General features: G+C 61.1%; 209 protein-coding genes and 3 pseudogenes (2 of these 212 cut by a window edge). 131 read left to right on the top strand and 81 right to left on the bottom strand.

Going from position 1 to position 230686, the window contains the following annotated elements; genetic code table 11:
* From GS_RS12230 to GS_RS12215, 4 genes are all read left to right on the top strand, one after another.
* Positions 1-2235, top strand: partial view of a Lon protease family protein gene (locus tag GS_RS12230; RefSeq protein ID WP_010943070.1) — the 3' portion only. It extends 231 nt beyond the left edge of the window; the window shows 2235 of its 2466 coding nt (coding positions 232-2466); the start codon falls outside the window, past its left edge; the stop codon is at positions 2233-2235.
* A complete protein-coding gene (locus GS_RS12225; protein WP_010943069.1) occupies positions 2232-2546 on the top strand; it encodes a c-type cytochrome in 315 nt (104 codons plus the stop codon). The genes GS_RS12230 and GS_RS12225 overlap by 4 nt, the downstream gene beginning before the upstream one ends.
* Positions 2543-3865, top strand: a complete 1323-nt coding sequence (locus tag GS_RS12220; protein WP_010943068.1) for an NfeD family protein — start codon at positions 2543-2545, stop codon at positions 3863-3865. The genes GS_RS12225 and GS_RS12220 overlap by 4 nt, the downstream gene beginning before the upstream one ends.
* Positions 3866-3951: 86 nt before the next feature.
* Complete coding sequence (locus GS_RS12215) at positions 3952-4737, top strand: slipin family protein (RefSeq protein ID WP_010943067.1); 786 nt, start codon at positions 3952-3954, stop codon at positions 4735-4737.
* 84 nt (positions 4738-4821) lie between these two features.
* On the opposite strand, the gene GS_RS12210 is transcribed toward GS_RS12215, so the two are convergent.
* Positions 4822-5877: a peptidylprolyl isomerase gene (locus GS_RS12210; RefSeq protein ID WP_010943066.1), complete on the bottom strand. Its 1056-nt coding sequence runs from the start codon at positions 5875-5877 to the stop codon at positions 4822-4824.
* 334 nt (positions 5878-6211) lie between these two features.
* Between GS_RS12210 and GS_RS12205 the strand changes: the two genes are divergently transcribed.
* The 3 genes from GS_RS12205 to GS_RS12195 all read left to right on the top strand — a co-directional run bounded on the left by GS_RS12205 (position 6212) and on the right by GS_RS12195 (position 11150).
* On the top strand, positions 6212-9658 hold the full coding sequence (locus GS_RS12205) for a pyruvate carboxylase (RefSeq protein WP_010943065.1): 3447 nt from the start codon (positions 6212-6214) through the stop codon (positions 9656-9658).
* 153 nt (positions 9659-9811) lie between these two features.
* Positions 9812-10198 (top strand): hypothetical protein, encoded by a 387-nt coding sequence (locus GS_RS12200; RefSeq protein ID WP_010943064.1) that lies wholly within the window; start codon positions 9812-9814, stop codon positions 10196-10198.
* A gap of 97 nt (positions 10199-10295) precedes the next feature.
* Complete coding sequence (locus GS_RS12195; RefSeq protein WP_010943063.1) at positions 10296-11150, top strand: SagB/ThcOx family dehydrogenase; 855 nt, start codon at positions 10296-10298, stop codon at positions 11148-11150.
* A gap of 88 nt (positions 11151-11238) precedes the next feature.
* Here GS_RS12195 and GS_RS12190 read toward each other — a convergent pair whose 3' ends face one another.
* The 15 genes from GS_RS12190 to tsaA form a co-directional block, all read right to left on the bottom strand.
* Positions 11239-12522: an O-acetylhomoserine aminocarboxypropyltransferase/cysteine synthase family protein gene (locus GS_RS12190; RefSeq protein ID WP_010943062.1), complete on the bottom strand. Its 1284-nt coding sequence runs from the start codon at positions 12520-12522 to the stop codon at positions 11239-11241.
* A gap of 90 nt (positions 12523-12612) precedes the next feature.
* On the bottom strand, positions 12613-12876 hold the full coding sequence (locus GS_RS12185) for a hypothetical protein (protein WP_010943061.1): 264 nt from the start codon (positions 12874-12876) through the stop codon (positions 12613-12615).
* 229 nt (positions 12877-13105) lie between these two features.
* Positions 13106-14707 carry a methyl-accepting chemotaxis protein gene (locus GS_RS12180; RefSeq protein ID WP_010943060.1) on the bottom strand — a complete coding sequence of 534 codons (1602 nt, stop codon included), beginning with the start codon at positions 14705-14707 and terminating at the stop codon, positions 13106-13108.
* A 1-nt stretch (position 14708) separates the two neighbouring features.
* A complete protein-coding gene (locus GS_RS12175) occupies positions 14709-15230 on the bottom strand; it encodes a hydrogenase maturation protease (protein WP_193360257.1) in 522 nt (173 codons plus the stop codon).
* A complete protein-coding gene (locus GS_RS12170) occupies positions 15191-15646 on the bottom strand; it encodes a hypothetical protein (RefSeq protein ID WP_010943058.1) in 456 nt (151 codons plus the stop codon). Before GS_RS12170 ends, GS_RS12175 begins: the two co-directional genes overlap by 40 nt.
* Positions 15643-15894, bottom strand: coding sequence for a 4Fe-4S dicluster domain-containing protein (locus tag GS_RS12165; RefSeq protein WP_010943057.1), 252 nt, complete (start codon positions 15892-15894; stop codon positions 15643-15645). Before GS_RS12165 ends, GS_RS12170 begins: the two co-directional genes overlap by 4 nt.
* Positions 15894-17315: a Ni/Fe hydrogenase subunit alpha gene (locus GS_RS12160; RefSeq protein ID WP_010943056.1), complete on the bottom strand. Its 1422-nt coding sequence runs from the start codon at positions 17313-17315 to the stop codon at positions 15894-15896. Before GS_RS12160 ends, GS_RS12165 begins: the two co-directional genes overlap by 1 nt.
* A complete protein-coding gene (locus GS_RS12155; RefSeq protein WP_010943055.1) occupies positions 17293-18243 on the bottom strand; it encodes a methyl viologen-reducing hydrogenase in 951 nt (316 codons plus the stop codon). The genes GS_RS12160 and GS_RS12155 overlap by 23 nt, the downstream gene beginning before the upstream one ends.
* Complete coding sequence (locus GS_RS12150; protein ID WP_010943054.1) at positions 18240-18752, bottom strand: hypothetical protein; 513 nt, start codon at positions 18750-18752, stop codon at positions 18240-18242. Before GS_RS12150 ends, GS_RS12155 begins: the two co-directional genes overlap by 4 nt.
* Before the next feature lie 2 nt (positions 18753-18754).
* On the bottom strand, positions 18755-19255 hold the full coding sequence (locus GS_RS12145) for a chemotaxis protein CheW (RefSeq protein WP_010943053.1): 501 nt from the start codon (positions 19253-19255) through the stop codon (positions 18755-18757).
* A 313-nt stretch (positions 19256-19568) separates the two neighbouring features.
* Positions 19569-20249, bottom strand: a complete 681-nt coding sequence (locus GS_RS12140) for an arylesterase (RefSeq protein WP_010943052.1) — start codon at positions 20247-20249, stop codon at positions 19569-19571.
* Positions 20250-20283: 34 nt separating this feature from the next.
* Positions 20284-22782, bottom strand: coding sequence for an ABC transporter permease (locus GS_RS12135; protein ID WP_010943051.1), 2499 nt, complete (start codon positions 22780-22782; stop codon positions 20284-20286).
* Complete coding sequence (locus GS_RS12130; RefSeq protein ID WP_010943050.1) at positions 22779-23444, bottom strand: ABC transporter ATP-binding protein; 666 nt, start codon at positions 23442-23444, stop codon at positions 22779-22781. The genes GS_RS12135 and GS_RS12130 overlap by 4 nt, the downstream gene beginning before the upstream one ends.
* Before the next feature lie 126 nt (positions 23445-23570).
* Positions 23571-24878 carry a putative sensor domain DACNV-containing protein gene (locus GS_RS12125; protein WP_010943049.1) on the bottom strand — a complete coding sequence of 436 codons (1308 nt, stop codon included), beginning with the start codon at positions 24876-24878 and terminating at the stop codon, positions 23571-23573.
* Between the two features lie 48 nt (positions 24879-24926).
* Positions 24927-25445 carry a tRNA (N6-threonylcarbamoyladenosine(37)-N6)-methyltransferase TrmO gene (tsaA, locus tag GS_RS12120; RefSeq protein ID WP_010943048.1) on the bottom strand — a complete coding sequence of 173 codons (519 nt, stop codon included), beginning with the start codon at positions 25443-25445 and terminating at the stop codon, positions 24927-24929.
* Between the two features lie 320 nt (positions 25446-25765).
* On the opposite strand from tsaA, the gene GS_RS12115 reads away from it, so the two are divergent.
* From GS_RS12115 to GS_RS12085, 8 genes are all read left to right on the top strand, one after another.
* Positions 25766-26215, top strand: a complete 450-nt coding sequence (locus GS_RS12115; protein ID WP_010943047.1) for an Hsp20/alpha crystallin family protein — start codon at positions 25766-25768, stop codon at positions 26213-26215.
* A 37-nt stretch (positions 26216-26252) separates the two neighbouring features.
* A complete protein-coding gene (locus tag GS_RS12110; RefSeq protein WP_010943046.1) occupies positions 26253-26651 on the top strand; it encodes an Hsp20/alpha crystallin family protein in 399 nt (132 codons plus the stop codon).
* Positions 26652-26686: 35 nt separating this feature from the next.
* Positions 26687-27169 carry an Hsp20/alpha crystallin family protein gene (locus GS_RS12105; RefSeq protein ID WP_010943045.1) on the top strand — a complete coding sequence of 161 codons (483 nt, stop codon included), beginning with the start codon at positions 26687-26689 and terminating at the stop codon, positions 27167-27169.
* Between the two features lie 322 nt (positions 27170-27491).
* Positions 27492-27656 (top strand): hypothetical protein, encoded by a 165-nt coding sequence (locus GS_RS17440; RefSeq protein ID WP_010943044.1) that lies wholly within the window; start codon positions 27492-27494, stop codon positions 27654-27656.
* Between the two features lie 21 nt (positions 27657-27677).
* Complete coding sequence (locus GS_RS12100) at positions 27678-28619, top strand: DnaJ C-terminal domain-containing protein (protein WP_010943043.1); 942 nt, start codon at positions 27678-27680, stop codon at positions 28617-28619.
* A 12-nt stretch (positions 28620-28631) separates the two neighbouring features.
* On the top strand, positions 28632-28934 hold the full coding sequence (locus GS_RS12095) for a chaperone modulator CbpM (RefSeq protein WP_010943042.1): 303 nt from the start codon (positions 28632-28634) through the stop codon (positions 28932-28934).
* Between the two features lie 152 nt (positions 28935-29086).
* Entirely contained in the window at positions 29087-29851 is a 765-nt protein-coding gene (locus tag GS_RS12090) for a pentapeptide repeat-containing protein (RefSeq protein ID WP_010943041.1), read from the top strand.
* 190 nt (positions 29852-30041) lie between these two features.
* Entirely contained in the window at positions 30042-31007 is a 966-nt protein-coding gene (locus tag GS_RS12085; RefSeq protein WP_235044889.1) for a GSU2403 family nucleotidyltransferase fold protein, read from the top strand.
* 140 nt (positions 31008-31147) lie between these two features.
* Here the strand turns inward: GS_RS12085 and GS_RS12080 are convergent, their stop codons facing one another.
* From GS_RS12080 to GS_RS12025, 12 genes and pseudogenes are all read right to left on the bottom strand, one after another.
* Positions 31148-31729, bottom strand: a complete 582-nt coding sequence (locus tag GS_RS12080) for a DUF4124 domain-containing protein (protein ID WP_010943039.1) — start codon at positions 31727-31729, stop codon at positions 31148-31150.
* Positions 31730-31853: 124 nt separating this feature from the next.
* Positions 31854-34868, bottom strand: a complete 3015-nt coding sequence (locus GS_RS12075) for a PocR ligand-binding domain-containing protein (RefSeq protein ID WP_010943038.1) — start codon at positions 34866-34868, stop codon at positions 31854-31856.
* Positions 34869-35392: 524 nt separating this feature from the next.
* Positions 35393-36226, bottom strand: coding sequence for an acetoacetate decarboxylase family protein (locus tag GS_RS12070; protein ID WP_010943037.1), 834 nt, complete (start codon positions 36224-36226; stop codon positions 35393-35395).
* A 214-nt stretch (positions 36227-36440) separates the two neighbouring features.
* The gene (locus tag GS_RS12065; protein WP_010943036.1) at positions 36441-37256 is read right to left on the bottom strand and encodes a lipoprotein; all 816 of its coding nucleotides are present in this window, start codon (positions 37254-37256) and stop codon (positions 36441-36443) included.
* Positions 37257-37421: 165 nt separating this feature from the next.
* The gene (locus GS_RS12060) at positions 37422-38708 is read right to left on the bottom strand and encodes a type II toxin-antitoxin system HipA family toxin (RefSeq protein WP_010943035.1); all 1287 of its coding nucleotides are present in this window, start codon (positions 38706-38708) and stop codon (positions 37422-37424) included.
* Positions 38698-39036 carry a helix-turn-helix domain-containing protein gene (locus tag GS_RS12055; protein ID WP_010943034.1) on the bottom strand — a complete coding sequence of 113 codons (339 nt, stop codon included), beginning with the start codon at positions 39034-39036 and terminating at the stop codon, positions 38698-38700. The genes GS_RS12060 and GS_RS12055 overlap by 11 nt, the downstream gene beginning before the upstream one ends.
* Before the next feature lie 142 nt (positions 39037-39178).
* Positions 39179-39316: a hypothetical protein gene (locus GS_RS12050; RefSeq protein WP_164930451.1), complete on the bottom strand. Its 138-nt coding sequence runs from the start codon at positions 39314-39316 to the stop codon at positions 39179-39181.
* Positions 39317-39378: 62 nt separating this feature from the next.
* Positions 39379-39528: pseudogene (locus GS_RS17800) on the bottom strand (transposase); the annotation flags it as partial.
* A gap of 149 nt (positions 39529-39677) precedes the next feature.
* Positions 39678-40340 (bottom strand): transposase, encoded by a 663-nt coding sequence (locus tag GS_RS12040; protein ID WP_010943032.1) that lies wholly within the window; start codon positions 40338-40340, stop codon positions 39678-39680.
* 105 nt (positions 40341-40445) lie between these two features.
* Positions 40446-41087 (bottom strand): tetratricopeptide repeat protein, encoded by a 642-nt coding sequence (locus GS_RS12035; RefSeq protein ID WP_010943031.1) that lies wholly within the window; start codon positions 41085-41087, stop codon positions 40446-40448.
* Between the two features lie 79 nt (positions 41088-41166).
* Entirely contained in the window at positions 41167-41658 is a 492-nt protein-coding gene (locus tag GS_RS12030) for a hypothetical protein (protein WP_010943030.1), read from the bottom strand.
* 104 nt (positions 41659-41762) lie between these two features.
* Positions 41763-42503: a hypothetical protein gene (locus tag GS_RS12025; protein ID WP_010943029.1), complete on the bottom strand. Its 741-nt coding sequence runs from the start codon at positions 42501-42503 to the stop codon at positions 41763-41765.
* Positions 42504-42657: 154 nt separating this feature from the next.
* On the opposite strand from GS_RS12025, the pseudogene GS_RS12020 reads away from it, so the two are divergent.
* Positions 42658-42921, top strand: a pseudogene (locus tag GS_RS12020) (IS110 family transposase); the annotation flags it as partial.
* A 20-nt stretch (positions 42922-42941) separates the two neighbouring features.
* Here the strand turns inward: GS_RS12020 and GS_RS12015 are convergent.
* From GS_RS12015 to GS_RS12005, 3 genes are all read right to left on the bottom strand, one after another.
* Positions 42942-43610, bottom strand: coding sequence for an REP-associated tyrosine transposase (locus GS_RS12015; RefSeq protein ID WP_045667367.1), 669 nt, complete (start codon positions 43608-43610; stop codon positions 42942-42944).
* Between the two features lie 133 nt (positions 43611-43743).
* A complete protein-coding gene (locus tag GS_RS12010; protein ID WP_010943028.1) occupies positions 43744-44325 on the bottom strand; it encodes a lipoprotein in 582 nt (193 codons plus the stop codon).
* 68 nt (positions 44326-44393) lie between these two features.
* Positions 44394-44927, bottom strand: coding sequence for a hypothetical protein (locus GS_RS12005; protein ID WP_010943027.1), 534 nt, complete (start codon positions 44925-44927; stop codon positions 44394-44396).
* A gap of 38 nt (positions 44928-44965) precedes the next feature.
* On the opposite strand from GS_RS12005, the gene GS_RS12000 reads away from it, so the two are divergent.
* Positions 44966-45328 (top strand): IS3 family transposase ISGsu7, encoded by a 363-nt coding sequence (locus GS_RS12000; RefSeq protein ID WP_010941222.1) that lies wholly within the window; start codon positions 44966-44968, stop codon positions 45326-45328.
* On the top strand, positions 45325-46215 hold the full coding sequence (locus GS_RS11995) for an IS3 family transposase (RefSeq protein ID WP_010941223.1): 891 nt from the start codon (positions 45325-45327) through the stop codon (positions 46213-46215). Before GS_RS12000 ends, GS_RS11995 begins: the two co-directional genes overlap by 4 nt.
* Here the strand turns inward: GS_RS11995 and GS_RS11990 are convergent.
* Together GS_RS11990 and htpG are read right to left on the bottom strand one after the other, a co-directional pair.
* Entirely contained in the window at positions 46194-46577 is a 384-nt protein-coding gene (locus GS_RS11990) for a hypothetical protein (protein WP_164930450.1), read from the bottom strand. The genes GS_RS11995 and GS_RS11990 overlap by 22 nt on opposite strands.
* A gap of 524 nt (positions 46578-47101) precedes the next feature.
* On the bottom strand, positions 47102-49054 hold the full coding sequence (gene htpG, locus GS_RS11985) for a molecular chaperone HtpG (protein WP_010943026.1): 1953 nt from the start codon (positions 49052-49054) through the stop codon (positions 47102-47104).
* A gap of 228 nt (positions 49055-49282) precedes the next feature.
* Between htpG and GS_RS11980 the strand changes: the two genes are divergently transcribed.
* From GS_RS11980 to GS_RS11860, 25 genes are all read left to right on the top strand, one after another.
* A complete protein-coding gene (locus GS_RS11980) occupies positions 49283-50431 on the top strand; it encodes an ABC transporter substrate-binding protein (protein WP_010943025.1) in 1149 nt (382 codons plus the stop codon).
* A complete protein-coding gene (locus GS_RS11975; RefSeq protein WP_010943024.1) occupies positions 50428-52695 on the top strand; it encodes a sensor histidine kinase in 2268 nt (755 codons plus the stop codon). The genes GS_RS11980 and GS_RS11975 overlap by 4 nt, the downstream gene beginning before the upstream one ends.
* Position 52696: 1 nt before the next feature.
* Positions 52697-53377, top strand: coding sequence for a cobalamin B12-binding domain-containing protein (locus tag GS_RS11970; RefSeq protein WP_010943023.1), 681 nt, complete (start codon positions 52697-52699; stop codon positions 53375-53377).
* Positions 53374-54399: a uroporphyrinogen decarboxylase family protein gene (locus GS_RS11965; protein ID WP_010943022.1), complete on the top strand. Its 1026-nt coding sequence runs from the start codon at positions 53374-53376 to the stop codon at positions 54397-54399. The genes GS_RS11970 and GS_RS11965 overlap by 4 nt, the downstream gene beginning before the upstream one ends.
* Positions 54389-54994, top strand: a complete 606-nt coding sequence (locus GS_RS11960) for a DUF1638 domain-containing protein (RefSeq protein WP_010943021.1) — start codon at positions 54389-54391, stop codon at positions 54992-54994. The genes GS_RS11965 and GS_RS11960 overlap by 11 nt, the downstream gene beginning before the upstream one ends.
* Positions 54975-56819, top strand: a complete 1845-nt coding sequence (locus tag GS_RS11955) for a sensor histidine kinase (protein ID WP_010943020.1) — start codon at positions 54975-54977, stop codon at positions 56817-56819. The genes GS_RS11960 and GS_RS11955 overlap by 20 nt, the downstream gene beginning before the upstream one ends.
* Before the next feature lie 90 nt (positions 56820-56909).
* Positions 56910-58385, top strand: coding sequence for an anthranilate synthase component I (gene trpE / locus GS_RS11950; protein ID WP_010943019.1), 1476 nt, complete (start codon positions 56910-56912; stop codon positions 58383-58385).
* A 1-nt stretch (position 58386) separates the two neighbouring features.
* On the top strand, positions 58387-58959 hold the full coding sequence (locus tag GS_RS11945) for an anthranilate synthase component II (protein WP_010943018.1): 573 nt from the start codon (positions 58387-58389) through the stop codon (positions 58957-58959).
* Positions 58960-59023: 64 nt separating this feature from the next.
* Positions 59024-60076 carry an anthranilate phosphoribosyltransferase gene (gene trpD, locus GS_RS11940; RefSeq protein WP_010943017.1) on the top strand — a complete coding sequence of 351 codons (1053 nt, stop codon included), beginning with the start codon at positions 59024-59026 and terminating at the stop codon, positions 60074-60076.
* A gap of 4 nt (positions 60077-60080) precedes the next feature.
* The gene (gene trpC, locus GS_RS11935; protein WP_010943016.1) at positions 60081-60881 is read left to right on the top strand and encodes an indole-3-glycerol phosphate synthase TrpC; all 801 of its coding nucleotides are present in this window, start codon (positions 60081-60083) and stop codon (positions 60879-60881) included.
* A 47-nt stretch (positions 60882-60928) separates the two neighbouring features.
* Entirely contained in the window at positions 60929-62284 is a 1356-nt protein-coding gene (locus tag GS_RS11930) for a TrpB-like pyridoxal phosphate-dependent enzyme (protein ID WP_010943015.1), read from the top strand.
* A gap of 4 nt (positions 62285-62288) precedes the next feature.
* Positions 62289-62900 carry a phosphoribosylanthranilate isomerase gene (locus GS_RS11925; RefSeq protein ID WP_010943014.1) on the top strand — a complete coding sequence of 204 codons (612 nt, stop codon included), beginning with the start codon at positions 62289-62291 and terminating at the stop codon, positions 62898-62900.
* A 498-nt stretch (positions 62901-63398) separates the two neighbouring features.
* Positions 63399-64973: a hypothetical protein gene (locus GS_RS11920; protein ID WP_010943012.1), complete on the top strand. Its 1575-nt coding sequence runs from the start codon at positions 63399-63401 to the stop codon at positions 64971-64973.
* A gap of 255 nt (positions 64974-65228) precedes the next feature.
* Entirely contained in the window at positions 65229-65657 is a 429-nt protein-coding gene (locus tag GS_RS11915; RefSeq protein WP_010943011.1) for a macro domain-containing protein, read from the top strand.
* Between the two features lie 92 nt (positions 65658-65749).
* Entirely contained in the window at positions 65750-66940 is a 1191-nt protein-coding gene (gene trpB, locus GS_RS11910) for a tryptophan synthase subunit beta (RefSeq protein ID WP_010943010.1), read from the top strand.
* A gap of 370 nt (positions 66941-67310) precedes the next feature.
* Positions 67311-67958: a transglycosylase SLT domain-containing protein gene (locus GS_RS11905; RefSeq protein ID WP_010943009.1), complete on the top strand. Its 648-nt coding sequence runs from the start codon at positions 67311-67313 to the stop codon at positions 67956-67958.
* Positions 67959-67975: 17 nt separating this feature from the next.
* Positions 67976-68479: an LEA type 2 family protein gene (locus GS_RS11900; RefSeq protein WP_010943008.1), complete on the top strand. Its 504-nt coding sequence runs from the start codon at positions 67976-67978 to the stop codon at positions 68477-68479.
* 122 nt (positions 68480-68601) lie between these two features.
* Positions 68602-70785: a methyl-accepting chemotaxis protein gene (locus GS_RS11895; RefSeq protein ID WP_010943007.1), complete on the top strand. Its 2184-nt coding sequence runs from the start codon at positions 68602-68604 to the stop codon at positions 70783-70785.
* Between the two features lie 72 nt (positions 70786-70857).
* On the top strand, positions 70858-71652 hold the full coding sequence (gene trpA / locus GS_RS11890) for a tryptophan synthase subunit alpha (protein WP_010943006.1): 795 nt from the start codon (positions 70858-70860) through the stop codon (positions 71650-71652).
* An 81-nt stretch (positions 71653-71733) separates the two neighbouring features.
* Entirely contained in the window at positions 71734-72576 is an 843-nt protein-coding gene (gene accD / locus GS_RS11885) for an acetyl-CoA carboxylase, carboxyltransferase subunit beta (RefSeq protein WP_010943005.1), read from the top strand.
* Between the two features lie 114 nt (positions 72577-72690).
* Complete coding sequence (locus tag GS_RS11880; RefSeq protein ID WP_010943004.1) at positions 72691-73965, top strand: bifunctional folylpolyglutamate synthase/dihydrofolate synthase; 1275 nt, start codon at positions 72691-72693, stop codon at positions 73963-73965.
* A 57-nt stretch (positions 73966-74022) separates the two neighbouring features.
* A complete protein-coding gene (locus tag GS_RS11875; protein WP_010943003.1) occupies positions 74023-76095 on the top strand; it encodes an LPS-assembly protein LptD in 2073 nt (690 codons plus the stop codon).
* A 16-nt stretch (positions 76096-76111) separates the two neighbouring features.
* On the top strand, positions 76112-77188 hold the full coding sequence (gene rfbB / locus GS_RS11870) for a dTDP-glucose 4,6-dehydratase (protein WP_010943002.1): 1077 nt from the start codon (positions 76112-76114) through the stop codon (positions 77186-77188).
* The gene (gene rfbD / locus GS_RS11865) at positions 77185-78027 is read left to right on the top strand and encodes a dTDP-4-dehydrorhamnose reductase (protein ID WP_010943001.1); all 843 of its coding nucleotides are present in this window, start codon (positions 77185-77187) and stop codon (positions 78025-78027) included. Before rfbB ends, rfbD begins: the two co-directional genes overlap by 4 nt.
* 15 nt (positions 78028-78042) lie before the next feature.
* A complete protein-coding gene (locus tag GS_RS11860; protein ID WP_010943000.1) occupies positions 78043-78429 on the top strand; it encodes a cupin domain-containing protein in 387 nt (128 codons plus the stop codon).
* A 167-nt stretch (positions 78430-78596) separates the two neighbouring features.
* Here GS_RS11860 and GS_RS11855 read toward each other — a convergent pair whose 3' ends face one another.
* Positions 78597-80441: a chloride channel protein gene (locus GS_RS11855; protein ID WP_010942999.1), complete on the bottom strand. Its 1845-nt coding sequence runs from the start codon at positions 80439-80441 to the stop codon at positions 78597-78599.
* A 215-nt stretch (positions 80442-80656) separates the two neighbouring features.
* On the opposite strand from GS_RS11855, the gene GS_RS11850 reads away from it, so the two are divergent.
* A complete protein-coding gene (locus tag GS_RS11850) occupies positions 80657-81178 on the top strand; it encodes a MarR family winged helix-turn-helix transcriptional regulator (RefSeq protein WP_010942998.1) in 522 nt (173 codons plus the stop codon).
* Positions 81179-81237: 59 nt separating this feature from the next.
* On the opposite strand, the gene treS is transcribed toward GS_RS11850, so the two are convergent.
* The 5 genes from treS to GS_RS11825 are packed head-to-tail and all read right to left on the bottom strand — an operon-like array spanning position 81238 to position 93017.
* Positions 81238-84573: a maltose alpha-D-glucosyltransferase gene (gene treS / locus GS_RS11845; protein ID WP_010942997.1), complete on the bottom strand. Its 3336-nt coding sequence runs from the start codon at positions 84571-84573 to the stop codon at positions 81238-81240.
* 35 nt (positions 84574-84608) lie between these two features.
* A complete protein-coding gene (locus GS_RS11840) occupies positions 84609-87599 on the bottom strand; it encodes a malto-oligosyltrehalose synthase (RefSeq protein ID WP_010942996.1) in 2991 nt (996 codons plus the stop codon).
* The gene (locus GS_RS11835; RefSeq protein ID WP_010942995.1) at positions 87600-90053 is read right to left on the bottom strand and encodes a DUF3536 domain-containing protein; all 2454 of its coding nucleotides are present in this window, start codon (positions 90051-90053) and stop codon (positions 87600-87602) included.
* A gap of 23 nt (positions 90054-90076) precedes the next feature.
* Positions 90077-91969, bottom strand: a complete 1893-nt coding sequence (treZ, locus tag GS_RS11830; RefSeq protein ID WP_010942994.1) for a malto-oligosyltrehalose trehalohydrolase — start codon at positions 91967-91969, stop codon at positions 90077-90079.
* Position 91970: 1 nt separating this feature from the next.
* Positions 91971-93017, bottom strand: coding sequence for a mechanosensitive ion channel family protein (locus GS_RS11825; protein WP_010942993.1), 1047 nt, complete (start codon positions 93015-93017; stop codon positions 91971-91973).
* Positions 93018-94123: 1106 nt separating this feature from the next.
* On the opposite strand from GS_RS11825, the gene GS_RS11810 reads away from it, so the two are divergent.
* From GS_RS11810 to GS_RS11800, 3 genes are all read left to right on the top strand, one after another.
* Positions 94124-94900: an IclR family transcriptional regulator gene (locus GS_RS11810; protein ID WP_010942989.1), complete on the top strand. Its 777-nt coding sequence runs from the start codon at positions 94124-94126 to the stop codon at positions 94898-94900.
* 109 nt (positions 94901-95009) lie between these two features.
* The gene (locus GS_RS11805) at positions 95010-95318 is read left to right on the top strand and encodes a DUF485 domain-containing protein (protein WP_010942988.1); all 309 of its coding nucleotides are present in this window, start codon (positions 95010-95012) and stop codon (positions 95316-95318) included.
* Positions 95319-95332: 14 nt separating this feature from the next.
* On the top strand, positions 95333-97309 hold the full coding sequence (locus GS_RS11800) for a solute symporter family protein (protein WP_010942987.1): 1977 nt from the start codon (positions 95333-95335) through the stop codon (positions 97307-97309).
* Between the two features lie 144 nt (positions 97310-97453).
* Here the strand turns inward: GS_RS11800 and GS_RS11795 are convergent, their stop codons facing one another.
* The 4 genes from GS_RS11795 to GS_RS11775 all read right to left on the bottom strand — a co-directional run bounded on the left by GS_RS11795 (position 97454) and on the right by GS_RS11775 (position 103544).
* A complete protein-coding gene (locus GS_RS11795; RefSeq protein ID WP_010942986.1) occupies positions 97454-100060 on the bottom strand; it encodes a plasma-membrane proton-efflux P-type ATPase in 2607 nt (868 codons plus the stop codon).
* 113 nt (positions 100061-100173) lie between these two features.
* Positions 100174-102069: a potassium transporter Kup gene (locus tag GS_RS11790; RefSeq protein WP_010942985.1), complete on the bottom strand. Its 1896-nt coding sequence runs from the start codon at positions 102067-102069 to the stop codon at positions 100174-100176.
* A gap of 126 nt (positions 102070-102195) precedes the next feature.
* Complete coding sequence (locus tag GS_RS11780) at positions 102196-102492, bottom strand: LapA family protein (protein WP_010942984.1); 297 nt, start codon at positions 102490-102492, stop codon at positions 102196-102198.
* A gap of 50 nt (positions 102493-102542) precedes the next feature.
* The gene (locus tag GS_RS11775) at positions 102543-103544 is read right to left on the bottom strand and encodes a DUF481 domain-containing protein (protein ID WP_010942983.1); all 1002 of its coding nucleotides are present in this window, start codon (positions 103542-103544) and stop codon (positions 102543-102545) included.
* Between the two features lie 213 nt (positions 103545-103757).
* Between GS_RS11775 and GS_RS11770 the strand changes: the two genes are divergently transcribed.
* From GS_RS11770 to GS_RS11710, 13 genes are all read left to right on the top strand, one after another.
* Positions 103758-105341: a TIGR00341 family protein gene (locus GS_RS11770; protein ID WP_010942982.1), complete on the top strand. Its 1584-nt coding sequence runs from the start codon at positions 103758-103760 to the stop codon at positions 105339-105341.
* A gap of 57 nt (positions 105342-105398) precedes the next feature.
* A complete protein-coding gene (locus GS_RS11765) occupies positions 105399-106148 on the top strand; it encodes a PP2C family protein-serine/threonine phosphatase (protein ID WP_010942981.1) in 750 nt (249 codons plus the stop codon).
* A gap of 100 nt (positions 106149-106248) precedes the next feature.
* Entirely contained in the window at positions 106249-108543 is a 2295-nt protein-coding gene (locus tag GS_RS11760; protein ID WP_010942980.1) for a putative monovalent cation/H+ antiporter subunit A, read from the top strand.
* 3 nt (positions 108544-108546) lie between these two features.
* On the top strand, positions 108547-108954 hold the full coding sequence (locus tag GS_RS11755; protein ID WP_010942979.1) for a Na+/H+ antiporter subunit B: 408 nt from the start codon (positions 108547-108549) through the stop codon (positions 108952-108954).
* A complete protein-coding gene (locus GS_RS11750) occupies positions 108955-109317 on the top strand; it encodes a Na+/H+ antiporter subunit C (RefSeq protein ID WP_010942978.1) in 363 nt (120 codons plus the stop codon).
* Entirely contained in the window at positions 109317-110831 is a 1515-nt protein-coding gene (locus tag GS_RS11745) for a Na+/H+ antiporter subunit D (protein WP_010942977.1), read from the top strand. The genes GS_RS11750 and GS_RS11745 overlap by 1 nt, the downstream gene beginning before the upstream one ends.
* Positions 110828-111301 (top strand): Na+/H+ antiporter subunit E, encoded by a 474-nt coding sequence (locus GS_RS11740; RefSeq protein ID WP_010942976.1) that lies wholly within the window; start codon positions 110828-110830, stop codon positions 111299-111301. Before GS_RS11745 ends, GS_RS11740 begins: the two co-directional genes overlap by 4 nt.
* Positions 111298-111573, top strand: a complete 276-nt coding sequence (locus GS_RS11735) for a cation:proton antiporter (RefSeq protein WP_010942975.1) — start codon at positions 111298-111300, stop codon at positions 111571-111573. Before GS_RS11740 ends, GS_RS11735 begins: the two co-directional genes overlap by 4 nt.
* The gene (gene mnhG, locus GS_RS11730) at positions 111566-111955 is read left to right on the top strand and encodes a monovalent cation/H(+) antiporter subunit G (RefSeq protein WP_010942974.1); all 390 of its coding nucleotides are present in this window, start codon (positions 111566-111568) and stop codon (positions 111953-111955) included. Before GS_RS11735 ends, mnhG begins: the two co-directional genes overlap by 8 nt.
* Positions 111956-112152: 197 nt before the next feature.
* Positions 112153-114396 (top strand): alpha,alpha-trehalose-phosphate synthase (UDP-forming), encoded by a 2244-nt coding sequence (locus GS_RS11725; protein WP_010942973.1) that lies wholly within the window; start codon positions 112153-112155, stop codon positions 114394-114396.
* 14 nt (positions 114397-114410) lie between these two features.
* Positions 114411-115163 (top strand): trehalose-phosphatase, encoded by a 753-nt coding sequence (gene otsB, locus GS_RS11720; RefSeq protein ID WP_010942972.1) that lies wholly within the window; start codon positions 114411-114413, stop codon positions 115161-115163.
* 204 nt (positions 115164-115367) lie between these two features.
* Entirely contained in the window at positions 115368-115811 is a 444-nt protein-coding gene (locus tag GS_RS11715; RefSeq protein WP_010942971.1) for a universal stress protein, read from the top strand.
* Positions 115812-115929: 118 nt separating this feature from the next.
* The gene (locus GS_RS11710; RefSeq protein WP_010942970.1) at positions 115930-118614 is read left to right on the top strand and encodes a UPF0182 family membrane protein; all 2685 of its coding nucleotides are present in this window, start codon (positions 115930-115932) and stop codon (positions 118612-118614) included.
* A 109-nt stretch (positions 118615-118723) separates the two neighbouring features.
* On the opposite strand, the gene GS_RS11705 is transcribed toward GS_RS11710, so the two are convergent.
* From GS_RS11705 to GS_RS11645, 13 genes are all read right to left on the bottom strand, one after another.
* Complete coding sequence (locus GS_RS11705; protein ID WP_010942969.1) at positions 118724-119461, bottom strand: AAA family ATPase; 738 nt, start codon at positions 119459-119461, stop codon at positions 118724-118726.
* 115 nt (positions 119462-119576) lie between these two features.
* A complete protein-coding gene (locus tag GS_RS11700; protein WP_010942968.1) occupies positions 119577-119993 on the bottom strand; it encodes a DUF2177 family protein in 417 nt (138 codons plus the stop codon).
* Positions 119990-120505, bottom strand: coding sequence for a DUF2878 domain-containing protein (locus GS_RS11695; protein ID WP_010942967.1), 516 nt, complete (start codon positions 120503-120505; stop codon positions 119990-119992). The genes GS_RS11700 and GS_RS11695 overlap by 4 nt, the downstream gene beginning before the upstream one ends.
* Entirely contained in the window at positions 120506-121771 is a 1266-nt protein-coding gene (locus GS_RS11690; RefSeq protein ID WP_010942966.1) for an SAM-dependent methyltransferase, read from the bottom strand.
* Complete coding sequence (locus tag GS_RS11685) at positions 121768-122619, bottom strand: DUF1365 domain-containing protein (RefSeq protein ID WP_010942965.1); 852 nt, start codon at positions 122617-122619, stop codon at positions 121768-121770. Before GS_RS11685 ends, GS_RS11690 begins: the two co-directional genes overlap by 4 nt.
* Complete coding sequence (locus GS_RS11680) at positions 122619-123863, bottom strand: NAD(P)/FAD-dependent oxidoreductase (protein ID WP_010942964.1); 1245 nt, start codon at positions 123861-123863, stop codon at positions 122619-122621. Before GS_RS11680 ends, GS_RS11685 begins: the two co-directional genes overlap by 1 nt.
* Positions 123860-124417, bottom strand: a complete 558-nt coding sequence (locus tag GS_RS11675; RefSeq protein WP_010942963.1) for a lipocalin family protein — start codon at positions 124415-124417, stop codon at positions 123860-123862. Before GS_RS11675 ends, GS_RS11680 begins: the two co-directional genes overlap by 4 nt.
* A gap of 12 nt (positions 124418-124429) precedes the next feature.
* Positions 124430-127180 carry a cation-transporting P-type ATPase gene (locus GS_RS11670; RefSeq protein ID WP_268741945.1) on the bottom strand — a complete coding sequence of 917 codons (2751 nt, stop codon included), beginning with the start codon at positions 127178-127180 and terminating at the stop codon, positions 124430-124432.
* Positions 127181-127219: 39 nt separating this feature from the next.
* Complete coding sequence (locus tag GS_RS11665) at positions 127220-127591, bottom strand: pyridoxamine 5'-phosphate oxidase family protein (RefSeq protein ID WP_010942961.1); 372 nt, start codon at positions 127589-127591, stop codon at positions 127220-127222.
* A gap of 29 nt (positions 127592-127620) precedes the next feature.
* Complete coding sequence (locus GS_RS11660) at positions 127621-128391, bottom strand: DUF1295 domain-containing protein (RefSeq protein WP_010942960.1); 771 nt, start codon at positions 128389-128391, stop codon at positions 127621-127623.
* Entirely contained in the window at positions 128388-128786 is a 399-nt protein-coding gene (locus GS_RS11655) for an SRPBCC family protein (RefSeq protein WP_010942959.1), read from the bottom strand. The genes GS_RS11660 and GS_RS11655 overlap by 4 nt, the downstream gene beginning before the upstream one ends.
* The gene (locus GS_RS11650; protein ID WP_010942958.1) at positions 128770-129117 is read right to left on the bottom strand and encodes a DUF1475 family protein; all 348 of its coding nucleotides are present in this window, start codon (positions 129115-129117) and stop codon (positions 128770-128772) included. The genes GS_RS11655 and GS_RS11650 overlap by 17 nt, the downstream gene beginning before the upstream one ends.
* Position 129118: 1 nt before the next feature.
* Positions 129119-129685: a chalcone isomerase family protein gene (locus tag GS_RS11645; protein ID WP_010942957.1), complete on the bottom strand. Its 567-nt coding sequence runs from the start codon at positions 129683-129685 to the stop codon at positions 129119-129121.
* A 252-nt stretch (positions 129686-129937) separates the two neighbouring features.
* Here GS_RS11645 and GS_RS11640 point away from each other — a divergent pair, with 252 nt between their 5' ends.
* From GS_RS11640 to GS_RS11610, 7 genes are all read left to right on the top strand, one after another.
* On the top strand, positions 129938-130393 hold the full coding sequence (locus tag GS_RS11640; RefSeq protein WP_010942956.1) for a DUF1499 domain-containing protein: 456 nt from the start codon (positions 129938-129940) through the stop codon (positions 130391-130393).
* Positions 130394-130398: 5 nt separating this feature from the next.
* On the top strand, positions 130399-131478 hold the full coding sequence (locus GS_RS11635) for an SAM-dependent methyltransferase (RefSeq protein WP_010942955.1): 1080 nt from the start codon (positions 130399-130401) through the stop codon (positions 131476-131478).
* Positions 131475-133241: an SLC13 family permease gene (locus tag GS_RS11630; protein WP_010942954.1), complete on the top strand. Its 1767-nt coding sequence runs from the start codon at positions 131475-131477 to the stop codon at positions 133239-133241. The genes GS_RS11635 and GS_RS11630 overlap by 4 nt, the downstream gene beginning before the upstream one ends.
* A 15-nt stretch (positions 133242-133256) precedes the next feature.
* Positions 133257-134132, top strand: a complete 876-nt coding sequence (locus tag GS_RS11625) for a mechanosensitive ion channel family protein (RefSeq protein WP_010942953.1) — start codon at positions 133257-133259, stop codon at positions 134130-134132.
* Between the two features lie 45 nt (positions 134133-134177).
* Positions 134178-134627 carry a phosphate-starvation-inducible PsiE family protein gene (locus GS_RS11620; protein ID WP_010942952.1) on the top strand — a complete coding sequence of 150 codons (450 nt, stop codon included), beginning with the start codon at positions 134178-134180 and terminating at the stop codon, positions 134625-134627.
* A 123-nt stretch (positions 134628-134750) separates the two neighbouring features.
* The gene (locus tag GS_RS11615; RefSeq protein ID WP_235044884.1) at positions 134751-137774 is read left to right on the top strand and encodes a PAS domain S-box protein; all 3024 of its coding nucleotides are present in this window, start codon (positions 134751-134753) and stop codon (positions 137772-137774) included.
* Between the two features lie 5 nt (positions 137775-137779).
* A complete protein-coding gene (locus GS_RS11610; protein WP_010942950.1) occupies positions 137780-138685 on the top strand; it encodes a GGDEF domain-containing protein in 906 nt (301 codons plus the stop codon).
* Here the strand turns inward: GS_RS11610 and GS_RS11605 are convergent.
* The 13 genes from GS_RS11605 to GS_RS11545 all read right to left on the bottom strand — a co-directional run bounded on the left by GS_RS11605 (position 138667) and on the right by GS_RS11545 (position 151386).
* Positions 138667-140439 (bottom strand): SulP family inorganic anion transporter, encoded by a 1773-nt coding sequence (locus GS_RS11605; protein WP_010942949.1) that lies wholly within the window; start codon positions 140437-140439, stop codon positions 138667-138669. The genes GS_RS11610 and GS_RS11605 overlap by 19 nt on opposite strands.
* Before the next feature lie 4 nt (positions 140440-140443).
* Entirely contained in the window at positions 140444-141001 is a 558-nt protein-coding gene (locus GS_RS11600) for a YeeE/YedE thiosulfate transporter family protein (RefSeq protein ID WP_010942948.1), read from the bottom strand.
* 3 nt (positions 141002-141004) lie between these two features.
* The gene (locus GS_RS11595) at positions 141005-141526 is read right to left on the bottom strand and encodes a YeeE/YedE thiosulfate transporter family protein (RefSeq protein WP_010942947.1); all 522 of its coding nucleotides are present in this window, start codon (positions 141524-141526) and stop codon (positions 141005-141007) included.
* A 14-nt stretch (positions 141527-141540) separates the two neighbouring features.
* Positions 141541-142959, bottom strand: a complete 1419-nt coding sequence (locus GS_RS11590) for an MBL fold metallo-hydrolase (protein ID WP_010942946.1) — start codon at positions 142957-142959, stop codon at positions 141541-141543.
* A gap of 284 nt (positions 142960-143243) precedes the next feature.
* The gene (locus GS_RS11585) at positions 143244-144584 is read right to left on the bottom strand and encodes a malic enzyme-like NAD(P)-binding protein (RefSeq protein ID WP_010942945.1); all 1341 of its coding nucleotides are present in this window, start codon (positions 144582-144584) and stop codon (positions 143244-143246) included.
* Positions 144585-144701: 117 nt separating this feature from the next.
* Positions 144702-145337 carry a carbonic anhydrase gene (locus GS_RS11580; RefSeq protein WP_010942944.1) on the bottom strand — a complete coding sequence of 212 codons (636 nt, stop codon included), beginning with the start codon at positions 145335-145337 and terminating at the stop codon, positions 144702-144704.
* Between the two features lie 53 nt (positions 145338-145390).
* Positions 145391-145942, bottom strand: coding sequence for a 5-(carboxyamino)imidazole ribonucleotide mutase (purE, locus tag GS_RS11575; RefSeq protein WP_010942943.1), 552 nt, complete (start codon positions 145940-145942; stop codon positions 145391-145393).
* A 25-nt stretch (positions 145943-145967) separates the two neighbouring features.
* Positions 145968-146531 (bottom strand): peptidoglycan-associated lipoprotein Pal, encoded by a 564-nt coding sequence (gene pal / locus GS_RS11570; RefSeq protein ID WP_010942942.1) that lies wholly within the window; start codon positions 146529-146531, stop codon positions 145968-145970.
* 171 nt (positions 146532-146702) lie between these two features.
* A complete protein-coding gene (locus GS_RS11565; RefSeq protein WP_010942941.1) occupies positions 146703-147050 on the bottom strand; it encodes a hypothetical protein in 348 nt (115 codons plus the stop codon).
* An 86-nt stretch (positions 147051-147136) separates the two neighbouring features.
* The gene (locus tag GS_RS11560; protein WP_010942940.1) at positions 147137-148285 is read right to left on the bottom strand and encodes a Na+/H+ antiporter NhaA; all 1149 of its coding nucleotides are present in this window, start codon (positions 148283-148285) and stop codon (positions 147137-147139) included.
* 32 nt (positions 148286-148317) lie between these two features.
* Positions 148318-149106, bottom strand: a complete 789-nt coding sequence (locus GS_RS11555; protein WP_010942939.1) for a trehalose-phosphatase — start codon at positions 149104-149106, stop codon at positions 148318-148320.
* Between the two features lie 230 nt (positions 149107-149336).
* Positions 149337-149696: a hypothetical protein gene (locus GS_RS11550; RefSeq protein ID WP_010942938.1), complete on the bottom strand. Its 360-nt coding sequence runs from the start codon at positions 149694-149696 to the stop codon at positions 149337-149339.
* Positions 149697-149937: 241 nt separating this feature from the next.
* Complete coding sequence (locus GS_RS11545) at positions 149938-151386, bottom strand: tetrathionate reductase family octaheme c-type cytochrome (RefSeq protein ID WP_010942936.1); 1449 nt, start codon at positions 151384-151386, stop codon at positions 149938-149940.
* A gap of 200 nt (positions 151387-151586) precedes the next feature.
* Between GS_RS11545 and GS_RS11540 the strand changes: the two genes are divergently transcribed.
* Both GS_RS11540 and GS_RS11535 read left to right on the top strand, forming a co-directional pair.
* On the top strand, positions 151587-152549 hold the full coding sequence (locus GS_RS11540) for a hypothetical protein (RefSeq protein ID WP_010942935.1): 963 nt from the start codon (positions 151587-151589) through the stop codon (positions 152547-152549).
* 173 nt (positions 152550-152722) lie between these two features.
* Positions 152723-154993 (top strand): sensor histidine kinase, encoded by a 2271-nt coding sequence (locus tag GS_RS11535; protein ID WP_235044883.1) that lies wholly within the window; start codon positions 152723-152725, stop codon positions 154991-154993.
* Positions 154994-155056: 63 nt separating this feature from the next.
* Here the strand turns inward: GS_RS11535 and GS_RS11530 are convergent, their stop codons facing one another.
* Positions 155057-155971, bottom strand: a complete 915-nt coding sequence (locus tag GS_RS11530) for an HDOD domain-containing protein (protein ID WP_010942933.1) — start codon at positions 155969-155971, stop codon at positions 155057-155059.
* A 329-nt stretch (positions 155972-156300) separates the two neighbouring features.
* Here GS_RS11530 and GS_RS11525 point away from each other — a divergent pair, with 329 nt between their 5' ends.
* A complete protein-coding gene (locus GS_RS11525; protein ID WP_235044882.1) occupies positions 156301-156759 on the top strand; it encodes a hypothetical protein in 459 nt (152 codons plus the stop codon).
* Here the strand turns inward: GS_RS11525 and GS_RS11520 are convergent.
* Positions 156714-157253, bottom strand: coding sequence for a cytochrome c3 family protein (locus GS_RS11520; protein WP_010942931.1), 540 nt, complete (start codon positions 157251-157253; stop codon positions 156714-156716). The genes GS_RS11525 and GS_RS11520 overlap by 46 nt on opposite strands.
* Positions 157254-157622: 369 nt before the next feature.
* On the bottom strand, positions 157623-158180 hold the full coding sequence (locus GS_RS11515) for a hypothetical protein (protein ID WP_235044881.1): 558 nt from the start codon (positions 158178-158180) through the stop codon (positions 157623-157625).
* A 341-nt stretch (positions 158181-158521) separates the two neighbouring features.
* On the opposite strand from GS_RS11515, the gene ald reads away from it, so the two are divergent.
* Complete coding sequence (gene ald / locus GS_RS11510; RefSeq protein ID WP_010942929.1) at positions 158522-159619, top strand: alanine dehydrogenase; 1098 nt, start codon at positions 158522-158524, stop codon at positions 159617-159619.
* Positions 159620-159627: 8 nt separating this feature from the next.
* Here the strand turns inward: ald and GS_RS11505 are convergent, their stop codons facing one another.
* The 3 genes from GS_RS11505 to GS_RS11495 form a co-directional block, all read right to left on the bottom strand.
* Entirely contained in the window at positions 159628-160695 is a 1068-nt protein-coding gene (locus GS_RS11505) for a 3-deoxy-7-phosphoheptulonate synthase (protein WP_010942928.1), read from the bottom strand.
* Between the two features lie 125 nt (positions 160696-160820).
* Positions 160821-161426 (bottom strand): bifunctional nicotinamidase/pyrazinamidase, encoded by a 606-nt coding sequence (gene pncA / locus GS_RS11500; RefSeq protein WP_010942927.1) that lies wholly within the window; start codon positions 161424-161426, stop codon positions 160821-160823.
* 13 nt (positions 161427-161439) lie between these two features.
* Positions 161440-162885, bottom strand: a complete 1446-nt coding sequence (locus tag GS_RS11495; RefSeq protein ID WP_010942926.1) for a nicotinate phosphoribosyltransferase — start codon at positions 162883-162885, stop codon at positions 161440-161442.
* Between the two features lie 279 nt (positions 162886-163164).
* Between GS_RS11495 and GS_RS11490 the strand changes: the two genes are divergently transcribed.
* Together GS_RS11490 and GS_RS11485 are read left to right on the top strand one after the other, a co-directional pair.
* Entirely contained in the window at positions 163165-164727 is a 1563-nt protein-coding gene (locus GS_RS11490; RefSeq protein WP_010942925.1) for a sensor histidine kinase, read from the top strand.
* A 48-nt stretch (positions 164728-164775) separates the two neighbouring features.
* Entirely contained in the window at positions 164776-165186 is a 411-nt protein-coding gene (locus GS_RS11485) for a response regulator (RefSeq protein ID WP_010942924.1), read from the top strand.
* An 89-nt stretch (positions 165187-165275) separates the two neighbouring features.
* Here the strand turns inward: GS_RS11485 and eno are convergent, their stop codons facing one another.
* Positions 165276-166562: a phosphopyruvate hydratase gene (eno, locus tag GS_RS11480; RefSeq protein WP_010942923.1), complete on the bottom strand. Its 1287-nt coding sequence runs from the start codon at positions 166560-166562 to the stop codon at positions 165276-165278.
* Positions 166563-166787: 225 nt separating this feature from the next.
* Here eno and GS_RS11475 point away from each other — a divergent pair, with 225 nt between their 5' ends.
* The 52 genes and pseudogenes from GS_RS11475 to GS_RS11220 all read left to right on the top strand — a co-directional run bounded on the left by GS_RS11475 (position 166788) and on the right by GS_RS11220 (position 219509).
* Entirely contained in the window at positions 166788-169199 is a 2412-nt protein-coding gene (locus GS_RS11475; RefSeq protein ID WP_010942922.1) for an HD family phosphohydrolase, read from the top strand.
* Positions 169096-169548 carry an rRNA maturation RNase YbeY gene (gene ybeY / locus GS_RS11470; protein ID WP_010942921.1) on the top strand — a complete coding sequence of 151 codons (453 nt, stop codon included), beginning with the start codon at positions 169096-169098 and terminating at the stop codon, positions 169546-169548. Before GS_RS11475 ends, ybeY begins: the two co-directional genes overlap by 104 nt.
* Positions 169549-169621: 73 nt before the next feature.
* On the top strand, positions 169622-170311 hold the full coding sequence (locus GS_RS11465) for a diacylglycerol kinase (RefSeq protein ID WP_197714222.1): 690 nt from the start codon (positions 169622-169624) through the stop codon (positions 170309-170311).
* 69 nt (positions 170312-170380) lie between these two features.
* A complete protein-coding gene (locus GS_RS11460; protein WP_010942919.1) occupies positions 170381-171235 on the top strand; it encodes a hemolysin family protein in 855 nt (284 codons plus the stop codon).
* Positions 171235-172653, top strand: a pseudogene (gene lnt, locus GS_RS11455) (apolipoprotein N-acyltransferase); the annotation flags it as partial. The gene GS_RS11460 and the pseudogene lnt, both read left to right, overlap by 1 nt.
* Positions 172654-172719: 66 nt before the next feature.
* Positions 172720-173082 (top strand): IS3 family transposase ISGsu7, encoded by a 363-nt coding sequence (locus tag GS_RS11450; protein ID WP_010941222.1) that lies wholly within the window; start codon positions 172720-172722, stop codon positions 173080-173082.
* A complete protein-coding gene (locus GS_RS11445) occupies positions 173079-173969 on the top strand; it encodes an IS3 family transposase (RefSeq protein ID WP_010941223.1) in 891 nt (296 codons plus the stop codon). Before GS_RS11450 ends, GS_RS11445 begins: the two co-directional genes overlap by 4 nt.
* Before the next feature lie 10 nt (positions 173970-173979).
* A complete protein-coding gene (locus GS_RS11440; protein ID WP_164930449.1) occupies positions 173980-174159 on the top strand; it encodes a hypothetical protein in 180 nt (59 codons plus the stop codon).
* A gap of 87 nt (positions 174160-174246) precedes the next feature.
* A protein-coding gene (gene prfB / locus GS_RS11435; protein ID WP_010942918.1) for a peptide chain release factor 2 occupies positions 174247-175366 on the top strand; the annotation gives its coding sequence in 2 pieces (ribosomal slippage) (positions 174247-174315 and positions 174317-175366; 1119 coding nt in all).
* Between the two features lie 6 nt (positions 175367-175372).
* Positions 175373-176176: an NlpC/P60 family protein gene (locus tag GS_RS11430; RefSeq protein WP_010942917.1), complete on the top strand. Its 804-nt coding sequence runs from the start codon at positions 175373-175375 to the stop codon at positions 176174-176176.
* 15 nt (positions 176177-176191) lie between these two features.
* Positions 176192-177433: a DUF1015 domain-containing protein gene (locus GS_RS11425; RefSeq protein ID WP_010942916.1), complete on the top strand. Its 1242-nt coding sequence runs from the start codon at positions 176192-176194 to the stop codon at positions 177431-177433.
* 30 nt (positions 177434-177463) lie between these two features.
* Entirely contained in the window at positions 177464-177955 is a 492-nt protein-coding gene (locus GS_RS11420) for an EVE domain-containing protein (RefSeq protein WP_010942915.1), read from the top strand.
* 18 nt (positions 177956-177973) lie between these two features.
* Positions 177974-178444 (top strand): FKBP-type peptidyl-prolyl cis-trans isomerase, encoded by a 471-nt coding sequence (locus GS_RS11415; protein WP_010942914.1) that lies wholly within the window; start codon positions 177974-177976, stop codon positions 178442-178444.
* Positions 178445-178469: 25 nt separating this feature from the next.
* Complete coding sequence (locus GS_RS11410; RefSeq protein ID WP_010942913.1) at positions 178470-179435, top strand: DUF4140 domain-containing protein; 966 nt, start codon at positions 178470-178472, stop codon at positions 179433-179435.
* Positions 179436-179506: 71 nt separating this feature from the next.
* On the top strand, positions 179507-180718 hold the full coding sequence (locus tag GS_RS11405) for an RCC1 domain-containing protein (RefSeq protein WP_010942912.1): 1212 nt from the start codon (positions 179507-179509) through the stop codon (positions 180716-180718).
* Positions 180719-180871: 153 nt separating this feature from the next.
* Positions 180872-182347, top strand: a complete 1476-nt coding sequence (lysS, locus tag GS_RS11400; protein WP_010942911.1) for a lysine--tRNA ligase — start codon at positions 180872-180874, stop codon at positions 182345-182347.
* A gap of 75 nt (positions 182348-182422) precedes the next feature.
* Positions 182423-183694 carry a lipoprotein-releasing ABC transporter permease subunit gene (locus tag GS_RS11395; RefSeq protein WP_010942910.1) on the top strand — a complete coding sequence of 424 codons (1272 nt, stop codon included), beginning with the start codon at positions 182423-182425 and terminating at the stop codon, positions 183692-183694.
* A complete protein-coding gene (locus GS_RS11390) occupies positions 183687-184361 on the top strand; it encodes an ABC transporter ATP-binding protein (protein WP_010942909.1) in 675 nt (224 codons plus the stop codon). Before GS_RS11395 ends, GS_RS11390 begins: the two co-directional genes overlap by 8 nt.
* 66 nt (positions 184362-184427) lie before the next feature.
* Complete coding sequence (gene bamA, locus GS_RS11385; RefSeq protein WP_010942908.1) at positions 184428-186725, top strand: outer membrane protein assembly factor BamA; 2298 nt, start codon at positions 184428-184430, stop codon at positions 186723-186725.
* 38 nt (positions 186726-186763) lie between these two features.
* Positions 186764-187282 (top strand): OmpH family outer membrane protein, encoded by a 519-nt coding sequence (locus tag GS_RS11380; protein ID WP_010942907.1) that lies wholly within the window; start codon positions 186764-186766, stop codon positions 187280-187282.
* A 1-nt stretch (position 187283) separates the two neighbouring features.
* Positions 187284-188327, top strand: coding sequence for a UDP-3-O-(3-hydroxymyristoyl)glucosamine N-acyltransferase (lpxD, locus tag GS_RS11375; RefSeq protein WP_010942906.1), 1044 nt, complete (start codon positions 187284-187286; stop codon positions 188325-188327).
* A 100-nt stretch (positions 188328-188427) separates the two neighbouring features.
* Entirely contained in the window at positions 188428-188880 is a 453-nt protein-coding gene (fabZ, locus tag GS_RS11370) for a 3-hydroxyacyl-ACP dehydratase FabZ (RefSeq protein ID WP_010942905.1), read from the top strand.
* On the top strand, positions 188881-189651 hold the full coding sequence (gene lpxA, locus GS_RS11365) for an acyl-ACP--UDP-N-acetylglucosamine O-acyltransferase (protein ID WP_010942904.1): 771 nt from the start codon (positions 188881-188883) through the stop codon (positions 189649-189651).
* Positions 189648-190580: a Gfo/Idh/MocA family protein gene (locus GS_RS11360; protein WP_010942903.1), complete on the top strand. Its 933-nt coding sequence runs from the start codon at positions 189648-189650 to the stop codon at positions 190578-190580. The genes lpxA and GS_RS11360 overlap by 4 nt, the downstream gene beginning before the upstream one ends.
* 88 nt (positions 190581-190668) lie before the next feature.
* On the top strand, positions 190669-191760 hold the full coding sequence (locus GS_RS11355) for a DegT/DnrJ/EryC1/StrS family aminotransferase (protein ID WP_010942902.1): 1092 nt from the start codon (positions 190669-190671) through the stop codon (positions 191758-191760).
* Between the two features lie 66 nt (positions 191761-191826).
* Complete coding sequence (gene lpxB / locus GS_RS11350; RefSeq protein ID WP_010942901.1) at positions 191827-192981, top strand: lipid-A-disaccharide synthase; 1155 nt, start codon at positions 191827-191829, stop codon at positions 192979-192981.
* Positions 192981-194696, top strand: coding sequence for a lipid A export permease/ATP-binding protein MsbA (gene msbA / locus GS_RS11345; RefSeq protein ID WP_010942900.1), 1716 nt, complete (start codon positions 192981-192983; stop codon positions 194694-194696). Before lpxB ends, msbA begins: the two co-directional genes overlap by 1 nt.
* A gap of 54 nt (positions 194697-194750) precedes the next feature.
* On the top strand, positions 194751-196055 hold the full coding sequence (locus GS_RS11340) for a 3-deoxy-D-manno-octulosonic acid transferase (RefSeq protein WP_010942899.1): 1305 nt from the start codon (positions 194751-194753) through the stop codon (positions 196053-196055).
* Complete coding sequence (gene lpxK, locus GS_RS11335; protein WP_010942898.1) at positions 196052-197113, top strand: tetraacyldisaccharide 4'-kinase; 1062 nt, start codon at positions 196052-196054, stop codon at positions 197111-197113. Before GS_RS11340 ends, lpxK begins: the two co-directional genes overlap by 4 nt.
* A 14-nt stretch (positions 197114-197127) precedes the next feature.
* Positions 197128-197304, top strand: coding sequence for a Trm112 family protein (locus GS_RS11330; RefSeq protein WP_010942897.1), 177 nt, complete (start codon positions 197128-197130; stop codon positions 197302-197304).
* 15 nt (positions 197305-197319) lie between these two features.
* A complete protein-coding gene (gene waaF, locus GS_RS11325; RefSeq protein ID WP_010942896.1) occupies positions 197320-198390 on the top strand; it encodes a lipopolysaccharide heptosyltransferase II in 1071 nt (356 codons plus the stop codon).
* Positions 198390-199322, top strand: coding sequence for a hypothetical protein (locus GS_RS11320; protein WP_010942895.1), 933 nt, complete (start codon positions 198390-198392; stop codon positions 199320-199322). The genes waaF and GS_RS11320 overlap by 1 nt, the downstream gene beginning before the upstream one ends.
* Before the next feature lie 29 nt (positions 199323-199351).
* Entirely contained in the window at positions 199352-200134 is a 783-nt protein-coding gene (locus tag GS_RS11315) for a glycosyltransferase family 2 protein (RefSeq protein ID WP_010942894.1), read from the top strand.
* A 27-nt stretch (positions 200135-200161) separates the two neighbouring features.
* Positions 200162-201277: a glycosyltransferase family 4 protein gene (locus GS_RS11310; protein ID WP_010942893.1), complete on the top strand. Its 1116-nt coding sequence runs from the start codon at positions 200162-200164 to the stop codon at positions 201275-201277.
* Between the two features lie 7 nt (positions 201278-201284).
* Complete coding sequence (gene rfaQ / locus GS_RS11305; RefSeq protein WP_010942892.1) at positions 201285-202397, top strand: putative lipopolysaccharide heptosyltransferase III; 1113 nt, start codon at positions 201285-201287, stop codon at positions 202395-202397.
* Positions 202394-203656, top strand: coding sequence for a glycosyltransferase family 4 protein (locus tag GS_RS11300; RefSeq protein ID WP_010942891.1), 1263 nt, complete (start codon positions 202394-202396; stop codon positions 203654-203656). The genes rfaQ and GS_RS11300 overlap by 4 nt, the downstream gene beginning before the upstream one ends.
* A 49-nt stretch (positions 203657-203705) precedes the next feature.
* Positions 203706-204785, top strand: a complete 1080-nt coding sequence (locus GS_RS11295; protein ID WP_010942890.1) for a glycosyltransferase family 4 protein — start codon at positions 203706-203708, stop codon at positions 204783-204785.
* Positions 204782-205954, top strand: a complete 1173-nt coding sequence (locus tag GS_RS11290; RefSeq protein WP_010942889.1) for a glycosyltransferase — start codon at positions 204782-204784, stop codon at positions 205952-205954. Before GS_RS11295 ends, GS_RS11290 begins: the two co-directional genes overlap by 4 nt.
* Before the next feature lie 58 nt (positions 205955-206012).
* Positions 206013-206693 (top strand): methionine biosynthesis protein MetW, encoded by a 681-nt coding sequence (locus GS_RS11285; protein WP_010942888.1) that lies wholly within the window; start codon positions 206013-206015, stop codon positions 206691-206693.
* Between the two features lie 31 nt (positions 206694-206724).
* Entirely contained in the window at positions 206725-207639 is a 915-nt protein-coding gene (locus GS_RS11280; protein ID WP_010942887.1) for a dTDP-4-dehydrorhamnose reductase family protein, read from the top strand.
* A 1-nt stretch (position 207640) separates the two neighbouring features.
* Positions 207641-208651 (top strand): polysaccharide biosynthesis protein, encoded by a 1011-nt coding sequence (locus GS_RS11275; protein ID WP_010942886.1) that lies wholly within the window; start codon positions 207641-207643, stop codon positions 208649-208651.
* Entirely contained in the window at positions 208644-209768 is a 1125-nt protein-coding gene (gene wecB / locus GS_RS11270) for a non-hydrolyzing UDP-N-acetylglucosamine 2-epimerase (RefSeq protein WP_010942885.1), read from the top strand. The genes GS_RS11275 and wecB (GS_RS11270) overlap by 8 nt, the downstream gene beginning before the upstream one ends.
* A complete protein-coding gene (locus GS_RS11265; protein ID WP_235044879.1) occupies positions 209756-210733 on the top strand; it encodes a glycosyltransferase in 978 nt (325 codons plus the stop codon). The genes wecB (GS_RS11270) and GS_RS11265 overlap by 13 nt, the downstream gene beginning before the upstream one ends.
* 17 nt (positions 210734-210750) lie before the next feature.
* On the top strand, positions 210751-211902 hold the full coding sequence (gene wecB / locus GS_RS11260; protein ID WP_010942883.1) for a non-hydrolyzing UDP-N-acetylglucosamine 2-epimerase: 1152 nt from the start codon (positions 210751-210753) through the stop codon (positions 211900-211902).
* 9 nt (positions 211903-211911) lie between these two features.
* Entirely contained in the window at positions 211912-212979 is a 1068-nt protein-coding gene (gene waaC / locus GS_RS11255; RefSeq protein WP_010942882.1) for a lipopolysaccharide heptosyltransferase I, read from the top strand.
* 55 nt (positions 212980-213034) lie between these two features.
* Positions 213035-214045 (top strand): NAD-dependent epimerase, encoded by a 1011-nt coding sequence (locus GS_RS11250; RefSeq protein WP_010942881.1) that lies wholly within the window; start codon positions 213035-213037, stop codon positions 214043-214045.
* 19 nt (positions 214046-214064) lie between these two features.
* Positions 214065-215045: a UDP-glucose 4-epimerase GalE gene (galE, locus tag GS_RS11245; protein WP_010942880.1), complete on the top strand. Its 981-nt coding sequence runs from the start codon at positions 214065-214067 to the stop codon at positions 215043-215045.
* A 59-nt stretch (positions 215046-215104) separates the two neighbouring features.
* Positions 215105-215983 carry a YicC/YloC family endoribonuclease gene (locus tag GS_RS11240; protein WP_010942879.1) on the top strand — a complete coding sequence of 293 codons (879 nt, stop codon included), beginning with the start codon at positions 215105-215107 and terminating at the stop codon, positions 215981-215983.
* Positions 215984-216006: 23 nt separating this feature from the next.
* The gene (gmk, locus tag GS_RS11235; RefSeq protein ID WP_010942878.1) at positions 216007-216618 is read left to right on the top strand and encodes a guanylate kinase; all 612 of its coding nucleotides are present in this window, start codon (positions 216007-216009) and stop codon (positions 216616-216618) included.
* Positions 216619-216698: 80 nt separating this feature from the next.
* The gene (gene rpoZ / locus GS_RS11230; RefSeq protein WP_010942877.1) at positions 216699-216908 is read left to right on the top strand and encodes a DNA-directed RNA polymerase subunit omega; all 210 of its coding nucleotides are present in this window, start codon (positions 216699-216701) and stop codon (positions 216906-216908) included.
* Between the two features lie 59 nt (positions 216909-216967).
* Positions 216968-219118, top strand: coding sequence for a RelA/SpoT family protein (locus tag GS_RS11225; RefSeq protein ID WP_010942876.1), 2151 nt, complete (start codon positions 216968-216970; stop codon positions 219116-219118).
* Positions 219119-219128: 10 nt separating this feature from the next.
* Positions 219129-219509 carry a RidA family protein gene (locus tag GS_RS11220; protein WP_010942875.1) on the top strand — a complete coding sequence of 127 codons (381 nt, stop codon included), beginning with the start codon at positions 219129-219131 and terminating at the stop codon, positions 219507-219509.
* 108 nt (positions 219510-219617) lie between these two features.
* Here the strand turns inward: GS_RS11220 and rpmB are convergent, their stop codons facing one another.
* The gene (gene rpmB / locus GS_RS11215) at positions 219618-219809 is read right to left on the bottom strand and encodes a 50S ribosomal protein L28 (RefSeq protein ID WP_010942874.1); all 192 of its coding nucleotides are present in this window, start codon (positions 219807-219809) and stop codon (positions 219618-219620) included.
* A 91-nt stretch (positions 219810-219900) separates the two neighbouring features.
* Between rpmB and GS_RS11210 the strand changes: the two genes are divergently transcribed.
* The gene (locus GS_RS11210; protein WP_010942873.1) at positions 219901-220500 is read left to right on the top strand and encodes a YdcF family protein; all 600 of its coding nucleotides are present in this window, start codon (positions 219901-219903) and stop codon (positions 220498-220500) included.
* Between the two features lie 4 nt (positions 220501-220504).
* Here GS_RS11210 and metG read toward each other — a convergent pair whose 3' ends face one another.
* Genes metG through tmk form a run of 4 tightly spaced genes read right to left on the bottom strand, consistent with a single transcriptional unit; the run spans position 220505 to position 224749 of the window.
* Positions 220505-222037, bottom strand: a complete 1533-nt coding sequence (metG, locus tag GS_RS11205) for a methionine--tRNA ligase (protein ID WP_010942872.1) — start codon at positions 222035-222037, stop codon at positions 220505-220507.
* On the bottom strand, positions 222034-223071 hold the full coding sequence (locus tag GS_RS11200; RefSeq protein ID WP_010942871.1) for a PSP1 domain-containing protein: 1038 nt from the start codon (positions 223069-223071) through the stop codon (positions 222034-222036). The genes metG and GS_RS11200 overlap by 4 nt, the downstream gene beginning before the upstream one ends.
* 60 nt (positions 223072-223131) lie before the next feature.
* Positions 223132-224103, bottom strand: a complete 972-nt coding sequence (gene holB / locus GS_RS11195) for a DNA polymerase III subunit delta' (protein WP_010942870.1) — start codon at positions 224101-224103, stop codon at positions 223132-223134.
* Positions 224104-224107: 4 nt separating this feature from the next.
* On the bottom strand, positions 224108-224749 hold the full coding sequence (gene tmk, locus GS_RS11190) for a dTMP kinase (RefSeq protein WP_010942869.1): 642 nt from the start codon (positions 224747-224749) through the stop codon (positions 224108-224110).
* A gap of 134 nt (positions 224750-224883) precedes the next feature.
* On the opposite strand from tmk, the gene rnc reads away from it, so the two are divergent.
* From rnc to GS_RS11165, 5 genes are all read left to right on the top strand, one after another.
* A complete protein-coding gene (gene rnc, locus GS_RS11185; RefSeq protein WP_010942868.1) occupies positions 224884-225630 on the top strand; it encodes a ribonuclease III in 747 nt (248 codons plus the stop codon).
* Positions 225627-226655, top strand: coding sequence for an elongator complex protein 3 (locus GS_RS11180; protein WP_010942867.1), 1029 nt, complete (start codon positions 225627-225629; stop codon positions 226653-226655). The genes rnc and GS_RS11180 overlap by 4 nt, the downstream gene beginning before the upstream one ends.
* Before the next feature lie 41 nt (positions 226656-226696).
* Positions 226697-227593, top strand: coding sequence for a GTPase Era (era, locus tag GS_RS11175; RefSeq protein WP_193360270.1), 897 nt, complete (start codon positions 226697-226699; stop codon positions 227591-227593).
* Entirely contained in the window at positions 227590-228906 is a 1317-nt protein-coding gene (gene der / locus GS_RS11170) for a ribosome biogenesis GTPase Der (protein WP_010942865.1), read from the top strand. The genes era and der overlap by 4 nt, the downstream gene beginning before the upstream one ends.
* Positions 228907-229040: 134 nt before the next feature.
* A protein-coding gene (locus tag GS_RS11165; RefSeq protein WP_010942864.1) for a response regulator crosses the window boundary here: on the top strand, positions 229041-230686 show its 5' portion. The gene runs 40 nt beyond the window's last position; the window shows 1646 of its 1686 coding nt (coding positions 1-1646); its start codon is at positions 229041-229043; its stop codon lies off the right edge, out of view.

Genomic DNA, 230686 nt, shown 5'->3' with positions numbered 1-230686 from the left:
AAGAAACGGGCAAAGGGCGAGCCGACCCCCTCGGACTGGGTCTACGTCAACAACTTCAAGACGCCGGACCTCCCCATCGCCCTGGCGCTGCCGGCGGGCAAGGGGAGCGAGCTGGAGCAGGACATGCGGGAGCTGATCTCCGCGGTCCGTTCGGTCATCCCCAAGGCCCTGGACAGCAAGGAGTACGAGACCAACAAGGCAACCATTGTCGAGTCGTACCAGGAGCACAATAACGAGCTCTTTTCGACCCTGGAGACCGAGGCCCAGGACAAGGGGTTCGCGCTCCAGCGGACCGTGTCGGGGCTGGTGATGGTTCCCCAGAAGGAGGACCGCAACTTCACCCAGGAGGAGTACGAGGCCCTGCCGGAGGAGGAGAAGGAGCGGATCAGCCAGATCGGGCAGGAGCTGACCGACAAGCTGAACGACGTGCTCCGCCAGGTGCGCGAGAACGAGAAGCAGACCAAGGACGCCCTGGCCCAGCTGGACCGCGACCTGGGCAACGCCACGGTGGGGCATCACCTGGACCCCCTGCGGGAGAAGTACGGCGACAACCCCGCGGTGGTGGAGTACCTGAACGCGGTGCAGGAGGACATCATCGCCAACCTTGAGGACTTCAAGCCCCAGCAGCCGGTTCAGTCTCCCATTCCGGGGCTCAAGCTCCCCCGCCAGGAGCCCTCCTTCGAGCGCTACCAGGTGAATGTCTTCGTGGACAACCATGAGACCGAGGGGGCGCCGGTGGTGTTCGAGCCCAACCCCACCTACAACAACCTGTTCGGCCGCATCGAGCACGTGATGCAGATGGGGGGCATGGCCACCACCAACTTCACCCTCATCAAGCCGGGGGCGCTCCACCGGGCCAACGGCGGCTACCTGATCGTGGATGCCCGGGAAGTTCTGATGAACCCCTTCTCCTGGGATTCCCTCAAGCGCTGCATCCGCAACGCCGAGATCAAGATCGAGGACCCCCTGGAGCAGTACCGCTTCATCACCACGGTTTCCATGAAGCCCGAGTCGGTCCCCCTGCAGGCCAAGATCATCATGATCGGGTCGCCGTGGATCTACTACCTCCTCTTCCACCTGGAGCCCGACTACCGCAAGTTCTTCAAGGTGAAGGCCGATTTCGACAGCCGCATCGCCCGCACGTCCGAGGTGATCAAGGACTATGCTCTGTTCGTGGCCACCCACTGCAAGAACGAGAAGCTGCTCCCCTTCGACCGGAGCGGCGTGGCCGGGCTCATCGAGTACTCGGCCCGGCTGGTGGAGGACCAGAACAAGCTCTCATCGCAGTTCATGGAGATCGCCGACCTGATCCGCGAGGCGAGTTACTGGGCCGGCAAGGACGGCAGCCAGGTGGTTGATCATGGCCACGTGACCCGCGCCATCGAGCAGAAGATCTACCGGAGTAACCGGATCGAGGAGCGGATGCAGGAGCTCTTCGACGATGGGACCATCATGGTGGACACCGACGGCGCGGCAGTGGGGCAGATCAACGGCCTGGCGGTCATGACCGTGGGGGATCACACCTTCGGCCGCCCGTCCCGGGTCACGTCCCGGGTCTGGCTGGGGCGGGCCGGCATGGTCAACATCGAGCGCGAGGTGAAGCTCTCGGGCCCCATCCACGACAAGGGGGTCCTGATCCTCACCGGCTACCTGGGCGGGAAGTTCGCCCATGACAAGCCCCTCTCTTTTTCCGCCTCCATCTGCTTCGAGCAGAACTACGAAGGGGTCGAGGGAGACAGCGCCTCGTCCACGGAACTCTACTGCCTCCTCTCGGCCTTCTCGGGTGTTCCCATCAAACAGGGAATCGCCGTGACCGGCAGCGTCAACCAGCACGGCATGGTCCAGCCCATCGGCGGCGTAAACTACAAGATCGAGGGCTTTTACGCCGTCTGCAAGTCCCGTGGGCTCACCGGCGACCAGGGGGTCATGATCCCCGCGTCCAACGAGCGGCACCTGATGCTGAGCGACGAGGTGGTGCAGGCGGTGCGTGAGGGGAAATTCCACATCTGGAGCGTATCCACCATTGACGAGGGGATCGAGATCCTGACCGGCGTTCCGGCCGGCGCCCTGCAGGAGGACGGCAGCTACCCGGAGGGGACCGTCAACTTCCTGGTGGATCGCCGGCTGCGGGAAATGATCGAGAGCATGAAGAAATTCGGCTCGTCCGGCGAGAAAGACGAGAAGAAGGAGTCCGGGGCTCCCGCGCCCGCCCTCGAGGGGGGGCAATCGTCATGAGAGGGCTTGCCCCGGTGGCCGCCTGCATGGCCCTGGCCCTGGCGGCCGGCTGCAGCGGCGGGTCCGGCGCTGGAGGCGGCGAGCTGTTCGCCACCCACTGCGCCGGCTGCCATCCGCAGGGAGGCAACACCGTCCACCCGGAAAAGACCCTGGCGCGGGCCCGGCGGGAGGCCAACGGCATCCGGACCGTCCGGGACGTGGCGGCCTACATCCGCAACCCGGGTCCGGGCATGCCGGCCTTCGGCGAAGCGATGATCCCGCCGGCCGATGCCCTGAAGATCGGGGAGTACGTCGTGGCGAGCTTCCCATGAGAGCCCTCGTTCCGGCCATGGGGGGATCCCGGCGGGGGATCCGGATCGGCGCGCTGATCGCCTGGTGCCTCATGATCTGCACCGGCGCGGCGCTCCTGGCGTCCACCGGGGGCGATGTGCGGGTGGTCGGCCTCAGGGGGGCCGTGAACCCGGTTACCGCCTCATTCCTCAAGCGGAACCTGGACGATGCGGCCCGGAAGGGGGATCGGCTCGTGCTGGTGGAGATGGATACCCCCGGCGGCCTCGACACGGCCATGCGGGAGATCGTCAAGGATATCCTGGCCAGCCCCGTGCCCGTGGCGGTTTACGTGGCGCCGGCCGGGGCCCGGGCCGCCTCGGCGGGGGCAATCATCACGCTGGCGGCCGATATCGCCGCCATGGCGCCGGGGACGAACATCGGCGCGGCCCATCCCGTGGCCATCGGCGAGAAGCAGGACAAGGTCATGGAGCAGAAGGTACTCAACGATGCCGAGGCTTACGTGGACGGCATCGCTTCCCGCCGGGGGCGCAATGCCGAGGTGGCGCGGCGGATGGTGCGCGAAAGCCTGTCGCTCCCCGCTGAAAAGGCCCTGGAAGAGAAGATGATTGACCTGATCGCCGCCGACCGGTCCGCTCTCTTTGCCCAACTGGAGGGGCGGCCGGTGTCCCGTCCGGGGGGCGACACGGTCCTGCGGCTGGCCGGGGCTCCGGTCCGGGAGGCGGAGATGACGACCCGGGAGCGGATCCTCGACGCCATCGGCAATCCCAACGTGGCCTACGTCCTCATGATGCTCGGGTTCCTGGGGCTGTTCTTCGAGTTGTCGAACCCCGGCGTGATCCTGCCCGGCGTCATCGGCGGCATTGCCCTGATCCTGGCCTTCTTCGCCTTCCAGACCCTGCCGGTCAACTATGCCGGCGTGCTTCTCATCCTGCTTGCGCTCATCCTTTTCATTGCCGAGATCAAGGTGGTCTCGGGCGGCATGCTGACGGTGGGAGGCGTCATTGCCATGGTTCTCGGATCGATCCTTCTCTTCGAGTCGCCGGAGCCCTATCTCCGGGTTTCCTGGCAGGTGATCGCCGTGACGGTGGCTGCCGTGTCGGCTTTTTCGATCTTCGCCGTCACCATGGCGGTCCGGGCGCATCGCCGCAAGCCCACCACCGGCGGCGAAGGCCTGGTGGGGGAGACCGGCAAGGCTCTATCCCCCATCGCTCCCGAGGGGCGGGTCTTCATCCACGGCGAATACTGGGACGCCTGGAGCGATGAACCCCTGGCCGAGGGGGACCGGGTAATGGTGGTTGCGGTGGACGGGATGAGGGTCAAGGTGAAAAAGTTATCGTAGGGGCGATCCTTGCGATCGCCCATTTCCAGACGGATGCAATCATGGGCGAAGAGACGAATTCGCCCCCACGTAAGGGAGGTTTCCCCATGTTCGATATTTTCAACTATGTGCCGTTCATGTTCCTCATTGTCCTGCTGATCATGTTCGTGGCCAGCGCCGTGAGGATTCTCCCCGAGTACGAGCGGGGGGTGCTGTTCCGGCTCGGTCGCCTGGCCGGGGCGCGGGGGCCGGGGCTGTTCTTCATCATCCCGGGGGTCGACAAGCTGGTGCGGGTGTCCCTGCGGACCGTGGCCCTGGATGTGCCCCCCCAGGACGTCATCACCCACGACAACGTGACCGTCAAGGTGTCTGCGGTCATCTATTTCCGGGTCATGGAGCCCCAGAAGGCCATCGTGGAGGTGGAGAACTACCTGTACGCCACCAGCCAGCTGGCCCAGACCACCCTGCGGAGCGTCCTGGGGCAGGTGGAGCTGGACGAGCTCCTGGCCAACCGGGAAAAGATCAACAAGGAGCTCCAGGAGATTCTGGACCGCCACACGGGGCCCTGGGGAGTCAAGGTGACCGCCGTGGAGGTGAAGAACATCGACCTCCCCCAGGAGATGCTCCGGGCCATTGCCAAGCAGGCCGAGGCCGAGCGGGAGCGGCGGGCCAAGATCATCCATGCCGACGGCGAGTACCAGGCATCGGAAAAGCTGGCCCAGGCGGCAAAGGTGCTGGCCGCCGAGCCCACCTCGCTCCAGCTCCGCTATCTCCAGACCCTCACCGAGGTGGCCGCGGAGAAGAACTCCACCACCATCTTCCCGGTCCCCATCGACCTCATCAAGATGTTCATGGACAGGATCGGGACGGACAAGGACGCACCGAAGTCCTGATGTTCCGGGGTGCAGATATAAAAAAAGGCCCGTCGCTGTGGACGGGCCTTTTTTCGTGCTGCGCAAGCCGTGAACCGGTGAGGGCTACTTGGCCATCTCGATCTTGGCAGCTTTCTTCAGGTTCTCCACGTACTCGTTGATCCCTTCCTGAACCTTCTGCTGCTTCAGGAACTGAACGATCCGGTCCTTGGTCTCCTCGAACTTGACGGTCTCGGCGGGGCGCTTGTCGGTCAGCTTGATGATGTGGTAGCCGAACTGGGTCTCGACCACATCGCTCACCTCGCCGGGCTTCATGGCGAAGGCGGCCTTCTCGAACGGGGGAACCATCTGGCCCTTGCCGAAGAAGCCCAGATCGCCGCCCTGGGGTGCGCTGGGACAGCCGGACTCCTTCTTGGCCACCTCGGCGAAGTCGGCGCCGCCCTTCACCTGCTTCAGGATCGCCTCGGCCTTTTCCTTGGCCTTCTTCTTGTCGTCGGCGGAAGCGTTGGGCTCCACCTTGATCAGGATGTGGCTCGCCTTCACCGTCTCGTCCCGCTTGAACTTGTCGATGTTGTCGTTATAGAACTTCTTGGCCTCTTCGTCGGACACGGTGGTCTTGGCCACGACGTCTTTTTCGATCAGATTGTTGATGACCAGGTCTTCCCGGGCGAAGGTCTCGACGTCCTTCTCGGTCATGTCCATGCTCTTGAGGGTCTTCAGGTACTCTTCCTGTGAGGGGAAGCGGGCCTTGCTCTGGCTTACCCGCTCCTGGATCTGCTTGTCCAGATCCTTGATCTCCTGTTTCCTGCCGGCCTGGTAGAGGAGTTCCTTGGCGATGAGCTGGCTCACCGCCGCCTCTTCCACCTTCTGGGCGATATCGGGAGTCACGGGCTGGGTCATCCGGTTCTGGGACATGAGGACTTTCTTTGCCCGGTCAACCTCGGCGCGGGTTATGGCTACGCCGTTGACCTTCACCACCACCGCTGCCGGGTCGAGGGGGGCAACGTTCTTTTCTTCCTGCTTGGCCGGGGCCGCCGCAGGCTTGTCGGTTTTGTCTTCCTTCTTGGCGGGTGCCGCCTCCGCCCCGATCGCCGCTCCGGAGAGTGCAACCAGTGCAGCGAGGGAGAGGATGTTCGCACGCAGTGTCTTCGTCAGGTTCATTGCAGTCAAATCTCCTTTGGTGGGGTGCAAAGCGTTTTAATACTATCACTATATGCGTATTTGTGTAACGAAAAAAGTTGTTCCGGGCCGCCCGGCGCCGGCAGCCGCGCCGGCGGGAGGCGGCCGCGACCGCGGCTGTTCGTGAGGAAGCAGGGAATGAGTTGGCTGATTTTAGAACGGAAGTTTATCGTTGACAACTTATGGGCAATCTGATTTATTCATCTTCTCGTTTACAGTCGTGTAACTATATAAAATAACGAAATAATTTTAGTTTAACTAAAGTTTTAATTAGGTTGTATTTGTTTTATTTTAGGTAAAAACCGGGGAGGTTCCGATGGAAAAGAGAAAGTTCAGAAAAGTAATGGCCGCCAACCGCGGAGAGATCGCGATCCGCATCTTCCGGGCCTGCACTGAGCTGGGGATCAGCACGGTGGCCATCTACTCGGAGGAGGACAAGCTGTCCCTCCACCGCTACAAGGCGGACGAGGCCTACCTGGTGGGCAAGGGGAAAGCCCCCATCGATGCCTACCTGGGGATCGACGAAATCATCTCCATTGCCAAGCGGGCGGACGTGGACGCCATTCACCCGGGCTACGGCTTCCTTTCGGAGAATGCCGAGTTCGCCGAGGCGTGCGAGCGGGCCGGCATCGCCTTCATCGGTCCCCGGGCCGAGATGCAGCGGGCCCTGGGCGACAAGGTCTCGGCCCGCAAGGTGGCCATTGCCGCCGAGGTGCCCGTGGTTCCCGGAACCGAGGAGCCCATCGAGCACGAGGAAGAAGCGCTCATCTTCGCCAAGCAGCACGGCTATCCCATCATCATCAAGGCGGCTGCCGGCGGCGGCGGGCGGGGCATGCGGGTTGCCCGCAACAAGAAAGAGCTGCTGGAGGGGCTGGTGGCGGCCCGCAGCGAGGCCAAGGCCGCCTTCGGCAACCCGGCGGTCTTCCTGGAGCGCTACCTGGAGAATCCCAAGCACATCGAGGTGCAGGTGCTGGGGGACCACCACGGCAACCTGGTCCACTTCTACGAGCGCGACTGCTCCATCCAGCGCCGTCACCAGAAGGTGGTTGAGTTCGCGCCGTCGCTCTCCCTGACCCAGAAGCTGCGGGACGAGATCTGCAACGCGGCCCTCAAGATCGCGGGTCAGGTGGGCTACGTGAACGCCGGCACCGTGGAATTCCTGCTGGACCAGGAGGGGAGCTGGTACTTCATCGAGATGAACCCCCGAATCCAGGTGGAGCACACGGTCACCGAGATGATCACCGGCAGGAACCTGGTGCAGGCCCAGATCCTCATCGCCGAGGGGAAGAAGCTCTCGGACCCCCCCATCAACGTCCCGAACCAGTCGGCCATCGCCATGCGGGGCTACGCCATCCAGTGCCGGATCACCACCGAGGACCCGGCCAACAACTTTGCCCCGGATTTCGGCACCATCACCACCTACCGCTCCTCGGCCGGCTTCGGGGTGCGGCTCGACGCGGGCAACGCCTTCACCGGTTCGGTCATCACCCCCCATTACGACTCGCTTCTGGTGAAGGTCACCTCGTGGGGGCTCACCTTCGACGAGGCGGCCCACATCATGAACCGCTCCCTCCAGGAGTTCCGGGTCCGGGGCGTGAAGACCAATATCCCGTTCCTGGAGAACGTGGTCACCCACCCGGTCTTCCTGGCCGGTACCTGCGATACGTCATTCATCGAGAAGCACCCCGAGCTTCTGGCCATTAGCGAGAAGAAAGACCGGGCCACCAAGGTGCTCAATTTCCTGGGCGACGTCATCGTGAACGGCTCCCCCGGCGTTGCCAAGCCCCTCAAGTCGGCGGAGATGATCGAGGCCCGGGTGCCCGAGGTTGACTATACGGTTCCCCGGCCCGCCGGCTCCCGCGACCTGTTCATGAAGCTCGGCGCCGAGGGGCTCTCCAAGTGGATCCTGGAGCAGAAAAAGCTCCTGATCACCGACACCACCATGCGGGATGCCCACCAGTCGCTCCTGGCGACCCGGGTCCGCACCTATGACCTGCTAAAGATCGCCGAGCCCACCTCGTACCTGGGTGCCGGGCTCTTCTCGCTGGAGTGCTGGGGCGGCGCCACCTTCGACGTCTCCATGCGCTTCCTGAAGGAGGATCCCTGGCAGCGGCTCCACAAGCTCTCGGAGGCGATCCCCAACATCCTCTTCCAGATGCTCCTGCGGGGCTCCAACGCCGTGGGCTACACCAACTATCCCGACAACGTGGTGCAGCGCTTCGTGGAGGAGGCCGCCGCCAGCGGCGTCGACATCTTCCGGGTCTTCGATTCCCTCAACTGGACCCGGGGGATGACCGTGGCCATGGAGGCGGTGCGCAAGACCGGCAAGATCTGCGAGGCGGCCATCTGCTACACCGGCGACATCACCGATCCCAAGCGGGACAAGTATCCGCTGGAATACTACGTGGCCATGGCCAAGGAACTGGAGCAGATGGGCGCCCACATCCTGGCCATCAAGGACATGGCGGGGCTGCTCAAGCCCATGGCCGCCCACAAGCTGGTGAAGGCCCTCAAGGAGAACATCGGCATCCCGGTCCACCTCCATACCCACGATACCTCCTCCAACGGCAACGCCACGCTGCTCATGGCCTGCCAGGCCGGGGTCGACATCGTGGACGCGGCCCTCTCCTCCATCTCCGGCCTCACGGCCCAGCCGAACCTGAACGCGCTCCTGGCCGCCCTCAAGGGGACCGAGTGGGACCCGGCCCTGGACGACGAGGGGCTCCAGCACCTGGCCAACTACTGGGAGACGGTGCGGGACTACTACACCCCCTTCGAATCGGGGCTCAAGAGCGGCACTGCCGAGGTCTACCACCACGAGATCCCCGGCGGCCAGTACTCCAACTACAAGCCCCAGGTGGCCGGTCTCGGCCTGCTGGACCGGTGGGAGGAGTGCAAGGAGATGTACTTCAAGGTCAACAGGCTCTTTGGCGACATCGTCAAGGTGACCCCCTCCTCCAAGGTGGTGGGCGACATGGCCATGTTCCTGGTGAAAAACAACCTGGACGTGGACGACGTCTTCACCAAGGGGGACGAGCTCAGCTTCCCCGAGTCGGTAGTGGGGATGTTCAAGGGGATGCTGGGCCAGCCCTACCAGGGGTGGCCCGCTGAGCTGCAGAAGATCATCCTCAAGGGAGAAGAGCCGATCACCTGCCGCCCCGGCGAGCTCCTGGAGCCGGCCGACTTCGAAGAGAAGCGCCTGGAGGCCGAGACCAAGGTGGGGCACGCGGTGAACGACAAGGATCTCATGTCGTACCTGCTCTACCCTCATGTCTACCCCGAGTTCGACAAGCACCGTCAGGAGTATTCGGACACCTCGGTCATCCCGACCCCCATCTTCTTCTACGGCCTGGAGCCGGGGCAGGAGACCTCCATCGACATCGAGCCGGGCAAGACCCTCATCATCAAGCTCAACGCCGTCGGCAAGGTGCATCCGGACGGTACCCGCCACATCTTCTTCGAGCTTAACGGCCAACAGCGGCAGGTGGTGGTGCGCGACCAATCGGTGCAGACCGACGAGGCCGAGCGGGAAAAGGCCGACAAGGGGAACGCCAAGCATATCGGCGCGCCCATGCCCGGCAAGGTCCTGAAGCTCAATGTGAAGGCGGGCGACGTCGTGAAGGCGGGAGACGTCCTCATGGTTACCGAGGCCATGAAGATGGAGACCAACATCAAGGCGAAAGAAGACGGCGCCGTTGCCGAGGTGAAGTTCAAGGAAGGCGACAAGGTGGAAAAAGAAGATCTGGTGATCGTGATGGCATAGCGAATCGTAGCGAAAAACACTCGAAACCGTCACGGGAACGTGGTATTAAAGGGGGGCCGCCAATGAGGCGGCTCCCCTTTTTTCGATGACGGTGCCGGATTTCGCGAACATACGGGGACACAACCCAATCCCAGCAAGGAAGGAGAAGCGCTCGTGTCAAAGAAGCCCGAAGTAACCTTCAAGTACATCTTTACCTACGATTACAACCCGGTCTATGTGAATGGCGCCCATGGCGGCATCTCCCCCCGGGGCGACCTGGTCGTGAACTTCTATCTCGAGCGCCCGCCGCTCCCCAACGAAGTTACCCACGAACTGACCCCCAGCGGCACCATCGGCGCCGAGACCAGCGTGGAGCCGGAAGACTTCGCCCAGAGCCTTGTCCGTTTCGTTCCCACCGGCGTGGTGCTCAACTACCACACTGCCCGTGAACTCCACCACTGGCTCGGCGAGAAGGTCCGCGAGCTGGATGCCCTGGAGCAGCACAAGGCCGCCCTGCGGGCCGCCGCCCAGCAGCCCGGCGACGAGGACGTGCAGCACTGAGGTTGACGGGAAGGCGGGGGGCGGACAGGGTGCCGCCTCCCGTTTTTTTGTTCTTCGGAGCGGCACCATCCGGAGAATTTTCCGAAGGGAGAATAGCATGATGAGCGTTGCACGAATCGTTGCGGCCGGGGCCCTCGGCCTTCTTCTTGCCGCACCGGTGGCGGTTTTTGCCGACGAGTCCGGGGCGATCCCCCTGCCTCCTCCCCGGACGGAGGGGGGCAAGCCCCTCATGGATGCCCTGCGGGAACGGAAGAGCTCCCGGGAGTTCAGCAAAGAGGCTCTGTCTCCGCGCCGGCTTTCGGACCTGCTCTGGGCCGCCTTCGGCATCAACCGGCCCGATACGGGGGGACGGACCGCCCCCTCCGCCATGAACCGGCAGGAAATCGACATCTATGTCGCGACCGCCGACGGCTTGTATCTCTATGACGCCCGGGGCCACCGGCTTATCCGGAAGGGCACCGGGGACATCCGCGAGTTGACCGGCCAGCAGCCCTTCGTGGTCGGCGCGCCCGTGAACCTGATCTACGTGGCCGATTACGGCAGGATGGGCGAGGCCAGGGGCGAGGACAAGGCGTTCTACGCGGCCGTCGCAACCGGCGCCGTCAGCCAGAACGTCTACCTCTTCTGCGCCTCGGAAGGGCTTGCCACCGTGGTTCGTGCGTCCCTGGACGCCCCGGCCCTGGCAAAGGCCATGGGGCTGCGCAACGAGCAGCGGATCGTACTTGCCCAGTCCGTGGGTCTGTCCGGGACAAAGGCGGAACCCGCGAAGCCGGCGGTAAAACGGACCCCAGCGCCGGAGGCCATTTGGTCGACTCCCGCCCGGGTCGACGGCCCCCCCACCTCGGGGGCGCCCGAGGATGCGGTCACGGCACCGCCCCAAACGCCTGCGACGACGTCGCCCAACCCCCTCGGCCAGCCGAAGCTGACCATCGAGAAGCCGACGGAATACTGATCGTCTTTCACATCAGGCCGCGATCAGCACACACGAAAAAGCCTGCCGGAGATCCGGCAGGCTTTTGTGCGTCGTGGAGCAGCGTCCGTTATTTCTGGCTTGCGGCCAGGGCCTGATCCACATCGGCGATGATGTCGTCGATGTGCTCGATGCCGACGGAAAGCCGGATCAGGTCCGGGGTGACGCCCGACGCAGCCTGCTGCTCGGGGGTCAGTTGGCGGTGGGTGGTGCTGGCCGGGTGAAGCACGCAGCTGCGGGCGTCCCCCACGTGGACCACCAGCGCCACCAGTTTGCACGCCTCCATGAACTTCTTGCCCGCCTCGGCACCTCCCTTGATGCCGAAGGTGAGGACGCCGCTGCACCCCAGGGGCAGGTACTTTTTCGCCCGGTCATGGCTGGCGTGGCTGGGAAGGCCCGGATACTTGACCCAGCTAACCGAGGGATGGCTTTCCAGGAACCGGCCCAGGGCCAGGGCGTTGTCGCTGTGGCGCTGCATCCGGAGCGGCAGGGTCTGGAGCCCCTGGGTGAAGAGGAAGGCGTTGAAGGGGCTCGGCGTCGTGCCCAGGTCGCGCATGAGCTGGACCCGCGCCTTGATGATGTAGGCCATGCGGCCGAAGGTCTTCACGTACTGGAGCCCATGATAGGAGGCGTCGGGCTCGGTCAGCTCCGGGAAGCGGCCGTTGCCCCAGTCGAAGTTGCCCCCGTCCACGATGATGCCGCCGACGCTGGTGGCGAGGCCGTCGATGTACTTGGTGGCCGAGTGGACCACCACGTTGGCCCCGTGCTCGAAGGGGCGGCAGAGGTAGGGGGTGGCGAAGGTGCTGTCGATGATGAGGGGCACCCCTTTTTCTTTGGCGACGGCGGAAAATTTCTCGAAGTCCAGCACGTTCAGCCCCGGATTGCCGATGGTCTCGGCAAAGAGCGCCTTGGTGTTGGGGCGGAAGGCGGCCAGGATCTCGTCGGCCGGGGCTTCCGGGTCCACGAAGGTCACCTCGATCCCCATCTTGGGCAGGGTGCAGGCGAAGAGGTTGTAGGTGCCGCCGTAGAGGGTGCTGGCGGTCACGAAGTGCTGGCCCGCCTGGCAGATGTTGAAGATGGAAAGGGTGGTGGCCGCCTGGCCCGCCGAGGTGGCCAGGGCGCCGACGCCCCCTTCCATCATGGCCAGCTTCTGCTCGAAGGCGTCGGTGGTGGGGTTGCCGATGCGGGTATAGAAGTAGCCGGCCTCCTCCAGGTCGAAGAGTTTCGTCACGTGGTCCGCGCTGTCATACTTGAAGGTGGTGCTCTGGCAGATGGTGACGACGCGGGGGTCGCCCGATTTGGGAGTATAGCCCCCCTGGATGGCCTGGGTCTCGATCTTCCACGAACTGCTCATGGCGGTCTCCTTTCAACGATGGTGAGGCCGCGATGATACCAGAGAAACGCCGTTCGGGAAACGGGGAAATAGCAAGGTGCCGCCGAAGGATCAGTGGAGTTCCATCTCCCGCGCCACCTGGCCGAGCATCCGGCGGACGGTCCGCTCATCCACGAAGCTGAAGAGGTCCCCCTTGCCGAAATCCACGTCGGTCCAATCCTGCCCGCTGCGGATGGTCACGGGCATCTCGCTGACCCCGTTCCCCAGGAGCCCGTGGAGAACGTGCATCGCGCCGCCGCTGCGACGGGGATGCTCGCTCCGGCGAAGTTCGAAGTAGACGGCCTGGTCGAATTGGTCCGTGGTGAGATAGATCATGGCGCACCTCCCGGTTGTGTGATGATGACAGTAAAACCGATATGTGCGACACAATATGTCGTATATAGTGTTGTGAGAGCCGCCGCGCCACTTCGCTCCGTGTGCCGCCCGCACCGCCGCTTCGTCGGCGCGTCAGCCCTCACGAATTCAGGTCGCTATATAAAAAGAGGCCCCCATCATGTCGCTCCGGATGGGGGCCTGCCAGGATTGCGGCGTGGCGAAACCAGGTTCAGCAGGCGGCGTTGTCCAGCCTGAACTTGCTCACCATGCTGGTGAGCTTGGTCATCTGCTGGCCGAGTTTGTGCGATACTTCCGACGACTTGAGCGCGCTGTCCGCGTTCTGCCTGGTGATGGTGGTGATGTGGTTGACGGAGCGGCTGATCTGCTCGATGGCGCTCGCCTGTTCCTGGCTGCTCTGGGAGATGTCCTCGGTCAGGGCGCAGATCGTCGTTGCCCCGGTTACCGCCTCGGTGAGGTGGACGTCGATCTTGCGGGACAGGTCCTCTCCCCGCCGGGCCTGCTCGACCGATGTCTTGATGAGCGTGTCGGTCTGCCGCGCCGCATCGGTGGAACGCTTGGCCAGTTGGCGGATCTCCTCGGTCAGCACCTGGAAGTCGTTGCCGGCACCTTCCACGTGGGCCGCCGAGATCGCTGCGTTCACTCCCAGCAGGCCTGAGCTGGAGGCCACGCTCTTCAACTCGTGAATCAGTTCCAGGTACTCGCATTCGAGCGCATCGTCCGTGTCTCCGCTCCCCCCATTGGGGGTCAGGGTAGCCCGGCGCCGGAAGTCGTGGAGCCGTGTCACGGCGTCCTCGCACCGTTTCGACAGGTTCCTGATTTCCGAGGCAACCACGCTGAAGCCGTTGGCGGAGGAACGGATCAGGGTTGCCTTGCTGGTGGCGTTGGAAGAGAGCTGGTCGGTTTCCTTGGCAATGGAGTCGATCTGCTGGACAATACCCACGGTGTTGTCCGCCGCGCTCCGGATCTGCCCCATGGCCTGGAGCATCTGGTCCATGACCGACTTGGCCGTTTTGATGGACTCGGCGGAGCCGCCGGCGGCCTGGCGGGCGTCAATGGTGCTCCGGGCGCTCTTCTGGGAGGTGGCGGCGATGTGATCGAGCACGTTGGAGGTCTCGGTCAGCTGGGCCTCCTGCTCCCGGGCCCCCTGGGTCACCAGCTGGCTGCTGTCGGCGATCTGCCCGCCGACGGCCGAGACCAGTTCCACCGTTTCGGTCATCTGGGTCACGGCCGAGTGGAGCGATTCCGCCGTCGAGTTCATGGCCTTCTTGATGGCGGCGTGCTCGCCGTGGTATTTCCCCCGCATCCGGGCGCTCAGGTCGTACTCGGCCAGGTGGCGGAGCACGGTCCCCGCCTCGTTCACCGGGTCGATGACCGCGTCGAGGGTTCCGTTCACCCCCTTGATCAGATCGCGCCAGATCCCCTCGAAATCCCAGTCGTTGCCCCGGGTCTGGAGCCTTCCCTCACCGATGTTGCCGACCAGGTGCTGGGTCTCGCTGTGGAGGCCGTAGAGGGTGGCCAGGAGGGTGTTGAGGTTGCGCTTGAGGTTGTTGTACTCCCCGGTGTAGTCGTCGATGACAAAGGGAGGGATCCTGCCGTGGGCGATCTCGTCGATGGCGCCGGCGGCCAGGCGGAGCGGCGTCACCAGCGTGTCCAGCATCCGGTTGACCATGAGAACCAGTGCGGCATCGTCGCCGGTGAACTGCGCAGGGTCCCCCCGTTCGTCGAGCCTCCCGTTCATCATGGCCTCGGCGAGTCGCTGGATTTCACGGTGCAGGGTCATTTCCGCTGGTTTGGCGCCTGATTTCTTCATGTCAGATTCCTTGTCCAAGAGTATGGAGGTAGTTGCGGATCAGGGCGACGGCCGGTTCTATGGCTGATGCCACCTCCGGCGACATGGCGTCGCGGGTCCGGTCGAAACAGCGCCCCTCGATTCCCACCAGGGTCACCGTCGGCGGCAGCCGCTCCGGGTAGAGGAGCTTCCCGATGTCCATGGTTTCCTTCAGGCCGATGGAGTGGGCCGAGATGGACCCGCCCCCGAAATTCGGGAGCTCGTCCCACGCCAGCTGGTGGATCGTCCCGGCCGGTGCGCCGAACTGGACCGCGTCCACCACGATCATGGCCGCTTCCCCGCCGGTCAGGTAGTCCAGGAGGGCGATCCCGCCCACGGCCGCGTAGTGGAGCCGCACCCCCGCGGGGAGGGGCGCCCCGGCCAGCCGCCGGTGGATCTCGTACCCCACGGCGTCGTCGGCCACCAGGTCGTTGCCGACGCAGACCACCACGACCCCCGGAGCCGCTACTGGGTTCTGAGGTTCAGTCGGCACTGGTCCCCGCATGACACGACCTCCGATTTCACCGGGCGGCAGATGAGCTCGTTCAGGATGCCGTCCAGGTAGGCGTGGAAGAGGCGGCACAGGGCCGTACCCATGGTGAGTCCCCGCTTGGCGCAGACCTCCCGCAGGACACAGTGGTCGAACAAGAGGGTGCGCTCGGTGCCGTCCCCCTCCAGCCGGAACCGGTACCCGGCTTCCATGCGGGAGTTGAGGATCGCCACGACCTCGTCCAGGGTGGGGTTGGTCAGGTGGACCGGCAGCTTCCGCGCCATCTCCCGACCGGCGATCCGGCCCACCGAGGCCGTTGCTCCGCCCATGACGTTGTCGACGGTGGCGGCGAAGATGTCCAGCAGGAAGGCTACTTCCGTGGCGGCGTTGACGTGGTCGTCAAGGGTGACCTGTTCGGTGATCGCGCTCATATGAACTTCTCCATCTTGGTGCAGAAGGCCAGGTCGCGGTAGAAGTTCTTGACCACGTGATAGTTCTCCTGGCTGATGGCCCCCGAGGGGCAGATATAGGCGCAACTCAGGCAGGCGATGCAGTCCTCCTGGTGCTCCACCACGCAGAGCCGCTTTTCCTCGTCATAGGCAAAGACCGTGGTGGGACAGATGTCGACGCACATCCGGCAGCCCCGGCACGCCTCTTCATGGACCTTGATCTCGACCATCAGCAGTTCCTCCGGATGACGCGGGGCTTTGCGGCGCGGTTCACGACGATTTCCAGGGGCATGGCGCCCAGTGCATGGGTGGCGCAGGAGAGGCAGGGGTCGTAGCAGCGGATGCCGAACTCAACCGCATTGAGCAGCGCCTGGTCGTCGGGGCGGTTGATGACGTGGGAGGTGGCGGCCTGGGCGATCATGGCGTTGATCAGGGCGTAATTCTGCTGAGTCGCCACGATCAGGTTCGCCGCCCGGACAATGCCGTTCTCGTCGATTTCATAGTCGTGGATCAGGGTGCCCCGGGGTGCCTCCACGTGCCCCACGCCCCGGCCACCGGAGAAGGTTACCGGAACGCGGGTCTCGCCGTGGATGGCCGGATCGGCCATGATTTCCCCGGCCCGCTCGGTGCAGTAGAGGAGCTCGATCAGTCGGGCCCAGGGTTGGAGCGCATTGGCGTGGCAGGGGCGCCCCACGGTCCGGATGAACTCCTCCCGCTCCCGGTCCGCCAGGGGGGTGCCGTAGCGCTCGGAGACGTTGAGCCGGGCCAGGGGGCCCACCCGGTAGTCGTGGCGATTGTCCCCATCCACAAAGGAAACCTGCTTCATGTAGGAGAACTCCACCGCCGACTCGGACATGTACGAATCGTAATCGGCCGAGGGGAACCGGGCCTTCAGGGCGCCGACCTCATCCACGGCCCGGATCTCGCCGTTCACCAGGGCCAGGGTGCCGTCGGCCTTGACCGTGCCGACGCTCCAGGCCGGGGCAACCCATTGCTGCAGCATGGCCGGATGGGTGTCGAGCATCTTCATCAGGAGCTGCTTCACCACGGGCGCCAGCTCCAGCACAAGGTCGCGGGCCTCGTTGATCCAGGCGTTGAGCTGTCGCTCCCGGTCGGCGTCGAGTACGAAGGCGATTCCGCCGGCTACCGAGGTGACGGGGTGGGTGCCCCGCCCGCCGACCAGTTCGTTGATCTTCTGGCCGATGGAGCGGCACTGGAGGGCCTTTTTGGCGATATCCGGGGCTGCCTGTACCACCCCCACCACGTTGCGGACGGCGGGGTCGGCGTCGAGGCCCAGGACCAGGTCGGGGCCCTGCAGCACGAACAGGGAGAGGCAGTGGGAGTGGATCACGTGCCCCATGTACATGAGCTCGCGCAGCAGTTTCGCGGCCGGTGGCGGCTCCACGCCCGCGGCATTGTTCAGGGCGTTGGTGGCGGCCAGGTGGTGGGCCGTGGGGCAGACCCCGCAGATGCGGGCCGTGACCAGGGGCATCCGGTCCGCGTCCATGCCGGTCAGGATCTTCTCGAAACCGCGCAGCTCGTTCACCACGAGCCCCGCGGCCGTGAGCGCACCCGTATCGTCCAGGTCGATGAAGACCCGCGCGTGCCCCTCGATGCGGGTGACGGGATCAATGGTTATGGTCTTGTTCATAGTCGTCTCGTTCCTCGTCGGTCCATTTCCGGATCAGGAAGGTGGGCTTCTCGCCGATCATGGGGGTGGCCATGGTGTAGGAATAGTGGGTCTTGGCCGTCCGCTCGATTTCCCGGACAATGGCCTCGCGCGGGATGCTGGTCAGGCGCGACATCCGCTCGGCGATCTCGGTCCTGATGTCGCGGTTGGGCTCGGCCAGCACCTGCATGGTGGCGCCGGCGCAGCCGCTGCACGGGATGCCGTTCAGGGGGCAGGGGGACATGCAGCGGTCCAGGGTCACCGACCCCATGCAGAGGTAGCCCTGGCTCAGGAAGCAGCGGTCCGGGTCGGGCACCCCTTCCGAATTTTTCCTGATCCGGTCCACCTCGGTCTTTTCCATCGTTCTCCGGCAGCGGGCGCAGACCGTCTCACGGTTGGCGATACGGGGCGAGCGTCCTTCCAGGAGCGCCAGGAGGGCATCGAAGACAAAGGCCGGGTGGGGGGCACAGCCGGGGAGGTAGAGGTCCACGTCGATTACGCTGTCCAGTGGCGACACGGACGGCTCCAGGGCCGACACTTCCCTCGTGGGCGGAGTGGTGGTCGCCGTGGTCTTGTTGCCGGTGTAGACCGTGTCCATGATCTCCTGGCAGGAGTGGACGTTGCCGGCCCCGGCGATTCCGCCGTACACGGCGCAGGAGCCCCAGGCAATGATCAGGTCGCAGCTCTTGCGCATCTCCATGGCCGCGTGGCGGTCGTGCTCGGTCCGGATGGCGCCGGAGACCAGCCCCACTTTCGCCTTGGGGTAATCCTTCACGTCGGTCAGAACCGGGCAGCGCTGGATGGTGACCGAGTCCAGGACCGACAGGATCTTTTCGTGCAGGTCCACGATGGCGATATGGCAGCCGGAGCAGTCGCTGAGCCATTCCAGGTTGATCGGGACGGTGCTCACGGTTTCTCCTCCCTTTTCTTGTGGATCACCAGCCGCTTCAGGCAGGCGTTCTCGCCGGCGTGCATGATCTCCAGGGTCGAATCGACCCCCATCACGTTCAGGAGCGCGCCGGAGAAGAACCCGAACATCATGGTGCAGAGGGAGCCCTTCTGGTGGTGCCCGAAACGGAACAGGGACTGACGGATCATGCAGTCCCGGAAGACCAGGTGGATATCCTCGTCGCCCTTGTCGGTGGCCTGGATCAGGGCCGGCCGGTCGTGGGCCTGGAACGGCTCGAAGTGCCAGAGGCAGTTGTTGTCCTGGAGCACCGTGCGGACGGCGGCCAGAGCCTCTTCCACGTCGTCGGTCTTCCGGATGTCGGCGGAAAACTGCATGCCGAGCCGCTTGCCGGCCAGATAGGTGATGCTGTTGGCGGATTCGCCGATGGCCTCCTCCATGCCGCTGGCGATGGCGCCGAGAAACGTCATGGTTTCCTGGAGGGCGGCTCGGGTAGTCATGAGGTCGGACATGATCAGGCCACTCCTGTCAGATTGGTGAGTTCATCCTCGGAAAACAACCGCTCGATATCGAGCACGATGATCAGGCGGTCTCCCATGGAGGCAACGCCCGTTATGGCCTCGCCGCCCTGGTCGCTCACGCCGGTGGGTGGGGTGGATACGGCCTCCCGCGGCACCTTCAGCACCTGGCTCAGGGCATCCACGGTAAAGCCTACGGTCGTGCTCCCGGCGGCGGCGACGATCACCACCTTTTCCGATTCGTCCACCGTGCACTCGCCGGTGATGTTGAACCGCTTGCGGAAGTCGATGATGGGGACGACCGCGCCCCGCAGGTTGATGATTCCCTCCACATGGGGCGGGGCGCTGGGCACGGCGGTGATGGGCACCGTCCGGATGACTTCCCGGACCTTGAGGATCTCGAAGCAGTACTCTTCGCTTCCCACGGAGAACACGACCACCTGCAGGGGGGTACTTGCGGTCGCGCTTCCGGTCGATAGGGTTGGCAGAGTCGTCATGGGGGAAAACCCGTCCTTTCAGTGCCACAATAGAAGCGAACTGCCCGATTTGTCTCTGCAATCAAGAATAATGCCGATATGTATACAAACGCTTTTCGGAGCGGCAGGTCGAAACTTTAGAACTAATTTCTAAAAATCGTCGAATGGAGCGCGAGATGCAAAATAATGTTTTATGGAAGGGGGCGACGTGTTGCCGTGGAATGACTGAATATAGTCCGAATTTTCGGCTGGTTCGAATGGGGGGTGTGGAGGATGTTTTCTTTGCAATTATATGTAGTAATGGTTAATGTCGAATGTGACACGCCATTTGATTTCAGCCGCCAGATGGCGGAGTCTGCTCGATGGCCTTGATCACGTAGGGAAGTACCGTATCGGACACGATTCGGTATCCCTCGGCCGTGGGGTGGATGCCGTCGGCCTGGTTCAGGTCGGGGCGCCCTGCAACCCCTTCCAGGAAAAAGGGAATCAGGATCAGGTCGTGGCGCTTCGCCACGGCCGGGTAGACGGCGGCAAAGGCGCGGGTGTAGTCCCGGCCCAGGTTCGCGACCATCTTCATCCCGCCCAGGACCACGGTGACGTTGCGCTCCTTCAGCGTGCGGACCATCTCGTCGAGATTCTTTTCCGTCACCTTCGGGTCGATCCCCCGCAGGCCGTCGTTGGCGCCGGTGACCAGGATAACGATATCCGGCTTCAGGGTTAGGACCCAGTTCACGCGCGACAGGGCGCCGCTGCTCGTCTCGCCGCTGATTCCCGCATTCACCACCCGCCAGGGGCGACCGGCCTCCCGCAGCAGCCGCTCCAGTTGGGCCGGGTAGGCATCGTGTTCGTCGAGGCCGTAGCCGGCGGTGAGGCTGTCCCCCACCGCCACGATGGTCCCTGCCGTGGCACGGGCCTCCTGCTGCGCCGGAGCCGCGGGCCGGGCAGCCTCCTTGCGGTCGCACCCGGCCAGGGCGGTCAGCGCAATAACCGCCATCAGACTTTTCCTGAGATTCACGGTATACCTCCGTATTCCGGTCCCGACGGCCCCGTTACTCCTCGGCCTGCTCCCGCAGAAAGACCACCGGCTTTTTCCTGATGATGGACAGGGACGCCCCGAGCCCCACGGCCACCACCAGCACCACCGTTGCCGCCACCAGGGCGGCGCTCACGGCCGGGAAGGGCTGCCAGGAGACGTCCAGAACCCGGGTGCAGACGATCCAGCTGGCCGCCTGGGCGAGGCCCAGGGCCAGGAATCCGCTTACCCCGCCGATGATCAGGTTTTCCATGGTGAAGACCGACAGGACGAACCTGCCCCGGGCACCCAGTATGGTAAAGAAGACTGCTTCCCGCAGCCGGGCCTGCCGGGTGGCGATGACTGAACTGACGATGATCAGGGCCCCGGCCACCACGCTGAACAGGGTGAAGAAGCGGACGATGACCGAGAGCCGCCCCATGACCCGGGCAAAGACCGCCACGGTCTCGGTCAGGTCAAAGATGCTCACGTTGGGGAAGCGGGCCGCGATCCGGTTCTGGAGCTGCGCTATGCCCGGCTTTTCCACCCGCACCGCGGTGAAGAAGGTCTGGGGGGCATCCCTGAGCACGGCGGGCTGGAACACAAAGTAGAAGTAGGGCTGCACTGCGGCCCTGGTCCGGGTCCGGATGCTGGAGATCCGGGCCTCGATCGGCACCCCCTGCACCCGGAAGGTGATCACGTCGCCCACCGCCATGGGGCTCATCTCCACCACCGTGTCCAGGACCGACACCTGGACCCCCTGCCAGTCGGGGCGGAACAGGCTCTTCCCCTCGATGATCCGTTCGTCCTCCAGGAGGCTGTCCCGGTAGGTCAGGTTGAATTCCCGGGACAGGTTGTCCCCTCGCTTGCGCCGCTCCGCCTCCCGGTCGATCGGGCGGCCGTTGATGGCGGTCACGGTCCCCCGGACAATGGCGTGGAACAGGGCCGGCATCCCCAGGGTACGGCTGAAATCTTCCTTCTGGCCCGGCTGGATGTCGATGAAGAACAGGTTCGGCGCGTCCGGTGGATAGGAGCGGATGTAGGAGGCATCCAGGTTCCGCTCCACCAGGGTGATGGCGAAGATCACCGCCAGGGCCGCCGTGAGGGTGACGATGATGGGCCGGGTGGCATTGCGCGGGCGGAAGAGCCCCCGCAGGGCCTGGCGCGCTGCGAGCCGCCGGGGGCGCGCCCTGCGCAGGAGCCGCAGCACCGCCTCGGTGCAGGCAAGGGACAGGAGGATCAGCCCACCCACCCCCAGCACGAAGTTGACGCCGCTCCGGGGCTCCTCCACCTTCCAGAGAACCATGGCCAGGAAGAAGAGGACCACGGCTCCCGTCGTGACCCAGACCGCGCGGCTGCGCACCGTCGGATCCTCCTCCTTGCCCAGGATGGCCCGGGGCTTCACCGCCCGCAGCTGCCAGAGCGGAAGGAGGGTGAAGAGGGTCACGGTCAAAAAGCCGAGCACGAGCCCCTCTGCCACGGCCGGGGCCGCGATGCGGAACTCCACGGTGGCCGGCAACAGCCCCCGGAACAGCTCCGGCAAGACCCCCTGGAGGAGGAAGCTCGCCCCGATCCCCAGCGCCGTTCCCACGATCCCCAGCACCGAGGCCACTGCCACGTAGTGGACCACCAGAAAGCGGCCCGTGGCCCCCAGGGCTTTCATCACGGCGATGGATGGCCGCTGCTCGGCCAGGTAGGCGGCCAGGGAGCTCTGGATGCCGATGCCGGCCAGGAGCAGGGTGAAGATGCCGATCAGGTTCAGGAAGAAGAGGAAGTTGTCGAAGAAGCGCTTTACCCCCGACTGGGCGGTGCGGTAGGTGTCGACCCGCTCCCGGTCGCGCAGGGCCGAGGCCCGCAGCTCCGCGGCGATCCGGTCGGTCTCCCTGGGGTTCGCCACCTTCAGGATGATGGTGTGGCTCACCCGGCTCCCCTGGCCCACCAGCCCCAGGGAGGGGAGATCGGCGGCGGCCACAAAGAGGCGGGGCCCCAGGGAAAAGACGTTCACGGGCCGGTCCGGTTCCTGGGTGACCACGTCGGCAACGGTCAGGGTGGCGTCCCCCAGCCGGAGCCGGTCTCCCACCCGGAGGCCGAGCCGGTCCAGCAGGGTCTGCTCGGCAATGGCCCGGCCCGGCGCCAGCACCTGCCGGAAAGGGCGGCCCGAGGCCAGATCCACGGTGCCGTAGAAGGGATAGCCCGGCTCCACCGCCTTGATGTGAGCCAGGAGGGAATCCTCCCGCCCTGCCGGGCGGATGATGGAGTAGAACTCGTTGATGCGGGCGCCCTCGGCCCTGCCCGCCGCGATGACCCGGTTCACCGCCGCCGTGAGCCCCGGCGACAGGGGCGAGCGGGACTCCACGATCACGTCCCCCCCGTGGAGTGCCCGGGCGTCCCGCAGCATGGAGCTGTGGACGCTGCGGCCGAAGCCGGCCAGGGAAACCAGGGTAACGATGGAAAGGGCCACGCAGAGAACGAAGATGGCCGACTGGCGGCGCGAGGTGGCGAGCTGGCGGCGGAGGAGGCGGCCGTGGAGGGTCATGGGGCCTGAATCCGGCCGTCATGGAGCCGCACCACCCGGTCGGCGGTGCGGGCGATCTCGGGGCTGTGGGTCACCAGGACAAGCGTTGTCCGCCGTTCCCGGTGCAGCTCCAGCAGGATATCGAGAATCCCCCGGCCGTTCACCGAATCCAGGTTGCCGGTGGGCTCGTCCGCGAAGATGATGCGCGGGTCGTTCACCAGGGCCCGGCAGATGGCGCAGCGCTGCCGTTCGCCCCCGGAGAGCTGGTGGGGCAGGCTCGCGGCCCGTCCCGTGAGCCCCACCCGGGCCAGGAGCGCCTCGGCCTTCTCCCGGGCTTCCCCGTCCCCCCGCAGTTCCGCCGGGAACATGACGTTCTCCAGGGTTGACAGGGACGGCACCAGGTGGAACGACTGGAATACGAAGCCGAAGGTTTCGTTGCGCAGGGGGGCCAGATCGTCCTCGGAGAGGTCGGTGATGTCGCGCCCCTCGATGATGACCCGGCCCGAATCAGGACGGTCGAGCCCCGACAGGAGCGAGAGCAGGGTGCTCTTGCCGCTGCCGCTCTCTCCCTCGATAACCAGGAATTCCCCCGGCTCCACGGCCAGGGAGACGCTGTCGAGGACCTGGATGCGGCGGTCCCCGACGGTATATGCTTTCGAGAGGTCGCGGGCTTCGATGATCATGGCCTGTTCATCATACCAGCAGGGGCGTTGGGGGACAACCGTGCCGGCGGAAAAGGTGCGCCGGCGCGGGTGGACGCCTTTTGGGGGGGCTGCGGGTGACGGGGGTAACCTTCCCGCTTGAATGAATCAGAAGTCGAGCAGGCTGGTGGCCACCTGGTCCCAGCAGGTCACGGCGCCGTCATGCCAGTGGACGAACAGCACCTGGCCGTCCTGGGAGATCACAATGGCCAGGGCATCGTGGAGGGCGTTGCAGAGCCGGTAGGCCGACCGGTGGCGGGTTCCGCGCCCCTTGACCGCCTCGGGTTGCCGGGTCTCTCCCTCGATATCCAGGGCCACGTGCAACCGGGTCACGTTCTCCAGCCCGCCGGAAATCTCCGCCCCGAACCCGAGCACCTCGAACCTCCGGTTCAGCACCACCGCCCCGTCCACCAGGGAGAGATCGGCTACGAAGTGGGCCAGCTCGAACAGGGCCTCGTCCATCCGGGTCAGGACCGGATCGCTGAGGGCCAGGTATTCGTCCCACCCCAGGGGCCTGCACTCCCGCTGCGACCTGCTGGCTACCCGGGCGAATTCGTTCATGATCCCGACGATGTGCGGGAAGATCCGCCGCCGGCCGATATCGGTCAGAAACGGATACTTGATGTTCAGGTAGGGATTTGCCTGTTTCAGCTCATCGGTCCGCTCGCTGGGAATGATCAGCAGGGTGCCGCCGTGGCGATAGCTGCGCATCAGGCTGATAACCCGGCGGAGCAGGTTCTGGCCGAGAATGACCGGGAATTCCGGGTCGATCGGAGGCCAGATGTCGCCGGACTTCTGGCGCGCATCCAGGTGCAGGTCCCATAACTCGTCCCGGTGGGTGGCGAATATCTCCCGGAGCCATGAGGCGGCGAACACCTCCCGCGCCATGCTGACCACTTGGCCGCCCCGCAGGCCGGCGATCATGGTCGATCCCACCGACACGCTGATTCGTCCCGGCCCGGTCACGAACACGATGAGCGAGTCAGGCACCGGGTTGATCAATTGGGTACCCCCGTGGACCGCCTGCATCCAGCGGGTGCCCGAGTGGACCACGCCCCAGATCTGCAGCTTTCCGTCGGCATTCAGGTTTACCCCGATCATGGCGCGGTCGAAGCTGATCGCCGGCGAGAGGCGGCGCAGCTCGTCCTCGGTGCAGGGGCGCGGTTCCAGGAAAACCAGGCGATGCAGGCCGTCCGGAGGGTCCTGGCCCGCCGGGAAGCGTTCGGGTTCGCGGAAGATCAGGCGGAAGCGGACCTGGCGCTCCTCCTCCCGCATCAGGCTCGCCTGGTAGCAGGTGGAGAGGAGCACGGACAGGATCGAGCAGCCGGGGCAGTCCTCCCGGGGCCGCTCCGGGACCTCGGTTTTCAGCTGCCGGCAGATGTGGGCGGCGAATTCGTGGGGATACCAATGGCTCATAGTTCTGTAATGGTAGCCGAAAGCCTGTCTTTGGCAAGGGAAGGGCGGCTAGCGGGGTTTGCGGGGCCCGGGCGCGGAGTGGCGCCCCTGCTCCGCATCAACTTCATCGATCCAGCCGGCTCTGGCGTCGGGAAAGGCATCCGCGTAGGGGACGTAGGGTTTGATATCCAGCACGGGGGTGCCGTCCAGGAGGTCGACCCCCCGCAGATGCAGCGTCCGGCCTTCCACGGCCACCAGCTCCACCGCCGACAGGCCGATGGCATTGGGCCGGTGAGGGGCCCGGGTGGCCAGGACGCCCCGCTTCGGTCCGCCCCGCGGCGGCTTGACCCGGCTTTTCCAGCCCTCGCTCAGATGAAAGGCGAAGATGAGCCACAGCCTGTCGAAGCCGCTCAGATCCCGGATCGCGCTTTCGTCCAGCCACTCGTGAAGCTCCAGGGTGGCAAGCGCCGGCTCCCCGGTTTCCGTACCCTCTACCACCGTGCCCTGATGGGGCGCGTCAATCCGGCGGGAATAGGGGGAGTACAGAGTGCCGATGGGGCGATAGGTGAACAGGGAGTCGTGGGTCATGGGGGGAGATTGTAGTTGCGATGGGTGCAAAGTGCAATGGGCGGGACGGGGTCATTCATATCCTATGACAGTGTGGCGGTGTAGAGCGCCTTCGGTTTGTATGACTGAGCACCAAGCCAGGCACTTCAGTCTGTCGGGCCCTGACTGCTTCAGAGACCTTCTGTAACACTCCGTGCATTCAGCAGGGTATTTCTCTGCTTAATCACGTTGTGTGCTGCAGAACCGGCAACCTCTGTCCGGTTCTGCCCCACTCTTGACACCTAAGGGGTGCGTAATTATTTTTTTATCGAAAGATCACCCATCGAAAGGAGGTAATCCACATGGCAACCTGGGATGTATTCAAAGAGTTGGACAATCTGAGAAGGGAAATCGATGAAGCGTTCCGCGGTGCAGGCTTTGGCCGGCCGTTTGGACCGACATTCCTTTCGCCGGTTACATCCCGCCGTTTCCCGCTGGTCAACTTCAGCGAGGATGAGGGCTACATTTACATTGAGGCTCTGGTCCCCGGCGTCGATCCGAAGGATGTTGACCTGTCCGTGCTGCGGAATACGGTCACCATCAGCGGGGAACGCAAACCGTTCGTCCAAAGCGAAGGGCAGATCGTGCACCGTTCGGAACTTGGTTCCGGTAAATTCTCACGGACCCTGGAGCTGCCGACCGACATCGATCCCGGTAAGATCACGGCCCAGTGCAAGGACGGGATTTTGAGGATCGCGTTGGCTAAGGCTGAACATGCCAAACCAAAGAAAATCGAGATCAAACTTTCGTGACGCTTTGAAGGTTCTCGCGGAAAGGAGGTAATCAATCATGGCAGTCAACAGCTTGACGGAAAGAAATGAAGAACGGAATGTACAGCCCCGTGAAGAGACACGGTCAAACGAACGCTACATCCGGCCGGCGGTGAACATTATCGAAACCGAAGAAGGGCTGGTCCTGACCGCCGACATTCCCGGCGCCGCGAAGGAAACCCTGGATGTCAACGTCGAAAAGGGCATCCTGACCATCAGTGCCCCTGTGAGCCACGAGATGCCGGGCACCACGGCCTACCGTGAGTTCGAGCTGGCCAGCTACTACCGGCAGTTCTCGATTCCGGAGAGCCTTGACCATGAAAAGGCCAAAGCCGAATACGTGAACGGCATCCTGACTCTGCGGGTGCCAAAGGCGGAAGCCGCCAAGCCAAAACGGATCGCCGTACAGGTCGGCTGAAAAAGCAAAAGGAGTCTGAACAGGAGGTGATCACAATGTCAAGCCTGTTGCCTGAGAAGTGGGGTGAGGCGCTGGAACGGGTTCATGACAAAGTCGGCCATTTCCTGACCAGGGTGATGCCGTGGAAAAAGCAGGAACATTTTCCGGAGCGGATCACGGCCGATACCTTGCCAGCCTTCATGCAGTCTGGTGGCCCGCTGCTCGACATGCATGAGACCGCTGATGAACTGATCATCAGGGCAGAAGTGCCGGGTCTGAAGAACGATGATTTCTCGGTCGGGATTGTCGGCAGACGGTTAACAATAAAAGGAGAAAAGAATATCGTTCGTGAGCGGAAAGGAGGTGATGGGTGCCTTATTTCAGAATGCCGATACGGCAGCTTCGCCAGAACTCTCCAGTTGCCGTACGAAATCGATGAGAAGGCGATTGCGGCGGACCTCAAGCACGGGGTCCTGACCATCCGGCTCCCCAAGCCGGAGAAAGGACGGCATGCCCGCTACCGGGTGCCGATCTCCTGAAACAGCAGGGATGTCGTGAGGGCCGCTTGGTGCGGCCCTCACCGGTTCTATGCGAAAAGGATCTTATTCTTTCTTGCAGGCACGGAGGAAGGATAGATGAAACATATGAGCATCAACCCCGTTACGATAGTTCGAGAGCACCTGAAGGAGTTGCGTAACCAATACAGAGCCACTGATGACCCGCAGCAAAAAGACATCCTGTTGAAAAGACTCAGAAACCTTCACAATGTGCTGCAATTTTTATCCCGGGCTCAGAACGGCACACCTAATGTTGGGAATTATGCATAACGTAACCCGCTATCGCACGAGAAAGGAGCATGGCATGCATTACTTTATCAAAGAAAACAAGCTGCATCGCTATCCCGTTCCGAAGCGCTGTGGTGTTCAGTTACAGAAAGAAATCCTGCGGGATACAATTCCGTACAATGTTGAACAATGCATTTACTGCATGCGCAGATGGCCGGAAGATGAAAAGAAAGAGTGCTAGGTACCGGCGAGAGAGAAGATCATGGCTAAGTATCAGGACTATTACGCCATTCTCGGCGTAAGCAAAACTGCAACCCAAGAGGAGGTACAGCGGGCCTACCGTAAGCTGGCCCGCAAGTACCACCCCGATATCAATAAGGCCGGCGATGCCGAAGAGAAATTCAAGCAGATCAACGAGGCTTACGAGGTGCTCAGTGACCCGGACAAACGGGCTACGTACGATCAGCTCGGCCGCGATTGGGATGGACGGCACGGCACTCAGGGCTATCAGGGAGGCGACAACGCCGGACATCATTTCTCCACTGCCGATCCGGGCCAGTTCAGTGACTTCTTTCAGGACCTGTTCGGCAGCGGGTGGAACTTTGGTGGATCGGCTGAATTCCAGGGGGGAGGCACCAGGAGAAGGCGAGGCCGCGACCATGAGGCCACCATCACCATCACGCTTGCTGAGGCCTATCATGGCGCCAGGAAAAGCATTGAACTGGAACGGGCGGAGGCGGACAGCGCCGGCAGGCTGGCCAGGACGAGGCGCACCTATGATGTTGCCATCCCGCCAGGGGTGACCGACGGCTCGCTGATCCGGCTTGCCGGGCAGGGAGGGCGTGGCACGGGAGGTGGTGAAGCCGGCGACCTTTTCCTGCGGGTCAGCATTCTCCCTGACAGCCGCTTCACCCTGAACGGCAACGACCTGACTACCATGGTCGATGTCACCCCGTGGGAAGCCGCGTTAGGTGCCAAGGTGCCGGTACCGACGGTAGACGGCAGGATCAATCTCACCGTGCCGGCCGGAACCCAGAGCGGCCAGATCTTGCGCGTTCGCGGCAAGGGAATGCCGATTGCTTCGGGCCGCCACGGAGATTTGCTGGTGAGTGTGCGTATCGTGGTGCCGAAGCACCTCTCAGACAGAGAACGGCATCTCTTCGAGGAATTGGCCAAAGAATCGCGATTCGATCCGCGTATGTGACCGAGGACCGCTATGACAGCTCAACAGTATGAAATCATAATCAGCAGAAAACATGAACTGGTCTCCGTGCCGGGCATTACCCTCCATGAGCTGAGCAGGCTGTGCGAGTGCCATCTCTCGGTAGCGAAGCGGCTCTTTGCCATCGGGCTCATCGAGCCGCAATCGACCGGGACAACTCCGCTGTTCGACCGGAGCGCCGTGGTCAGGGCCAGGAAAGCCTTGCGCCTGAAACGAGACCTTCGTCTCAGCTTCGATGCCGTGGCCCTGGTGATGGAGTTGCTGGACCGCATCGACGATCTGGAACGGAGACTTTGAGGGCTCTGTGGGGTTTGAGAGTGATGGCTGGGGGAAACTATCTGAGAGAGGCCGGGGAACCCCGGTTTATTTGTTGTCAGGCATTCCCCGGCTTGCCGTATGCAGATGATATAATTGACACGAATTTGATTCCGCTTCCAAGGAGGCTTCCAATGTTCAACAAACTGGCGACATCAGTTGCATTCGGTCTTTTGAGCATTGCTACGGCCCACGCATTCGACCCCCTGGTGATCGAACGCGCCAAATCGCTTGGAGAGTGCGAGCATTGTGACTTTGTGAGTGCAGACTTGAAGGGGGTTGATCTCAAGGGAATAAAGCTGGACGAATCCAACTTCACCGGGGCTGACCTGAGTGCAGCCGCAATTGATGACTGTGGCGCGTGCAACTTCACCGGCGCAAACCTGACCGGCGCGCAGATGGATGGTGCAAGCCTGGATGAGGCGATATTCGATACGGCCGACATGAGGTCGGCACATTGCAGCGGGGCATACATCCATCATGCGAAATTCGTTGGTGCAAATCTGTCGGGTGCCGACATGCGCAAGGTGAACGTCGAAAAGGGCAATTTCAGTCAGGCAAACCTGACAAATGCGAATTTCTCGGGGGCGAAGCTCAAGTATGCCAATCTCGGCGGTGCCGTGCTGAGGGGAACAAACTTCTCCTTTGCCGATCTTTCGGCAACCGATCTCGGCTCCCTGGACCTTGAAGGGGCAAATTTTCGAGGAGCAACGTTCAATGGCACACTACTCAGGGATGCAAAACTGAAGGGAGCGGATTTACGGCAATCCAGGTTTCACTCCGTGTCGATCTATGACACGGCAACCAACAGATTGGGGGAGAGCTTCGATCCGGTCAGGTGCGCCGATCTTCAGGAAGCAGGAGCTCTCTTCGACGCAACGACGAAATGCGGGAAGTAGAAAAGTGATCCGAGTGGCGGTGGTCTGCGATAACGGTTCTGCCGATGACCTGTGAGCAAGGCGCAACAGATCATCAGCGCAGTGGGCGCACTTCTTTCAACGTAGACTGGCTGTATGAGGGAAAGAGCCTTACTGTTCAAATAGAATTATCTACTTGAATATAAGATGTTTTCCGTATAAAACTCTAAATATGAAAAAAATACGGAAAAAGTATCAGTGGATTGATATAGGTGAAGATGCCAGACGTCAATATATCGACGCTCAAGCAACGTTCACGGCTTGGGAAGATGCCCGAAAAGCTGCTTCCGAAGTACGCGGAGGCATGTATTGGAAGCGACAGGGCGAAACGGAATACCTGATCCGGACGTCCCCCGGCAACGCTCAAAAAAGTATTGGTCCTCGCTCTGAGAAGACGGAGCAGATTTACCGGAATTTCACTGCCAGAAAAGCTGAAGCCGAGCAAAGGCTCGCAGATCTTACCAGCGCACTAGAGCGACAACAGCGGATGAACCGGGCGCTCTTTGTCGGCCGGGCGCCTCGTATCCTCATCGACATACTGAACAAGCTCGTAAAAGTAGGGCTTTCGGAATATTTCACGGTTATTGGCACCCATTCCCTCTACGCCTATGAAGCTGCCGCGGGCGTTGGTTTTGGAGAAGCGGCAGCATTGGCAACCCAGGACATTGACCTTCTTCTGGATACCCGGAAGCGTCTGAGCTTTATCACGCAGATGACCACCATGGGTACATCGATGCTGAAGCTGATACAGAAGGTAGATCCCACCTTCAGGATCCGCGACGACCAGAAATACACGGCCGTCAACAGCAAGGGTTTTGAAGTCGATATCATCCGAAGGGAGCCGAAAGACGGTGATCCCCACCCGCTGCGGCTGACTGACGAGGATGATGAGTTCTATGCCGTACCGGCCCGGAATGCTGGTTTACTTCTCGATGGGCCGCGTTTTTCCGCGATGATCATTGCCACGACCGGCCACATGGCAAGGATGAACACTATTTCTCCGGCTGCCTTTGTCAGGTTCAAACGATGGATGGCTGAACAGCCTGATCGGGACCCCATGAAGCGCCAAAGAGACATCCTGCAGGCAAATATGGTCGAAGAGTTGATTGTCGAATACCTGCCCCACCTCCAGCAATAACCAGAAGAATTCCCCGATTTCGATGAAGCCTCGTCGATAGTGTCAGGGAGTTATCTTTATTCAGATACATACGTACACTCCTGGACACAGCACGTTAACAGCATCCCCCTGAAGGCAGGGGCACACATTCCCTTGCGGCATCATCTGCGCCATTCAAACGGGACCCCATGGCGTGCCGCCTCACTTTCCAGGTCGACGAGTTTCTGCTCCAGAGCCTCGAGCTGTTTTTCGCCCTCGCGGATATCATCGTGCGCGGCCCGGTAATTGTTCCGGTTTTTCCTGGGATTGCCGAATATGCCCTGGGTCGTGGCGTTGCTTACGGTCATTTTGTAATGGAGGGTTTTGAGGTTCTGCCGCTTGGTTTCCAGGTCGGCCCTGGTTTGCGCTATCTCCGCCCGGATGGTGGAAAATTGTTGTCGCCACCAGCCTTCGCCATGACCGCCATAGCTTTCCACCCTCTGCGGCTGCTGCTTTTTGACGGGGGCGGTCTTCTGCTCAATCACCGCCTGAGACGCTTCTCCTGCGATGGTCGCTCTCTTTTTGACCCGTTTCCTCTGCTTGTCCGGAATGCGCGCCGGATTGTCGGAAAACGTAACCGTCCCCTGGTCATCCGTCCATTCATAGGTGGCTGAATCCTCGGCACGGATCCCTGGGCAAACAGAGACCGAGAAGCACATCGCGGCTATTATGAATGCTGGGCTGAGAGAAACGACCAGTCTCATGGGAATCTCCTCTGTCAAGATCTCTGACGGTAGGTTACGCACCATCTCGTTTTACCTGCCATAATTAGTTACCACGTTAAGTGGCTGACGACCATGCCTTTGACCCGCTTCCGGTGCGGCCGACTCAGTCGAGCACCTCGCGCAGCTTTAGCGAAAGGGTAGTAAAGTCGAACGGTTTCTGGAGGAAGTGGACGCTGTCGTTGAGCACGCCGTGGGGGGAAATGATGTCCGAGGTGTACCCCGACATGTACAGGCACCTGATCCGGGGATAGAACTGTGAGAGGCTCTTGGCCAGCTCCCGTCCGTTCATTTCGGGCATGATGACGTCCGTCATCAATAAATGGATCTCCCCCTTGTGCTCGCAGCCGATGCGCAACGCCTCGGTGGGGGTGGGCGCCTGCAGGACCGCGTAGCCCAGTTGGGTCAGAATCTCCGTTGTCATCGCCAGGATAGCCGGTTCATCCTCCACCAGCAGGACCGTTTCATTGCCCCGGTTGAAGGAGGACGTTGCCGTTCTCGGCGTCGCCGGCTCCTCGCTTCCTTTGAATCGGGGGAGATAGATGGAGAAGGTCGTTCCCTTGTCCGGCTCGCTGGCAACATCGATCAGTCCGTTGTTTTGCTTGACGATGCCGTAGATGGTCGCCAATCCCAGGCCGGTTCCCTTTCCCACTTCCTTGGTGGTGAAGAACGGTTCGAAGATGTGGGCACGCGTCTCCTTGTCCATCCCCGAACCATTGTCGCTCACGCGGATCCTCACGTAATCACCGACTGCCCCATGGGGATGAATCGTACCGTCCCTCTCGTCGAAGGTGCAGTTCCCTGTTTCAATGATGATCTCGCCCACGTCGGCAATGGCATCATGGGCGTTAACGCACAGGTTTGCCATGATCTGGTCGATCTGCGACGAATCCATGCGAACCTGCCACAGGTTCGCCGCCGGCTGCCACTGAAGGCGGATATTCTCGCCGATCAGCCTGTGCAGCATAGTGAGCAGCCCCGAAATGCTTTCATTCAGGTTCAGCACTTTGGGGGAAACGGTTTGCTGCCGCGCAAAGCCCAGGAGTTGCCGGGTAAGGTCGGCAGAACGTTGGGCTGCTTTGTCGATTTCGCGGAGCGAGGCATAGGTCGGTTGGTTGGGGTCCATGCGCAGGAGTGCCATTTCAGTATGCCCCAGGATGACGCTCAGCATGTTGTTGAAGTCGTGTGCCACACCCCCGGCCAGACGTCCCACGGATTCCATTTTCTGGGCCTGCATGAGCTGGACTTCGAGAGCAGCCTTTTCCTGCTCGGCTCGTTTGAGTTCGGTCACATCCGAGATAAGCACGAAGAAGCCGATCGCTTTGTCGTTCACCATGTCGGGAATGTACTGGGCCCAGGTGTAGCCCGTTTCGCCGTTCGGCTTCACCAGCTCCCGCTCGAAATTCTGGGGTTCCCCCTGCAAGGCGCCCCGGATGTACGGCTCGCTCAGGCGGAACAGCTCTTCCCCCATCAATTCCTGGACGGTGAGGCCGATGATCTGCTCCGGCGACCTGCCGAACCATTCCTTGTAGGCATCGTTCGCGAAGCGACAGCGGAGATCCCGGTCCCAGTAGCCGACCATCCCCGGCAGCTGATTGGTGAGCATGCGGAGGAAGCGCTCGCTGGCAACAAGTTTCTCCTCGGCCTGCTTGCGCAGCATTGCCTCGCCGATGTTCTTGGCGATGTCTTCGAGGGCTTCGATCCCCTCGCGAGTAAAGCGCCCCTTGCGGCGGTCGTTCAGCTGCAGCAGCCCGACGATTCGTCCCTTTGCCCGGATGGGGATCAGGGCGATCGATGCGTACCCCTGGTGGATGCATTCGTCGCGCGGAGTTGTCCTGGGGTCCTGGTCGGCCGGCACTTCGAGGTAGGGAAACGAATCATTGGTCCAGGCGCTCCCCCCCGGGGTGAAGAGCGGGTTGGCGTGGTCCGTACTGCCGGAAATCACCATGCCGCAGGTGCATTCCAGGCAGACGTTGCCGCATGAGTCCCGGCACACCCCGCCATCCTTATTCCTTGCTACGATGGAGTCCTCTTTCTGCAGAAAGTCCGGAGGGAACCCTTCCTGGTAGAAATAGGGGAAATCGTCTCCGTCCTGCAGGCGAATCCCAACGGCATCGACCCCGGTAGCCGATCTCAGCAGACCCAGAACCCGCTGGATCGCCTCCTTCATATCTTCATTCTCGTTGAGCGCGAGCAGGATATCCTGCCCCATCCTATGGAGCGCTTCAGCACGTTTGCGCTCCGTAATGTTGCGCAGGAAGGCGATAAACTGGCCGCCATCTTCGGGGCAGTACCTGACGTTGACTTCCACGTCGATAACGCTTCCGTCCTTGCACCGATGGCGCGATTCGAAATGTCCTTCCCCGTCTTCCATGATCTTCCGCATGTGCGCGGATGTCATGGTGGGCGTTTCGGCTGCCTCCAGGTCGAAGATGCTCATGGTCAGCAGTTCTTGCCGGCTGTAGCCGATCTTCTGGCAATAGGCCTCGTTGACTTCGAGCAGCCGGCCCTGCATGTCGATGGTGCAAAGCCCGCCGAGGGCGGCCTGGAGAATGGTCTGGTGGCGTTTTTCGCTCTTCCGGAGCTCCTCGTTGGCCACGCGCTGTCGCAGTACGTGCAGGCCCTGCTCCGCAAGCATGTTGGCAATGCTGCGGAAAAGGGCGAGATACGAGTGAAGCGTTTCCTCGTCAAAGATCGGCACATTCCGCATTTCCGCCAGGTAGGCGTCCTCGTCGAATCCAAACTGCCGCGCCTGGCGGACAAAATACGACTCGTCCGGAGAGGAGGTGAAAATCTGGCCGACAAAGATATTCGCCAGGTGCTCTCCCTCGATAACGATTGGCGTGACCGCATACTCAAGTCCCATGGGGCAGCGGTGGATGACAGGCATGAGTGACTCGCCGGCCTGGGAGCCAACGCGGAGTTCGTTTTCGATGCACTTTTGCCGGGAGGGTGGGTGTGCCCGGTGATATTCCGTGCAGAGCCGCTGCCAGCCCGAAGCGGCGAGAATGGTACCTTCAGGGTCGATTACGGAGGAGGCAAGCTGATGAAGCGCCCGCAGAGAATCGAGCAGCGCCTGCAGTCCGGGAATGTCCAGAAGATCCTTCAGGGTATAGTCCACGGTACCTCCTCGAACATACGGGGCCGAGCCCATATTTCATCAGCGGCAAATCTCGGTTAGGACTGATGCCCCACCGCGAAGAATCTTTTCCGTACACGCCTTTTAATTACAAAGCTGGTTTTGCATGGTGCGGATCTTGTGCTCATCCACTAGTTGAACTGGTAACATTGTGTGATCTGTGACAACTATTTTATAGTTTTGATGCATTTGTTAGACAGTCATCTCTTTACATAGCTACCTATTCTGCAGGGTAAGTCATGGCTTAATAAGATTATATGTCATACACTACTTGAATCACATCAGTGATTAAGCTGGATTGTCGCCATGTATGACATGGTGTGTGATAACTCAAGTGAGAGTAATGGCATTAGAACGCATGATGAAACTATTCCAGCGCATACGTACCCTGTCAAGATAGGAAAATCCTGATAGAGTGCCGGGCAGAGGCTGTGATGGCACGAAAAAGGGGAGCCGAAATACCGGCTCCCCTTGGCGGGAATCAGGGCAAGGGCATGTTTGCCCGATCATTCCACCGCCGTGGCCCTGTCGTCGGCCGCTTGGGTGTCTGCCCGCAGGTCGCGCAGCGGAATCAGGTCGTCGACGGTGAGGGCGAACGAGAAGCGATACCCGGCCAGGACCGAGGCCGGCTTCAGGTCGGGCAGCTCCAGATAGGGGTGATCGAAGATCTTCAGCGCGGCATCTCCCTTCCAGACGGGAGAGACCCGCACATCGCGCGATTTCAGCTGCACCAGCTCGTGCACGGCCGGGCTGTCATGCTTCCCCGCCACAAGCTCCGGAAAGTAGCGGGTGTTCACCGCCTTGGCGAACCCGGGCGAAGGCAAGGTCTCGGTCACCTCGCGCAGCGTCACCTGCGCTTCGAGCAACCGCCGGTCCTTCGCCGACAGCGTTGCCCCGAACCTGCCGCCCGGCCCCACCACGGGAGCGGCCTTTGACGGCAGATCGTACGCCCTGGTGATCCAGGTTGATCCGATCTGCTTCGGCCAACCCTGCACCAGGCCGCGCATCAGGGACACGTCCTGATCCACCCAGATAAAGGGGCAGTAGGCGACCGGCGCTCCCTCGAAGCTCGCCGAAAGCAGGATGATGGTCTCCCGGTATTGGCTGCGAATCGGGTCCAGATATTCCTCGCCGGTATCGCTCGCGTACTGCCATTCAACAAAATACGCGGCGCAGCGCCCCGAATGCAGTTCGAGCCCCTCGGGCAGAAAAGCGGCGGCTGCCGTGGGGGCGGCATCGAATTCAACCGCAATCGCATTGCCGACATAGTGCCAGGGCGGCAGGGGAGCAAGACTTGAGGTGCCGCGCGGCGTGCGGGGAAGGGTGTACCCTTTGAGCATACTGCCTCCGTGTGGTGTGGGGTATGGCTAACAACGTTCCCTCAGGTGTCACATATCTCCTATCATAAACCGTCCTGCTTGACGCCTTCCGTAGCCGTTGACACTGCGCACCCTTTTCTGGCGCTCGCCAGGCCCGGAATTCCATAGGGAATGTTTTTGTCGCTTGACACCAGCTATTTAATGGTTGTTCCTTGCCTCAAGTTGGCAGACAGGTTCATGCCCGTTTCTTCCGCCAAAAGATTCGGTTCCCGATTGCCAGTTGCTCTACCACGCCCTGCTGCTCAAGAAGCTCCAAGGCTATCTGAGTTGTTACGTCCGATCCTTGGAACATCCCCCAATCTATCCACCAGCATTTGATCCCCTCCACGGTGTCTGCTGAATTGGGGCGAAGCTCGAGGTAGCGCGTAATCGCGTCAGCCACAGCTTGGACCGATAGCTCGCTATTGCCCAAAAGCGGCGGATTGCAGAGTGTGTAGATTGCCACAAGGGCATCCGACAGGGTCTCGGCTTGATCAAAGCTGATCTCTTGGATGGAGAATCGGACAGACTCGGTGTGAGCAACAAGGTCAGAGACAGGCACCTGTCCAAGATGATGTCCAGGTCGTATCGTGTCTCGGAACACGTACTCGGATACTAGATCGATGTCAACAATTGGACCTGTGACGAAGGCACGCATAGCACTAGTCGGGTCATCCAGCATGACTCCGATAACGAGTACGCCGGCCTTCCTGGTCTCCGCTGGCAGAGTCATCCGATAGGTTCCGAAAGAATCGCACACCGCTGTCCCGAGAGAACCTTCTTTCTTGTTCCCATAGTCGTCTACCCAAAATGCCTCTACGACTGCCCCGCTAACGTTGGCGAACGCTGCCTTGGCAACCACGTTGCCCTGTGCCCCCGAAGGGGCCGTGTTGAATTGGAGTTTGGTCACGTGTCCAGAAACCATGACCTCGGAAGAATGGTTCCTGTCTCCGCAACTGGCGAATAGTAGTGCTAAGCTCACGAAAATAGTGCGGGCAAGCAGCTTCATCATTATTTCCTCTCGGCGGCAGAATTCGTGGGGACATCATACTCATCTCTCTTGAATTAGGTATGGTGTCCCCGGAACTCAGCGCTGGAAGCCTGATAATCATATAAAAGGCACCTCCCTGCATAGCAAGAAGGCAAAAACTTCCTGACCCCACTGTCTTCCATTGGCTTAACGGTACTTCTTTGCTAACCTCTCGAGCGAACTGCCCTCTAACCCTTCAAAGGCAAAGGGATTAAGCACCTGATTTCTCCACATCAGATTGCGGTCAATCTCGCTTAAGTCCGCTTCTTCACAAATCGTTGGCCAGTTCTCCTCAATACAACGGATCTGCCCTTCAATGATCAGGCCCGCCTCTGCTTCGTTGAGCAGGAAGTGTGGAGCCGCTTTCAGGCAGGTGGTAATCTGGCTTGAGTTTTGGCCGTCTGAAATCTGCATTGCCTGCGATGCTGTCCGCCCGGTCCGCGACTGCGGGCAAATGTCGTAAGCAGGGGTAAGCTGCAGCATGCGACCATCCCAAAAAGCAGCATGGTTACGGGCGTGGTCGTCGGTGTTGCCGATTAAGATGTTGAAGGCAAGGCGGGAAAAGAGTTCTCTCAGCGTTGACGGGGCACGCATGAATCGTTGCCGCACCAAATTCGCCAAATCATGATAGCTCGCATACCGTGCCATCATCTCGTCCAGCTGCAGCATCGTCAATGCGGAAACGATCCCTTTCCGTTGCCAACCGGCAGGCGCAGCAACGCGATCAAATCGCTCCACCATTAAAACGTCCTTGCCGGCTACTTGCAAAAGGTTCACCGGGGCCACGTGCAAACCAGCCATAAGCGCCAGCTTCATGGCGATAAACTCGGCTTTAACAACTGAGTAAAGGTCGGTTGAAGTAGAAAATTTGGCAATAAACTTGTGATTGTCGCTTTGCACCAATGCTTTCGGCCGTGCCCCGCCAATAGAGGTGCCATGCTGCAGCGCTTGAGCAAGTTCAGGAGTGAGCGGCACTCCCTTTTCGACCAATTCGGCGGCCTTGATCAGCTCTTCCAAGGGAGCGCCGGAAGCAAGCCTGGGTATGTACTCCGTTGGAGAACGTTGGAAATCGAGCGCTCCTATCCGATCTGAGCCGGACTCGATCAGATAGCTCAGTTCATCAATACTCCCCGGGTCAATCTGTAAGGCTGTTTTACCAAACCTTTTATTCAGAATTACCCGACGCCCCCACGCATCGGGGGATGCGTCACGCAAGCACCCCGGCATAGTGAGTCCTGCAACGAGGGGGATGACGCCGGACGTCAGCGGCAACTCGGCGTCGTAAATAGGTATGGCATTGTGGCGTTCCAAGTAGCTGCGGCCATAGTTAAAGATGTAGGTCCGCCCCTGCGCCGCGAGTCTCCCTGCAACAACCGGTTCTGTCTCGTTCGGAAGCCAGATCCAGACATATAGCTCTGTTAGATTAGAATTCATCATGAACCTTTGTCGAAGACCTGATCCGGCTGGGCAGGACTGCGAGCCTGTCGTTCACCCGATCTAAATGCATAGTAATAGTGGAACGGTCGTCAGAGTCAAACAACGTCACCCCCACTAAGACAGCCAGTTCGAAAAATAATCCGATTGCACACCCAGGATCGCCGCGTTCGATTCTTTGCAATGTCCGGCGGGCTATACCAGCGCGTCCGGCTAACTCGGCCTCAGACATCCTGCGCTCCCGCCGCTCCAGTCGGATTAGCTTGCCGAGGAGTTCCGTCGCCTCGCGGGTAGCAGGGAGGTACGTTCTGTTTTGTGATGATGGCATACGTCACCTGGATACTATAGTAATCTTTGGCTGCTTAAAGGATATCATAGTATCCATTTTTGAGGGTAAATTGTCAATGAGGGTTAGGGGCCACCTCTCACCATACTCATCTCTCTTGAATTAGGTATGGTGTCCCCGGAACTCACGGCCACGCGAACAACACAACGATCACGCTGATGGTAACAGGCTCTAAGAGCCGATCGCCGGCCATCAGCAAGCCCAACACGCAAAACATGCCTGCTGACACCGTCATGGCATATCTAATCATGAAGCTTTTCACGGCAAGCCACCTTTCAGGGAACGACTCAAATCTTTAACACGTGTAACCTGGGTGCCGGGGCTATCTACGCCACATTTCCGGCACCATTCGCCGAGCAGAGCGATATATGCTCGGTAATCCTCATCATTGAAGAATGTTGGCATTCTTCGGTTGCCCCGTTGCGTAACATGATGGGGAATTCCCGTTGCTATGACGCGTGCAATTCTGGTCATGGAGGCACGTTGGTGATGGTTAATGCGCTTGTCAATAGGTAATTAAGTATGGTGTCCCCAGAATTCTTTCCTCTTCCATTTCAGGTGGGGTCCTCTCGCTATCGTAAATTAACTGCGAATTCCGGGCGAATTCCGGGGACACCATACTTTTAATTATCATTACCTTTTGGTCCCGGCTTCCCTTTCTTTAACGGGCGTTCAAGGGCCGATTCCAGACGTTCGACAAATTCTTCTGTTCCAAGAGGTCTGCCGGTTCGCTCGTGTTTTCGGATATCGTTTAACTGATCTTCTTCTCCTGTTCCGGCAAGAAACAGACTCCAGTCTCCAACCAATTCCAATAGAGGCGCAACCTTGACCAGTTCATCGTCCATCCGGTCAAGGTGCGCCCGAGCACTACTCCAGGGCCACAACGCAGCTTTCGGCGTCAAGCGGGCGCGTACCGGGTTCATTTCTACATAGCGAGCGGCAGCGAGAAGATAGGATTCATCCATTGGAAACGAGGCAAAACGCCCTTGCCAGAGATGGCCGCGCCAGTTCTCACGGAAGTTGATCATGCGACTATATCGCCGGTGTGCCTCGCCGATCCCGCGACGCAAGCCGTCATCGGTTTCTGGGACAGCAATAAGATGAACGTGGTTCGGCATAAGGCAGTACGCCCAGATATCTACGCCACATTTCCGGCACCATTCGCCGAGCAGAGCGATATATGCTCGGTAATCCTCATCATTGAAGAATGTTGGCATTCTTCGGTTGCCCCGTTGCGTAACATGATGGGGAATTCCCGTTGCTATGACGCGTGCAATTCTGGCCATGGAGGCACGTTGGTGATGGTTAATGCGCTTGTCAATAGGTAATTAAGTATGGTGTCCCCAGAATTTGTTGCCGGGCGGTCGGCGTCCATGTGTCTTGTTGGAATGCTAGTGTTTTGCTAGTTCAAAAATATCCCAGACCTCACTACAAGCCGCTTCACCTTGTTCATAGCCCTCTTTTGCAAGAACTTTTGCTTTCTTATAATCTTTCTTTACACCTTCGCCTTGAGCATAGCATCCAGCCATATTACATTTGCCCAACGCGTCACCCATTGCGGCTGCTTTACCGTAATAATTGCATGCCTCTTTCATATTTTTCTTAACACCTAATCCATTGTGATAAATATGGCCTAAATTGTTTAACGCACCAGAATCGTTTTGAATAGCTGCGAGTTTATACCATTTTATGGCTTGAGAATAATCCTGCAATATACCGGAGCCAGATTCATACATTAGTCCTAGGTTATATTGTGCTCCTGCATGCCCTTTCTTTGCGGCAAACTCATATAACTCAATTGCTTTATTAGGATTTTGTGGTACTGAATATCCTTTTTTGTACATTGTTCCTAGCAAATTATAAGCGTCGAGATTTCCTTCTGTTACAAGATTTTCTAGTAATGGTAAGGCATTATCGTAATTTTTGTTTTTGAAATATGTATATGCTTCGGAAAGAACATCGGCGAAACAATAGTTCATCGTTACATTCTGAGCTAAAATACAAAATAATATTAAAGTGATAGTGCGCTTCATGTAGAAATACTCCTTTGGTTATTGTTATTTAATATCAGTTGTTTCTATGGGTTTGATTGACGTATCAACGTTAAAGCAGTCACTTTGCAGAAGCTTCAGATTCAAGAATGGCAAGCAGCTCGTCTGTGGCAGATTTTGTGTCATTTAACATTGTTCTTTCAGATAGTGCGAAAAACGTAAAAATGGCTATAATAACAGGAATAATTTGAGGTAAATTGAATAAGCTTACCGCTGTTGTCAACAAGGCAGTTATACCAACAGAAATAGTTATAAACTCACTTCTCCACGAAACACGACTTTTGTGATTTTTAAGTAAAACCACATAGTTTATTAAATCATCTCTATTGATAACTCCATTTTCTATCTCCTTCTGAAGCCAACTCCTAAAGCTATGGTCACGCATGAATCCATCAATCATGATGTTTCTGAATACTTTTAGCTCTCTCTTCGGATCATAAAGGCAGCGTTCCTTTAGCGCTCGGAAAGTTAGCCACCTGTCCAAAGTATGTTTACGCCGTTCCTTGAAGTATTTGTCGCAAATGCCTGTTAATACATCAACTGATTGTGTCACGCTTCTCTCCTTCTTCTCTTCCAACGTGTCGCGCCGTGACCTGCGCGGCAGGGTTATTGCCGCGTCAGTGTCCACGGCGCTGTTGGGAATAGAATTTTCCTCGTCTATCTGTGGAATGGAAGGCTTGTCTTCCTTTTGACATTCTTCAGTACATTGTTCAGCGTCAAGTCTGGCTGCCCCATGAATAACATCGCGTCAGTAATAATTGACTCCGAAACATAGATGAAAAGTGTTCCACTACTTAATAGTTTGCCAATTTGTTTTACTGATACGCTCTCGGACGGAGCAATTTCATGGCAAAAAATATTCCTTACTTTGTAAATCTGCTCTATTTCCTTGAAAAAACTCGGAAACATTAGGTGAAGAGGGGATTTTTCATCACAATGCGGGCATTTCAATTCATGGTGCTTAACCATTTCGGTAAACGATTCCCCCAAAATGGTTTCCATGCATGAATATATTGCACTCGGATTGCTGAGCGGCAGTATTCCTGCGACGATATCACCCAATGTCACGTTCTTTTCGTGAAGGGCAAGGACAGATTCCAGCTTAAAAGTTAAATCTTTAAATTTGTTTACATTATTTGAAAACGGAGGACCGCCATCCACTATGTCTTTAATTGCAAGGGTAAAATATCCTTCAATACAGGCGACAAGGCTGACCGGAATGTATCTCAACAGCTCTGTTCGTACTTGACGATTGGAGATATCTCTGCTGGCAAGAAGTTTATATGCCTCAGAGACCGGAATTAGTCGCTTGTGTACTTGATCCACCCTTCCTGTTCGCTTCAACTGGCGCGATTTGAGTTCAACTATTTGGTCTATTATTTTTTGATCGACTTTCATCTCTTTTTCCTATTGCGACCAACGCCATAAGCCTGACCGGCTGGTTCTTGGCCGGTCTTGGCGCTGGATACTATGTAAGGCCCCCCTTGGGCATACGGATTTTTGCCGTATGCTGGACTTTGCGAGAACCCATTCTCCAAAGGAGGCCTTACCCATGAGATTTTACACAAAAACTCACAAACACTACTGCGGAATCGATCTTCATGCGAAGAAAATGTTCCTCTGTATCCTGGATGCACAGGGCGAGGTGCTCCTGCACCGCAACATCTCAAGTTCGCCGGAGGCCTTTCTCAAAGCAGTCGCGCCTTTCCGTGATGGTTTGGTGGTCGGCGTGGAATGCATGTTTGCCTGGTACTGGCTTGCCGATCTCTGCCGTAAGGAAGGAATCGAATTTGTCTTGGGTCATGCCCTTTACATGGGACATAAAAAGGGGACAGGCTACTTTTTTCGATCAATTTTTGGTCTGCCTCTTTCCCGTCTTGTTGACTCTAATCCCAACTCCTTACATATCATATCTGCCCACAGATCGTTTCCGTATGGTGCTTGTCTGTTGACGCTCCGGCGGAGTCTTTCAATTTCGCTGCTGGTCATTGCGGTATCAACATACTGTGTCCAATTTGCTGGTAATGTGTTGGGCAGGGCGGCAAGTATTCTTCGATTAGTTCCTGCTACCCGTTCTGGGTGTGAAGACCACTGCCAGTCCTTGGCGCTGGCGGTCATTGTCGCTCTAACAGGATTGGCCTCGATATAGCGGACTACGGTCAGCAAGTGATCATCATCCTGAACTATGAAACTCTTGTACCGACCTTGCCAGACGTGACCACTCGTGCCGTAATGACGATGGTAGCGGCGGACGTGGCTCGTCATGAGCCATTGCATCCATTTGCTCAAATCGTCTGCCCTTGACGGTTGGAGGAGAAGGTGAAAATGATTGGTCATCAGGCAATAAGCAAGAATGCCAACACCATACGTCTCTTGTGCTGTCGCCATTAGTTCAACGAAGGCCTTGAAATCGCCGTCTTTATGAAAGACGTTCTGTCTGCCGTTACCACGGTTAAGGACGTGGTAAATCAGACCGTCACTATGTCCTCTTGCTATCCGTGGCATCCTGTTCCCTCAAAAAGTAGCCTGTCCCCTTTTTCTCGTCCTGATCCGATTCATTTAAAAAGCGATTCAAAATCGTCAGGGCTCTTTTTTGCCCTTGACGGACGGGGGCCTAATAAGGGTTAGGCATGCGACCTCATTTTGAAATTGATCTAGAATAATAAGCCTCAACAGCATCCATTGCATTAATGAAATTTGTGGTGTCTTCACTATCAAGTTCAATATCACTACTACCAGTTACAGTAGAAGAAGAAAACCTAACAGTTGTATTTGTTGTTTTCCATTTATCAAGTGTTGATCGGTCAAGTTTTAAAATTACGTCTTCATAATGCCCACAGCTATATTGACTGCACTTAACATCTGTCCCGACTCGTATAACAGGCGACTCTTTCAATCCGTCTAAGGTGAGATACTTCGCAGTGTCCCAATTCATCCATTGATTGCTATGGAATCTAACGTATAGTTGGTATGTAGGTATTTTTGATTTTTTGTCAAAGTAGCCACGGTAAAATTGCCCGCCCCTAAGAGAGAACATTAGTCCTTTACTGCCAGTTGTAATTTCAACTTTACTTTCTAGCGGGTCATCAAGCCCATTAACATCTGCTCCGTGAACATCCAAATCGTTACTGTCCTCTTTAGGTACAGAAGCACTGCCGTGCCTACAACCACACAGCAAAACGAGACATAACCCTATTAATAATAATTTCCTGTACGGCATAGCATTCCCTCCTTCTCTACAAGTAAGTCACCGAAACCCCAAATATCGTAGACTGGTCCAGCCAAGTGTTATCCTTCCTGCTCAGTAACTTTAAGATACGCGTTACTGGCACCTCTTGCTTCTTGTTCAAAATTGTCGTTAAACCAAGGTTTAAGGTTGTAATGTTTATGGAATGCAGTCATGTCAGTATCAAGTATGCTATGGATTTCAGAAATCATTCCCCAGTATGTATCTGCTGCGAAAACTACGTGGTTCAGTGATAGAAACCCGGTTACGGGGTCAGGAAGTTTGTTGTTGTACCTCTTGTTTTCTCTGTCTTCTGAGTAATCAACTACTTTGTCATGGGCAATGTCATTTCGGTAATTGAAAAGAATTTTCAGGTCTTGAAAAGGACTTGTTGACTTGTTAAATCCTTTGCCTTTTTTAAGTTTTCCCAGTGTCTCCCATTTTGTGAGAGTGCTCATCTTCTCAATGGCAGCAATAAGCACTTCAGTAGTTGATTCATGCCCTGCGTGGAATAGACCAAGGAAATCCTTTTCTTGCAGTAGATGAAACCCCAAAGAATTTACGTACGATATGGCGGCCCCGGTTTTCTTGGACACGAAAATGAGGTAAATCTAGGTGTTCAAGGAGGTCGTCAATGGAAAAGGATGTCAGTGTCTCCGGTGCGGCGGAAGGAGAGCGTAGCTCGACTGGAGCAGCACCGGAAGTCAAACGTTGGAGCGCCAACCGCAAAAAGGAGGTTGTCCTGCGGTTGATGCGCGGTGAACCAATCGATGCCTTGTCCCGTGAGTTGGGCATCGAAATCTATCGCCTGGAAGAGTGGCATCAGAAAGCACTCCAGGGGATAGAATCTGCTCTCAAGGCTCGTGAAGGTGATCCGTTGGCAGCGGAACTCGATGCAGCCTTCAAGCGCATCGGTGAGATCACCATGGAAAACGAGCTACTGCGGGAGAAAGCGAGGCGTGCCCACCCTTTGGCCCAGAGGAGATCGAAGAAATGAGTGCTACGATCTCCCCTGCCACCGGTAAAGCCTATGGCGTTCAGCGCGTCTGCCTTGCCTGGGGAGTGCCCCGCTCGTCGTTCTATAGCCGTGCAGGCAGAAAAACATTGCCTGCTGTACTGCTCAAGCGTGGTCCAAAAACACCGCTCTCTGACGACGAGGTACTTTCTCTCATCCGGACCGACCTGGAGACATCCCCCTTTGTCGGCGAAGGGCACCGTAAGGTCTGGGGACGACTACGCTTCGTCAAAGGGATAAAAGTCGGCCGCAAACGAGTGTTGCGTCTCATGCGGGAGAACAATCTGCTCTCCCCTCACCGGGTTGTTCAGGGACAGCCCAAGGACCACGCCGGCAAGATCATCACGGCGGCCCCCAACGTCATGTGGGGTACCGATGGCACCAAGATCTTCACCCTGGAAGAAGGGTGGTGCTGGTTGTTTACCGCCGTCGAGCATTGGAATGCCGAGTGCGTCGGTTGGCATGTGACCAAGAATGGCGACCGGTTTGCCGCATTGCAGCCGCTCGCCATGGGAATCAAGGCCCGTTTCGGCTCGGTCGGTGCCGCTGCTGCTCGAGGGTTGGCACTGAGGATGGATCACGGCAGCCAATACCTCTCAGAGCATTTCCAGAATCAGATCAAGTTCTGGGGAATTGCCCCAAGTTTCTCATTTGTTGCCGAACCGCAGACCAACGGGGTGACGGAACGGTTTAATCGGACTATCAAAGAGCAGGTCATCTATGGCCGCCATTACCGCACAATCGAAGAAGTAAGGATGGCAGTAGCTGACTTCATGGATCGTTACAACCGGCTGTGGCTGGTTGAAAAGCTCGGGTTCAGAAGCCCACGACAGGCTTTCGAGGAGTATCAACTCAAGAAGGCTGCGTGACTCTTATCTTGTGTCCAGGGTACCGGGCGCGCTACAGAATTTACGTACGACTCCAATGCAAAGCAGCAGTTTAGGAGAACGGAGAGGCTCTCAGAATGCAGACGCCCCTGAAGATACACACCACGCCTTGCATCTTCCTCGGGAACATTCTTATTCAATTCAAGTAGTTGTCTTTCTCCCTCTTCAGCCGCTATTTTGTCCTCCAGAATATCTTTCGCTATCGCTCTCGTTTTTTGAAAAGTTGCTTCGTACCGTTCGTGGAGGGCGATAATTTCATTTGTTGTATCAAAACAGTTACCGATACCGAGTTTGATGCAGTCGGATAAACGAACTAACGCCGACTTTTTTTCACGAAACAACATGACCTTTCTCCCTTCTCTTTGGATAACGGGGTGCCCGGTTCACCCGCTTCGGGGCGTCTCTCAGCCCCGGACGGTGTGCAACCGGCTGGTGTACGCCCGGCATGGGCGTGAACTAATGGGGTGCAAGTCCCCTGTACGTAGAATCCAGCACTGTCGCGAGACAGGGTACCAAAGTACTAGCCGACGGCAAGGGCGCCTCCGCGAGGAGGGGTCTGAAGGAAGCCCGGAAAATTCCCGGAAAATTCCGGGAACATCAACTTAATTACCTTCCCCTTCGGCCCCAGGAAAAACTCCGAACACCTCCCGCAATACGTGTTACTTTTTACTTCATAGTAGTTAATGAACACCCGCACCGAAACTATCTCAGCGCGCACCCACCCTGTCAAGTCAGGAAAATCCCGATAAAACGCGGCGATCAACGGTTATAGAAACGAAAAAAGGGGAGCCGATGCTTCGGCTCCCCATGGCGGGAATCTGGAATGGATTGGTGCTGAGTACTGCGCGGGGAAGGGGGGCCTGCCGGCCTATTCTCCCGCGGCGGCCTTGCCGTCCGCCACCATCAGCTCGGCAACGAGGCGGGTGAACCGGAGCGGGTCGGCGATGGGCGATCCCTCGGTGAGCAGGGCCTGGTCGTAGAGGAGGTCGCAGTAGTCGGCCAGGCGCGGGTTGGTCTTGTCCTTGCCGAAGAGGGTGGCCATGACCTGCATGATGGGGTGGTCCGGGTTCAGCTCCAGGATTCGCTTGGACTCGGGCACGGTCTGGTTCATGGCCCGGAGAATCCGCTCCATGTTGGCGTTGAGGCCGTGCTCGTCGGCCACCAGGCAGCAGGCGCTGTCGGTGAGGCGGTTGGAGAGCCGCACTTCTTTCACCCGCTCGGCCAGCTTCTCCTTTACGAAGGAGAGGAGGTCGCCGTACTGCTTGGCCGCCTCTTCCCGCTTGGCTTCCTGCTCTTTTTTCTCTTCTTCGGTGGCGGGGATCACGTCGCCCCGGTCAACGGCCTTGAGCTTTTTGCCGCCGTATTCCGGCAGCCCCTGCACCACCCACTCGTCCACCGGATCGGTCAGGAACAGGACTTCGTACCCCTTCTTGCGGAAGATCTCCAGGTGCGGCGACTGCTCCAGGGCCGCCCGGCTGGTGCCGGTGATGAAGTAGATCTCTTCCTGCCCCTCGGGCATCCGCTCCACGTATTCCTTGAGGGAGACGAACGAACCCGCGTCGGTGGCGGTGCTCTCGAACAGGAGAAGGTCCTGGAGCTTGTCCCGGTTGGCGTAGTCGAAGTGGACCCCTTCCTTGAGGACCGGGCCGAACTCCTTGTAGAAGTCCAGGTAGCTGTCGGCCTCTTTTTCCCTCATCTCGGAGAGGGTTGAGAGGATCTTGGAGACGAGGCTCTTCTGGATGCGCTTGATCTGCACGTCCTCCTGCAGGATCTCGCGGGAGACGTTGAGGGGCAGGTCGCTGGAGTCCACCACTCCCTTGACGAAGCGGAGGTAGTCGGGGAGGAGCTGTTCGCAGGAGTCGGTGATGAAGACCCGGCGCACGTAGAGCTGGACCCCTTTCTTGCGCTCGGGCATGAAGAGGTCGAAGGGCTTGTGGGCCGGCAGGTAGAGGAGGGCCTTGAACTCGCTGGTCCCCTCGGCCGAGTAGTGGATGGTCTTCAGCGGCTTTTCAAAGTCGTGGGAGACGTGCTTGTAGAACTCCTCGTACTCCTCCTCGGTCACCTCGCTTTTGGAGCGGGTCCAGATGGCCTTCATGGAGTTGAGGGTTTCCTCTTCGGTCTTCTCGATGGTGCCGGCCCCTTCGATCTCTTCGCCGTTCACCCCCTTGGGCACTTCGGTGCGGGTCACGTCCATGACGATGGGGTACTGGACGTAGTCGGAGTACTTGCGGACGATGGAGCGGATCTTCCACTCGTCCAGGTATTCCTTCATCTCTTCTTTCAGGTGGAGGGTGATCTCGGTGCCGCGGGTCTCTTTGGCGCATTCCTCCACGGTGTAGGTGCCGTCGCCGGTGGACTCCCAGCGGACCCCGGCCGCCTTGTCGTGGCCGGCCCGGCGGGTGACGAGGGTGACCCGGTCGGCCACCATGAACGAGGCGTAGAAGCCGACCCCGAACTGGCCGATCAGCTCCGGGTGGTCGGCCACGTTCTGCTCCTTCAGGTTGGCCAGGAATGCCTTGGTGCCCGAATGGGCGATGGTGCCGATGTTCTTCTCCACTTCCTCCAGGGTCATGCCGACCCCGTTGTCGCGGATGGTAAGGGTGCCGGCATCCTTGTCGGGGATCAGCTTGATCTTCCCTTCGGGCTCGCCCTCGATGACCGCCGCGTTCTGGTGGGACTCGAAGAGGACTTTGTCGATGGCGTCGGAGGCGTTGGAGATGAGCTCCCGCAGGAAGATGTCCTTGTTGGAGTAGAGGGAGTGGATCACGAGGTCCAGGAGCTGCTGGACTTCGGTTTCGAATTTCTTGACGGTCTTGCTCATGGGGATGGTGATCTCCTTTGGGGTGTGGTGTGCGCGTGGTCTTTAACCTAATCATGGTCGGAGCGAATTTCAAGGGGGATGATGCGACGGAGTAGTGTTTCCGGATTGCCTGTGGTAACGGCGCATCAGCTGTGCGACGATGGAACATTGTTTGCAAGAGGTCTGGAGCTGTCCGATTCGGATGGGCATGATCACGTGAGAATATTCGATCACCGAGGAGCGATACCCATGGTAATCCGGCCCTTCGCGCGGCTTTTCGCCCTGCGTCCGGTTGCGTTGCTCGCCTGCGCGGCTGTCATGGTTTCGACCATGTCGGGATGCCGACGCGACGACTCTTTGAAAATCGGCTATCTGGGCACCCTCAGTGGCCGCCATTCCGATCTGGGCGTTGCCGGCCGCGACGGTACCATCTTTGCCGTGGAGGAGATCAACCGGGCGGGCGGCATTAACGGAAAGCGCCTGGAACTGGTGATCCGCGACGACGAGGGCAAGGCCGGGAGCGCCCAGACTGCCGTGCGCGAGCTGATCGCGGCCGGCGTCGCCGCCATCGTCGGACCCATGACCAGCTCCATGGCCATGGCAACGGTGCCCGTCATTAACGGTTCGCCGGTGGTCATGATCAGCCCCACCGTCAGCACGGGCGATCTCAGCGGCAAAGACGACAACTTCCTCCGCATTTATCCCACCAACGCCCAGAAGACCCGGCAGCTGGCCGAATATGCCCGCACGAGCCTGGGGCTGTCCCGGCTGGCCGTGGTGTACGACCTTTCCAACCGCTCCTACACCGACGACTGGCGGCAGGCGTTCACCCGGCAGTTCGAGTCGCTGGGCGGCACCGTCGCGCCGGCGGTCTCCTTTGATGCGTCCGGCCAGACCGATTACCTGTCCGTGGCCAGAACGCTCCTGGCAAAGAAGCCGCAGGGGGTTCTCATCCTGGCCGGTGCCGTTGATGCCGCCATGCTCTGCCAGCAGATCCGCAAGCTCGACACTTCCACGGCCCTCTTCGCCACCGAATGGTCCAGCACGCCCGAGCTCCTCATGCACGGCGGGACCGCGGTGGAGGGGATCGTTTACTGCCAGAATTTCATCCGCGATGACGACTCCACCCCCTATGTGACCTTCTGCCGGGCCTTCGAGACACGTTTCGGCCAGCTTCCCGACTTCGGGGCCGTCTATGCGTACCAGGCGGTCAAGGTGACCGGCGCGGGGCTGGCAAAAAATCCCGCGCCCCGGGGGCTGAAGGGGGCGATCCTCGGCACCGGAACCTTTCCCGGTCTTCAGGGCGAGTTTACCATTGATCGTTTCGGCGATACCGACCGGAAGCCGTTCCTGATGACCGTGCGCCAGGGAGCGTTCCGGCGGGTGGAGGTGCCGTGAACCGGCGGATAAGCTTCAAGACGGCTCTGCTGGCGGCCCTGCTCATAGTAGGGGTGGTGCCGGTGCTCACTGTGGGACTGATCGCGCGATCAGCCCAGCGCAGCGATCTTCTGCATCACGTGGGGGCAAGCAACCTCACCCTGGCGCGGGCGGTCGCGCGGGAGGTGGAGAGCAGCCTGCGGGAACCGTCCAACTTCATCGAGCACATCGGCAAGGTTCTGGAGGATGATAAGGACCAGGCCAGCCAGTCTGTCGAACTTGCGGAAGAGATCAGTTCCACCGGTCTCTTCGAATCGCTTTTCCTGCTCGACCGCACCGGCAGGGTCGTGAACGTTGCACTTGCGCGCAATGCAAAGGGTTCGTCCGGCGATTACCTCGGCATGGATTTCTCCAGGCTGCCGATTTTCCTGGAAACGCGCACCAAGGGGGAGTTGAGCCGGTCCAAGGTATTCCTGTCGTCTATTTCCGGAGATCCGGCGGTCATGTTCGCCGCGCCGGCCGGGGATGGGGTCGTGGTCGGCACCCTCGGGCTCAGGGTGTTGAGCGACATTTCCGCCCATGCGAAGCCCGACGACCAGGGAACGGTCATCATCGTCAGCAGTCGCGGCAAGGTCATCGGTCATCCGGACTACTCCCTGGTCCGCCGGCAGACCGACCTGGGCGGGCTCGACATCGTCCGCGAGGGGCTGGCGGGCAAGGCCGGCACCCATACCTACGTGATGAACGGCAAGAGCCACCTCGGCAGCGTGGTGCAGATTCCGGGGACGGGGTGGCTCGTCATCGTCGAGGTCCCCCTGGCTACGGCCCTGGCCCCGGTGAACGAGATCGAGATGATTTTCCGGATTGCCATCCTGGCGACCATCGTGCTGGCTTCGCTGCTGGCCCTGGCGGGGAGGTCGGTGATCTTCCGTCCGGTCACGGCGCTTATGGCCAGCGCCCGTCAGATCGCCCGCGGCAGCTATGACGTTGTGCCTCTGCCCCGCAGCTTCCGCGAAATAGACGAGCTGGGGGACGGGTTCCGCTCCATGGCCGATGCGGTCAAGACGCGGGAAAGCGAGCTGAAGGAGCGCAACGAAGAGCTGGCCATGACCGAAGAGGAGTTGCGCCAGCAGCTCGACGAGTACCAGGTGAGCCAGGACCGGCTGGTGGAAAGCGAGGAGCGCTACCGCCAGCTGGTGGAATCCGCTCCCGATGCCGTCCTCATCCACTGTGATGGCCGTTACGTATTCGCCAACCCCGCGGCCCTGCGCCTGTACGGTGCCGATACCGCCGATCAGCTCCTGGGGCGGGAGATTACAGATTTCGTCCATCCCAACAGCCGCCAGGTGGTTGCCGAGCGGATCAAGCTGCTCTACCAGGAGCGGAGTCCGGCGCCGCTGTGCGAGCAGCAGATCGTTCGCCTGGACGGAACCGTGGTTGATGTGGAGGTGGTGGGCATCCCTTACTCCCATCAGGGCCGACCGGCCGTGCAGGCGGTGCTGCGGGAGATCACCGAGCGCAAGCAGGCGGAACAGCGGATTCGCCAGCTCAACGCAGAGCTTGAGGAGCGGGTGCGCGAGCGGACGGCCCTGCTGGAGGCCGCCAATCGTGAGCTGGAATCGTTCAGCTACTCGGTATCCCACGATCTTCGGGCGCCCCTGCGCCACATAAACGGATTCGGCCTGGCGCTGATGGAGGAGTGCGGCGACGTCCTCCCGGAAACGGGCAAGGGCTATCTGGAGCGGATCAGGAGCGCGGCCCGGCGCATGGGCCAGCTCATCGACGACCTGCTGGAGCTGTCGCGCGTTTCCCGCGAGGTCATGCGGCGGGAGCGGGTCAACCTGAGCCGGATAGCGCGGGAACTGGTGCGGGAGCACCAGGAGAGCTGGCCGGAGCGGCGGGTTTCCTTCGAGATCGACGACGGTATCACGGCGGAGGGGGACCCGACGCTTCTGCGCGTGGCCCTTGCCAACCTTGTGGACAATGCCTGGAAGTATACGGCGAAAAACGAGGAGGCCCATATCCGGGTCGGCACGGCCGACGTCGACGGCATCCGGGCCGTCTTCGTCAGCGACGACGGCGCCGGTTTCGACATGCGCTACGTGGACAAGCTGTTCCGGCCGTTCCAGCGGCTCCATCGGACCGAGGAGTTCGAGGGGACCGGCATCGGGCTCGCCACGGTCATGCGGATCGTCCAGCGCCACGGAGGCCGCGTCTGGGCCGAGGGCGAGGTGGGCAAGGGGGCAACCGTCTATTTTACCCTGGACCAGCCCGAAGGGGGGTAGCATGGAACAGTCCCTGACCAGTGAGCACGAAGAGCTGCTGCGTCTCATTGTCGACGCCGACCGTGACGGCGCCAATGCACTGATCGACCGGTGGGCGGACGAACACGGCTACACCAATGCCCTCAGCGACCTGCTGGAGCCCGTGCTGCGCGAGATCGGTGATCGGTGGGGAAGGGACGAGATCAGTCTTGCCCAGGGGTTCGTGGCGGGCAAGATCGCCGAGGATACGCTGACCAAGGCGCTGGCCTCCGCCGACGGCAGCGGGCGCCCGCCGGTCCGGGGACCCGTGGTCGTCGGCAACATCGAGGACGATTTTCATTCACTGGGGCGGAAGATGGTCGTCACCTTCCTGCGGGCGGCCGGCTGGCAGGTGATCGACTTGGGCAACGATGTTCCCCCCCACGAGTTCATTGCCCGGGCCGTGGAGAGCGATGCGCGGATCATCGGCGTTTCCGCCATGATGCTCGTCACGGCGCGCACGATCCGCCAGGTCCGCGACGAACTGGACCGTCTGGGGCTTTCCGGCCGTGTGCAGCTTGCCGTGGGGGGCGCCGTGTTCAAGCTCCGGCCGGAGCTGGTGGCTGAAGTGGGCGGAGACGGCACTGCCGACAGCGCCCTGGCCGCGCCGACGCTGTTCGATGAATTGTGGCGCCGCGCCCATGACCGGAGTGATGCGGCATGACATCGTTCGAACGGGTCATGGCCGCCATGGGGGGTGTTGAAACCGACCGTCCGCCGTTCACCCTCACCCTGAGCCTGTACGGCGCCCGGCTGATCGGCGCGTCGCCGGAGCAGTACTACACGTCGCCGCGTCTCTACGCCGAGGGGCAGGATCGCGTGGCGGAGCTCTTCGGGCCGGACATCCTCTTTGCTCCCTTTGCCCTTGCCCGCGAGGCCGAGGCCTTCGGCAGCACCGTCGTCTACCACCGGCACGGCCCCCCCAACGTGGTCAAGCCGGTGGTGAAGAATGCCGCCGATTTCATGCGCCTCGCCGATCCCGACCCTGACGCGCACCCGGCCCTCCTCTACCTGCGGGAGAGCGTCCGGCTCCTGGCGGACGGGTACAAGGGACGGGTTCCCCTGGCCGGCATCCTCACCGCGCCCGTGGATCTCCCCGCCATCATCATGGGGATCGACGCGTGGCTGGAGACGCTGCTCTTCGAGCCGGAACTGGCATCAGCGGTGCTGGAAAAGACCGGCCGCCATTTCGTGGCCATGGCGAGCCGCCTCCTGGGCGACGGCGCCGATTTCGTGGCCATGCCGGTCATGTTCTTCAATACGGCGCTGGTTACTTCGCGGATTGCGGCCGAGCGGATCGTGCCGGCCCTGGCGGCGGCCTTTGCGCAGGTGCCGGGTCCCCTGGTGTTCCATCACGGCGGCAACCGGATCGCCCCCTTTCTCGGAGAACTGGCCGAGCTCCCCGGCGTGGCCGGTTTCGTCATTGATCCGCGGGACAGCTTCCAGGACGCCCGTGCCAGGGTCGGCGACGGACGGGTCCTGCTCGGCAAGCTCAACGGGCCGCTGCTCGGCCTGCTGACTCCCGACGACGCCTGCCGCGTCACGGCAGAAATCCTGGCCGACCGCCGGGACGACCGCCATTTCATCTTTGCCTCCTCGGCCGCGGACGTGCCCTGGAATACCCCGCCGGAAACCATCTCCGCGGTTGCGGATACCATCCGGCAGTGGCAGCGCCATGGACAATAACGCGCTGGGGCCAGGGCATGCGACGGTGGTGAGCTGCGGCATCTTCCGGCCGGAGATCGAGCATCTCGCGCGGCAGGGGCGCTTCCCCTGGCCCGTACGCTTTCTGGAGTCGATGCTCCACATGACGCCAAGCCTGCTGGAGGCAGAGATTACCCGGCTGATCGGTTCTCTGGACGACGGGCCGGTGGTGCTCCTCTTTGGCGACTGTCACGCACGTATGTCGGAGCATGGTTCCCTGCCCGGTGTCCGGCGCGTCAGGGGAGTCAACTGCTGTGAAATTCTGCTCGGGCCGGAGCGTTACCACCGGATGCTGCGCGATGGGGTCTTTTTTTTGCTTCCGGAATGGACCTCACGCTGGGAAGACGTCTTTATCCGGCGCCTCGGCTTTGCCGACTCACGCCTGGCCGCCCAGTTCATGGGTGAGATGCATACACGTATTACGTACCTGGATACCGGGGTGACGGCGGTCCCCCTGGTGGAGCTGGAGAGAATCGGGCATTTCTTGGGGCTTCCCGTGACGGTGGAGGCGGTGGATGCCGCCGCGCTGGTCCGGGTAGTGGAAGAGAGCACAGGCGATGGCGGAGCCGATTGTTGAGCGGGATCAGAACGCGTTCCACTTCCTTTTTCTGGAATTGCTGGAGAACGTGCTTAAGTTGGCGGAGAATCCCGGCCGGTGCGGCGCGTATCTGACTGCCCAGATCCGCGAGCTGGTCGGGGTTCGGACCGTGGCGCTCCTGCAGTGCGTCCCCAAAGCCCCCGAAGGGTGGCATGATCTGGTGAGCATCTGTCCCGAGAGGCGCCGGGGCGAGATCCCGCCGGAGTCCCTCGAACAGCTGGCTTTCCTGAGTCACGAAATGGAGGGGCCGGAACTCTGGTCGCCGGCGGGCCCGCCGGATCGGGGGGGCGCGGTGCTGGCTGCCCTCGGCTACGGCGATTCGCTCATCCTTCCCCTCAACGTGGGGAGACAGCGGGTGGGGGTGCTTCTGCTGCTCGACGTCATGGACCGGGCCGGCATCCAGACCATTACGGCATCACTGGAACGGCTCGCCACGGTCCTCGCGCTGATCTTCCGCAATGCCGTCCTCTACCGCGACCTGGAGCGGCAGGTGGTGTCGCGGACCCACGACTTGCTCTGGCGCGCGGAGGTTGATCGGGCACTGGCGGAACTCTATCCCTGCTTGATCTCCCCCGATGTCGACATTGAGGAGATCACCACCCGCATCCTGGAAGAGGCAATGGGGCTCACCGGGAGCGAGCAGGGCTTCGTGGCCACCATCGATCCGCTGTCGCGGACCCTGGTGATCCATACGTTTTCCTCTATGATGGACTGCCTCTGGCAGGGGGGGGAGGAGGGGCGGAGAATCCTGTTTCCGCCCGGCCAGGATGGTTCCTATCCGACCCTCTGGGGCCACTCGCTCAATACGAAATGTCCCTTCTACACCAATGATCCCGCCGGCCATCCCAGCGCCGTGGGGGTACCGCACGGGCATATCCCGCTCCGGCACTTCCTGTCGGTGCCGGTCATGCTCGGCGACGAGGTGGTGGCCCAGATTTCCCTGGCCAATCCCGGCCGGGACTACACCGAGCGCGACCTGGAAGCCATCGGCCGCGTGGCCAAGTTCTTCGCTCTGGCCATCCAGCGGATGCGGGCCGAGGAGTCGATCCGGGTTCTGAACACGGAGCTTGAGCGGAGGGTTGAGGAGCGTACCAACCAGCTCACCGTGTCCAACCATGAGCTCGAATCGTTCTGCTACTCGGTCTCCCACGACCTGCGGGCGCCCCTGCGCCATATCAACAGCTACGGAACCTTTCTGCTGGAAGATTACGGCTATCTGCTGGACGACCAGGGGCGCGAGTACCTGGCGCGGCTCCAGGCCGCCACGCGCCGGATGGGCTCCATTATCGACGACCTGCTGACCCTGTCACGGGTCTCCCGGACCGAGCTGACCGAAGAGGTAACGGACCTGAGCCGCCTGGCCCGCGACATCATCGATACCCTGCGGGAGACCGAACCCGGGCGCTGGGTCGATGTCACGATCGAGGAGGGGCTGGCGGCCACCGGCGACCACACGCTGCTGCCGCTGCTGCTCCAGAATCTCCTGCAGAATGCCTGGAAATACACCTCGCGCGTCGAGCGCGCCGTTATCCGCTTCGGCCGGTGGTACCAGGAGGGTGAGCCGGTCTTCTATGTGTCGGACAACGGCGCCGGCTTTGACATGACCCATGCCGACAAGCTCTTCAAGCCGTTCGAGCGCCTCCATGCCGCCTCCGAATATGAGGGAACCGGCGTCGGCCTTGCCACGGTCCACCGGATCGTCCTCCGTCATGGCGGCCGCATCTGGGCCGAGAGTGAGCCCGGTAAGGGGGCAACATTCTGTTTCACCTTGCCCGGCGCCTTTTCCACCTGCGCCGTTTCTTGACACCCCGTTGTTCCCCGTGCTAGTTTAACCCATTCTAAAAAGGGTCTTTTTTCGTTCCACCTCCCTTGCCGACCCGTTCCGGAGCCTCCCGTGTATTTCCCCGATGTGGATACCTTTCGCGCCCTGGGCGCCCGGGGTAACCTGATTCCCGTCTGCCGCGAGATCATGGCGGATATGGACACCCCGGTCAGTGCCTTCCGCAAGCTCGACGACGGCCGCTATGCCTTCCTCCTGGAGAGTATCGAGGGGGGCGAAAAGTGGGCCCGCTATACCTTCCTCGGCGCCAGCCCCTCCACGGTCATCCGGAGCCGGGGCACCACCGTCGAGATCATCACCAACGGCGAGACCCGTTCCGTGACGACGGACGACCCCCTCGGCTTTGTCCGCGATTTCCTGGCCCGGTTCCGGCCCGTGGAGATCCCCGGGCTTCCCCGCTTCTTCGGCGGCGCCGTGGGGTACCTCGGCTACGACATGGTCCGCCAATTCGAGCGGCTTCCCACGGACAAACCCGCCGTGATCGGCGCCTGGGACTCCTGTTTCCTCATCACCGACACCATCGTGATTTTCGACAATATGCGCCAGAAGATCACGGTGGTCTCCAATGCCCACCTGGACGAGGGCGTTTCCGTCGAAGCGGCCTATGCCGACGCCGTTGCCCGGATCGACGGGATCATTGCCCGGCTCAAGGCGCCGCTGCCGGCCCAGCCCGCCGCGGCCGCGGCCCGGAAGGTCTCCTTTTCTTCCAACATCACCCGGGAGGCGTTCGAGGATGCCGTGGAACGGGCCAAGGAGTACGTCCGGGCCGGCGACATCATCCAGGTGGTCCTGTCCCAGCGTTTTTCCGGCGAGCTCACCGTGGACCCTCTCGACATCTACCGGGTATTGCGGACCCTGAACCCGTCGCCCTACATGTTTTTCCTCCGCCTGGACGATACCCTGGTGGTGGGCGCCTCTCCCGAAGTCATGGTGCGTCGGGAGGGGAACCGGGTGGAGCTCCGCCCCATCGCCGGCACCCGCCCCCGGGGCGCCACGCCGGAACAGGACGAGCAACTGGCGGAGGAACTCCTGGCCGACCCCAAGGAGCGGGCCGAGCACGTGATGCTCGTGGACCTGGGGCGCAACGACCTGGGGCGGGTCTGCCGCACCGGCACCGTGAAGGTGTCGGAGCTCATGGTGATCGAGCGCTACTCCCACGTGATGCACATCGTTTCCAACGTCCAGGGCGAACTGGCCGAGGGGAGGGACGCCTTCGACGTGGTGCGGGCCACCTTCCCGGCCGGCACCCTCTCCGGCGCCCCCAAGGTGCGGGCCATGGAGATCATCGACGAGCTGGAGCCGGTGCGCCGGGAAGTCTACGGCGGCGCCGTGGGCTACTTCTCCTTCTCCGGCACCATGGACCTGGCCATCGCCATCCGCACTCTCGTCATCCGCGACGGCGTGGTGCACCTCCAGGCCGGGGCCGGCATCGTGGCCGACTCTGATCCGGCCTCCGAGTACCAGGAGACGGTCAACAAGGCCATGGCCGTGGTAAAGGCCATCGAGACCGCGGAAAAGGGGTTGGACTGACATGCTCCTGATGATTGACAATTATGATTCCTTCACCTTCAATATCGTCCAGTATTTCGGCGAGCTGGGCGAGGATGTGCGGGTCTTCCGCAACGACGGCATTACCCTGGATGAGATCGAGGCCCTGGCGCCCCGGCGCCTGGTCATCTCTCCCGGACCCTGCTCGCCCGAGGAGGCGGGAATCTCCGTGGCCGCCATCCGGCATTTTGCCGGGAAGATTCCAATCCTCGGCGTCTGCCTTGGCCACCAGTCCATCGGCGCGGCCTTCGGCGGCACGGTGGTCCGCAGCTCCACCCTCATGCACGGCAAGACATCGCCCATCCATCACAACGGCCAGGGGCTGTTCCGGGGGCTGCCCAACCCCTTCAACGCCACCCGCTACCACTCCCTGGTGGTGGAGCGGGCCAGCCTTCCGGACTGCCTGGAGATCACCGCCTGGGTAGAGGAGGGGGAGATCATGGGGCTTGCCCACCGGGAGCTGCCGGTCTGGGGGGTCCAGTTCCACCCCGAGTCGATCCTCACCGAGGGGGGGATGGATCTTCTGCGTAATTTCCTGGAGATAACACGGTCGTAGGGGCGAATCTTGTATTCGCCCGGAAACAGGGCGATCACAAGGATCGCCCCTACAGGTGAACCTGATGATCAAAAAAGCAATCGCCAAGGTGGTTGAGCGCATCGACCTCACGGAAGCGGAAATGATCGAGGTGATGGACCAGATCATGTCCGGCGGGGCGACCCCGGCCCAGATCGCGGCCTTTATCACCGCCCTGCGGATGAAGGGTGAGACGGTGGAGGAGATCACCGGCGCGGCGCGGGTGATGCGGGACCGGGCAACCCCCATCCGGGTCGGCAAGGGAGTCCTCGATATCGACCGGGACGACATCAACATCGACCAGGAAACGATCCTGGACGTGGTGGGCACCGGCGGGGACGGCACCAACACCTTCAACATCTCCACCACCGTCTCCTTCGTGGTGGCGTCCTGCGGGGTCAAGGTGGCCAAACACGGCAACCGGGCCGTGTCGTCGGCCTGCGGCAGCGCCGACGTGCTGGAATCCCTGGGCGTCAACCTGGACGTGACCCCGGAGACCGTGGAGCAGGCCATTGCGAAGATCGGCATCGGCTTCCTCTTCGCCCCGGCCCTGCACGGCGCCATGAAGCACGCCATCGGCCCCCGCAAGGAGATCGGCATCCGGACCATCTTCAATATCCTCGGCCCCCTCACCAACCCCGCCGGCGCCGACTGCCAGGTGCTGGGCGTCTACCGGGAGGAGCTGGTGGAGCCCCTGGCCCGGGTCCTCCACAAGCTGGGCTGCCGCCGGGGCTTCGTGGTCCACGGCATGGACGGCATGGACGAGATCACCCTCACCCGCGAGACCCGCATCGCCGAGGTGACCCGGGACGGGGTGTCGGTGCGGACCATCACGCCGGAAGAATTCGGGTTTGCCTCCTGCCCCGCCGGGGAGCTCCGCGGTGGCGACGCGGCCGGCAATGCCCGCATCGTCCGCGGCATCCTTGAAGGGGCAACCGGGCCGCGCCGCGACGTGGTACTCCTGAATGCCGCTTTCGGCCTGGTGGCCGCCGGCAAGGCCGTTGACCCGGCTGAAGGGGTTCGCATCGCCGCCGAGGCCATCGATTCGGGCCGTGCCCTGGCAAAGCTGGAAGAACTCATCACCCTGACCAACGAGTAAACCCATGACCGATACCCCCGATATCCTGAAGAAGATCGTCGAGCACAAGCGGGGCGAAGTGGCTGCGGCCCGGTCCGCTGCCCCCCTTGCCGAGGTGAAGGCCCGCATCGCGGATCTGGAGGACCAGCCCCGGGGCTTCGAGCGGGCCCTGCGGGACTGCCACGCCTCCGGCTGGACCGCCGTCATCGCCGAGGTGAAGAAAGGGTCCCCCTCCAAGGGGGTCATCCGCCCCGATTTCGATCCCCTGGAGATTGCCGAGACCTACGAGCAGAACGGCGCCGCCTGCCTCTCTGTCCTGACCGACGAGCAGTTCTTCCTGGGCAACCTCCGCTACCTGGCCCTGATCCGGGAACAGGTGCGGCTGCCGCTGCTGCGCAAGGATTTCCTCTTCGACCCCTATCAGGTCTACGAGGCTCGCGCCGCCGGGGCCGACGCCATCCTCCTCATCGCGGCCATGCTGGAACCGGCGCAGATCGAGGATCTGGCCGGGTTTGCCCGGGAGCAGTACCTCGACGTGCTGCTGGAGGTCCACGACGAGCAGGAGCTGGAGACGGCCCTTGCGTCGAGCTGCACCCTGATCGGGATCAACAACCGCAACCTCCGCACCTTCGTCACCGACCTGGGCACCACCGAGCGGCTCATCCCCATGATCCCCGCCGACCGGTTCGTGGTGACCGAGAGCGGCATCAATACCCGTGACGACATCCTCCGCCTCCAGGCTGCCGGCGCCCACGGCTTCCTCATCGGCGAGTCCCTCATGCGGGAAGAGGATATCGGGGCAAAACTGCGGGAGTTGCTGGGATAGTTCAGTGGCCCCCACGATCAGACAGACGCCATCGCAAAGGAGATCCGATGCAAACTAAAATAGTGCTGGACGAAAGCCGCATCCCGACCCACTGGTACAACATCATCCCCGACATGCCCGGCCCCCTGGCGCCGGTCATCAACCCCCGCACCCTTCAGCCGGTGACCCCCGACGACCTTCTCCCCATCTTCCCCATGGCCATCATCGAGCAGGAGATTTCGGGCGAACGGTGGATTCCGATCCCGGAAGAGGTGCGGGAGATCTACCGCCTCTGGCGGCCGTCTCCCCTCTACCGTGCCCACCGGCTGGAGCAGGCCCTCGGCACCCCGGCGAAGATCTACTACAAATACGAAGGGGTGTCCCCGGCCGGCTCACACAAGCCCAACTCCGCCATCCCCCAGGCGTACTACAACAAGCAGGCGGGCATCCGGCGGCTGGCCACCGAGACCGGCGCCGGGCAGTGGGGGAGTTCCCTGGCCCTGGCCTGCTCCATGTTCGGCCTGGAGTGCACGGTCTACATGGTCAAGGTGTCGTGCACCCAGAAGCCGTACCGCAAAAGCATGATGCAGCTCTGGGGGGCCAACGTGATCCCGTCGCCGTCCGAGTTCACCAACGCCGGGCGCTCCATCCTGGCCCACGATCCGGACAGCAACGGCAGCCTCGGCATCGCCATCTCCGAGGCGGTTGAGGATGCCGCCTCCCGCGCCGACACCAACTATGCCCTGGGCAGCGTTCTGAACCACGTCTGCCTCCACCAGACCATCATCGGCCAGGAGGCCAGGGAACAGCTGGCCCTGGCCGGCGACTACCCCGACGTGGTCATCGCCTGCTGCGGCGGCGGCTCCAACTTCGCCGGCACGGCCTTCCCGTTCCTGGCCGACCGGGCCGCCGGCAAGAACGTCCGCTGTCTGGCCGTGGAACCCGCCTCGTGCCCGACCCTGACCAAGGGGATCTACGCCTTCGACTACGGCGACACCGCCAAGATGGCCCCCATCGCCATGATGTACACCCTGGGGCACGACTTCATGCCGCCCGGTATCCACGCCGGCGGGCTGCGCTACCACGGCGAGTCGCCCCTGGTGTCGCAACTCCACCATGCCGGCCTCATCGAGGCCAAGTCGTACCGCCAGACCGCCTGTTTCGAGGCAGCCCACCTCTTTGCCCGGCACGAGGGGATCGTGCCGGCCCCCGAATCGTCCCACGCGGTGCGGGCCGCCATTGACGAAGCAGTCATCGCCAAGGAGGAGGGGAAGGAAAAGACCATTCTCTTCTGCCTCTCGGGCCACGGCCAGCTGGACATGGTGGCCTACGACGCCTACCTCTCCGGCGGCCTGGAAGACGTCGAATACCCCGAGGAGATGATCCGGGAGTCCCTGGCCAAACTGCCCAAGGTGGAACTGTGAACGGATGGTCCGCGTCAAGATCTGCGGCATAACATCCCTTGAGGATGCCCTCGTGGCGGTGGAGGCCGGGGCCGACGCCCTCGGCTTCGTCTTTCACGACGAATCGCCCCGCCACGTGACGCCCGAACAGGCCGCCGGCATCATCGCCGGGCTCCCGCCGTTTATCCAGACCGTGGGGCTTTTCGTGAACCGTCCCCCGGCATTCGTCAACGACACGGCCACCCGCTGCCGCCTCGATCTGGTCCAGCTCCACGGCGACGAGCCGCCCGAGTTCTGCGACGCCGTGGAGCGCCGGGTGATCAAGGCCTTCAGGGTGAAGGACATCAGCAGCCTCGACCCGATCCGGCACTACCGCGTGGCGGCCCACCTGCTGGACGCCTACTCCCCCAAGGCCTACGGCGGCACCGGCCTTACCTTCAACTGGGACATCGCAGCTGCGGCAAAGGCGTTCGGCCCGCTCATCCTCGCCGGGGGACTCACCCCCGACAACGTGCGGGAAGCGGTGGAAACGGTGAAGCCCTATGCCGTGGACGTCTCGGGCGGCGTGGAAAGCGCGCCCGGCCGGAAGGACGCAGCCAGGGTGCGGGAGTTCATCCGGCGGGCCAAGGGGTGGTGAGACCGGAGGCAGACCATGGAAGTACCCCTCTCAGTCCCCCCTACCCTGTAGGGGGGAAGCGAGCACCGCGAGCAGGGGGGTGAGCAGTGGGAACTTTTATAAAAACAACAAAGGGGAGGGGAGAATTTCCATCCCCTTTTCTTGTATGATCACTGTTCGCTGGGTACCATGAAAATCAGATTTGTCATTCCGAATTTTCATGGCATGCCGAATCTGTGCCCGACGCGATGACGCGCACATGCAGGTGTGCATGCCGCCGCGGAGCTGGACTCTGTTGATCCGGCAAGACGGGCGGAATATCGGGTTCGGATTCAAGCTGACGCGGTCACCCAAGGTAACGCCGTCGGTGCGTTCGGCCCGGGGAAACTGGTGTGTCCCCCAATTTATCCAATAAAGGCGACGGTAGGGCATAAATCGGCAGCCAATCGGACTTGTGCGAAAGCCGCACAGGCCGGTTACTTTGAACGTTAGAGTGCCAGAATTAAGGAGGAGATGTGCATGCGCCCAATCAATACGATCTTGCTCAGGCTAGCCAAGCGTGCCGAAACCTACAACCAACAACACATCATCAACTCCTTTGTTGATGTTGGGCCGCTCTTTACACTCCTTTCGAACCCCGACAACCAAATACTTTTCGGCAGACGAGGCACAGGGAAAACTCATGTTCTTGGATACTTGGCAAATGAGGTCCAGAGAGATGGCGTTATTGCTATTCAGCTTGACATGCGCACTATTGGGTCAACCGGCGGAATCTACTCAGATCCGCGGCTAACTCTCCCTGAGCGAGCGACACGACTTCTAGTTGATACGCTGTGCGCAATACATGACCGCATATTAACAGAGGGACTTGAAAAAGCTGAGGAGTATGACCTGTCCGCACTCGGACCTTTGCTCGACAACTTTATTGATGCTGCTACGAATGTCGTAGTCGAGGGGACGGTAGAAGTCCAGGAATCAAAATCGGCAACTAGCACATCGGCGGACGGCATTAAGGGTAATATAGGTGCATCAGCGAATGGGCTTCAAAGTTCATTGGATTTCACGATAGAGAATAAGAATCAAGCTGCGGAAGAACGGCGAACGAAGAGGGAAGGTACGGAATGTTTGCGAGTTCGCTTTGGTGCAGTTGGTCGTGAGTTTGAGAAACTTGTAACTGCTCTGCCGCAGTCTCAGCTATGGATTGTCTTCGACGAATGGAGTGAAATTCCTCTCGATCTTCAGCCGTACTTGGCCGATCTGCTTCGTCGCACGGTACTTCCAGTACGCGGCGTAACAGTTAAGATTGCGGCGATAGAGCAACGTTGCCGATTTCGGATTCCGGATGAGGCAGTGGGGCATATTGGTATTGAGATTGGGGCTGATGCAGCTGCGAGTATCAATTTAGACGAATTCCTTGTCTTTGACAACAACCCAGACTTAGCGAAACAATTCTTTCGGGAGCTTTTACATCGGCATGTCAAAGCGCTTGTTTCAGCAACCAAAGAGATGGAAGTAAAAGAATCTGCTTCTGAATTTATCAACGACTTGTTCACGCAACGACCAGCATTCGAGGAGTTTGTCCGATCCGCAGAAGGTGTTCCTCGGGATGCTATCAATATCATTGGTGTGGCCGCACAGAAGGCGCTTGACCACGCCATATCAGTTCCCGATGTACGAGCCGCTGCTAGAACGTGGTACACTAGGGCAAAACAGCAAGCCGTTAGCACTAAACCACTTGCGCAAGATCTGTTGAATTGGATTGTTGATGAAGTTATTCAACATCGGCAGGCAAGAGCTTTTCTTCTCGGCTCAGAGGTCAAAGACGATTTGGTTGATTTTCTTTACGATGCGCGTGTTCTTCACATCATTCGGCAAGGTGTTTCAGCTCAAGATATTCCGGGGCGGCGTTTTAACGTTTACGCACTTGACTATGGTTGCTACGTCGATTTGATTAACACATCTCGGGCGCCACAAGGGCTGTTTGAGGTAGACGTAGAGGGTAAATCAGGCTTCGTGGATGTTCCGTATACTGATTTCCGATCAATAAGACGTGCAATCCTTGAACTTTCCCCGTTTTATGCCAAGAGGCTCTAATCAGTCCTTCAACGCGGACCTGAACAAACGGTGGTTCGCTCCGCTTGTTCAGGCTGGTCCGTTAGCCGTTTGATATATTCTGGGCCCATTTTGGATAAAACACTATGGGCTTGCATCAAATTACGGCCAATCCCCCAGCAGCGTTAAACCGAAAAATCTGAAGTCATCAGCCTTGTGAAAGAAATGAGCGGGACTACAAAGACCAATTTCACCCGATACTGACCACATATCATTATCGCAGCACAGGCACCCCCAATGAACGAAACACCCGGCAACATCTGGGACCACCTCGGTACCGCAATCATCTGCATCACCACCAACGGCCACCTGACAAAGAAGGGGGAGGCCGTTCTGGGGCGCGGCTGCGCCCGGCAGGCCCGGGAGCGGTTCCCTGATCTGCCGGCCCGGCTCGGTGCAGTGCTGTCCGAAGGGGGAAACCATGTCCACGTCATCGGCGAGGGCCTTGTCAGCTTTCCCGTGGAGGAAAGCCCTTGGGCAAATCCGGACCTGCGCCTCATCCGGCGCTCCGCCGAGGAGCTGCGGGCGCTTGCCGACCGGGAAGGGTGGACCCGCGTCATTGTCCCCCGTCCCGGCTGCGGCGGTGGCGGTCTGGCGTGGCAGGATGTGCGGCCGCTCCTGGCGGATATCCTTGACGACCGGTTTACGGTGATCACTGCCCCTTGATGGGGCTTGCCCTGATGTGCGAGAATGGTCGGCCTCGGTTTCTGGGTATCAGCCACCGTGACCAATACACGAATACAAACACTGGAGGATATATGAAATTACCCGACAAACAGGGCCATTTCGGCCAGTTCGGCGGCCGCTACGTGCCGGAAACCCTCATGCCGGCCCTGTTGGAGCTGGAGCAGGCCTACAACCACTACCGGCACGACCGCGAGTTCAAGGAGGAGTTCGACTACTACCTCCGCCAGTACGTGGGGCGGCCCAATCCGCTCTATTTCGCCGAAAAGCTCACGCAAAAGCTCGGGGGCGCGAAGATTTACCTCAAGCGCGAGGACCTGAACCACACCGGAGCCCACAAGGTGAACAACACCATCGGCCAGGGGCTTCTGGCCAAGCGGATGGGGAAGAAGCGGGTCATTGCGGAGACCGGCGCGGGGCAGCACGGGGTGGCCACCGCCACCATCGCGGCCCTTTTCGGCATGGAGTGCGAAGTCTTCATGGGAGAGGAGGATATCCGGCGCCAGGCTCTGAACGTCTTCCGGATGAAGCTCCTGGGGGCCACGGTCACGCCGGTGACCGCCGGGACCGCCACCCTCAAGGACGCCATGAACGAGGCCCTGCGCAACTGGGTGACCTACATCCACAACACCTTCTACGTGATCGGCACCGTGGCGGGGCCCCACCCCTATCCGGCCATGGTGCGCGACTTCCAGACGGTCATCGGCCGTGAGGCCAAGGCCCAGCACAGGAAGATCGAGGGGCGGCTGCCGGATGTGCTGGTGGCCTGCGTCGGCGGCGGCAGCAACGCCCTGGGGCTCTTCTACCCCTTCCTCGATGACCGGGAAGTGCGGATGGTGGGGGTGGAGGCGGCGGGCCACGGCATCGCCTCCGGCGCCCACGCGGCGCCCCTGTGTGCCGGGAGCGTCGGGGTCCTCCACGGCAACAAGACCTATCTACTCCAGGACGAGTTCGGCCAGATCGCCAATGCCCACTCCGTATCCGCCGGACTTGACTACCCCGGGGTCGGCCCGGAGCATGCCTGGCTCAAGGATGCGGGCCGGGCCGAGTACGTGTCGGTCACGGATGAGGAAGCCCTGGACGCCTTCACGCTCCTGACCCGCGAGGAGGGGATCATGCCGGCCCTGGAGTCGTCCCACGCCATCGCCCACGTGGTGAAGCTGGCACCGACGCTGCCGAAGGAGCAGACCATCGTGGTCTGTCTTTCGGGCCGGGGGGACAAGGATATTCATACCGTGGCCGATGCCATGGGGGTACGTTTTTAGGTGCTCGATATCCGGGGGCGAACTCGCTGAAAATGCAGTGTAACATGTTGAAAGTAGAGGTGAATCTTAGAAAAAAGCTTGACAAGACGAACTGTTTTAACTTATAACTGACGTCGCCTGTAAAATAGAACAGGCACAGGGAAAGGACCCCACACGGGTCCTTTTGCCGTTTCTGCAACGGCCTTCATTCATTAAGCAACCTGTCCATAGCCATCGGGCGGCCCGCTGCCGCCCCCGTCTGGTCCCGCCCGCTGTCCGGGGCGCGGCCGAAATTTACTGAAAGGAGGTTTCAGCCGGAGCCGTTCCCATTGATCACCGTCCGTACTTCGGACCGTCCGGCAAAGCTGCGTACCCCGACCAAAAAACCACTATGAAAAAGATGATACTAGTATTGGCAGGAACGATGCTTTTCAGCGTCTCCTGCAACCAGAGCGGACTTCGCAAGGAAGCCGGTCCGACGGCACAGTTCGACGCCGCGACCGATCTGGAGGTCCGCAGGCTCATGCAGCAGGGCGTCGAGTACGATGAACGACAGCGCCAGGCCCGAGCCATCGCCGTCGTCTTCGCCAAGAGGACGACCCCTGAGCGCGCCCACAAGCTCGCAGCCCTCTGCTACCTGAAAACCCTCGGCACCGACCTCATGCCGCTCGACCTGGCGGAAATAGCCCTCTCGGAAACCGGTTCCCTCGGATTCAATGCCAAGGCAGTCTCGCCCAAAGGGGCGCTCGGCGTGTGGCAGTTGATGCCGTACCGCGCCGCCAGCCACGGTTACCGGCCCGAGGAGATGCAGGACGACGAGAAGTGCGCCGAAGCCGCCGTGCGGGAGCTCTACAGCAAGCTCGACATGGCAAACGGCGACCTTGTCCGTGCCAAGAAACTTTACTGTGGCGTCGGCCCCGAAGCCGATGCCTACGAGATCAAGCGGCGCCGCTACCGGAGAGAGATCCTCCGTGAACTGGAGCCGTCGCTTCCGGTGCGGGCCCAGGAGCTCCGCATCGAAGTGGAGCAGGCTTCGTAACCAGGAATCATTCTCCCGTGAAACAGGTATTATTCGCCGCATTCATACTGCTCTTTCTTTCGGGCTGCTCTCTGTTCCTCTCCGAACCACGGGTCGCGGTCAAGGATGTGGCCGTGACCGGCTTCGGGGCGGACGGGGTGGACATCGAGCTGCTTCTCGGTGTGACAAACGAGAACTCCTTTGCCCTGTCGCTGACCGGGTACAGCTATGATCTTCAAGTGCTGGCTCTCCCCCTGACCACGGGGGGAGACCGCCGGCGCATCGAATTCCCCGGCGGCGCCACCACCGATGTGCGCCTTCCTTTCCGCGTCCCCTTCCGCTCCGTCATGGAGATTCTCAAGCGGCATCCGGACCCGGCCGCGATCCCCTATCGGCTGACCGGGTCGCTTGAAGTGGAGACCCCCCTGGGCCTCACACTGGTGCCGGTAAGTTCGACGGGCACGTTTTCCGTGCCGCAGCGGTACCGCCCCGCAGAGATTCTTAAAGGATTCACAGAAGTCATCAACGGCCTCAGACGCTGATTGTACGCCTCTTGCCGCGTGATTCCGCACCGGCTTGGGCCTCCTTTTCACTTGATAATGCGGACACCCCTCTGCTATATCAGAACCCATCACCTCTACGTGTTCCTCCGGAGTTCTCCGCCATGTTCAAGGATATGAAACTCGGTTACCGGCTCATAGGCTCCTTTGCCATCATGGCCGCCATCGTTGCTGTCACCGGCTTCATCGGCATCCGTTCCATCGGGATGGTTGGAAACAGGGTGTCGGATCTCATGCAGACCCGCGCGGATCAGCAGAAGCTGGCGTTGCAGCTCCAGGCCGCCGAGCGCACCAGCCGCGTCGCCCTGCTGGAGGCGATGATGGGGCACGTGGATACCAGGATCCTGGCCGCGAACGTGGAGTCCTATCGCAAGAACCGCGACATCTTCAGACGCTACAGCAACGCGCTGCTCAAGGGCGATCCGGCCCTGGGCATCCGGCCGGACTCCGTCGATACCGTCATGGAAGAGCATGCCAAGGCGCTCCTCGACACCTGGGCCGAGTATGAAAAGGTGGCGGACAGGATCATTGCCTACAAGTCCGGGGTCCTGAGCGGTTCGGTGTCTCCTTCGGTGCTCGTCGAGACCAGGCTTATCTCCGAGTTGTCCGGGGCAAGCGAATTCGTGGCCCGCGACATCGACGACCTCATCGAGACGGTCAAGGGGCTGATGCAGGTGGTGGGGCAGGAAACGCGCCAGATCCGGGCCTCGGTCAGCATTACCTTCGTCATTGTCATCATCGGGGCTGCCGTGCTGGCCTTCGTTTTCGGCGTCGTGGCCACCCGCAACATCATCCGGCGGGTGAACATGATGGTGACGGCGCTGAACAAGGGAGCGGAAGGGGATCTGACCGTCCGGGTGACCACCGATGCCACGGACGAGCTGTCGCTGCTCGGCCGGGATTTCAACATCATGCTGGAAATGCTGGGAGAGCTGGTCCGCAAGGTGAACCGCTCCCTGGTGGAGGTGGGGCAGGTCTCCGCCAACATCTTCGAGGCTTCGCGCCGGGTCATGGCCGCGGCGGAAGTCCAGGCCGAGGGAGTGTCCCTGACCTCGTCGGCCGTTGCCGAGATCAATACTTCCATCAAGGAGGTCTCCCGCGGCGTCGACGGCCTTTCCCTTTCCGCCTCGGAAACCTCGTCGTCGATCCTCGAGATGGCCGCCAGCATCGAAGAGGTGGCCGTGAACGTGGACTCACTGGCCCAGGCCGTTGATGAGGTAAGCTCCTCGGTGATGGAGATGGCCGCGTCCATCAAGCAGATCGCCAACAGCGTCGTGAGCCTCCAGGATGTGACCACCACCACTGCCTCTTCCGTGGCCGAGATGGATAGCTCGATCAGGCAGGTCGAGAAGAATGCCATGGAGACCGCATCCATTTCAGAGGGGGTGCGGCGGGACGCGGAGATGGGCAAGGTCTCCGTCGAAGCGACCATCGCCGGTATCAACGAGATCAAACGCTCTTCCCGGATCACCTCGGAAGTGATCGAAACCCTTTCCGTCCGGGCCACCGACATCGGCGCGATTCTGTCGGTCATCGACGAAGTGGCCGAGCAGACCAACCTGCTGGCCCTGAACGCCGCCATCATTGCGGCCCAGGCGGGCGAACACGGCAAGGGTTTCGCCGTGGTGGCCGACGAGATCAAGGAGCTGGCCGAGCGGACCACCAGCTCCACTCGCGAGATCGCCCAGCTGATCAAAGGGGTCCAGGATGAAACCGCCCGGGCCGTGGAGGCTATCGAGCTGGCCGAGAAGAGCATCGCCGACGGCGAGGCCCTGTCCCAGAAGTCGGGCGAAGCCCTGGCCAAGATCGTTACCGGCGTCCAGGGAGCCACGGCCCAGGTGGAGAGCATTGCCCGGGCCACCATGGAGCAGGCCAAGGGAAGCCAGATGATCCGTAGCGCCATGGAGCGGGTTTCGGACATGATCGCCCAGGTGGCCGGCGCCACCCGGGAGCAGGGCAAGGGGAGCGACATGATCATGGCCGCCGCGGAGCGGATGAAAGGGCTTACCTCCCAGGTCAGGACCTCAACCCGGGAGCAGAGCAAGGTGGGTGCGTTCATCGCCCGTTCCACCGAGAACATCACCGACATGATTCAGCAGATCAAGCGGGCCTGCGACGAGCAGTCGCGGGGCAGCGATCAGATCATCCGCGCCGTGGAGGACATCCAGGAGTCGACCTCGACCAATCTCGGCTCGGCCCGGATGATGGACGATGCGGTTTCACGGCTGTCCCGCCAGTTGGAAGCCCTTGAGCGGGGTATGAGCAGTTTCAAGGTGGAGAATCGGTAACCCGGGACCGGGGACCGGGGATCGGCACGATACCTGGAAACCCGGTCCGGCAACCATTCCGAAAGGTTTCCCATGAGCAGAATTGCCGGCACATTTGCCGAATTGAAGCACAACAGCCGCAAGGCCCTCGTTACCTTCATCACCGCCGGTGACCCGGACCTGGCCGCCACGGAAGCGCTGATTCCGCTTCTGGCTGAAAGCGGCGCCGACATCGTGGAACTTGGCGTTCCCTTTTCGGATCCAATGGCCGACGGCCCCACCATCCAGCTTTCTTCCGAGCGGGCCCTTGCTGCGGGGACGACCCTGCCGAAGATCCTCGACATGGTGCGCCGGGTCCGTACCCGCTGCCAGGTGCCCATCGTGCTCATGGGCTACTACAATCCGATTCTGATCCACGGCCTTGAGCGCTTTGCGGCGGATGCCTCGGCCGCGGGGGTCGACGGCGTGCTCCTGGTTGACCTTCCCCCGGAGGAGGCGGCCGAGTTCAAGGCATGTGCCGACCGCCACGGGCTCGATGTTATCTTCCTTCTCACCCCCACCTCCGACGAAGGGCGCATCCGGAAAGTGGCGCGGCAGGCCCGCGGGTTCGTCTACTATGTGTCGGTGACCGGCGTGACCGGCGCGCGGAGCGGCGTGGAGGCGTCCGTTTCCTCCAACGTGGCCGCCATTCGCGAGGCGATCACCGTGCCGGTCGTGGTCGGCTTCGGCATCTCGACGCCTGACCAGGCTGCCCAGGTGGCCGCCTCGGCCGACGGCGTGGTCGTGGGGAGCGCCATTGTAAAATTGTTCGAGCGTTTCACGGCCGCCGAGCTCGGGCGTGAGGTCGCAACCTTCGTTTCCGCGCTGCGCGAAGCGATCGGAAATTGACTTTAGCTGACTTTTTTGGTAATAAAACTTTTCAATTTTACTAAAAAATCCGGGATGCGAACGTCCCGACGGAGTGACGACATGGCGTGGTTCAAACGCGACAAGGCGCCGGGCGCGGCTGACAAGAAGGTGAAGGTTCCCGAGGGGCTCCTGACCAAGTGCGTGAGCTGCAAGGAAAACCTTCTGACCAAAGACCTGGAGAAGAACATCAATGTCTGCCCCAAGTGCGGACACCATTACCGGATCTCGGCCCGCCAGAGAATCGATCTGCTCCTGGACCCCGGGAGCTTCACGGAATACGATGCTGCCATGACCTCGGTGGATGTCCTTGATTTCAAGGACTCCAAGAGCTACAAGGATCGGATCCAGCAGGCGGTTGCCAAGGGGGGATCGCGCGACGCGGTGATCTGCGGCGAGGGCGCCATCGAGGGTATCCCGGTCCAGATGGCAGTCTTCGACTTCTCCTTCATGGGGGGGAGCATGGGGAGCGTGGTGGGCGAGAAGATCACCCGCGCCATCGAGCGGGGGATCGAGAAGCGGACCCCGGTCATCATCATCTCTGCGTCGGGTGGGGCGCGGATGCAGGAAAGCATCCTGTCCCTGATGCAGATGGCCAAGACCTCGGCGGCCCTGGCCAAGCTCAAGGAGTTGGGGCTTCCCTATATTTCCATCCTGACCGATCCGACCACCGGCGGGGTGACCGCCAGCTTCTCCATGCTCGGCGACATCAATATGGCCGAGCCCAAGGCACTCATCGGTTTCGCCGGCCCGCGGGTCATCGAGCAGACCATCCGCCAGAAGCTCCCCGAAGGGTTCCAGCGGGCCGAGTATCTCCTGGACCATGGCATGGTCGACGTCATCGTGGAGCGCAAGGATATGCGGGCGAGCCTCGCCCGGATACTTTCCATGCTGTATCGCGGCTGAATCCTCTTACCCCGGGATCTGCACGAAGGGGCCGGTTCGTTGACCGGCCCCTTTTTCGTGCCGGGTCAAATCAGTGGACATTTACCCTTTCATTTCCTATAATTCCGGCCAGCCATGACCTACGGGGAGATCCTGGCACATATCTACGGTCTGCGGCGCTTCGGCATCAGGCCGGGACTCGAACGGATCGCCACTCTCCTCCAGCGGCTCGGTAACCCCCAGGAGCGGCTCAGGGTCGTTCATGTGGCCGGGACCAATGGCAAGGGGTCAACGGCCGCCTTTCTGGCCTCCATTCTGGCGGAAGGGGGATACCGGGCAGGACTTTTCACCTCTCCCCATCTTACCCGCTTCACCGAACGGTTCAGGATCAACGGCACGGAGATCGCCGAGGAGGCCGCCGCACGCGTGGCCGGGCAGGTCCTGGCGAGCGCGCCGGAGGGCACCACCTTTTTCGAGGTGGTGACGGCCATGGCGCTGCTCCATTTCGTCGAGGAAGGGGTTGACGCAGCCATTCTCGAGGCGGGAATGGGGGGCGGCGCCGATGCCACGAGCGCTGCCACGGGAATCCTGACGGTCATCGCTCCCGTTGCCCTCGATCATTGCGAGTGGCTGGGCGAGACCATCCCGGCCATCGCCCGGGAGAAGGCCGGACTCATCAGGGCCGGACGGCCTGTGGTCCTCTCCCGGCAGCCGGCTGAAGCCCGTGACGTCTTCATTGAGCGCGGTCGCATCCTGGGGGCCCCCCTGGTATGCTTCGGTGCTGATTTTTCCGCCGCGTGGGACGAATCGTCCCTTGCCTATGACGGGCTGTCGCGGCAGCTCGCCGGCCTGCGGCCCGGCATCGGCGGCCGCTATCAGCTGGCGAACGCAGCCACGGCCCTGGCCGCCGCGGAAATCCTGGCCGACAACGGCTTCCGCCTCGATTCCCCCGCGTTGCGGGCAGGCATTGACGCGGCCCGCTGGCCCGGCAGGATGGAACTCTTCTCCGGCGCGCCGCGGGTGCTGCTGGACGGCGCCCACAATCCCGACGGCGCCCGGGCGCTCGCCGAGTCGCTGGCCGACTATCCCCGACGGCGTCTGATCGTGGTGACCGGCGTCATGGCGGACAAGGATGCGGCGGGGATTCTCGCACCTGTTCTGCCCCTGGCCCATGAGGTGGTGGCGGTCACTCCGGCGGTGGAACGGGGCCTTGATGCCGGCCGGCTCGCCGAGCTGTGCCGGGAGAAGGGGCTGAATGCCGTTGCCGGCGGCACCGTCGCCGAGGGGCTCGCCCTCGCCCGGCAGCGGGCCGGCGAGCAGGATCTCATTCTCGTCTGCGGTTCCCTCTTCACGGTGGGAGAGGCCCGGGCGATTCTTCTTTCGCAGCAATACGAGCCGTTTCGCGGCTGACCGACAACCGGGCATGCCGCTGATGTGCAGCTAACGACCCGGACACGGAAACCGTCCATGCCATTGAATCCCATCCGCATAGTTGGAGGCATCGTTCTCGCGCTGCTCCTGGCCCCGCCCTACACGGCCAGGGGTGCAGACGGGGGCGAGGAGCCGTTCTATCTCGATGCCGACACCCTGACCCATGAGGCTGCCGGCGACACGGTTGAGGCGAGCGGCAACGTGCGGATCAGGGGGAGGGGAATGACGCTCCTCTCGGACCAGGCGTTCCTGTTCGGAGACAAGGAGGAGGCTGAGGCCCGGGGGAACGTGATCCTCATGCGCGACGGCGATACCCTGCGCGCGGACCGGATCCGGCTCAACTACCGAACCGACACCGGCGTGGTGGAGAACGGTGCGGCCTTCATGCCCAAGGGCAACTTCCACCTGCGGGCGAAGCAAATGGAAAAGAAGGGCCCCGACGCGTATCGCCTGGAGCGGGGGTCCTTCACCACCTGTGACGGGGACAATCCCAGCTGGAAGTTTTCCGCTTCCGAAATCGACGTGAATACCGAAGGCTACGCCACCGGCAAGCACGCCCTGTTTCTCGTCAAGGATATTCCGATCCTCTACTTTCCCTACCTCATCTATCCCGTGAAACGCGAACGGCAGTCGGGCCTGCTGACGCCCCGCACCGGCAACTCAAGCAAAAAGGGTTTCATGCTCGATCTGGCCTACTACTGGGCCATCAGCCCCAGCCAGGACGCGACCTTCAATGTTGACATCCTGACCAAGCGCGGAACGGGGCTCGGCGTGGATTACCGCTACATCCGGAAGCGGGGCAGCGAGGGAAACCTGCGGGGCTTTGTCATCTACGATACCGAGCAGCAGCGCTTCCGGGGCGATCTCTCCCAGCGGCATCAGGAGATCGTTTCGGATACGTTCAACCTGAAGTCCGACATCAACCTGGTGGCCGACCGGAACTTCTACCGGGACTACGCCGAAGAGAGCGGGGTTTACAACCAGAGCCAGCTGGAAACCACCCTTTCGGCCACCAAGTATTTTGATCGCCACATCCTTTCCGGCGAGTTCCGCTACGTGCAGGACCTGCGGGAAGAGGTCCCCGACAACCGCAAAACTCTCCAGAAGCTCCCCACCATAACCCTGACGGGCATCCGCCAGCGGCTGTGGGAAACCCCGGTCTTCTTCTCGTTTGATTCCAATTTCATCAACTTCTATCGGAGAGAAGGGATCAAGGGGCAGCGACTCGATATCTCCCCCATGCTCACGGGGTACGCAAAGCCGTTCGGTCCCCTGGAGACCGCCGCCTGGGTCGGCTACCGCCAGCGTCTCTACTACGCTCACGGCGTTGAGAGCGGTGAAGGTATCCGCGGGTCGGGGCTTTTTTCGGCAGGAACCTCGCTTTCCTCAACGCTCTCGCGAGTGTTCGAAACGGGCAGTGCTTCCATGCCCCGGGTTCGCCACGTGATGGTTCCCGAGGTCAGTTACAATTATGTGCAGGACCGGGACCAGGAATCGCTGCCGTTCTTCGATTACAACGACCGCATCGTGCATGAAAACCGGGTCGTCTACTCCCTTACCAATTACGTGACCGGCCGATTCAACCGGGGCGACGGGCCGCCCGAGTACCGGGACCTCCTCTATCTCCGCATCGCCCAGGGCTATGAGTTCAGCGGTACCCGCCGCGATCTCCTCACCCTGGTGGATGAGAAGCGGCACTTCACCGACGTGCAGGTGGAGGCCACGGTGCACCCTCACCGGCTGGTGTCGTTATCCACTGACGTTCGCTATAATCCCTACCGCACGATCCTTTCCACGGTGGCTGTGTCGGCCGACGCCCGCGATGAAAAGGGCAATACGGCCTCCATTCTGTATCGCCACGCCCGGGACGAGGTGGAATATCTGGAGGCGAGGACCTCGCTGGCCCTTTTCGCACCGGTGTTCGTTAATTACGCCAACCGCTACTCCTTTGATCGCAAGGGGACCCTCGAGTCCTTCTATTCGCTGGAGTACCGGCACCAGTGCTGGAGCGTGAGCTTTTCCTACCGCGACCGGCCCGATACCAACGAATTCTTTGTTACCTTTGCCCTGGCCGGTATCGGTTCAGTGGGCAAGATACGGGCATTCTAATTCTCAGGAGGTTGTCATGGGTGACACCTTTTCCCCTTCCGCCGTGCTCGTGACCGGCGGCGCCGGCTTCATCGGCTCCAATTTCATTAATCACTTCCTGCCGGCGAACCCCGGTTGCCGGGTGATCAATCTGGATATCCTCACCTATGCCGGCAATCTGCGCAATTTGACAGCCGTGGAGCAGAACCCGGCCTACCGCTTCGTTAAGGGCGACATCGGCGATGCCGACCTCGTCCGGCGCATCCTGGCCGAAGAGCGGATCGACGCGGTTGTCCACTTTGCCGCCGAATCCCACGTGGACCGCTCCATCCTGGGACCGGAAATTTTCGTGAGAACCAACGTCCTCGGCACCCAGGTGCTCCTGGAGGAAAGCCGCCGGCACTGGGAATCGGGCGCGATCGAGCGCTTCCGCTTCCTGCATGTTTCGACCGACGAGGTGTACGGGACACTGGGGGAAACGGGCTACTTCACCGAGGAGACCCCCCTGGCCCCCAACTCCCCCTACTCGGCGAGCAAGGCCGGTTCCGACCTGCTGGTGCGGGCCTACAACGAGACGTTCGGCCTGCCGGTCCTGACCACCCGCTGCTCCAACAACTACGGTCCCTTCCAGTTTCCGGAGAAACTGATCCCGCTCATGATCCACAATATCGTGGCCGGAAAGCCCCTGCCGGTGTACGGCGACGGCCGCAACGTGCGCGACTGGCTCCATGTGAAGGATCATTCCACGGCCATCGAAACGGTGCTCAAGGGTGGCAAGCCGGGCGAGGTCTTCAACGTGGGCGGCAACAACGAGTGGTTCAACATCGACATCGTTCACCTGCTCTGCGATCTCCTGGATGAACGGCTCGGCAGACCCGGCGGGGAAAGCCGCGGCCTGATCACCTTTGTCAAGGATCGTCTCGGCCATGATCGCCGCTACGCCATCAGCGCTGCCAAAATCAAGCGGGAGCTGGGATGGGAGCCCTCGTACACCTTCGAGCGCGGCATTGCCGAAACCGTGGACTGGTACCTGGCCAACCGCGCCTGGGTGGATGAAGTGACGTCCGGCTCATACCGGGATTACTACGAAACACAGTACGGAGGCGGGCAATGATCCTGGTGGTCGGTGCCAAGGGAATGCTCGGCCGCGACCTCATGCGGGTGCTGCCGGGGGACGTGCGGGGGGTCGATATCGAAGAGATCGACATTACCTCGCCGGAATCGGTACGGCGGGTCATTCTGACCCTGAAGCCGCGGGTGGTGGTGAACTGTGCCGCCTACACCGATGTGGACGGCTGCGAGACCAACGCGGACCTTGCCATGGCGGTGAACGGCGAGGGGGTGGGGCACCTGGCCGCCGTGACCCGCGAGATCGGGGCGCTGCTCGTTCAGATGAGCACCGATTACGTGTTCGACGGCGTCAAGGAGAGCCCGTTTCTGGAGGATGATCCGCCCAATCCCCTGAGCGTGTACGGCAGATCGAAGCTTATGGGCGAGGAACAGGCCCGTGAAACCCCCGATCACCTCATCGTCCGGACCCAGTGGCTCTATGGGCTCGGCGGCAAGAACTTCGTGGAAACCATGCTGCGCCTGTCGACGGAGCGGAGCGAAATCGCCGTGGTGGACGACCAGATCGGCTCCCCCACCTGGACAGTGGACCTTGCCCTGGCCATCAGCGAACTGATAGAGAACAACTGCCGCGGCACCTATCATGCGGCCAACAGGGGGATCTGTTCCTGGTTCGATTTCGCCCGCGCCATTTTTGCCGAAGCAGGAGTGGAGATGACCGTCCGGCCCCAGACCACCGCCCAACTGGGCCGGCCGGCCCCGCGTCCCCTCTATTCGGCTCTCTGCTGCGACAAGTTGACCCGGGACACGGGGCTCGAACTGGAAGGCTGGCGCGAGGCACTTGCCACCTATTTGGAAAAGCGGCGCGAAGCCGGATTGTCCTGACGGAGGAACACGACGATGGAACTGGAGCGCGGCGAACGTCCTTGGGGCACATACACCGTTCTCGAGGAGAACAAGAACTACAAGATCAAGCGGATCGAGGTGAAGCCGGGGCAGCGGCTGTCGCTGCAGATGCACCATCACCGGAGCGAGCACTGGATCGTGGTTTCCGGAACGGCCCGGGTTACCTGCGGCGACGATGAATACACGGTGAACGTGAACGAATCCACCTTTATCCCCATCGGTCGCAATCACCGGTTGGAAAACCCGGGCAAGATACCCCTCGTCATCATCGAGGTGCAGAGTGGGGAATACCTGGGGGAGGACGACATCATTCGTTTCGATGACGATTACCATCGCTGCGAAGCTGCTGCAGCGACCTGTGCCGAAGAGGAAGGGGCGTGAGCCCTTCCTTCATCACCACACTTCCCGACACGTTCTCCGGCAGGCCGCGGCGTCCCGTTTCCGCGTCGCGCCATGCCGGCAGCCACAATGCCTCACCATTGCCCCCTGTACCAGCTAAACGAGACAATTAGTTGAGACATTGATAATGTCTGTGGATTGGTCCGTGTTCACTCCTTGAGCGATTGTGTCACCATTGCCCTGTTGTACGCACCGGTAATGGCGTGGCGGGTGAGAATGCCGACCACCCGCCTTTGTCCGCCGGGCTCCACAACGGGAAGCTCGTCCAGGGGCGTGCGCTCGAAGATCTGGAGTGCTTTCGCCAGAGTGTCTTCGCTGGTGACGGTCAAAATGTCCACGGCGGCCATTTCGCCCAAGGTGACCTGGTCGAGAAGCTCCTGCTCGAACGCGATCCCCAGGAAGTCATGGATGACCACGACCCCGGAAAGCTCTCCCCCGCCAGTGACGACGGGGAAGGTGGTCTGGCGCGGCGAATGGCTGCGGGCCAGGAACTGGCGGATGGTCATGGTTTCCGGGAGTATCTCCGGGTCGCGCATCATGACCCCCTTGACCCGGATTCGCTCCAGGACCCTCTGTTCTCGCCCGGCCCGCAGGTCGATCCCCTGGGCGGCCAGGTCGGCAGTATCGATGCCGTCTTTGTGGAAGTGGCGGGCCACGGCGGTGCCGATGGCGCAGGCGAGCATGATCGGCACAATGACCTTGTAGGAACCGGTCATCTCGAAGAGCAGGAAGATGCCGGTCATGGGCGCGTGGGTGACCGATGCGAGGAACGCGCCCATCCCCACCAGGGCATAGGCGCCCGGCGTTGCCGTCTGATACGGGAAGAGGCTGTTCGCCAGGAAGCCGAAACTCATGCCGGTGACCGAACCGATGAACAGGGACGGCGCAAAGGTCCCGCCCGGCAGCCCCGAGCCGACCGTTACGCAGGTGGCGACCATCTTGCCGACGATAAGGAGCGTGACAAGGAGCCACCCCACGTCGTTGGAAACGGCTTTTTCGATGAACTCGTAACCGTTGCCCTGGACCTGGGGCAGAAGAACCGCGACGCAGCCGACGAGAAACCCGCCCAGAAGAGGTTTCCACAGTGGATTGATAGGGAGGCGCGAGAACATGTCCCTGGTTTTCCCGTAGCCTGTTATGAAGAGGGCCGCGAGGCAGCCGCACACCACCCCGAGCAGGGCGTAGAAGGCAAGTTCGAGGGGGTGAACGAGCTGGTAGGCGGGCACGTCGAAGGCGGGGATGTCGCCATACATGGCCCGGGAGACAACGGTGGCCATGCCGGACGAGATGACGATGCTCGTGAAGGAAGAGAGCTCGAAGGAGGAGAGAAGGACGATTTCATGGGCGAAAAACACCCCGGCAAGGGGGGCATTGAAGGTGGCGGCAACTCCGCCGGAGACCCCGCAGCCGATGAGGACCTTGAGACGCTCTCCCGACATGCCGAGCAGGTGCCCCACCACGGAGCCGGCCGTGCCGCCGATCTGGGCGATGGGGCCTTCCTGGCCGGCGGAGCCGCCGGAGCCGATGGTGAGCGCCGACGAAATCCCCCTGGTGAACATGAGCCTGAGCGGCAGTCGCCCGCCCCGCAGATTGACCGTTTCCAGAAACCGGGGGAAGCCGAAGGCCATGTCTTCCCTGAATTTGATGAACAGGGGGAACATGACGATGGCGCCGGTGATGGGAAAGGCGATAGCCCAGAGACGGCTCGCGTTCCAGGCATAGGGCGAATAGCCGGTCAACTGCCCGCCGCTGTCGATGATGAGCCACCGGAACAGGTCGATGCACGAGCGGAAGGCGTAGTTGCACAGTCCCGCCAACAGGCCGATCCCCACGGCGAGAATCGCCATGAGCGTATTTTCGCTGATCCGAAACCGGGAGAGGAGAGAAAAAACCGCCCGCCGCATTCGGACGAACCGGCGCAGCAGATGAAGATCCCTGATGAGGATCAGCGGTGTGGTCCACCGTGCAGATTTTCCGGGAAACTCAAGCTTCATGGCAGGATGCGGCTCCTGGGCGGGAAAGCCCGGTTTTCGGAATGCGGGCCGCCCCGTCGCATCCCGATTGTTTGAATGCAAATTATATACTGCCGCGGTTACGATTCCGCAACATGTTTTCCCCGTCGCACTGGTCGATTTTCTTGCCTTGGTGATAATCCGGCGCTAGGATGGGGGCGAGAAGGGGGCGTTACGATCCTGAACCGGAGCTGATAATGAAAACTACAGAAGAACTTATCGCCGATGTGACCGATAACCTGCGCCGGGTTTTTCAGGTTGTGAACGAACACTCGAAACGGGCCATGCGTGAGACGGGGCTCACCGGGCCCCAGCTCTGGACCATCAAGGTCGTTGCCGGCCACGGCCCCATTCGGGTTTCCGATCTCGCCCGCAGGCTCTATCTCCACAATGCCACGGTAGTGGGGATCATCGATCGGCTGGAGGCTCTGGGGCTCGTGCAGCGGACCCGGTCCCGGGAGGATCGCCGGGTGGTGATGGTCGACCTGACGGAAGACGGGAAAAACCTGGTGGCGCAAGCTCCCGAGGTGGCCCAGGGACTCCTTGTGTCGGGGCTGGAAAACATTCCCCGGGAGAAGCTCGAAACCATCTTCGAAGGATTTCAGCTCATGGTCAGCATCCTCGGGGCGCAGAACCTTCCCCCCCAGCTCATTTTCTCGTCGGAGGTGAACCGGGCGCGGGCAGGGGGCGCCCGGAAGGGGCGAAGGAATACGGAGTGAAACGGGAGTTTCCGCTAAAAAGGAGCCATGATCGGCTCCTTTTTTTATGGCGGAAACGGTTACCGGAACTCCCGCAGCACCGTCTCGACCCCGCGCAGGTAAGAGGAAACCCGTTCGGGGCGGTTGGCGAGGGCATAGCCGAGTTCGTGGAGGGCATTGTCCAGCAGGAACGAGCGGAGGAGGGTCTCGAGGTCGCTCCGCTCCGTCGGGACGAGGGGGCTTGTGCCCATCTGCTCCAGGTAGCCGGCCAGATAGCGGCAGCTCACGTGATACCAGCAGGCCTCCGCCCAGGGCTCCAGGAGCGGGATGTCGCCGGGATGGCCAGCGCCGTGGCGGGCAAGGGCCGTCAGGGTGGCGTTGTGGAAGGAGCGGATCATTCCCGCCACATCCCGCAGGGGGGAGCGTTTGATGCGGCGCTCGCCGAGGGGCCGGTCCGGCTCGCCCTCCAGGTCGATTATCATGAAGTCCTTGCCGGTGAAGAGAACCTTTTCCAACCTGAAGTTGCCGTGGATGCGGCTCTTCATGGCCTGAATCCGCCGGCCGACGATGGGACGCAGACAGGCGAGAAGTTCCTTTTCCGCGCTCAGAATCCTGTCGGCCGATGCCAACGCCTCTGCGGGCAGGTCCTTGTGGTGCTGGGCCAGGAGCTGGAGGCTGCGTCGGGCCTGGTTGCGCATGGACTGGTACACGGAGCGCTGGTAGAGGGTGGAATACTCCTCGGGCCGCCAAGCCGGGTCGTTTCCCCCGGCGGCGAGGGCCAAGTGGAGCTCGGCGGTCCGGCGGCCGAGAAGTCCAGCCATCTCCAAATAAAAGCCGCCGATGAGCTCCGCCGCCGGTTCCGGCACGGTGCAGGCGCTGCCGTCCATGAGGCTCGAAAAACGCGACGGCGGCGGTGGCAGCTCGCCCCGGCACGAGAGAATCCGCTCGAAGTACTGGCCCAGGAGGTGGAGGGAGAGTCGCCAGCCGTCGCCCTGGTTCTGTACGTATCCCTGGAGCAGGCCGATAGCGCCCGGCTCGACGCCGGGATGCCGCAATTCCAGGCTCCCCTGGAAGGGGGCAACGTTGGGGTAGCTCGATTTTGCGGTGAGGAACCGCGCCATCTCCACCTCGGAATTGATGCCCGGCTCCACCTTGCGGTAGAGCTTGAGCACGTGGCGATCGCCGTAGGTGATGATGCTGTTGGTCTGTTCCGCCTTGGGGAGTTCGGAGGCGAGATGACGCATCTCTTCCCTGGAGCCGATGCGTCCTGCTCCGGCGTGAACCGGCACGATGAGACTGTTTTCCTCGCCATGGAGCCGGCGACGGCCGAGTGCCAGGGCAAGGAGCGCGTCCCTGAATTCCCGGTCATGGACCGCATCGCAGAGAATGCCCTCTTCGTCCCCCACGGAAAGAGCGGCTATGGCCGCCCGGGGGGATTCGGCGCTTACCCGTTTCGCTCCGGCACCGGTGAGGAACGCCACGGGAATCAGGTAGGTTTCCGGCGGGCCGTCCTGGTAGCGTACCTCAAGGAAGAAGATGGGGAACACCCGTTCCCCCTGCCGCAGGAGCACGGTGTCGCGCAGCACGTAGCCGATGATTGCCCTCGCTTTTCCCCGGAACCAACCGCTTCGCTTGAGGTAATCGGTGGTCACCCGTTCCAGGTGAGCGTCGCCCCTGGTCTGGCGGAGAGTCTCCCACCAGGGGAGTTCTCCCCGAAGCCTGATCCGCGGCAGTTCTTCCTCGGCCTGAAGCGGCGCTTCCCTGCGCCGCAGCAGGAACCAGAAGTGGTCGTGGGGGCCCAGGGTGAGGGGATAGGTGGCTTCGCGGATGACCGGGAAGCGATTCCGGCTGAAGAGGTCTTCGGGGGATATGCCGGCGAATTCCTGAAGGTCCAGGTTGATGGCCTGGGCGAAGCGGGAGAGGTTGACCACCACGAGGATCACTTCATCCTCGTGGCGGCGGAGAAAGGCCAGGACCTTGTGGTTGGCCGGATAGAGCATCTCCATGGCGCCGCGGCTGAAGGCCCGGTAGCGGCGGCGCACGGCGATGATGCGCCGCATCCACCAGAGCAGCGAGGTGGGGTTGCGCTCCTGGATGTCCACGTTTACCGCTTCGTAGTGGTATTCGGGATCGATGATGACCGGCAGGAAGAGGCGCTGGGGGTTGGCGCCGGAAAAACCGGCATTGCGGTCGGGGCTCCACTGCATGGGGGTACGGACGCCGTTGCGGTCCCCCAGGTAGTAGTTGTCCCCCATGCCGATCTCATCGCCGTAGTAGATGACGGGGGTGCCGGGCAGGGAGAAGAGCAGGGCGTTCATGAGTTCGATCCGCCGCCGGTCCTTGCCGAGGAGGGGCGCCAGCCGCCGCCGGATTCCCAGGTTGATCCTGGCCTTGGGGTCCGAGGCGTAGATCCGGTACATGTAGTCCCGCTCCTCGTCGGTCACCATCTCCAGGGTCAGCTCGTCGTGGTTGCGGAGAAAGATGGCCCACTGGCATCCCTCGGGGATCGCGGGGGTCTGGTCGAGGATGTCGACCACCGGGAAGCGGTCCTCCATCTCGATGGCCATGTACATGCGGGGCATCAGCGGGAAGTGGAAGAGCATGTTGCACTCGTCCCCCTCGCCGAAATAGGCCACCGCGTCCTCGGGCCATTGATTGGCCTCGCCCAGCAGCATCCGGTTGGGGAACGAGGCGTCCATGTGTCCCCGGAGCCTTTTCAGGAAGTCATGGGTTTCGGGCAGGTTTTCGCAGTTGGTTCCTTCCCGCTCGAAGAGGTAGGGGACGGCATCCAGCCGGACGCCGTCCACACCCATCCCCAGCCAGTAGTCGATGATCCGGAGCACTTCCGACTGGACCCGGGGGTTGTCGAAATTGAGGTCGGGCTGGTGGGAATAGAACCGGTGCCAGTAGTAGGCCTTGGCCACCGGGTCCCAACTCCAGTTGGACGTCTCGAAGTCCTGGAAGATGATCCGGGTTTCCCGGTACCGGTCGGGGGTATCGCTCCAGACGTAGTAGTCCCGGTGGACCGAGCCCGGTTTTGCCCGGCGGGCACGCTGGAACCAGGGGTGCTGGTCCGAGGTGTGGTTGAGGACCAGCTCGGTGATGACCCGGATGCGGCGGGCATGGGCCTCCCTGAGGAATTCCCGGAATTCGCGCAGGGTGTTGTAGCTGGGGTTGACGTTGTAGTAGTCGGCAATGTCGTAGCCGTCGTCGCGCAAGGGGGACGGGTAGAAGGGAAGTATCCAGATGGCGGTGATCCCCAGGGACTGGAGATAATCGAGCTTCCCCATGAGGCCCCGGAAGTCCCCCACGCCGTCGCCGTCGGAATCGGCGAAGGCCTTCACGTGGAGTTGGTAGATGACGGCGTCCCGGTACCAGAGGGGGGTGTCGTCCGACAGCGGTGTCCTGCGAGCCATTGGTGCCTCCGTGATAGTAGCGTGCGGCCGCGGATTCAGCGTGGAAGCTCTTCTCTCACTGCCTCAAGCAGTGCTACGGGGAAGTCGGCCAGCACGTCGGCAAGGGGCAGGATCGTCTGCCCTTCCCGCGGCGAGGTCACGACCCGTTTACCGGTGAAGATGTTGCGATAGGCGCAGCCGGCACTTTCGAACGGAATAACGATCCGGGAGTCCTGCCAGGTTTCGCCACCCGCAGGAACTGCCCCCAATCGGCTGAAGAAGCGGGGTGCCACGGCAATGACGGACTCTCCGTCGTTGTACCGTTCGAAGGCGCAGACGTTGTCGCTGCGTTCGCCCTGAACCTCCAAGGGAAGATACTTGCCCGCTTCGAAGAGGCTCCGGTGATCCCTGCGGAAGCAGAGGGTCTTCCAGACCAGAAAGAGTTTGACTCTGCCGTCAGCCATGTCGGCGAGAAGTTCCCGGGCCAGGGCGAGGGTGCCCCGTTCCTGCTCAGCCAATCGCAATCCTTCCAGCATAACCGACCGCTTGTCAAAGTCCACCGGTCGCCGGTTGTCCGGGTCGACCAGGCTGAAATCCCAGAGTTCCGTCCCTTGGTAGAAGTCTGGGATGCCGGGGGACGCCGCCTTGAGCAGGGTCTGGGAAAGGGAATTCAGCATGCCGCAGCGGACAAGGGGGGGAAGTGTCCGGCGCAGATCGGCAAGGAACCCGTTGGTCGGTACGTTCCGGAGAATGGCATCGACGAAGTGGTGGACCGCCTCCTCGTGGACCGGGTTGGGGTTGATCCAGCTGGTGTTCACCTTGGCTTCCCGCATGGCCTTGAGCATGTACTGCCTGACCCGGTCAACGAACGCGCCGTGCCCATCGGCCGTGAATTCCTCAGCGGGCCAAGCGCCCACGATGGTTTGGTAGAGGAGGTACTCCTCGTTCCGGTCCGGAACTTTAACCCCCTGCACGATCACTTTGTGGCCTCGATTTATCCGGCTCCAGCGCATCAGACAATCGTGCCAGAAGGTAGGATCTTCGGACAGGACGCTGATCCGGGCTCGTACATCCTCGCTCCGCTTGGTGTCGTGGGTCGATGTGGCCAGCATGGTGAAAGGGGTGCTGCGTGCCCGCTCGATATTTTGGCCGTGGAACGCCTCCATGGTGAGCCCGAACCGCTCGGGCGTCCCACCCACCTCGTTGAGGGCGACGAGCCGGTTGAACACATAAAATGCAGTGTCCTCCAGCCCCTTGGCCATGACTGGTCCCGTGAGCTGCTGGAACTTCATGACGAAATCGAGCCATTGCTTCTGCTCTTCCCCGCCGGTGCTGTCGTAAAAACGGAGCAGGAGCACATCTTCGATGAATGTGAAGATCGATTCGCTCATGGCGGGATTGCGTCGTTTAGCCTTGGCCACGGCGTACTCTATGTACTGGCGGTCTCGGTCCGCCACCTTGCGTGTTGCCGTGTAGGTTCGGTAGACGGGGAAGTGGGCGATCACTTCCATCAACGCCCTGGTGAGACTGCCGAGGGTGAAGTCGCGGGTGTGGCGGTTGCTTTCCGAGAGGGTGTTCAGGTAGTGCCCTAGGGTGTTGATTTCGCCCCCCATGGAGAACCGCATGACCTGTTTCTTCTTCAAGTAGGTTATTTCGGCGAAATTCGGCCGTTCCTGGATGAACCGAGCGTACATCGCATCGAACTCCCGTCCGTTGCGGGTATCAACCATGAGGCCGGTTACGGCATTAGCGAATTCGTACCCGGTAGTGCCATGGATCGGCCAGTCTTCGGGGAGCCGTTCGTTCTTCATCAGAATCTTTTCGCCGACGATGTAGAAGGGCATGGTCTGGGGCGAAACCTCCAACATTTCGTCGTACATTTGCAGGATCGTCTCTCTCAGGGTTTCCGGAGTCTCGCCAGCGGACCCGCCGAGGCTTGCCAGGCGCGTTTCCAGGAAACAGGCCCGCTGGAGCCGTCTGAAATAATCGGTGGGATCGTAGAGCCCGTCTGCATGATCGATCCGCAGGCCGGTTACCGTGCCTTCGCTCACCAATTCCATAACCAGGCGGTGGGTTTCCTCGAAAACCCGGGGAGTTTCCATCCGGATGGCGCCCAGGGCGTTGATGTCGAAGAACCGGCGGTAGTTGATTTCGTCCGTGGCGGTGCGCCAGTGAGCCAAGCGATAGACTTGCTGGCGCAAAAGCCCGTCCAGAAGGTCAAAGCTGCGTGGATTCCCCTTCTCTCCATTGAAAATCCGGACGTTTTCATCGATGAACTCTTTGATAGGCCAGTTTTCGGAGCAAAGGGTCCACAGCCGGCGCTTGATTACCTCCTTCTCCCGGTAGCGTTCCCGGACCCGTTCCGTATCCCGCTCCGTGTAGAAGGGGAGATGGTCGATGGCCGTGACGATGCTCAGGAGTTCCCGGTATGCCTCGTGGTCAGGTGGGAAAAGCCGCTCCAGCTCGTGGAGCCGGTGGGTGAGTATCGGGCTGTAGGTCTTGGGGATGATGGGGAAGCGGTGCTCGTAATAGCTGATGAAAAATGCCCCTTCCTGGAAGGAAAGAACCAGTTCCCCGTTTTCCAGGATCGTCCCGTACTGGTCCCCCAGGACCGGGATCAGCACCTTGTCGGTCAGTTCCTTCTTGACCGGCGACCAGTCTACGTCGAAAAATTCTCCGTGAGCGGAGCTGGGGCCGTTTTCCAGCAGATCGAGCCAACGTTCGTTCTCTCCCCCTTCCACACACATGTGGTTGGGAACGAAGTCGAGGATCTGCCCCATGCTGTGGCGCTGTAGCATCGCACAGTAAGCATTGAAGTCGTCCCGGCTTCCCAGTTCGGGGTTCAGGCGGTTGTGGTCGACGATGTCGTAGCCGTGCATGCTTCCGGTACGCGCCTTCAGGAAAGGAGAGGCGTAGATGTCGCTCACCCCCAGGGCGTCCAGGTAGGGGACGAGCCGCGCCGCATCGCAGAAGCGGAAGTCACCGTTGAACTGCAGGCGATAGGTTGCTGTGGGGACACGTGCCTCCAGGGTAACATTTTGTTGCATTCATGCCTCCGGTACCGGGGGGAGGACGGCATTCGCGTTGAAATTGAGCCGTTCGCCCAGGGTGCGGAACTGACCGAACCACCAGTCATTGTGCGTGTCGCCCCCCCTGGACCGCTCCGTCAGTTCGCGCCAGAGTGGCCGGGCGATCTCCAGATAGATATTCTGGGCCAGCCAGAGGTTGAGGTCGATGGGGACATGGCCCGCAAGTTCCAGCAGCCCGGCTGCCTCGGTGAGAATGGTGCTGTCGAGCGGATTGTCGCGCAGGCAGGTCATGGCCTTTTCCAGCCTGCGGCGGATCTGGAATTCCAGGTCGATCCGCTCGATCTCCACCTCCCAGTCGGCGATCTCGCGCAGGATTTCTCCCACTTCGGCCTCGGCGATGCCGGGCTTGGTGAAGGCCCGGTCCAGCTTCAGGTTGAGGGCCAGTTGAGCAGTAGTCATGAACCGGTAGGGGACCGGCATGCCGGTCTGCCGGACGAATCCCATGAGGAGGCGGTAGTTGTCGTAGAGGGCTGTGTAGCGGTCTTCGAACTCAGTGAGCACGCCTCCGATCACCATGCCGAGAATCCGGCGCTGCTCGTCCCGGAACAGATCCCGCAGGGAGTAGTTGTGCATCCCGAAGTGGGCGTCCATGAGCCGGATGATCTCTGCGAAATCACTTGACTCAAAGGCCCTGGCAATTTCGATGACCATGGCCTCGTAAGCTTCGTTGCCGCGGAAGATGCGAACACCGCCATTCAGGGCGTGGTTGCCGAAATAGAGGACGCAGTAGGTGATCCGGGCCTCTTCACCGGTGGTAGTCGAACCGACCCACACGCGGCCGATGGCGAGCCGGGTCTGGCCCGCCGGGATCAGGCGGACATCCTCACTTTTCACCCGGTAGCTGAAGATTCGGGTCTCCTCCCCATACTCCTGGAATAGGGAGCTGACCGCAAAATGGGCTCCTACCTTGACAAGATCGATCATTGCCGGCCGGACGAATGCCTCATAGATTCCCGCGCCGCCACGGTAGTCGGGATTGTTGCCCCGCACCGCCGCCAGCCGCTGGAGAAACGAGGTTTCACTGCCGTTGCCGAATAGTTCCTGTGCCAGTTGGACGGCGCGGCCGGCATACTGGATCACCTGCACCGTTTCGATTCCGGAGAGTTCGTCAAAGAACCAGCCACAGCTCGTGTACATCAGAAGGAGGTGTCGCTGCATCTCCAGGAGCATCAGGACCCGGATTCGTTCGTCGTCGTTCAGGGGGCGCAGGGCATGGCGATTGACAAAGGACTCCAATCGGTCGGGGGAGCGGTCGGCAATCACCTGGAAGTACTGGTCGCGGGCCTGCCACGGATCGCGCAGAAGGGCTCCGGCCGCCATTTCGTAAGGTCCGGCCAGCTCATCCCTCAGCCAGTCGAAGGCATGGCGCAGGGGCCCGCGCCATTGCTGGTTCCAGTGGGGGTATCCCCCCGAGTTGCAGCCGCAGTCGCCGCGCCATCGTTCTATGCCGTGGATGCAGCTCCAGGAACTGTTCTCCACGATCTCAACCTCGTGCCCCGGCGGGTGGAGCTCCAGGAATTCCCCGTAATTGGTGAGGCGGGCCAGGCCGTTGTCCTCCAGATATGAGAGGGCGTAGGCCAAGGCCATGTCGCCGTGCATGTGGTGATGGCCGTATGTCTCGCCATCCGTGGCGATCGAGAGGATCTGGGCATGGTGCCGGCCGTCGTCGAATCCGGACAGGAGCCGCCGGGCGAAGCGCTCGCCATGGTCCAGCAGTTTCTCGAAGGCCACGGCCCGGGAGATGGGACCATCGTAAAAGAAGATGACGATGGAGCGTCCCGACGGCAGACGACAGAGATAGGGGCGGGTCGGATCGATGTGCCCCCCTTCGACGGAATGCCATTTCCGTCCGCCCCGGGCACGCATCCGCGCGGCCTGGTGCGGGGCGAGAATGGTGAAGCGGATACCCTCGGCGGCGAGCACGTCGAGTGTTTCGACATCCACGGCCGTTTCGGCCAGCCACATCCCCTCCGGGAAGCGGCCGAAGCGTCGCTCGAAATCGGCGATGCCCCAGCGCACCTGGGTCTCTTTGTCCCGCCGGTTCGCCAGGGGCATGATGATGTGGTTGTAGACCTGGGCCACGGCGTTGCCGTGGCCCGAGCGCCAGCCGATGCTCAGGCGATCCGCTTCCAGTATGGCCCGGTAGGCCTGGGGAGAGTACTCCTCCATCCAGGCGAGAAGCGTCGGCCCGAAGTTGAAGCTGATCCGGGCGTAGTTGCTGACGATATCGCGAATGCGCCCTTCGTCGTCGAAGAGGCGCGACGCGCCGTTTGGGGCGTAGCACTCGGCGGTGATCCGTTCGTTCCAGTCGTGATAGGGGTGGGCCGAGTCCTGGATCTCCACCGCCTCCAGCCAGGGGTTCTCCCGGGGGGGCTGGTAGAAATGGCCATGTATGCAGATGAATCGTTCCATAACAGTCCTTGATTGAGCCTCGGTCACCCTTCTTCAGTCGGCATCGGGCCGCCGTTCCGGCGACGGTCGTCTCGGTCCCTGCCATACAGAACGACGCTGAACGGCGCGAGGGTGATCCCGATCCCTTCATCCCCTCCGTCGAGGGCTTCGGGCGCCAGTGCCCCCGGTCCGCCCCAGCGCGGTTCGGCCGAGTCCAAGAGTTTGCGGTAACGTCCGTGGCGGAAGGGTAGTCGAACGCGGCAGGATGTTTCGGCCAGGGCAAAGAGGACCACGAGTTCGGCCTGGCCCCGGCAGAGCCGGACGACCACGACCCTGTCCGCTTCCAGGCCGGTCACCTGGATTTCCTCCCGCTCGGGGCGGCGGAAGCTGGGCAGTTGCCGCCGGAGCCGGATCACTTCCCGGTAGAAGGAGAATACCTGCTGGTGCCAGCCGACGGAGCGAAGTTCCGGATCGATCAGGGCGGAGCGGAATGTCGCTTCGTCCTGGGGGTCGGGGACTTCCGCCTCCCAGCCGAAGGCGGCGAATTCTTCGCGCCGTCCCCGGCGCACCGCCTCAACCAGCGCCGGATCGCCATGGCTCGTGAAGTAGGGGAACGGGGCAGTCTCGCCGTACTCCTCTCCCATGAAGATGAGCGGCAGGTAGGGGGAGAGTATGACTGCGCCGGCGGCCAGCTTGAGCTGCTCCGGGGAGAGGCGGGTCGATGGCCGGTCCCCCAGGGCCCGGTTACCGATCTGGTCGTGGTTTTGGGAAAAGACCACCATCCGGCGCGGGGGCTGATCCCCTGATGGGCTGCCGTGGCGGCGTCTGCGGTGGCGCGAGTATTCTCCGGAGTAGACGAACCCCTCGCGGAACGCCTTCTCCAGGTGGCTGAACAGGCCGAAATCGGCGTAGTAACCATTCCGCTCGCCGGTCAGGAGGGTCACCAGGGAGTGGTGGAAATCGTCGCACCACTGGGTGTGGACGCCGTGCCCGCCTGACTCCGGCGGCGCGATGGTCCGCACATCGTTCAGGTCGCTCTCGGCGATCACGTGGACCGTCCGCCCCAGGTGCCGTGCCAGGGAGTCGACCGCCCGGGTAATGTCCCGCAGGATGTGGCCGGCGCTGAAGTCATAGATGCCGTGGATGGCGTCGAGCCTCAGGCCGTCCAGATGGTATTCGCTTATCCAGTGGAGTGCGTTGCCGATCACGTAGTGGCGCACCCCGTCGCTGCCGGGTCCGTCGAAATTGACGGCATCCCCCCAGGGGGTCCGGTAGTGATCGGTGAAGTAGGGGGCAAAGGCGTGAAGATAGTTGCCCTCGGGGCCCAGGTGGTTGTAAACCACGTCCAGGATCACGGCCAGCCCCCGCCGGTGGCACGCATCCACCAGCGACTTGAGACCGTCGGGGCCGCCATACGCGTGGTGGGGGGCAAAGGGGAATACTCCGTCGTACCCCCAGTTGCGGCTGCCCGGAAACTCGGCCACCGGCATCAGCTCCAGGGCGGTGATTCCCAGTTCCTGCAAATAATCCAGCCGCTCCACGGCCGCACCGAAGGTCCCCTCGGGCGTAAAGGTCCCCACGTGCAGTTCGTAGGTGATGAGTTCCTCCAGCGCCACTCCCCGCCACTGGCCATCGGCCCAGGCGAAGCTGTCCGGCGCCACGACCTGGGAGGGGCCGTGAACTCCCCCGGGTTGGCAGCGGGATGCCGGGTCTGGCCGGCGAAGGGTGCCATCCAGCAGGTACCAGTAACAGTCGCCCGGACCCATGCCCGGTATGGTCCCCTGAAAGTATTCGCCGACCCGGGAAAGAGGGCACGAGGCTTCTTCGCCCCGGGCACAGCGGATGACCTCGACGGAATCGGCCAGGGGGCTCCAAACCCTGAAGTGAACTCCTCCGGTGACGGGCGTCGCTCCGATATCCAGGCACCACGGCGTCATCTCAGTCCCCTTCCTGTGCCGGCGCCTCCTGCTTGATGTGGAGGGTCCGGATCGGAAATGGTATTTCGATTTTCTCCCTGGCATAACGCCGATGGAGGCGTTTCACGAACTCATGCTTGAGGAGATGCTGGTCCACGTATTCCTTGCCCCGCAGGATCACGGTGAAATTGATGCTGAAGTCGGCAAAGGTGTGATAGCGGATGAACGGGTCAAAGCCGCTGGCTCCGCCCTGGACCTCGTGCAGCAGTTCGCTGGCCACCTCTATGGTTACCCGCTCCACATGATCCAGGTCGCTTGCGTAACTGACTCCCACCTGAACGAGCACCGCCATTTCCCGGTCAGGCAGGTTGTAGTTCGTAACGATGGCGCCGGCCAGCTTTGAGTTCGGGATGATGACCATATTGTTGGGCAGGGTCTGAACGGTGGTGTTGCGCCAGGTTATGTCGTTCACATACCCCTCTTCTCCGCTGGCGAGTCGGATGTAGTCGCCCTGGCGGATCTGGCGGGTCGCGATGATGTGAAGCCCCGCAAAGATGTTGGACAGGGTGTCCTGGAGGGCGAGCGCAACGGCGAGGCCCCCGACGCCGAGGGCGGTGAGAATCGGAGCTATTGAGATTCCGAGAGACTGGAGGATGATCAGGATGCCGATGGAAAAGACGGAGACTTTCGCAAGGTTGCTGAAAATGGAAATGGAGGGCAGTACCGCCTTTTTCGCGTAGTGGGTGACAAAGCCGGCAGCCAGCCTCATGAAGAAGAGAGTAGCGACAAGGATAATGGTTACGAGGAATATATTCCCCGCCAGTCTCTGCAGCCCTACGGTCATCGGAACCTGCGTCGCAACGCCGTACAGTCCTGTCAAGAGGGCAGAGTACAACAACAGCCCCCGCAGGGAGTCGACGACGATCTCGTCTCCCTCCCACGGCGTGCGGCTTGCGAGGACTTTCAGCCGCCGCAGCACTACCTTGTCGAGTACGAGCCCGACCACGAGGCTGGACGAAAGGATTCCCGCCGCCTTTAGAATACTCTGTATGTCGGAAAGGATAGTCATGGAATGTGTCGATTCTATAAATAGTTTGTGTACAAATCAACCATTCGTGGCCACTATTTTCATAACTATTCATGAATTCAAGAGGTTGTAGCGGACGGTATCGAGCCTGATGGGGCGAGGGTGGTGAGGCTGGTATGCCGTTCCGGAATTCACACCCCGCCCGTAATCAAGAGGGGGCGCTCACTGGGCGGTATTTTCAACACGTGTTACATGCCGAACGCCTCCGGATAAAACCGGTTTATAGTGTATGTACCATGTTCCTGCATGGTATCAAGCCTTGCACAATGGGCTATTAGAGCCCTTTATCCGCATTTCGGTCACATCGTGGATTTATTTTTTTGGATCTTTTCTGCAAAAAATGTTTGCATGCAAATCAAAAGGTGTTATATTTGGCTTGAAGTTTGACAGGGTTAACTATCTCGCGACTGATTGCTTTGAGTTGAAAATTGTATTGTTTCGGTAGCTTGAGTTTTGAAAAATAGTGATAAGGTGTTGTGGATTCCATTAATGGGAGCCGGGTAGGGCATGAGCAAACGAACTCTCCTCATAGTGACGGTCATCATTTCTTCATTCTTTGTCGTTCTGGGAATGAGAAATCCGGACCTGAACCGGTCGCCGGCTCCGAAGCAGCGCCCCAGGGCCGTCATCGAGAGCGTATCCAAGACCTCGGACAGGGTTGTCGCTCAGTCTGTTTCGGCTGTCGTGACGTTGTCCGCAGTCCTGCCCGCCCCGCCCAGGCCGATCCCGAATAGTCAGTTGGTCCCCGAGATCTATTCTCCCCCTCATTCCCCCCTGCTTGCATCTCATTCCTCACGAGCTCCACCTCTCTCGTAGTTTCGCCGGACTAATCAGCCAAATCTGCAGCAAGTTTCATCGCGTTCCAGTCGAACGGGCAGTTGCACGTGCCGGGCTCTCCGGTGTGCATGACGGTTCTCTCCGCTCTGCGTCGGTTGTGGCATGACGTGGATGGTTCCGGGTCCGGGGCAGTGTATCCGGTGTCCGTGATGGTGTTCCTTTCCGGTTCTGACCGGGTGCATCAAGGAATGCGCTCTGCACTGCCCGGGTTAAGAATCCGTCAATTTCACGAAAGAGTGAGGTGAGCATGTATGCGACACGACAAATTCGCAGGACCTGCCTACACGATACAGATTGTCAGCAATGCGCTCGACATGCTTGAACTGCTGGCCATGCGGCCGGCTAATCCGTCGCTTGGAAGGCTCGCCGGATCGCTCAACCTGACCAGAAACAAGGCATATCGGCTTCTTTCTACCCTGTGCGAACGTGGCCTTGTGGAGCAGGACCCGGAAACCGGCACCTATGCGATTGGCGTTGCGGCGTTGGAACTGGCCCAGAGGCTCATTCGCCAGGCCCCTGTCGTGAACCATGCCCATCCGATCATGGAGGAACTGGCGAGAAAGCATGACGAAGCCGTCTATATGACCGTTCTGCGGGGCGATGACGTTGTGTTTCTCGACATGGTCGACTGTGAGCGTCAAGTGAAGGCCACGCCTCTCATCGGCAGGCGTTTCCCCTATTTCACGAACGCGGCCGGCAAAGCCATCAAGGCTCTTGAGGGCGCCGACCCGTTGAATCTTTTAAAGAAGCGCGGCAGGAAAAACAATTCGCTTGATGTGGGATCGTTGCTGAGTGAACTGCACGAGATCCGACACAAGGGCGTGGCCGTCGACTGCGGTGGGCTCGGGGACGGGATCGTGAGCGTTGCCGTGGCAGTGCGGGACTATGCCGGGAAAGTGGTCGGAGCGATCACGATGCTCGTGCCATCGTTCAGGGCTGTGGCCGACCGGCTGGAGAGCGAGATTATCCCCTCTCTGCAGGAAGGGGCCGACCTGCTCTCGATGAAGCTGGGGCACGGACCATGCTGAAGGCCACGCCAGATATCGCGAAAGGAGGTGGTGGAGCGCCAACGACAACAATGGGGGAGCGGGACGCCGCTTCATTATCCATGAACACACAAGGAAAGGAGTAACTCCCATGGCTGAAAAGCAATACGATTGGGCGGCCATCGCCCGCAATCCGAAATTCGTGGAACTCCACCGGAAGAAGACCACATTCCTGGTCGGCTGGTGGGTGTTCTCGACCGTTTTCTACTTCCTCCTCCCCATCGGCGCGGCCTATGCGCCGGGACTCTTCAAGATCAAGATCCTGGGTCGGATCAATATCGGCTACCTGTTCGCCCTCTCCCAGTTCTTCGTCTCCTGGGGGATCGCCATGTACTACGCCCACGTGGCCAACAAAGACTTCGACCGGCTCACCCGCGAGCTGGTGGATGAGCTCAAATAGGAAGGAGGTCTGCGATGAGAAAATGGATTGCCGGCATCACCCTGGCCCTCTCCCTGGGCTCGTTCGCCTTCGCTGAAGAGCCTGCCAAGGCTCCGGCCGCCCCCGGCGCCCCGGCGGCCGCGACAGCGCCGGCCGCCACCGCCCCGGCTCCGGCGGCAACCGCTCCCGCCGCCACCGACGCCGCCAAAATGGCCACCCCGGCCTCGGCCGAGCCCAAGAAGATCAAGGCCAACCCGATGGTCACCATCCCCATCTTCCTGATCATCATCGGTGTTACCATGGCCGTTGTCGTCTGGTCGGCCAAGAGGACCAAGTCGGCCGCCGACTTCTATACCGCCGGCGGCGGCATCACCGGCACCCAGAACGGCTGGGCCATTGCGGGCGACTACATGTCCGCGGCCTCCTTCCTGGGGATTTCCGGGATCATCTCCCTCTACGGCTACGACGGGTTCATGTACTCGGTAGGCTGGCTCGTGGCCTACATCACGGTGCTCCTGATCGTGGCAGAGCCCTGCCGCAACGCGGGCAAGTACACCCTGGGCGACATCCTCTCCTTCCGCACCGAGCCCAAACCGGTCCGGGCAGTTGCGGCTCTTTCGACCGTGACGGTCTCCACCTTCTACCTGACCGCGCAGATGGTCGGCGCCGGCAAGCTGATGCAGTTGCTGATCGGGATTCCCTACAAGTTCGCCATCATCGGCGTCGGTATCCTCATGGTCGGCTACGTCGTGTTCGGCGGCATGACCGCCACCACCTGGGTCCAGATCATCAAGGCCGGCCTCCTCATGTCCGGCGCATTCCTGCTCTCGATCCTAGTCGGCCTCAAGTCGGGCATGAGCCCGTTCCAGTTCTTCACCGACATTGCCACCAGCCCCAACATCATCGAGCACGTCCAGAAGGTGGTTCTCAAGGACCCCGTCGCCGTGGCGGGCTTCGATTACGGGCAGCGCTTCCTCGAGCCAGGCCTCTTCCTGAAGCAGCCCCTCGACCAGATCTCCCTCGGCATGGCCCTGGTGCTCGGCACCGCCGGCATGCCCCACATCCTGATGCGCTTCTTCACCGTGCCCACGGCCCAGGCCGCCCGCAAATCCGTTATCGTGGCCATGTTCATCATCGGCTCCTTCTACATCCTGACCACGCTTCTCGGCTTCGGCGCCGCCATCCACGTGACTCCGCAAGCCATTTCCAAGGTCGGTAAAGGCGGCAACATGGCTGCCATGATGCTGGCCCAGCAACTGGGCGGCGACATCTCCCCGTTCATCGGCGACCTGCTTCTGGCGTTCCTGTGCGCCGTTGCCTTCGCCACCATCCTGGCCGTGGTGTCGGGTCTGGTTCTGGCCGCTTCCGCCGCCATCGCCCACGACATCTACGTGAACGTCATCAAGGACGGCCACGCCGACCAGCACGAGCAGGTCATGGCCGCCCGGATCACCTCCCTCTGCGTCGGCGCCGCCGGCATTGTCATCGGCATCGCGGCCGAGAATCAGAACGTTGCCCACCTGGTGGCCCTGGCCTTCGCCGTTGCCTCCTCGGGCAACCTGCCGGTCGTCGTCATGTCCCTCTTCTGGCGCAAGTTCAACACCGCCGGCGTCATCTCGGGTCTGGTGGTCGGCACCGTGGCTGCCATCGCCCTGGTGATGATCTCCCCCAACATGACCTATCCGAAGAAGGTTGCCGCCGACGCCCAGAAGGTGGTTACGGTTCTGGAGAAGAAGCAGGCCGACGGCGCGGTCCTCACCGAGAAGGAGATGAAGGACCTCGACAAGGCCAAGGCCGACTACGAGAAGAACAAGGACGGCAAGTCCATGCTCGGCCTGGACGCACCGCTCTTCCCGCTCAAGAACCCGGGCATCATCTCGATCCCGCTGGGCTTCCTCGCCGCGATCATCGGTTGCCTGGCCTTCCCGAGCCGGCGTTCCGAGGAAATGTTCGACGAGATCTACGTCCGCCAGAATACCGGCATCGGCATGGCCAAAGCCGTCGACCACTAGCAGCCGCCCTTGGCGGCATATCGGCAGGGCTGGGGGAAAGGGAAACCTTTCCCCCTTTTTTATGTGACAGGAGGGGGTAGCAGAGTTCTTCGCTGCGCCGGTCCGAGTTGGCTCAGATCCCCTGGCGCACCGGTTGACACGCGCCTAGACCGAGTTTGCATCGCGCCGCAGGTACCTGTAGGTCCAGACTTTGATGAAATCGTTCAGGACAAACCAGGCCAGGGCGTATCCCCAGACCAGCAGGGCATTTCCCCAGCCGATCGACGCCAGAAAGACCCCGTAGACCGCAAAGAGCGTCCCAAGGATTTCGGTCAGAGTCGTTGCGGAAAAGAGCAGGGGCGAGGGGAAGGGCTTCTGCCAGAAATGCTTTTCAGTTCTGGTTACATAGATCGTCGAATGGCCGGCGACGACGAGCTTCAGGAAGATGAAGCTCTGAACCACCGCCGGCGAGAGGTGCATGTATTCCTCGGCGAGGTAGAAAATCCCGAAACTCGAGATGACCCCGGAAACCCCGAGAACCGTGGCCAGCGTGAGGACCTCGGTCATGTTCCAGCGCACCGGCCTGTTATCCACTTTCGTGTTGTCGTAGGCGATGGTCAGGATAGGGATGTCGTTGAGGAATGCCAGGATGATGATCATGATGGCGGTGACCGGGTAAAAGTTGAAGACGACAATGGAGGCGGTCATGAACAGGATGACCCTGATCGTTTCAGCAACCCGGAAGATGCTGTAGCCCTTCATCCGCTCGAATGTCACCCGTGCCCCCTTGACCGCATCCACGATCACGGAGAGCCCCGGAGCCAGCAGAACGAGGTCGGCCGCCGCCCTGGCGGCGTCCGTCGCCCCGGAAACCGCGATGCCGGCATCCGCCTTCTTTAGCGCCGGCGCATCGTTCACCCCGTCACCGGTCATGCCGACGATATGGTCGGATTTCTGGAGTTTTTCGACTATGAGGTACTTGTCTTCGGGGAATACCTGGGCAAACCCGGAGGCGCTTTCAATGACCCCGATGATTTCCGATTCGTGCCGTTTAACGTATCCTTCCGGGAGCTCGATCCGCTCGAACTCCCGCTCCAGTTCCTTCACGACTCCCCTGGCAAAGTGCTGCGCCTCCTCTTCGGTTATCCCGTCCGACATCTTCAGATAAACGGCCCTGGCGACGATTGCTCCCAGCTGGACAAGTTCGCGGGTACTGGCGCCCCTCAGGTCCCGGGCGTCGAAGATCGTGGTGCCGATTCCCAGGACGGCGGCAATCTGTTTTGCTATGGCCAGGTTGTCCCCCGTGATCATCTTGACCTGCAGCCCGAGTTTCACGGCTTCTTCAATGGTGGACTTCGAGTCCTCACGAGGGGGATCGAAGAGGGGAATCAGGCCGAGGAAGTCGAACATTCCGTCTTCCGGGCGTTTCGACGCGACGCCGAGCGTCCGGTAGCCCTTCTCGGCCAGCTCTTCGACCGCGTCCAGGATTGCCTGCCGGTCGACCCGCTCTCCGCAGAGCTCCAGGATCACCTGGGGCGCCCCTTTGGTGACGAGAAGCGTTGTGTCCGCGAGCTGAACCGTTGCTTCGGTCCTCTTGCTCACAGGGTCAAAGGGGGTGAACTTTAGGTGGCGATAGGCGGGCATATCGTCGAGCCCTCCCGTTTTCCGCAGATACTCGAAGATGGGAATCTCGATCGGATCGCTGTTTTCCTCCTTCGAGGCAAAGGCAGCCGCGCGCATCAGTTCTTCGACCGTATGTCCGGCAAACGCCTTCGGTTCGGAGACGGTCATCCGGTTCTGGGTCAGCGTTCCCGTCTTGTCAGAGCAGAGGACATCGACTCCGGCCAGTTCTTCTATGGCGACCAGCCGGCTTACGATGGCCTGCTTCCTGGCCAGGTTCATGGCCCCGACCGTCATGGTCACGGTCAGCACTGCCGGCAGGGCAACCGGGATTGCCGCAACCGTGAGCACCAGGGTGAACCTCAGGATTTCGAGCATGTTCTCGTGCCTGAACATGGCCGTGATCAGGATGATCGCCGCCAGGAACAGGGTGATGAGGATCAGGTAATTGCCGATATGGACCACTGCCTTCTGGAAGTGACTCTTTTCCTCCTTTTGGGCCTTGGCCACCAGCGCGACCGTCCTGCCGAAGAAGGTTCCAAGCGCCGTCGCGGTAACCACGCCAATCATTTCTCCCTGTTTGACGATGGAGTTTGAGTAGGCGATATCCCCCGCCTTTTTGGCAACCGGCAGGGATTCTCCCGTCAGGGCCGATTGGTCGGCCTGCAGGAATTCGCCGTCAATGAGTTTGATATCGGCCGGGATCATGTCCCCGATCTTTACCTTGATGATATCGCCGGGGACCAGGTTCCTGGCGTCCAGCGACGTGAACTTCCCGTCGCGCAGAACCAGGGCTTGTTTTGCGAGCTTGTTTTTCAATACCTTGAGGGCGTTCAGTGCCTTGGATTCCTGCCAGAAGTCAAGGGCTGCGTTGGTAAGCAGGAGAACCGCTATGATCGTGAAATCGTCCCACTTCCGGAGCAGGGCGGAGAGCAGCGCCGCCGCTTCGATCATCCACGGAATGGGCCCCCAGAAGCGCCTTGAGATTCGCTGAAACAGCGACTCTTCCTTTTTCGGGATTTCGTTGGGGCCGTATTCCTTCAGCCGCGCCGCGATCTCCTCCTGGGGCAGCCCGCGCTCTCTGCTGGTCCCCAGAGCCTCCAGCGTTTCCTCGACCGACAGTTTTCCGTAGTCCGCGTGTGCAGTTGCCATGGTGCAATCCCTCGCTACGCCTCGTGACCCACCCGGTGCTCCAATGGTCCCGGTGGTTTCCGGGCGCTCATCACGCTGCCATCATTTCCCTCCAGGGGAGTTGCAGTGCCCGTTCAAATTTCCACCTGCTGCCCCAGTTCGACCACACGGTCGGGCGGGAGATTGTAAAATGCCGTGGCTTGAAGAGAGTTGCGGGACATGAAGGCGAAGAGCTTTTCCCGCCAATGGGGCATTCCGCTGACTTTTTCCGTGGGGATAAGGGTTTCGCGGCCCAGATAAAAGGTGGTTGTCTCGGGATCGGTAACGAGCCCCAGCGGCTCGCACTCCCGCAGGATGACCGGCACGTTGGGGCTCTGCATGAAGCCGTAGCGCACGATGAGCCGGTAAAATCCCTGCCCCAGGCGTTTCAGCTCGATCCGCTCGGAGGCGGATACCCGGGGGATGTCCTCGGTCAGGACGGTGAGGATCACCACCTGCTCGTGGAGGACCTTGTTGTGTTCCAGGTGATGAATGAGCGTCGGAGGGGCGGGAAAGAGCCTTCCCGACATGAAAACGGCAGTGCCGGGAACTCGTTGAGGAGGCTTTGCGGCGAGCTCCTCAAGAAAGGAGGGAAGGGGCGTCGCCTGGGCCAGCAGATGAGTGGTGACGAGCTCCCGTCCCCTGCGCCAGGTGATCATGACGGTGAAAACCGCCAGCCCGGCGGCCAGCGGAATCCATCCCCCGGCGCCCACCTTGAGGATGTTGGCGCCGAAGAAGGCCAGGTCGACAGTGAGAAAGACTACCGTGAGCCCGGCAACGGCCAGGGGATGCCAGTGCCAGCGTTCCAGCATGACAAAGCGAACGAGCAGGGCGGTAATGACCATGGTGGTTGCGACCGCCACGCCGTATGCCGCCGCCAGGCCGCTCGAACTGCCGAAGCCGGCAACGAGCGTGATGGTGGCGAGCATCAGGGCCCAGTTGACGGCCGGGATGTAAATCTGCCCGATCTCCTCGGATGAGGTCTGGACGATCCTCATCCTGGGACTCAATCTCAGCTGGATGGCCTGCCGGGTGAGGGAAAAGACGCCGGAGATCACGGCCTGGGACGCAATGATGGTGGCCAGGGTGGCAAGAAGGACCAGAGGGTAGAGCGCCCAAGGGGGAGCCAGGTGGTAAAAGGGTTCCGTTGCCTCCGACGGATCGCTCAGCAGCAACGCCCCCTGCCCGAAGTAGTTGAGCAGCAGCGCCGGCAGAACGCAGCAGAACCAGGCCAACCGGATGGGGAGCCGGCCGAAATGTCCCATGTCCGCGTACAGGGCTTCTCCTCCGGTCACCACCAGGAATACTGCGCCGAGAACCTGAAAGCCGCTCCACCCGTCCCGGACGAAAAAGAGGACGGCATGGAGCGGATTCAGGGCGCCGAGCACCTCCGGGGCCATCATGATTCCCCTGATCCCGAGCAGGGCGAGCACCGTGAACCAGAGAACCATGACCGGGCCGAAGAGCGCGCCCACGCGGGCCGTGCCCCGGTGCTGGATGAGGAAGAGCAGGATCAGGATGACGACGGTGATGGGAACTATGTAGGGGTGAAACAGGGGGGTCGCGATCTTGAGCCCTTCGATGGCGCTCAGGACCGATATGGCCGGGGTGAGCGTTCCATCCCCGTAGAGCAGGGCCGCGCCGAAGAGTCCGAGAAACACCAGGACCTTGCGCGGCGGCCGGTTTTCATCCCCCCAGGGGTTGAGCAGCGCCGTCAGGGCCAGGATGCCCCCTTCACCCCGGTTGTCGGCCCTGAGGACAAACACCAGGTACTTGAGGGAGACGATGAGAATCAAGGCCCAGACGATCAGCGAAAGAACGCCCAGGACGTTGTCGGGGGTGGCGGGGTGGGGGTGTGTGCCGTGAAAGCACTCGCGCATGGCATAGAGGGGGCTCGTGCCGATGTCGCCATAGACGACCCCCAGGGCGGCCAGGCTCAGTCCCAGTGACTGACGAACAGTGCCGGTATGTACCGTGCCGTTCTTTTCCATGGTTACCCCGTTTTACTCCGGCTGGAGCCACGCCACTGCGGGAGCCGTTCCCGGCACCCTGAAACGCCGATCGGCCCACCGTACACAGATCATGGCGTTCCTCCATGGGACGGGCGTGGAGGAATCCTACGCCTGAGGAGGCTTCTCGTCCGCAGCCTCGGACCGGAGCCGGTCGAGTGAGCGGTTGCATGTGTCCAGCTGATGTCGGTATTCCGCCAGTTGCCGCCTGTGGGCAAAGCGTGCCGGGAGCGAGGCCAGGTACATGGTGAGGACGCCGATGGCGAAACTCATGAGGAGAACGATGACAAGGGCACCCTCGAAATACCAGCCGAGAAAGCGAACCTGGACGGTTTGGGAGTTCTGGAGCGAAAAGGTGACCATCAGCGCAGCCAGCGCAATGGCGAGAACCAGAGCGGATTTCATGGCGCCTCCTTGGTGGTGGCGGGAGGGGTGAAGCGTCCCTCGGTCGGCTCCTACCAGTAATCGTACTGATAGGTGAGGCCCATGATAAAGAGGAGGTCCGAGTTGCGTTTCCCCGCTTCCGGTCTGCTGTTGAAACGATAATCCACTTCCAGGTTGGCCGCAATATCGTTGACGAGGGAAATTCGTACCCCCTGGTCAGCCCTGAGCGTGACTCCCGACACCGAGGGGGTGTAGTAACCCTCCTGGCGGTGGAATATCTTGAGCCTGTCGGGAACGGCCTCCCATTCGAGACCCGCCGCCCAGCGCCCCGAGCCATCCTGCCGGTCTTCACCTTCGATCACATCTTCGTTGAAGTAGGAGATACCGGCCTCCGCGTAAAGGTTGAGGGTACGGTCGTCGAAGAACTGGTAGCCGACGCCGAGACCCTCGGTGTTCCGCAGATTGAGGTTGGCGAAGGAGTCCTTTTCCAGCAGGGTCTGGGCGTAGGTGTAGACCTTGTCGGTGGTGAAAAAGTCGTACTTGAGGCTGCCGAGGGAGTTGCGGACGGTGGTTCGCGAGTCGGCCTCCCCATAGGCATACTTGGCCTCCACGGTGAACCGGTGGCGTTTCGTCCGCACCTGGAACAGGGTCGAGAGCGTTGCGGCCTTGGTATCCGTGTTGCCCGTGGCAATGCTTCCGCCCGCGGTCAAAAAGCCGTGGTAGGTGGCCGGATTCACGGTGCGGAGTTCCTTGAGGGAGATGGGGGCCGTGGTCCCGGCCCGGGAGCTTTTTATCCGGATGGCGCCATCGGTGCAGGTCACGGGGCCGACGAGGACTTCATAGTCGGAGAGCTCCACCGTGAGGTCGCGCTCTGCGGAGATGCAGTCCACCTGTTTCCAGTCGATGCGCACCTTGTCGTCGGCATAGGGGAGCTTCACCGTGAGGCGGTCCTTCTCCATCCGGATTATCTCACCGTTCAGGCGATCTCCGTTTTTCAGCCGGATCTCGTCGCCCCTGGCCGTCGCGGCGGCAAGGCCGAGCAGCAGGAGCGAGCAGGTCAGGTGTCGGGTCATTCAGCATTCCTCCAGTTGATTTGACTACAAAGAATAACAGGCAACAGCCCGCAGTGCAAAGGGGTGGCGGGGGTGCGGCTCCTGAATGCGGTGATTCCGGGGAACTATCCGAACTGAGGTGGACTCCGGCCCGCCGGTTGTGGTGAGGGGGAATTGCTGTTACTGTTAACGGATACTGAAACACGCTGCCTGATACGGCAGCAGAGGAGCACCGTGCCGAACGCCTACATCCGCTACAGGATAAAACGCCTGCGCGAGTATATTGCAGAGCGCACTGCCGGGATCGACCACCGGGCCATCATCAAGAACGCCGTGGCAGGGGCCGAGCTGTCCGGCAGCTACGTGTCCCTGCTGCTCCTGGCGAGCCTCATAGCCTTGCTCGGGCTGCTGACCAACAGTGTGGCCGTGGTCATCGGGGCCATGCTCATCTCTCCGCTCATGGGCCCGATCCTCTCCTTCGGCCTCGCCTTCACCATCGGGGACCTGGCCCTGGCCAGGCGGGGGCTCCGGGTCATAGCGGTGAGCGTTGGGCTCACCATTGCGCTGACCGCCTTCGTGACGCTCCTGTCCCCCCTCAAGGAACCGACGACCGAGATCCTGAGTCGGGTCCGCCCAAACGTCTACGACCTTTTCGTGGCGGTTCTGGCCGGCACCGCCGGGGCCATTGCCCTCTGTACCAAGAAGAATTACATGATCACTGCGACCGGGGTTGCCGTGGCCACCGCGGTCATTCCCCCGTTGTCGGTCGTGGGCTTTGGCCTGGGCAGCGGGCATCCCATGCTGGGGCTGGGCGGGTTTCTCCTGTTTTTCACCAACTTCGTGGCCATTGTCCTGACGGCCGATCTGGTGTTTTTCCTCTTCAACTTCCGCAGTTCCATGGTCTCCGAGGAAACGTACCCGGCCCGAAAGAGGCTTCTGATCCTCGGAACCGTGCTCGCGCTGTTGTCCATCCCGCTCGTTCACACCCTGGTGACGGATCTGCGCAAGGTTAAACTCACCAAACGGGTGGAACGGGTGCTGAAGCTGCATCTCGAGAAGGAAGCCCATTCCAGGGTGACCGGATTTTCGGTTCAGGAGAAGGATGGCCGGGTTGGCGTGAACGTGACGGTCAATACGGTCAGGCCCTTTGAGAAGAAGGCAGAGGAGGAGATCGAGAAGGAGATCGGTTCATTCCTCGGGCGGAACGTCGAGTTGAACCTGGAACAGGTGGTGGTGACGGCCGGTTCCATCGAACCGAGGGCCGAGCTGTCGGCCGTATCTCCGGTGGGGCAGCCCGCGTCTGCCAGGGACGAGAGCGCGGCAGCGGTTCAGGCATCCGCATCCCGCCTGCTGAGGGACGTGCGGACCGAACTGGAGGCGCTGACGTCACCCTTTGCCGTGGAGGACATCGGTCTGGGCTTTGGCGAAAAACCGGGGCCGGCCCGGGTGTCCGTGGTTCTCCGCCGCGACTACCCCCTCACTGACGACGAGCGGCTGCTGCTTGCCCGGCTCCTGGAACGCAGGCTTCAGGTGCCGGTGTCCCTCCGGGTAGAACTGGCGCCGTTCCTTCCTCGGGTCATTTTTGACGAAAAGGGAGACCTCTCCCAGGAGAGCGTGGCGGCGATGGCATTGATCAAGAACCTGCCCGGCGGCCCCGGAGCTTTTTCATTCAGGGTTGAGGCCGGGGGGAAGGACAGCCGGCGGCATGCCGACCGACTGAAGCGCTACCTGCAGGAGGAACTCGGTGTGCCGGCCGCCAATGTGACGGCTGCGGTCCGGCCCGGCACGGGCGCATCGGTTTTGGTGGTGCGACGGTAGCGGCCCGCGGCGGTCCGCGTGGGAGACTCACACGGCAACGGAAAAGGGAGGGGATGCATGTCTGAACCGGCCAACGCGGCAGGGAACGGAGTGGCCCTGGCGAGTCGCATCCAGCAGCTGCTCCTGCCGAAGACTCCGCCGGTCTGCAGCTGGGGATGCATCGGAGTGATGAACCGGATGGCGACCGCCCTGGGCGGCGACTATTTCGACTTCATCTCCATGCCCGACGGCCGGGAGGTGGTGTTCATCGGTGACGTGACCGGCCACGACATCCAGTCGTCGGTGGTCATGTCGCTGGTCTACGGTTTCCTGCACCACTGCGCGTTAACTGTTGATGATCCCCTCACCATGGTATCGCAGTTGAACCGGTTTCTCGTCCGTTTTGCCGACCATGGCACGGAATTGGATCATCATTTTTCCTCCACTCTCTTCCTGGGGATCATCGACCCGGCCTCCCTGCGCCTTGAGTACGTGAACGCCGGTCACGTCCCGCCGCTGGTCCTGAGGCGGAACAGCCTTCACCGCCTTGCCTCCACGTCGCCACCGGTCGGCTTTTTTGCCGAGGCAGAGGTGGCGACCGGCTGCTTCGGGCTGGAGCGGGGAGATCGCCTGCTCCTCTATACGGACGGCATCCTCGATGCGTCCAACGGAACCGAGACCTTCGGCGCCGAAAGGCTCGACGCGTTTCTTACCGCTACGGGCGGAAGCTACACCCGGTTCATGGATGAGCTTGCCGCCGCGCTGCGGGACTTCGGGGCGGGCGACCCGCCCGATGACGATTGCAGCGCCATCGTGATCGACATTTGATCATCCGTGCCGGGTGTCATAATCCGGTCGTTTCCTTGCAGCCGCCGGCTCCACCGTTAGAATGGAGTAAACGCACGTGTCGCTGCCGACGGGTTTATCTATGATTATTGCCGCGTTATCAGGATTTGGAGCCGCCCTGGCCGCTCCTCTGCTCCACCGTTGGCTCCCGCGGTGGGCCGGGTGGCTGTGCGCCCTGGTGCCCCTGTCGCTGTTCAGCTTTTTCGGCGCACAGGTCGGGGCGGTGGCCTCCGGCAGAACGATCCGGGCCGCCTACGAGTGGATTCCGTCCCTGGGGGTCGACCTTTCCTTCTCCCTCGACGGCCTGAGCCTCCTGTTCGTCCTGATCATCAGCGGCATCGGCGTGCTCGTGGTGGTCTACGCCTCTTCGTACCTCCGCGGCCATCACCACCTGGGGCGTTTCTACGGCCTGATCCTCGCGTTCATGGCCGCCATGATCAGCACGGTCCTGGCCGGCGATCTGATTACCCTTTTTGTCTTCTGGGAGCTGACCGGTCTCTGCTCCTACCTCCTGATCGGCTTCGACCACGGCCGGATGGCGGCGCGCAAGGCGGCGCTCCAGGCATTGCTGGTGACCGGCGCCGGCGGGCTGGCGCTTCTGGCCGGGTTCATCCTGCTGGGGCAGGCGGCGGGAAGCACGGACCTGGCCGAGATCTTCCAGAGGGGCGAACTGGTGCGGGGCCATGCACTCTATTTGCCGATCCTTTTCCTGGTTCTGGCCGGGGCATTTACCAAGTCGGCCCAATTCCCCTTCCACTTCTGGCTCCCGGGCGCCATGGAGGCCCCGACGCCGGTCAGCGCCTATCTCCATTCGGCCACCATGGTGAAATTGGGGATTTATCTCCTGGCACGCCTCTCCCCGGTCCTGGGCGGGACCGATGCCTGGTTCTGGTCGGTGACCCTGGCCGGCGGGGTTACCATGGTGGCGGGCGGGGCCCTGGCCCTGCTCCGGAGCGATCTGAAGCAGATTCTCGCCTATTCCACGGTGAGCGCCCTGGGGATTCTGACGCTGCTGCTGGGGCTCCATACGCCGGCCGCCGCAACGGCCGCCATGGTCTTTCTCCTGGTCCACGCCCTTTACAAGAGTGCCCTGTTCCTGGCGGCCGGAGCTGTGGATCACGGTGCCGGAACCCGCGACCTGGGGCGGCTCGGCGGATTGGCGCGGGTCATGCCCTGGGTCGCCGCCGGATCGGGTCTCGCTGCCCTCTCCATGGCCGGGGTGCCGCCGCTGGTGGGGTTCATCGCCAAGGAACTCCTCTACGAGGCCAAGCTCCAGGCACCCCTGGCGGCAGGATTCGTGACTGTTGCCGGCTTCATCGGCAATGCCTTGACCGTGGCGGTTGCGGTCCTGGTGGGGTATCTCCCCTTTTTCGGGCGCGGGACCGATCCGGATCTGCACCACCACCGGGTGGAGCCGCTCCTCTGGTTCCCCCCCCTGGTGCCGGCCCTGCTGGGTTTTGTGATCGGCATCTTCCCGGGCCTGGCGGGACGATGGTTGCTGGAGCCGGCAGTGGCCATGGTGCGGGGGGCATCGGTGCCGGTGGAGCTGGCCCTCTGGCATGGGGTGACTCCAGTCCTCCTTCTTGGAGCGGCCACGGTGGCCACCGGGGTCGGCATCGCCCTTGTCCGGGAAACGGTGCTTCGTCGCCTTCCCCTCGGTGACGGCGCGGGATGGGGCCCCGAACGGGGCTACGGGCTCCTCCTGAAGGGAATGCTCGCCCTGGCCGAACGGCAGACCCGCATGCTTCAGAACGGCCGGCTCCGCTATTACCTGATGACGGTGGTGGGGACCGCGGCGTTCCTCATGGCCGTGGCCATTTTCCGGAGTGGGGAGTTCCCGCGCCAGCTTCCCCGACCGGACGGCGGGCTCCACGAATGGTTCGCCGCCGGCGTCATCATGGCAGGAGCACTGACGGCGGCGACGACCACCTCTCGGCTGGCGGCGGTGGCCGGGCTCGGCGCGGTGGGGTACGGGGTGGCCCTGGTCTATATCCTTTTCGGCGCCCCGGACCTGGCCATGACCCAGTTCTGTATCGAGACCCTCTCCATCGTCCTGTTCGTTCTGGTCCTCTACCGGCTGCCGCGCTTCTCGCTGCTCTCGCGGCCGGCGGGAAGGGTGCGGGATATCCTGGTGGCCTGCTCCATCGGCGGCTTCATGACGGTGCTGGTCCTGTTGGCGGTATCCCAGACCCTGGTCCCCCACATCAGCTCCTATTTTCTGGCGCACAGCCTGCCGGCGGGGCATGGCCGCAACGTGGTCAACGTGATCCTGGTGGATTTCCGGGCACTGGATACCCTGGGGGAGATCACAGTCCTGGCCGTTGCGGCCCTGGGGGTCTACGGCCTCATGAAGGCCCGGAACAGGGAGGAGGGCTAGGCCATGCAGTCACTCTTTCTGGCAACAGCGGTCCGGCTTCTCCTGCCGCTGCTGCTCCTCTTCTCGCTCTTTCTTCTCCTGCGCGGGCACAATGAGCCGGGGGGAGGATTCGTGGGGGGGCTGGTGGCCGCGGCCGCCTTTGTCCTCCACTCCCTGTCCCACGGCGTGGCCGGCGCCCGGCGGGTGCTCCGGGTGGAGCCGCGGCACCTGGTGGCGGTGGGGCTCCTGACCGCCCTGGTGAGCGGACTCCTCCCCCTGGCCATGGGACTTCCCTTTCTTTCGGGCATCTGGAGCATCCTGCCGGTGCCGGTCATCGGTCACGGGGGCACGCCGATCCTGTTCGACATCGGAGTCTACCTGGTGGTGGCGGGGATGGCGCTCATGATCGTGTTCAGCCTGATGGAGGAATAGGTGGAAAGCGTTCTGGCAATCGTCATCGGCGGGCTGTACGCGACGGGGCTCTACCTCATGGTGCGGCGGAGCATCGTCAAGATGATCTTCGGCCTGGCCCTCCTGGGGAATGCGGCCAATCTTCTCATCTTCACCGTGGGACGCCTCACCCGCGGGCGGCCTCCCTACGTGCCGGCCGGCGGCACCGAGCCGATTCCGCCGGTGGCCGACCCGCTGCCCCAGGCCCTGATCCTGACCGCCATCGTCATCGGCTTCGGGGTGCAGGCCTTTGCCCTGGTCCTGATCAAGCGGGTCTACCAGACCGTGGGCACCGACGATCTGGACGAGATGACCACGACCGATACCGAGTACCGGAGCAATTGATGAAACTTCTTCTCTTCCTCCCCCTCATCATCCCGCTGGCCACGGCTGTGGCGGGGCTTTTCGCCTGGAACCGGCGGGAGCTCCAACGGCTGTTGGGCGTCTGCGGCACGACGGCGCTCCTGGGGGCGGGGGTGGCGCTCCTCACGGTTGTGCAACGTCAGGGGGTGGTCAGCGTCCAGGCGGGGAACTGGCCCGCCCCCTTCGGCATCACCCTGGTAGCCGACCTCTTCAGCGCCGTCATGGTGGTGGTGGTCGGCGCCATGGGGCTGGCAGTGGCGGTCTATTCCCTGGCGAGCGCCGACATCGATCACGAGTCCCTGGGATACCATCCCCTCATGCAGGTGCTGCTGCTGGGGGTCTGCGGGTCGCTCCTGACCGGGGACCTGTTCAACCTCTACGTCTGGTTCGAGGTGATGCTGATCGCCTCGTTCGTGCTCCTGGCCCTTGGCGGCCGTCGGCAGCAGATGGAGGGGGCAATTAAGTATGTGGCCCTGAACCTGATCGCCTCGGCTTTTTTCCTGGCCGGGATCGGTATCCTCTATGGCGTGGCAGGAACCCTGAACATGGCGGATCTGGCCCGTCAGTTGCGGGCGGTTCCCCACGGCGGCACCGTGCCGGTCATCGCTGCGCTCCTCTTTGCCGCCTTCGGGATCAAATCGGCGGTGTTTCCGCTCTTTTTCTGGCTTCCCGCCTCCTACCACACCCCTCCCGTGGCGGTGACCACAATTTTTTCGGCACTGCTGACCAAGGTGGGGGTCTATGTGCTGGTGCGGATATTTACCCTCATTTTCGTCCAGGAGGCCGAGGCGGGCCGAACCCTGATCCTGGCGGCTGCGGGGCTCACCATGGTGACCGGGGTCCTGGGAGCCGTGGCCCAGCACGAGATGAGACGCCTGCTCTCGTTTCACATCGTGAGCCAGATCGGCTACCTGGTCATGGGGCTCGGGCTCCTGACGCCCCTGGCCCTGGCCGGGACGATATTCTTCATGGTCCACGTCATTGCCGCCAAGTCGGCCCTCTTTCTGGTGGCAGGCATCGTGAAGCGGCTGACCGGCACCACGGAACTGGCCGAGTTGGGCGGGCTCTACGAGGGGCGTCCGCTGGTGGCGGGGCTCTTTCTCGTGCCGGCCCTGGCACTGGCGGGGATTCCGCCCCTGTCCGGCTTCTGGGCCAAGCTGGCCCTGGTGCGGGCGGGCCTTGGGGAGGGGCGGTACGTGGTGGTGGCAGCGGCCCTGGCGGTGAGCATCCTGACCCTCTTCTCCATGACCAAAATCTGGGCAGAGGCCTTCTGGAAGGACCACCCCGTGCGAGAGGGGGAGGCCCACGCTCAGTACCACCCCCACATTCCGGGCGGGGCGCGGCTGCTGCTGGGAGTGCCGGCCCTGGTCCTGGCCCTGGCCACGGTGGCCATGGGGGTGGGGGCCGAGCCCCTCTTCCGGCTTTCCCTGACCGCCGCCGACCAGCTGCTCAATCCGGACCTCTACATCGCAGCGGTACTGGGGGTGAAGCCGTGACCCCGTTTCTTGCCAATATCCTTCTGGCACTGGCCTGGATGGCCCTCACCGGCACCTATACGGCCGGCGGGTTTTTCACCGGCGCGCTCGCCGGGTTCTTCGTTCTCTGGATAACCCGCCGGGGGCGGGGCACGACCGGCTATCTGACCAGGGTGCGGGCCGTTGCGGGTTTCATCGCCTTCTTCTTCCGGGAGCTGGTGCTGGCCAACCTGAGGGTGGCCCACGACATCCTCACCCCCCGCCACCACATGACGCCGGGCATCGTGGCGGTCCCCCTGGACGTGGAGAGCGACCTTGAGGTCACGGTGCTCGCCACGGTCATCACCCTCACGCCGGGGACCCTGAGCCTCCATTTGACCGACGACCGGCGCACCCTCTACGTTCACGCTATGTACATCGATGACCCGGCGGTGCTCGTGCGGGGAATCAAAGAGGGGTTCGAGCGCCGGGTCCGGGAGGTGTTTCGATGACCCTCGACGCATTCATCCATTATGTAATTCTTCCCCTGCTCGGAGGGGGGATCGTGCTGGCCTTCGTGCGGCTGGTCAGGGGACCGAGCCTGCCGGACCGGGTGGTGGCCCTGGACCTGATGGCAACCCTCATCATCGCCCTGTCCGCCGCCTATGCCGTGGCCACCGGTCAGCACGCCTACCTGGACGCGGCCATCGTCCTGGCTCTGATCACCTTCCTGGGGACCGTGGCCTTTGCCTATTATCTGCACCGGAGGGACGGCGGTGCGTGACACGATCATCGCCATACTCCTGGGCGGGGGGGCCTTCTTTGCCGTGCTGGCCGCCATCGGTATCGTGCGCTTCCCTGACCTCTATGTGCGGCTATCGGCCGCAACCAAGGCCTCTACCCTTGGGACGAGCCTCATATTGGCCGGGGTGGCCCTTTTCTTCGACGACGCTGCCGTCACTGGGAAGATCACCGCCATTATCGTCTTTATCGCCCTGACGGCGCCGGTGGCGGCCCACATGCTGGGCCGGGCCGCCTATTTCAGCGGAGTTCCCCTCTGGGAGAAAAGCGTCCGGGACGATCTGGCGTCCTCGGGCGAATGGTGCAAGCGGGACGATACCGACGGAGCCGGCACGGGGCAGGCCGATTCACGTGCTGATACATAAAACACAAACCCGCATATAACCTCAACGGGTTCGCACCCCGTCTTCATGTCGTTTCTGGCTGGCTCTCGCACGCACAATCCTCGCCCCAGCCCGGCTCCGCCTTCGGTTTTGTCTGATCGGCACCGCCATGTCCGGCACGAATCCGGGGGCGACCCTTGCAACGTCATATCCGGATACGTTCCACGTAAGGAGTCTGTATGGTTTCACTTCGATCACTTCGCCTGTCGTTGCGCTTCATCATCCCGCTGGCCATGGCGCTGGCGCTGCTGGCCTACGCGGTGGTGCCGCTGGTGGACAGGCTCACCCTGCACTGGTTCATCCGCGATCTCGATATCCGTTCCCGGCTCATCGCGAGCACCCTCCGGGAACCTCTTGCCGAGTTGCTGCCGCGGGCGGACCGGGCAAAGATCAACACCCTCCTGCTGCGTGCCATTCAGGATGAGCGCCTGCTGGCCCTGGGCTACTGCGATGGCCGCGGAACGCTGCGCTACAGCACGCCCACCTTTCCGGATTCGCTCGACTGCTCGTCGGCCACCCGGCCGGAGAGTGGAAGCGAGGGGGCGCTCCGCCATCTTCCCCAGGGGGCAGTTCACATTTCCATCCATCCCATGGGAGCTGAGGGGGGAGCTGTCGGCTCCCTGATCCTGGTCCACGATATGAGCTTCGTGGAGCGCCGCAGCGCCGATACGCGCAAGTACGTGATCGTTCTCTTTGCGGTGCTCGGCGTGGTGATCTCCCTCATCACCGTGTTCGTCGCCCACCTCAGCTGGCGCGGATGGGTGGAGGGGGTCCGCGCCATGCTGCGGGGCGAGGGGATTCTCCGGCCGTTCAGCCCGCAGGCACCCAGCTCCGAACTCCAGCCTCTGGTGGGAGATCTTCGGGCGCTCCTGCGCACCCTCGATGCCGAACGCCGCTTCGCCGACGACGCCACCATCACCTGGAGTCCCGAGTCCCTGCGGACGCTCTTGCACAAGCATCTGGTGGGGGAGCGGATACTGGTCGTTTCCAACCGCGAACCCTATATCCATATCCGCACGGGCGACACCGTGGAGGTCCATCGTCCGGCCAGCGGCCTGGTCACCGCCGTGGAGCCGGTCATGCGTGCCTGCTCGGGAACCTGGATCGCCCATGGCAGCGGCTCCGCCGACCGGGAGACGGTCGACTCCCACGACCGGGTCCGGGTGCCGCCCCACAAGCCTGAATACAATCTGCGACGGATCTGGCTCACCAAGGAAGAGGAAGAGGGGTACTACTACGGCTTCGCCAACGAAGGGCTCTGGCCCCTCTGCCATATCGCCCACGTACGCCCGGTGTTCCGCACCAGCGACTGGCAACAGTACGTCAGGATCAACCAGCGGTTCGCCGACGCCGTGGTCAAGGAGGCGGACAGCGACGATCCGGTTGTGCTGGTACAGGACTACCACTTCGCGCTTCTGCCCGCGATGATCCGCAAGGCCCTGCCCAAGGCCACCATCATCACCTTCTGGCACATTCCGTGGCCCAACCCGGAGTCGTTCGGCATCTGCCCCTGGCGGGAGGAACTGCTCAAGGGGATGCTGGGGAGCACCATTCTCGGCTTCCACACCCCGTACCATTGCAAGAACTTCCTGGAGACGGTGGACCGCTACCTGGAGACCCGGATCGAGCATGAATCGTCCACCATCTCCCGGCGAGGCCAATTGACCATGGTTGAGAGTTACCCAATCTCCATCCAGTGGCCGCCGGCCTGGCAGGGGACCCTGCCGCCGGTGGACGTGACGCGGAGCGAAATCCTTGGCGAACTGGGGCTTCCCCTGGATCACCTGATCGGGGTCGGGGTTGACCGGATGGATTATACCAAGGGAATCCCGGAGCGATTCATGGCGGTGGAGCGGCTGTTCGAACTGCACCCCGAACTGGTGGGACGCTTCACCTTTGTCCAGATCGCCGCGCCGAGCCGGTCGGCCCTGGAGGAGTACCAGGCGTTCGAGGCGAGGGTCCATTCCCACGCGGAGCGGATCAACGGGCGTTTCAGCCGCGACGGGCGCCCGGCCATCATCCTCAAGGCCGAGCACCACGAACCCGAGCAGGTCAACCGTTACTACCGCGCCGCCGATGTCTGCATGGTCACCAGCCTCCACGACGGCATGAACCTGGTGGCCAAGGAGTACGTGGCGGCCCGGGACGACGAGCGGGGCGCCCTGGTGCTGAGCCAGTTCACCGGCGCTGCCCACGAACTGCATGAGGCCCTGATCGTCAACCCCTATCATGTGGAACAGACCGCCGAGGCCCTCCACCGGGCCCTCACCATGCCCGATTACGAGCAGCGGGAACGGATGCGGAGCATGCGCATGCTGGTGCGCGATTTCAACGTCTACCGCTGGGCCGGCCGGATGCTGCTGGACGCGGCCAGGGTCCGCCAGCGGGAGAAACTGGCCGCCCGGATCGGGGGCGAGTCGTGACCGGGGAGCACGGGATGATCTATCTGTTCAGCCATGCCGGTCTCAGAGATCTGCGGGATTTCATCGACCGGTCCACCCTGTTTGCCTTTGATCTCGACGGCACCCTGGCTCCGATCGTTTCCGATCCGGCAGGGATCATGATCCCGCCGGACGTGCACGAGCGCCTGGTCCGCCTGAACGGTACGGCATCCGTTGCCGTCGTTACCGGCCGAGCCCGGGTCGATGCGGCGCGGCACCTTGGCTTCGCGCCCCGCTTCCTGGTGGGAAACCACGGGGCCGAGGGGCTTCCCGGCGCCGATGCCGCGGAGCGGGAATTCATCGGTCTCTGCCGCGGCTGGATGACGCAACTGGGGGAGCTCCTGCCGGAGGGGGAGGGCACCGGCATCGTCATGGAGGACAAGAGCGCCACACTGTCGCTCCATTACCGAAACGCCCCTGATCGCGAGAACGCTCATCAACGCATCCTGGCTGCCGTTTCCCGGCTGCTGCCCGCGCCCCGGCGGGTTTCCGGCAAGTTGGTCGAGAACCTCGTGCCGGCGGCCGCCCCCCACAAGGGAGACGCGCTTCGGTGCATCATGCGCCATCTCGGCTGTGCCCGCGCGCTCTTTGTCGGTGACGATGTGACCGACGAGGATGTGTTCCGTCTCGGCGACGAAGCCATCTTCGGGATTCGGGTCGGGAACTCTGGTGGGAGCGCGGCCCGCTACTTCATCCGGGGCCAGGATGAGATGGCCCCGCTGCTTGATGAGATCCTGGCCGTGCTCTGAGGGGGCCGGCAGGAGGATATGGTTGCAGGGCCCCATTACCCCTGCCCGTGAGAAGTGGATATCCGCTGGGGAGTGATCGCGATAAACGTGAGTTGTTTCAAATTGTTATAAAATAATGCCCATGATCGGCCCGATGGCGATGTATCGTAGCGACAGCCTTTTGCGGACATTCCCGGTTACGGATCGGGAAGGGGAGGGGACGGAATGAAAATTCTTCTTGCATTCGATGGCTCACCCAGCAGCGATGCCGCGGCCCGCGAGGTATGCCGCCGTCCGTGGCCGCCGGGGAGCGAGGTTCGTGTAATCACCGTGCTTTCTCCTGTCGAACCGAACCTGTTGGGCGGGGAGGGCGAGCACGCCACGGCCTTCGACTACATCATCAGCCGGCAGGAAACTGCTGCTGCCAAGCGACTTAATGCCGTAACGGCTGATTTTGCGCAGCGAGCGCCGGAATTGAGCGTTACCTCGGCACTGCTGGAGGGACGGCCCAAGGATGCCATTCTCAGTGAGGCCGAGCGCTGGGGCGCTGATCTGATCGTGGTCGGAGCCCACGGCTATGGCGTGATCAGGCGCTTTTTCCTCGGCTCGGTCTCCCTGGCGGTTGCCCTTCATGCACCCTGCTCCGTGGAGATTGTGCGGGGGACCTGAAGGAGCCGTACTGCGGATTCAGTGATGCTGCGGCCATATCCTCCCGCGCCGGACGTCATTGCCGAACAGCCGGATCACGGCTCTGTTGCACATAGATATCACCCAAGGGAGCTTGTTGATGGCCAAAAACCGATTCCTTCTCATTATTGCCGCCGTGTTCGTGGTCTTGCCAGCCGCGCTGTCGCTGATCACCTTCTACACCGACTGGCTCTTTTTCCGGGAAACCGGTTACACCCAGGTGTTCACGACGGCCCTGGCGGCAAAGGTCGGGGCCGGGCTCGCCTCAGGGCTCTTTATGTTTGCGTTCGCCATGGTCAATCTGTACTTCGCGAACCGGGCTTCCTTGCCTCACACCCCCCGTGGCGTGTTCTTCGAGGGGGGCAATGTCTACCGCCTCCAGCGCGACGAGATGGTGCAGATGGTGAAGCCCCTGAGCATCCTGGCCGCCCTTGTTCTGTCGCTTCTTGCCGGCAGGTGGGGCGCCCTGCAGTGGCAGAACCTGCTCCTGTTCACGAACGGCGTCACGGTGGGCACCAGCGATCCGATAATGGGGAAGGATCTGGGGTTCTACCTGTTCAGCCTGCCGCTGCTGGAGCATGTGAAGGGGTTTGTCGCCTTCACGGTGCTCGTCACCGGCATTATGGTGGGGGCGGTCTACTTTTTCCGCGGCGGCATCATCCTGTCGGATCGGGGGGCCGATGTGGACGGCGCGGTGAGGCGTCACCTGGCCATTCTGCTGGGGATCTTCTCGCTCACGCTGGCCACGGGCTTTTACCTGGATGCCGTGCGGCTCCTCCTTGCCGGCGGCAACTCTTTCCACGGAGCCGGTTACGTGGATGTCAACGCCCGGCTTCCGCTCTACCGGATTCTCACCCTGGCCACCCCCCTTGCCGGCGCCGTGGTGGCGTTCGGCCTCTGGAAGGGAGCATGGCGCCTGACACTGATCCCGCCGATCATCGTGGCCGCCGTCTACGGCATCGGCATCGTGGGATATCCGGCCATGCTGCAGAAGTTCAAGGTCGCCCCCAACGAACTGGCCCTGGAAACCCCCTACATCGCCAATTCCATCCGGTTCACCCGGCTCGGCTACGATCTGGACAAAATCAAAACCGTTCCCTTTGATGTGGAGCTCAATCTGTCGGCCGCCGACATCGCAAAGAACGACGCCACCATCAGGAACATCAGGCTGTGGGATCACGGCCCGCTCCTCAAGACCTACAGCCAGTTGCAGCAGATCAGGACCTATTACAAGTTTTTCGACGTGGACAACGACCGGTACCTGGTGAACGGCCAGTACACCCAGGTGATGCTCTCGCCGCGTGAGCTCTCCTACAACGATCTCCCCAGCAGAAACTGGATCAACGAACGGCTCATCTTCACCCACGGCAACGGTCTGGCCGTCGGTCCGGTCAGCAGGATCAGCAGGGAAGGGCTCCCGGAATTCTTCATCAAGGATATCCCGGCGGTCAGCCTGGCCGACATCAGGGTGACGCGACCGGAAATCTACTATGGCGAGCTCTCCAACGACTATGTCATCGTCGGGACCAAAGTGCCGGAATTCAGCTACCCGACCGCCACGGGCAACATCAATACGACTTACGGGGGCAAGGGTGGGGTGGCGCTGGACTCGATGCTGCGCAAGGCCCTGTTCGCCGCCCGGTTCAAAACGGAGAAAATCCTCCTTTCATCGGACATTACCGATCAGAGCCGCATCCTCTACTACCGCACCGTGGGTGAGCGGGTCAAGACGGTGGCCCCCTTTATCCGGTTCGACGGCGACCCCTACCTGGTCGTGGCCGACAACGGCACCCTCAAATGGATCATCGACGGCTATACCCATTCGAGCCGGCTTCCCTATTCGAAGCCGCTCAGGGGCGGCATCAACTACATGAGAAACTCGGTGAAAGCGGTGGTCGACGCCTACGACGGCACCCTGGACTTCTATATCAGCGATCCGGACGACGTCATGATCAAGGTCTACGCCCGGATCTTCCCGGGACTCTTCAAGCCACTGTCCGCCATGTCGGCCGACCTGCGGGGGCACATCCGCTACCCCCACCAGTTCCTCCAGGTCCAGGCGGCCATGTTCGCCACCTACCACATGACCGATCCCAAGGTCTTCTACAACCGGGAGAACCTCTGGGAGATCCCCGTACTGGGCGAAGCGCCCATGGAGCCCTACTACACGGTCATGAAGCTGCCGGGAGAAGCCAGGGAGGAGTACATCCTGCTCCTCCCCTTCACCCCCTCCAAGCGGGACAACCTGGCCGCTTGGCTCACGGCCCGCTGCGACGGCGAGAACTACGGCAAGCTCCTGGCCTACACCTTCCCCCGGGACCGCCTGATCTACGGGCCGAAGCAGATCGACGCGCGGATCAATCAGGACTCGCACATTTCCCAGCAACTGACCCTCTGGAGCCAGCGCGGCTCCCAGGTCATCCGGGGGAGCATGCTGGTGATCCCCATCGAACAGTCGCTGCTCTACGTGCAGCCCCTGTTCCTGGCCGCCGCGGACAAGGCGGGGCTGCCTGAACTGAGGCGGGTCATCGTTGCCTACGGTGATGAAGTGGTCATGGAGGAGAGCCTGGAACTGGCCCTGCAGCGGATCTTCGGCGGGAAACGGGCACCGGTTGCCGGCGTTGCGGCAGCCCCTGAGGACGGGAAGGCCTCAACGGGCGATTTGGCCCGGGAAGCCATGAGCATCTTCGAGCGGGCCACCAACCTGCAGCGGCAGGGGGACTGGGCCGGCTACGGCGAGGAGTTGCGGAAGCTGCAGCAGGTATTGAAGCAGCTGGCCCGGTGAAGTCGGCGGGAGAATGACCTGAACAGGTGACGGCCACCACGCCGACGAAGCGGAACGCGGAGCGATGTGGCGCGGCGGCCGTCACCTGTTTACAATTGAGTAAGCCTGTTCAGACGTGTCGTTTATCCGCCGTTCCGGCGGCAATGCGGCCCGCGACGTAGTCGGCAATGGTCCGGGCCATGGTTTCCGGGCACATCCGGTCGTTGTTGAACAGAAGGTCGTAGATGGCGGGGTTTGCTTCATCCTCGAAGAGAAACTCCCGGGTGAAATTGTCGATCTGGGCCTGCTGCTTTTCGATCAGATCCGCCGCCTTGTCGGGGGGGAGGTTCATCCTTTGGCAGATTGAGCCGATCTTGAACTCTCGGGAGCCGAAGATCCGGAAGTCATAGCAGTGTTCCCGGTGGTGGGTGATGATGGCTCCCCCCAGGCCGACGATGATGACGTTGCCCTGCTCCGCCAGGGAGACGATGTGGCTGCAGAGGAGCTCGAAGTATTCGTGGTCGGTCTTCCAGCGCTCGGAGAAGGTGGCCAGAACCTGGGAGAGGATACGGTTCTTGGTCCCCAGGGCCTCCAGAATTTCCCTCGAAACATGGTGGCGCCGTGCCACCTCATCCAGCACATCCTTGTCTACCAGCACCCACTGGTCGCCGGTCTGCTCCGGCATGAGCTTCAGGAGGCTCTCCGCAACGGGGTACCCTTCGCAGCCGAATTCCCTCGACAACGTTATGCAGGGGCGCGGTTTCGGGCCCTTCTGCCTATGGTGGGCCTTTTCCTTCTGGCGCCGGTTGTACTCCTCCAGGGCGCCGATTCTCAAGTCTACGGATGGAATAATCAGGTTTTCCGGCATGGGTGCTCCTCTGAATTGCCTATGTTGGTTTGCTGACTATAGTTCATCGGGGTAATGACCTCAAGGCTTATGGCTTACAGGTCAAAGCCGTGGCTCTGAAGGGAACGATTCCATCTCAGGGGAGAAGGGGGTCAAGGAGTGCTGCGATCAGGGTGCTGACGGCGCAGAGTAAGCCGCCCCAGCAGATGTCGACGGTCGCCATCCTGAGGGGCCACTCGCTGAGGGTGGCGCGGTTGGTGAGATCATAGACGCCGTAGACCACGAGACCGTAAAGAAATCCCCAGCCGAGGGCCGAGACCAGCGGACGGGCCGGGTCAACCCGGGGGAGGGCGAAGAGGACGATCCCTCCCGGCAGGGCCAGGTAGACCCCGGCCGCAGCCAGGAGGCGCGGTTTGATGGCGTCTCCTTCACTCCGGGCCAGGTCCCCCAGTTCCCGCAGGTAGAACCCCCGCATGAGGCGGCCGAGCCAGAGGTAGTCCAGCAGGAGGAAGAAGGGGAGGAGCGCGAGAAAGACAAGGAGACCGTGAGTCATGGCTGCCTCCGGAAATAGTTTGCCGCCCCGACCAGCAGCGGAGTCATGACTCCCCAGCCGGCAGCCAGGATCAGCATGGCCCCGGTGGTCGGCAGCGCCTCGGTGGCCCCGAGCCGGGCACCGCTGTAGTAGGCCAGGGGGCCTCCCACTGCCCCGAACAGGGCGGCCAGGAGGTACCTGCTCCGCAGCCATGCCAGGGAGACGTTCAGGGTGGTGGCGAAGTTGAACCAAAGTGCCACCATCCACAGGGGGCTGAAGGGGCGGGGAAGGAGATAAGCCAAGGGTAGAAAGACCCCGCCGGCAACGAGGGCGGTATCGAAGAAAAACCCGAGGACTCCCGCGGTCAGAATGAGTTTCGTCTCTCCCGGCCGATTATCGGTCAGGGCCAGGTGGATGGCGACCACCAGGGCCACCGCCGCCGGCCCGAGCCAGTGCCGCCCCCCGGCTGCCCCCAGCACCGCCGCGAACCAGGCCCCCTGGAAGAGGGCCACATTGAGAAGGTTTCTTCCCACCTATACCCCCGGTTCCACCATGCAGCCGGGCCGGGCGTAGACCACCTGTTCCACGCCGGTGAACCGCTCCGCGAATCCCCCTTCGCAGTAGGCGAGATAATAGTCCCACATGCGGATGAACCGGTCGTCGCAGCCCAGGGCCCGTACGGCGTCGAGCCGCTTGTGGAAGGTCCTGCGCCACTCCTGGAGGGTTCGGACATAGTGGGGAGTCAGGTCCTCCCGGTGGACCAGGCGCAGGTCGGTGGCCGCTGCCACGGCCCGGGCCATGGCCCCCGGCGACGGACAGCACCCACCGGGGAAAATGTAGCGGTTGATGAAGTCCGGGGTTTTGAGGTAGCGGTCATAGATCCGGTCGGGGACAGTGATGGCCTGGATGAGTCCCATGCCGTCGGCCTTGAGCCGCCGGCAACAGACTGCAAAGAAGGCGGGGAGGTGGCGGTGCCCCACCGCCTCGATCATCTCGATGGAGACGAGCCGGTCGAACTCTCCGGTCAGGTCCCGGTAGTCCCGCTGGAGCAGGGTGATGCGATCGTCCAGGCCGGCCTCCCGGATCCGTTCGGCCGCCAGGGAGAACTGCCGGCGCGAGATGGTGGTGGTCGTCACCCGGCAGCCGTAGTGCTCGGCCGCATGGATGGCAAAGCCTCCCCAGCCGGTGCCGATTTCAAGAAGCTCCATGTCCGGGCGAAGGTGGAGCGCGCGGCAGATCCGGTCAAACTTGGCGACGGAGGCCTCCTCCATGGTGCTGTCGTTCCGCTCGAAGATGCCGCAGGAGTAGGCCATGGTGGGATCCAGAAAGAGTCGGTAGAAGTCGTTTCCCAGGTCGTAGTGGGCGGCGATGTTGCGCCGGCTCCCCCGGCGCGTGTTGTCGTTCAGCCGGTGGAGGAGCCGCCGGAACGGGGCGATCAGCCTCGCCGTCGCTCCTTCCAGGCGCTCCTGGGCATCCTGGTTGCGCACCATGATCCGCACCAGGGCCGGCAGGTCATCACAGTCCCATTCGCCGTCCATGTACGACTCGGCGGCGCCGATGGTTCCTCCGATGGCGGTCCGGCGGTAAAAGGAAGGGGTGTGGACCCGCACCAGGGCCGAGAGGTCGGACCGGGAATCGCCGAATTCCATGCGCTGGCCGCTGTCCAGCAGGGTCAGGTGGCCGCTGGAGATGGCTCCAAGGCTTTTCTGCAACAGGGACCGGGCCAGGCGCTCCATGGGGCCGGCCGGCCGGATTACGGCGTCGGGATAGCCACTGCAGGTCTGCTCGGTAGTCCTCATGGGTGGTAGGCCCCTTTCGTGATGGTGAGTTTTTCCGGATGGGGGCAGAACGGAACCCCCTTTCGCCTGATGCGCAGGGCCTGCCAGTAAATGGCGGTTATGACCCGCGCCGTCATCCAGGGCCAGCGTGCCAGGGACCGTGCCAGGTTCTTCCCCGTCAGGGGGCGCCGTTCAAGGTCAAGCCGTGCCGAGAAGACGATTTCTCCCTGCCGCTCGTTCTCCATTTCAACCGCCAGGGTTTCGCCGGGAGCGGTGAAGCGCCAGGTGTAGCGGATATCCATGGGCATGAAGGGTGAGACGTGGAACTCCTTTTCCAGCTCGAACAGGTACCATTCCCCCTCCCGCTTGGCGCTTCGGGTATCCAGTGCCCGCACGTATTCCTCACCCCAGGGGGTGTTGTGGACTTCGGCGACTATGGCGTCGAGCCGCTGGCCGTCGGCGGCGAAGCAGTAGTAGATGCTGATGGGGTTGAAGCAGTATCCCAGGTAGCGCAGATGGGTCAGAAGGCCGATGGGGCCGGGGGGGCGGAAACCGAGCTGCTCCTCGGCCAGGTCACGTACCGCCGTGTCAAGGGGGCCTTCCCGGCGCAGGTGGTCGGCGCGCCGGAAGCTGGCCCAGGTGTGGCCTTCCACGGACCAGAACAGGCGGTTGGCGAAGACCAGCTCCAGTTCCGCCAGATCCAGGTAGACCATGAAGAGGCTGTAGCGGAACTCGTTGACAACCGGGGTAGTTCTTCGATGTTTCACCGTGCCGTCGTAGAGTGCGCTCCGGGCAGCCGGGGCCATCTCCAGCGCCTTGAGGCAGGCCGTATCCCACGGCGGACAGGCCCCCATCTCAGTCGTGCCCATCAGAGGCCCCTCCCGAATCGGCGGCAGACTGCCAGGGCGCTGTTGAGCCCATCCTCGTGGAAGCCGTACCCCCAGTACGCGCCGCAATACCAGGTGCGGTTGGTTCCGCTGATCTCGTCGCGGCGTTTCTGGGCCTCGAAAGCGGCCGGAGAATAGACCGGGTGGTGGTAGGTGATCCGGCGGATGATCCGCTCCGGAGCAATGGCCTCTGTCCCGTTGAGGGTGACGCAGAAGTCCGTCGATGTTGCCAGGGACTGCAATCTGTTCATCCAGTAGGTAACAAAGACCCCGTCCCGCTCATGCCGGGGGATGCGGCAGTTCCAGCTGGCCCGGGCCTTGGGAAGGCCAGGGAGCAAACGGCTGTCGGTGTGGAGCACCGTATCGTTTTCCTGGTACGGGATGGCGGAAAGGAGTTCCCGCTCCGCATCGGAGGGGTCAGTCAGCATGGCCAGCGCCTGGTCGCTGTGGCAGGCCAGGACCACCTGGTCAAAGTACTCGGTCTCTCCTCCCCGGGTCGTCACCGCCACCCGGTCAGGAAAGCGGCGTACCCGGTCCACAGGCGTGGAGAGCCGGACCCGGTCCCGAAACGGGCGGGCCAGCGGTGCCACATATTCCCGGGAGCCTCCGGCAACGACGCGCCAGCGGGGCTGGTCGACCACGTTCAGGATGCCGTGATTGGTGAAAAATCGGACAAAGGCCGCGGCGGGAAACATTGCAAAACGCTTGGGGTCTGCCGACCAGATGGCCGCCCCCATGGGAACCAGAAAGTTCTCCACGAAGGTGACCGAGTATCCGCGGTTTTTCAAGTAATCCCCCAGGGTCAGGGTCATTTCGTGGGAGTCGTAGAGCTCCCGTGCTTCCCGATTGAAGCGGACAATCTCCCGCAGCATCCGCCAGAAAGGACGGTTCAGGAAGTTGCGGCGCTGGGCGAAGAGCGTGTCCAGGTTTGTGGCACAGTACTCCAGTCCATTCCGTTCACTGGTGACCGAAAAGCTCATGACGCTCGGTCGGGACGCGACGTTGAGCCGTTCCAGGAGCCTGATGAAGTTGGGATAGGTCCGTTCGTTGAAGACGATGAAGCCGGTGTCCACGGCAAGGGTGGTGCCGTCCAGGGAGACGTCCACCGTGTTGGTGTGCCCCCCCAGGTAGTCGTTGGCCTCGAAGAGGGTCACCCGATGATCGTCGCAGAGCAGATGCGCCGTTGCCAGCCCCGCAATGCCGCCACCGATAATGGCGATGTTCATGATGCACCATTCTTTCGCGTGGTGTTGGTTTCGCGGATGACTCGTTCGGGATCGAACCCCTGTCGCCGAACCCGTTCCATAATGGCAGCATACACGTCGTCGTCCATAACCGGCGTGCGGCTGAGAACCCACAGGTATTTACGGTTCGGGGTGCCCACCACGGCGTATTCATAATCCTTTCCCAATTCGATGATCCAGTAGTCCCCCCGGAAGGGCCAGAAAAAGGAGACCTTGAGCCGTGCGTTGGAGGCTTTGTCAACCACCCACGCCCGCCCCTTTGCCCGGCGGATGTCCCCATCCTCCACATCGCGGCAGCTGTTCACCACGTCGATATCGCCGTCCTGCCGCAGCGCGTAGTGGGCGTTGCTCCCCAGGCACCCCTTCTGGAAGCTGTTGGGGTAGCGGGCGATCTCGTACCATGTGCCCACGTAGCGGTTCAGATCGACATATTCAACCGTCAGGAGCGGGGGGGATGCCGATGCGGCCATGGCGGCGCGACAGGCGAATCCGGCCGCAAGAAGCGTGGCGACTGCCAGTATGAACAGGGTTTTCATGAAGTCCTCCCCTCATTCATGACGATGCCTCCTGACCCACTTGTCCAGCGATATGACCGGCAGCACCACGGCTCCCACCAGCATCGCATAGAGCCATGCCATGCCGTCGAGGGGGGCAGTTCCGAAGACCGCCTGGAGCGGCGGCAGGTAGATGAAACACGCCTGCAGCAGCAGAAGAATGCCGATGCCTATGAAGATGGCCGGGTTGCTGAAAACCCCCTGGGAGAGCAGGGAATCCCGGAGCGACCGGCAATTGAGGAGATAAAAGACCTGGGTGAAGGTGATGCTGGTCACGCACATGGTCTGGGCCTCGGCCAGGGCCAGGGCATGGCGGGCCGCCGTAACCGGTTCAGGACCCACGATCCGGAAGTATTCCCAGAGGAAGAGGCCGCACCCGCCGGCGGCCATCAGGAGCGCCACTACAACGAGCCGCGCCACGATGAAGCCGGAAAAGACCGGCTCCCCGGGGGAGCGGGGGGGGCGGCGCATGGCGTTGGGCTCCAAAACCTCAAAGGCCAGGGGAATCGACAGGGTGACGCTCGCCACCAGGTTGATCCAGAGAGTCTGGCTGGGGGACATGGCCATGAGGAGCTCGTTGACTCCCTCGACCCGCACCGTGGGGAAGAAGAACATGGCGACGGACAGGGTGCAGGCGAGCCCCAGGTTGGTGGGAAGGACGAAGGCCAGGGACCTGACCAGGTTGTCGTACACCCGGCGTCCCTCCTCAACCGCCGCAGCGATGGAGGCGAAGTTGTCGTCCATGAGGACCACCTTGGCCGCTTCCTTGGAAACCGCCGTCCCCGTGATCCCCATGGCCACACCGATGTCGGCCCGCTTGAGGGCCGGAGCGTCGTTGACCCCGTCGCCAGTCATGGCAACCACGTACCCCCGGGCCTGGAGGGCCTCCACCAGCCGGATCTTGTGCTCCGGGGCCACCCGGGCGAAGACGTTGGTGGCCAGTGCCACCTCCTGCAGTTCCGCATCAGAGAGCCCGTCCAGCCGGCGCCCCTCCACGGGGGTCTGCCCCTCCTGCAGCAGGCCCAGCTGGCGGCCGATGGCCTCGGCCGTGACGGGGTGGTCGCCGGTAATCATCTTCACGGTGATACCGGCGCCGTGGCATTCCCGGATAGCGTCCATGGCCTCGGTGCGGGGGGGGTCGATCATGCAGAGAAGCCCCGCAAAGGTGAGCCCCCCGGCCACGTCCTCCGGGGAGATCTCCTCAGCGCGGTCCGCTTCTTTGGAAGCGCAGGCGATCACCCGCATCCCCTGGCGGGCGTAGATCTCCATGGCCTCGTGAATCCGGCGCCGCTCCGGCTCCGACAGGACGCAACGATCGAGGACGATTTCCGGCGCCCCCTTGAGGAGAATCCGGTGTCCCCCTTCCATCCGGTTCAGGGTGGCCATGAATTTGGTGTCCGACTCGAAGGGGATCACATCCAGGCGCCCGTGGCGGCTGCGCAGTTCGTGGTCGTCCAGTCCCCCTTTGCGTCCGGCGACCACCAGGGCCGCCTCCGTGGGGTCGCCGGTGATGGCCCAGCCGTCCCCTTCGGGGCGCAGGGCGGCATCGTTGCAAAGCAGGGCGATGATAAGCAGTTTCTCCAGGGGGGGCGGCATCTCCGCCAAGCGGGTGCCGTCATGCTCGATCTCCCCCGCCGGCCCGTAGCCGATGCCGGAGAAGCGGTACTCGTGGCCGTCGAGCCATGCCACCTGCACCGTCATCTCGTTGCGGGTGAGGGTGCCGGTCTTGTCCGAGCAGATGACCGAGGTGGAGCCCAGGGTCTCCACCGCCGGCAGGTGGCGGACAACGGCGTGGCGGTCGGCCATGCGCCGTACGCCGATTGCCATGCAGATAGTGATGACCGCCGGCAGCCCCTCGGGGATGGCGGCCACCGCGAGGGAAACAGCCACCATCAGGGCTTCCCCCACCGGCGCATCCTTGATCCAGATACCGAAGGCAATCAACACCGTCACCACGACCACCACTGCAATGGTGATCCCGCTGCTCACCTTGGCCAGCTGCCGGGTGAGGGGGGTTTCCAGCTGGCTCGTCTGGTTGAGGAGGGCATTGATCCGTCCAAGTTCCGTGCCGTTCCCCGTGGCCACCACCACTCCCGTGGCTGCCCCCTGCACCACCAGCGTCCCGCTGTAGGCCATGCAGACCCGGTCCCCCAGGGGGGCGTCGGGCGACACCGGATCGGATTGCTTTGCCACCGGCAGGGACTCGCCGGTGAGAGCCGCCTCCTCCACCAGCAGGTTCTTGACCCTGATGAGGCGCAGGTCGGCCGGCACCTTGTCGCCGCTCTGGAGCGTCACCAGATCCCCCGGGACCAGCAGGTCGGCGGGGACCGTCACGGCGCGCCCCTCCCGCAGGGCCGTCGTCCCCTCGGGGATCATTGCCGACAGGGCCTCGATGGCCTTGCCTGCTCGGTATTCCTGGATAAAGCCGATTATGGCGTTGATGATCACGGCGCCGAAGACCACGGCGGCATCGGTGGGCTTCCGCAGGGCGAGGGCCAGGGCGCCGGCGGCGATGAGGAGCCAGCCGATGGGGTTGTTGATCTGGCGCCAGAAGAGGAGCAAGGGGCCGTCTCCCCCTTTCCGGAGCAGGGTGTTGGGGCCGTGACGCCGGAGCCGCTCCGCCGCCTCGGCAGACGTCAGCCCGTCGGGGCCTGTCTCAAGGCGTGCCAAGACCTCCCGCTCCGGCGCTGTATGCCAGGGAAGCTTGCCCGGGTTGGTTGTGGTGCTATTCGACGAGTCATTCAATCCAGGCTGGGGTTGCAAGTACGTACCTCCGATTTTTATTTATATCAATGGTCTGACTTCCACCACCCTGAACCAGGCGGCATGGGTGACCGCATTGCCGGTCCCCGGACCGACGAGGGTTTCGGCGTTCTCCTTGATGTGGGCCAGCATCTCACCCTCTTCTTCGGTCCTGATCAGTTCCAGGGCCAGCCGCACCCCACTGAAACCCGGCGTCCCCGCCTTGAACAGAAAAGAGGCGTGGGGATTCCGGGCGATGTTGCGGACGGTGCGGCCGTCGGTCATCCCCCAGACCAGGGTGGTTTCGTCGATGAGGTGGGGGCGGGCATAGACGGCGGTGTTGACGCTGCCGTCAGGGGCGGCGGTGGCCATGACCCCCAGGCCCGGTTGCTGGAACAGTTCGTAAAGGTTCATGGAGCTTTCTCCTCTCGGTGGAACATTTATCACCCCCGGGGCGGCAGGGGGAAGAAGGCGCTCGTGCGGCGTTTGTACTCCTCGAAGTCGGGTCGTCCCTCGTAGTGTTTTTCCAGCATCGGGATGCCTGAAACCTTGAGGATCAGCACCGTGATGGCCAGGGGGCCGATGACGGTCCACCACCCGCCGGGAACCGCAAGGGCTATGAGCCATATCCCCCACCAGAGGGTCACCTCGCCGAAGTAGTTGGGGTGGCGGGTGTAGCGCCAGAGTCCGCCGGTCATGAGCTGCCCCTTGTTTTCCGGATTGCGGATGAAGTGCAGCAGTTGCCGGTCCCCCACCGCCTCGAACAAGAACCCGGTGAGCCAGATGAAAAAGCCCAGGCTGTCCAGCCATCCGAGCGGTGTCGGCGGCGCTCCGTTGACGAAGATCACCGGCACCGCCACCAGTACCAGGAGCACCCCCTGGAGCATGAATACCTGGAGGAACGAGCGGAGCACGAACCAGCGCCCCCACTCCTCCCGCCACTGCCGGTAACGGGGATCCTCCCCCTTGCCCCGGTTGCGGGTGTGGATGTGAAGGGCGAGCCGCACCCCCCAGACCAGCACCAGGAGGGAGACCAGGAGGCCCCGGGGGGCGTAGTGGCCGCCGGCCACGAGGGAGACCGCCGCCGCCAGGATGAACCCGAGCCCCCAAGCCACGTCGGCGATGTCGTTGCGCCCCTTCAGCCGGGAAGCAACGAACCAGCCGGTCATAGAGGCGAGCACGAATCCGGCGGTAGTCAGGAGAATCGCCGTCACAATGCTGCCCCTCCTTCCTTCCCCCCTCCACCCTCCAGGATGGAGCGAATTCTCAGGGCCGCCACCCGGCAGACTGCCAGGTAGGGGGCAGCCGGCATCGGGACCTCGAAGACCACTCGGCACCGCTCCTGCCCCAGTGGCTCCACCCGGTGGCCAGTGGCGGGGATGCCGGCAACCGACCAGCACCAGCGGCGCCCCGGCTCGAACTCGGTGATCCGGAAGGGGAGCCGCAGGCCGACGACCGTCCGTACCCATCCGATCGTGCCGGGGCCGATGAAGCGCTCCGGGCACTCAACCCCGGAGACCGATGGCCCCCACTCGCTCCAGCGCCGAGTATCGGTAAGCAGTTCCCAGGCGGCCGCAGCCGGGGCCCGCACCTCAACGGCCGTTTCCATGCCTCTCTCCCATGAGGAGCTTCCCGATACCGTCCGCCGGTTCCCATCGGCGCAGGTGCCAGAGCAGATAGCCGGCCATGGCGAAATTTCCCAGGGTCATGATAAGGATGAACCAGAGCCCCGCCCGCCCCGCGCTTCGCTCCCGCCAAGCCACCCAGAGCCAGAAAAAGAGAAATCCGAAGTAGGCATCGGCCAGGGTTGCGCGGAACCAGGGATCCGGTAAGAGGAGGCGGGCGGCGGTGACCACGTCCTCGTGGATGGAGGCGGTGACGGTCACGAAGAGCATGACGGCCAGCACAATAAGGCATATGGTGGTCAGGAGGGCCTTCATCTCAGCCGCTCCCCAGGAGATCATTCTTCAGCGTGTCGTCGATGGGCCTTCGGCCCAGCCAGATGCCGAAGTAGGCTGCCGCGAAATCGGCCCCTTCGATGGTGATGAGCGGCGTGCCGTTCAGGGTGAGCTCCGTCCCCCGGCCAGGGAGGTAGGTGAGGGCGTACCGGTCACCGGGCTTCACGTCCCGGTAGGCGGCGTTGATGCGGTCAATGCGGCTGCGCAACCGCGCCAGCTCCTCGGCGGCAAGGTTGCGCCTGAGAACCGGTTCGGCCCCCTTACCGAAATCGCTTCCCTTGATTGACACCAGGTAGCTGAGCTCCAACCGCTTCGGTACATCGGTCAGCACCCGCTGGGGAGGAACCCCTTCCGGAAGATAGAGGGCCGCCACGTAAGCCTTGATGACCTTGAGGTAGCGAAGCAAGGCGGCATTGTGGAGGGTGAGGGTAGCATCACCAGCCTGAATCCGTTCGAGAAAGGTCACCCCCTGGACGCTCCGGCCGTGGGAAGCGGCTGGCGGTGTCAGGGCGAAGCAGAGAAGGCAGAGGATAACGATGGGTGCTTTCATGGGCGGCTCCTGTGATCACTCTGGATTCTAGCAGTCGCCGGTGTATACGCAAGCGAGGACGCGGAAAGTTGCCGTGGCCGTGCGGAGCGCCGACGGTCTGCTATAGTTCTGGAGATGGAATTGTTCCATCAGGGTAAGCTGGGATGCCGTGCCAGAATAGCGGCCCGGTGGATATGACCATGGATGTGGCAGCCGGGGCCACGGTGCCGGCCACGCTGAGGCCCATGAATGAACACGCGATGGGGATGATCAATGAAATTTCTGACAGTGAGGGCGATGTTGGCAGGAATACTGGCGGGGCTCTTGCCTGCCTGCGCCGGTGAGCGTCCCGCCAGCCTGGGGGTGAGGGATGGGAGGCTGTCCCCCTGCCCCTCATCCCCCAACTGCGTATCCAGCCAGGAGTCCGACGATCGGCACCGGATCGCCCCCCTGGCGTTCACGGGGGATCCCGATGCGGCCTTCGCGCACCTGATGCTGGTCCTGGAAGCACGGGGCGACACGACCATCATCGAACAGACGGGGGAATACCTGCGGGTGGAGTTGCGCACCACCTTCTTCGTGGATGACGGAGAGTTCCTCCTGGATCGGGGGCGGCGGGTCATCCACGTCCGTTCGGCCTCGCGTCTGGGCTATTCAGACTTGGGTAAAAACCGCGGCAGGATGGAGGATATCCGCCGTGCCTTTTCCCCGGCGGGGTCAGCACCATGAACAGAATGGTGTCACTCATGGAGCACGGGATGCTTCCCGACGCCGTCATCCGTAGCGGCATCCGGCGGCTTCTGATGAAGCGGTTGCAGGAAGAGAGCTGCGGCGACACAGAGGCGGATCGAGCGCGCCAACGTGAGTTTTTCGAACAACTGAGCCACAGTCCCTTGGCAATGGAAACGGGCGCCGCAAATAAGCAGCACTACGAGCTGCCTCCCGACTTTTTCTCCCTCGTTCTGGGGCCTCGCCGCAAGTACAGCTGTTGCCTCTATCCCCCCGGCGTCGATGACTTAGCCACCGCCGAGGAAGCAATGTTGCGGCTCACCTGTCAAAGGGCCGGTCTGGCCGATGGGATGGATATCCTTGAACTTGGGTGCGGGTGGGGTTCCCTGACCCTCTGGATGGCCGAGCACTATCCTGATGCCCGCATCACGGCGGTTTCCAACTCTGCGCCCCAGCGGCAGTTCATCCAAGGGGCCTGTCGAGGGCGGGGCTTCGGTAATGTGAGGGTCATCACTGCCGACATGAACGACTTCACCATTGAGAAGACCTTCGACCGGGTCGTATCGGTGGAGATGTTCGAACACATGCGCAATTACGCCGAGCTTCTGCGCCGCATCGCAGGCTGGCTGAAGGACGACGGGCGGCTTTTCGTTCACATTTTTTGCCACCGAACCCTGGCATACCTGTTCCAGACCGATGGGGAAGACGACTGGATGGGCCGATACTTCTTCACCGGCGGCATCATGCCGTCTGACCATCTCCTCTTCTATTTCAATGACCACCTGGCGGTTGAGGATCACTGGCGAGTGGGCGGCCGTCATTACCAGCGGACCTGTGACGGCTGGCTTGAACGGATGGATACCGAGCGCCGGAAGATTCTGGAGATTTTCTGGGATGTTTACGAAGGCGACGCTCCGGTCTGGTTCCAGCGCTGGCGGGTATTTTTCATGGCCTGCTCTGAGCTCTTCGGGTACAGCGAAGGCAATGAATGGTTCGTATCCCACTATCTTCTCAGGAAGAACTCAGCCGGTGTCTTGTGCGGGAACCGACAAAAGGCCCTGTCCTTTTCTGGAGTGTGTAAGTGACCATTGAGATTCTGCTCGTGCTGGGCCTGGTCCTCTCTGCGGTAATCCTCTTTGCCACGGAGCGGATTCCGGTTGACATCGTCGCCCTCATTCTCATGGCAACGCTCCTTCTTTCCGGTATCATTGCCCCGGAAGAAGCCATCGGAGGTTTCAGCAACCCGGCCACAGTCACCGTTGGGGCAATGTTCATACTTTCGGCGGGGCTTTTCAGGACCGGCGCGGTGAACCTGCTGGGAATCACCCTGGCCCGGCTGGGAGCGTTGAGTTTCTGGCTGGTCCTGGTAGTTATGATGCTGGCGGTGGGGGTACTCTCCGCCTTTATCAACAACACGGCTGCAGTGGCCATCTTTCTTCCCATTGCCCTGGGAGTGGCTCGGGATACGGGGGTATCGGCCGGCAGGCTCCTCATGCCCCTCTCCTTTGCCTCCATGTTCGGCGGGGTTTGCACCCTCATCGGTACCTCCACCAATATTCTCGTATCCTCCATTGCCGGCCGGCATGGCCTCGAACCTTTCGGCATGTTCGAGATGAGCGGTCTTGGTCTCATTTTTTTCGCAGCGGGGAGTGTCTACATGCTGCTGGTGGGCGTGAGGCTCATTCCCGAGCGCAAGGGGGAGGAGGACCTGCGAAGGCTCTTCGGCATCAGCGATTACCTGACCGAGATCGTGCTGGAGCCGGAGGCCCGCTCCGTGGGATCGGTGCTGGCCGATTCGCCGCTGCTGCAAGATATTTCGATCCGGAGCGTGGAGGTATTCAGGGACGGGACCCTCCTCGATGAGCCCGGCGACCGGATCGTGCTCCAGGCCGGCGATCATCTGAAGGTCCGCTGCGATCTGGAGAATTTCAGGAAACTCAAGGAGCGGCGCGGCATCGCCCTGCGACAGGATTCGGGCCGTGCGCCGGGAGAGGAGGCGGTCCTGGTGGAGGCGGTGGTGGCACCGGGGTCCACCCTGGACGGCCGAAGTCTCAAACAGGCACGGTTCCGTTCCCGGTACGGCCTTACGGCGCTTGCGGTCCGCCACAGGGGGCGGCTCATGAGGGAAGACCTGGAAATGATGCAGCTGCGGGCGGGCGACGTTCTTCTCTTCGAGGTGGAGCAGCACCACCTGGACCATCTCCGGGAGGACAAGACCTTTGTTCTGGTCTCCCAGGTTGAGCTCCCCGTCTTCCGCAAAAGCAGGATGGTCACTGCTGTTGCCATCGTGGCTGCAGTGGTGGCTGCCGCGGCAACGGGGCTGGTTCCCATCGTGGCCGGAGCCATCGTTGGTTGCATCCTGATGGTTCTGACCCGTTGTCTGACCCGCGAGGAGGCCTACAGCGCCATCAACTGGCAGGTGATCTTTCTCCTTGCCGGAGTTCTCACCCTGGGGACTGCCCTGGAAAAGAGCGGCGCAGCACGTCTCCTGGCGGGCTACCTGGTTGAGACGGTGGGGACATGGGGGCCCGTGGCCCTGGTCTCGGCCTTCTACCTCGCGACGTCGCTGCTGACCGAGATGATGTCCAATAATGCGACGGCAGCCATGCTGGCTCCCATCGCCATCGCTTCAGCCGAGGCATACGGGGTTGATTCCCGCCCCTTCCTCATGGCCATCACCTTTGCCGCTTCAGCCAGTTTCATGACCCCGGTCGGCTACCAGACCAACACCCTGATCTATGGGCCAGGCCAGTTCAGGTATGCTGATTTTCTGCGAGTGGGAACGCCACTCAATATTCTTTTTTGGGTTCTGGCGACGATATTCATTCCGCGCTTCTGGCCTTTTTGACGGGGAGAGCTGCCCATGGAAACCTTGATGGAACTGATTGGAACAGTCAGGCAATACCTTGAAATTCCCATTCTGAAGCTCGGCGGCGCCCCCGTGACCCTCTGGGCCATCATTCAACTGGTGGTGCTGGTGGCGCTTCTCTTCTACCTCTCGGGCAAGCTGCGGACCTGGATCGTTGAGCAGTTCCTCACCCGGACCAGGATGGAGCTGGGCGCCCGCCAGGCCACCGGCTCCATTATTCGCTACACCATCATAGCCATCGGTTTCATCGTCATCCTCCAGACCGCCGGCATCGACCTTACCGCACTCAACGTTCTGGCCGGCGCCGTCGGCATCGGCGTCGGTTTCGGCCTCCAGAACATCGTCAATAACTTCGTCAGCGGCATCATCATCCTCTTCGAGCGTCCGATCAAGGTGGGGGACCGGATCGTGGTGGGCACCGTTGAGGGGGATGTGGTTCATATCGGCGGCAGGAGCACGACCGTGGTGACTAACGACAACATCACCATCATTGTGCCCAATTCCAAGTTCATCACCGAGAATGTGGTGAACTGGAGCCACAACGAGCGGAAGGTCCGGTTCCGGATTCCCGTGAGCGTTGCCTACGGCAGCGATGTTCATCTGGTGGAGCGGCTACTCCTGGAGGTGGCTGCCGACAATGCCGACGTGCTGGAAAAGCCGCCACCTGCCGTGCGTCTCATGGAATTCGGGGACAGCGGACTCAACTTCGAGTTGAGGGCCTGGAGCACTACTCTCATCCATCGGCGCGGACTTCTTACGAGCGCCCTCAATTACGGCATTTACAAGGCGTTCACAGAAAACGGCATTGAAATACCATTTCCCCGGCGCGATATTCGCATATTTAATGACGGGATGGGCAACCCATCATAATGATTGTGGATTTGAGTTGAGCAATTGCCGTGCTGAGGGGGATTCATGATCACGCAGATCAAAAAATTTGAAAAAATGATTATTTTCTCACTGGTAGTCATGATGGCACTGGTTCTGTTTCTTGCAACGCTTGAGCTGGCCTGGATCATCGTGAAGGATATCGTTTCGCCGCCGTTTCTTCTCCTGGAAATTGATGAATTGCTGGAGATTTTCGGTCTGTTCATGCTGGTTCTGATCGGAATTGAGTTGCTGGAAACCATCGCGAAAACCTATCTGGCCCAATCAACCGACCACGCAAGGATCGTGATGGCGGTTGCAATCATTGCAATTGCCCGAAAGGTCATCATTCTCGATGTGAAGGACCTTTCGGGCCAGGTCCTTTTGGGGATAGCGGCAATAATTCTGGCGCTGAGCATCGGCTATTACCTGATACGGCGAAGGTCGGGCGGTTCGGAGAGGGAAGGGGATACGTCATCTGAGCCTGAGCGGCTGTAACCGTTGGAGTGAGTCATTTTCTGTTGCCGTTGGCGGGCGCGGCGGCAAACAGCTTAGCGGAGATAAGTTGTGAACGGTGCAGGTACTGAGTTGAGACAGTCTTCAAAGCCAAAACGCTATGCAGTGGTTACGGGTGTCGCGTGGACCCTTGCCGTGGGCTTTTCGATGGCCTGGAGTTTTATTCAGGAGCGGGATGCGATGCACGAGGCGGCGAAGGTGGACGCCAGGGCCCAGTTCGAGAAGGATATCGTGTACCGGCGCTGGAATGCCGGTCACGGCGGAGTATATGTGCCCGTCACGGAGCGTGCCCAGCCCAACCCGTGGCTTGCCGGCCTGAAGGACCGGGATGTGGAAACCACCACGGGGAAACGGCTCACCCTCATCAATCCCGCCTACATGACACGACAGGTCCACGAGCTCAATTTCGAAAGCTCGGGCATCCGGGGCCACATCACGAGCCTCAGACCCATTCGGCAGGCCAATGCGCCTGACAACTGGGAAACCCGGGCATTGGAATCCTTCGAGCGGGGACAGCAGGAATACTCCTCGGTTGAACTCATGGACGGTGTCCCCCATCTTCGCCTGATGAGGCCGCTGATGGTGGAGCAGTCCTGCCTCAGGTGCCATCCCGGCCCGAGCTATTCAGTGGGCGACGTTCGCGGCGGCATCAGTGTTTCAGTTCCCCTTGCGCCCTATTCGGCCCTTGCCCGGAACAAGATGGCCGCCACAGGCGCAGGTCATCTGACGTTCTGGGCGGCAGGGCTCGGGGGCATCATCCTGGCGGCGCGCCGGATCACCCGCGACGACCGCTCTCTTCTCTTGCAGCAGGCACGGCTTGCCGAAAGCGAAGAGCGTAACCGGCTCCTGTCGGAGGTAGCTCTGGAAGGGATCGTTATCCACGACAGGGGCATTGTTCAGGATATGAACGCCAGGTTTGCAAAACTGTTCGGCTACCCGCGGGAGGAGTTGGAGGGAATCAACGTGATATCCCTGCTGTTCCATCCTGATGATATCGGTTCCATGATCGATAAGATGAGCAGGGCACATTCTGAGCCCTACCAGGTGCGTGGGGTGAAAAAGGACGGAACGGTCTTTGATGTTGAGATCGAGGGCTACAATCTGCAGCACGGGGACAAGTCCGTCAGGGTCGTGTCGGTGCGGGACATCACCGAGCGTAGGCGGGCTGAGGAGGCCTTGCGCCAAAGTGAGGCACTCTTCAGGAATCTGTTCGAGCACCATGCGGCCGTCAAGCTGATCATTGATCCCGTCAGTGGCGCCATCGTCGACGCCAATAACGCGGCGGTGAGCTTTTACGGCTGGTCCCGTGAGCAGCTCAGGGCCATGAATATCCGGGACATCAACATGCTTTCGCCCGAGGAGCTGGTGAGCGAGCTGGAAAATACCAAAAATATGGAGCGGATCCACTTCTTTTTCCGTCACCGCCGGGCGGACGACTCCGTCCGAGATGTTGAGGTGTTCAGCAGCAGGATCGAGGTGAAGGGAAGGGAGTATCTGCACTCCATCGTTCACGACGTTACCGAGCGCAAACGTGCGGAGGAAGAGCTCCTTCTCGCCAAGGAACAGGCCGAATCCGCCAACAGGGCAAAGTCGGAATTCCTCGCCAACATGAGCCATGAGATCCGCACTCCCATGAACGGCGTGATCGGCATGACCGGCCTGCTGCTGGAAACGGGGCTCGCCGACGAACAGCGGAGATATGCCGAAATAGTCAGGACCAGCGCCGCATCGTTGTTGCAGGTCATTGACGATATTCTCGACTTCTCCAAGATCGAGGCCGGCAGGCTGGAGATGGAAACCATCGGTTTCGACCTGCGCACCTTGCTTGATGACCTGGCGGAATCTCTGGCGTTCAAGGCGAATGAAAAGGGGTTGACGTTCACCTGCCTGCTCCGGCCCGAGGTGCCCCGGTTCCTGATGGGCGATCCGGTCCGATTGAAACAGGTCCTGGTCAACCTCGCGGGGAATGCGCTCAAATTCACTCACCAGGGCGAAATCTCCGTGGAGGTCGGCTCCCTGACTAAAACGGGCGACTCGGTCAAGCTCCGTTTTGCCGTGCGTGATACCGGCATCGGCATTCCGCCCGAAAAAACGGAGCTTCTGTTTGAGAAGTTCACCCAGGCGGATGCTTCGATTACGCGTAAATACGGCGGCACTGGTCTCGGCTTGGCCATCTGCAAACGGCTGGTGCAGATGATGGGCGGAGAGATCGGGGTCACCAGCCGGCCCGGCGTGGGCTCCGAATTCTGGTTTACTGCTTCCTTCGGCACACAGAACCTCCGGGACTCCTCTCCGGAGCCGGACGGCGGTGACGGTCCGCTGCAGCTGCTGAGCGATCTGGGGCACGACGATGTCCGTATCCTGCTGGTCGAAGACAACGCCACCAACCGACAGGTGGCTCTTGGGATCATAAAACGGCTCGGCCTGCGGGGCGATGCCGCGGCCAACGGCGCAGAGGCATTGGACCTGCTGGCGACGACTCCCTACGATCTGGTTCTGATGGATGTTCAGATGCCTGTCATGGACGGGTTCGAGGCAACCAGGCACATCCGCGATGTCCGGTCGCCGGTCCTCAACCACGAGATTCCCGTCATTGCCCTCACTGCCCATGCGATGAAGGGAGACCGGCGCAAGTGCCTGGACGCGGGCATGAATGACTATCTCGCCAAACCGATCTTCCCTGACGCTCTGGCCGAGATGTTGGTCAAGTGGCTCCCTCGCCGCTGCCGGATTTCAAACGACGGTGACGGGGAGCGCGCGAACGCGGTGCCGGCTGTGCCGGATGGAACGCCCGTCTTTGACCGTCCGGGCCTGGAGGCACGGCTCATGGGAGACGAATCTCTGGTGACGGAGGTCGTTGCGGCATTCCTGGCTGATATGCCTGACCTGATCGAACGGCTCAGGGCGGCAGTGGCTGACGGTGAGCCGGCAACCGTTGCCCACTGGGCCCATACCATCAAGGGGGGGGCCGCCAGTGTCGGGGGAGAGCGGCTGCGGGCGGCCGCGGCAGCCTTGGAGTATGCGGCGGTTGCGGGAGGCATGGGCGGTGTCGCCTGCTGCATGAACATGCTGGAAATCGAATTCGGCCGATTATGTGAAATCATGAGACAAGACTACGTCAAGGAGTGACGCCTATGCGAATTCTCATCGCCGATGATGATGTAACCTCGCGCACTATGCTGACCGGACTGATGAAACGGTGGGGCTACGACGTGGTGGAGGCGATTGATGGAGCGCAGGCCTGGGAAGAACTGCAAAAAAGCGATGCCCCCAAGCTGGCCGTACTGGATTGGGTTATGCCCGTCATGGACGGGGTGGAGGTGATCCGGCAGGTCCGTGCCCGGTCAGCTGAACATCTGCCCTACATTCTCCTGCTCACGGCCAAAAACGGTACTGACGACGTAATCCGCGGGCTCGATGCCGGCGCCGACGATTACGTGGGCAAACCGTTCAGTCTCGGAGAACTGCGCGCCCGGATCCAGGTGGGCCGCCGCACCGTCGAGCTGCATTCGAGACTGCAGGAGACCCAGGAGGCCCTGAATCACCAGGCCACCCACGATCCATTGACCGGCGTCATGAACCGGCGCGCGATTATTGACCACCTGGAAAAAGAGCTGTCCCGGGTCAAGCGGGATGGGGGAAGTTTGAGCATCGGCATCCTGGATATCGATCACTTCAAGCGGGTAAACGACCGTTACGGTCATCAGACCGGAGACGAGGTGCTGTGCGGCTGCGTCGGAGTGCTGGGGGGGCTGCTCAGGGACTATGACCTGCTGGGTCGGCTGGGCGGAGAAGAATTCCTCGTGGTAGCTCCGGGCACGGGAGATGATTGCAATCATCTCTATGAGCGGCTCCGGGCGGCCATAGCTTCGACAAAATTCACCTCCAGGGCTAAGCCGGTGTCAGTTACCGTAAGCATCGGTGTTGCCGCGTGCGACGGCACCGCCGGTCTGGACGAACTGCTGGCTGCCGCCGATGATGCCTTGTATCGGGCTAAAAGGTCAGGACGGGACCGCGTGGTTCAGGCGGGATCACCATGATTGGTCGAGCCGGTGGGACGCGTAGCGGGCACGCTGCATGTCTCCGACTCTCTCTCCTTGCTGTGGAGTCCAGCCAGGATCATATCTTCCGTCGACATCTGTCGGACCGCTTGGTTCAGTGAAAGAAAGCTGATCAGGTTCCCATATCGTTCCTGCCAGCCGGCCCGTTGGGCCAGATCCCGGACCGGCCCCTTCATGCCGGCGAATGCCACGACAATTCCCCTTTCCCCGTGGCCTTCGATGATCACCTCCAGTGCCGCCAACGCTACCGCATCCATATCGTTGACCCCCGAGAGATCGAATATGATTTGGCGCACATCCGCCCGCTCTGCTAGGGTAGCCCGCAGCCAGTCCCCTACAAACGCCATGTTGGCGAAGTAGAGGGAAGCGTCGACCCGCACGAGCAGCATGCCGCGAGGCACAACGGCATGAGGGTAGCGGCGGATGTTACGGAAGACCCCTTCCTCTTCAAGCCACCCCAGTTCGGCGATGTGGGGATGGGCACTCCGCCATATGAAAACCAGCAGCGAGAAGATGACGCCCGCTACGATGCCTGCCTCCACGCCGAAACCGAGCGTAACCAGGAACGTCAGAACAAACGTGTAGCCGTCGCTGGGCTTCACCCGAAAAAGGTAGCGGGCTTCGGCTGCCTCCACCAGGCCGGCAACGGCCACAATGACGATTGCAGCCAGGATCGTTTTTGGAAGGTAGTGGAAGAGGTGAGTGAAGTGAAGCAGTATGATGCCGATGAGAGTTGCCGTAATCATGCCGGCCAGGCCTGTTCTGGCACCGGCCCGATGGTTGACCGCGGTGCGGGAAAAGCCGCCGGTGACCGGATAGCCTGAAAAAAATGCCGCAGCCACATTGGCAATGCCGAGTCCGACCAGTTCACGGTTCGGGTAGATCGGGTATTTTTCCCGGTCGGCAATGAGACCGGCAACGGCAAATGATTCCAGATAGCCGATCAGGGCGATGGTCACGGCGGCCGGCAGGAGCGTAAGTATTTGATCCGCGGCGAATGGCGGCAGGGAAAGGGGGGGAAGCCCATGGGGAAGATCACCGACAGTCCTGACCCCTGCCTGATCCAGGTGCAAAAGGGCCGTCAGCGGAATGCCGAGGACGATTGCCGCCAGCGGAGCGGGAAAGCGGGGCGCGAACCGTTGCAGGAGAAGCAGCATGCAGATGGCCGCCAGCCCCATTACGCTGGTCAGGAGGTGGAGCGTCCCAATGTTCCGGACCACGCCGGCGGCCAGCTCCAGAGCGGACTCGCCGCCGTCGCCGGATATTCCAAGCAGGTTCTTAAACTGGCTCAGGCTGATGAGAAGCGCCGCCGCCGAGGTGAACCCTCCGATGGCGGCCCGGGAGAGGAAGTTGACCATGAAACCGGCCCGGACGGTTCCCAAAAGCAGTTGCAGCACACCTGTCAGTAGGGCAAGTTGCAGGGCTGCGGACACATAGCTCGCTGAACCCGCGTGGGCAACCTTGCTGCAGGCTACGTGCACAAGCAGCGATACGATGGCAACGGGTCCCACGGACAGGTGGCGCGACGACCCGGCCAGGGCATAGGCCAGCAGCGGCACCGTAGCAGCATAAAGCCCCATGATGGGGGGAAGCCCTGCAAGCAGCGCATAGGCCATTCCCTGGGGGGCCAGTATCACCGCAACCACTGCGCCTGCCGCCAGATCCGGGAGTAGATCGGCCGGACGATAGGAGCGGAGCCATTCGGGCAGCAAAGAGGAGGGCGTCAACCTCATGGAGTCACAGACCGGCCCGCTCCAGCCAGACCAGTAAACCGATCAGCAACGCCGACAGGGGCAGGATAACCACCCAAGGGGTCACCCGCAACAGTTCCGGGAAGGTGAGGGTGCCGAAATCGCCCTTGGGAAGAATGGTTCTGGACAGGTAGGGAAAGGAGTGAGCGTAGAGTCCTGCACCGATGATGATCCCCGACATCCCGCCCACGAAGGCGTCCATCTTTCCCTGTGCCACAGCCGCGGCGATGGTGCCGGGGCAGTAGCCCAGGACGGCGAAGCCGACGCCGAAGATGAGACCTCCCACCAGCGTCATCCCCAGTGAGCCGGGCTTGGGGTGGAGCTGGGCAAAGCCGAGGCTGCGGAGCAGGTGAACGCCGATCATCCCCGTCAACATGGCGGTCACCATGATCTTGATGACGGTGAAGTTTCGGAACAGCAGCTGCCCCACAATCACATCGTACTCGGTGACATTGCCCTTCTGAAGAAGGAATCCGAACAAAAAGCCGATTACGAGTCCCAAGATAAGCTGGGCCGGTTTGTTGGCGTGAAGGGCGGAAAACATGGCCTAACCTCCCAGAGCGTACTTGACGAAGGCGGTTGCGGCTCCGGAGGCGAAAAAGGCCGCCACTGCCAGCCAGCCGCTCACCGCCAGTTGCAGGGTGCCGCTGATGCCGTGGCCGCTGGTGCAACCACCGGCCCAGCGTGCGCCGAATCCCATGATGATGCCGCCGGCAAAGGCGGTAACCAGGCGGGGTAGATGTTCTGGTCCGAAGGTGGCGGCCCAGAGGGACGGTACCCACTGGAGGCGGAACTCCCCTGACAGCCACGAAGAGGTGAAGGCTCCCAGAACGATCCCTGCCACCAGCATCCACTCCCAGTCGATTTCCGGGACGAACTGTCGATAGTAGGGCATCTCGCGCACCTTCTGCCCCCGGACCAGTTGCTCCAGCATGCCGCTGGTCCGGGCAAAGGCGGTGGAACAGCCGATGGGCTTGTCCGACAGGACGAAGGCGAAGCAGGAGAGGAGGCCGATGCCGATCCCCACAGCATAGGGGGACCATTCGGTCATGGTCAGAAATGAGATCATGGTTTTTACCCCCGTCACCGTCCCATGAAGCGCGGACCGTGGGGCACCACGCAGAGGGGGCATTCCGGTGCGAACCCTGCGGCATTGAAGCCGGTCATGCCGCCGGCCACGTTCCAGACCCGGCTGAAGCCGTTGCGCTTGAGGATGCTGGCCGCCAGGCTCGACCGGTGGCCCGTGCTGCACACCAGCGCGATGTCCCGGTCGGGGTCAAGCTCGGTATGGCGGGTACGGAGCTGGGGAGCCGGAATGTGGATCGCCCCTTCCACGTGGGCAGCCCCGAATTCACCGACGGAGCGCACATCCACCAGCACCAGCCCGTCGCCGCAGGAGATGCGCTGGTTCAGCTCGGGTGCCGAAAGTTGAGGGACGTGATCCGTGCCAAAGCCTGCCTTGGCCCATTCGAACATCCCCCCCTCCAGGTAGCCGATAACCTGATCGAGCCCCACCCGGTGAAGCGCAACTGCCGCTTCCGATGCCTCATGGGCCTGTTCAGCCACGAGGAGAATTTTCCGGTCGGGAGGGAGGACCCACCCGGCAAAGGTGGCGAAGTTTCCGCCCAGGTCGATGTGGTAGGAACCAGGCACGTGCTGCCCTCCGAAGGCGGCGTATCCCCGAACATCGAGAACCACGGTGTCGCTCTCGGCCATAGCCTCACGGAAACGTTGCGGGGGCAGCGGGGCGGGGACCGGGAGGGTCCGAACCAGTGCCGGTCCCCGGCGGTTGATGTCGCTGCAGCGGGAGAAATGGTCCGGAGCGGCCGGCATGTCCGTAGTGAGTGAGGTTATGAACCGCTGCCGGTCGCCAATGGCGAGCGCGCCGTTGTAAAGCTTCTCGTACCCCACGGTGCTGGTTCGCTTGGCCCCCATGGCCCTGCCGCAGAGGGAACCCGCGCCGTGGGCCGGATAGACCTCGCAGAAGGGGGGGAGCGCCATGAGCTTTTCATGGAGAGAACCATATAGTTTTGCGGCCAACTCCAGGGCCATGCCCGGAAAAAGGTCGGGGCGTCCCACATCCCCCACGAAAAGAGTGTCGCCACAGAAAATTACGGCCGGTTCCGGGCCCCGGCCATGATCCACGACCACGTAGGTAATATGCTCGGGTGTGTGGCCGGGGGTTTCCAGGACCCGGATTTCCAGGTCATCGATCCGGAAGCTGTCCCCCTCTGCCACGTCCAGGTGGCTGAACTGACAATCTGCGGACCTGGGAGCCACTATGACGGCGCCGGTAGCCTCGGCCAGGTCAAGATGTCCCGAAACAAAATCGGCATGGAGATGGGTCTGGAGAATGTGGGTGATTTTCATTCCCATGGACGCTGCCGCATCCAGGTATATCTCAATATCGCGCCGGGGATCGACAATCGCGCAGGTTGATGTTCCGCCGAGCAAATAAGAGCTGTGTGCCAGGCCGGATACGAAGAATTGCTGGATAAACACGTGATAACCCTCCTTGGAAGAATATATGCAAATATTTATGAGTTATTATTCCATCTAATATCCACATAGCAAGCATTAATTATAAATACCACATATATTGCTGGATTATGCCTGTGTCTCCGGTATCGAAGGAGGGACCAGAGCCTGGATTGACTGCGAAACTAGCCGGCACGCAGGCATAATCACTCGGTCGGCAAGCAGCTCGGATGAAGGTTGAATGTGAGACCCGCCGAAGTCGGCGGGTCTGTTGGGAGTGGGGAGGACTGCGAAGGTGGTCGGTGGTACTAATTGCGGGGTTTGATGACTCCTGTCTCTGCTGCCGCCCTTGCCACCGCTTCAGCTACGGCCAGGTGGACGTTCCGGTTGAGGATGCCCGGCACCAGCTCACCCTCTTCGGCGTGTGAGGCGATGGCCTTGGCCGCGGCAATGAGCATCCGGTTGTTGATTCTGCTGGCACGGGCGTCGAGGGCTCCCCGGAAGATGCCGGGGAAAGCGAGGGCGTTGTTGATGCTCTTGCCGTCGGCGGCAAAGGATGCCCCGGCCGTCATGGCATCCTGCGGTTTAATCTCGGCATCCGGATTGGAGAGGGCCAGAATCACCTGCCCCTGTTTCACCATGTCGGGTTTGATGAGCCCGGGGCAGCCGGTGGTGGCGATTACCACCTGGGCGCGCTCCATGACCCCTGCCAGATTAGTCGGTTCTCCTCCCAGAGTCTGCAGCATCTCCATGGCGCCGGGATTGAGATCGGTGCCGACCACTTTTTTCACCCCGTAGGCCATGAGCAGCTTGGCGATGCCGGTGCCGGCCGCCCCCAGGCCGATGATTCCGATCGTGGCATTCTGCAGCCTGGTGCCGGTGAAACGGGTTGCGTTCAGCAGTGACGCCAGCACCACCACTGCCGTGCCGTGCTGGTCATCGTGCATGACAGGAATGTCCAGCATCTCCACGAGCCGCCGCTCGATCTCGAAGCAGTCCGGTGCCGCGATGTCCTCCAGCTTGATGGCCCCGAATGTGGGAGCCAGATGCCAGATAGTGTCCACGATATGGTCCACGTTTTTGCTTCTTAGCAGGATTGGGACGCCGGAAATCCCCACGAGGTGGTCGAAGAGCACCGCCTTCCCCTCCATGACCGGCATGCCGGCCACTGGGCCGATGTCCCCCAGGCCGAGGATGGCGGTGCCGTTGGTGACGATGGCCACGGTGTTGCCGATGGCGGTATAGGTGTCGGCGAGCCGGGGCTTCTGCTGGATCTGGCGGCAGATGGAGGCCACCCCCGGGGTGTAGATTTTCCGCACATCGCCGATGGTCTTAATCTCAACCCTGCTCCTGACGGCAATCTTGCCCCCTTCGTGAACCTGCTGCACCCGGTCGATCACCTCTTCGACAATGACCCCTTCAACCGCGGCAACGGCTTTGAGGATCATTTCCAGATGCTGGTCGTTGTCCACATAGACGGTAATCTCCCGAATGTTGTGGGTAAGCCCCGAACTGATGAGGCGTATGTCGCCGATGTTGCCCCCTTCGGAGCCGATGGCAGTGGTCAGGCGCCCCAGGTAGCCGGGCTGATCGGTAATCATGACACGCAGGGTCTTGACGATCTTGTCGAACCCTTTTTCTATATTCATTCCGTTCGCTTCCTCTTGGTCTGATGAGTGGTGGCTAATATCTGGCAGCGGCTACCCGGCTGGTTCGCCGGTATTCACCGACGATCACGGAGAAAATCAGTTCCCAGAAATGCTCTGTTATTTAGAGACTTTTTCGAATAATCCGGTTTCGGATCGATATTCGAGCAGTTCACCAGCTGAGATATCGAAATACCACCCATGCAGAGTGAGTTCCCCCCGTACCACCCGCTCGTCGATCCAAGGGAAGGAGTGGAGATTTTCCAGAGAGAGGAGGATGGCGGCCTGCTCGGCGGCCCGCTGCTGGAGGGCCGTATCCTTTTCCGGCAGCTCCGCCAGGACCCGTTCGCGGGCGGGCGTGGCGATTGACATCCAGCGGGAGATAAACCCTCCCCCCTTGCAGCCGCAGGTTCCTTTCATGAGGGCGTTAATGCCGCCGCACTGGGAGTGCCCAAGTACGATGATATGCTCGACCCCCAGGTGGCAGACCGCGAATTCCAATGCCGCACTTACCCCGTGAAGCCCGCCGTTTTCCTCGAAGGGGGGGACCAGGTTGGCCACGTTGCGAACGGTGAAGATGTCGCCAGGCGCACAGTCGGTCAGGATGGCCGGATCGACCCGGGAATCGGAACAGCCGATGATCATGGTCTTGGGGCTTTGCCCCTGCTTAAGGTGTTCGAAGGGTGAGTATTCCGAACCGAAATAATCCTCTCTGAACCGGCGGAATCCTGCGATGAAGCGTTCGATGTCCTTCATAGTGCCTCCATGGCGCGGCGCCCGGGAAAGGGCGCCGCGCGTTCTCTCCTTCATTACTTGACGCACGAGGTGAGTTTTGCCAGGGCCTCATCGGCGGTCAGGTCGTAGCGCTCCCGCTCCTTCCGAGCCGCCTCTTCCAGGGCCTTGTCAATCTCCGGGTACTTGAGGGCCAGAATGCGGGCCGCCAGCATGGCCGCATTGCGGCTCCCGTCGATGGCCACCGTGGCAACCGGCACGCCCGGGGGCATCTGCACGGTCGAGAGGAGGCTGTCCATCCCTGACAAGGGGCCGTTGCCGAGCGGCAAACCGATGACCGGCAATCTCGTGTGCCCGGCGATTACACCCGCCAGGTGAGCGGCCACGCCGGCGCAGCCGATCAGTACCTGCACCCCTTCCTTATGGGCCCGGTCCAGGTAGGCGAGGACCTTGTCGGGGGTCCGGTGGGCCGAAGCCACCACGATCTCGCTCGGGATGCCGAGCTCGGTCAGGGTGTCGCGCACCTTCACCACCGTGGGCAGATCATTGGGGCTCCCGGTCAGGATTCCCACCAGCGGCGAGCGGTCGGCGAGAGTGCCGGGTGCGCTCGATGTTTCGACTTTTTCCATAGCTAGCTCCTTATGAATAGGCTGATCAGCGTTTGGGGATGAACTCGACGCGCCGATTTCCGGCCCAGGCTGACTCATCGTGGCCCTCGACAGCGGGCTTCTCTTCTCCATAGCTCACCACGGTCATGCGACCGGCATCGATCCCGAGCGTCTGCAGGTACTTCATTGCCGATTTGGCCCGCTGCTCCCCCAGGGCGAGGTTGTAGGCATCGGACCCCCGTTCGTCGGTATGCCCTTCGAGGATGACCGCCACCCCGGGGTTCTTCCGGAGCCACTCGGCATTGCCGGCCAGGATTTCGCGGGCCTCACCATTGAGGACCCAGGCGTCAAAGTCGAAGTAGACGATTTTCAGGGGACTCGCTTGGGTAGCATTACCGGCCGGGGTGATGCGATCCTCGGCAATGTCCGTTGCGGCGATGGATTCGTGTGCGTCAATAGTCGTTGCCGGCGGCGCGACAGTTTCCGTGGCTGGGAGCTGAGCCGGTGCGGAGACGACCGCCGGTTCCGGAACGACGAGTTCTTTTTTGGCGCAACCAGCGGCACAGGCGATGCTGAAGGCGACGAGAAGCGTGGCATGCACGTATTTCATTGGATTCTCCTTGAGTGTCATGGGCATGTAATTGTGCGATTGCGGCCGACGAAGACATGCCGGGCGCACGCATGCGAAGGCACGGACGGACAATGGCAAACCTCCCCTGTCACGTGCACTGCGCTGGGAACGATTATGCGTTGCTGCAGTTACTCTGGTAGCGGCGATGCGTCAGGCGACGTTCTGGGGAGGGACGGAAATTTCCGGATACACCTGTGGTGGCAGCCGGAACGGTTCAGCGAACACAAGGCGGGATTCACTGGGCTGGTAGATGGGAACGAGCCGGCTGGGGCAGAAGTAGGTGGTGTAGTCGATAAACGAATGCTTCGGCGGCTTGAAGTCGTCAATATCCGTCTGGGCGTCGTCCGCCTCGATGTTGGCGCTGCAGCAGAAGGTAATCTGCTCCTGGAGGGGGGCAAAGGCCTGATCCCTGAGCATGAGCGAGTAACCCGTCACATGGAGTGCGACGATAAGCAGCAGGAGCGCCTTGGCTCGTTTCAGGCAACCGTGACGGTACATGGATCGGTGTCTTTCGCGGATGATCGTGTGTCATTCGCATCTTAAACAGGGCAGTACATTTGTCAAGATGCAATTAGCCGGGCAGCTCAGGGGATTCGTCTCACGTTCAGCGCTCTTCCGAGCATGATCGCCACAATGGAGACACCTCCCGACAAAAGGGCCCCCATTTTGGCCGACCCCTGGATGTCCGGTTCAACAAATGCCACACCGGCCACAAACAGGGCCACGGTCAGGCCGATGCCCGCCACCAGCCCCGTCATGGCCAGTTCCTTGGCGCCGACCTGCTGCGGCAGGGGGAATCCGAGGGCCCTGCCAACGTATCCCATGGCAAAGATGCCGAGCGTCTTGCCGATTACGAGCGATGCCAGCACGAGCCAGGTTGCCGCCCCCACGGACGAAAAACCGACTCCCGCATTGGCAAGGCCGAACATGAAGAGACCGAAGTCGACGACGATCTTCCAATCATGCTCGAACCGGGCCAGGGTCGAGGTGTCGCGCGGATCGGCCTCGAACAGGTGAGCCGTTTCCCGGCTTGGATGCGGCAGGAAGGGAATGATGAAGACGAGGGCGAGGGCTGGGTGCAAGTGGGCCTTGAACAGGCCGGTCCATGCAAGTCCGCCTCCCACGACTACATAGGGCCAGTAGCTTCTTGATTTCAGGCTCCTGAGGATATAGGCGACAACCATGCCGGCGACCGTCAGGAAAAGCCAGATCGGCTCGGTCGGGTGGTTCGGGTCGGGATAGAATACGGCAATGATGGCAAGTCCTATGGCATCGTCCGCTACCGCCAGCAGAAGCAGAAACGATACCGCGGGATGCCCGGCTCCGAAGACGAGCCGGGCTACCAGCCATGCCAGCGCGATATCGGTGGCGGTGGGGATACCCCAGCCGCGCGTCAGTTCCGGACCACCGATGATGGCGTTGAGTCCCAGGTAGACGAGCACCGGGCCGACGACCCCTCCAAGAGTCGCCAGAAGCGGATTGACCGCCTTTCTCAACGGATTCAGATCGCCGCCCGGCAGGCAGCTTTGAGTTATTTCAACTGCCGCTATTCCGAAAAAAAGGACCATGAACAGCTCATTCACCACGAAGTGGAAGCTCATCCCACCGAAGAAGGGCTGTTCTATGAAAGAGTGGTAGCCGGCCGGGTCGAGGTTGGCCCAGAGCAGGGCCACCACGACACCGGCGATCAGAGGCACCGAAAATTCACGCAGCAGGTTGATCCTTTTTCTCAAATCCTATCCTTTCAGTCAGCCATGCACGACTGCTATGCGGCATTGCAGAGCCTGCGCCCCGCCATTCTCGTCCGATGGTGCTCGTCGATTCCCGCCAGGTCGCGAACGTGACGGGCCAGGGACCTCACGTCCACTACCGGCCGCGCCCCCGGCACGAGCGGGTCCCTGCCGAGGCTGAGCGCCGTTCCCCCCTGATTGAGGGCCCAGCGCAGTGCCGTGGCATCGTTCTCGTCACTGCCGGCGCAGACCACGTCTCCGCGATATCCCAGGAACCGGCACAGTGCCTGAGCGCCGAATGCCATGGTGATCTCGGGAAGAAACTGGATCTCCACCATGGTGGTATTCCGGTAAAGGGCCACTCTCCACCCCTTAAGAACGGCAGCGAGCCGGGCGAAGAGCGTCTGGCGTGCCTTGGTGTTTGCCTCCTGCGTGTGGAGTGCCGCGGACCAGCGCCGGTCCTCCAGTTCCACGCCCGGCAGGTCGGCGACTTCCCGCAGTGTCGGCAACAGGGCATCGCGGGTTTCCATCAGCATGTCCTTGGGCTTGCCCGAAAGGGTCATTGATTCACCGCCGGGTATGTGCCATTCGGTTCCGCAGCTGCCGCCGAGGTAAATGCCCTCGATCGGCACGCGGGAAACGAGATCGTCAAGGGGACGGCTGGACAGAACGGCAACCCGGTGGCCGGGAAGCGCGGCGAGTTCTTCCAGAAACTGGCGTGTCACCCGGTGCAGGCGTGCCTTTGAGTAGCAGGCCCCGGCAGCGGTGAGCGTCCGGTCGAAAGAGAAAATCCAGAGACGTTTAAGGGAATCTGTAGTAAGCATCGTTGCACCTCCGTTGTCCCGGGACCGCGGCGGACGGTTTCCCGGAATGCTGTTGCGGCCGAAATTAATGATAAAGAACGGCCGAGCGCACTATCGGTTGACAGGGACGGGGAGAAACGGTGAATCAGCTTCGGCCGGCGACATACCGGCGGCTGGTGCCGCCTTGATCTGACCAGGCCCGATGGACCCATGGCCGGTCTGAACGTTACGGCACCAAAGGCTGATTCGCTTCAGGTCTGATTCTGGGGCGGGACAAACCAGTCAAGGTAGACCTGGGGCGGTGCTCTCAGGGGGTCGTGAACATCGAGCAGGGCGAAGGACGGACAATAGGCCGGAAGGATCGTCTCATCCGCGCAGCAGGGGGGCAGGTCTCCGTGGGCCAAGGGGCATTCGGATGCCGGAGTCGAGCTGCCGTCGTTCCGTTCGCTGTCGGCGGGGCAGAGCCGGTCAGTGTGGTAATGGTGGGACGAGTCGACCACCTTGGGGACGACCAGTTGGCATGCCACGCCGAACCCGACGGTGGAGAAGATGAAAATGACAGTCGCCAGAACTGCCGCAAGGCAGGTATGGAAAATACTCACGGTACGCATACAGATAATCTTGTACAACATTATGATAATTTTTGTCAAGAACAAGGGCGCTCGATGCCGCTGAAGCCGTTTAAATAACTTCGCTAATTGGTCGGCCGCTTAGCACTGGAAAGGCCTCTGGTAGTGATGTTTTGGCAGGGTAATGCCGGTTGTAGCGGCCTTGCGGGTGGGAAGCGGGTTGGTTGAAGAGGTGCGGAAATGAAAGAGGGCGGCCATGGGCCGCCCTCCGGTACGAAACGATCTATTTCTTTGCAGCCGTCTTTGCGAAGCGTCCGCCGGTTTGCATCGGGTCCCCTTTATATCCCAGGGCCTTCCAGTTCATCCGGGTACCCCCCATGTGGCACTCGCCGCATTGCAGCGCCTTGTCCCGGGTCGCCACCTCATGGTTGATGCTGCCGTAGAAGGCGGTCTTCACGAACTGGTACTTGCCGCTGTAGGGGACTTGGGATCCCTTGGCGCCTTTTTTCAGGGCGTTCTCCCAGTCATAGTCCTTCCAGAGCGCATTGTGGGTCTGGGGGATCAGGAGGCAGTTGCTGAGCGAATCCATGGGCTGCTTGCCCGTATGGACCTTAAAGGGGAAAATCTTGGCTTTCTTGTCGGTGATGTCACCCAGCGGCCTGGAGATGTTGACCACCTTTGAGGGGTCCTTGATCTTCTGCCCTTTCAGGTAGCGCTCAATGGTCCCGTTATACCAGGTATAGGTCGGAACGACATCTTTGCCCCAGATAAAGGTTCCCTTGTGCTTCATGAAGGTCTCCTTGTCGAACTGCTCGCCGGCTTCGATATCCTTGCCCACGTCTGACCAGTCCCAGCTCATCTTGGTGGCCTGTCCCTTGGCGAAGACCGGAATGTGGCAGGTCTGGCAGGCAACCGTGGCCAGGTGGCGGTTGATGAGGGCGCCGTTTTTCGACTTCTGGTGAGGAGCATTGGCGCCGGTATGGCAGTCCTCGCACGCAACGCGTTCCGAGTAGGTGGCCAGGAAGGTGGAGGCGCCGGCGATCTGGTGGTGGCTCGTCTTGTGGCACTGCTGGCACGTCATGCCCAGCCCGCCGCTGTCGGTGGTGCCCATGTGGACGTCATGATCGCGCTTGGGCTTCTCCATGGTCGAGTCGAGATCGCCGTGCTTCACCGCGTCTCCGCCGCCGCCGTAGAAGTGGCAGACTCCGCAGTTCGCAAGCCCCGGCTTGCCTACTTTCTGGGCCGCCTTCTCCAGGTCGAGCTTGCCGGCCGCAATGGCCTTGGGATCCGGCTGCCCGGCCAGCCCCTTCTTGTACTGCCGGTCGCTGGTGTGGCACACGAGACAGTCGATGTTGTTCTTATTGGTAAAGTCGAACGTATTGTCGGTCCAGCCATAGCTCGGATGACATTTGGCGCAGAACTCCTGGTTGTCGCACCGGTCGCCACCCTCGATGGAGATGCAGAAATTATTGATCAGGTTCGCCTTGCCGTACTCTACCTTGCTTTTCTCCAAGCCCTTCACCAGCTTCGGCGGTCCCTTCCATTTCCAGTGGGAAGAGGAAAGAACCTGATCCCCGGCCTCGGAGTGGCATTCGAGACAAGCCTTGGTCACGTCCTGGCCGGTCTTGAAGGGGCCCTTCACGAATTCCGCGTGATCCGCGCCGGCAAAGGCACTGATGGCGGCCATTGTGATGGCTGATGCTGCGATGACTGCTCCCGTTTTCATCCTCATGCGCTGATTACCCCCATCCTGCAAGTTTATATAGAAGACGAAATATATGAACATATGTATAATATCGTGTCAACATTTTGTTTTGCCGGGCCGGCCCTTTCCGTTCCGCATGCATGCCATGAAGAACTGGACAGCCTCCCGGGCTGCGGAGTAGTATGCAGCGCTGAGATAATCACCATCCGCAAAGAGAGAAGATAGCCGTGAAAAGAAGAGTGCTTGTCGTGGCCTGTACGGCCATACTGCTCGGCCGCGGGGCCGAGGGGAATGCATCCGAGGCGGCGGTTGTGCCGCCGGCATCGCTCACGTGTGAGGAGTCGCTTGAACGCCGGCAGAAGCTCGTGGAAGAGCTCCAGGCCCTCCAGGTCAGGCTGGAGCAGAAAATCCGGGAGATGGAGTGCAGCCCCACCGTTTCCAGCGACGAATTGCTGGCAAAAAACGTACGACACCTGCAGGACCTCTCAGCCAATACCCGCGCACAGCGCCAATCCATGGCAGACTTCGAGAAATTCGTCACCTGGATGAGTTCAAGTCTCGCCGGCTACGAAAAGTACATCCAGGCCGGCTCCGTGGTTGCCGGCTTTGCCCGGGTCCTGCCGATCCCCTACGCGGGGCAGGCCTCAGTCCTGACCAAATTTGTTTCCCAAGGGGTTCTCTCCCTGAACGCCGCTTCCGGCTCCATTGCCTCGTACCTGAAGACTTCCGACAGGTACTTGGCCATGGTCGACGCTATAGACCCTGTCCGCCCCGATGCCGTCAAGGTCTCAGCTGCTGCCCGCTATGCCGACGGCGAACTCCTGCGTGCCATGACCGATGTCCAGGCCAAGTTGCGGACGTCGGCCGATGTTTCCGCATCCACCCTTTCGTTCCTGGAAACCCTTGATCACTACGCAGGAAATACTGATGAATACTGGGCAAAGACAAAGGCGTTCGTCACCCGCAACGACGCCTATAAAAACGATAAAAGTTACCTGGCTGCCAGTATCGAAGGGCTCAGGAACCGTGCGGCAAGCTTCAATGGGCGGCTCAGGCTTTTCGAAGAATCAGCGAAAAAGGATCTCCCCCTCATAAAGAACCTGGTTGCCTATGACGATCTCATCCGTGAGTTGGACAGGAAACGGGCGTCCGGGGATGGAGGTGGCGCGGCGGCGCAGGCTGTGAAATAATTTGTATAATTGACAATGCGAATATTTAAATGTAATGTAGCAAATTGATTGGTTCCAACGATAATAAGAACGGCCATGACCCATGGAGGGGGCTTGGATACGCAGCTCTGAAGGCGTTTTGCCACGCTTCGGCAACAACCGCGTGGGTTCGGGTAATGAATCTCAAACAAAGAATGACACTCGCCATTTCGGCGTTGATGGTTTTGTTCGCCGTGTTCATGGCGGTCGTTGCGGTCGGCTATTTCGAGCGCAAACTCAACGAGACCATTATCGATCAGCAAAGTTCGCTGGTCAGCTACATTGCCGGTGAAATCGACAATACCCTCGGCATTGCCCAGGGTCTTCTCGTTGCCAGCGCCACCTTCGTTCCCGCCGACGCCCTTGATTCCCCGGAGCGAACCCGGCGATTCCTCCAGAGCAGGACAAGCCTCAACAAACTGTTCGGCAACCGGTTGCTGGTCATCTCCGCCGACGGACGGCTGGTCGCCACATCCCATAACGTTGCCGGAAGCAACCCTCCGTCCAATTTTACCGACACCCCCTTTTTTCGCGAAACTCTCAGGAAACGAATTCCACTCATCTCCGAGATGACGACCTGCTGTATCTCGCCCCATTCTTCGGAAATCGTCATGACCGCGCCGATCTTTGGCCCGGGCAACCAGGTACGGGGAGTTCTCGCCGGGACCATCGCCCTGCGTGAGACGAACCTGCTGTCGCGTTTCGGCACCCTTCGCATCGGCAAAACAGGCTATCTTCAGCTGGCAACGGCTAACCAGACATTGATAGTGCACCCTGAGCGCGAGTGTATCCTGCATCAGGTCGGACCTCTACACGGCAATCTCGTGACCGACGCCGTCAAGGGGTTTTCCGGCACCCGGCGTACGGTGAACAACAAGGGAGTGCCCATGTTCACCACGGCGCGCAAGCTGGCGTTGAAAGATTGGGTAGTGATGGCCAACTACCCGGAAAAAGAGGTGTTGGCGCCCATACGTGCCGCCAGGGGTGTTATGGGGGTCTTTACGGTAGCGGGGGTTGGCGCGCTGATCATTCTCACCTCCCTATCGATCGGCTATCTCACCCGTCAACTGACAGCATTCACCGAGCATATCCGCGGGCTTTCCGAAAAGGAGGGCGCCGACCGCCGGTTCCCCATGCCCGATACCGGTGACGAGATCTCCGCACTGTCGACCGCATTCAATGAGATGGTGACGTCGCTTGACCAGCGGACCGAGAGCCTGTGCGAGAGCGAAGAGCGGTTTCGCAGTACGTTCGAGCAGGCTGCGGTCGGTATTGCCCATGTGGATATGGATGGACGGTTTATCAGGCTCAATAGTCGCTTCAGCGACATCCTCGGCTATGCCGAGCACGAATTGCTCGGTATGACCGTTGCCGATATTACCTGTCCGGAATATCTGGAGAGCTGCCAATCCTGCCGGCAGCAACTTCTTGAAGGAAAGCGTTCGTGTGCCGCAGAAAACCGCTATCTCCGCAAAGGGGGAGCACACGTCTGGGTCAACCAGACGGCATCGGTACTGCTGGATTCATCGGACAAGCCAAAGTATTTCATCATGGTCATCGAGGATATTTCGGCCCGGAAAGGGGCCGAGGAAGAGGTCCGCCGGCTCAATGCGGGCCTTGAGCAGCGGGTCGCCGAGCGGACCGCTGAACTGGAGTCGGTCAACATCCGTCTCATGGCGGAAATTGAGCAGCGGGCCCAGGCACAGGAGGAGATCGGTTGGCTGAACGAGGATCTCATGCGGCAGAAGGCGGCCCTGGAAGCCGCGAATCGAGAACTGGAGGCGTTCAGCTACTCGGTTTCCCATGATCTGCGAGCACCCCTGCGGCATATTGCCGGCTATGGCCTCGCCCTTCGGGAAGACTACGGCGGGCAGCTCGATCCGCAGGCTCTCGAGTTCATCGAGCGGATGAACGCAGCCGCTCGACGGATGGAGCAGCTGATCGAAGCTATGCTCAACCTGTCGCGGCTGGGGCAGGGTGACGTCAAGCGTATGCCTATCGACATGAGCGCCATGGCACGCGAGGTCGTGGCCGGCTTGCGCGAGGCCGAACCGAACAGGAATGTAGTGATTACCATTGCCGATGGGCTCACTGCCACAGGGGATCCCCAGCTTATGCGCATTGTTCTGGAAAATTTACTGGGAAATGCGTGGAAATATACGGGCAGATCGCCGCTGGCCGAAATTGAGTTCAGTGCTCTGACCGACGGGCAGCCGGCGTTTTGCGTGAGGGATAACGGAGCGGGATTCGACATGGCCTTTGCCGATAGGCTGTTCGGACCGTTCCAGCGGTTACACCGTGATGACGAATTCGCCGGAACCGGCATCGGCCTTGCCACGGTCCAGCGCATTATCAACCGGCACCGGGGAAGCATCTGGGCCGAGAGTGCACCCGGCGCCGGTGCTGTGTTCTACTTCTCAATCTGATAGCGGTCGGGTTGGGAAGGAAATGATGTGTTCAGCGGTGCGCGGGGGAGGGACGGGGATAGCTCAGAGGAGGAACAGTTCGTCGACGGCAGCCCGAATTTCAACGATGGAGCTGTCAAGTTCGGCAACAATCAGTTTCTCGTCAAAGTCCGACCCACCCAGTGACCTGCGAATAACGCCCCACGACGGGTGGTTTTCGAGAAGCGTGCGGACCGAATCAACCGGTTTGTGCCCCTCGAATCCAAGTCGTCGCAGGGTGCAGTATTCGTCCGCAAAGGCGACCATCGCCACGATGGCGGCCTGCTTGTAGGGAACCGCCTCGATGTCATGGTGATAGAGGATGGTGTCGCAGATAAATTCGTTCAGGCTCCACCGCTTGGCCAAAGCGAAGCCCACCTCGCAATGAGAAGTCCCGAACAGCCTCTCTTCTGCCTGACCGAAGGTAATTTTTTCCTCATCGACCAGCGTGACTACCTGTGAAAACTCCTTGCCCCTGAAAAAATTGATGAAAACTTCGCCCACGTCGTGGAGCAACCCAGCCACGTAGACGTTGACGGGATTGAGAAATCCGGTGCGTTCGGCAATGAGCTTGGCAATGCGGGCAACGCCCAGAGAGTGCGCCCAGAGCGTTGATCGGTTGAGGGGGCCTTTGCCCGTTTTGAAAAGGTCCACGATGGCGCAGGTGAAAATCGCTTCCCTGAGCAGGTCGAGACCCAGGTAAATGACTGCATCCCTGATGGAGCTGATCGGGCGTGCGGCACTGTAAAGCGGTGAGTTGGCCAGGTGCACAACCCGGGCGGTCAGTACCTGGTCCTGCAAAAGCAAGTCCGCCACCTCGTCGATGGCGACGTCGGGGTCATTAAGCTTGCCTGCTATTCTTAAGACAATGTCAGGGACGGTCGGCAGTTCGTCGACCCCAGACATGAATTCCCGTGCCAGGGTAAGCCGGGTTTCCACGTCGCGTCCGGAAATATCCATCACAGCCTCCAATGCCACTCACCATACCATATTATTGCCCCTATTTCCACTAGTTAACATTACATTAGCCCGTTCGACACCCCGTGTGCACGGTAAAAAGGCGTATTTGTGCAAAATTGGCGCACCAAAGTGCAGCTATTGCACGTAGTTAGCTGTTTTGTTATGGTAAAAAATTATAAATTTTGAATTAAAACGGGTTGTTGGCGGGCGGTCGCAAGGCGGCATGCCTTTTGATTTTGTCTTGGCGATGTCGTCTACTGATTGGTTCCGAGGAGGAAAAGAGGTTGGTTGAGGTGAAGTCGGATGGTAAGCGGACACAGACATTTGTCATGATTCTTGTTGCGCTGGTCGTGATATGCATGGCAACAGCAGTGGGTATTCTCCACCTGGCCTCCCTTGCCGATGATGGACTACTGGCCGGACAGGCTGAGCTTTTCTCTTTTTCGGTGCTTCCTACGGTTCATGCCCGTCAACTGTCCGCGAGTGGACGGAAAGAGCCGGAAGCCGTCTATACCATGGACTTGGTCTATGAAACGTTCGAGGGAACTGACGTGGGGCAAAAAACGCTCGATGACCTGTGCAGGCAATTGGAGATCGACCCGAGGCATGCCCGGTACAAGCTGCAACAGCGGGGAGTGAAGATCGGTCCGAGTGAAACACTCGGTGACGCCGCGCGTCGCTACGGCGTCAATCCGGTTGCACTGCTTCAGGCGCTACTCGTTGGAGAAAAGGTGCGGAGCAGTCAGCGACGGACTGAGGAGGTGCCTCGACTGCGTTTCATGCCGTAGGGGTGACAATTCATGCAACTCGGTGTCTCGCCGGCCAACCCCGCGGAGATGGTTTCAATGATAGACGTCGAGGTGCTCGTATGGCACCGCAGGCAAGGAAAGATTTCCGCGTTGATGGCCGGATCGCCGCCATGCCAGCCGTTTTCAGCATGGGTAGTCTCCAGCGATTCCCGGTGACAGCGGGCGCAGTCGGCGGGGGTTGTTACGGTGTGGCTAACGCCGTTGTGCACGGTGGCATTGTGGCAGGCCAGGCATTCCCGGGAAAGTAGGATTGTGTAGCCACCGGCCGGCAGGTCGTGAAGCTGGTGGCAGGCGAGGCATTCCATCCCCGCCTCGGAGATAAGCCGGTGGTGCCGGTCGAGATTGGAGCCGACATGACAGGCACCGCAATCGTTGCTGGTCAGGGTCAGCGCCGAGGCTGCGGGAGGCAGCGAACAGAGAACCGCCAGTGCCGCTGGTATCGCGGCGCGAAGGGGTTTGAGGAAAGAAGGCATGGCTATCCTCTCTTTGCGTGGATATCTAGGCTGACAGGTCGTTTACGAGTAATACGAACGTATCATAATTAAAACTGATTTATCAAGCGAGATGTTCACTCTGCAGGCTAGAAGATGACGGCTGGTTGTCCGGCTGCTCCCGGAACTTCGGAGCGGGGCAGGTAAGGGCTCGGGCTGGTTGGGGGCTGATGCACTTGATGGTTGAAGATCGTCACGTTCCTGAGCGGTGCCAGCAGCGCATGCGCCTTGCCGGTATCCCCTGTACGACGAAAAAAACGCGGCCGGATGGCCGCGCGACTGATACTAATGCATTGCAAAAAAGTTGGGGGGGCGCAGGGTGCTGGCTCCGCGCCGTTGATTACGCTGGAGCTACTGTTCGAACTGGCTGTCAGTGGATACGGGGACGAGGCCGGACTGCAGGCTGCTCTCAATCCGCTGGGCCAGAAGCGATTCCACAAATGCGAACGCCAGGGTCATCATACCGTAAGCAGCTGTGACTCCTGCGAGTTCGTCATAGCGGGCAAGCTCAGGCAGGCATTTAATACAGGTTACCAGTGCAACTGCGCCGAGGGCGCACAGGCCGTGCCGTATAATCCAGCCTTTATGTCCCGCGATAAGCATCTTGAGCTCCTCATCATTCCGATCGCGCAGAAATTCTTGATAGCGCAACCAGTCGAGCATGATGCGCGGAATCATGACGGCTGAAACAACGGTGGTAAGAACAACCATCATGGTGTAAAGCGTCTCCATATCATCCTCCTTGTCTGCGCGATGTTTGGATTTTTTTGAGCAAAACGCTTGCCGGTGTAATCCCGATGCCATGACCTCGCGAAACCAGCGCATTAAAACACAAAAGTAGCTGTAATTATTTAATTTGTTGATCTTGCTCGTTTTGAGGCATGCGGGAGGGGTGCCGTCATTTGACATATAGGAGTGGATAGGCATACCCTATTATTGCAATATTCGAATCTACAATGCAGAGGAATACTGCTAGGATAGAGCGATTTATATTTCTTGGAAATAATGACGTGAAATGGCAGCGGAGGATACCAAACCTGGTGTTATGGCTGATAGTGCAACGTTGTCGGCTTGTTTGGTCGCGTGTGTAAAAATATTATTTTTTATTTATATTTTTGCATTAATATAGCTGGGAGATATGGCGGGGGCGGAAAGAAAGGAGTGTGTGCAGGGCTGCGTCATGCCGAATCACTATCCTGAGGTATACTGAAAACCCAGAGTACCTCTATCCGATGCGGAGGGATTGAGCCATGATCATAGGTGTGCCCCGGGAGATAAAGGTCCACGAATACCGGGTCGGCATGACGCCGGCCGGCGCAGCTGAGCTCACGCGGGAAGGACACAGGGTTCTCGTTGAGGCGGGCGCGGGCGAGGGGAGCGGTTTTGCCGACGATGATTTTCTTCGCTCCGGTGCCCGGGTGGTGGGCCGGGATAACCTCTTCGGTCAGGCCGAGCTCATTGTCAAAGTGAAGGAGCCGCTGCCGGACGAGTATGCGCTGCTGCAGCCCGGGCAGGCGCTTTTTACCTATCTCCACCTGGCTCCAAACGAGGCGCTGGCCCGTGCGCTGCTGAAACGCAGCGTGACCGCTATTGGTTACGAAACCCTGGAGAAGGGGGGAGCGCTGCCGCTGCTTGCGCCGATGAGCGAGATCGCCGGCCGGATGGCCCCCCTGGTGGGAGCGTTTTATCTCCAGCGGATTCACGGCGGCACGGGAACGCTGCCCCCCGGCGTTCCCGGCGTAGCTGCAGGGCGGGCGCTTATCCTCGGCGCTGGGGTGGTGGGCAGTGCCGCGGCACGGGTCTGCCTCGGCCTCGGCATGGAAACAACGGTTATGAACAGGGGGATCGAACGGCTTCAGAGCCTTGACGACATCTTCAACGGAAGGCTTCGGACCCTGGTCCTCACGGCCGATGCCCTGGCGGATCATCTTCGGGATGCCGATCTGGTGGTTGGTGCGCTGCTGGTTCCCGGCGGCCGTACTCCGGTACTTATTACCCGTCCCATGCTCGCGACCATGCGGAAGGGGGCGGTCATTGTTGACGTTGCCGTCGACCAGGGTGGATGCGTCGCCACGAGCCGGCCGACCACGCACGACAAGCCTGTGTACGAAGTGGACGGCATCATTCACTACACCGTGGCCAATATGCCGGGCGCCTATCCCCGCACATCCACCCTGGCGCTCACCAACGCGACCCTTCCCTACGTGCGGTTGCTGGCAAACGTTGGTATTGAGGAAGCGTTGAGGCGCGACCCCGCCCTGGGGGGAGCCCTCAATACCTGGCGGGGCGGCATCGCTCACCATGCCCTGGCCGAAGCCCTGGAACTGCCCCGCGTTACCTTTGCCTGACCGTGGGCTTACCCGTGCAGGGGCCTGCCTCCCGCGGCCTTGAGGCGGTCGTGGGCCGAGCGCAGGATGGTTTCGGTGGTCTTCCAGTCAATGCACTTGTCGGTGATGGATACGCCGTACTTGAGGGTTGAGAGATCTCTGGGGATCGACTGGTTCCCTTCTTCCAGAAAACTCTCGATCATGACGCCGGAGATGGAGCGGTTGCCGGCCGCAATCTGGTCCACGACGGAAGAGAGTACGTCGGGCTGCTTCTCGTGGCGTTTTTCCGAGTTGCCGTGGCTGCAGTCGACCATGATGGTGGGGAAGAGCCCCCCCTTTTCCAGCATCTCTTCGGTCTTTCTGATGTCTTCGGGGAAATAGTTCGGTTTTTTGCCTCCCCGCAGGACGATGTGGACATCGGGGTTGCCGGTGGTCTGAATGATGGAGGTGCGCCCCTCCCGGTTGACGCCGAGAAAGCTGTGGGAATGGAGTGCCGCATTCATGGCGTCGATGGCTATCTGGAGATTGCCGTCGGTGCCGTTCTTGAATCCCACGGGGAACGAGAGGCCGCTGGCCATCTCGCGGTGGGTCTGGCTCTCGGTGGTACGAGCGCCGATGGCTCCCCAGGAGATGCAATCCGCGAGGTAGTCGGGCGTGATGGGGTCAAGCATTTCGGTTGCCACCGGCAGGAGCATTTCCGTTATTTCGGACAGCAGCCGCCGGGCGATGCCGAGCCCCTTGGATATCTGATGGGTGCCGTTCATGTCGGGGTCATTGATGAGTCCCTTCCAGCCTACGGTAGTGCGGGGCTTTTCGAAGTAGACCCGCATCACGATGAATAGCTGATCCGACAGTTCGGCCGCCAGGCGTGCCAGCCGCCCCGCATACTCCAGAGCCGATTTCGGATCGTGAATGGAACAGGGGCCCACCACCACCATCAGGCGCGGATCCTTGCCCTTGAGGATATTCTTGATATGGGCGCGGCTGGAGTTGACGAACTCGGCCGCCTCCTCCGACTGGGGAAACACCTGGCGTAATTCCCCCGGTGCAATGATGGGGGTAATACTTTTGATCTTCAGGTTGCTCGTGCGAATCATGGGTTTAGTCTCCTTGAACTATATGAAAATACGATGAAATGGTCGAGTTGGGGTAGCAATAGCACGTTTTTCCGGTTTTTGCCAGAACTACGAGTCATCCGATACCATACCTTTTCGTCGTATTTTCACTCCCGCAGCCGTTGTTCCTGTCTGATGCCCTCAAGGGATGTCATCCGCACCCCCGCCCGCATCATTTCCTGCACCGCCCGCTCCGAGTCGCCGGGGGCGAGATCGACTCCCCGTGATGCATCGGTCAGCACAGTGACGATGAGACCGTGCCGGATTCCTTCGAGAGCCGATTCCTTCACGCAGTAATCGGTGGCAAGTCCTCCCAGGTACAGATGGCGGATGCCACGGGCGGCGAGCAGGGTCGGGAGGGGCGTCCCGTCGGCCGCAGTTCCCTGGAACGCCGAATAGTCGTCCCGTTCCGGATCCATTCCCTTCGATATGACGATAGCGTTGCCGGGAAGTGCCAGGTCTGGATGAAACTGTGCGCCGTGGCTTCCCTGCACGCAATGGACCGGCCACTGCCCGCCGTGTTCCTTGAAATGGGACGTCATCCGCGGGTGCCAGTCCCGTGAGGCGAAGATGGGGAGTCCGGCTGTGCGGAAGACACTGATATAGCCGTTGAGGACAGGAACCACGGTGTCCCCCTCGGGGACGGCCAGACTTCCGCCTGGGCAGAAGTCATTCTGGACGTCGACGATGAGAAGGGCGGCATCGTTTTCCATGGCATATGCTCCTTTACGGATTGGCAATGTCGTGATACCCGTGCCGCACCTCCTCCATGAGGCGAAGTCGCAGGTCATTGAGCCCTTGGCTGATGGAAACCTTGTAGCGGTGCGGGTTGATGAACCGAAGGCATCCCTGCGGGAGGAGGGCGAGTTGATTCCGTGACCGATCGGCCATCCGGTCGAGTGAAACGGATCGTGAGGCGGTCCGCCTGCCGTTCTCCATGGCAACGGAACGGACGTCTTCAAGGCGGGCCTTCATCGGGATGGTCACATGCTGCAGAGGATTGGCCGGATCAAAGACCGTATGGCCGGGAAGCACCTCTTCGCCATCCAGGCAGATCACGTCCTGGATGAAGGTGCCGTCGGCCGCCACGGCCCGCAGGAGCCGCTTCCGGTCAGGCAGGGTCGCCTTTGCCAGGTCACTCGTCACCTTGAGCCGCGGTCGATCGCCGATCCGGACCAGTTTGTAGACACCTCCCAGGGCGCCTCCTCCCTCCCCGGCACAGGTGGCGAGCCGGGTTCCCACGCCGTAGATGTCGACACATCCCCCTTCGGCCCGGATCGACTCGATGACGAATTCGTCCAGCTCATTGGAGGCGACGATCCGGACATTGGGGAACCCCGCTTCGTCGAACAGCCGCCGTGCCTGGCGCGAGAGGTAGGCCAGATCGCCCGAGTCGATCCGTACCCCGACCAATTCGTGTCCCTTGGCCCGCAACTCCCGCGCAACGGTGATTGCGTTGGGCAGGCCGCTCCTGAGAGTGTCATAGGTATCCACCAGGAGAATGCAGGAGTCGGGGAAGACCTCAGCGTATTTCCTGAACGCCGTCAATTCGTCGGAAAAGGCCATGATCCAGCTGTGGGCGTGAGTGCCGCGCACCGGGATGCCGAAGGTCTTGCCCGCCAGGACGTTGCTGGTGCTGCGTACCCCTCCCACGTAGGCAGCCCTGGCTTCGCTCAGGCCGCCGTCGGGGCCCTGGGCGCGTCGAAGGCCGAACTCGAGAACGGTTCCGTCCGCTGCCGCGTGAACGATCCGGGCGGCCTTCGTGGCCACGAGCGTCTGGAAGTTGATGATATTGAGGAGCGCGGTTTCCACCAGTTGGGCCTGGGCCAGGGGCGCATCCACCGTGACCAGCGGCTCATTGGCGAAGACCACCGTTCCTTCGGGAGGGGCCGTTACCCTTCCCCTGAAACGGAACGAACGGAGAAAATCGATGAACGCCGGCCGGAAGAGACCGAGCCCCTGGAGATACTCGATCTCGTCTTCGCTGAACTCGAGGTGTTCGAGAAAGTCGAGGGCCGTGTCGAGTCCGGCGAAGACTGCATAGCCACCCTGGAAAGGGTTGTGGCGAAAAAAGAGATCAAAGACTGCCGGAGTCTCCGCCATGCCTTCGTCCAGGTAGCCGGCGAGCATGGTCAGCTGATAGAGGTCGGTGAGAAGGGGGGAGTAGCGCATGGAACGGCCCTCCGTGCTCGATTTTTCGTGAGTATAGCACACATCTGCCGCTCGTGGCCGGTTCATCGATGTAACCGTGCCGGCGGTGGGGCGTTCCGGAAAAACCTGGACAAAACATGGAGTTGCTGGTAGTTCTACAGTCTGAATAAAATGTCTGACTGTACCGGGACTTCCCATTCGAAGATGCCTTCGTGCCGCCTCCGGCGGCCTTAATTGCCGGTCCCACATGCGTGTCGGCCTTTTCATAACGCTGCCTCGCTCATGATACAGGCGGTCCCCATGCGCTCTCCCCTTGCCATCGCCAAGGAAAAACTCTCGGCGAGGATTTTCCTCTCGTTCGGTCTCCTGTTCCTTGTCGTGGTTTTCTTCTTTGCCGGTTTCTATCTCTTTGACCGTTGGCAATTGGCCCGCGAGGCATTCATGCGGGAGGGAACCTCTCTTGCACGAGTGCTCGCCTTCAATGCCCGGATCGGTGTCGTTACCCACAATCAAGGGTTCATCAAGGGTGCCCTTGACGGGGTGACCTCTTACGAAGGGGTGGTGTCTGCCGGGGTCTATTCCCCTGAAGGGAAGCCGATCCTCGAAGAGCGTGGAGCGCTGGACAACGCATCTCCGCCGCGCCCACTACCGCCTGAAGCGAAGGGGGCGCTGAAAATGTCTCCCGGCCCCATCCGGTTCGAAACAGCGACTTCCGTTGAATTCTGGGCGCCAATCATTCTGGAGGCGGGCAGCTTTTCCGAGGAGGAACTTTACTTCGGTGCAAGCTCCCAGGATATTCACGAACGCACCATAGGTTTCGCCCGGGTGATCTTCGACAAGGGGAGCGTTACCAATGCCTTCAGGTTTCTGGTGGTCAACAGCGTTCTGATTGCCCTGGCGGCAATTATTCTCTGGGGCATTCTCGCCTATGTCATCGGCCGCAAGGTTACCCGGCCCCTCGATCGGCTAACGGACGGAGTCCGTGCATTGCGCGACGGCGATTTCAGAAAAGTCGACGTCGTGACCTCCGACGAGGTGGGACGGTTGGCGGGCGCATTCAACGGGATGGTGACCGCCCTGGAACAGCGCGAAGCGGAACGCAGCAAGGCCCAGGAGGCGATCAGCGCCCTCAATAACGAGCTGGAGCAGCGTGTCATCAGGCGAACAGCAGAACTTGAGAAGGCCAACCGGGAGATGGAGTCGTTCAACTATTCGGTTTCCCATGACCTGCGCGCCCCGCTGGTAAGGCTCAAGGGATTCTGCCTGGCGCTGGAAGAGGATTTCAGCGACAAGCTGGACAGCGCCGGCCGGTTCTATCTTGAGAGGATCATGTCCACCTGCGACCAGATGGGGCGTGTCGTCGCCGCGATCATGAGCCTCACTCAGGTGAGCCGTGGCGAGCTCTGCCGTGAAAAGGTGAATCTGAGTGCCATGGTTGAACGCATCATTGCCGATCTGCGGGAGAGCGAGCCCCAGCGGCGCGTGGCCGTGATCATCGAGCCCGGCGTCCACGTGGACGCCGATCCTCGCCTGGTTTCGGTGGTCCTCGACAATCTCGTGGGCAACGCCTGGAAGTTCACGGGGAGCAAGCCTGAAGGGCTCATCGAATTCGGGGCGGTTGCATCCGCCGAAGGGGCGTTTTTCATCCTCGACAATGGTGCTGGATTCGATATGGCCTATGCCGAGCGGCTCTTCCGCCCCTTTGAACGTCTTCATGGCCATGACGAATTTCCCGGCACCGGCGTGGGGCTTGCATTGGTTAAAAGAATTGTCGATCGCCATGGCGGTTATGTTAGAATCGACAGCAGTGAAGGAAAAGGAACTATGGTTGTCTGCTCGTTCCAGTCTTCGGATATGGGTTGAGCGCGGTTTTTGCATCTAACGGGTAACAGGTGGAGAGGGGAGGACGTCATGGCTGGCACTGAAGAAATAACCATGCTGCTTGTGGAGGATAATCCCGACGAGGAGTTTCTAACTCGGCGGGTGCTTAAAAAATTCCCGGCTCTTTCGCGGATCGATGTGGTAAAGGACGGTGTCGAAGCCCTTCGCTATCTGACGGTTGCTGAGAACCGGGTGCCGCCCCGGTTCGTTCTCCTGGATCTGAAGCTGCCAAGGGTGGACGGAGTCGATGTCCTGCGCGAGATGCGAAAGCGGGAGGAAACCCGCGACATTCCCGTGGTAGTGCTCACATCGTCGGATCATGAGCGGGACATGGAAGCCTGCGGCAAGTTGGGCGCGGCCCATTTTCTTCAGAAGCCGTTGGATGCAGGAAGGATGTCGGAAGTGCTCAATCGGCTGGGAATACCCGCTCGGTCTGCCTGAGCGGGCGATTCAGTCGCCGGTAGCCATAAGTAAAAAGGCGGGGATGCCCCCGCCTTTTGTACGTTTGAGAAGTGTCGGCCGGCGCCGGTTCAACGCAGGTTGTAGAATACATCCTTACCGCGGAACTGGGCGGTCACATCCAGTTCATCCTCGATCCTGAGCAACTGGTTGTACTTGGCCACCCGGTCGGTCCGGCACAGGGAGCCGGTCTTGATCTGTCCGGCGTTCACCGCCACCGCCAGGTCGGCAAGGGTCGTGTCCTCGGTTTCGCCGGAGCGGTGGGAGATGACGGTGGTGTACCCGGCGCGCTTGGCAGTCTCGATGGCGTCGAGGGTTTCGGTGAGCGTGCCGATCTGGTTCAGTTTGATGAGGATGGAGTTGGCTACACCCTTGCTGATCCCCTCCTTGAGGATCTTCGTATTGGTTACGAAGAGGTCGTCTCCCACCAGTTGGACCCGTTTGCCGAGGCGGTCGGTGATCTTCTTCCATCCTTCCCAGTCGTTCTCGGCCATGCCGTCCTCGATGGAGATGATGGGATACTTGTTCACCAGGTTCTCATAGAAATCGATCAGCTCGTCTGCGGTTTTTTCGGGTTTGGCCTCGTTCTCAAGGAAGTACTTGCCGTCCTTGAACAGCTCCGACGACGCCACGTCGAGGGCCAGGAGGATGTCCTCACCCGCCTTGTAACCGGCCTTGGCAATGGCTTCCATGATGACTTCGAGTGCCTCTTCGTTCGACTTGAGGTTCGGTGCGAAGCCCCCTTCGTCCCCAACGGCAGTATTGTAGCCCTTACCCTTCAGGACGCTCTTCAGTGCGTGGAACACCTCGGCCCCCATCCGCAGGGCTTCGGAAAAGCTCCGGGCACCGGCGGGCATGATCATGAACTCCTGGATGTCGACGTTGTTGTCGGCGTGGGCACCGCCGTTGAGGATGTTCATCATGGGGAGGGGAAGCTCCCGGGCATTGCAGCCGCCGATGTACTGGTAGAGGGGGAGGCCGACCTCTTCGGCCGCGGCCTTGGCAACGGCAAGCGACACGCCGAGAATGGCGTTGGCCCCCAGGGTGCTCTTGTATTCCGTTCCGTCGAGCTCCAGCATCCGCCGGTCGATCCCCACCTGGTCGGTGGCCTCCATGCCGATGAGTTGCTCGGCAATGATGTCGTTCACGTTGTCGACGGCCTTGAGAACTCCCTTGCCCAGGTAACGTGAGGCGTCGCCGTCCCGCAGTTCCAGAGCTTCCCGCTCACCGGTCGAGGCGCCGGAGGGAACAGCCGCACGGCCCATGACGCCGGACTCCAGAAAAACTTCCACCTCCAGGGTGGGATTGCCGCGGGAATCGAGGATCTCCCTCGCGTAAACATCAGTGATTTCGCTCATTCATGGCCCCCTTGCTGAGAATGTGACAGGTCGTCTGACCTTGGACAAAACAGGGAAAGTATATAGCAGAGCCCTCATGAAATGGAAACACCTTTAATCCTAAATTGACACGCAGGAAAGAAGAACGATATAGTAATTACTTGGTCAAACCGGACAATCGCGGGGATGTGCCTGCGCCTCAATTGATGTCAAACCGCGGCAACGCTGCACCAGACAAGTAATTCTATGCCCTCTCAAAGCGGCAACAACGATCGGGACATACGCGGCTCACTGTCGCTCTCGCTGGGACGCCTTGTGGACAACCTGTTCGAACGGTTCTCCAGTCCGAGGCACGAAAACAGAAACCGGCGGATTCTCCTGGTCGCCACGGCCATCATTCTCACGTTCGTCATTTTCCCCCGTCAGGAGTTCATGTCTGTCCGCCATGAGGCGGGCGACATTGCCTCCACCGACATCCGTGCTACCCGCGACCATCTGCTGGAAGACCGCGCACTGACCGAACGCAAGCGCAAGGAGGCGGAGAACGCCGTTCCTTTTGTGTACAGCTTCGACCAGCAGGCGGCGGCCGAACTCGTGAAGCGGTTCGAGCAGGCGCTCGTGGTGCTGCGGGAGGCCGCGACCCATCAGCAGGACGCTGAGCAGGCCTCCGTGGATGAGGCGTTGAGCGACATCTTCGGATTCGCTCCTTCCCGGGCGGAGATTGCCGCGCTTATGCGGCTCGGCTCCAGTTCCGAGCTGATCGAGCAGGTATCTCAACTGGCCGATCACCTCTACAGCCACAAGATCATTGCTGACAAGGGGCGGTTCGCCGCCGACAGCGCCCACGGCATTACGCTTGTGGATTCCCGCTCGGGGGAGCCGCTGGGCAAGATGGAGTACGCGGTCGCGCCGCTCAGCGTCGAAGAGGCCGGTGCTGCGCTCAAGGAAGTACGCATCGCCGCCGGCGGGGTTTCGCAGCGGGAAACCGAGTCGCTCAAGGGGCTCGTGGCCAAAGCGGTGAAGCCCAATCTTTCCTTTAACGATGATCTGACCATCCGCAACAGGATGCAGGCCAGGGAAAGCGTCCGTCCTTCCTATATTCAGGTCAAGCGGGGCGAAATGATCGTCCGGGTCGGCGAGCGGATAACCGAAGACCAGGCCCAGAAGCTCGAGATGCTCTTCGCGGCCCGCCACGGCATTCACCACCTTTTCACCGCCATCGGCATCATGGGGCTTGTGCTGGTCCTCTTCTATTTCCCCTACCGCTTCGCGCGTAAGAACATCCGCAAATTTAACCCGACCAGCAAGGACCTGCTGCTGATCGCCCTGATCACGGTGGGGCTTTTCTTTGTCTTCAAGATAGGCATGACCGTTTCCGCAGCCTTGGGGACACCGTTCCCCAGCATCGATACCCACGACTACTTCTATCTCTTCCCCTTTGCCGTGGGGCCGATGATCATCCGGATCATCCTCAATTCCGAAGTGGCCATGGTCTATGCGGCCATCACGGCACCCCTTCTGGGGATCATGTTCAACAACAGTCTCTTCGTTGTGGTCTACGCCCTTCTGGGGGGAATCGTCGGGGCTCACGGCGTGCGCCACTGCAAGGACCGTAGCCGGATCTATACCGCCGGCCTCAAGGTGAGCGTGGTGAACCTGGCCATGGCCTTCTCTTTCCAGGTCATGGGCGACAGCTTCCTGACTACCCAGACGCTGTGGAGCGCCGCATTCGCCCTGGCCGGCGGGATCGTCTGTTCGGCAATCGTCACCGGGGTGATCCCCCTGATTGAAACGGTTTTTCACTACGTGACCGACATCAAGCTGCTGGAGCTGTCCAACCTCAACTCCCCCATTCTCCGGGAACTGATGGTCCGCGCTCCCGGGACCTACCACCATAGCGTCCTTGTGGGCAACCTGGTGGAGGCGGCGGCGGAGGCCATCAACGCGAATCCGCTCCTGGCGCGAGTTGCCGCCTACTACCACGACATCGGCAAAATCAGCAAACCCCAGTATTTCATCGAGAATGTCGGCGGTGGCGAGAATCGCCACGACAAGCTGTCACCCAACATGAGCGCCCTGATTCTCATTTCCCATGTGAAGGAGGGGGTGGAGCTGGCCCGCGAGCACCGGCTGGGTCGGCCGATCATCGACATTATCCGTCAATCCCACGGGACTGCCCTTATCAGTTTTTTCTACGGCAAGGCAAAGAACGTGGCAACTGAGGGTCAGACGGTGAATGAGCGCGATTTCCGCTACCCCGGCCCAAAACCCCAGACCCGAGAGGCAGGGCTCGTGATGCTGGCAGACTGCGTGGAGGCGGCTTCCCGGACCCTTGCCGATCCGACACCGGCCCGCATCCAGGGGCTGGTCCAGAAGATCATCAATAATATCTTCATCGACGGACAGTTGGATGAGTGTGAACTGACCCTCAAAAACCTTCACGAGATCGCCAAGAGTTTCAACCAGATCCTTGCCGGCATCTATCACCACCGGATCGATTATCCGGAGCCGGCCTACAAGGAAAAGGACAAAACGCCCGGAGGAAAGAAGACCCTTGAAGGTAGCGATAACGAACAGACAAAAACGCCATCCGATCGGGACGAGACGCCTAAGAAAGGTGGCGGAGACGATCTTAGGCGCCTTGGGATATCCCGATAGCGAGTTGTCGGTGGTCATCACCGGCGATCTGGGCATCCGCCGGGTCAACCGCGACTACCTCGGCAAAGACCGCCCCACCAATGTCATCTCGTTTGCCATGGGGGAGGGGGATTTCGGTGACCTCAATCCCGATGTGCTGGGTGACGTGATCATCTCGGCCGACACGGCGGCCCGGGAGGCGGAAGAGGCGGGCATCGCCTTCTGGTCGCGGCTCTGTTTCCTCCTGCTCCACGGCACCCTCCACATAACCGGGTACGATCACGAGCGGAGCGGCGAGGCCGAAGCCCGGCGGATGGAAGCAAAGGAACGTGAGATCTTCGCCCTCCTCGAGAACGGCGGACTTGTCTAGCTCCGGCCAGTGGAAAGACGGGAGTCCGCAAGAGGAACGCGCTCCCGGGGCACCCCTTAAGCCCAGCCGGTTCATTGATTCGGCCAACTGCGCCATTGAAGGGATTCTCTGGGCCTCACGGACCCAGCCGCACATGCGGTATCATTTCCTGGCCGCTTTGGGCCTGCTGGTGGCGGTGCTGTTCCTGCGGGTGACCCCCCTCGAATTCACGCTGCTGGCGGTCTCAGTCGCCTTTGTGCTGTTCGCTGAGCTCATGAATACCGCTGTGGAAGCGGTGGTGGATCTGGTGTCACCCGGCTACCATCCCTTGGCCAAGATTGCCAAGGACGTGGCCGCTGGAGGGGTGCTCACGGCCGCCATCGGCGCGGCGGTTATGGGATACCTGATACTCTCCAAGTACATTTTTCCGATTTACAAGGAGGCCCTCGCCATGATAGGAACGCCCACGGAGATGGGGACGGTCGTAGCGCTCCTCGTCGTGGTGATTGTTGTGGTGATCCTCAAGTCGTTGTCCGGCAGGGGGACCCCCCTGGAGGGAGGACTGCCGAGCGGCCATGCCGCCGTCGCCTTTGGCATCGCAACGGTGGTTTCCCTCTCCACCCAGGATCCTCTGATTTCCATCCTCACCATCGCTCTGGCAGTGATGGTCAGCCATTCGCGCCTGCTGCTCAATATCCACACCATGCGCGAAGTGGTCCTGGGCGCGATTACGGGGACCGCCATCTCCGCGCTGGTCCTGACTCTGTTCAGAATACTGAAGTAACGGCCCCGGCGGCACGTGATCACACATACATCATAACCAGCAACCGATGAAAGGGGAGGAAACAGCGCCTTGGACGAAGGCTCAGGCAGGAAAGGGAGCAGTCTGATCGACAGTATCGGCAGGTTCCTCACAGGCAGGAAGCGGATCACCGAGGAGGAAATCCAGGAGATCATGGATGCCGGTGAAGAGGAAGGGATCATCAACGAAGAAGAAAACGCGATGATCCGCTCCATCTTCGAGTTGCGGGACACCATCGTCCGCGAGATCATGGTGCCGCGGACCGACATGGCCTGCGTATCGGCGGATGCCGCGGTGGCGAACGTCCTTAATACCATTATCAGCTGCGGGCACTCCCGCATCCCGGTCTACGACGGTACCGTGGACAACATCATCGGCCTCATTTACGCCAAAGACCTCCTCAAATACTGGGGCATGAGCGAACCCGCCATCGATCTCAAGCGGATCATGCGGGCCCCCTACTTCATTCCCGAGACTAAAAACCTCGAGGAGCTGCTCCAGGAATTCAAGCGGAAGCGGGTTCACATCGCCATCGTCATCGACGAGTACGGCGGCACCTCGGGACTCGTTACCATCGAGGACCTGCTGGAGCAGATCGTGGGTGACATTCAGGATGAGTACGACCTGGAAGAGGAATGGCTGGAGGAGGAGCCCGACGGCTCGATCCTGGTCGATGCCCGGCTGCCCATCGAGGATCTGGAGGAGTATTTCGGCATCGAGGTTGAGCGGGAAAAATTCGACACGGTGGCAGGTCTCATCTTCCATCTCACCGGGCGGATTCCCATGGTGAGGGAGGAAGTCGAGAGCGACACCCTGCGCATGACCGTCCTGGAGGCCGGCGAACGTAACATTAAGAAAGTACGGATCGCCCGCCGCAGTGACGAGGCCGGGGAGGCCCAATCGTAGTGGATTACCGCAGATTTCACATGCCCGGCTTCAATGCCGTCCCCCGGCGCGACTACGTCATGGCTGCCCTTTCGGGCGTTCTCCTGGCCTTGTCGTTCCCCAAGCCCGGCTTTTCCATCTTGGCGTGGGTGGCCCTGGTGCCGTTACTGCTCGCCTGCGGCCGCAAGGCTCCCGCCGTCGCCTTCCGGCTCGGCTTCACCGCGGGATTGGTGGCCTACGCCGGCATTCTCTACTGGATCAATATTGCCGTGGTAACCTACGGCCGTCTCCACTGGAGCGTCAGCATCGTCATCTTTCTGATGCTGGCGGGCTATCTGGCCCTCTATCCCGCCGCAACCGCCTATGTCGTCAGACGCGGCGAAGATCGGGGAATCTCCGCCCTTCTTGCGTTTCCGGTGGTATGGGTGGGGCTGGAATATATCAGGTCATTTCTCCTCACCGGTTTTCCCTGGGCAAGCCTCGGGTACTCCCAGTACCGGACCCTGCCGCTCATCCAGATAGCGGATCTGACCGGCGTCTACGGCCTTTCGTTTCTCATCGCCCTGAGCAATGTGGTTCTGTACCGGATCATCCGCGGTTTTGCGGCCCGCGAACGGGCGCCCTATCCGGTGAAGAGCGCAGCTATCCTGGTTCTGCTTCTGGTCGCCACCCTTGCTTACGGTTTCAATCGCCTGCACCGCCCCGAGGCGGGGGCTCCTTTCTCCGTAGCCCTGATTCAGGGCAATATCGACCAGAGCGTAAAGTGGGACCCGGCTTTTCAGGAGGCGACGGTGGCGGTGTACGAGCGTCTGTCCCGCAAGGCGTGCAGCACCGGCCCCGCCGACCTGGTGGTCTGGCCCGAGAGCGCGGTGCCATTTTATCTTCAGAACGAGGAGAAATACGCGTCCCGCATCCGGAATCTGACGAGGGAGCTGCGCAGTTGCACAGTTGTGGGGAGCCCGGCCTTTGAACGGGACGGCGAGACGATTCGCTACCTGAACAGTGCGTTCCTTCTGTCCCCCTGGGGGGATGTTGTGGGCCGCAGCGACAAGATCCACCTGGTCCCCTTCGGCGAGTACGTGCCCATGGCGAAGTTTCTCCCCTTCGTCAACAAGATCGTGGCCGGCATCGGCGACTTTTCGCCCGGAGCCAGGATTGCCTCCCTTGAGACGGGGAAGGGAGCCATCGGGGTGCTGGTCTGCTTCGAGGGAATATTCCCCGAGCTGGCGCGGGGGTATGTGCGGGCCGGAAGCAGGGTTCTGGTCAACATAACCAACGACGCCTGGTACAAGCGATCCTCCGCTCCTTACCAGCATCTCTCCATGACAGTCTTTCGAGCCGTGGAGAACCGGGTTCCCCTGGTGCGGGCCGCCAACACCGGCATCACTGCCATCATCGACAGCAAAGGACACATTCTCAGAATGACCAATCTGTTCGAGGTATGGCGGCCCCGGTTTTCTTGGACACGAAAATGAGGTAAATCTAGGTGTTCAAGGAGGTCGTCAATGGAAAAGGATGTCAGTGTCTCCGGTGCGGCGGAAGGAGAGCGTAGCTCGACTGGAGCAGCACCGGAAGTCAAACGTTGGAGCGCCAACCGCAAAAAGGAGGTTGTCCTGCGGTTGATGCGCGGTGAACCAATCGATGCCTTGTCCCGTGAGTTGGGCATCGAAATCTATCGCCTGGAAGAGTGGCATCAGAAAGCACTCCAGGGGATAGAATCTGCTCTCAAGGCTCGTGAAGGTGATCCGTTGGCAGCGGAACTCGATGCAGCCTTCAAGCGCATCGGTGAGATCACCATGGAAAACGAGCTACTGCGGGAGAAAGCGAGGCGTGCCCACCCTTTGGCCCAGAGGAGATCGAAGAAATGAGTGCTACGATCTCCCCTGCCACCGGTAAAGCCTATGGCGTTCAGCGCGTCTGCCTTGCCTGGGGAGTGCCCCGCTCGTCGTTCTATAGCCGTGCAGGCAGAAAAACATTGCCTGCTGTACTGCTCAAGCGTGGTCCAAAAACACCGCTCTCTGACGACGAGGTACTTTCTCTCATCCGGACCGACCTGGAGACATCCCCCTTTGTCGGCGAAGGGCACCGTAAGGTCTGGGGACGACTACGCTTCGTCAAAGGGATAAAAGTCGGCCGCAAACGAGTGTTGCGTCTCATGCGGGAGAACAATCTGCTCTCCCCTCACCGGGTTGTTCAGGGACAGCCCAAGGACCACGCCGGCAAGATCATCACGGCGGCCCCCAACGTCATGTGGGGTACCGATGGCACCAAGATCTTCACCCTGGAAGAAGGGTGGTGCTGGTTGTTTACCGCCGTCGAGCATTGGAATGCCGAGTGCGTCGGTTGGCATGTGACCAAGAATGGCGACCGGTTTGCCGCATTGCAGCCGCTCGCCATGGGAATCAAGGCCCGTTTCGGCTCGGTCGGTGCCGCTGCTGCTCGAGGGTTGGCACTGAGGATGGATCACGGCAGCCAATACCTCTCAGAGCATTTCCAGAATCAGATCAAGTTCTGGGGAATTGCCCCAAGTTTCTCATTTGTTGCCGAACCGCAGACCAACGGGGTGACGGAACGGTTTAATCGGACTATCAAAGAGCAGGTCATCTATGGCCGCCATTACCGCACAATCGAAGAAGTAAGGATGGCAGTAGCTGACTTCATGGATCGTTACAACCGGCTGTGGCTGGTTGAAAAGCTCGGGTTCAGAAGCCCACGACAGGCTTTCGAGGAGTATCAACTCAAGAAGGCTGCGTGACTCTTATCTTGTGTCCAGGGTACCGGGCGCGCTACACAATCTGTTCGAGGAGGCGGTCCTTACCGGCGAGGTGCGACTGGGAGAGGGGGGCACCATTTATACCCGTTATGGCGACGTCTTTGCCATGGTCTGCCTGGCCTGTGGCGCGCTGATAGCACTGCGTGCCCATCGCAGGGCCGGTAGCGCCTGACGGGATATCCCGGACATTTTCCGGCGCCGTGTGCCGTCCCGCACCGGCGTCGCACTTATTTATTTGAGTCACAACAAGGAGTTGACGATGTTCAGAGAAGAAGTTGCACGGGTCGAAAATTTCGGGGAGCGGATTGCCAAGCTCCGGGGGTCTCTTTGACATAGACAGCAAGCGGGAAGACATCCAGGAACTGGAAGCGCAGATCGCCGCTCCCGGCTTCTGGGACAATAACGAGGAAGCCCAGAAGGTCCTGCGGGAGAGAACCCGCATCGAAAAACTCATAGACCTGTGGGATCGCCTCAACCGCCAGGCGGACGACATCCGCGTCCTCATCGAATTGGGAGAGGAAGCCCAGGACGAGGCCACACTCGACGAAGTCCGCGCCCTCAACGACAGCCTTGAGCGCGAAGTGGAAGGGGCCGAATTCCAGCGCATGTTGTCGGGCCCCCACGACAAGAACAGCTGTTTCGTTTCCATCAATGCCGGCGCCGGCGGAACCGAGGCCCAGGACTGGGCCGAGATGCTGCTCAGGATGTACCTGCGCTACTGCGAGCGCAAGGGCTGGAAGACCGAAATCACCGACTTCCAGGCGGGAGACGAGGCCGGGGTGAAGTCGGCGACCTTTACGGTTGACGGTGAGTACGCATACGGCTATCTTAAGGCCGAGGCCGGGATTCACCGCCTCGTGCGGATTTCCCCCTTCGACAGCAACGCCCGCCGGCATACCTCCTTTGCCTCGGTGTTCGTCTTCCCCGAAATCGAGGACGACATCGAGATCAAGATTGCCGAGTCGGATCTGCGGGTCGATACCTACCGTTCCAGTGGCGCCGGCGGTCAACACGTAAACACCACCGACTCCGCCGTCCGGCTTACTCACCTTCCCACGGGCATCGTGGTCGCCTGCCAGTGCGAGCGAAGCCAGCACCTGAACAAAGCCACGGCGCTGCGGATGCTCCGGGCGAAACTCTACGAAAAGGAGCTCCAGGAGCGCGAAGTCCAGGCCTCCGAACTGGCCGGCGAGAAAAAGGATATCGGCTGGGGAAGCCAGATCCGCTCCTATGTGCTCCACCCCTATAAGATGGTCAAGGATCTGCGGACCGGCGTCGAATCGGGCAACCCCGACGCGGTCCTGGACGGTGCACTGGAGGATTTCGTTGTAGCGTTCCTCATGGGGGTGCGGCGCGATGTGAAAGACTCCGACGAGTAAGGTGCGATGGCAAAAAAACTAACACTTTTCCTCGTGTTTGTCGCAGTGGCCTTCGTGACGGCCACGGGCTGCGCCACGCCCCGGGCGGGTCTCTCCCGCGTGGGCCATGCCATCCAGGTGGGGGCCTTCTCCGACGTGAAGAACGCCGAGCGTCTTACGGCAAGGCTTCAGGTTCGCGGGATCGATGCATTCTATTTCAAGCGTGACAACGGCCTCTACGCGGTCCGCTTCGGCGACTTTCCTTCCCGAGAGGCTGCCCGGAGGGAGGCCCGCAGGCTGGTAGCCGACGGCATGATCGGATCCTACTTCATCGCCTCACCGGAAAACCTGCCCGTCGCGAAACGCGAAACGGTCATCCGCAAGGAGCCGGCTACGATCATTAGCCGGCCTAAGTCCGACCAGCCCCGCAGCCGGCCCGACAACGACCGGGGCAGCCGGGACATGGGGGCCATTGCCGCCCGCACCGCGGAGCGGTTCGTTGGCATCCCTTACCGCTGGGGCGGGGATACCGTCGTGGACGGGATGGACTGCAGCGGGTTCGTCAGGGCCGTGTACAACCTCTGCGGGGTCAACATTCCCCGCACCTCCCGCGAGCAGTTCAAGGTGGGAGACCCGATCGGGCGCGAAGACCTGCGTGACGGCGATCTGGTTTTCTTCGGCGCCTCAGATGACAGCATCAACCATGTGGGAATCTACGTGGGAGACGGCCGGTTCGTCCATGCCCCCCGTCGAGGGGACGACATCAAAGTCTCCTCCCTGGACGAGAACTATTTCACCACCCGCTTCATGGGCGGGCGGCGCTACTTCTAATTTATCGAGGTAACCATGGCTCTGATCAAGCCGTTTCGGGCGCTCCGCCCGCCGAAGCACCTGGCTGAGAAGGTGGCCGCGCTTCCCTACGACGTCATGAACGTGGCCGAGGCCAAGGCCATGGCATCAGGCAACCCCTACAGCTTTCTCCACATCTCCCGGCCGGAGATCGATCTTCCTGCCGAGATGGATCCCTACGCTGAACCGGTCTACGAAAAAGGGCGGGAAAACCTGGAACGGTTCACGGCCGAGGGCATCCTCGTTCAGGAACCCCGGGAGTGTTACTACGTTTACCGCCAGAAAATGGGCGAGTTCGTGCAGACGGGACTCGTGGTCTGTGCCGGCGTGGACGACTACGAAAGCGGGGTCATCAAGAAGCATGAGCTCACCCGGGCCGACAAGGAAGAGGACCGGGTAAAGCACATCGACTATCTCGACGCCAACGACGAGCCGGTCTTCTATACCTATCGCAACGATCCGGCCATTACCGCCATCGTGGCCCGGGTTGCCTCGGCCGAACCGGCCTACGACTTCACCACGGACGACGGGGTTTCCCATACTCTCTGGGTCGTTGACGATCGCGCAGTCATCGACGAACTCACCGCCCGTTTCGCCTCCATCGCAACCCTGTACGTGGCGGACGGCCATCACCGGAGCGCTGCGGCCGGGCGGGTGCGGGATCTGCGCCGCTCCGCCAACCGCGGTCACAGGGGCGACGAAGAGTACAACTGGTTCCTTACTGTTATCTTCCCTGACAGCGAAATGACTATCATGCCCTACAACCGGGTGGTGAAGGACTTGAACGGTTTCACCGTGGCCGAGTTCATGGCACGGGTGGGAGAGCATTTCAGCGTTTCCCCGGAAGAGGGGCGGTTCGAGCCGAAAAGCAGGCACCAGTTCGGCATGTATCTGGAGGGGCGCTGGTACCAGCTTGTGCCCAAGCAGGGGGCCTTTGACGAGCACGACGCAGTGTCCCATCTTGATGTCTCCATCCTCCAGAACAACCTCCTGGGTCCGGTCCTCGGCATCCGCAATCCCCGGACCGACCAGCGGATTCATTTCGTGGGGGGCATCCGCGGCATCGGCGAACTGGAGCGCCTGGTCGCTGGTGGTGAGTATCGGGTCGCCTTCTCGCTCCATCCCACGTCCATGGCTGAGCTGATGCAGCTGGCCGATGCCGGCAAGATCATGCCCCCCAAGTCCACCTGGTTCGAGCCCAAGCTCAGGAGTGGGCTCTTTGTGCACCTCCTGACCTAGGACGGCGCATGGCGTGACCGGGGAGACACCATGAACCGCGAGCGGCGTTACTGGCTCTTCAAGTCCGAGCCGTCCTGTTTTTCGTTTGACGACCTCGGGAGCCGCCCCAACGGCACGGAGCACTGGGACGGCGTGCGCAACTTCCAGGCCCGCAATCTTCTGCGCGACGAGATCAAGCCCGGGGACGGGGTCCTCTTCTATCACAGCAACGTCCCCGATCCGGCGGTGGTCGGCATTGCGCGGGTCGTGCGCGAGGGGTATCCCGACTGGACCGCCCTGGACCCGGCAGGCGAACACTTCGATCCCCGGGCCGGCCGGAATAACCCCATCTGGTATATGGTCGATGTCAGGTATGTGAAGCCACTCGCGCGGCCGGTGACGCTCGCCGAGTTGAAGATGCACCCGGAGGTGGCGGATATGGTCCTCTTGCAGCGGAGCCGCCTTTCGGTACAACCGGTGACCCCGGCCCAATGGGAGTTCATCCTGAGGCTCGGCGGAATCCATGAGCCGTTCAATCTGTAAGCTATTTCGGAGGAATTGGTGAGAAACGTCGAGAAAATTCTCGTACTGCTGCTGCTCCTGGTCGGGATCGTCGTGGCGGCCTGTTCGGACAGGGAAACCAAGCCGGCCGGCGAGGCGAAGCCTGCAAGCGCCGCCGGCGCCTCGGATGCCGTCACGACTGCTTCGGGGCTTTCCTACGTGGACCTTGCCGCCGGGTCCGGTGCGGCCCCCGTGGCCGGTAAACCGGTGAAGGTTCACTACACGGGCTGGCTTGAGAACGGCACGAAGTTCGACAGCTCCGTGGACCGGGGAGAGCCGTTCGTCTTCACCATCGGCGCGGGCGAGGTGATCCCGGGATGGGACGAGGGGGTCATGTCCATGAAGGTCGGCGGCAAGCGCCGTCTCATCGTACCCCCCCAACTCGGGTACGGTGCCGCCGGAGCCGGCGGGGTGATCCCGCCGAATGCAACTCTGATTTTCGAGGTGGAACTGCTCGACGTTGCCACGTGATTGCGTGCTACGCCAAGGAGGGCGGATGCGACTCACGCTTTATGTAATCGGTTTTCTGCTGGCTGCCGTGCCGGCCATGGCCGGCAGCACTGTCACCTACTATCTGGACGGGGCCCGGATTTCGGGCGAAGCAAGCGCCGCCAGGGGCACGGTGGAAGTCCCGCTCCCTTCGACCTACATCCCCGGGTCCCTCCGGGTGAGTCCTGCCGGCCGTGCCAGCGTGGTCCGCGTGGAAGTGGAGCCCCTCCGGCCCGCTGCCGGATTCGGCAGTGAGATCGCCCGCCTGGCCGAACGGCGCAAGGGCCTTGAGGATCGGCTCAGAGCCATCGAAGCGCGGGAAGAGATATTCAAGGCGGCGGCAAAATCGCAAAGCAGCAAGACGCCGCGAAAGACCAAGGGCAACCCCGAACCCCTCACGTCGGTCAGGAAGGGGACCGAGTACGCCCTGACGCAGTTGGAGGAGGTCTATCGGGCCCGTCGGCAGGCCGAGGAGGGGATCAGGTCGGTGGATGACCGGCTGAAGGCACTCAAGGCTTCGGAGTCCCCTGGCGGCAGCGTGGCCCGGCTCCGACTCGCCGGAAAGGGCAGTGTCCGCTACAGTTACCTGGTGAAGGGAAACGGCTGGACCCCTTTTTACGACTTCAGATTCAACGGCACGGATTCGGTGGAGGTCACGCTTCGGGCCATTCTTCCACGGGGTGCCGGGAAAGGGAGCGTCGTCCCTCTGCCCATGGCGGACGCGGCCAACGGCGCCACGCCGCTCCCCGTGCCGGAGAACTTCGCTGTCGTGGATCGTCGCGTTTTCCCCGTCGAACGGGCGGAGGCCCTTGCCTCGCTCCAGGGCGGTACGGCCTTTTCCTTTCGCAATTCCTCCGCCACCAGACTCGTGTCGGGTGAGGGAGTCTGCTTTCGCAAGGGCGAGTATCTTGGCCCGGTGACGTTCGAGGGAGTGGCTCCCGGCGTTTTGTACGAGATCGTGGCCGGCAGATAAGGGTGTCCGGATGGCTCCAGAACCGGAGAGCAGTGGCGTACCCATGACCAATCACCAGTAGGGAGAAGACAATGAAAAATATCATCAACTTTCGCATGGCCGCCGTGCTTGCATCCTGTACGCTCCTTTCCGCCTGCGCCGACGGCGACCTGCCCTACTCGGACTCCACCAGCATCTCGTCGCCGGCCTATTCCCACAGTGCCGTGTTCCAGAACATGACGACCCTTGCGGTGTGGGGTAATAACGAGTCCGGCCAGCTCGGTGACGGTACAACCACCTCTGCTGCCACACCTAAGCGGCTCCGGCTCGGCTTTGCCACCTACTCCAGCGGATTTGCCACCGGGGCCTCACATACCCTCGCCATCGCGCGGTTCGACAACGTGAGCGGGGTCAGGGCGTGGGGGAGTAATTCGGCCGGACAGATCGGCCGCGATCCCGCAACGGTCCCGACCAGTTCCACACCGGTGAAGATCGGCGGCTTCGGCGGTGCCGTTCAGCAGGTGGCGGCCGGCGGACTCCATTCCATGGCTCTGGCCGGAGGCACGGTCTGGGCGTGGGGCAGCAACAGCGCGGGCCAACTTGCCCTGAACCCGATATCTTCCGCCACCCGCTTCGCCCCCAGGCAGGTTGAGACGGCCAAACTCCCCATTGCTCCGACCGCCATCGTTGCCGGCGGCAGTCACAGCATCGCCTATACCAGCACCGAGGCCTATGCCTGGGGCAACAACGCCAGCGGCCAACTGGGCAACGGAACCACCCTGAGCAACCACATGCCTCAAAAAGTCCAGCTTCCCTCTTCCATTACGATCCGCAAGATTTCCGCCGGCGGCAGCCACAACCTGGCCCTGGATTCTACCGGCGCGATCTGGGCCTGGGGGAGCAATGCCTATGGTCAGCTCGGCAACGGCACCACCACCAACCAGAGCACCCCTGTCCAGTTGACGCTTCCTGCCGGCGTCACCGGATTTATCGACGTGTTTGCCGGTCCGTCCCATTCGGTGGCCGTGGCGAGCAACTTCACGGTTTACACCTGGGGATTCAATACCCTCGGTCTTCTGTCCGTCGGAACCACCGGCGATCAACTGAGCCCGGCCCAGGTACGCGATGCATCGAACGTCCCCTTTACCGACGTGGAACGGGTGGTGCTCCTCGGGTCGTTCTTCACGATCGTCAAGAAAAATGGGTCAGGAGGCATGTGGGCCTGGGGGTATAACGGCTATGGCCAACTCGGCGACGGCACGACCAGTAACCGGACCGCGCCGGTGCAGGTGGCCCTTCCCTGATCCTGTCTTCAACTGTTTGAATATGCAGGCCAAATTGACGGGGTGCGCTCTGTTCGCACCCCGTTTTTCCTTGACTTGGCATGCTCCTTTGGCTAAGTTGACGGTTTGTTAAACGGGCCGGAAAGCGGCTACCAGAAAGGGACTGTACGAGCAATGGAAGAGTTGAGTGAGCTGTTGCTCCAGAGGCGGCGCAAGGTCGACGCCCTCTGGGAAGCGGGGATCAATCCCTACCCGAATGATTTCAAACCTCTCCATACGTCTGCCGATTTCAGGGAGGCCTATGGCACCGTGGATACCATTGAGGATGATCCCCGCAGCTTTACCGTCGCGGGCCGTATCATCGCGCGCCGCTCCTTCGGCAAGGCTGCGTTTATCCAGATCCAGGACCGTAAGGGACGGATGCAGGTCTACGTACGCAAGGATACGGTGGGCGACGAGGCGTTCGAGGCGTTCGAGACTTTCGATATCGGCGACATCGTCGGTGTCGGCGGCACCCCGTTCCGGACCAAGACCGGCGAGCTCACTCTCAATGCCGCGTTCATCCGTCTCCTGACCAAGTCGCTCCAGCCGCTTCCCGAGAAGTTCCACGGGCTCACGGACGTTGAGACGCGCTATCGCCAGCGCTACGTGGACCTCATCGTGAACCCCGAGGTGCGCGAGGTGTTCGTCAAGCGGTCCCGCATCGTCAATCTCATCCGCGAATTCATGGTGCGCAAGGATTTTCTCGAAGTGGAAACGCCCATGATGCAGCCGATCCCCGGCGGTGCCACGGCGCGCCCCTTCGTGACCCACCACAATGCCCTCGATATGCAGCTTTTTCTTCGGATCGCACCGGAGCTGTACCTGAAGCGGCTCGTGGTCGGCGGCTTCGAGCGGGTCTTCGAGATCAACCGTAACTTCCGCAACGAGGGGATTTCAGTGCGCCACAACCCCGAGTTCACCATGATGGAGTTCTATCAGGCCTACGCCACCTTTGAAGACCTGATGGATTTCACGGAGGAACTCCTCTGTCATGTTGCGCAGGAAGTGCTGGGCACCCTCGATTTCACCTACCAGGAGATGCCGATCAGCTTCCAGCGCCCCTGGAAGCGGCTCGCCGTTGTCGAGGCGATTCTGGAATACGGCGACATCGACGCCAAGTCCCTGGCGGACCGGGATCTGGCCTATGCCTACGCCCAGCGGCTGGGGCTCGACCTGCCCGCCGACGTGGGGTACGGCAAGCTCATTACCGAGATTTTCGAGGAAGTGGCGGAAACAAAACTGATCCAGCCGACGTTCATTACCGCCTATCCCACCGAAGTGTCACCCCTTTCCCGCAAGAGCGACAAGGATCCGGAGATCGTGGACCGGTTCGAGCTGTTCATTGCCGGTCGCGAGATGGCCAACGCCTTCTCCGAGTTGAACGACCCGGTGGACCAGAAGGAGCGCTTCCTCGCCCAGGTGGCGGCCAAGGCCAAGGGCGACGACGAGGCCCACTACATGGACGAGGATTACATCCGCGCGCTTGAGTTCGGCCTTCCCCCCACGGCGGGGGAGGGGATCGGCATCGACCGGCTCGTGATGCTGCTGACCGATTCACCTTCGATTCGCGACGTCATTCTCTTTCCGCAACTACGCAAGGAAAAATAAGAAAACCGGGTCCAGGGGCCGGAGAACGGCAGGCGGATTTCTCCCGGTCCCCGATTTCCGGTTCCGGATGCACCCATGCCCTACGAGTTATTTATCGGTCTCCGCTATCTGAAGGCCAAGCGGAAGTCGACCTTCATATCGATCATCACCTTTATTTCCACCGCGGGCGTTGCCCTGGGGGTCCTTGCGCTTATCGTCGTTCTGGCGGTGATGACCGGCTTCGAAGAAGATCTCAAGGAAAAGATCCTCGGCACCAACGCCCACATCGTGGTGCTGAAATCGAGCGGCGGCATCGAGGACTATCACGCCATGATGGAGCGGCTTAGTGCCGTCAAAGGGGTTAAGGCCGTCACCCCATTCATCTACAGCCAAGTGATGCTTTCCTCGGGCGGCAACGTTTCCGGTGTGGTGCTCAGGGGGGTCGATCCCGCCACTGATCCCCAGGTCACCAATCTCTCCCGTTCCCTCGTCGACGGCAAACTGACCGATCTCACTACTGTCCCGGCCCCTCTGGCCTCGGCCGAGCCGGTCCGGCCCGGCATCATCATCGGCAAGGAGCTGGCGCGTTCCCTCAACCTGTACGTGGGCGACACCCTGAACGTCATCTCTCCCCTCGGCAACATTACCCCCCTCGGCATGGTTCCCAAGATGAAGCAGTTCCGGGTGGTCGGACTCTTCAACACCGGCATGTTCGAGTATGATTCGACCCTGGCCTACGTGGGGCTCGGCGAGGCCCAGGAGTTTCTTTCGATGGGGAAAGCGGTCACCGGTATCCAGCTCCGGGTTGCCGATGTCTACCACACGGGAGAGATGGTGCGGGAGATCAACCGTGACCTCGGATTCCCTTACTATGCCCGGGATTGGATGCAGATGAACAAGAACATTCTTTTTGCCTTGAAGACCGAAAAGATGGTAATGTTCATCATTCTGACCCTGATCGTCCTGGTGGCCGCTTTCGGCATCGCCTCGACCCTCTTCATGGTGGTCATGGAGAAGACAAAGGATATCGCCATCCTCAAATCCATGGGGGCGACAGGGCGGAGCATCATGAAGATTTTCGTTCTCGAAGGGCTCATCATCGGCATCTCCGGGACGGCCATCGGCGTTATCGGCGGACTTCTTGTGGCGCTGAACCTGGAGCCCATCGTCGGAGTCATCCAGCGGGTCACCGGTTTCGAGTTGTTCAGCAAGGACGTTTACTACCTGGATCATTTTCCGTCCCAGGTCGTGCCGTCCGACGTACTGCTCATCTCGGTGACGGCCGTGATTATCTCACTGGTGGCGACCCTCTACCCGTCCTGGCAGGCATCACGCCTCCCCCCGGCCGAGGCGTTGCGCTATGAGTAACCTCATCGAGGTTGTGGACCTCTGCAAGACCTACGGCGCCGGGGACACTCGCGTCGATGTGCTCAGGGGGGTCAATCTGGCGGTTGCCGAAGGGGAAACCATTGCCCTGGTGGGGGCCTCAGGGGCCGGCAAGAGCACCCTCCTCCATCTTATGGGGACCTTGGACCGCCCTTCGTCAGGGTCGGTGCTGTTCGGCGGCGAAGATGTCTTCCGGAAAAGCGACATGGACCTGGCCGCTTTCCGCAACCGCTCCATCGGCTTTGTGTTTCAGTTTCATCATCTGCTGCCGGAGTTCACGGCAGAGGAAAACGTTATGATGCCGGCCCTGATCGGCGGCATGAAGCGATCCGCGGCGCTTGGCCCGGCCCGGGAACTGCTTTCGGAGGTCGGCCTTGCCCACCGGCTCACCCACAAGCCGGGGGAGTTGTCCGGCGGGGAGCAGCAGCGGGTGGCCATCGCGCGGGCTCTGGTCCTGTCGCCCCGGCTCCTGCTGGCCGATGAGCCGACTGGCAACCTGGACATGAAGACCAGCGACGAGGTTCATGAAACGCTCTCCGAAATCAACCGGAAACGGGGCCTGACCCTGGTGGTCGTGACCCATAATGAGCGGCTCGCTTCCCGCATGGGACGGACTGTCCGGCTGGTGGACGGCCGCATCGAGGTGTAGCACTCTTTCGTCTCAACAGGCAGCACGTAGGGCAGCGCAGTTAAAATCCACATTTCCGGGGTAGCGGTGCGACGGCTACAAGCGACTTCACTAGGAATCATTGCCGCAGTGGTGCTGAACGTTCAGGGTGTTCGGGCCGAGGGTGAAAAAATCATCGATGTCCGGGTCAAGGGGAACCGGCGGGTCGAGACGGCTGCCATAACCAACGCCCTTTCTCTCAAAACGGGCGATCTGCTCTACGCCGAAAAGGTGGACGCCGATGTGCGGGCTGTTTACAAGCTCGGGCAGTTCATCGACGTGCGGGCAGAGACCGAGCAGGGCGATGGTGGAGTGGTCCTGGTCTATACGGTGCAGGAAAAGCCCATTATCCGCGAAGTCAGGATCGAGGGTAACAAGGAGCTTTCCACCGACAAGGTGCGGGACGCCCTGGGACTCAAGGCGAACACCATCTTTTCCCAGAAGGAGTTGACCCTGGCGGGCAAGCGGGTCAAGAAACTCTACGGGGATGAGGGCTATTACCTGGCCGAAGTCACCACCCGGAGCGAGAAGCGTTCCGACACCGACGTGCGGGTGATTGTCTCGGTGGCCGAAGGGGAAAAGGTCCTGATCAAGTCGATCCGCTTCGAGGGCAACAAGGCCTTCAACGCAAGCAAGCTTCGCGGAGTCATGGAGACCAAGGAGAAGTGGTTCCTCTCCTGGCTTACCGGTGCCGGCACCTACAAAGACGAGGTGGTGAAGAACGATGCAAACCTCATCGCCGATCTCTACTTCAACAACGGCTACGTCAACGTCAAGGTCGGAGAGCCCCAGGTGGCGCTCAACGAGGACAAAAGCGGCCTTATCGTAACCATCGGCATCACCGAGGGGGATCAGTTCAGGACCGGCGCCATCGGCTACAAGGGGGATCTGCTGGAGAAGGAGGAGGACCTCACCAAGGTGCTCAGGCTCAAGTCGGGGGATGTGTTCAGCCGGGCGAATCTCCGTACCGATGTTATGACGCTCACCGATCTTTACGCGGACAAGGGATTTGCCTTTGTCAACGTGACACCGCTCACCAAGGTGAACCCGGAAACGAAGACCGTGGACCTGACCTTCGAGTTCGAAAAGGGGGAGAAGGTCTTCTTCGATCGCATCAACGTTAGCGGCAACACCAAGACCCGCGACAAGGTCATTCGCCGCGAGCTGAAAGTGGCCGAGGGCGAAACCTACAGCAGCACGGGCCTGAAGCAGAGCAAGCAGCGCCTCATGAACCTCGGGTTCTTTGAGGAAGCGGCAATCTCCACGGTTAAGGGGAGCGCCGAGAACAAGCTGGATGTGAATATCGAGGTGAAGGAGAAGCCCACCGGCACCTTCAGCATCGGTGCCGGCTACAGTTCGCTTGACGGCCTTATCGGCCAGGGCTCCGTCTCCCAGGGCAACTTCCTTGGGCTGGGCCTCAGGGCTAACCTGGCCGCCTCCATCGGCGGCAAATCGTCCACGTTCAACCTGGGTCTCACCGACCCCTATTTCCTCGATACCCGCTGGACTTTGGGGGGCGACCTTTACCGGACCGAGCGCGACTACCTCGACTTTACCCGCCGGGCAACGGGCGGCGACATCAAGGCGGGGTATCCTCTGAGCGATACTTTGAGAACCCTCTGGGTCTACAAGTACGAGCAGAAGGAAATCTTCGACATCTCACCGGCCCTGCGGGTCGTGCCCGAGACCAACTCCACTACCAGCTCCATCTATGTGAGCCTGACCAGGGACACCACCGACTACCGTCTCGACCCCACGCGCGGCATGGTCAACAACCTCTCGGTCGAGTTCGCCGGTCTCGGCGGCACAAACCGGTTCCTCCGCTACTACGGCGATACTTCGGTCTTTTTCCCGACCGGTTTCGGGACGGTTCTGAGCCTGCGGGGTACCCTCGGTTACATCCAGGGGCTCGGCGGCAAGGACATTTCCATTGACGAGCGCTTCTTCGCCGGCGGCATCAATACTCTGCGGGGATTTGAGGGCCGAAGTGTGAGCCCGTCCATTATCACCTATGTGCCGACCACCGACCCGCTGACCGGCCTCCCCACGACAAACCCCGAACGGGCATTTGTCGGCGGCGACAAGGAGGCGATCCTGAACGTGGAATACACGATTCCGCTCCTCAAGGATGCGGGCCTCAAAGGGGTTCTCTTCTTTGATGCGGGTAACGTGTACGGCGAGAACCAGGATATGTTCTCCAGTGTCCTGATGAGTTACGGTGCCGGTATCCGGTGGGTGTCTCCCATGGGACCGCTGCGGCTTGAGTACGGCATTCCGCTCAACCCCCGCGACGGCATCGACAAGTCAAGCGGGCGTTTCGAATTTTCAATCGGGAGCTTTTTCTAGAACCTGCGGGTTTCAGAGCACCAGCTAAAGGAGAAACAATGAAAAGGATCATTGCAGCCACCGTCGTTACGTTGTCACTCATTGCCGCTTCCGCCTTCGGAGCGGAAGGGGGCAAACTCGGCTTCATCGACATGCAGAAGGCTCTCAACCTCTCCGAAGCGGGCAAGGAGGCCAAGGAGCAGCTTGCGGCAAAGGTGAAGAAGTACCAGGACGAAATCAACCTCAAGCAGGATGAGCTCAAAAAGCTGAAGGACGACCTGGAAAAGCAGAGCGTGCTCCTCTCCGATTCGGCGCGCAACGCCAAGGAGAAGGACTATCAGCAGAAGCTCAAGGAGTTCCAGCGGTTCACCAAGGATGCCCAGGACGAGCTCCAGGCCAAGGACGAGGAGTTCACCAAGCGGATCATCGAGGAGCTGGAGCGGGTCATTCAGGACTTCGGCCGCAAGAGCGGCTACACGATCATCTTCGTGAAGAACGAGAGCATGATCTTTGCCGACGATAAAGCCGACCTGACCGAGGACGTTCTGAAGATTTTCAACGCCTCCCGGAAGAAATAAGATGGCCGTGAGCAAGACGCTACAGGAACTGGCTGACTACCTCGGTGGAACGCTGGTCGGCGACGGCTCCCGCCAGATCGTCGGCGTGGCGAGCCTCGATGACGCCACCGACAGCCAGATCACGTTTCTCGCCAATCCCCGCTATGCGCCGAAGGTTGCCTCCACCAGGGCCGGCGCGGTCATTTTGCCGCCCGGCGCCGAACGGCACAACCACAACGCCATCATGGTCCCCAATCCCTATCTGGCGTTCGCCCGGCTGCTGACCCTCTTCTACGTGGCTCCCCGCGCGGCCCGCGGAGTGATGGACGGAGCCCATGTCGGCCGGAACGTGAAACTCGGCTCGGAGATAACGATTCACCCGGGTGCGGTGGTCGGCGATAATGTGACCATAGGCGACCGGGTGACGCTTCATCCGGGAGTGGTGCTCTATGAGGGGGTCACTGTCGGCGACGACGTCACGCTCCATGCCAACGTCACGGTCTATCAGGGGTGCCGCATCGGCAACCGGGTAACGATCCACGGGGGGACCATCATCGGTTCCGACGGCTTCGGCTACGCGCCCGACGGCGACGGCTGGTACAAGATCCCCCAGCTGGGCAACGTGGTGATCGAGGATGACGTGGAAATCGGCGCCAACGCCGCCATCGACCGTGCCGCCCTTGCTTCCACCGTTATCGGTAAAGGGACCAAGGTCGACAACCTCGTCATGATCGCTCACAACTGCGTCATCGGCGAGAACTGCATGATCGTCTCCCAGGTGGGCATTTCGGGGAGTACCAAGCTCGGCAGGCGGGTAACGCTCGGCGGGCAGGTGGGCGTGGCCGGGCACCTTGAGATCGGCGATAATGCCATGATTGGCGCAAAGTCGGGCGTTCCGGGCAATGTGCCCTCGGGCACCATTATGAGCGGCATCCCTGCCTTCGATCACCGGGAGTGGCTCCGTGCCTCGGCGGTTGTGCCGAAACTCCCTGAAATGAAGCGGACTGTGGCCGCCCTGGAAAAACGGCTCCGCGAGCTTGAGGAGAAGCTGGAATCCGCAGTCTAGCCGGCTCCGCACCGGTTTGTTTCGCTATTTTCGGTCGTGTAATCGAGAAAACGCGACTGTCCTCCGGGCGGTCCGTTTTTCTCTTTTGAGGAGCGTGAACATGGAAACAGTCTTTGATATCAACGAAATCATGAAGATTCTTCCCCACCGCTACCCCTTCCTCCTGGTGGATCGGATTGTGGAGTACGTTGCCGGCGAGCGGATCGTGGGGATCAAGAACGTCAGCATCAATGAGCCGTTTTTCCAAGGCCACTTTCCGGGACACCCGGTGATGCCGGGAGTCCTGATCGTTGAGGCCATGGCCCAGGTGGGGGGAATCTACGCCTATGTGACCTTGGGCGACGAGGTCCGCGACAAGGTCTGCTACTTTGCCTCCATCGACAACGTCAAGTTCCGCAAACCGGTGGTGCCGGGAGACCAACTGCGGATCGAAGTAACGATCTCCGGTTGCAAGCGGGGCATCTGGTGCTTCAGCGCCAGGGCCACCGTGAACGGCAAGCTGGTCACCGAGGCGGAGCTCAAGGCGACCTTTGCCGACAAGGAAAAACTCTAAATGATTCATCCTACGGCAATCGTGCATCCCGGGGCGGAAATCGCCGAGGGTGTAGAAATCGGCCCCTATGTCATTATCGGGGCGCACGTTCGTATCGGACGGGGCACCACCGTTGGACCCCACACCGTCATCGACGGCTGGACCGAGATCGGCGAGGACAACCGGATCTTCAACATGGCCTCCGTGGGCGGCATTCCCCAGGACCTGAAATACCGGGGAGAGGAAACCTGGCTGCGGATCGGCAACCGTAATGTCATTCGCGAGTTCACGACGCTCCAGCCGGGGACGGTCACCGGCATCGGCGAAACGGTAATCGGTGACGACAACCTGTTCATGGCCTACTGTCATGTGGCCCACGACTGTGTGATCGGCAATCGGGTCATCATGGCCAACGGATCGACACTGGCCGGCCATGTGGTAGTCGAGGATTTCGCCATCCTCGGCGGGCTTTCGGCGGTTCATCAATTCGTCAGGGTGGGCGAGAGCGCCATGCTCTCCGGAGGGGCCATGGTTGTTCAGGATGTGTTGCCGTTCACCATCGCCAGCGGCAACCGGGCGGTTTCCTCCGGTCTCAACACGGTGGGGCTCCGGCGGCGCGGCTTCTCCGAGGAGCTCGTTGGCCGGATCAAGAAAGCCTACCGGCTCGTGATCCGGTCCGGTCTCAAGCTGGAGGAGGCATTGCGCCGCATCCGCGAGGAAATCCCTCCCTCGCAGGAGGTCGACCACTTTGTTACTTTTGCCGAGAAATCGGAAAGGGGACTCTGCAGATGACGGACAAACTACGGACAGCGGTTATCGGCGTCGGCTACCTGGGACAGTTTCATGCGGAAAAGTATGCCCAGCTTCCTGATACCGAGCTGGTGGCGGTGGTCGACACCGACATGAACCGGGCCGCAGAGGTGGCGGCCAAGGTCGGTACCAGTCCCTGCACCGATTACCGTGAGCTGTTGGACCGGGTCGACGCCGTGAGCATTGTGGTGCCGACCCAGTACCATTTCGAGGTGGCGCGGGCGTTTCTGGACCGTGGTGTCCACGTGCTGCTGGAAAAACCGATTACCACCACCATCGAGGAAGCGGATGAGCTGATCCGCATTGCCGATGAGCGGAAGGCGGTGTTCCAGGTGGGGCACCTTGAGCGCTTCAATCCGGTGGTCATGGCCCTTGACGAGCTGCTGACCGGGCCGCGCTTCATCGAATCGCTCCGGATCGCTCCGTTCAAGCCCCGGGGGACCGATGTGAACGTGGTGCTCGACCTCATGATCCACGACATCGACATCATCCAGCACATCATCGATTCGCCCGTGAAGCAGGTCAATTCCATCGGCGCGCCGGTCTTCACCGACGAGGAAGACATTGCCAATGCCCGGATCCAGTTCGAGAACGGCTGTGTGGCCAACGTCACTGCCAGCCGGATCAGCCTGAAGAGCGAGCGCAAGATGCGGATCTTCCAGGCCGACTCCTACATCACGGTCGACTTCCAGAATAAATCCCTGGCGGTCTTCCGCAAGGGGAGCGGCGAGATGTTCCCCGGCGTGCCCAATGTGGCCATGGACCAGAAGACGTTCGAGCAGGGCGATGCCCTGAAGAGCGAGATCGCCTCGTTCCTGGACTGCATCAGGACCGGGGCGACCCCGGTGGTGAGTGGCCGGGACGGCAAGCGGGCTCTGGAGACGGCGCTCATGATTACGAAACAACTGTAGACGCGTTGAAGCGTTAACGGATTGATACCTTTGATCTGATGGTCAAGCACCACGTCCGCGTTTCAATGCGTATCCAAGGAGGAAGACAATGATTCCAATGGTAGACCTCAAGGTCCAGTACCTGAAACTTAAAGACGAGATCGACCGGGGCATTCTGGAAGCCCTGGAGAAGACCCAGTTCATCCTCGGTCCCAACGTGAGCGCCTTCGAGGAGGAGGCTGCGGCGTACCTGGGCGTGAAGCACGCCATTGGGGTAGCCTCCGGCACCGACGCCCTTCATCTTGCTCTGGCCGCAGCCGGCATCAAGGAGGGTGACGAGGTGATCACCTCCCCCTTCACCTTCATCGCAACGGCCGAGGCCATTCGCTATGTGGGGGCGACGCCGGTCTTCGTCGACATTGACCCGCGCACCTACAATATCGATCCGGCAGCCATCGAGGCGGCCATCACCCCCAGGACCCGTGCAGTGCTGCCGGTCCACCTGTTCGGCCAGCCCGCCGATATGGGGGCCATCGAGGCGATCTGCGCCAAACACGGCCTCCTTCTGGTCGAAGATTGCGCCCAGTCCTTCGGCGCCGCCGCGGCAGGCCGGATGACCGGTTCCATCGGCGCTCTGGGGGCCTTCAGCTTCTTCCCCAGCAAGAACCTTGGGTGCTACGGCGACGGGGGCCTCGTGACAACCTCCTGCTCCGAGACGGCCGAGATGGTCAAGGTGCTCCGCAACCACGGGAGCAAGGTCCGCTATCACCATTCGGTCATCGGCTACAACAGCCGCCTCGACGAGATCCAGGCCGTGATCCTGCGGGCCAAGCTCAAGCATATCGACGAGTACAACCAGGGACGGCGCCGGGTGGCGCATCTCTACTCGGAACTGCTGGCCGGCACCGGCATCGTCACCCCCTTCGAGGACGGCAAGGGCGTTCACGTCTACCACCAGTACACACTGCTCACGGACCGGCGCGACGACATCATGAAAGCCCTGACCGGGGCGGGCATCGCCTCCGCCATTTACTATCCCATCCCGCTGCACAAGCAGGATGTCTTTGCAGTACAGTTCGCCGGCCTGACCCTCCCGGTGACCGAGGATGCGGCGGCCCGCTGCATGTCGCTCCCCATCTTCCCCGAGATGACCGAGGAGCAGGTGCGCGAGGTGGTCGGGGTCATCAAGAGCGCGCTCTAGCTGCGACACCTGCCACGACACTGAACACGGAGACGCCCTGCGGGGCGTCTCTGCCATTTTTGACGGATGACAGAAAACACATCACATCGAATCATGATCGTTGCCGGCGAGGCCTCGGGCGACCTCCACGGGGCCGGACTGGTCAGGGAAGCGCTCCGTCTTGACCCGACTCTCTCTTTCTTCGGCATCGGGGGCCCCCGCATGCGGGAAGCCGGGGTGGAGACCCTGGTGGACTCCTCGGAGATGGCGGTGGTGGGTATCGTGGAGGTGCTGGCCCACATCGGGGTGATCTCCCGCGCCTTCATGACGCTCAGGCAGGTCATCGTTTCGAATCCGCCCGACCTCCTGATTCTCATCGACTACCCCGATTTCAACATGCTTCTTGCCCGGGTGGCCCGACGCCACGGCGTCAAGGTACTCTACTACATCAGTCCCCAGGTCTGGGCCTGGCGGACCGGGCGGGTCAAGACCATCGGCCGGCTGGTGGACCGGATGGCCGTGGTGTTTCCCTTTGAGGTGCCCTTTTACGAACGGGCCGGGGTGCCGGTCAGCTTCGTGGGACATCCGCTGGCGGACCGGGTGCGTCCGACCATGGGGCGTGACGAAGCCCTGGCCTCCTTCGGGCTCGATCCGGGGCGGCGAGTGGTGGGACTCTTCCCCGGCAGCCGCCGCGGGGAGATCGCCAAGCTTTTCCCGGTAATCCTCGAAAGCGCGCAGCAGCTGCGGGAACGCTATCCCGACATCCAGTTCATCCTGCCGCTGGCATCGAGCCTCACCGATGGAGACATTGCTCCCCTGCTGGCGGCATCGGGCCTTGACGTTACTGTGACTCAAGACCGGGTGTACGACGTGATGCAGGTCTGTGACGCCATAATTACCGTCTCCGGCACCGTGACCCTGGAGATCGCCCTCATGGGCGTGCCCATGGTGATCATCTACAAGGTGTCTCCGCTTACCTACCAGGTGGGGAAGCGGCTCATCCGCGTCGACCATATCGGCATCTGCAACATCGTTGCGGGCGAGCGGGTGGTTCCAGAACTGATCCAGGACGATGCCTCGGCCGACCGGATCGCCGCCGAGATCGGACGCTATCTGGATGATCCCGCCTATGCGGAGAAAACTCGCGCCGGCCTTGCCATGGTCAAGGAAAAGCTCGGTACCGGCGGCTGCTCGGAACGGGTAGCAGGAATCGTTCTGGAAATGCTCGGAAAGCAGGTTTAATGGATACCTTCAAGCGCATTCTGCATTACAGCAAGCCCTACTGGTGGCGGATCGTCATCTCCATGGCGGCGTCACTCTGCGTCGGCGGCACCGATGCGGCCATCGCCTGGATGGTGGAGCCGCTGCTGAAGAAGATCTTTTCCGAAAGGGACATGACGATTTTCATCCTCGTCCCTGTGGCCCTGATTATCGTCTTCCTGTTCCGCGGGGTGGCACGGTTCCTCCAGGGCTACTATGTCCAGACCGCAGGTCAGCTGGCCATCCAGGACATCCGCAACGAGGTGTACCGCAAGCAGATAGGGCTGCCCCTGCGCTACTTCACCGATAATCCCACCGGGACCCTCATGTCCCGGATCATGAGCGACGTGGGGCAGATGCAGCAGGGGGTGGCAAATATCGTCACGAGCCTGTTGCGAGACGGCGTGACCGCCATCGGCCTGCTGGGCGTCATCTTCTACCGCAACTGGCAGCTGGCGCTCATCACGTTTATCGTGCTCCCCCTTACGGCCGTTCCGGCCCAGAAAATCGGCAAGAGGATCAAGAATCTGGCAAAACAGTCCCTGGGCCAGATGGGTGAGATCACGAGCATTCTCCAGGAGACGTTCTCCGGCATCAAGGTGGTCAAGGCATTCCGTCAGGAGAAGAGCGTTGTGGATCGGTTCAGCCGGACCAACCTCGGCCTGTACCGCTACCTGCGCAAGAGCATTAAATACGAATCGCTTCACACGCCCATCATGGAGATCATCACTTCGTTCGGAGTGGCGGGGGTGATCTGGTTCGGCGGCAGCCAGGTCATGGACGGCAAGATGACGGCGCCCGAATTCTTCTCCTTTCTGACCGCCATGGTGATGCTCTACGGCCCGATCAAGAAGGTCCTCAGCGCCTACAATACGGTTCAGCAGGCCATGGGGGCGGCCGAACGGGTTTTCGAGGTCATCGATCATCCAGCGGACATCCAGGACCCGCCCGATCCGGTGGAGCCGGGAATGGTTCGCGGCTCCGTAGAACTGCGCAATGTCTCGTTCCGCTATGACGATGAGGAGGTGCTGCGTGACGTATCGTTCACGGCCGGGCGGGGCGAGGTGGTGGCTCTGGTTGGGCCATCGGGCGCCGGGAAGACGACGGTCATGTCGCTCATTCCCCGGTTTTACGATGTGACCGGCGGTGCGGTGCTCATCGACGGGATCGACGTACGGCGCTTGCGGCTGGATGACCTCCTTTGCCAGATCGCCCTGGTGGATCAGGAAACGATCCTGTTCAACGAAACCATTGCCAACAACATCAGGCTCGGCAACCCCGATGCTACCCTGGAGGAAGTGGAGCGCGCGGCCCGGTCTGCCTTTGCCCACGACTTCATCATGGAGATGCCAGAGGGGTATGACACAAACATCGGCGACCGGGGGGTGCGCCTCTCCGGTGGTCAGCGGCAGCGGCTCTGCATCGCCCGGGCCATTCTCAAGAATGCCCCGATTCTCCTCCTGGATGAGGCAACCAGCGCCCTGGATACGGAAAGCGAGCACATGGTCCAGCAGGCCCTGACCAATCTGATGAAGAACCGGACCACCCTGGTGATTGCCCACCGGCTCTCCACTGTTCTCCATGCGGACCGGATCGTGGTCATTGACAAGGGTGAGGTGGTTGAGGTCGGGACCAACGACGAGTTGTTGGCGCGCGACGGGCTCTACCGCAAGCTCTACGACATGCAGTTCAAGTGAAAGGCCGGGACCGGTCCCGGGTTTGACGGCCGACCGGTCGGGGATGGCGTTTCGATGGTCTTTCTTGTGTACGACATACTGCTGCTCCTGCTGTCGCCCGCGATTATCGCCCACCACGCCTGGCGGACAGTGAGCCGGGGGAGGAGTTTCGCCGGGTTCGGCGAGCGGTTCGGGTTCATCGCGCCGGAACGGCTCATACCCGTTGCGGGCAAGAGGCCCGTCTGGGTCCACGCGGTTTCGGTGGGGGAAACCATGGCGGTGAAGCCCCTGCTGCGTGAGCTGAAACATCGGTATCCCGAGCGGCCCGTCGTGCTCTCAACCGTGACCGAAACCGGACGTTCTATTGCCGAGAAGATCGCCGAGGCGGATCTAGTCGTCTACTTCCCCTTTGATTTCGGCTTTGCCGTGTCCCGCGCACTTCGGCTCGTATCCCCGTCGCTGGTCATTGTGGTGGAGACGGAGATCTGGCCCAATTTCCTGCGCTACGCCCGTCGGAGGTCAATCCCCGCCGTCATGGTCAATGGTCGCATTTCGGACCGCTCCTTTCCGCGCTATCTCCGGTTTTCGTGGTTTTTTGCCCCACTCCTGGCCAAGCTGTCCGCCCTCTGCATGCAGAGCGAGGAGGATGCCCGCCGCATCGTGGCTATCGGTGGGCCGGCGCAGCGGGTGTTCGTGACACGCAACCTCAAGTATGATCTCCCCGTGAGAACCCTGAGCCCGGCGGAGCGCGAGGAATTGCACCAGCGTTACCGTCTCCCACCGGACACCCTCGTCATTACTGCCGGAAGTACCCATGCCGGTGAGGAAGAGGTCGTGGTGGACAGCTATGCCCGCCTTGCCCGGGAGCGGTCCGGACTGTTCCTGGTGCTCGTGCCCCGGCACCCGGAGCGCGCCGCTGAAGTAGGGACGATGCTGCAGGGCAAAGGGATTCCCCATGTGCGTCGTTCCGCCCTTGATGGGGCGCCTGAACCGGCAGCCGGCGGGGTTCTGCTGGTGGACACCGTCGGCGAACTCATGAACCTCTATGCCCTGTCCGACTTGGTCTTCGTGGGGGGAAGCCTCGTGCCGGTGGGCGGGCACAACCTGCTGGAACCTGCGTCGGTCGGGGCCCCGGTCCTGTTCGGCCCCCACATGCACAATTTTCGGGAGATAACGGCCCTGGTCCTGGCAGCCAATGCGGGCGAGCAGGTTGAAGACCGAGCCGGTTTGGAGGATGCCCTGCGGCGGCTCCTGAACGACGAGCCCCGCCGACTCGCCATGGGTGAGCGCGGCATCCGCCTCATGACAGAGCAAGGGGGGGCCGCCGCCCGTCACCTGGAGATCATCGGGCGCCTGCTTGTCACGGGGAGCGCCGAGTGAGTTGCACGGGGTTCTGGCGAAAACTGGCTTCCGGTGAAGAGTGTGGCGCGGCTGCCCGGCTTCTCGGCGCGGTTCTCGCCATCCCAGCCGCCCTCTATGGGCTGGTGGTCCGGCTCCGGGCGCTGGCCTACGCCAGGGGGCTGTCCACGGTCAGGCACCTGGACCGTCCGGTAATCTCCGTAGGTAACCTGACCGTGGGAGGCACGGGCAAGACCCCCATGGTGGCGTACCTGGCGCGCCGGCTCATGGCACGGGGCAAGCGGGTTGCGGTCATCTCGCGGGGGTACGGCGGGTCGCTGGAAGGCGAAACACGCATTGTCTCCGACGGTCGGACTATCGTTCTCTCCGCCGCCGAGGCGGGTGACGAACCCGTGCATCTGGCAACATCAGTGCCCGGACTCATGACGGTCATCGGCACGGACCGTTACACAGCCGGTCTCCTGGCGCTGGAACAGCTCGACCCGGACGTCTTCATTCTGGATGACGGCTACCAGCACCTTCGGCTCCATCGTGACCTGAACATCCTGCTCATGGATTGCAACCGTCCCCTCGGCAACGGCCGGACACTGCCGGCGGGGCTGCTCCGGGAACCGCAGACGGCCGTCCGGCGAGCCGATCTGGTGGTCTACACCCGCTGCACCGGTGGCAAAGCCCCGGCGGTTCACGGCATGATCCCTTCGTGCCGTGCCGGTCACGCACTGACGGGGGCGGCTCTTCTTCCCGATGGAGAGGTGCAGCCGTTAGCAGCCCTGCGCGGCCTCAGAGGGGTTGCCTGTGCCGGCATCGCCGAGCCGGAAGGTTTTTTCGATGCACTCCGCAGGGAGGGACTGGACATCGTGGCTGCCATTCCCTTTGCCGATCACGCCTCTTACGGCGAGCGAGAGGTAAGCACGCTGCGGGAAGCGGCCGCGGGTGCCGATTATCTGATCACTACCGGCAAGGATGGGGTCAAGCTGTCTGCCCATCTGGCGCGTCTGCTGCCGGTCTACGCAACAGTGCTCGAGATGCGCCCGCTGGACCCCGCTCCCCTTGAAGCGGCCCTGGACAAAGTGCTTTAAAAGGAATTTACGCTATGGCATTATCAATCGAATTATTCGAAATACTGGCATGTCCCCGCTGCACCGGGGAGGTGAAACCGGTCAATAACGGTTCGGCCCTGGTCTGCGAGGCATGCCGCCTCAGGTTCCCCGTGCGGGACGATATCCCTGTGATGCTCCTCGACGAGGCTGAACGCATCGGGGACCGGTAAACGGGGCTACACGCTTTGGATATTCAGCAGGAGACAATCAGCAGCATACTCGTTCGGTCCACCAACTGGATCGGCGATGCGGTGATGACCACACCGGCGCTGCGGGCAATTCGCGAGAGCTTCCCGAACGCCCGGGTGGCGGTATTGGCCAATCCGCTGGTGGCGCCGCTGTTCACCGTTCACGGGGCCGTGGACGAGGTCATCATCTATGACCGAAAAGGTGTGCATGCCGGCCTGCGAGGCAAACTCCGGCTTGCCCGGGAACTGAGAGCCCGGCGGTTCGATCTGGCGATTCTGCTGCAGAATGCCGTTGATGCGGCACTTATTGCCTGGCTTGCGCGGATTCCCCGGCGCATGGGATACCGGACCGATGGCCGCGGACCGCTTCTGACCCACGGAGTTGCGGTTGACGGCGCCACGCGCCTGCTCCATCACGTGGAATACTACCTGGCCATGCTCGCCCGTTTCGGGGTCACCACCAGTGATCGGCATCTTGAACTGGCCACAACGGCCGACGAGGATGCCGCCATGGCAGAACTTTTGGCGGGGCACGGAATCGGGACTCGCGATGCCCTCCTTGGCATTAACCCCGGCGCCACGTACGGCGCCGCCAAACGGTGGTATCCGGAGCGTTTTGCCGCCGTGGCCGACGAGTTGGCCAGCCGCTGGAGTGCCAGGGTTGTGGTGACCGGCGGGCCGGGTGAAGCGGCCATTGCCGCCGATATTGCCGCGGCCATGACCACCCCCTGCGTCGTCATGGCGGGAAAGACATCGGTGCGGGAACTCATGGCGCTCATCAAGCGCTGTGAGTTCTTTATCACCAATGATTCGGGCCCCATGCACATTGCGGCGGCCTTCGGCGTCCCGCTGGTGGCCGTGTTCGGCTCCACGGACCATTCGACCACCTCCCCCTGGAGCGAACGGGCCGTTATCGTGCGTCGCGACACCGACTGCGCTCCGTGTCTGCTGCGGGAATGCCCCACCGACCACCGATGCATGACCGCGGTGACGACAGCCGAGGTGGTGGAGGCCGCAGACCGGCTTCGGGCAGGTCGACAAGCACTATCTTCCCAGGGAGTATCGTGATGGCCAGACCCAGGCTGTATATCGATGAATTCGTCGGCATCACCAATCGACTCGAAACTCTGCCGCTCGCCTTTGCCATCCAGAAGGAATACGGGCACGAGATCATTCTGGACTGGAGTGAGCTGGATTCATTCAGCGTGGCCGGAACCCGCCGGGCAAAGCTCCGCTTCTGGCAGAAGCCGGGGGCTCTCCGGGTTCGCAACTGTGATGCCGCGCAGTTTGCCACCTTTGCCGGCAAGAAGATCATCCTTCGTTCCCTGGACGGACCATCGGACAAGCTGGACCCCATCTATCTGGACGTGGCGTCCCGCGTGAAACTTGCGCCGAACCTGGCTGATGCCATCAGGCGAATCTTCGCGCGGGTCCAAGGGAGACCCGTTGTGGCCGTGCACATCCGCCACGGCGACTACCGGATCGTGGACGAGTCGCGCTACGATCCCCTTGCCTGCGAGTGGCCGGCAGTCCCGCTCTGGTGGTACGAGGCGGTCATGGAGCGGATCGCGCTCAAGCAGAAGGATGTCAGCTTCTTCCTCTCGTGCACGGGGGATCCGGCGACCTACGAGACGCTCCACCGCCGGTTCGACGTGTTCACCCTCGATGTGACGTCACCCTATGGCTACAAGGGGCCCGACCACGACTCGCGGGTGAATCCCGTGGCAGACCTCTTTGCCCTGGCCTGCTGCCCCGTGATGCTGGCAACCCCCATGTCGGGTTATTCCCACTGGGCGGCCAATGCCCTCGGTATCCCGGCCGTCTGCATCATCCCCCGGGCGGGCGCCACGCTGGACAACCCCCTCATGGGCTCGCTCAGGCTTTACGGCAAGCGACTGCCGGCCTGGCGGGCCGCCGGCAGGGAGGAAGGGGCGGAACCCATCAGTGACGCCTTCGAGGGGATCGACCTGACCGGCACGGCGGATACCTCGTGGCTGTAACTGATTTTGCGGCAGACAAAGGAGAGATAATGGCGAAGGTTTCCGTTTATATCATAGCCTACAACGAGGAGCAGAAGATCGAGCCGGCCCTGCAGAGCGTCACTTGGGCCGATGAGATCGTGGTGATCGATTCCTTCAGCACCGACCGGACGGCGGAGATCGCCCGGAAGTATACCGACAAAGTCATCCAGGTCCCTTTCGAGGGATTCGGCAAGCTGCGCAACAGCGCCATCGCCGCCACGTCCCACGAATGGATCTTCAGCCTCGATACGGACGAGCGTTGCACTGAAGAGGCCAAGAACGAGATCCTCGCCATCATCGACAGCCCCGATGCCCTGGATGCTTACTACGTGCCGCGCCGCAACATTTTCATGGGACGCTGGGTCAAGCATTCCGGCTGGTACCCCGACTACCGCCAGCCCCAGCTTTTCCGCCGCGGCGCGCAGGTGTTCACGGACGAGGTGGTACATGAGTCGTTTACCACCATCGGCCGAGTCGGCCACATGAAGAATGCTATCTGGCAGATTCCGTTCCGCAACTTCGAGCAGATGATTTCCAAGATAGACCGCTATTCCACCCTGGGTGCCGCCAAGATGACCGCCAAGGGGGTACGCCCCGGCATGGGCAAGGCGCTCTTTCACGCACTGTTCGCATTTTTCCGGATGTATATCCTGCGGCTCGGCATCCTCGACGGCTGGGCCGGGTTCGTCATCGCCCTCTATACCTTCGAGGGGACGTTCTACCGCTACGCCAAGCAGGTTGAAGCGGCGCGCGGCTGGGTCATGACCCGGCCGGAAGAACTCGAACGGTAAATTCCACGGCTCGCTGAGATGCTTTCCATGGACAGGAATACGGGCACCGGCAGCAGACTGACCGTCCTTTTCGCTGAGTCGTCCAAAAATTTTGGCGGCCAGGAGCGGCGCATTGTCCACGAGGCGCGGCTGTTGAGGGATGCCGGGCACCGTCCCCTCATCCTCTGCCCTCCCGATGCGTTGCTCTGTGCGCGGGCGCAGGAGGCAGGACTCATGGTAGTCGGCGTGCCCATGCGCAACGCGGTGCACCCCGCAGCCCTCCGCTCGTTCTGTACCGTTATCCGCCGCGAGGGGGTTGATGTTATCTATTCCCACTCGGCAAAGGATTCATGGCTCGGCGGAATCGCTTCACTTCTCACCGGAGTTCCGCTGGTCCGCAGCCGTGAACTCCTGAACCCCATCAAACGGGCCATCTCCTACAACCTCTTGCCGAAACGGGTGCTTGCCTGCAGTAATGCCGTGCGGGAGCACCTGGTTGCCGCCGGCGTCGCCCCCCGCAAGATTCGCGTGCAGTATCCACCCGTGGCCACGGCACGATTTGCCTCGGTCACCGACGAGGAGCGGCTGAATACCAGGCGCGAACTGGGACTTGACGGTCACTTCCCCGTTATTGCCTGTGTGGCTGGGTTTCGCACCGAGAAGCGCCAGGAAGACCTGATCCGAGCCATGGCGTTGATCCGTCGCCCTTTTCCGTCGGCGCGGCTCGTGCTGGCCGGAAGCGGGTGGTATGTGGCGAACTTACGGAGCTTCGCCGAGGAGGCCGGAGTGACGGACTTGGTGGATTGCCCCGGCGAGCGCGAGGACGTGCCGGCGCTGCTGGCGAACACCGACGTGTTCGTGCTCCCTTCCTCCATGGAGCCCTTCGGTATGTCGCCGGTGGAGGCCATGGCCGCCGGCGTGCCCGTGGTGGTAACCCGGACCGGGGGGCTCGCCGAGATCGTAACGGACGGTGTGGACGGTATTCAGGTGCCCGTGGGCGACCCCCCGGCAATTGCTGACGCAATCATAAGGATCTGCAACGACAGGCAGCTCCGGGACCGGCTCGCGGCTGCCGGCCTGCGGCGAGCCTCCGACTTTGATGAAGCACGGGCAATCGAGGCACTTCTCGGCCATTTCAACGACGTCATCGCCCGAAGGATCTGAACATATCGTGACCGCATCACCCTCCTCCATACTCATCATCAATATCCGGCTCATCGGCGATGTCATCCTGACCACGCCGCTCATCGGCATCCTGAAAAATGCATTCCCTGACGCAGCCATCGACTTTCTGGTGAACCGGGGTACCGGCGAGTTTCTGGAAAAGGACCCACGGGTCAGGCGGGTCATCTATTCGGAGAAGGGCTCGGTAGCTGCCGGTGGGGCGCGGGAAGGCGGCTACTTCCGGGATATTTTCCGGAGGTATGACCTGGCAATCAATATGAACGCCTCGGATCGGGGAAGCTTTGCCGCTCTGCTGGCCGGGAAAAAGACGAGGGTCGGTTTCACTCTCGGAGACAATTTTGGTCAGGCTTTATGGAAGAAAATGCTCTTTCATCGCCTCATCCCGCTTCCCTGTCAGAATCATGTGGCTCTGCTGTGCAAGTCCGTCGCGGATGCACTCGGGCTGGCGGCAGACCGGCTCAGCGCATCTGTTCACTGGGATGCAGCCGACGCCGGGCGGGTGCGCCAGGTGTTGGAAAAAGCGAGACTCGACGGGGCCTACTTTGTCATCCATCCCTTTGCACGCTGGCGTTACAAGCTCTGGACCATGGAAAAATTTGCCGAATTGAGCGACCGCGTTGCAGAGCGTTACGGTTTGAGGCCGGTATGGACGGCCTCCCCATCGGCAGTGGAAGTATCGATGGTCCAGCAGGGGGCCGGGCTCTGCCGCCATGCGCCTTTAGTGATAAAGGGGGAGTTTAGTCTTAATCAGATGGCGTGTCTTCTTTCAGGCGCATCCCTCTACATCGGTCTCGATACGGCGGTGACTCACATGGCGGCAGCAGCCGGCATCCCTCTCGTTGCCCTCTATGGCCCCACCGAATTGAATCGCTGGTTCCCTTGGGACAATCAAGGTCCCCTTGAGCAGGTGCCTCCGCTTTCAGGCGGCCGGATCATCGTTGTCCGTAAGGAGGATCGGGAGTGTGTTCCGTGCGGGGAAGCGGGCTGTGGGGGAAGGGGAGAGGAGAGCGCCTGCATTCTCGAAATAGAGGTGGACGAAGTGATGGGTCGTGTCGATCAGGTCGTATCTGCCCGCTGCGCGGACCGGGAGTCGAAATGAACCATAGGGTAAGACGCTGGCTGGTCGTTTCATATTTCTCGAAAATCGACGGGATGGCATGTGCGCAGCATGTGGATGACCGGCTCTCTTATCTCCTCGAAAACGGTATTGAACCCGTGATGCTCACTGGCATCTGCGGCGCGGGCCACGAGTCCCTCGCGCATGTACGGGTTCCGTCCGTGGCCCCCTCCGGGATTCGCTATGAGTTGCGGCACCTGAGGAGGAAGAGTCGACTGGTTGCGCTGCTGTATCCTCTCTTGAATCTGCTGCTTTTTCCTCTTTATGCACTCGAAAAGCTGTTGATCGATCTCGATAGCCAATGGTGGTGGTTCCCCCTCGCCGCTTTCGCGGGAGGGCGTCTGTGCAAGGAGCACAAACCCGAGCTCATCTACTCGACGGGCGGTGCGGCAAGTGCCCACATGGCCGCTTTCTTTGTTTCACGTTTCACAGGGCTCCCATGGATTGCCGAGTTTCAGGATCCCCTCGTTTTTCGCGACTGGAAGAGAAGCAAACGCGCTTACGCCGTCTACGCTTTTGTCGAGCGAGTGGTATGTGCACGAGCATCCGCGGTGATTTATCTCACCGAAGCCGCCCGTGAACACGCATCCAAAAGGACTGAGCTTGGTGACAAGGGATATGTGATTTACGCCGGCGCAGAACCGGCCACGCCGGAATATGACGACTCTCGCCCTTGCTGCCGGGACACCTGGCGCATCGCCCATTTCGGCTCGCTTGGCGGGTCTCGCAATCTCAGCGTGTTCCTCCGGGGACTGGAGATGTTCTTGAGTAATCGCCCGGAACTTGCCGAAATCGTTCGCTTCGACCAGTACGGGACGAGCGACCGGGTATCGTGCGAGCTTGTCGACAATTTTCCTGTTTCCGGGGTTGTGAGGAACCGGGGTCGGGTTTCCCGTAATGAGGCCCTGTCGGCCATGGCGGACTGCGATGTGCTGTTGCTCATTCAGAATACCGAGGACATCTCGGCGGAAACGATTCCCTCGAAGACCTATGAGTACTTCCATATGGCCAAGCCGATACTGGGGCTGCTCCACAGGAATCCCGAACTCTCGCGGATGCTTGCGGAGCTGGGGCACAGGCCGCTGGCTGCGGATGACCCCGTCGCGGTCAAGCAGGGGCTCATGGAGATGATCTACGAGTGGCAGGAGGGAGGAAGGCGCGAGATGGCCATATCTCCTTACACGGTGAAGGCGGCGGTTGGCAGGCTTGTCGCGATAGCCGATTCCATCCTAAAAAACTGATTGGGCTCAACTCTTTTGGGAACGTTATGTTCCGGGAAAAAGGCGAAGCATGCGCGTGTTGTTTGTGGCACCCAACTACTATCCTCACATCGGCGGCGTGGAAAGACACGTCCGCGAGGTGTCGCTCGAACTCCAGAAGGATGGCCATTCGATAACCATTCTCGTTCCCAAGCATGACAGCTCCTACGGGGACTTCGAACGGGAAGGAAATATCGAGGTTGTCAGGCTGAACAAGCCACAGACCAAGCTGTTCACGGGATTAGAGCGGGTCTTGCAGGTTGCAGGGGTGTCTGGCAGGTTTCTCAAAGCCGATATCGTTAATTTTCACGACGTTGCGACCATGTGGCGTTATGGCCTCTGGATTTACCCGATTCTCAGGGTCCTTGGCAAGAAGGTCTATATAACCTTCCATGGATGGGAGGGACATTTTCCTCCCAAGGACAAGATCGTCGCAAGGCGGAAACTGGCAGCGCGTCTTGCGGATGGAACCATGTGCGTTGGGCACTTTATCGAAAAATGGTATGGTACACGTGCCGATGTTGTAACCTATGGCGGTGTTCACAGGTCTTCCCTGCCCGAAGCTCATGAAAACAGCGTCGTATTTGTGGGACGGCTTGCCAAGGATTCCGGCATCGACTCCTATCTCAGAGCCTGGGAGTGGATCGTACGCGACCATCCAGAACTTCGGCTGGTCATCTGCGGCGACGGAGCGATGAAGAAAGAGCTTGAAGACTTCGTCTGTCACACAGGACTTCGCAACGTGGAATTCCTCGGACTCGTGGAGAACCCCCTCCCTTACGTTACAGATGCAAAAGTCGTCTTCACCTCGGGGTATCTGGGCATCCTGGAGGCTTTTTCCCGAAAGAAGCCGGTCGTGGCCGTGTACGATAACGAACTCAAGAAAGACTATCTTGAAATGATGCCAGACAGCCGCCGGTTGATGTGGATTGCGCGCGATAGTAAAGAGGTGGCGCGGTGCGTCGACGAGGCCCTTCTGGACCGGGAAAAGACTGAACGGGCATACCGCTACTCTCTGGAGAACTCCTGGACCAAGGTCAAGGAGGACTATTACAGACTTTGGAATGTTGATGGCGAACATGGGGAGTCGCATGGCGGGAGAGGGCGATGATCCTGGTCTGTGAACCAGTCTGTCACGGTTTCGAGCACTCGTCGTTCAATGCGGCGATGCTGCTTGTGATCAGCCATGCTTGTCCCGAGGAAGAAATCGTTTTCCTGGCCGAGAGGGACCATCTCGGATTTGTTGGTGCAGAAACCCTTGTCAGTAGTCGAAAAGCGATACAATTCGAGCCGATCGATATCCCGAAGCGCAAGAGCATCAAGGCTGAGCGTTTCGAGCTGGAGCACCGGCTTGTCAGGATGCTGTTCGAACGTGCCGAACGCTCTGGAGCTTCCAGGGTTGTCTTCACCTGTATAAGTAATGAAACGCTCAGGGCGGTGAAATTACAGTTCCCTGCATTTCCAGGCGTCAAGTGCTTGATGGTGATGCATAGTATTCTCTCCTCTGTCGCCGAACGCCCTTCGCTTCTTCCCTGGAAAAATCGCGACACGTTCCGGAACTGGCTGCTGCGAGGCAATTGCGATCGGTTGACATACATCGTGTTGGGAGACTCGATCAAGCGGGAACTGCTGGATCGGGTCCCATCCCTTGCCCCCTATGTTACCAGCATCGACCATCCCTACCATTTTGAGCCCGCAGTGAAATACTCCCCATTTGCTGGAAACAGCATCACCTTCGGAGCTCTCGGCGTCCTGCGCAAGGTAAAAGGGTCCCACGAATTTCTGAGACTCGCCCATGAGATCCAGAAGACCCGGACGAGTTTCTGCTCCAGATTTGTATGCATCGGCCCCATAATCGACAGGAAACTGAGGGGGCTGCTGAGCGATGATGTGGAACTGCCGTCGCCGGATGCTCCCCTTTCGCCGCAGGACTATGCGTTGCACGTCCGTAGCATCGACTATGCCATTTTTTTTCACAAACCAGAAACATATACCTTGACGGCGAGCGGCGTTCTTTTCGATGCCTTTTCCTACCTGAAGCCAGTCATCGCGCTCAGGAACCCTTTTTTTGAGTCCTATTTCGAGCGGATGGGCAATATCGGCTATCTGTGCGATAATTATGGGGAACTCAAGCGCACGGTGCTCAGCCTTCTTGACTCACCGCCGTACGAAGAGTATGAAAGCCAGCGGCAGAACATTCTGAAGGGGCGTGCCGACATGGAAATACCCGCGCTTGCCCAAAGGCTTCGCAGCATTCTTTCTCCTTCGCGGTGCGAATGACAGTGGTGTTGGCGCAGTTTTTACATGAAATATGTCCGTAAAGATAGGGAGGTCCCGTATGGCCGTCACATGGGTGGAAGCCGGCAAGCTTTTCCCGGAAGCGATAAAGAAACTCCAGCACGTCAGAGTGCTGATGGACATAGGTTGCGGCATCAGGCCCCAACAGTTCCTCCGGCCGCTGGTACATATCTGTTGCGAACCTTTTGGACAATATGTCGAACACCTTCAGACTCTTATCAAGGAGAGGACCGATAGGAACTATGTGGTGATAAATGCCACTTGGGCCGAAACCGTGAGACTGTTTCCTCCCAAGTCGGTCGATACGGTCATCCTGAACGACGTAATCGAGCATCTGGAGAAGGAGGAGGCTGTCAATCTTCTGAGGGCCACAGAGCGTATTGCTCGCAGACAGATCGCCCTGTTCACTCCTCTGGGATTTATGCCCCAGAGCCATCCAGACGGAAAGGACGCGTGGGGGCTCGATGGCGGAGCGTGGCAGGAGCACAAGTCCGGCTGGCAGCCGGACGATTTCGACGAAACGTGGGATATTGTTGCAGCCGAAGTATTTCATAAAAGCGACAGTATGGGGAATGAACTCGAAAAGCCTTTTGGGGCACTTTGGGCTATCAAGACGTTTGACGATGAATTGTCCACAGGACAGGGTGTTCTGTCAGTTAAGCAAAAAATGTATTCTCTTGTTGACTACACGTTCAAGAAGATGTCAAAGCTTACAAGATAGCGCTTGAGACAGTGTTACAAGTGGAGAGTTCATGAGCCACAGAATTAATGTGCTGATTGTCGGGGCCAGCGGCATGCTGGGGCATACTTTGTTCGGTCGTTTATTTGAGAACGACAAGCTTGATACTCATGCGACTGTCCGTAGCGTTTCAGAATTGTCGCGATGGTTCACTGACGATCATCTGTTGAAAATTCATGGCGGAATTGATGCTGATAACTTCGATTCAGTGCTTGCAGTTCTTGCGCAGATAAAGCCGGACGTGGTCATCAATTGCGTTGGAGTAATCAAGCAGCTGCCAGCCGCAGAGGATCCGGTCGTCTGTATTGCAACCAACGCACTTTTCCCCCACCGGCTCGCGGTTGCATGCAAGGCCGCCGGGGCTCGGCTCGTCCACATCAGCACGGACTGCGTTTTTTCCGGAGAGAAAGGTGATTATCGCGAAACCGACCGGTCAGACGCTACGGACCTGTATGGGCGCAGCAAGTTTCTCGGCGAAGTGACCTCCGACCACTGCGTAACCTTGCGCACCTCCATCATCGGCCATGAGTTGAAAGGAGGATACGGTCTCGTGGAGTGGTTCCTTTCTCGGAAGGGACCGGTCAAAGGTTTCACCAATGCGATATACACCGGGTTTCCTACGATTGAGATCGCACGAATAATCGAGAAATACATTATTTGTGATATGAATCTGAAGGGACTTTATCAGGTGGCGTCGGAACCCATATCGAAGTATGAGTTACTGGAACTGATCGCCGCGCAGTACGGCAAGAAGATCGAAATCATCCCCTTCGGTGATTTTCATTGTTACCGGTCGCTGAACTCGGATAAATTCAGGAATGCCACGGGCTATAGCGCGCCCGCATGGCCGGAACTGATTGCGGAAATGCACAACGACTACGTGACATCACCATGGTATCGACATAAATTGCGGGAGGGGAGCCATTAGGATGTTCAGGAATAAAGTGCTGCTTATCACCGGTGGGACCGGTTCTTTCGGTAATGCCGTTCTGAAGCGTTTTCTCGACACACGTATCAGTGAGGTGCGCATTTTCAGCCGCGATGAGAAGAAGCAGGAAGACATGCGCATTGCCCTGAACAATGACAGGCTCAAGTTTTATATCGGCGACGTCAGAGATTATGACAGTCTTGACTCTGCAATGAAAGGTGTGGATTACGTTTTTCATGCGGCAGCCCTCAAGCAGGTGCCATCATGTGAATTCTACCCTATGGAGGCTGTCAGGACGAACATCCTTGGTGCCGAGAACGTCCTTAACGCTTCAATTGCAAACCATGTGAAAAAGGTAATCGTTCTGAGCACCGACAAGGCAGTATACCCGATAAATGCCATGGGACTGTCGAAAGCCATGATGGAAAAGCTGATGGTGGCAAAGTCGCGGACGACCGACATAACCAGAACGGTTCTTTGCGCAACCCGCTACGGCAATGTAATGGCTTCACGCGGGTCGGTTATCCCCTTGTTTGTGCAACAAATCAAGGAAGGCAAGAGCCTAACTCTCACGGACCCGAACATGACACGCTTCCTCATGTCTTTGGAGGATTCGGTTGATCTGGTCCTCTACGCATTTGCTCACGCGAACTCGGGTGATATCCTCGTCCAGAAATCTCCGGCCTCTACCATCAGGGATCTTGCCCAGGCGTTGAAGGAATTGTTCAGCGCCGGTAACGAGATCAAGATCATCGGAACCCGGCATGGCGAGAAGCTCTACGAGACACTCGTGACGAGAGAGGAGATGGTCAGGGCCGAGGATCTGGGAACGTATTACCGCATCCCGTCAGACAGCCGCGATTTGAACTACAATAAGTATTTCGTCGAGGGGGAAGAAAAAATATCGCTCAAGGACGACTACACTTCGCACAACACTACGAGATTGGATGTTGAAGGGGTTAAAGAGCTGCTCCTCAAGCTTGACTATATTAGAGGCGAACTCAATGCTTAAAGTCATGACTATAGTCGGCACCAGGCCGGAGATCATCAAGCTTTGCCGCGTGATAGGTGAGCTTGAACAGCACGCAAACCATGTACTGGTTCATACTGGTCAGAACTATGATTACGAACTGAACGAGATTTTCTTCAGGGAACTCGGCATCAAGAAACCTGACCATTTTCTCAATGCCGTGGGCCAAACCACAGCGGAAACCATCGGCAACGTGATTGCCAAATCAGACGTCGTGATGACAAAGGAAAAACCTGACGCCGTTCTGCTCTATGGCGATACAAACAGTTGTCTCTCCGTCATCTCCGCAAAGCGTTGCAAGATTCCGGTATTCCACATGGAGGCGGGGAACCGTTGCTTCGACCAGCGAGTTCCCGAGGAGATCAACCGCAAAATCGTCGATCACCTGAGTGATATAAATATGCCTCTCACCGAGCATGCACGGCGCTATCTGCTCGATGAGGGAGTACGGCCCGAAACGATAATCAAGGTCGGGTCGTCCATGAAAGAGGTGTTTGTCTATTACCGTAAAAAAATTGACGGGTCGCGGGTTCTGAGCGAGATGGACCTCGTACCTGGCGAGTACTTTGTGGTGAGCGCGCATCGAGAGGAAAATATCGACTCCGAACGCAATTTCAGGGATCTGCTTGCCTCTCTCAATGCTGTGGCCGCCACGTATCGCAAGAAGGTTGTCGTTTCGACCCATCCACGGACCATGAAAAGGCTTCAGTCCTCGCCCCCAAACGAATTGAACGGGCTTATTCAGTTCTGTAAGCCCTTCGGCTTCTTCGATTATGTAAAATTGCAGACGAACGCCGCGTGCGTTCTCTCTGACAGTGGCACTATCACAGAGGAGTCTTCGATTCTCTGTTTCCCTGCTGTTACTATTCGGCAAGCACATGAACGTCCCGAGGGGATGGACGAGGGGACGTTGATCATGTGCGGGCTTACGCCTGGCAGGGTTCTGAACGCCATTGAGATTGCCATGGCCCATTATTCCGACGGCAAGAGACCGTTCAGAATTGTTCAAGACTATGACGTTGACAACGTTTCCATGAAAGTTGTGAGGATCATTTTTAGTTACGTTGACTACATTAACAGGACGATATGGTGCAAATGATGGAGCAATTTTATCCAAAGGTGTCTATAGTCATACCTGTATATAATGGCTCTGACTACATGCGTGAGGCTATAGATAGTGCGCTTGGCCAAACATACGGTAACATTGAGGTAATAGTAGTTAATGACGGGTCTAGTGATGGAGGATTGACTCACGAAATAGCCTTGTCATACGGTGGAAACATTAGATATTTTGCCAAAGAGAACGGCGGTGTCGCTTCAGCCCTCAATTTTGCAATACGGATGATGGATGGAGAGTATTTTTCATGGCTGAGTCACGATGATATCTATTATCCCAATAAGATCGAAACTCAAATAGGTTACCTTGCCGAGCATGACAGGAATGCCATACTTTACAGTGATTTTGAGTTGATAGATTGCCTTTCGAAGGTGATCAAGCCCGTTAATGCGGGTGAAATACCGCCTGAGCAATTTCTGTATAACCTGATTACAATCGGACATCTGAATGGTTGCACATTGTTGGTGCCAAAGAGATGTTTTGAAGAAACCGGCTTTTTTGACGAATCGCTGAGGTCGACTCAAGACTACGCACTTTGGTTCACCTTTGCCCAGAAGTACCGGTTCGAGCAGATACGAAAAGTTCTGGTGAAATATCGGACACATTCCAACCAGGGATCATATGTAATTCCCACTCACTCCCAAGAGGTCAACGACCTGCACATATGGTTTCTTGAGGAAGCCTCAGAAAGGGGGCTCCTGCCGATACCCGATGAGGGCGCCTCGCGATTCTTTCTGGAAGTGGCCGGCATCTACAAGAAGCGCGGTATATACCGTGCGGCCGATTATTCGTGCAGCATGGCTCTGCGCCACATGCGCGACGAAGGAGGACTCGCTCTCTTGAGAGAGTTGCCACGCGTAGCATACTTGAAATACTATTTCAGAAAGAAGCAATTCAAAAGTTATCTGAGAGAGCTTCGTCGATCAACTGTGAGGCGCTCCTTGTGAATACAGTAATAAACGTAATGACCATTTTTGGAACCCGCCCCGAAGCCATCAAGATGGCGCCGGTGGTGCGGGAGCTCCAGCGCCGGCCGGACCGGTTCCGCAGTCTTGTGTGCGTCACGGCCCAGCACCGCCAGATGCTCGACCAGGTGCTTGATCTGTTCGATCTCCGTCCCGATTTCGACCTCGACATCATGAAGCCGGGCCAGGATCTCTACGATGTGACGGCCAATGTGCTCCTGGGTATGCGGAATGTGCTCAGGGAGGTGACCCCCGATATCATCCTCGTCCACGGCGATACCACCACGACCATGGCGGCGGCCCTGGCCGGCTACTACGCGCGCATCCCGGTGGGGCACGTGGAGGCGGGGCTGCGGACTCATAACAAGTTCGCGCCATTCCCCGAGGAGATCAATCGGCAGGTGGCGGGGGTGGTGTGTGATCTCCATTTTGCCCCAACGGAGCAGGCGCGGGCAAACCTGCTCAGGGAGGGGGTTGCCGATTCGGCGATCGTCGTTACCGGCAACACGGTGGTGGACGCACTTCTTTCGATCGTCGACCGCATCGGGCATGACGACAAGCTGACCCGGGAGATGGAGGCCCGATTTTCGTTCCTCGACCCGAACCGACGCCTGGTGCTCGTCACCGGCCACCGGCGGGAGAATTTCGGCGAAGGGTTCGAGAACATCTGCCACGCCCTGGTGGAGCTTGCCCGCCGCCACGACGACGTGGAAATCCTCTACCCGGTGCACCTGAATCCCAATGTGCAGGAGCCGGTGAAGAGAATCCTCGGCGGGGAGGGGGCAGCCAATATTCACCTGGTTGATCCGCTGGACTACCTTCCCTTTGTGTACGCCATGAACCGGGCTCACCTGATCATCACCGATTCCGGCGGGGTGCAGGAAGAGGCTCCCTCCCTCGGCAAGCCGGTCCTGGTCATGCGCGAGACGACCGAGCGGCCCGAGGCGGTGGCCGCCGGAACGGTCAGGCTCGTGGGGACGGATTTCGACCGGATCGTTGCCGAGGCCACGCTGCTTCTGTCCGACGCAGAGGCCTACGGGGTCATGAGCCGCGCCCACAATCCCTACGGCGACGGCCGGGCCGCCGGCCGGATCGCGGCCGCACTGGAGGCGTGGGGAACCGCCCGCTGTGCCGGCGCCTCTGCCGATTGAGGTCCTGTCATGCCGCTTCGTGTACTCATCGTCAAGGTATCCGCTCTGGGGGATGTGATCCATGCGCTGCCCGTCCTCGACTATCTCCACCAGGTTTCCCCCGGCATCGCGATCGACTGGGTGGTGGAGGAGGGGAACCGCGATATTCTTGAGGGACATCCGCTGCTGCGCCGGCTCCATGTGGTCCGGACCAAGGCATGGCGGCGCGATCCGCTCTCCGACACCACGCGCACCCAGATCGCCACTGTACGGAGGGAGATGCGCGAAGCGGCCTACGATATCGCCTTCGATCTGCAGGGGAACATCAAGAGCGGTCTCATAGCGTGGCTTTCCGATGCCCGGCGCCGCTACGGTTTCGACCGGGACGGTGTCCGGGAGTCGCTGAACCTGTACTTCACAACCAACCAGGTGCCGCTCCGCCGCCAGGACCATCACATTTCCAGTCGCGCGCTCAGGGTGGTCAGCGTTCCCTTCGGCCGGGACTATGTCGGAATGAAGCTGAGCACCGATATTTACACGTCGCCGGAGGATGACGAGGCAGCCGAGGTGTTTCTGGCAACCCTCGACGACGGCTTTGTCCTGCTCTTCCATAACGGCACCACCTGGACCACGAAGCTTTGGCACGAGGAAGGGTGGATCGCTCTGGGGACCAGGGCGCTCGACATGTTTCCCGATGCCACGATCCTCCTCTCCTGGGGCAACGAACAGGAGAAAAAGGCCGCCGAGGCCATTGCCGCGGGGATCGGCCGCAGGGTTCGGGTCCTGCCCAAGCTGACGCTCAAAGGGTTCTGCGCACTCCTCAAAAAGGTTGACGTGGTGGTGGGGGGGGATACGGGGCCGGTCCACATGGCTGCCGCGGTGGGAACGCCCACGGTTTCCTTCTTCCGCGCAACCGATGGCAGCCGCAACGGTCCCCGGGGTGATCAGCACGTGATCGTCCAATCTCCCCTCGACTGCACCGCCTGCCTGCGCAAGTCGTGCGACAGGGATGCTCCCTGCCGCACCAGTATCACCGCTGACGCCCTCATGGGCGGGATCGCCCGGCTCCTTGCGACCCCCTTTCCATCAACCGGGTGATGTGCTACACTGCACCTCTTTCGCAATCACGCGTTAAATCAAAAGGATAGCGTGCATGTCTTCGATACTCGTCACCGGAGCAGCCGGGTTCATCGGTTTTCATCTTACGAAACGCCTTCTTGACCGGGGCGATCGCGTGGTGGGGCTCGACAACCTCAACGACTATTATGACGTGAACCTGAAGCTGGACCGACTCCGCCAGTTGGAGGGGCGCGAGGGATTCAGCTTTGTGCGGACCAGTCTGGCAGACCGGCCGGCCCTGGAGGATCTCTTTGCCGGCCAGCGTTTCGATGTGGTGGTGAACCTGGCTGCCCAGGCCGGGGTCCGCTACTCCATCACCAACCCCCACGCTTACGTGGACAGTAATCTGGTCGGCTTCATCAACATTCTGGAGGGGTGCCGGCATCACGGGGTGAAGCACTTGGTCTACGCATCGTCCAGCTCCGTCTATGGTGCCAATACGGCAATGCCGTTTTCGATCCACCACAACGTGGATCATCCGGTTTCCCTGTATGCCGCCACCAAGAAGGCCAACGAGCTCATGGCCCACACCTATTCGAGCCTCTACGGGCTGCCCACCACGGGCCTGCGCTTCTTCACGGTCTACGGCCCCTGGGGGCGCCCCGACATGGCGCTCTTCCTCTTTACCAAGGCAATCCTCGAAGGCCGGCCCATCGATGTCTATAATTTTGGCAAAATGCAGCGTGATTTCACTTATGTAGACGACATTGTCGAGGGGGTGACGCGGGTCATGGACCGCACGCCGGAGCCCAACCCTGCCTGGAGCGGGGCCCGACCCGATCCCGGCACGAGCTACGCTCCCTATCGCATCTACAACATCGGCAACAACAACCCGGTCGAGCTTCTCGCGTTCATTGAAGCCATCGAACAGAACCTGGGGATCACTGCGCAGAAGAATCTGCTTCCCCTGCAGGCGGGTGACGTGCCCGCCACCTACGCCGACGTGGATGACCTGATGAACGACGTGGGGTTCAAGCCGGCCACTCCCATCGGGGAGGGGATAGAGCGGTTCGTCGAGTGGTACCGGGGATACTACGGCGTCTGACGCCGTAAGAGGAGGACGTATGCCTGTTCTGGTCACCGGCGGTGCCGGCTATATTGGAAGCCATGTGGTCCGCCAGCTCTCGGAGGCCGGCTATACGGTGGTGGTCTACGACAATCTTTCCACTGGCTTCCCCGATGCCCTTGTCCACGGAGAACGGCTCGTGACGGGCGATTTGTCCGACACCGCCCGGCTCGACGCGCTTTTCGTGGAGTACGGTTTTTCAACGGTGCTCCACTTTGCCGCCTCCATCATTGCGCCCGAGTCGGTCACAGCTCCGCTCAAGTATTACGGCAACAATACGCGAAATACCCTGAACCTCCTCGGTGCCTGCGTGAAGCACGGTGTCGAGCGTTTCATCTTCTCCAGCACCGCGGCGGTCTACGGTATCCCGGACAGCGGCGTCGCCGCCGAGGAGAGTGCCACTGTGCCCATCAACCCCTACGGCACGTCAAAGCTCATGAGCGAGTGGATGCTGCGCGATGTCTGTGCCGCCCACGGCATGCGCTCGGTGGCCCTGCGCTACTTCAACGTGGCAGGCGCCGATCCCCAGGCACGCATGGGACAGAGAACGCCGGAGGCGACCCACCTCATCAAGGTTTCCTGCCAGGCTGCCTTGGGGCTGCGGGACAAGGTGTGCATCTTCGGCACCGACTACCCGACTCCGGACGGCACCGGAATCCGGGATTACATCCACGTGGAGGATCTTGCCTCTGCTCATCTGGCCGCCCTGTCGTACCTGGAAAAAGGTGGCGAGTCGACCCGTATCAATGTTGGCTATGGCAGCGGATCCAGTGTCCGGGAAGTGATCGACATGGTCCGCCGGGTGTCGGGAGTTCATTTCCTTGCCGAGGAGGCTCCCCGGCGGCCGGGCGACCCACCCAGTCTCGTGGCACGGGCGGATCGAGCCAGGACGCTGCTCGGCTGGACTCCCCGCTACGATAATCTTGAAACCATCGTTGCCGATGCCTGGCGCTGGGAAAAGAAAATCAGCGGCAACTAGTGGCCGATTGTGGTGGCGCACGCGCTTCCCTTATCTTAGTTCACACAGATGGAGCATTCATGATCAAGAGCATGACGGGCTACGGCAAGTCCGTGGTCGAAACCGATACCGGGCGCACCATTGTCGAAATTCGTTCGGTGAATCATCGTTACGGCGAGGTTTACGTAAAGATGCCGCGTACGCTTCTTGCCTTCGAGAATGACGTTCGCAAGGCAGTGGGCGACCGGCTCAAGCGCGGAAAAATTGAGGTCTTCGTTCAACGGGAGGAGGCGGTGGGGGGAGAGAACCTGCCCAACGTCAATGTTCCTCTGGCCAAGGCCTATCGGGATGCCTTCGAACAACTGAAACGCGAACTCGACCTTGCTGATCCCGTGACGCTGCCGCTCATCCTGTCCCAACGCGATGTCCTGTCCGCCCGGGAAGAGGACGGCAACGAGGACGCCCTGCGCGGTGAACTCCTCGGCGCAGTGCGAGGAGCCGTGGAGGCCATGGAAACCATGCGCCTGCGGGAGGGAGAGGCGCTGCTCGCCGACCTGACGGCGCGGCGCCGGACCCTGTCCGACATCATCGAGCGGATTGCGCTGCGCGCGCCGGCCATGGTTGCCGAGTACGCCGCCCGCCTGCGTGAACGGTTGACGCAACTCCTGAGCGGAACCACGCTGGACGAGACCCGCTTCGCCCAGGAAGTCGCACTTATGGCCGACCGCAGCGACATTACCGAGGAGCTGGTTCGTTTCCGTAGTCACCTGGTCCAGTTCGACGACACCCTGAAGCTGTCCGAACCGGTGGGGCGCAAACTCGACTTCCTGATGCAGGAGTTCAACCGCGAGGTGAACACCATCGGTTCCAAGGCGGGAGATGCGGACACCGCAGCGCTGGTGGTGGAGCTCAAGGCCGAGTTGGAGAAGATTCGCGAGCAGGTCCAGAATATTGAATAGCGTTTGCCACGAGCGGGGTCTTGATGAAACGTGAAGGGGTTTTATACATACTGTCGGCACCGTCGGGGGCGGGTAAAACCACGCTGTGCAGAGAAATAATTGACATTTTTCCACAGCTGCGGCATTCTGTCAGTTACACTACGCGCACGCCACGGCCCGGCGAAATCCATGGCAAAGACTATTTTTTTGTTTCCATGGATGAGTTTCACCGGATGATCGATGCTGATGAGTTCGCGGAGTGGGCAGAGGTTCACGGCAACTGCTACGGCACCTCCATCCGGACCCTTGAGGAGAATCGTGCCGCAGGCGTGGACCTTATCCTGGATATCGATATCCAGGGGGCACGCCAGCTCCAGGAGCGGTTTGCGGGCGGCGTTTATATCTTTATTCTCCCCCCAAGCTTTGAGGAGTTGCGTCGTCGGCTCAACGGGCGCTCCTCGGACAGCGACGAGGTTATCAGCCGGCGGATAAACGCTGCTGCCGGCGAGATCCGGGAATCCCGCTGGTACGACTACATTATCGTCAACGATCAATTCAGCCGGGCGGTGGAAGAGCTCAAATCGGTCATCATTGCCGAGCAGTGTCGTACCGCCAGGGTGCTGGATGCGGTTTCAGAGATTTTTTCCATGGATTGAGTGACCCCGTTGCGGGTCGGATTTTACACACGTTACCGTCCCCGTCGCCAGCGGGTGCCGGTTGCACGAAAGGAGTAATAATGGCACGAGTAACCGTTGAGGATTGCCTGGACAAGGTTGATAACCGGTTCCTGCTTGTCATGCTGGCGTCCAAGCGCGTCAAGCAGCTGTACAAGGGGGCACGTCCGCTCATCGATAACCGGGGCGCCAACAAGAATGTGGTGATCTCCCTGCGCGAAATCGCCGCCGGCAAGGTCGGATACGAACTGACCAGTCGTCGTTCCCGCTAATCACAGGACCTCCCAAGGGCAGAAGCACCAGGCTTCCGCCCTTTTTTTGTCTTTTCCCCATGATACGGCTCAACGATATCCTCGATAAGGTCGTCACCTACAATCCCGTAGCCGACCTGGACCTGATCCGCAAGGCCTATGTCTACTGTGCAAAGGTCCACCAGGGACAGACGCGTCTTTCGGGAGAGCCTTATCTCGTTCACCCCATGGAGGTGGCGGGCGTACTGGCTGACCTGAAGCTCGACGTGCCGACAGTGGTGACCGGGCTGCTCCACGACACCATCGAGGATACCCTCACGACCCGGGAGGAGCTGGAGGGGATGTTCGGCGCCGAGGTGGCAAACCTGGTAGACGGCGTCACCAAAATCGGCAAGATCCACTTCAAGACCAAAGAGGAGAGTCAGGCCGAGAACTTCCGCAAGATGTTGCTGGCCATGGCCAACGACATCCGGGTAATCCTCGTCAAGCTCGCCGACCGCCTCCACAACATGCGGACGCTCCAGTACCAGCCCGAGCCGAAGCAGCGCTCCATCTCCCGCGAGACCCTCGATATCTATGCTCCTCTTGCCAATCGTCTCGGTATTTCATGGATCAAGAGCGAGCTGGAAGACCTTTCCTTCCGTTACCTGGAACCACAGATCTACTACGACCTGGCTTCAAAGGTTGCCAAGAAGAAGAAGGAGCGGGAAAGCTATGTGGAGGAGGTGCGGCAGATCATCGTCTCCAAGCTTGCCGAACACGACCTCAAGGGTGACGTATTCGGCCGGAGCAAACACCTTTACTCCATCTGGCGCAAAATGCAGGCCCGCAATGTGGACATTGACCAGATCTATGACCTGGTGGCGATCCGGGTCATGGTGAACGATATCCGGGAGTGCTATGAGGTCCTCGGGATCATCCATTCGACCTGGAAGCCGATCCCTGGCCGCTTCAAAGACTATATCGCCATGCCCAAGGGGAACATGTACCAGTCGCTCCATACGACGGTCATCGGTCCGCACGGGGAGCGCATGGAGGTCCAGATCCGCACGTCCGACATGCACCGGGTGGCGGAAGCCGGTATCGCGGCTCACTGGAAGTATAAAGAAGGGAAGGGGTACGACGAAAAAGAGGTCAAGCGGTTCGCCTGGCTGAGGCAGCTGCTGGAGTGGCAGCAGGAGCTTCAGGATTCCCACGAGTTCATGAATACGGTCAAGGTGGAACTTTTCCCCGAGGAGGTCTACGTCTTTACTCCCAGAGGGGACGTGAAGAGTTTTCCAAAGGGGTCGACCCCCATTGATCTGGCCTATACCATCCACACCGACATCGGGCATCGCTGTGTGGGCGCCAAGGTGAACGGCAAGCTGGTTCCCCTCAAGTATGAGCTGAAGAACGGCGATATCGTGGAGGTGATCACCTCTCCGCACCACACGCCGAGCAAGGACTGGCTGAAGATCGTCAAGAGCTCCCGTGCCCGCAACAAGATCCGGGCATGGATCAAGACAGAGGAGCGGGTCCGGAGCATCTCTCTCGGCAAGGAGATCCTTGAGAAGGAGTTCCGGCGTTATTCTCTCAATCTGGCCAAGCTGCAGAAGGCTGGAGAGATTAAGCGAGTGGCCTCGGAGTTCGGCCTTTCCACCGATGATGACGTCATGGCCGCCGTTGGTTATGGCAAACTCTCGGCAAACCAGGTGATCGGCAAGCTGCTTCCCGAGGAAAAGCTTCAGGAACGCCAGGAACAGAAGGAATCCCGTATCGGGAAGATGATCGGCAAGCTCACCGGCTCGTCTCCCAGCGCCATCCAGATCGGCGGGGTCGACGATGTTCTTGTGCGTTTCGGCAAGTGCTGCAACCCGGTTCCCGGAGACGATATCATCGGCTTCATCACCCGGGGAAGAGGGGTCACGATCCATACCGCCGACTGTCCCGTTGCCCTGGAAAACGACCCGGAGCGCCGTATCGCCGTCACCTGGAACCGTGAGCGCAAGGCTGCCCTGCCGGTGAAAATCCGAGTTTCCTGTCACGACCAGAAGGGTATTCTCGCCAACATCACCCAGGCCATCACCGATTGTGAAGCAAACATCTCCAGCGCGTCGATCCAAAGCACGGTCGACAAGCGCGGGGTCAATATCTTTGAAGTGGACGTCACCGACCTGGATCACCTGAAGCGGGTAATGAACAACATCATGAAGCTGAGCGGTGTCATTTCGGTCGAGCGAATGAAAAATTGAAGGGGGGAGCATGAAAGAGATTGTTGCGACAGAACAGGCACCCAAGGCGATCGGTCCCTATTCCCAGGCGGTGAGGGCAGGGGGATTCCTGTTCCTGTCGGGTCAGATACCCCTTGATCCCGCCACCGGCGAAATGGTCGACGGGGACATCACGGTTCAGACGATGCGCGTAATGGACAACATGGCCGCAGTACTGGCCGAGGCGGGGCTCGGATTTGACGCCATCGTGAAGACGACGATCTTTCTTGCGGATCTCGCCGATTTTGCCGCCGTGAACGGGGTCTACGGCAGCCGCTTTGCTGCGGCGCCGCCGGCTCGTTCCACCGTGGAGGTGAAAGGGCTTCCCCGGGGAGCTCTCGTGGAGATCGAGGCGATCGCGCTCTGTCAGTAAGGGGCGGATGGTGGTTGTCTGCGGGGTCTGCCGGTGTTGGAACGACAAAAAGCCGCACGCGCTTACGCGCTGCGGCTCAGTCATTTCGTGCCGTGGTGAAAGAAGGGTCTAGACGGCCTTGGTTACGTGGCCGGAACGGATGCAGCGGGTGCAGACCTTGATGGTCTTGACGCTGCCATTACGGACGGCCTTCACCTTCTGGAGGTTCGGATGCCACGTGGTGCGGGTCTTGTTGTTAGCGTGGCTGACATTGTTACCAAAACTGGGGCCTTTGCCGCAGATTTCGCAAACTTTGGACATGATTCTACTCCCTTCGGGTGGCTTTCGAAGCTCCCTTTTATAGCAGACGGAAAGTGCGAATGCAAGTGAAATATTCCGTCAAGGATGTGTGATGGCTCTCTTTTTCCGGGGGATCATATCCCTTCTCATCGTAGTGCTGATCATAGTGGCCGTGCTGTTCGTGGACTTTGCCTACAAAACCTTCTCCCTGCGCCAGAGGGATGTGACCACCGATGCCATCGTGGTTCTGGCTGGGGGACGGGGGAGGGTTGAGGAGGGAGTCCGCCTCTTCCGGGAACGCAAAGGCACGTATCTCTATCTCATCGGCGTCGATCCCGTGGTAAAGAAGCGGGATCTGTTCCGGGACCGGGAGGGAGAGCGGCTCGCAGACCGTGTTTTCCTGGAAAACCTGTCCCGCAACACCCTTGAAAATGCCCTCTACGGCCGGGAGATAATCATGCGGAAAGAGGTACGTTCAATCCGGCTGATCACCTCCCGCTACCACATGAAACGGGCCACTCTTCTCTTCAGGCAGGTACTGCCGCGCGACATCGCCATCTATCCCCACCCGGTAGATACCACCAATCTCAAAGAGCGGTGGTGGGACGACAAGGGGAGCTTCCGGCTTCTCTTCAGTGAGTTCTACAAGTACTGCCTGTTCAGGTTCTTCTTCCTCTTCGCGTCGGCAGAGCTGAGGATTCCGGCCAGATAGGGACCTATTTTTCTTCCTTCTCCTCGATGCGTGGGAAAAGCGCTTCCGCCTTGACGATCAGCGTCCCGGGCGCCAGCCTGCCCCAGGCGAGGTCTTCTTCGCGGCAGGGCTCCGTCCATCCCAGGTAGCCGAGGGCCTTGGCGGAGGTGCGCGGCATGAAGGCCGAGAGGACCAGGTGCACGATGCGCTGGGCTTCCAGCAGCGTGTACATGACCGTGCCGAGGTATTCCCGTTTGGCCGGGTCCTTGGCCAGGGCCCAGGGTGCCGTCTCGTCGATGTACTTGTTTCCCGCAGAGATAACTTCCCAAATAGCCTGAAGTCCCTTGCTGAAGGCCAGTTCGTCCATGCAGGCATCCAGCTGGCGCACCATGGCTTCGGTCTTTTCCCTAAAGGCGGTGTCCAGCTCGGTCTGGGGGCCGGGGGCGGGGAGAACGCCGTCGAAGTACTTGTTGACCATGGCGGTGGAGCGGTTGAGCAGGTTGCCCAGATCGTTCGCCAGGTCGGAGTTGATCCGGTGGACAAGGGCCGCGTGGGAGAAGTCGCCGTCGAGTCCGAAGGGGACTTCCCGCAGCAGGAAATAACGGACCGCGTCAATGCCGTACCGGTCCACCAGCATGTTGGGCTCCACCACGTTCTGGAGGCTCTTGCTCATCTTCTGGCCTTCCACGGTCCACCATCCGTGGGCAAAGACCTTTTTGGGCACCGGCAGGCCTGCGGCCATGAGGAATGTGGGCCAGTAGACCGCATGGAAGCGGAGGATGTCCTTGCCGATCAGGTGGACGTCAACCGGCCAGAACGTTTTGAAGGCGCTCTGTTCGTCCGGGTAGCCCAAGGCCGTGATGTAGTTGGTCAGGGCATCGAACCAGACGTAGATGACGTGTTTTTCGTTTCCGGGAACCGGAATGCCCCAGTTGAAGGAGGTCCGGGAGACGGAGAGGTCGCGCAGGCCTTCCTTTACGAAGGAAATGATCTCGTTGCGCCTGCTCTTGGGTTGAATGAAATCGGGATTTGCCTCGATGTGGGCCAGGAGTTGTTCCTGATATTTGCTCATCCGGAAGAAGTAGGATTCTTCCTTGAGTTTGTCCACCGGACGGTTGCAGTCGGGGCATTTGCCGTCGATGAGCTGGGTTTCGGTCCAGAAGGTTTCGCAGGGGGTGCAGTACCAGTCTTCATATTCACCCAGGTAGATGTCACCTTGGGCCATGATTTTGGTAAAGATGTGCGAGACCCCTTTTTTATGCCGTTCCTGGGTCGTGCGGATGAAGTCGGTATACTGGATGTCCAGTTTTTCCCAGAGGCCCTGGAAGCGCTTGACCACCCGGTCGGCCAGCTCCAGGGGCGTTTCGCCGGCGGTGTTGGCCGCCTTTTCGACCTTCTGGCCATGTTCGTCGGTGCCGGTGAGGAAGAAGACCTCGTACCCCTTGAGCTTCTTGTAGCGGGCGAGAACGTCTGCTGCAAGGGTGGTGTAGGCGTGGCCGATGTGCGGTACGTCGTTTACGTAGTAGATGGGTGTCGTGACATAGAACGTTCGGCTCATTTCTTCTCCTTTTTATCCCGGTCTCTTCCCTTGCCGCCCCGGCGCTCCCGGTTGTTCCCCTCCTCGCGGGGGGGAGCCTGCTCCCGCTCTTGACGTTCGCGCCGTTCGCCGCCTGAGCCTTCTTTGCGTTCCTTGTCGCGGTCCCGGGGACGTTCGCGACGTTCTCCGTCCTGGGGCGATTTCTGGTCTTTCTCCCGTCCTCCCTCTTTGCGCGGGGCCTTGGGGCGATCGAAGATGTTCTCGGGTTTGATCTCCTCGCCCTTGACGACCATCTCGCGATCTTCCTCGGTCCGGATGGTGACGGTCCCTTCCAGGATGTTCTGCTTGACGACTTCGCCCTCCGCGGTGCCGCACTTCACAATCTTACCGCATTTGGGCAGGCACTTCTTGAGAGAGCAGTACGTTTCAAATTCGTAGCCGAGGCAGCAGAGGAGCCGGCCGCACTGGCCCGAGATCTTGGTGGGGTTGAGGGCCAGGTTTTGCTCCTTGGCCATTTTGACCGAGACGGGCTCGAAATCGCGCAGAAAGGACGAGCAGCAGAGCTCCCGGCCGCAGATGCCGATGCCGCCGATCATCTTGGACTCGTCCCGTACCCCGATCTGGCGCATCTCGATGCGGGTATGGAACTGGTGGGCCAGATCCTTGACCAGCTCCCGGAAATCGACCCGCCCGTCGGCGGTGAAGTAGAAAATGGCCTTGCTCCCGTCAAAGAGATACTCCACCTTGACGAGCTTCATGTCCATGCCCCGCTCCTTGATCTTGCGGAGGCAGAAATGGTAGGCGTCCTGCTCTTTGGCCGCGTTGCGGGCCGCCGAAGCCAGGTCGGACGGTTCGGCGAGGCGGACGATGTTCTTGAGCCCCTCCGGGACATGGGTGTCTTCGTATTCCCGCGGCGGGGTGACGACCATGGCAATGCTCCGGCCCCGCTCGGTTTCGACGATGACCCGGTCGCCCTGTTTCAGGTCGAGGTCGCCGGACCCGAAGTCGTAGAGTTTCCCGGCGGTATGAAACTGGACCTTGACGATTTTGACCACACTATCCTCCCGGGGAGCTCCCCGTTGTTTGTTTGAATGCCCGTTGTGTAACGAAGCGCGTTACGGTGTCGTCCGGTCCGCCAGGCGCATGAGGAGCACGTCCATGGTGAGCCGGGGATTTGCATTGCGCTGGAGCGCCTGGCGCGCCTCCATGACGTGGCCGAGGCGGGTGAGGGTCCGCTCCGGCGACATCCGGCACGCTTCTTCTTCGAGAAGGTCGACGAGATCCCGGTTGACCACCTCGTTACTCCCCCCCTGGATGAGGAGAACATCACGCAACAGGGAGGTGAGGGTGCCAAGGGCCTCCACGGCGCGTTCCCGGTCCGCGGCCAGTTCCTCGGCGGCCGCGAAGAGGGGGGTGATCTCTTCCAGGGTGAGGGTCCGAAGCCGTTCGATCAGTCCCTGCCGGGCTGTCCCGGCGCTCCCTTCCTCCATCTCCAGCGCCCGGGAAAGGCTGCCGCCGGCCAGGGATGCGGCCAGGCGGGCTGCGGCCGGTTCCCGGCCGGCGTCCGTCAGGTATTCTTCGATCACCCGCTCGGGGAGCGGCGAAAACCTCAGGAGCTGACAGCGGGAACGGACCGTGGGGAGAATTCCCGCCGGATTCGTGGTGAGCAGGATCAGAAGTGCATTGCCCGGCGGTTCTTCCAGCGTCTTGAGCAGCGCGTTGGCCGCTGCCGGGTTGAGCCGGTCGGCATCATCGATGATGCATGCCTTCATCGGTGCCTCAACCGGACGCAGGGAAAGCTCCCGCTGCAGTTCCCTTACCTGGTCGATCTTGATGAATGCACCCTCGGGAGCCAGTCGGTGCAGGTCCGGATGCTGGAGTCCGGCCATTTTCCGGCAGGAGGGGCATGAACCGCAGCCGTCATCCCGCCGGCAGAAGGCTGCCTCGATGAAGGCGAGGGCGGTGGTCATCTTGCCGCACCCCTCGATCCCCTCGAAAAGGTAGGCGTGGGCCGTTTTGCCCGAACGGAGCGCGCGTTGCAGGACATTCACGGCGGTTTCCTGGCCGAGGACCCGGGAAAAAGGCATCGTCCTACCTCCGGGGCACGCGGTTCAGGAGTACATCCGCCACGGCCGTCGCCGTCGCTTCTACTCCATCATTTCCGTCGATCACGGCGAACCGGTGGGGTTCCCCGCCGGCCAGGGAGAGGAATCCCTCCCGCACCCGCTCGTGAAAGAGGAGCGATTCCCGCTCGAAACGTTCCTCCCGGTTTGTCTGCCGGGAGTTGATCCGCGCCGCGGCCCGGGCAAGCCCCACCGCCACGGGGCAGTCGAGGAGGATTGTGAGGTCCGGCCGGATCTGTCCCGCAGCCAGCGTGTTGAGCCGGGCAATGAGATCCCGGTCCAGGTTGCGGCCGAAGCCCTGGTAGACGAGAGTGGAATCGGTAAAGCGATCGCAGAGGACTACGGCACCCTCCGCCAGGGCGGGCGCGATGACCTCGGCCACGTGCTGGGCACGCGCCGCCGCGTAGAGGAGGAGCTCCGTCGTGGGTACCATGGCGCTGTTGCCGGCGTCCAGCAGGATAGCCCGGATGTCGTCGGCAATGGGGCAACCGCCCGGTTCGCGCGTAACGACCACCCGGTGGCCCGCCTCCCTGAGGGACTGCGCCGCCCGCTTGATCTGGGTCGTTTTGCCGCACCCCTCGATGCCTTCGAATGTAATGAAATAGCCCATACGGCCCGGATGTACCCTCTCGATTCGTAAAGGCTGAATTATAGGCGAGAGGTCATGCATTATCAAGCGCAAAATGGCCGTCGGTCCGCATATCTATTGATAAAGACGATGGAATCGGGTTATACTTCTCCGCTATGCGTGAAACGGATGAACAACCAGTCGCCGGCGGCGCGGCATCGACGGAGGGGCTGGAGACCTCGATCGGCTATCGCTTCACCGACCGCCGTTTTCTGGACGAGGCCCTGACTCACCGTTCCTGGCTGAACGAGGTCCGATCCCCGACGGTTCCCGATAATGAGCGGCTCGAATTTTTCGGCGATGCCATCCTTGGTTTCTGCATCGGCAAGATGCTCCTGCGGCACTACCCCGAAAGCCGTGAGGGAGCGTTGGCACGGATGAAATCGGCTTTGGTGGGCGAAGAGACGCTGGCCGACCTGGCCGCGGCCGTTGAGCTCGGCAGCTACCTGCGACTCGGGCGCGGCGAGGAGCGCTCCGGAGGCCGCCACCGCAGATCGCTGCTCGCCAATGCCCTGGAAGCCCTTCTTGCGGCCATGTATCTCGACGGAGGTATGGCTCCGGTGGAGCGTCTCGTGGACGCGTGGTTCGGCCCGCGCCTGGCCGGTGTTGCTGCCGGGATAAAGGGGCGGGATTTCAAGACTGATTTCCAGGAGCTGGCCCAAGCCCAGTATGGTGGATTGCCTCGATATGTCCTGGTCGATACCAGTGGTCCCGCCCATGACCTGCGTTTCACCGTGGCAGCGTACGTGGGTGAGCGCCTCCTCGGCCAGGGGACGGGCAGGAGTAAGAAGGAGGCGGAGCAGGCTGCGGCGCGGCAATGCCTGGAACGCCTCGAAACGGGGCGGTGCAGCGCTGCCCCATGACGCGGCCCGTTATCGTCCCGTTTTTTATTTCCCATCAGGGATGCCCCCACCGCTGCGTCTTCTGCGACCAGGAACGCATTGCGGGCCGGGCCGGCCGGCTTCCGTCCGCCGCAGAGATCCATTCCGCCGTGAAGACCTTCGGCAGGGGACGGCCCGTTGAGGCGGCTTTTTACGGCGGGACATTTACGAGCCTTCCCCGCAACGAGCAGGAGAGACTCCTGGCGGCGCTGCAGCCTCTTCGGCACGATGGTTCCGTCAGGAGCGTGCGGCTCTCCACCCGGCCCGACGCCCTCGATGCCGAAACAGCCGGCTTTTTGAAGTCCATGGGGGTAGCCAGCGTGGAACTGGGCGTTCAATCCATGGACGACCAAGTCCTGGATGTGTCCGGCAGAGGGCACTCGGCCGCTGACACGGTGCGGGCATTCGATGTCCTGCGGAGCGAGGGGATCGCCGTGGGGGCGCAACTGATGCCCGGACTGCCCGGCGACAGCCGGGAGCGCTCACTGGATTCCCTCACCCGGATCCTCGATCTGAAACCCGTCTCCCTCCGCATCTACCCGACCCTGGTAGTGGCGGGGACCAGGCTTGCCGAATTCTGGGCCGAAGGGAGCTACACCCCCTTGACCCTTGCCGATGCCGTACCTCTTTGTGCCGACATGCTGCTGGCCTGCAAGCGGGCCGGGGTCCCGGTCATCCGGCTGGGCCTTCAGCCGACGGATATCCTGGAACGTTCGGTGCTGGCGGGTCCCTGGCACCCGGCCCTGCGTCAGCTCGTGGAGGGCGAGCTCTGGTACCGGCTGCTGGAGCGGCTTACCACCGGCCTTGCCGCGGGAACCGTGGTGTCGGTGGCCTGTGCCCCCGCGCGGATTTCCGATGTGGTGGGACAGCGGCGCGTCAACCTGTCCCGCCTGCTGGAACGGCGGGGGATCGTCGTCACCGGTGTTGCCGGCTGTCCCACCGCGGCACCCGATACCCTTACCCTGACTCACGCCGGCGGCACCGTTGCCGGCAGTCTGACAGACTGAACGCCGCCCTTGCAGCGGCCACACTCACAAGGAGTACTATGTTGTCGAAAACGCCATTCCGCTCGGGCTTTGTCTCGATCATCGGCCGCCCCAACGTGGGGAAGTCGACGCTTCTCAACCGGATCCTCGGGGAAAAGATCGTCATCACCTCGGACAAACCCCAGACGACCCGCAACCGCATCCAGGGAATCCACAATCTGCCCGGCGCCCAGATCGTGTTCATCGACACGCCGGGAATCCACCACGCCCGTTCGCGGCTCAACAAATTCATGGTGGAGGAGGCCCTTTCCTCCATCCGCGAGGTAGATCTGGTCATGCTGCTGGTGGAGGCCAACCGGGCTCCGGGCGACCAGGAGCGGGAGATCGCGGGACTTCTGCCCAGTGTGAATGTGCCCGTTTTCCTTGTTGTCAACAAGATCGACCTCATCGATCCGGACATCCTGGCCGAGCGGCTCACCGCCTATGCCGAACTGTTTCCCTTCCGCGAAGTGGTGCCGGTTTCCGCGGAAACCGGTGAGAATGTGGAGCGGCTGGTAGAGGTGGTGCGCGATACCCTGCCCGAGGGGCCGGTCTACTTCCCGGACGACATCCTTACGGATTTGCCCGAGCGGTTCATTGTGGCCGAGATCGTGCGGGAAAAGGTCTTTCGCCTCACCCGGGACGAGATTCCCTACTCCACCGCCGTGGAGGTGGACAGCTTTCGGGAGCGGGAGGACGGCGGCCTCGTCTCCATTTCCGCCACCATCACGGTGGAGCGCGATTCCCAGAAGGGGATCATTATCGGCCGCAAGGGGGCCATGCTCAAGCAGATCGGCAGCGAGGCCCGGCTGGAGATCGAGCGGTTGCTCGACACGAAGGTGTTTCTGGAACTCTTCGTGCGGGTCCGCAGGGACTGGAGCGAAAACCCGAATATACTCAAGGAGCTCGGATACCGATGATACTGCCGATCGTTGCCATAGTAGGTCGCCCCAATGTGGGCAAGTCGACCCTTTTCAACCGTCTCGTGGGGCGCCGCAAGGCGATAGTTGACGATATGCCCGGCGTAACCCGGGACCGCAATTACGAAACGGTCACCCGTTTCGACGTCCCCTTCATCCTGATCGACACCGGCGGGTTCGAGCCAGAGAGTTCCGACCGGCTCCTCCAGCAGATGCGTGAGCAGTCCCGGCTCGCCATGGAAGAGGCTGACGTGATCCTCTTCCTTATGGACGGCCGTGCCGGGCTCAACCCCGCCGATGTGGAGGTGGTGGAGATGCTCCGGCGGGTGGACAAGCCGGTCTTCTTCGTGGTCAACAAGGTGGATGGCGAAACCCTTGAGGTGGCGGCATCCGAGTTCTACTCCCTGGGAGTCGACAATCTGCTTACCATTTCAGCGGAGCACAACCGCGGCGTGCGCGACCTGATGGACGAGGTGGTGGCGGCCCTGCCCCAGCGGACCACCAGCCCCGAGGAGCGCAATGCGACCAAGATTGCCGTTGTGGGCCGCCCCAATGTGGGCAAGTCCTCCCTGGTCAACCGGCTGCTGGGATACGAGCGGGTGGTGGCCAATCCGACTCCCGGCACCACCCGGGATTCCGTGGACACTTGGTTCACCTGCAACAAGAAGCGCTACCTCCTCATCGATACCGCGGGCATCCGGCGCAAGGGGAAGACCACCCAGAAGATCGAAAAATACAGCGTGGTGGACTCCCTGCGCAGCATCGAGCGGGCCGACGTGGTCCTCATCGTGCTCAATGCCGAGGAGGGGGTGACCGAGCAGGACGAACGGATTGCCGGCTATGCCTTCGAGGCGGGCAAGGCCTGTATCTTCGTGGTCAACAAGTGGGACGCCATTGAGAAGGACAACAGCTCCGTGGGGCGCTTCGTGGATAAGATCAGGACTGAATTCAAGTATCTCGCCTTTGTGCCGATAGTATTTGTGTCGGCTAAAACAGGCCAGCGGCTCAACCGGATCATGGAAGAGGTGGAAAAGGTCATGGCCCAGTACGTGAAACGGGTCACCACCTCGGAGCTCAACCGGATCTTTTCGGCAGCGGTGGAGAGTCATCACCATCCGCTCGTCATGGGGCGGCGGGTCAAGTTCTACTTCGCCACCCAAGTGGGGACCAGGCCCCCCACCTTTGTCATTTTCACCAATCGGCCGGATGGGATGCACTTTTCCTATGAACGGTACCTTGTCAATAAATTCCGCGAGGCGTTCGATTTTACCGGAACGCCTTTGCGTCTCCTGTTCAGGGGACGGGAGCGCTAGCCCTCCGAACGAGCGTAAACGGCGGCTGGACGGCCTCTCGCGGGGAGCCGTAACCACTTTACTTGCATGGGTCGATGGTTTATGATGGGCGCCGCTTCCAGCACCAATCCGCGGCTTGTTGACAGGATTCGGGTATGAGTCTCGTCGGCAACCTGGAAGATCTGGGCCTGGGGGAAATTCTCCAGATTGTGAGCCTTTCCCGTAAATCGGGTGTCTTGCGGGTCAACAGCAGGGGACGACTGGGCGAGATCGCTTTCCGCCAGGGCAAAGTGATCCGGGCGTCGTCGAGCAGTTTCCAGGAAAGCCTCGGCGAGCTGCTGATCCGCAAGGGGCTCATCGACCTGGCGACCCTCCGCGGCGCCCTTGCCCTTCAGGAACGGGAAGGATTCCAGGAGCGGCTCGGCTCGATCCTGATCCGCCAGTACGGGGTCGCGGCGGCAGCCATCGACGAGGTGGTCCGGGAGCAGTTCGAAAAAGTTGTCTACTCGCTGTTCGCCTGGGTCGAGGGAACCTTCGACTTCGAGCTTCAGGAGAACGTGGAAGCGGTCGACAACATCCGGATGGACCCGATGCAGTTCATGCTCGACCAGGGGCTGAATCCTCAGTTCCTGGCCATGGAAGGCGCGCGGCTCATCGACGAGCAGCGGCATCGCGGAAACCTCCCTCCCGCTGTTGCGCCTCAGGCAGCGGTCCCGCACCTGTCCGGCATGGAGGAACCCCCTGCTTCCGGCCAGACCCGCTTGCAGCCGGACGCGGCGGCAAAGGCCGAAGAGCCGGTGTCGCTTGTCCTTGTCGACGACGATGATCTGACCCGGGAGACGCTTGCTGCGGCGCTGGAGCAGGGAGGCTACCGGGTTTATCAGCAGGAGCGAAGCGAGGATGCGCTGATCCGGATCGATTCCCTCTATCGCAAGGGAAAGCGGCCGGTGGTTCTTGCGGATCTCATCATGCCGCGCATGGACGGCACGGGTATTCTGGGCGGTCTCGAACTCGTGGAGCTCGTGCGGAACAATTTTCCCGACCTCCGGCTCCTGGTCATGTCCGACTACCATAACAGTGACGCCGAACGCCGGGTCGGGGCGCTGGGGTATCCCCACCTCATCAAGCCGCGGAGAGCCCAGATGGGTGACTCCCGGGAAGCCGACCGTTTCTGCCGTGATCTGCTGGATGTGCTTTGGAGACTCCGGGCCGGCGAACTCGCCGTTGCCACGGGCGACATGGTGAATCTGGGGCATGAGTTGCGCCTGGAACTCGGCGACGACCTGAACGGCGAGGTCGAGTCCGTGGAACCGAGCACCGGCATAGCGCTGCTGCGGGGGATGCTCGAAGAGCTGTCCAATCCCGCCCTCGGCGGAGGCGTTACCTTGATGGTCCTCCGTTTTGCCGCCGAGTTCATGAATCGGGCGATCATTTTCATGGTGAGGCGCGACGAGATCGTCGGGCTTGGCCAGTTCGGCATCGAGGAGACCGGGGGAGTCGCCGACGCGCGAGTGAGAAGACTGCGAATTCCGCGTAACGGAGAATCCCTCTTCAGCGCGATCATTGAAGCCAAGCATCCAGCCGTGGTGAGGCCTGAGCCGGCCGCCTGGAACCGATACCTGTTCGAGCACCTGGGGCCGGAGATCCCCGACGAGGTTTTTGTCGGCCCCATTGTGAGCGAGGGGCGGGTCGTCGCCATCCTCTACGGCGACAATCTGCCCGACAAAAAGCCGATCGGCGGCACCGAAGCCCTGGAGATTTTTCTCTCCCAGGCCGGTGTGGCCATGGAAAAGGCGCTTCT

The sequence above is a fragment of the Geobacter sulfurreducens PCA genome (assembly GCF_000007985.2).
In the GTDB taxonomy this organism is placed as follows: Bacteria; Desulfobacterota; Desulfuromonadia; order Geobacterales; family Geobacteraceae; genus Geobacter; species Geobacter sulfurreducens.
The sequence above is the reverse complement of the archived record's forward strand: the minus strand, read 5'-3'. Positions and strand labels throughout refer to the sequence as shown.

Bases quoted from the DNA above. Each gene is read 5' to 3' on its own strand.
- gmk (WP_010942878.1), top strand. From the start codon at position 216,007: ATGAAACGTGAAGGGGTTTTATACATACTGTCGGCACCGTCGGGGGCG.
- GS_RS11285 (WP_010942888.1), top strand. From the start codon at position 206,013: ATGGCCGTCACATGGGTGGAAGCCGGCAAGCTTTTCCCGGAAGCGATA.
- GS_RS11220 (WP_010942875.1), top strand. From the start codon at position 219,129: ATGAAAGAGATTGTTGCGACAGAACAGGCACCCAAGGCGATCGGTCCC.
- GS_RS11355 (WP_010942902.1), top strand. From the start codon at position 190,669: ATGATTCCAATGGTAGACCTCAAGGTCCAGTACCTGAAACTTAAAGAC.
- GS_RS11550 (WP_010942938.1), bottom strand. From the start codon at position 149,696: ATGCGTACCGTGAGTATTTTCCATACCTGCCTTGCGGCAGTTCTGGCG.
- GS_RS11780 (WP_010942984.1), bottom strand. From the start codon at position 102,492: ATGAAATCCGCTCTGGTTCTCGCCATTGCGCTGGCTGCGCTGATGGTC.
- GS_RS12040 (WP_010943032.1), bottom strand. From the start codon at position 40,340: ATGGCCAGAATTGCACGCGTCATAGCAACGGGAATTCCCCATCATGTT.
- waaC (WP_010942882.1), top strand. From the start codon at position 211,912: ATGCCGCTTCGTGTACTCATCGTCAAGGTATCCGCTCTGGGGGATGTG.
- GS_RS11445 (WP_010941223.1), top strand. From the start codon at position 173,079: ATGAGTGCTACGATCTCCCCTGCCACCGGTAAAGCCTATGGCGTTCAG.
- GS_RS11645 (WP_010942957.1), bottom strand. From the start codon at position 129,685: ATGAAAGCACCCATCGTTATCCTCTGCCTTCTCTGCTTCGCCCTGACA.
- GS_RS11330 (WP_010942897.1), top strand. From the start codon at position 197,128: ATGGCATTATCAATCGAATTATTCGAAATACTGGCATGTCCCCGCTGC.
- GS_RS12110 (WP_010943046.1), top strand. From the start codon at position 26,253: ATGGCAGTCAACAGCTTGACGGAAAGAAATGAAGAACGGAATGTACAG.
- GS_RS11280 (WP_010942887.1), top strand. From the start codon at position 206,725: ATGAGCCACAGAATTAATGTGCTGATTGTCGGGGCCAGCGGCATGCTG.
- GS_RS11595 (WP_010942947.1), bottom strand. From the start codon at position 141,526: ATGATCTCATTTCTGACCATGACCGAATGGTCCCCCTATGCTGTGGGG.
- GS_RS11505 (WP_010942928.1), bottom strand. From the start codon at position 160,695: ATGATTCGCACGAGCAACCTGAAGATCAAAAGTATTACCCCCATCATT.
- GS_RS12160 (WP_010943056.1), bottom strand. From the start codon at position 17,315: ATGAACAAGACCATAACCATTGATCCCGTCACCCGCATCGAGGGGCAC.
- tmk (WP_010942869.1), bottom strand. From the start codon at position 224,749: ATGGGCTATTTCATTACATTCGAAGGCATCGAGGGGTGCGGCAAAACG.
- GS_RS12095 (WP_010943042.1), top strand. From the start codon at position 28,632: ATGACAGCTCAACAGTATGAAATCATAATCAGCAGAAAACATGAACTG.
- GS_RS11960 (WP_010943021.1), top strand. From the start codon at position 54,389: ATGGACAATAACGCGCTGGGGCCAGGGCATGCGACGGTGGTGAGCTGC.
- GS_RS11515 (WP_235044881.1), bottom strand. From the start codon at position 158,180: ATGTCAAATGACGGCACCCCTCCCGCATGCCTCAAAACGAGCAAGATC.
- trpC (WP_010943016.1), top strand. From the start codon at position 60,081: ATGACCGATACCCCCGATATCCTGAAGAAGATCGTCGAGCACAAGCGG.
- GS_RS12015 (WP_045667367.1), bottom strand. From the start codon at position 43,610: ATGCCACGGATAGCAAGAGGACATAGTGACGGTCTGATTTACCACGTC.
- GS_RS11425 (WP_010942916.1), top strand. From the start codon at position 176,192: ATGGCTCTGATCAAGCCGTTTCGGGCGCTCCGCCCGCCGAAGCACCTG.
- GS_RS12175 (WP_193360257.1), bottom strand. From the start codon at position 15,230: ATGCGGGGACCAGTGCCGACTGAACCTCAGAACCCAGTAGCGGCTCCG.
- GS_RS12025 (WP_010943029.1), bottom strand. From the start codon at position 42,503: ATGAAAGTCGATCAAAAAATAATAGACCAAATAGTTGAACTCAAATCG.
- GS_RS11755 (WP_010942979.1), top strand. From the start codon at position 108,547: ATGCAGTCACTCTTTCTGGCAACAGCGGTCCGGCTTCTCCTGCCGCTG.
- GS_RS11905 (WP_010943009.1), top strand. From the start codon at position 67,311: ATGAAAAAGATGATACTAGTATTGGCAGGAACGATGCTTTTCAGCGTC.
- trpB (WP_010943010.1), top strand. From the start codon at position 65,750: ATGAAATTACCCGACAAACAGGGCCATTTCGGCCAGTTCGGCGGCCGC.
- purE (WP_010942943.1), bottom strand. From the start codon at position 145,942: ATGGAAAAAGTCGAAACATCGAGCGCACCCGGCACTCTCGCCGACCGC.
- GS_RS11295 (WP_010942890.1), top strand. From the start codon at position 203,706: ATGCGCGTGTTGTTTGTGGCACCCAACTACTATCCTCACATCGGCGGC.
- GS_RS11665 (WP_010942961.1), bottom strand. From the start codon at position 127,591: ATGAACCTTTACGAACTGTTCCAGCAACCGGGCCTGGGGGTCATGGCC.
- GS_RS11225 (WP_010942876.1), top strand. From the start codon at position 216,968: ATGATACGGCTCAACGATATCCTCGATAAGGTCGTCACCTACAATCCC.
- GS_RS11805 (WP_010942988.1), top strand. From the start codon at position 95,010: ATGGCTGAAAAGCAATACGATTGGGCGGCCATCGCCCGCAATCCGAAA.
- lpxB (WP_010942901.1), top strand. From the start codon at position 191,827: ATGACAGAAAACACATCACATCGAATCATGATCGTTGCCGGCGAGGCC.
- GS_RS11840 (WP_010942996.1), bottom strand. From the start codon at position 87,599: ATGCAACAAAATGTTACCCTGGAGGCACGTGTCCCCACAGCAACCTAT.
- GS_RS12150 (WP_010943054.1), bottom strand. From the start codon at position 18,752: ATGTCCGACCTCATGACTACCCGAGCCGCCCTCCAGGAAACCATGACG.
- GS_RS11495 (WP_010942926.1), bottom strand. From the start codon at position 162,885: ATGCGCTACTCCCCCCTTCTCACCGACCTCTATCAGCTGACCATGCTC.
- GS_RS11650 (WP_010942958.1), bottom strand. From the start codon at position 129,117: ATGAAGGCCCTCCTGACCACCATATGCCTTATTGTGCTGGCCGTCATG.
- fabZ (WP_010942905.1), top strand. From the start codon at position 188,428: ATGGAAACAGTCTTTGATATCAACGAAATCATGAAGATTCTTCCCCAC.
- GS_RS11605 (WP_010942949.1), bottom strand. From the start codon at position 140,439: ATGAGGTTGACGCCCTCCTCTTTGCTGCCCGAATGGCTCCGCTCCTAT.
- GS_RS12125 (WP_010943049.1), bottom strand. From the start codon at position 24,878: ATGAGCCATTGGTATCCCCACGAATTCGCCGCCCACATCTGCCGGCAG.
- GS_RS11895 (WP_010943007.1), top strand. From the start codon at position 68,602: ATGTTCAAGGATATGAAACTCGGTTACCGGCTCATAGGCTCCTTTGCC.
- GS_RS11240 (WP_010942879.1), top strand. From the start codon at position 215,105: ATGATCAAGAGCATGACGGGCTACGGCAAGTCCGTGGTCGAAACCGAT.
- rpoZ (WP_010942877.1), top strand. From the start codon at position 216,699: ATGGCACGAGTAACCGTTGAGGATTGCCTGGACAAGGTTGATAACCGG.
- GS_RS12185 (WP_010943061.1), bottom strand. From the start codon at position 12,876: ATGATCTATCTCACCACGGACCAATTCGACCAGGCCGTCTACTTCGAA.
- eno (WP_010942923.1), bottom strand. From the start codon at position 166,562: ATGAGCGAAATCACTGATGTTTACGCGAGGGAGATCCTCGATTCCCGC.
- GS_RS11800 (WP_010942987.1), top strand. From the start codon at position 95,333: ATGAGAAAATGGATTGCCGGCATCACCCTGGCCCTCTCCCTGGGCTCG.
- GS_RS12090 (WP_010943041.1), top strand. From the start codon at position 29,087: ATGTTCAACAAACTGGCGACATCAGTTGCATTCGGTCTTTTGAGCATT.
- GS_RS11180 (WP_010942867.1), top strand. From the start codon at position 225,627: ATGACGCGGCCCGTTATCGTCCCGTTTTTTATTTCCCATCAGGGATGC.
- GS_RS11745 (WP_010942977.1), top strand. From the start codon at position 109,317: ATGAAACTTCTTCTCTTCCTCCCCCTCATCATCCCGCTGGCCACGGCT.
- GS_RS12195 (WP_010943063.1), top strand. From the start codon at position 10,296: ATGATGAGCGTTGCACGAATCGTTGCGGCCGGGGCCCTCGGCCTTCTT.
- GS_RS11300 (WP_010942891.1), top strand. From the start codon at position 202,394: ATGAACCATAGGGTAAGACGCTGGCTGGTCGTTTCATATTTCTCGAAA.
- GS_RS12135 (WP_010943051.1), bottom strand. From the start codon at position 22,782: ATGACCCTCCACGGCCGCCTCCTCCGCCGCCAGCTCGCCACCTCGCGC.
- pal (WP_010942942.1), bottom strand. From the start codon at position 146,531: ATGAAATACGTGCATGCCACGCTTCTCGTCGCCTTCAGCATCGCCTGT.
- GS_RS11700 (WP_010942968.1), bottom strand. From the start codon at position 119,993: ATGACTCACGGTCTCCTTGTCTTTCTCGCGCTCCTCCCCTTCTTCCTC.
- GS_RS11525 (WP_235044882.1), top strand. From the start codon at position 156,301: ATGATTCTTGTTGCGCTGGTCGTGATATGCATGGCAACAGCAGTGGGT.
- GS_RS12225 (WP_010943069.1), top strand. From the start codon at position 2,232: ATGAGAGGGCTTGCCCCGGTGGCCGCCTGCATGGCCCTGGCCCTGGCG.
- GS_RS11600 (WP_010942948.1), bottom strand. From the start codon at position 141,001: ATGTTTTCCGCCCTTCACGCCAACAAACCGGCCCAGCTTATCTTGGGA.
- GS_RS11995 (WP_010941223.1), top strand. From the start codon at position 45,325: ATGAGTGCTACGATCTCCCCTGCCACCGGTAAAGCCTATGGCGTTCAG.
- GS_RS11640 (WP_010942956.1), top strand. From the start codon at position 129,938: ATGAAATTTCTGACAGTGAGGGCGATGTTGGCAGGAATACTGGCGGGG.
- GS_RS11275 (WP_010942886.1), top strand. From the start codon at position 207,641: ATGTTCAGGAATAAAGTGCTGCTTATCACCGGTGGGACCGGTTCTTTC.
- GS_RS12055 (WP_010943034.1), bottom strand. From the start codon at position 39,036: ATGCCATCATCACAAAACAGAACGTACCTCCCTGCTACCCGCGAGGCG.
- GS_RS11930 (WP_010943015.1), top strand. From the start codon at position 60,929: ATGCAAACTAAAATAGTGCTGGACGAAAGCCGCATCCCGACCCACTGG.
- GS_RS11395 (WP_010942910.1), top strand. From the start codon at position 182,423: ATGCCCTACGAGTTATTTATCGGTCTCCGCTATCTGAAGGCCAAGCGG.
- GS_RS11715 (WP_010942971.1), top strand. From the start codon at position 115,368: ATGAAAATTCTTCTTGCATTCGATGGCTCACCCAGCAGCGATGCCGCG.
- GS_RS11565 (WP_010942941.1), bottom strand. From the start codon at position 147,050: ATGTACCGTCACGGTTGCCTGAAACGAGCCAAGGCGCTCCTGCTGCTT.
- GS_RS11775 (WP_010942983.1), bottom strand. From the start codon at position 103,544: ATGACCCGACACCTGACCTGCTCGCTCCTGCTGCTCGGCCTTGCCGCC.
- GS_RS11705 (WP_010942969.1), bottom strand. From the start codon at position 119,461: ATGCCGGAAAACCTGATTATTCCATCCGTAGACTTGAGAATCGGCGCC.
- GS_RS11210 (WP_010942873.1), top strand. From the start codon at position 219,901: ATGGCTCTCTTTTTCCGGGGGATCATATCCCTTCTCATCGTAGTGCTG.
- otsB (WP_010942972.1), top strand. From the start codon at position 114,411: ATGATCTATCTGTTCAGCCATGCCGGTCTCAGAGATCTGCGGGATTTC.
- msbA (WP_010942900.1), top strand. From the start codon at position 192,981: ATGGATACCTTCAAGCGCATTCTGCATTACAGCAAGCCCTACTGGTGG.
- GS_RS17440 (WP_010943044.1), top strand. From the start codon at position 27,492: ATGCATTACTTTATCAAAGAAAACAAGCTGCATCGCTATCCCGTTCCG.
- GS_RS11490 (WP_010942925.1), top strand. From the start codon at position 163,165: ATGCGCTCTCCCCTTGCCATCGCCAAGGAAAAACTCTCGGCGAGGATT.
- GS_RS11790 (WP_010942985.1), bottom strand. From the start codon at position 102,069: ATGGAAAAGAACGGCACGGTACATACCGGCACTGTTCGTCAGTCACTG.
- GS_RS11390 (WP_010942909.1), top strand. From the start codon at position 183,687: ATGAGTAACCTCATCGAGGTTGTGGACCTCTGCAAGACCTACGGCGCC.
- rpmB (WP_010942874.1), bottom strand. From the start codon at position 219,809: ATGTCCAAAGTTTGCGAAATCTGCGGCAAAGGCCCCAGTTTTGGTAAC.
- wecB (WP_010942883.1), top strand. From the start codon at position 210,751: ATGACCATTTTTGGAACCCGCCCCGAAGCCATCAAGATGGCGCCGGTG.
- GS_RS11795 (WP_010942986.1), bottom strand. From the start codon at position 100,060: ATGGCAACTGCACACGCGGACTACGGAAAACTGTCGGTCGAGGAAACG.
- GS_RS12065 (WP_010943036.1), bottom strand. From the start codon at position 37,256: ATGATGAAGCTGCTTGCCCGCACTATTTTCGTGAGCTTAGCACTACTA.
- GS_RS11825 (WP_010942993.1), bottom strand. From the start codon at position 93,017: ATGACTATCCTTTCCGACATACAGAGTATTCTAAAGGCGGCGGGAATC.
- GS_RS11980 (WP_010943025.1), top strand. From the start codon at position 49,283: ATGGTAATCCGGCCCTTCGCGCGGCTTTTCGCCCTGCGTCCGGTTGCG.
- GS_RS11290 (WP_010942889.1), top strand. From the start codon at position 204,782: ATGATCCTGGTCTGTGAACCAGTCTGTCACGGTTTCGAGCACTCGTCG.
- GS_RS11555 (WP_010942939.1), bottom strand. From the start codon at position 149,106: ATGCTTACTACAGATTCCCTTAAACGTCTCTGGATTTTCTCTTTCGAC.
- GS_RS11360 (WP_010942903.1), top strand. From the start codon at position 189,648: ATGACGGACAAACTACGGACAGCGGTTATCGGCGTCGGCTACCTGGGA.
- GS_RS11530 (WP_010942933.1), bottom strand. From the start codon at position 155,971: ATGGATATTTCCGGACGCGACGTGGAAACCCGGCTTACCCTGGCACGG.
- GS_RS12220 (WP_010943068.1), top strand. From the start codon at position 2,543: ATGAGAGCCCTCGTTCCGGCCATGGGGGGATCCCGGCGGGGGATCCGG.
- GS_RS11680 (WP_010942964.1), bottom strand. From the start codon at position 123,863: ATGAACATCGCCATTATCGGTGGCGGCATTGCGGGGCTGGCAACGGCG.
- ald (WP_010942929.1), top strand. From the start codon at position 158,522: ATGATCATAGGTGTGCCCCGGGAGATAAAGGTCCACGAATACCGGGTC.
- GS_RS12115 (WP_010943047.1), top strand. From the start codon at position 25,766: ATGGCAACCTGGGATGTATTCAAAGAGTTGGACAATCTGAGAAGGGAA.
- GS_RS11535 (WP_235044883.1), top strand. From the start codon at position 152,723: ATGACACTCGCCATTTCGGCGTTGATGGTTTTGTTCGCCGTGTTCATG.
- accD (WP_010943005.1), top strand. From the start codon at position 71,734: ATGGCGTGGTTCAAACGCGACAAGGCGCCGGGCGCGGCTGACAAGAAG.
- GS_RS11760 (WP_010942980.1), top strand. From the start codon at position 106,249: ATGATTATTGCCGCGTTATCAGGATTTGGAGCCGCCCTGGCCGCTCCT.
- GS_RS11315 (WP_010942894.1), top strand. From the start codon at position 199,352: ATGGCGAAGGTTTCCGTTTATATCATAGCCTACAACGAGGAGCAGAAG.
- GS_RS11970 (WP_010943023.1), top strand. From the start codon at position 52,697: ATGGAACAGTCCCTGACCAGTGAGCACGAAGAGCTGCTGCGTCTCATT.
- GS_RS11765 (WP_010942981.1), top strand. From the start codon at position 105,399: ATGTCTGAACCGGCCAACGCGGCAGGGAACGGAGTGGCCCTGGCGAGT.
- GS_RS11420 (WP_010942915.1), top strand. From the start codon at position 177,464: ATGAACCGCGAGCGGCGTTACTGGCTCTTCAAGTCCGAGCCGTCCTGT.
- trpA (WP_010943006.1), top strand. From the start codon at position 70,858: ATGAGCAGAATTGCCGGCACATTTGCCGAATTGAAGCACAACAGCCGC.
- GS_RS12080 (WP_010943039.1), bottom strand. From the start codon at position 31,729: ATGAGACTGGTCGTTTCTCTCAGCCCAGCATTCATAATAGCCGCGATG.
- GS_RS11485 (WP_010942924.1), top strand. From the start codon at position 164,776: ATGGCTGGCACTGAAGAAATAACCATGCTGCTTGTGGAGGATAATCCC.
- GS_RS11475 (WP_010942922.1), top strand. From the start codon at position 166,788: ATGCCCTCTCAAAGCGGCAACAACGATCGGGACATACGCGGCTCACTG.
- GS_RS11880 (WP_010943004.1), top strand. From the start codon at position 72,691: ATGACCTACGGGGAGATCCTGGCACATATCTACGGTCTGCGGCGCTTC.
- GS_RS11925 (WP_010943014.1), top strand. From the start codon at position 62,289: ATGGTCCGCGTCAAGATCTGCGGCATAACATCCCTTGAGGATGCCCTC.
- GS_RS11635 (WP_010942955.1), top strand. From the start codon at position 130,399: ATGGTGTCACTCATGGAGCACGGGATGCTTCCCGACGCCGTCATCCGT.
- metG (WP_010942872.1), bottom strand. From the start codon at position 222,037: ATGAGCCGAACGTTCTATGTCACGACACCCATCTACTACGTAAACGAC.
- lpxA (WP_010942904.1), top strand. From the start codon at position 188,881: ATGATTCATCCTACGGCAATCGTGCATCCCGGGGCGGAAATCGCCGAG.
- GS_RS11990 (WP_164930450.1), bottom strand. From the start codon at position 46,577: ATGTTGTTTCGTGAAAAAAAGTCGGCGTTAGTTCGTTTATCCGACTGC.
- GS_RS12215 (WP_010943067.1), top strand. From the start codon at position 3,952: ATGTTCGATATTTTCAACTATGTGCCGTTCATGTTCCTCATTGTCCTG.
- GS_RS12070 (WP_010943037.1), bottom strand. From the start codon at position 36,226: ATGCTCAAAGGGTACACCCTTCCCCGCACGCCGCGCGGCACCTCAAGT.
- GS_RS11810 (WP_010942989.1), top strand. From the start codon at position 94,124: ATGCGACACGACAAATTCGCAGGACCTGCCTACACGATACAGATTGTC.
- GS_RS11545 (WP_010942936.1), bottom strand. From the start codon at position 151,386: ATGAGGATGAAAACGGGAGCAGTCATCGCAGCATCAGCCATCACAATG.
- GS_RS12205 (WP_010943065.1), top strand. From the start codon at position 6,212: ATGGAAAAGAGAAAGTTCAGAAAAGTAATGGCCGCCAACCGCGGAGAG.
- tsaA (WP_010943048.1), bottom strand. From the start codon at position 25,445: ATGACCCACGACTCCCTGTTCACCTATCGCCCCATCGGCACTCTGTAC.
- htpG (WP_010943026.1), bottom strand. From the start codon at position 49,054: ATGAGCAAGACCGTCAAGAAATTCGAAACCGAAGTCCAGCAGCTCCTG.
- GS_RS11410 (WP_010942913.1), top strand. From the start codon at position 178,470: ATGCGACTCACGCTTTATGTAATCGGTTTTCTGCTGGCTGCCGTGCCG.
- der (WP_010942865.1), top strand. From the start codon at position 227,590: ATGATACTGCCGATCGTTGCCATAGTAGGTCGCCCCAATGTGGGCAAG.
- GS_RS12130 (WP_010943050.1), bottom strand. From the start codon at position 23,444: ATGATCATCGAAGCCCGCGACCTCTCGAAAGCATATACCGTCGGGGAC.
- GS_RS12180 (WP_010943060.1), bottom strand. From the start codon at position 14,707: ATGAAGAAATCAGGCGCCAAACCAGCGGAAATGACCCTGCACCGTGAA.
- lpxD (WP_010942906.1), top strand. From the start codon at position 187,284: ATGGCCGTGAGCAAGACGCTACAGGAACTGGCTGACTACCTCGGTGGA.
- GS_RS11610 (WP_010942950.1), top strand. From the start codon at position 137,780: ATGCGAATTCTCATCGCCGATGATGATGTAACCTCGCGCACTATGCTG.
- GS_RS11710 (WP_010942970.1), top strand. From the start codon at position 115,930: ATGGCCAAAAACCGATTCCTTCTCATTATTGCCGCCGTGTTCGTGGTC.
- GS_RS11855 (WP_010942999.1), bottom strand. From the start codon at position 80,441: ATGAAGCTTGAGTTTCCCGGAAAATCTGCACGGTGGACCACACCGCTG.
- GS_RS11520 (WP_010942931.1), bottom strand. From the start codon at position 157,253: ATGCCTTCTTTCCTCAAACCCCTTCGCGCCGCGATACCAGCGGCACTG.
- GS_RS12165 (WP_010943057.1), bottom strand. From the start codon at position 15,894: ATGGTCGAGATCAAGGTCCATGAAGAGGCGTGCCGGGGCTGCCGGATG.
- GS_RS11250 (WP_010942881.1), top strand. From the start codon at position 213,035: ATGTCTTCGATACTCGTCACCGGAGCAGCCGGGTTCATCGGTTTTCAT.
- GS_RS12060 (WP_010943035.1), bottom strand. From the start codon at position 38,708: ATGAATTCTAATCTAACAGAGCTATATGTCTGGATCTGGCTTCCGAAC.
- GS_RS11860 (WP_010943000.1), top strand. From the start codon at position 78,043: ATGGAACTGGAGCGCGGCGAACGTCCTTGGGGCACATACACCGTTCTC.
- GS_RS11340 (WP_010942899.1), top strand. From the start codon at position 194,751: ATGGTCTTTCTTGTGTACGACATACTGCTGCTCCTGCTGTCGCCCGCG.
- GS_RS11835 (WP_010942995.1), bottom strand. From the start codon at position 90,053: ATGGAACGATTCATCTGCATACATGGCCATTTCTACCAGCCCCCCCGG.
- GS_RS11450 (WP_010941222.1), top strand. From the start codon at position 172,720: ATGGAAAAGGATGTCAGTGTCTCCGGTGCGGCGGAAGGAGAGCGTAGC.
- GS_RS11655 (WP_010942959.1), bottom strand. From the start codon at position 128,786: ATGGAAACGGCCGTTGAGGTGCGGGCCCCGGCTGCGGCCGCCTGGGAA.
- pncA (WP_010942927.1), bottom strand. From the start codon at position 161,426: ATGGAAAACGATGCCGCCCTTCTCATCGTCGACGTCCAGAATGACTTC.
- GS_RS11625 (WP_010942953.1), top strand. From the start codon at position 133,257: ATGGAAACCTTGATGGAACTGATTGGAACAGTCAGGCAATACCTTGAA.
- GS_RS11955 (WP_010943020.1), top strand. From the start codon at position 54,975: ATGGCGGAGCCGATTGTTGAGCGGGATCAGAACGCGTTCCACTTCCTT.
- GS_RS11405 (WP_010942912.1), top strand. From the start codon at position 179,507: ATGAAAAATATCATCAACTTTCGCATGGCCGCCGTGCTTGCATCCTGT.
- GS_RS11430 (WP_010942917.1), top strand. From the start codon at position 175,373: ATGGCAAAAAAACTAACACTTTTCCTCGTGTTTGTCGCAGTGGCCTTC.
- GS_RS11685 (WP_010942965.1), bottom strand. From the start codon at position 122,619: ATGGGCACGACTGAGATGGGGGCCTGTCCGCCGTGGGATACGGCCTGC.
- GS_RS11265 (WP_235044879.1), top strand. From the start codon at position 209,756: ATGGTGCAAATGATGGAGCAATTTTATCCAAAGGTGTCTATAGTCATA.
- GS_RS11380 (WP_010942907.1), top strand. From the start codon at position 186,764: ATGAAAAGGATCATTGCAGCCACCGTCGTTACGTTGTCACTCATTGCC.
- GS_RS11850 (WP_010942998.1), top strand. From the start codon at position 80,657: ATGAAAACTACAGAAGAACTTATCGCCGATGTGACCGATAACCTGCGC.
- GS_RS11920 (WP_010943012.1), top strand. From the start codon at position 63,399: ATGCGCCCAATCAATACGATCTTGCTCAGGCTAGCCAAGCGTGCCGAA.
- lysS (WP_010942911.1), top strand. From the start codon at position 180,872: ATGGAAGAGTTGAGTGAGCTGTTGCTCCAGAGGCGGCGCAAGGTCGAC.
- GS_RS11320 (WP_010942895.1), top strand. From the start codon at position 198,390: ATGGCCAGACCCAGGCTGTATATCGATGAATTCGTCGGCATCACCAAT.
- GS_RS11675 (WP_010942963.1), bottom strand. From the start codon at position 124,417: ATGAAAACCCTGTTCATACTGGCAGTCGCCACGCTTCTTGCGGCCGGA.
- GS_RS12170 (WP_010943058.1), bottom strand. From the start codon at position 15,646: ATGAGCGCGATCACCGAACAGGTCACCCTTGACGACCACGTCAACGCC.
- GS_RS12100 (WP_010943043.1), top strand. From the start codon at position 27,678: ATGGCTAAGTATCAGGACTATTACGCCATTCTCGGCGTAAGCAAAACT.
- GS_RS12105 (WP_010943045.1), top strand. From the start codon at position 26,687: ATGTCAAGCCTGTTGCCTGAGAAGTGGGGTGAGGCGCTGGAACGGGTT.
- treZ (WP_010942994.1), bottom strand. From the start codon at position 91,969: ATGACGCCGTGGTGCCTGGATATCGGAGCGACGCCCGTCACCGGAGGA.
- GS_RS12010 (WP_010943028.1), bottom strand. From the start codon at position 44,325: ATGCCGTACAGGAAATTATTATTAATAGGGTTATGTCTCGTTTTGCTG.
- GS_RS11585 (WP_010942945.1), bottom strand. From the start codon at position 144,584: ATGAATATAGAAAAAGGGTTCGACAAGATCGTCAAGACCCTGCGTGTC.
- GS_RS11725 (WP_010942973.1), top strand. From the start codon at position 112,153: ATGGTTTCACTTCGATCACTTCGCCTGTCGTTGCGCTTCATCATCCCG.
- rnc (WP_010942868.1), top strand. From the start codon at position 224,884: ATGCGTGAAACGGATGAACAACCAGTCGCCGGCGGCGCGGCATCGACG.
- GS_RS11690 (WP_010942966.1), bottom strand. From the start codon at position 121,771: ATGAGGACTACCGAGCAGACCTGCAGTGGCTATCCCGACGCCGTAATC.
- GS_RS12210 (WP_010943066.1), bottom strand. From the start codon at position 5,877: ATGAACCTGACGAAGACACTGCGTGCGAACATCCTCTCCCTCGCTGCA.
- GS_RS11875 (WP_010943003.1), top strand. From the start codon at position 74,023: ATGCCATTGAATCCCATCCGCATAGTTGGAGGCATCGTTCTCGCGCTG.
- treS (WP_010942997.1), bottom strand. From the start codon at position 84,573: ATGGCTCGCAGGACACCGCTGTCGGACGACACCCCCCTCTGGTACCGG.
- GS_RS11915 (WP_010943011.1), top strand. From the start codon at position 65,229: ATGAACGAAACACCCGGCAACATCTGGGACCACCTCGGTACCGCAATC.
- GS_RS12145 (WP_010943053.1), bottom strand. From the start codon at position 19,255: ATGACGACTCTGCCAACCCTATCGACCGGAAGCGCGACCGCAAGTACC.
- GS_RS12085 (WP_235044889.1), top strand. From the start codon at position 30,042: ATGAAAAAAATACGGAAAAAGTATCAGTGGATTGATATAGGTGAAGAT.
- GS_RS11580 (WP_010942944.1), bottom strand. From the start codon at position 145,337: ATGAAGGACATCGAACGCTTCATCGCAGGATTCCGCCGGTTCAGAGAG.
- holB (WP_010942870.1), bottom strand. From the start codon at position 224,103: ATGCCTTTTTCCCGGGTCCTCGGCCAGGAAACCGCCGTGAATGTCCTG.
- GS_RS11735 (WP_010942975.1), top strand. From the start codon at position 111,298: ATGACCCTCGACGCATTCATCCATTATGTAATTCTTCCCCTGCTCGGA.
- GS_RS12000 (WP_010941222.1), top strand. From the start codon at position 44,966: ATGGAAAAGGATGTCAGTGTCTCCGGTGCGGCGGAAGGAGAGCGTAGC.
- GS_RS12190 (WP_010943062.1), bottom strand. From the start codon at position 12,522: ATGAGCAGTTCGTGGAAGATCGAGACCCAGGCCATCCAGGGGGGCTAT.
- wecB (WP_010942885.1), top strand. From the start codon at position 208,644: ATGCTTAAAGTCATGACTATAGTCGGCACCAGGCCGGAGATCATCAAG.
- GS_RS11620 (WP_010942952.1), top strand. From the start codon at position 134,178: ATGATCACGCAGATCAAAAAATTTGAAAAAATGATTATTTTCTCACTG.
- GS_RS11945 (WP_010943018.1), top strand. From the start codon at position 58,387: ATGCTCCTGATGATTGACAATTATGATTCCTTCACCTTCAATATCGTC.
- GS_RS11965 (WP_010943022.1), top strand. From the start codon at position 53,374: ATGACATCGTTCGAACGGGTCATGGCCGCCATGGGGGGTGTTGAAACC.
- galE (WP_010942880.1), top strand. From the start codon at position 214,065: ATGCCTGTTCTGGTCACCGGCGGTGCCGGCTATATTGGAAGCCATGTG.
- GS_RS11310 (WP_010942893.1), top strand. From the start codon at position 200,162: ATGGACAGGAATACGGGCACCGGCAGCAGACTGACCGTCCTTTTCGCT.
- rfbD (WP_010943001.1), top strand. From the start codon at position 77,185: ATGATCCTGGTGGTCGGTGCCAAGGGAATGCTCGGCCGCGACCTCATG.
- rfbB (WP_010943002.1), top strand. From the start codon at position 76,112: ATGGGTGACACCTTTTCCCCTTCCGCCGTGCTCGTGACCGGCGGCGCC.
- GS_RS12035 (WP_010943031.1), bottom strand. From the start codon at position 41,087: ATGAAGCGCACTATCACTTTAATATTATTTTGTATTTTAGCTCAGAAT.
- trpD (WP_010943017.1), top strand. From the start codon at position 59,024: ATGATCAAAAAAGCAATCGCCAAGGTGGTTGAGCGCATCGACCTCACG.